At 68.2% G+C, this 195,517-nt stretch carries 148 protein-coding genes, 2 rRNA genes and 2 riboswitches (2 of these 152 only partly in view); of the genes, 69 read left to right on the forward strand and 81 right to left on the reverse strand.

What is annotated here, in order from left to right; translation table 11 throughout:
- The 3 genes from L3V85_RS21630 to L3V85_RS21640 form a co-directional block, all read left to right on the forward strand.
- On the forward strand, positions 1-653 hold the 3' portion of the coding sequence (locus L3V85_RS21630; protein ID WP_414080146.1) for a Bug family tripartite tricarboxylate transporter substrate binding protein. It extends 325 nt beyond the left edge of the window; 653 of the gene's 978 nt are visible here — the last part of the coding sequence; its start codon lies beyond the left edge, outside the window; the stop codon is at positions 651-653.
- Positions 654-684: 31 nt separating this feature from the next.
- Positions 685-1,560, forward strand: a complete 876-nt coding sequence (locus L3V85_RS21635) for an amidohydrolase family protein (protein ID WP_237674755.1) — start codon at positions 685-687, stop codon at positions 1,558-1,560.
- Between the two features lie 144 nt (positions 1,561-1,704).
- Positions 1,705-2,769, forward strand: coding sequence for a porin (locus L3V85_RS21640; protein WP_237674756.1), 1,065 nt, complete (start codon positions 1,705-1,707; stop codon positions 2,767-2,769).
- Here L3V85_RS21640 and L3V85_RS21645 read toward each other — a convergent pair.
- Genes L3V85_RS21645 through L3V85_RS21655 form a run of 3 tightly spaced genes read right to left on the reverse strand, consistent with a single transcriptional unit; the run spans position 2,757 to position 5,485 of the window.
- Entirely contained in the window at positions 2,757-3,680 is a 924-nt protein-coding gene (locus L3V85_RS21645; RefSeq protein WP_237674757.1) for a LysR substrate-binding domain-containing protein, read from the reverse strand. The two genes, L3V85_RS21640 and L3V85_RS21645, sit on opposite strands and share 13 nt — an antisense overlap.
- A gap of 47 nt (positions 3,681-3,727) precedes the next feature.
- Complete coding sequence (locus tag L3V85_RS21650; RefSeq protein WP_237674758.1) at positions 3,728-4,471, reverse strand: FABP family protein; 744 nt, start codon at positions 4,469-4,471, stop codon at positions 3,728-3,730.
- A 45-nt stretch (positions 4,472-4,516) separates the two neighbouring features.
- Positions 4,517-5,485, reverse strand: coding sequence for a Bug family tripartite tricarboxylate transporter substrate binding protein (locus tag L3V85_RS21655; protein WP_237674759.1), 969 nt, complete (start codon positions 5,483-5,485; stop codon positions 4,517-4,519).
- A 336-nt stretch (positions 5,486-5,821) separates the two neighbouring features.
- On the opposite strand from L3V85_RS21655, the gene L3V85_RS21660 reads away from it, so the two are divergent.
- From L3V85_RS21660 to L3V85_RS21670, 3 genes are all read left to right on the forward strand, one after another.
- Positions 5,822-6,211 (forward strand): DUF427 domain-containing protein, encoded by a 390-nt coding sequence (locus L3V85_RS21660; protein ID WP_237674760.1) that lies wholly within the window; start codon positions 5,822-5,824, stop codon positions 6,209-6,211.
- A gap of 112 nt (positions 6,212-6,323) precedes the next feature.
- Positions 6,324-7,316: a DUF2157 domain-containing protein gene (locus L3V85_RS21665; protein ID WP_237674761.1), complete on the forward strand. Its 993-nt coding sequence runs from the start codon at positions 6,324-6,326 to the stop codon at positions 7,314-7,316.
- Positions 7,313-8,974, forward strand: a complete 1,662-nt coding sequence (locus L3V85_RS21670; RefSeq protein ID WP_237674762.1) for a GDYXXLXY domain-containing protein — start codon at positions 7,313-7,315, stop codon at positions 8,972-8,974. The genes L3V85_RS21665 and L3V85_RS21670 overlap by 4 nt, the downstream gene beginning before the upstream one ends.
- A gap of 104 nt (positions 8,975-9,078) precedes the next feature.
- Here L3V85_RS21670 and L3V85_RS21675 read toward each other — a convergent pair whose 3' ends face one another.
- The 7 genes from L3V85_RS21675 to L3V85_RS21705 all read right to left on the reverse strand — a co-directional run bounded on the left by L3V85_RS21675 (position 9,079) and on the right by L3V85_RS21705 (position 16,584).
- The gene (locus tag L3V85_RS21675) at positions 9,079-9,459 is read right to left on the reverse strand and encodes a helicase SNF2 (RefSeq protein WP_237674763.1); all 381 of its coding nucleotides are present in this window, start codon (positions 9,457-9,459) and stop codon (positions 9,079-9,081) included.
- 174 nt (positions 9,460-9,633) lie between these two features.
- Complete coding sequence (locus L3V85_RS21680) at positions 9,634-10,662, reverse strand: LLM class flavin-dependent oxidoreductase (protein ID WP_237674764.1); 1,029 nt, start codon at positions 10,660-10,662, stop codon at positions 9,634-9,636.
- A gap of 8 nt (positions 10,663-10,670) precedes the next feature.
- A complete protein-coding gene (locus L3V85_RS21685) occupies positions 10,671-11,405 on the reverse strand; it encodes an ABC transporter ATP-binding protein (protein ID WP_237674765.1) in 735 nt (244 codons plus the stop codon).
- Positions 11,402-12,394 carry a FecCD family ABC transporter permease gene (locus tag L3V85_RS21690; protein ID WP_237674766.1) on the reverse strand — a complete coding sequence of 331 codons (993 nt, stop codon included), beginning with the start codon at positions 12,392-12,394 and terminating at the stop codon, positions 11,402-11,404. The genes L3V85_RS21685 and L3V85_RS21690 overlap by 4 nt, the downstream gene beginning before the upstream one ends.
- A complete protein-coding gene (locus tag L3V85_RS21695; RefSeq protein ID WP_237680623.1) occupies positions 12,391-13,272 on the reverse strand; it encodes an ABC transporter substrate-binding protein in 882 nt (293 codons plus the stop codon). Before L3V85_RS21695 ends, L3V85_RS21690 begins: the two co-directional genes overlap by 4 nt.
- Positions 13,273-13,304: 32 nt before the next feature.
- Entirely contained in the window at positions 13,305-15,434 is a 2,130-nt protein-coding gene (locus L3V85_RS21700; protein ID WP_237674767.1) for a TonB-dependent receptor, read from the reverse strand.
- A gap of 141 nt (positions 15,435-15,575) precedes the next feature.
- Positions 15,576-15,848, reverse strand: a riboswitch (cobalamin riboswitch).
- 82 nt (positions 15,849-15,930) lie between these two features.
- The gene (locus L3V85_RS21705; RefSeq protein WP_237674768.1) at positions 15,931-16,584 is read right to left on the reverse strand and encodes a TetR/AcrR family transcriptional regulator; all 654 of its coding nucleotides are present in this window, start codon (positions 16,582-16,584) and stop codon (positions 15,931-15,933) included.
- A 153-nt stretch (positions 16,585-16,737) separates the two neighbouring features.
- On the opposite strand from L3V85_RS21705, the gene L3V85_RS21710 reads away from it, so the two are divergent.
- From L3V85_RS21710 to L3V85_RS21745, 8 genes are read left to right on the forward strand one after another with little or no spacing between them, the layout of a single operon-like run.
- A complete protein-coding gene (locus L3V85_RS21710; RefSeq protein WP_237674769.1) occupies positions 16,738-17,589 on the forward strand; it encodes a hypothetical protein in 852 nt (283 codons plus the stop codon).
- 8 nt (positions 17,590-17,597) lie between these two features.
- Positions 17,598-19,223, forward strand: coding sequence for a GMC family oxidoreductase (locus L3V85_RS21715; RefSeq protein WP_237674770.1), 1,626 nt, complete (start codon positions 17,598-17,600; stop codon positions 19,221-19,223).
- Positions 19,224-19,250: 27 nt separating this feature from the next.
- Entirely contained in the window at positions 19,251-19,571 is a 321-nt protein-coding gene (locus L3V85_RS21720; protein WP_237674771.1) for an NIPSNAP family protein, read from the forward strand.
- A 60-nt stretch (positions 19,572-19,631) separates the two neighbouring features.
- Positions 19,632-20,684, forward strand: a complete 1,053-nt coding sequence (locus L3V85_RS21725; RefSeq protein WP_237674772.1) for a BMP family ABC transporter substrate-binding protein — start codon at positions 19,632-19,634, stop codon at positions 20,682-20,684.
- 16 nt (positions 20,685-20,700) lie between these two features.
- A complete protein-coding gene (locus tag L3V85_RS21730; RefSeq protein WP_237674773.1) occupies positions 20,701-22,263 on the forward strand; it encodes an ABC transporter ATP-binding protein in 1,563 nt (520 codons plus the stop codon).
- Positions 22,260-23,294, forward strand: coding sequence for an ABC transporter permease (locus L3V85_RS21735; RefSeq protein ID WP_237674774.1), 1,035 nt, complete (start codon positions 22,260-22,262; stop codon positions 23,292-23,294). Before L3V85_RS21730 ends, L3V85_RS21735 begins: the two co-directional genes overlap by 4 nt.
- Positions 23,291-24,193 (forward strand): ABC transporter permease, encoded by a 903-nt coding sequence (locus L3V85_RS21740; RefSeq protein ID WP_237674775.1) that lies wholly within the window; start codon positions 23,291-23,293, stop codon positions 24,191-24,193. Before L3V85_RS21735 ends, L3V85_RS21740 begins: the two co-directional genes overlap by 4 nt.
- A gap of 11 nt (positions 24,194-24,204) precedes the next feature.
- The gene (locus tag L3V85_RS21745; protein WP_237674776.1) at positions 24,205-25,728 is read left to right on the forward strand and encodes an amidohydrolase family protein; all 1,524 of its coding nucleotides are present in this window, start codon (positions 24,205-24,207) and stop codon (positions 25,726-25,728) included.
- On the opposite strand, the gene L3V85_RS21750 is transcribed toward L3V85_RS21745, so the two are convergent.
- Positions 25,712-27,589: a CocE/NonD family hydrolase gene (locus L3V85_RS21750; RefSeq protein ID WP_237674777.1), complete on the reverse strand. Its 1,878-nt coding sequence runs from the start codon at positions 27,587-27,589 to the stop codon at positions 25,712-25,714. The two genes, L3V85_RS21745 and L3V85_RS21750, sit on opposite strands and share 17 nt — an antisense overlap.
- A 201-nt stretch (positions 27,590-27,790) precedes the next feature.
- Here L3V85_RS21750 and L3V85_RS21755 point away from each other — a divergent pair, with 201 nt between their 5' ends.
- Positions 27,791-28,183 carry a VOC family protein gene (locus L3V85_RS21755; RefSeq protein WP_237674778.1) on the forward strand — a complete coding sequence of 131 codons (393 nt, stop codon included), beginning with the start codon at positions 27,791-27,793 and terminating at the stop codon, positions 28,181-28,183.
- 16 nt (positions 28,184-28,199) lie between these two features.
- Here L3V85_RS21755 and L3V85_RS21760 read toward each other — a convergent pair whose 3' ends face one another.
- Positions 28,200-28,694: a cupredoxin domain-containing protein gene (locus tag L3V85_RS21760; RefSeq protein WP_237674779.1), complete on the reverse strand. Its 495-nt coding sequence runs from the start codon at positions 28,692-28,694 to the stop codon at positions 28,200-28,202.
- 152 nt (positions 28,695-28,846) lie between these two features.
- On the opposite strand from L3V85_RS21760, the gene L3V85_RS21765 reads away from it, so the two are divergent.
- The 5 genes from L3V85_RS21765 to L3V85_RS21785 are packed head-to-tail and all read left to right on the forward strand — an operon-like array spanning position 28,847 to position 32,711.
- The gene (locus L3V85_RS21765) at positions 28,847-29,704 is read left to right on the forward strand and encodes a hypothetical protein (protein WP_237674780.1); all 858 of its coding nucleotides are present in this window, start codon (positions 28,847-28,849) and stop codon (positions 29,702-29,704) included.
- 22 nt (positions 29,705-29,726) lie between these two features.
- A complete protein-coding gene (locus tag L3V85_RS21770; protein ID WP_237674781.1) occupies positions 29,727-30,224 on the forward strand; it encodes an acyl-CoA thioesterase/BAAT N-terminal domain-containing protein in 498 nt (165 codons plus the stop codon).
- Between the two features lie 9 nt (positions 30,225-30,233).
- The gene (locus L3V85_RS21775) at positions 30,234-30,923 is read left to right on the forward strand and encodes an acyl-CoA thioester hydrolase/BAAT C-terminal domain-containing protein (RefSeq protein ID WP_237674782.1); all 690 of its coding nucleotides are present in this window, start codon (positions 30,234-30,236) and stop codon (positions 30,921-30,923) included.
- Positions 30,924-30,954: 31 nt separating this feature from the next.
- Entirely contained in the window at positions 30,955-31,518 is a 564-nt protein-coding gene (locus L3V85_RS21780) for a hypothetical protein (RefSeq protein ID WP_237674783.1), read from the forward strand.
- Positions 31,515-32,711: a PrsW family intramembrane metalloprotease gene (locus L3V85_RS21785; protein ID WP_237674784.1), complete on the forward strand. Its 1,197-nt coding sequence runs from the start codon at positions 31,515-31,517 to the stop codon at positions 32,709-32,711. Before L3V85_RS21780 ends, L3V85_RS21785 begins: the two co-directional genes overlap by 4 nt.
- A gap of 7 nt (positions 32,712-32,718) precedes the next feature.
- Here the strand turns inward: L3V85_RS21785 and L3V85_RS21790 are convergent, their stop codons facing one another.
- The gene (locus tag L3V85_RS21790) at positions 32,719-32,979 is read right to left on the reverse strand and encodes a hypothetical protein (protein ID WP_237674785.1); all 261 of its coding nucleotides are present in this window, start codon (positions 32,977-32,979) and stop codon (positions 32,719-32,721) included.
- A 223-nt stretch (positions 32,980-33,202) separates the two neighbouring features.
- Here L3V85_RS21790 and L3V85_RS21795 point away from each other — a divergent pair, with 223 nt between their 5' ends.
- Complete coding sequence (locus L3V85_RS21795; RefSeq protein WP_237674786.1) at positions 33,203-34,249, forward strand: PAS domain-containing sensor histidine kinase; 1,047 nt, start codon at positions 33,203-33,205, stop codon at positions 34,247-34,249.
- A gap of 19 nt (positions 34,250-34,268) precedes the next feature.
- Positions 34,269-34,901 carry a response regulator gene (locus L3V85_RS21800; RefSeq protein WP_237674787.1) on the forward strand — a complete coding sequence of 211 codons (633 nt, stop codon included), beginning with the start codon at positions 34,269-34,271 and terminating at the stop codon, positions 34,899-34,901.
- Positions 34,902-34,912: 11 nt separating this feature from the next.
- Here L3V85_RS21800 and L3V85_RS21805 read toward each other — a convergent pair whose 3' ends face one another.
- Positions 34,913-36,667 (reverse strand): carboxylesterase/lipase family protein, encoded by a 1,755-nt coding sequence (locus tag L3V85_RS21805; RefSeq protein ID WP_237674788.1) that lies wholly within the window; start codon positions 36,665-36,667, stop codon positions 34,913-34,915.
- A gap of 221 nt (positions 36,668-36,888) precedes the next feature.
- On the opposite strand from L3V85_RS21805, the gene L3V85_RS21810 reads away from it, so the two are divergent.
- Positions 36,889-37,254: a DUF2845 domain-containing protein gene (locus L3V85_RS21810; protein WP_237674789.1), complete on the forward strand. Its 366-nt coding sequence runs from the start codon at positions 36,889-36,891 to the stop codon at positions 37,252-37,254.
- A gap of 19 nt (positions 37,255-37,273) precedes the next feature.
- Positions 37,274-37,780, forward strand: a complete 507-nt coding sequence (locus L3V85_RS21815) for a GNAT family N-acetyltransferase (RefSeq protein WP_237674790.1) — start codon at positions 37,274-37,276, stop codon at positions 37,778-37,780.
- 16 nt (positions 37,781-37,796) lie between these two features.
- Here L3V85_RS21815 and L3V85_RS21820 read toward each other — a convergent pair whose 3' ends face one another.
- Both L3V85_RS21820 and L3V85_RS21825 read right to left on the reverse strand, forming a co-directional pair.
- A complete protein-coding gene (locus L3V85_RS21820; RefSeq protein WP_237674791.1) occupies positions 37,797-38,330 on the reverse strand; it encodes a cupin domain-containing protein in 534 nt (177 codons plus the stop codon).
- Positions 38,327-39,070: an NAD-dependent epimerase/dehydratase family protein gene (locus tag L3V85_RS21825; RefSeq protein ID WP_237674792.1), complete on the reverse strand. Its 744-nt coding sequence runs from the start codon at positions 39,068-39,070 to the stop codon at positions 38,327-38,329. Before L3V85_RS21825 ends, L3V85_RS21820 begins: the two co-directional genes overlap by 4 nt.
- Positions 39,071-39,163: 93 nt before the next feature.
- Here L3V85_RS21825 and L3V85_RS21830 point away from each other — a divergent pair, with 93 nt between their 5' ends.
- The gene (locus L3V85_RS21830; RefSeq protein WP_295175969.1) at positions 39,164-40,600 is read left to right on the forward strand and encodes a PLP-dependent aminotransferase family protein; all 1,437 of its coding nucleotides are present in this window, start codon (positions 39,164-39,166) and stop codon (positions 40,598-40,600) included.
- 6 nt (positions 40,601-40,606) lie between these two features.
- On the opposite strand, the gene L3V85_RS21835 is transcribed toward L3V85_RS21830, so the two are convergent.
- Positions 40,607-41,701 (reverse strand): ATP-dependent DNA ligase, encoded by a 1,095-nt coding sequence (locus L3V85_RS21835; RefSeq protein WP_237674794.1) that lies wholly within the window; start codon positions 41,699-41,701, stop codon positions 40,607-40,609.
- Positions 41,702-41,839: 138 nt separating this feature from the next.
- On the opposite strand from L3V85_RS21835, the gene L3V85_RS21840 reads away from it, so the two are divergent.
- The 9 genes from L3V85_RS21840 (at position 41,840) to L3V85_RS21880 (ending at position 54,849) form a co-directional block, all read left to right on the forward strand.
- Entirely contained in the window at positions 41,840-45,025 is a 3,186-nt protein-coding gene (locus L3V85_RS21840) for a hypothetical protein (RefSeq protein WP_237674795.1), read from the forward strand.
- A complete protein-coding gene (locus L3V85_RS21845; protein ID WP_237674796.1) occupies positions 45,022-46,728 on the forward strand; it encodes an SWIM zinc finger family protein in 1,707 nt (568 codons plus the stop codon). The genes L3V85_RS21840 and L3V85_RS21845 overlap by 4 nt, the downstream gene beginning before the upstream one ends.
- Positions 46,729-47,011: 283 nt before the next feature.
- Positions 47,012-48,952 (forward strand): reverse transcriptase family protein, encoded by a 1,941-nt coding sequence (locus L3V85_RS21850; protein WP_237674797.1) that lies wholly within the window; start codon positions 47,012-47,014, stop codon positions 48,950-48,952.
- A 317-nt stretch (positions 48,953-49,269) separates the two neighbouring features.
- Positions 49,270-50,370, forward strand: a complete 1,101-nt coding sequence (locus tag L3V85_RS21855; RefSeq protein ID WP_237674798.1) for a GNAT family N-acetyltransferase — start codon at positions 49,270-49,272, stop codon at positions 50,368-50,370.
- Entirely contained in the window at positions 50,367-51,218 is an 852-nt protein-coding gene (locus L3V85_RS21860; RefSeq protein ID WP_237674799.1) for a PA4780 family RIO1-like protein kinase, read from the forward strand. Before L3V85_RS21855 ends, L3V85_RS21860 begins: the two co-directional genes overlap by 4 nt.
- A 34-nt stretch (positions 51,219-51,252) precedes the next feature.
- Positions 51,253-52,194, forward strand: a complete 942-nt coding sequence (locus L3V85_RS21865) for an ABC transporter substrate-binding protein (protein WP_237674800.1) — start codon at positions 51,253-51,255, stop codon at positions 52,192-52,194.
- 47 nt (positions 52,195-52,241) lie between these two features.
- Positions 52,242-53,471 (forward strand): GAF domain-containing sensor histidine kinase, encoded by a 1,230-nt coding sequence (locus L3V85_RS21870; protein ID WP_237674801.1) that lies wholly within the window; start codon positions 52,242-52,244, stop codon positions 53,469-53,471.
- Between the two features lie 6 nt (positions 53,472-53,477).
- Positions 53,478-54,347 carry a GNAT family N-acetyltransferase gene (locus L3V85_RS21875; RefSeq protein WP_237674802.1) on the forward strand — a complete coding sequence of 290 codons (870 nt, stop codon included), beginning with the start codon at positions 53,478-53,480 and terminating at the stop codon, positions 54,345-54,347.
- A gap of 13 nt (positions 54,348-54,360) precedes the next feature.
- Positions 54,361-54,849 (forward strand): SET domain-containing protein, encoded by a 489-nt coding sequence (locus tag L3V85_RS21880; RefSeq protein WP_237674803.1) that lies wholly within the window; start codon positions 54,361-54,363, stop codon positions 54,847-54,849.
- A 16-nt stretch (positions 54,850-54,865) separates the two neighbouring features.
- Here the strand turns inward: L3V85_RS21880 and L3V85_RS21885 are convergent, their stop codons facing one another.
- The 7 genes from L3V85_RS21885 to L3V85_RS21915 all read right to left on the reverse strand — a co-directional run bounded on the left by L3V85_RS21885 (position 54,866) and on the right by L3V85_RS21915 (position 63,396).
- Entirely contained in the window at positions 54,866-55,198 is a 333-nt protein-coding gene (locus L3V85_RS21885; protein WP_237674804.1) for a DUF1090 family protein, read from the reverse strand.
- A 42-nt stretch (positions 55,199-55,240) separates the two neighbouring features.
- Positions 55,241-55,738, reverse strand: coding sequence for a vWA domain-containing protein (locus L3V85_RS21890; RefSeq protein ID WP_237674805.1), 498 nt, complete (start codon positions 55,736-55,738; stop codon positions 55,241-55,243).
- Between the two features lie 140 nt (positions 55,739-55,878).
- Positions 55,879-56,946 carry an ATP-binding protein gene (locus tag L3V85_RS21895; protein ID WP_237674806.1) on the reverse strand — a complete coding sequence of 356 codons (1,068 nt, stop codon included), beginning with the start codon at positions 56,944-56,946 and terminating at the stop codon, positions 55,879-55,881.
- On the reverse strand, positions 56,943-60,761 hold the full coding sequence (gene cobN / locus L3V85_RS21900) for a cobaltochelatase subunit CobN (protein ID WP_237674807.1): 3,819 nt from the start codon (positions 60,759-60,761) through the stop codon (positions 56,943-56,945). Before cobN ends, L3V85_RS21895 begins: the two co-directional genes overlap by 4 nt.
- A 20-nt stretch (positions 60,762-60,781) precedes the next feature.
- Positions 60,782-61,849 (reverse strand): cobalamin biosynthesis protein CobW, encoded by a 1,068-nt coding sequence (gene cobW, locus L3V85_RS21905; RefSeq protein ID WP_237674808.1) that lies wholly within the window; start codon positions 61,847-61,849, stop codon positions 60,782-60,784.
- Between the two features lie 115 nt (positions 61,850-61,964).
- A complete protein-coding gene (locus L3V85_RS21910; protein ID WP_237674809.1) occupies positions 61,965-62,642 on the reverse strand; it encodes an energy-coupling factor ABC transporter permease in 678 nt (225 codons plus the stop codon).
- Positions 62,643-62,845: 203 nt separating this feature from the next.
- Positions 62,846-63,128: riboswitch (cobalamin riboswitch) on the reverse strand.
- Between the two features lie 40 nt (positions 63,129-63,168).
- The gene (locus L3V85_RS21915; protein WP_237674810.1) at positions 63,169-63,396 is read right to left on the reverse strand and encodes a hypothetical protein; all 228 of its coding nucleotides are present in this window, start codon (positions 63,394-63,396) and stop codon (positions 63,169-63,171) included.
- Positions 63,397-63,560: 164 nt separating this feature from the next.
- Between L3V85_RS21915 and L3V85_RS21920 the strand changes: the two genes are divergently transcribed.
- The gene (locus L3V85_RS21920; protein ID WP_237674811.1) at positions 63,561-63,965 is read left to right on the forward strand and encodes a hypothetical protein; all 405 of its coding nucleotides are present in this window, start codon (positions 63,561-63,563) and stop codon (positions 63,963-63,965) included.
- 5 nt (positions 63,966-63,970) lie between these two features.
- On the opposite strand, the gene ybaL is transcribed toward L3V85_RS21920, so the two are convergent.
- From ybaL to phbB, 3 genes are all read right to left on the reverse strand, one after another.
- Positions 63,971-65,677: a YbaL family putative K(+) efflux transporter gene (gene ybaL / locus L3V85_RS21925; RefSeq protein ID WP_237674812.1), complete on the reverse strand. Its 1,707-nt coding sequence runs from the start codon at positions 65,675-65,677 to the stop codon at positions 63,971-63,973.
- 136 nt (positions 65,678-65,813) lie between these two features.
- On the reverse strand, positions 65,814-67,157 hold the full coding sequence (locus L3V85_RS21930; RefSeq protein WP_237674813.1) for a dicarboxylate/amino acid:cation symporter: 1,344 nt from the start codon (positions 67,155-67,157) through the stop codon (positions 65,814-65,816).
- Positions 67,158-67,284: 127 nt separating this feature from the next.
- A complete protein-coding gene (gene phbB / locus L3V85_RS21935) occupies positions 67,285-68,022 on the reverse strand; it encodes an acetoacetyl-CoA reductase (protein ID WP_081269077.1) in 738 nt (245 codons plus the stop codon).
- A 203-nt stretch (positions 68,023-68,225) separates the two neighbouring features.
- On the opposite strand from phbB, the gene L3V85_RS21940 reads away from it, so the two are divergent.
- Both L3V85_RS21940 and L3V85_RS21945 read left to right on the forward strand, forming a co-directional pair.
- Entirely contained in the window at positions 68,226-68,873 is a 648-nt protein-coding gene (locus L3V85_RS21940; protein WP_237674814.1) for a DJ-1/PfpI family protein, read from the forward strand.
- Complete coding sequence (locus L3V85_RS21945; protein WP_237674815.1) at positions 68,870-69,415, forward strand: CinA family protein; 546 nt, start codon at positions 68,870-68,872, stop codon at positions 69,413-69,415. The genes L3V85_RS21940 and L3V85_RS21945 overlap by 4 nt, the downstream gene beginning before the upstream one ends.
- Positions 69,416-69,419: 4 nt before the next feature.
- On the opposite strand, the gene L3V85_RS21950 is transcribed toward L3V85_RS21945, so the two are convergent.
- The 5 genes from L3V85_RS21950 to L3V85_RS21970 are packed head-to-tail and all read right to left on the reverse strand — an operon-like array spanning position 69,420 to position 74,430.
- Positions 69,420-70,430 (reverse strand): tripartite tricarboxylate transporter substrate-binding protein, encoded by a 1,011-nt coding sequence (locus tag L3V85_RS21950; protein ID WP_237674816.1) that lies wholly within the window; start codon positions 70,428-70,430, stop codon positions 69,420-69,422.
- A 32-nt stretch (positions 70,431-70,462) separates the two neighbouring features.
- Positions 70,463-71,332, reverse strand: a complete 870-nt coding sequence (locus L3V85_RS21955) for an HpcH/HpaI aldolase/citrate lyase family protein (RefSeq protein WP_414080238.1) — start codon at positions 71,330-71,332, stop codon at positions 70,463-70,465.
- Positions 71,333-71,337: 5 nt separating this feature from the next.
- Complete coding sequence (locus tag L3V85_RS21960) at positions 71,338-72,519, reverse strand: CaiB/BaiF CoA transferase family protein (protein ID WP_237674818.1); 1,182 nt, start codon at positions 72,517-72,519, stop codon at positions 71,338-71,340.
- A 16-nt stretch (positions 72,520-72,535) separates the two neighbouring features.
- Positions 72,536-73,432, reverse strand: coding sequence for an FAS1-like dehydratase domain-containing protein (locus L3V85_RS21965; protein WP_237674819.1), 897 nt, complete (start codon positions 73,430-73,432; stop codon positions 72,536-72,538).
- Positions 73,433-73,449: 17 nt separating this feature from the next.
- Positions 73,450-74,430: a tripartite tricarboxylate transporter substrate binding protein gene (locus L3V85_RS21970; RefSeq protein ID WP_237674820.1), complete on the reverse strand. Its 981-nt coding sequence runs from the start codon at positions 74,428-74,430 to the stop codon at positions 73,450-73,452.
- Between the two features lie 109 nt (positions 74,431-74,539).
- On the opposite strand from L3V85_RS21970, the gene L3V85_RS21975 reads away from it, so the two are divergent.
- Positions 74,540-75,484, forward strand: coding sequence for a LysR family transcriptional regulator (locus L3V85_RS21975; RefSeq protein WP_237674821.1), 945 nt, complete (start codon positions 74,540-74,542; stop codon positions 75,482-75,484).
- A 438-nt stretch (positions 75,485-75,922) separates the two neighbouring features.
- Here the strand turns inward: L3V85_RS21975 and L3V85_RS21980 are convergent, their stop codons facing one another.
- Positions 75,923-76,513, reverse strand: coding sequence for an NADPH-dependent FMN reductase (locus L3V85_RS21980; protein WP_237674822.1), 591 nt, complete (start codon positions 76,511-76,513; stop codon positions 75,923-75,925).
- Positions 76,514-76,540: 27 nt separating this feature from the next.
- Entirely contained in the window at positions 76,541-77,419 is an 879-nt protein-coding gene (gene yghU, locus L3V85_RS21985) for a glutathione-dependent disulfide-bond oxidoreductase (protein ID WP_237674823.1), read from the reverse strand.
- A 28-nt stretch (positions 77,420-77,447) separates the two neighbouring features.
- Between yghU and L3V85_RS21990 the strand changes: the two genes are divergently transcribed.
- On the forward strand, positions 77,448-78,083 hold the full coding sequence (locus L3V85_RS21990) for a glutathione S-transferase family protein (protein WP_237674824.1): 636 nt from the start codon (positions 77,448-77,450) through the stop codon (positions 78,081-78,083).
- A 530-nt stretch (positions 78,084-78,613) separates the two neighbouring features.
- On the opposite strand, the gene L3V85_RS21995 is transcribed toward L3V85_RS21990, so the two are convergent.
- Both L3V85_RS21995 and phaC read right to left on the reverse strand, forming a co-directional pair.
- Entirely contained in the window at positions 78,614-79,792 is a 1,179-nt protein-coding gene (locus tag L3V85_RS21995; protein WP_237674825.1) for an acetyl-CoA C-acetyltransferase, read from the reverse strand.
- 55 nt (positions 79,793-79,847) lie between these two features.
- Positions 79,848-81,605: a class I poly(R)-hydroxyalkanoic acid synthase gene (gene phaC, locus L3V85_RS22000; protein ID WP_237674826.1), complete on the reverse strand. Its 1,758-nt coding sequence runs from the start codon at positions 81,603-81,605 to the stop codon at positions 79,848-79,850.
- A gap of 111 nt (positions 81,606-81,716) precedes the next feature.
- Here phaC and L3V85_RS22005 point away from each other — a divergent pair, with 111 nt between their 5' ends.
- Entirely contained in the window at positions 81,717-82,031 is a 315-nt protein-coding gene (locus L3V85_RS22005) for a hypothetical protein (RefSeq protein WP_237674827.1), read from the forward strand.
- On the opposite strand, the gene pgeF is transcribed toward L3V85_RS22005, so the two are convergent.
- The 3 genes from pgeF to L3V85_RS22020 are packed head-to-tail and all read right to left on the reverse strand — an operon-like array spanning position 81,963 to position 84,303.
- Positions 81,963-82,721: a peptidoglycan editing factor PgeF gene (gene pgeF / locus L3V85_RS22010; RefSeq protein WP_237674828.1), complete on the reverse strand. Its 759-nt coding sequence runs from the start codon at positions 82,719-82,721 to the stop codon at positions 81,963-81,965. The genes L3V85_RS22005 and pgeF overlap by 69 nt on opposite strands.
- A gap of 5 nt (positions 82,722-82,726) precedes the next feature.
- The gene (gene maiA / locus L3V85_RS22015) at positions 82,727-83,365 is read right to left on the reverse strand and encodes a maleylacetoacetate isomerase (RefSeq protein WP_237674829.1); all 639 of its coding nucleotides are present in this window, start codon (positions 83,363-83,365) and stop codon (positions 82,727-82,729) included.
- Positions 83,366-83,388: 23 nt separating this feature from the next.
- Entirely contained in the window at positions 83,389-84,303 is a 915-nt protein-coding gene (locus L3V85_RS22020) for a tetratricopeptide repeat protein (RefSeq protein WP_237674830.1), read from the reverse strand.
- Between the two features lie 116 nt (positions 84,304-84,419).
- On the opposite strand from L3V85_RS22020, the gene L3V85_RS22025 reads away from it, so the two are divergent.
- From L3V85_RS22025 to L3V85_RS22040, 4 genes are all read left to right on the forward strand, one after another.
- Entirely contained in the window at positions 84,420-85,121 is a 702-nt protein-coding gene (locus L3V85_RS22025) for a fumarylacetoacetate hydrolase family protein (protein ID WP_237674831.1), read from the forward strand.
- 17 nt (positions 85,122-85,138) lie between these two features.
- The gene (locus tag L3V85_RS22030) at positions 85,139-85,690 is read left to right on the forward strand and encodes an NUDIX hydrolase (RefSeq protein WP_237674832.1); all 552 of its coding nucleotides are present in this window, start codon (positions 85,139-85,141) and stop codon (positions 85,688-85,690) included.
- A gap of 14 nt (positions 85,691-85,704) precedes the next feature.
- Entirely contained in the window at positions 85,705-86,193 is a 489-nt protein-coding gene (locus L3V85_RS22035) for a CreA family protein (protein ID WP_237674833.1), read from the forward strand.
- A 125-nt stretch (positions 86,194-86,318) separates the two neighbouring features.
- Entirely contained in the window at positions 86,319-86,834 is a 516-nt protein-coding gene (locus L3V85_RS22040) for a murein hydrolase activator EnvC family protein (protein ID WP_337250091.1), read from the forward strand.
- 83 nt (positions 86,835-86,917) lie between these two features.
- Here L3V85_RS22040 and L3V85_RS22045 read toward each other — a convergent pair whose 3' ends face one another.
- A complete protein-coding gene (locus L3V85_RS22045; RefSeq protein WP_237674834.1) occupies positions 86,918-87,592 on the reverse strand; it encodes a hypothetical protein in 675 nt (224 codons plus the stop codon).
- Positions 87,593-87,996: 404 nt separating this feature from the next.
- Here L3V85_RS22045 and L3V85_RS22050 point away from each other — a divergent pair, with 404 nt between their 5' ends.
- Positions 87,997-88,548 carry a hypothetical protein gene (locus tag L3V85_RS22050; RefSeq protein WP_237674835.1) on the forward strand — a complete coding sequence of 184 codons (552 nt, stop codon included), beginning with the start codon at positions 87,997-87,999 and terminating at the stop codon, positions 88,546-88,548.
- Positions 88,549-88,967: 419 nt separating this feature from the next.
- On the opposite strand, the gene L3V85_RS22055 is transcribed toward L3V85_RS22050, so the two are convergent.
- The 4 genes from L3V85_RS22055 to L3V85_RS22070 form a co-directional block, all read right to left on the reverse strand.
- Positions 88,968-89,375 (reverse strand): Rrf2 family transcriptional regulator, encoded by a 408-nt coding sequence (locus L3V85_RS22055; protein ID WP_237674836.1) that lies wholly within the window; start codon positions 89,373-89,375, stop codon positions 88,968-88,970.
- 61 nt (positions 89,376-89,436) lie between these two features.
- A complete protein-coding gene (locus L3V85_RS22060) occupies positions 89,437-91,065 on the reverse strand; it encodes a phospholipase D family protein (RefSeq protein WP_237674837.1) in 1,629 nt (542 codons plus the stop codon).
- Between the two features lie 78 nt (positions 91,066-91,143).
- Positions 91,144-91,374: a hypothetical protein gene (locus L3V85_RS22065; RefSeq protein WP_237674838.1), complete on the reverse strand. Its 231-nt coding sequence runs from the start codon at positions 91,372-91,374 to the stop codon at positions 91,144-91,146.
- Between the two features lie 73 nt (positions 91,375-91,447).
- Entirely contained in the window at positions 91,448-92,359 is a 912-nt protein-coding gene (locus L3V85_RS22070) for a LysR family transcriptional regulator (protein ID WP_237674839.1), read from the reverse strand.
- A 108-nt stretch (positions 92,360-92,467) separates the two neighbouring features.
- Between L3V85_RS22070 and metE the strand changes: the two genes are divergently transcribed.
- Positions 92,468-94,759, forward strand: coding sequence for a 5-methyltetrahydropteroyltriglutamate--homocysteine S-methyltransferase (metE, locus tag L3V85_RS22075; RefSeq protein WP_237674840.1), 2,292 nt, complete (start codon positions 92,468-92,470; stop codon positions 94,757-94,759).
- Positions 94,760-94,808: 49 nt separating this feature from the next.
- On the opposite strand, the gene L3V85_RS22080 is transcribed toward metE, so the two are convergent.
- The 12 genes from L3V85_RS22080 to L3V85_RS22135 form a co-directional block, all read right to left on the reverse strand.
- A complete protein-coding gene (locus L3V85_RS22080) occupies positions 94,809-95,363 on the reverse strand; it encodes a sigma-70 family RNA polymerase sigma factor (RefSeq protein ID WP_237674841.1) in 555 nt (184 codons plus the stop codon).
- 16 nt (positions 95,364-95,379) lie between these two features.
- Entirely contained in the window at positions 95,380-108,195 is a 12,816-nt protein-coding gene (locus L3V85_RS22085; protein ID WP_237674842.1) for a filamentous haemagglutinin family protein, read from the reverse strand.
- Positions 108,196-108,333: 138 nt separating this feature from the next.
- Positions 108,334-109,341 carry a FecR family protein gene (locus tag L3V85_RS22090; RefSeq protein ID WP_237674843.1) on the reverse strand — a complete coding sequence of 336 codons (1,008 nt, stop codon included), beginning with the start codon at positions 109,339-109,341 and terminating at the stop codon, positions 108,334-108,336.
- A 30-nt stretch (positions 109,342-109,371) separates the two neighbouring features.
- Positions 109,372-109,908 (reverse strand): RNA polymerase sigma factor, encoded by a 537-nt coding sequence (locus tag L3V85_RS22095; RefSeq protein ID WP_237674844.1) that lies wholly within the window; start codon positions 109,906-109,908, stop codon positions 109,372-109,374.
- A gap of 7 nt (positions 109,909-109,915) precedes the next feature.
- A complete protein-coding gene (locus tag L3V85_RS22100; RefSeq protein ID WP_237674845.1) occupies positions 109,916-110,587 on the reverse strand; it encodes a TonB C-terminal domain-containing protein in 672 nt (223 codons plus the stop codon).
- Between the two features lie 179 nt (positions 110,588-110,766).
- On the reverse strand, positions 110,767-112,155 hold the full coding sequence (locus tag L3V85_RS22105) for a Do family serine endopeptidase (RefSeq protein WP_237674846.1): 1,389 nt from the start codon (positions 112,153-112,155) through the stop codon (positions 110,767-110,769).
- Between the two features lies 1 nt (position 112,156).
- Complete coding sequence (locus L3V85_RS22110; protein WP_237674847.1) at positions 112,157-112,630, reverse strand: YbaB/EbfC family DNA-binding protein; 474 nt, start codon at positions 112,628-112,630, stop codon at positions 112,157-112,159.
- Positions 112,631-112,651: 21 nt separating this feature from the next.
- Complete coding sequence (locus tag L3V85_RS22115; RefSeq protein ID WP_237674848.1) at positions 112,652-113,383, reverse strand: S1 family peptidase; 732 nt, start codon at positions 113,381-113,383, stop codon at positions 112,652-112,654.
- 122 nt (positions 113,384-113,505) lie between these two features.
- Complete coding sequence (locus L3V85_RS22120) at positions 113,506-125,982, reverse strand: filamentous haemagglutinin family protein (RefSeq protein WP_237674849.1); 12,477 nt, start codon at positions 125,980-125,982, stop codon at positions 113,506-113,508.
- 219 nt (positions 125,983-126,201) lie between these two features.
- Positions 126,202-127,191 (reverse strand): FecR family protein, encoded by a 990-nt coding sequence (locus L3V85_RS22125; protein ID WP_237674850.1) that lies wholly within the window; start codon positions 127,189-127,191, stop codon positions 126,202-126,204.
- 5 nt (positions 127,192-127,196) lie between these two features.
- Positions 127,197-127,757 carry an RNA polymerase sigma factor gene (locus tag L3V85_RS22130; protein WP_237674851.1) on the reverse strand — a complete coding sequence of 187 codons (561 nt, stop codon included), beginning with the start codon at positions 127,755-127,757 and terminating at the stop codon, positions 127,197-127,199.
- A gap of 11 nt (positions 127,758-127,768) precedes the next feature.
- Positions 127,769-128,368, reverse strand: coding sequence for an STN domain-containing protein (locus L3V85_RS22135; RefSeq protein WP_237674852.1), 600 nt, complete (start codon positions 128,366-128,368; stop codon positions 127,769-127,771).
- A gap of 278 nt (positions 128,369-128,646) precedes the next feature.
- Between L3V85_RS22135 and alkB the strand changes: the two genes are divergently transcribed.
- The gene (gene alkB, locus L3V85_RS22140; RefSeq protein WP_237674853.1) at positions 128,647-129,300 is read left to right on the forward strand and encodes a DNA oxidative demethylase AlkB; all 654 of its coding nucleotides are present in this window, start codon (positions 128,647-128,649) and stop codon (positions 129,298-129,300) included.
- A gap of 5 nt (positions 129,301-129,305) precedes the next feature.
- The gene (locus L3V85_RS22145; protein ID WP_237674854.1) at positions 129,306-131,153 is read left to right on the forward strand and encodes an ABC transporter ATP-binding protein; all 1,848 of its coding nucleotides are present in this window, start codon (positions 129,306-129,308) and stop codon (positions 131,151-131,153) included.
- Here L3V85_RS22145 and L3V85_RS22150 read toward each other — a convergent pair.
- From L3V85_RS22150 to L3V85_RS22180, 7 genes are all read right to left on the reverse strand, one after another.
- Entirely contained in the window at positions 131,146-131,574 is a 429-nt protein-coding gene (locus L3V85_RS22150) for a hypothetical protein (protein WP_237674855.1), read from the reverse strand. The two genes, L3V85_RS22145 and L3V85_RS22150, sit on opposite strands and share 8 nt — an antisense overlap.
- A 175-nt stretch (positions 131,575-131,749) precedes the next feature.
- Positions 131,750-132,946: a hypothetical protein gene (locus tag L3V85_RS22155; RefSeq protein ID WP_237674856.1), complete on the reverse strand. Its 1,197-nt coding sequence runs from the start codon at positions 132,944-132,946 to the stop codon at positions 131,750-131,752.
- A gap of 26 nt (positions 132,947-132,972) precedes the next feature.
- Positions 132,973-134,730: a ShlB/FhaC/HecB family hemolysin secretion/activation protein gene (locus L3V85_RS22160; RefSeq protein ID WP_414080148.1), complete on the reverse strand. Its 1,758-nt coding sequence runs from the start codon at positions 134,728-134,730 to the stop codon at positions 132,973-132,975.
- Between the two features lie 79 nt (positions 134,731-134,809).
- Positions 134,810-135,064 (reverse strand): hypothetical protein, encoded by a 255-nt coding sequence (locus L3V85_RS22165; protein ID WP_237674857.1) that lies wholly within the window; start codon positions 135,062-135,064, stop codon positions 134,810-134,812.
- Between the two features lie 335 nt (positions 135,065-135,399).
- A complete protein-coding gene (locus L3V85_RS22170) occupies positions 135,400-135,825 on the reverse strand; it encodes a hypothetical protein (protein WP_237674858.1) in 426 nt (141 codons plus the stop codon).
- 17 nt (positions 135,826-135,842) lie between these two features.
- Positions 135,843-144,719 carry a hemagglutinin repeat-containing protein gene (locus L3V85_RS22175; RefSeq protein ID WP_237674859.1) on the reverse strand — a complete coding sequence of 2,959 codons (8,877 nt, stop codon included), beginning with the start codon at positions 144,717-144,719 and terminating at the stop codon, positions 135,843-135,845.
- Between the two features lie 244 nt (positions 144,720-144,963).
- Positions 144,964-145,230, reverse strand: a complete 267-nt coding sequence (locus tag L3V85_RS22180; protein WP_237674860.1) for a hypothetical protein — start codon at positions 145,228-145,230, stop codon at positions 144,964-144,966.
- Between the two features lie 99 nt (positions 145,231-145,329).
- On the opposite strand from L3V85_RS22180, the gene L3V85_RS22185 reads away from it, so the two are divergent.
- Complete coding sequence (locus tag L3V85_RS22185) at positions 145,330-145,536, forward strand: hypothetical protein (RefSeq protein WP_237674861.1); 207 nt, start codon at positions 145,330-145,332, stop codon at positions 145,534-145,536.
- Between the two features lie 32 nt (positions 145,537-145,568).
- On the opposite strand, the gene L3V85_RS22190 is transcribed toward L3V85_RS22185, so the two are convergent.
- The 9 genes from L3V85_RS22190 to L3V85_RS22230 all read right to left on the reverse strand — a co-directional run bounded on the left by L3V85_RS22190 (position 145,569) and on the right by L3V85_RS22230 (position 163,795).
- Positions 145,569-145,895, reverse strand: coding sequence for a cell envelope biogenesis protein TolA (locus tag L3V85_RS22190; RefSeq protein WP_237674862.1), 327 nt, complete (start codon positions 145,893-145,895; stop codon positions 145,569-145,571).
- A 61-nt stretch (positions 145,896-145,956) separates the two neighbouring features.
- Entirely contained in the window at positions 145,957-151,134 is a 5,178-nt protein-coding gene (locus tag L3V85_RS22195; RefSeq protein ID WP_237674863.1) for a malto-oligosyltrehalose synthase, read from the reverse strand.
- The gene (treZ, locus tag L3V85_RS22200; protein WP_237674864.1) at positions 151,124-152,992 is read right to left on the reverse strand and encodes a malto-oligosyltrehalose trehalohydrolase; all 1,869 of its coding nucleotides are present in this window, start codon (positions 152,990-152,992) and stop codon (positions 151,124-151,126) included. Before treZ ends, L3V85_RS22195 begins: the two co-directional genes overlap by 11 nt.
- The gene (gene glgX / locus L3V85_RS22205; RefSeq protein ID WP_237674865.1) at positions 152,989-155,151 is read right to left on the reverse strand and encodes a glycogen debranching protein GlgX; all 2,163 of its coding nucleotides are present in this window, start codon (positions 155,149-155,151) and stop codon (positions 152,989-152,991) included. The genes treZ and glgX overlap by 4 nt, the downstream gene beginning before the upstream one ends.
- Before the next feature lie 41 nt (positions 155,152-155,192).
- On the reverse strand, positions 155,193-155,975 hold the full coding sequence (locus L3V85_RS22210; RefSeq protein WP_237674866.1) for a mechanosensitive ion channel family protein: 783 nt from the start codon (positions 155,973-155,975) through the stop codon (positions 155,193-155,195).
- A gap of 33 nt (positions 155,976-156,008) precedes the next feature.
- Complete coding sequence (gene treS, locus L3V85_RS22215; protein WP_237674867.1) at positions 156,009-159,353, reverse strand: maltose alpha-D-glucosyltransferase; 3,345 nt, start codon at positions 159,351-159,353, stop codon at positions 156,009-156,011.
- 14 nt (positions 159,354-159,367) lie between these two features.
- A complete protein-coding gene (locus tag L3V85_RS22220) occupies positions 159,368-161,437 on the reverse strand; it encodes an alpha-1,4-glucan--maltose-1-phosphate maltosyltransferase (RefSeq protein ID WP_237674868.1) in 2,070 nt (689 codons plus the stop codon).
- Entirely contained in the window at positions 161,434-163,344 is a 1,911-nt protein-coding gene (gene glgB / locus L3V85_RS22225) for a 1,4-alpha-glucan branching protein GlgB (protein WP_237674869.1), read from the reverse strand. The genes L3V85_RS22220 and glgB overlap by 4 nt, the downstream gene beginning before the upstream one ends.
- A 184-nt stretch (positions 163,345-163,528) precedes the next feature.
- Entirely contained in the window at positions 163,529-163,795 is a 267-nt protein-coding gene (locus tag L3V85_RS22230; protein ID WP_237674870.1) for a hypothetical protein, read from the reverse strand.
- A gap of 211 nt (positions 163,796-164,006) precedes the next feature.
- Between L3V85_RS22230 and L3V85_RS22235 the strand changes: the two genes are divergently transcribed.
- Together L3V85_RS22235 and L3V85_RS22240 are read left to right on the forward strand one after the other, a co-directional pair.
- The gene (locus tag L3V85_RS22235) at positions 164,007-165,686 is read left to right on the forward strand and encodes a lysophospholipase (RefSeq protein ID WP_237674871.1); all 1,680 of its coding nucleotides are present in this window, start codon (positions 164,007-164,009) and stop codon (positions 165,684-165,686) included.
- Between the two features lie 29 nt (positions 165,687-165,715).
- Positions 165,716-166,345 carry a LysE family translocator gene (locus L3V85_RS22240; RefSeq protein WP_237674872.1) on the forward strand — a complete coding sequence of 210 codons (630 nt, stop codon included), beginning with the start codon at positions 165,716-165,718 and terminating at the stop codon, positions 166,343-166,345.
- A gap of 5 nt (positions 166,346-166,350) precedes the next feature.
- Here the strand turns inward: L3V85_RS22240 and L3V85_RS22245 are convergent, their stop codons facing one another.
- On the reverse strand, positions 166,351-166,539 hold the full coding sequence (locus L3V85_RS22245) for a hypothetical protein (RefSeq protein ID WP_237674873.1): 189 nt from the start codon (positions 166,537-166,539) through the stop codon (positions 166,351-166,353).
- A 379-nt stretch (positions 166,540-166,918) separates the two neighbouring features.
- Here L3V85_RS22245 and L3V85_RS22250 point away from each other — a divergent pair, with 379 nt between their 5' ends.
- From L3V85_RS22250 to kdsA, 4 genes are all read left to right on the forward strand, one after another.
- Entirely contained in the window at positions 166,919-169,159 is a 2,241-nt protein-coding gene (locus tag L3V85_RS22250) for a hypothetical protein (RefSeq protein WP_237674874.1), read from the forward strand.
- Between the two features lie 99 nt (positions 169,160-169,258).
- Positions 169,259-170,218 (forward strand): S1C family serine protease, encoded by a 960-nt coding sequence (locus L3V85_RS22255; RefSeq protein WP_237674875.1) that lies wholly within the window; start codon positions 169,259-169,261, stop codon positions 170,216-170,218.
- A gap of 22 nt (positions 170,219-170,240) precedes the next feature.
- The gene (locus L3V85_RS22260) at positions 170,241-171,434 is read left to right on the forward strand and encodes a GDSL-type esterase/lipase family protein (RefSeq protein ID WP_237674876.1); all 1,194 of its coding nucleotides are present in this window, start codon (positions 170,241-170,243) and stop codon (positions 171,432-171,434) included.
- Positions 171,435-171,447: 13 nt separating this feature from the next.
- Positions 171,448-172,293 (forward strand): 3-deoxy-8-phosphooctulonate synthase, encoded by an 846-nt coding sequence (kdsA, locus tag L3V85_RS22265; RefSeq protein ID WP_237674877.1) that lies wholly within the window; start codon positions 171,448-171,450, stop codon positions 172,291-172,293.
- A gap of 9 nt (positions 172,294-172,302) precedes the next feature.
- On the opposite strand, the gene L3V85_RS22270 is transcribed toward kdsA, so the two are convergent.
- A complete protein-coding gene (locus L3V85_RS22270) occupies positions 172,303-173,130 on the reverse strand; it encodes an HDOD domain-containing protein (RefSeq protein ID WP_237674878.1) in 828 nt (275 codons plus the stop codon).
- Between the two features lie 139 nt (positions 173,131-173,269).
- Complete coding sequence (locus L3V85_RS22275; RefSeq protein ID WP_237674879.1) at positions 173,270-175,168, reverse strand: GspE/PulE family protein; 1,899 nt, start codon at positions 175,166-175,168, stop codon at positions 173,270-173,272.
- A gap of 147 nt (positions 175,169-175,315) precedes the next feature.
- Here L3V85_RS22275 and L3V85_RS22280 point away from each other — a divergent pair, with 147 nt between their 5' ends.
- The 4 genes from L3V85_RS22280 (at position 175,316) to L3V85_RS22295 (ending at position 178,907) form a co-directional block, all read left to right on the forward strand.
- Positions 175,316-176,149, forward strand: coding sequence for an alpha/beta hydrolase (locus tag L3V85_RS22280; protein ID WP_237674880.1), 834 nt, complete (start codon positions 175,316-175,318; stop codon positions 176,147-176,149).
- A gap of 156 nt (positions 176,150-176,305) precedes the next feature.
- Positions 176,306-177,949, forward strand: a complete 1,644-nt coding sequence (locus L3V85_RS22285) for a methyl-accepting chemotaxis protein (protein ID WP_237674881.1) — start codon at positions 176,306-176,308, stop codon at positions 177,947-177,949.
- A 130-nt stretch (positions 177,950-178,079) separates the two neighbouring features.
- On the forward strand, positions 178,080-178,421 hold the full coding sequence (locus tag L3V85_RS22290) for an immunity 51 family protein (RefSeq protein WP_237674882.1): 342 nt from the start codon (positions 178,080-178,082) through the stop codon (positions 178,419-178,421).
- Positions 178,422-178,457: 36 nt separating this feature from the next.
- Entirely contained in the window at positions 178,458-178,907 is a 450-nt protein-coding gene (locus tag L3V85_RS22295; RefSeq protein WP_237674883.1) for a GNAT family N-acetyltransferase, read from the forward strand.
- Between the two features lie 6 nt (positions 178,908-178,913).
- Here L3V85_RS22295 and L3V85_RS22300 read toward each other — a convergent pair whose 3' ends face one another.
- A complete protein-coding gene (locus L3V85_RS22300) occupies positions 178,914-180,191 on the reverse strand; it encodes a LysR family transcriptional regulator (RefSeq protein WP_237674884.1) in 1,278 nt (425 codons plus the stop codon).
- Positions 180,192-180,359: 168 nt separating this feature from the next.
- On the opposite strand from L3V85_RS22300, the gene L3V85_RS22305 reads away from it, so the two are divergent.
- From L3V85_RS22305 to L3V85_RS22335, 7 genes are read left to right on the forward strand one after another with little or no spacing between them, the layout of a single operon-like run.
- On the forward strand, positions 180,360-181,388 hold the full coding sequence (locus tag L3V85_RS22305) for an amidohydrolase family protein (RefSeq protein WP_237674885.1): 1,029 nt from the start codon (positions 180,360-180,362) through the stop codon (positions 181,386-181,388).
- Positions 181,389-181,399: 11 nt separating this feature from the next.
- Entirely contained in the window at positions 181,400-182,089 is a 690-nt protein-coding gene (gene ligK, locus L3V85_RS22310; RefSeq protein ID WP_414080239.1) for a 4-carboxy-4-hydroxy-2-oxoadipate aldolase/oxaloacetate decarboxylase, read from the forward strand.
- Between the two features lie 15 nt (positions 182,090-182,104).
- Positions 182,105-183,409 (forward strand): gallate dioxygenase, encoded by a 1,305-nt coding sequence (locus L3V85_RS22315; RefSeq protein WP_237674887.1) that lies wholly within the window; start codon positions 182,105-182,107, stop codon positions 183,407-183,409.
- Positions 183,410-183,444: 35 nt separating this feature from the next.
- Positions 183,445-184,425, forward strand: coding sequence for a Bug family tripartite tricarboxylate transporter substrate binding protein (locus tag L3V85_RS22320; protein WP_237674888.1), 981 nt, complete (start codon positions 183,445-183,447; stop codon positions 184,423-184,425).
- Between the two features lie 20 nt (positions 184,426-184,445).
- On the forward strand, positions 184,446-185,438 hold the full coding sequence (locus tag L3V85_RS22325) for a Bug family tripartite tricarboxylate transporter substrate binding protein (RefSeq protein WP_237674889.1): 993 nt from the start codon (positions 184,446-184,448) through the stop codon (positions 185,436-185,438).
- A gap of 25 nt (positions 185,439-185,463) precedes the next feature.
- Positions 185,464-186,357, forward strand: a complete 894-nt coding sequence (locus L3V85_RS22330) for a DUF1932 domain-containing protein (RefSeq protein WP_237674890.1) — start codon at positions 185,464-185,466, stop codon at positions 186,355-186,357.
- Between the two features lie 19 nt (positions 186,358-186,376).
- Positions 186,377-187,072: a substrate-binding domain-containing protein gene (locus L3V85_RS22335; protein ID WP_237674891.1), complete on the forward strand. Its 696-nt coding sequence runs from the start codon at positions 186,377-186,379 to the stop codon at positions 187,070-187,072.
- A gap of 294 nt (positions 187,073-187,366) precedes the next feature.
- On the opposite strand, the gene L3V85_RS22340 is transcribed toward L3V85_RS22335, so the two are convergent.
- From L3V85_RS22340 to hglS, 3 genes are read right to left on the reverse strand one after another with little or no spacing between them, the layout of a single operon-like run.
- Positions 187,367-188,785, reverse strand: coding sequence for an FAD-binding oxidoreductase (locus L3V85_RS22340; protein WP_237674892.1), 1,419 nt, complete (start codon positions 188,783-188,785; stop codon positions 187,367-187,369).
- 28 nt (positions 188,786-188,813) lie between these two features.
- Positions 188,814-189,707, reverse strand: a complete 894-nt coding sequence (locus L3V85_RS22345) for a LysR family transcriptional regulator (RefSeq protein ID WP_237674893.1) — start codon at positions 189,705-189,707, stop codon at positions 188,814-188,816.
- A gap of 38 nt (positions 189,708-189,745) precedes the next feature.
- On the reverse strand, positions 189,746-191,125 hold the full coding sequence (hglS, locus tag L3V85_RS22350; RefSeq protein ID WP_237674894.1) for a 2-oxoadipate dioxygenase/decarboxylase HglS: 1,380 nt from the start codon (positions 191,123-191,125) through the stop codon (positions 189,746-189,748).
- 338 nt (positions 191,126-191,463) lie between these two features.
- On the opposite strand from hglS, the gene L3V85_RS22355 reads away from it, so the two are divergent.
- The 3 genes from L3V85_RS22355 to L3V85_RS22365 all read left to right on the forward strand — a co-directional run bounded on the left by L3V85_RS22355 (position 191,464) and on the right by L3V85_RS22365 (position 193,447).
- Positions 191,464-192,471, forward strand: coding sequence for a Bug family tripartite tricarboxylate transporter substrate binding protein (locus L3V85_RS22355; RefSeq protein WP_237674895.1), 1,008 nt, complete (start codon positions 191,464-191,466; stop codon positions 192,469-192,471).
- Between the two features lie 282 nt (positions 192,472-192,753).
- Positions 192,754-192,972: a PAAR domain-containing protein gene (locus tag L3V85_RS37365; RefSeq protein ID WP_272933992.1), complete on the forward strand. Its 219-nt coding sequence runs from the start codon at positions 192,754-192,756 to the stop codon at positions 192,970-192,972.
- A gap of 52 nt (positions 192,973-193,024) precedes the next feature.
- The gene (locus L3V85_RS22365; RefSeq protein WP_237674896.1) at positions 193,025-193,447 is read left to right on the forward strand and encodes a DUF1801 domain-containing protein; all 423 of its coding nucleotides are present in this window, start codon (positions 193,025-193,027) and stop codon (positions 193,445-193,447) included.
- Between the two features lie 367 nt (positions 193,448-193,814).
- On the opposite strand, the gene rrf is transcribed toward L3V85_RS22365, so the two are convergent.
- Both rrf and L3V85_RS22375 read right to left on the reverse strand, forming a co-directional pair.
- Positions 193,815-193,927 (reverse strand): 5S ribosomal RNA (gene rrf, locus L3V85_RS22370).
- 131 nt (positions 193,928-194,058) lie between these two features.
- Positions 194,059-195,517 (reverse strand): 23S ribosomal RNA (locus tag L3V85_RS22375) (it continues 1,405 nt past the right edge of the window).

The raw sequence follows: 195,517 nt of genomic DNA on the forward strand, positions 1-195,517 counted from the left end.
TGCCCTACGACACGGTGAAAGACTTCGCGCCGGTCTCCACGCTCGGCTACTTCGACATGGCGGTGCTCGCGCAGGGCAACGGCAAGTTCAAGACCTTCGCGGACCTGGTGGCCTATGCCAAGGCCAATCCAGGCCGGCTGAACATCGGCACCATCAACGTCGGCAGCACGCAGAACCTGGCGGGCGAACTGCTCAAGACATCGCTGGGCATCGACGCGCAGGTCGTGCCCTTCAACGGCACGCCGGCCGTGACCACGGCGCTGCGCGGCGGCCAGGTCGACGTGGCGGTGGAAATACTTTCGCCAGTGCTGTCGCAGATCGAGGCGAAGGCGCTGCGCGCGCTGGCCGTGATGGGCGACAAGCGCGCCCCCAGCCTGCCCGACGTGCCGACCGTGGCCGAGAGCGGCACGCCGGGCTTCCAGGTCGCGTCGTGGAATGCGCTGGCCGCGCCCGCCGGCACGCCGCCCGACGTCATCGCCCGCCTGAACCGCGAAGCGCGCGCCGCCCTGGACTCCTCCGAAGTGAAGAAGCGCCTGCAGGCCCTGAGCGTGGAGCCGCGCGGCAGCACACCGCAGGAGCAGGCTCGCCTGCTCGACAGCGAGATCCAGCGCTGGTCTGTCGTGATCCAGCGCGCCGGCATTCCCAAGCAATGAGCAAGCAGTGAGAAATGGCCAGGACACTGCCTTGAAGACCATCGCCCCACCCCATCCCCACCCGAGCCGCCCGGCGTTCGCGCTGCCCGCCGGCGCCTGCGACGCGCATTGCCATGTGTTCGGCCCCGGCGACGTGTTTCCGTATTCGGACAACCGCCGCTACACGCCGCCCGATGCGCCGGCCGCGAAGTTGCGCGCGCTGCACGAGCTGCTGGGCATCGAGCGCGTGGTGCTCGTGCAGGCCAGCGTGCACGGCCACGACAACCGCGCGATGCTCGACGCCATCGCCCAATCGCCTGACAGCTACCGCGGCGTGGCCATGGTGGGCGCGGGCATCAGCGACGCGGAACTGGGCGCGTTGCACAAGGCCGGCGTGCGTTCGGTGCGCTTCAACTTCGTTCAGCACCTGGGCGGCGCGCCCGACCTGCCCACGGTGCTGCGCATGGCCGAGCGCATCCGTCCGCTGGGCTGGCACCTGGTGCTGCACCTGGACGCGGAAGACCTGCTCACCTACCGCGCCTTCCTCGACACGCTGCCGGTGCCCTTCGTCATCGACCACATGGGCCGCACGATGGTCGAGCACGGCCTGGAGCAGCAGGCCTGCACCCTGATGCTCGAGCTGATGCGCGACGAGCGCGCCTGGGTCAAGGTGAGCGGTGCAGAGCGCATTTCGCGCACGCTCTCCGCCGAGGGCCAGCCCTATGTCGACGCCGTGCCCTTCGCGCGCCGCCTGATCGAGGCCGCCCCCGACCGCGTGCTGTGGGGCACCGACTGGCCGCACCCCAACGTGCGCGAAATGCCCGACGACGGCAAGCTGGTCGACCTGCTGCCGCTGTTCTGCGACGACCCGACGCAGCTTCGCAAGCTGCTGGTCGACAACCCGAGCCGCCTGTACTGGTACGACTGAGCGCGCCGCCAGCCGCGAAGTCCGCCCTACCCCAACCCGACACATCCGCTCCCACGCCACGGCACCGCCGGGGCGTGCGGACGCGCTCGCCTGCGCCCGCGTCTTTTTTGCGGGCTACGAATTCACAACGAGGAGACAGCAAGCATGAAACGACTCACCCGCCTTCCGGCGCTTACCGGGCGCACTGCCCTGCGCGCGCTTCCCGCGCTGGCGCTTTGCACCGCCGCCCATCCCGCCTGGGCGCAGGCCGAGGCTTCCACCGCCAGCGTCCAGGTCTACGGCCTGGTGGATGCCTTCGTCGGCTCCATGCAGCGCAGCGACGAGAAAGGCCGCACCCGGGTGCTGGGCAGCGGCGGCATGACCACCGCCTACTGGGGCGTGCGTGGCGCCGAGAGCCTGGGCGACGGACTGCAGGCGCAGTTCGCGCTGGAGAGCTTCTTCCAGACAGACACGGGCACCTTCGGCCGCAACAGCACCGATCCCTATTTCTCGCGCAATGCGTGGGTGGGGCTGTCCGGCGGCTTCGGGCAGGTGTCGCTGGGCCGGCAGACCAATCCGATGTTCGCGGCCAGCGGAGCCTTCAACCCGTTCGGCGTGTCGCTGCAGTTCTCGCCCTTCATGCTGCACACCTGGCAACCCACCTACAACCGCGCGGTGATCGGCGACAGCGTGTGGGACAACGTCGTGCAATACAGCTCACCCACCTTCGCGGGCCTGCGTGCCAACCTGCTCTACGGCATGGGCGAAGTGACGAACCGCGACAGCGTGCGCAACCTGAACCTGACCCTCAACTACGCGGCCGGCCCGTTCGCCGCGGTGCTGTCGATGCAGCAGGCCAAAACAGGGCCGGGCTTCACCACGGCCATCGGCCGGCAGGACGCCGCGATGCTCGGCGCTTCCTACGACTTCAAGGCGGTGCAGTTGTACGGGCAGTTGCTGCGCACCCGCACGCCCGACATCCGCCTGACCACCGACACCGCGCAACTGGGCGCGGCGGTGCCCGTCGGCGCGGGGCGCTTCATGGCCTCGGTGGCGCGCACCGAACGCAAGGTGACGAACGGCGCCCAGACGCATCGCACCACCTGGGCGGCCGGCTACGACCACTTCCTGTCGAAACGGACCGACCTGTACGCGGTCTACATGCGCGACCGGCTGACGGACTTTCGCGGCAACGGCAGCGTGGGGTTCGGCATGCGTCACCGCTTCTGAGCGGCGCCCGCGCCCAGGTACTGTTCGACGAGCTCTCGCAGCAGCTCACCCATGGCGCGCTGCGTGCGCGTGACGGGGCGCTGCGAGCTGGCCGCCAGCGCCAGCCTGCTGCGCAGGCCGGGCTCGGCAATCGGCCGGATCGCATAGCGCTGCGAGCGCTCCGCAATGGCCACCGCATTGCGCGACAGCACCGCATGGCCCGCGCCGTCGGCCACCAGCGCGAGGATGGCGGGCACGCCGTCGATCTCCAGCGCGATGCTCGGCCGCCGCCCGATGGCGCCCAGCTGCGCCTCGACCAGCATGCGGATCGCGTTGGGCCGGGTCGGAATCACCAGCGGCTGATCGGCCAGTTGCGCCAGCGCGAGCGGCGCGCCGCGCCTGCCGCGTCCCGTGCCCTTGATGGCGCTCACGAGGAACAACTCTTCCTCCAGCACCGTCTCGCTGTCCACGTCGGTCGAAGGCTGCGGGTTGTAGAGCAGCGCGATGTCCAGCCGCCCGGTGAGCAGCGATTCCTGCATCGCGGTCGAGAGGCTTTCGGTGATCGAGAGCGCCGCGTCGGGCAGCCGCTCGCGCACGGAGCGCACCAGCGGCACTGTCAGCACGCCGGCCACGCTCGGCGGCAGGCCGACTGCCACACGCCCGGCCAGCGCGCCGCGCATGCGGCCCATGTCTTCCTTCGCACGCTCCACCTGGTGCAGGATGCCGCGGCCATGTTCCAGCAGCCGCTTGCCGGCATCGGTCGGCACCACGCCGCGGCCGTTGCGCACCAGCAGGTTCTGCCGCAGCTCGACTTCCAGCTGGCGCACCTGGCGGCTCAATGCGGGCTGGGCGATGTCGATCACCGTCGATGCCCGGGTGAAGCTGCCGAGCTCGGCCACGCGAATGAAGTACTCCAGCTGTTTCAGGTCCATGACCTGAGGTTATCGGCATGGCGCCGGGCGAGCCATGCGTATTTGTTCTATCCGGTGCTGGCTCCGCTAAGGCCGGCCTTGCCTCGGGAGTCCACGCTGGCACTGGCCACGTCGATCGCACTCTTGCCCGCCGCCTCCGCCATAGCGGCCAGCGCCGTCGGGTTGGGCGTCGGCTCGCCGACCTTGCGCAGCAGGTTGCGATCGGTGTGGCTGAAGGGCTCGGCCTGACCGCGCACGCTCAGCACGGTTTCCTGCTCGTACGACCAGCTGCGCTCGTCGTGGATGGTCACCGCGATGCTGTAACGCAGCGTCTTGAACGCATGCTCCAGGAACGGATTGGCGAGGATGCCGTTGGTCTCGCCGCCGCGCACCGCATCGAGCCTGAAGCTGCGGTCGCTTGCCTTCGCGCGGCCCGTGGCCATGGCCGTCAGGCCGCGCGGGATCGACAGCGTCTGCACCAGCGCGCCCGTGGCCGGCTCCCACAGCCAGTAGCCGACCTGGTCATGGAAGGTTTCCACGTCGTCGGGCTTGACGATGCGCAGGTGATAGCGCAGCCCATAGAAGATCTGCGGCCCATTGGTCTGCGCGTCGATGGGCTGGAACTCCGCATGCTCGATGAAGGTTTCGGCCTCGGGGCCTTCCAGCTTCGGGCTCACGTCGTGGCCGGAAGTGCCGATCCACAGGCCCGCAAGGCCCGTGAGCGGGCCGAGGTTGGCAAGCGTATGCGGATCGGGCTCGGGTTCCGTGTAGATGTCTTCGGGAAATTCGGGGGAGTCCGGGAGATCGGCCATGTTTTTCTTCCTGAAGTTCTTGCGGGAGTGTGAACGACAAGCGTGTCACTGATCAAGGCGGATACCGACCTTGGCGATGATCGCGCCCCACTTGCGGCCTTCGCTGTCGATGAAGGCCTTGAATTCCTCGCTCGAACCGCCGCCCGCCACCAGCCCCTGGTTGGCCAGCAGTTCGCGCACCGCGGGCTCGCGCAGCACGGCATTGACGTCGGCGTTGATGCGCTGTACCACCTCGGGCGGCGTGCCGGCTGCGGTGAAGAAGCCGTTCCAGGCCAGCGACTCGAAGCCGGGGTAGCCCGACTCGGCCACGGTCGGCAGCTCTTTCATGAGCTCCGAGCGCGTGGCGCTGGTCACGGCGATGAGCTTCACCCGATGGCCCTGGATCAGCGGCAGCAGCGCGGGCGCGACGGTGAACAGCGCCTGGGTGTCGCCCGCCGCGAGCGACAGACCAGCGGGCGGCGAGCCCGAGTACGGCACGTGCACCGCCTCGATCTGCGCCACGCTGCGCAGCAGCTCCATCGTGAGGTGCGACGAACTGCCCGCGCCCACGGAGGCGTAGCTGAACTTCGAGCCCTGCTTCTTCGCCCACTCGACGAACTCCGGCAGCGTGTTCGCGGGGTTGTCCGCCTGCACCGCCAGCACGTTGGGCTGCGAGGTCGTGAGCACGATGGGCACCAGGTCGCGGGCCGGCGCGTAAGGCATGCGCCTGTACATGTAGGGCCCGAAGGCGATCGGGCCGTTGAAGCCCACGCCCAGCGTGTAGCCGTCGTGCGGCGCCTTGGCCACCGCGTCCATGCCGATCAGGCCGCCGGCGCCGGCCTTGGTTTCGATCACCACCGGTTGCTTCCAGATCACGCGCAGGCGGTCGGCCAGCGTGCGCGCGATCACGTCGAGCGAGCTGCCGGCCGGCGCGGGCACGATCACGCGCACGGGCTTTGAGGGCCACTCCTGCGCCCATGCGCCGGCGGTCAGCAGGCTGGCGAGCAGGAAGGTGGCGATCCTGTTGTTCTTCACTGGGGTCTTTCGATGGGCGCGGGCGGGATGGCGCGAAGTTTTATCACCGTTCGATCGGAACACCCGACGCAGCCCGGTATCGGAGGTGAAAACAGCGCTGGCATTCATTACAAACTGAAGCACTACACAGGCAGCATGGCGGCGTCACCAGACTGCTCTTTTTCCGGCTATCGAAGTGAAAACGAAAGGCTTCCACAGCCGATCCGATGGGCATTCCGGCCTTTAACCACTTCGCGAATGGGCCGATTTTCGGGGGACTTCAAACCGGCTCGACATCGCGGCAAGATGCGCATCCGCCGATTCTTGCGTCACCCGACCAACTGAAGGAGCCCGCTCATGTTCGCCACGCCCGAACGCACCATCAAGACCCCCGGCCCCGAGCATCCGATCACCATTGCGCGCAACCCGCTGCGCGTGGTGGTGTCGGTCGATGGCCGCGTCATTGCCGACACGCGCGAAGCGCTGACGCTGCGCGAAGCGCATTTCGGAACCGTGCACTACATCCCCCGCAAGGACGTGAAGATGTCCTTGCTGGAACGCACCTCGCACGCAACCTACTGCCCGTACAAGGGCGAGTGCAACTACTACAGCATTCCCGCCGGCGGCGAACGCTCGGTGAATGCCGTGTGGACCTACGAGTCGCCATACGATCCGGTCGCGCAGATCAAGGACCATGTGGCCTTCTACCCCGATCGCGTAGGACCGATCGAGGAACGGGTGGTCTGACGGCCGCCCGGTGGAGTCCGCAAGCACGCGGGCTCCACTTCCCCCTTCCAGTGCCCGGCAGCACCCGGGCCCATCACGTGGAGAATGGCAGCGGCAACCATCCTCCACGTCAATGAACATTCGCCTCGCACTCTACGAACTGGCCCGCGCCCATCGACTGACGCCACCGCGGATGCACGCGCTGTTCGCGCTGGCTGAACTCGACGCACAACCGCCGCAACTACCGCAGCGCTTCTGGCGCGTGGTGGCGTTGCTTGCCGCCGGGCTCGGCGGCTTCGGCATCGTGATGTGGGTCGCGGCCAACTGGGGGTCGCTGGGCCGCACCGGGCAGTTCGCACTGCTGCAAGGCTGGGTGCTGCTGACGGCATTCGCCGCATGGCGCAGCGCGGCGCTTCGCACTTCCATGGGCCTGCTGTGCCTGCTGGGGACGGGCGCGCTGTTCGCCTACTACGGCCAGACCTACCAGACCGGCGCCGATGCCTGGCAGCTGTTCGCGCTGTGGGCCGTGCTCAGCCTGCCGCTGTGCCTGGGCGTGCGCAGCGACGTGCTGTGGTTCCCATGGGTGGTGGTGGCGTGCAGCGCAATCAGCCTCTGGGTCTATGCGCACACCGGGCACCGCTGGCGCTTCGACAACACCGACCTGCCGATCCACCTGATCGGCTGGGGCCTGGGCGTGCTGCTCATCGCCGCGCTGAGCCCGTGGGCGCGGTCTTGGGTCGGCGAAACGCACTGGTCGCAGCGGCTGGCAATGCTGGCGCTGACCGTGAGCGTGACGCTGAACTCGCTGGTCGCGCTTTTTCTCGGCAGCGAGGATTCGCCGCACTACTTTCTGGGCCTGGCGCTGATGATCGGCGCCGGCGGCATGCTGATGCAGCGGCGCTGGTTCGACATCGTCGGCCTCAGCGCCGCGGTGCTGTGCGTGGACACCCTGCTGGTCGCCGGCCTGGTTCGCATCCTGTTCGACGGCGGCGGCGTCGACACCATGAGCCGGTTGCTGATCATCGGGCTGGTGGCCGCGGGATTGCTGGCTGTTTCCGTGGCCCTGGTCATGCGCCGGCAGAACACCGTGCTGGCCGCCGCGCAACGAGACGGAGCAGCCGCATGATCGCCCCGTCCGAAATCATCCGCCGTGCATCGGCCCAGGGCCTCCTGCCGAATGACGCGCAATGGCCGCGCGACGAAGCCCGCCCCTGGCCGGTGCTGCTGCTCACGGCGCTGGGCGCATGGCTCGCCGTGCTGCCGCTGCTGGGTGCCGTCGGCCTGGCATTCGGCGACGCGCTGCTGCGCGAAGGCCCCGCCCTGTATGTCTTCGGGCTCGGCCTGCTGGCCGTGAGCGTGGTCATCCTGCGCCAGCGCGGAGTGCCACTGTTCATCGAACAGCTTTGCCTGCCGGCCACGGTGCTGGGGCTGTGCTGCCTGGGATGGGCACTGTTTCGCGACCTGACGGTGTCCATCGCCGCACTGGGCATGTGCGTGGCCAGCGTTGTGCTTGCAGCCCTCACGCCTCTGCATTGGCTGCGGACCCTGCTGGGAATGATGCTGGGCCTGTTCCTCACCATCGCCGCGATGGGCTGGTCGAGCGGCGAAAACGCCTTCGATCATCTTTTCCTGTCGGGCCGTTTCCGCTGGACATGGTGGCTGCAGGCACACCTGGGCCTGGCCATCTGGCTCGCGGTGCTCGGCCTGCTGCCGCGGCTGCCGGGTGCCCGCGCCGGCAGCCTGCTGAGCAGCCTGGCCGACGGCTGGTGCGCGCAACTCCTGCTGATGCTGGTGCTGCTGTCGGGCGCCACGTTCATGCTGGGCGGCATGGTTCCGGGCAGCGACATCGGGCACGAAATGGGGCAAGCCGGCGGCAGCCTCGATCTGCTCGGCAACACCCGGAACCTGGTGTCGGTGTCATGTGCCTTGGCTGCGGCGGCGCTGCTGGCATATCGCTGGCCGGCGCTGCGGCGGATGCCCTTGGCGGGCCTGGGCGTGGCACTGCTGCTGGCGGTCTTGTGCGCCTTCATGCCCAACCTCGGCGCGACCTGCCTCTGCACCGCCGCCCTTGCGGTAACGCAGCGCTGGCGGCTCGCGGCCCTGGGGTGCGCCGCCGCGCTGTGGATCGTGGGCAGCTTCTACTACCTGCTTGCATGGTCGCTCGCGGACAAGGCGCTGCTGCTGGTGCTGGTGGGCGCCGCGCTGGGCGCGCTGGCTTGGCTGGCAACGCGCGCCATGTCGCCTGCAACCGATGCAACCACCGCCGCGGCGGCTGCCGGCAGCTGGTGGAAGAACAGGCGGCTCGCGGGCATCGCGCTGGCAGGCATCGCCACGCTGGCGGTCGCGAACTTCGCCATCTTCGAGAAGGAACACATCATTCGCGACGGCCGCCCCGTGTTCGTGCGGCTGGCGCCGGTCGATCCGCGCTCGCTGATGCAGGGCGACTACATGCAGTTGAACTTTGCATTGCCCGACCGCTGGAGCCTGGCCGATCGCCCTCGCGGTGGCCAGCGGCCGACCGTGCTGGTGCGCCCCGACCCGAACCTGCTATCGGCCTACACGCTGCACCTGCCCTCCGCCCTGGAGCCCCGGCAGGACAACGACCTGGAGGTGCCGCTCAGCGCCAAGGACGGCAACTGGGTCTTCGTGACCGACGCATGGTTCTTCAAGGAAGGTGACGCGCACAAGTTCGAAGGCGCGCGCTATGGCGAATTCCGCATCCTGCCCAACGGCTCCGCGCTGCTGGTGGGCATGGCGGACGAGCAGTTGCAGCCGATCCGGTAGCGCACCGGTCCCCACGAAAAAAGCCGGCCCCCGCTTGCGCGGAGCCGGCTTCTTTTTTTGCCCGCTTGCCTTTGCCGAAGCGGCAAGGCAAGGGCCTTCGTCGATTACAGCGGCAGCGTATCGCCGCGAGCGGCAGCGCGGGCCGCGGCACGCACGGTGGAGCGGTCGACGCCGCTGGCCAGCACGGGCGCCACGCCCGACGAAGCGCCTTCCGCGTACGGGTTGTCGCTGTGCGCGGCGGCCACGGCTTCGGCGCGAACGGCGGCGCGGCTGGTGGTCGAGGCGGTCAGCTGCACCGGGCCCGAGTTGGCGCCATCGGCATAGGGGTTGGCGCTGTGGGCGGCGACAACGGCCTGGCTCGCGACCTGTGCGCGGCTGGTGGCGGAGGTCAGTTGATGCACGCCGTCATAGCTTTCGGCATGCGCAGCGCCGGCGGCGGCCAGCAGGGCGAGAGAGATGGCGGAGAGGAGTTTCGAGGCGGTCATTTGGAGGTCCTTCAATTGCTTGGTTTCGTTTCACCTGGATCAGCTGAAGGGCTGGTCCATGGAAAGAATTCTGCGCCGCCAACCTGGTAAAAACCCGCATCGAAAAGAACCGCGGTGTTCGTGCGAAAGAAACAATCGCGGCGCCTGCCCTCCTCCCGCCTTTCAGCCGCACTTTCAGCCGACGACGGCCCGCAGCCCCGGCATCGCCTCCCGTGCGAAGAGGCGCATCCGCTCCAGCGACTCCTCGCGCCCGAGCACGCCATTTCCGTTGAACACACACCTCAGCTGCCGCACGCCCGTGCGTTCGACCAGCCGCGCAATCTGCGCCACGCAGGCCCGCGGATCGCCGAGCACGAACTGGTCTCGCAGCACGCGTTGCACGTCCAGCGGCGGCACCTGTTCCGGCGCCACGCCGCGCAGCGCCGCGAAGTGCAGACGGCGCGCATAGAGCAGCGGCAGGAGCCGCTCGGCCTGCTGCATGGCATCGGCTTCAGTCGCTCCGATGCAGACATAGCGCGAGAGCGACGAAGCAGCCAGCATCCGCGCCTGCCCTTCTCGCCTGCGTTCGGCGGCAAAGGCCGCATCCACATGCGCGAGCTGCGCCGTCTCCGGCGGCTCCAGGCTCAGCAGCAGCGGAAAGCCGTGCGCCACCGCGAAGCCCATGGTCTCCGCCGTCGACCCCGCGATGTACAGCGGCGGATGCGGACGCTGCACGCAGGCAGGGCCGACCGTCTGCGCATCGAAACGCCAGGGCCCTTCGCCAGCCGACACGGCCTTGCCGGCCAGCGCATCGCGCAGCAGCAGGCAGGCGCGCTCGAAGCGTTCGCGCGTTTCGGCGGGGTCGATCTGCAATGCGCGCAGCGTCGAGGCATCGGTGCCCCGTCCGATGCCCACGTCGAGCCGGCCCTCGCCCTGCACGTCGAGCTGCGCGATCTCCTCGGCCAGCAGCAGTGGGTGATGCAGCGGCAGCACCAGCGCCGAGATGCCCACGCGCAGCCGCTGCGTGCGCGCAAGCAACGCAGCGGCGAGCAGCATCGGCGAGGGATACGGCCCGCCCGCCGGCAGCAGCCTGAATTCGTGGAACCACACACCGTCGAAGCCCAACTGCTCGGCCTCTTCGAACAGCGCCAGAAAGGCGCGGTGCTGGCCGAGCGTGGCCTCGCGCGAATAGCCGGCCAAGTCGATGCGCAGCGGCGCGGTCATGGCGTCCTTCATTGGCCGGGCACGCCGGTGAAGAAGCGCAGATCGCCGACCTCGTGCGACACGATCGGCGCGCCATACGCCGACGACAGCAGCGCCGGCGTCAGCACCTCGGCCGGCGTGCCTTGCGCGAGCAGCCGGCCGCCCGAAAGAAGCGCCAGCCGGTCGCACCACGCGCTGGCCACGTGCAGGTCGTGCAGCACCACGACGACCGCGCGTTGCGTCGCCGTCTCGCGCAGCATGGCCATCAGCCGGTGGTGATGCGGAATGTCCAGGTGCGCGGCGGGCTCGTCGGCCAGCAGCAGCGCGGGGCCGTGCGCCAGCGCGCGCGCCACGCTCACGCGCGCCTTCTCGCCGCCCGACAGCGTGGCGAAGCGGCGCTCGAGCAGGGGCTCCAGTTCGCAGCGCGCAACGAGTTCCGGCGACAACGCGGGCGCATTGAGCCGCAGCATTTCCGTCACGCTCAAGTCCCAGTGACTCGCGCCCTGCTGTGCCACGTAGCCGATGTGGCGCGCGAACTCGCGCGCGGGCCACTGCCCCAGGGCACGCCCGCCAAGCAGCACCTGCCCCGCCGACAGTGGCATGAGGCCGAGCGCCGCGCGCAGCAGCGTGGTCTTGCCCGATCCGTTAGGGCCGACGATGCCGAGCAGCCCGCGCTCCGGCACCTCCAGGCTCACGCCGTCGAGCAGCAGGCGGTTGCGCCCGACGCTGGCGCATACCTTGTCGAAGACGAGCGCGGCCTTCATTTGCGCCTCCAGAGCAGCAGCGCAAGGAAAAAGGGCCCGCCGATCAGCGCGGTGAGCAGGCCCGCCGGAATCTCGCTGGGCGCGAGCGCGGCGCGGGCCACGCCATCGACCAGCACCATCAGGATGCCGCCCGCCACCGCGCAGGCAGGCACCAGGCGCGCATGCAGCGGACCGATCCACCAGCGCAGCACATGCGGCACGATGAGCCCGACAAAGCCGATCAGTCCGCCCCAGCTCACGGCCAGTGCCGTGGTCAGCGAAGCCACCAGCACCGCCCATGCGGAGAAGCGCGGCACGCGCACGCCCATGCTGTGCGCCGTGTCCTCGCCCATGCCGAGCGCATCGAGGCCGTAGGCCAGCGAGCGCACGAGCAACACCAGCACCGCCAGCACCGCGAACAGCACGGCCACCTCGCCCGGCGTCGGTGTCTGCACGCCGCCCAATTGCCACGAGATGACGGCGCGCAGGTTGGTCGATTCGTCGCCGTACACCATGAGGATCAGGCTGCGCAGCGCCGCCAGAATGGCCGCCAGCGCCACGCCCGCCAGCAGCAGCCGTCCGGCTTGCCATTCGCCGCCGAGCCGCCCGACCAGCAGCACCAGCCAGCTCGCGCCCCACGCGCCCAGGAAGGCCAGCAGCGGCAGGCTCAGCGCCGGCGGCACGATGGCCGGCAGCAGCAGCGCGATGGCCGCGCCCACCGCCGCGCCGCTCGCGCTGCCCAGCAGATAGGGTTCCGCCAGCGGATTGCGGAACACGCCCTGGAACACCAGCCCCGCCAGCGACAGGCAGGCTCCGACGAAGAACGCCGCCGCCACGCGCGGCGCGCGCCACACGCGCACCAGCTCGGCGTCGAGCGAGCCGCTCTCGAACCAGCGCGCGGGCCACACCGTGCCCGCGCCGATGCTCAAGGCCAAAGTGACCACCGCGAGGGCCGCCACCGCCAGCACGCACCACAACACGGTGCTCGACGCACGTTTCTTTTCGTTCATGCGAAGCGCTCCGGATGCAGGGCCCGCGCGTACTGCTCGACCGCCTCGATCTGGCGCGGCCCGGGAATCAGCTTGTGGCTGCGCTCCAGCACCACCACGCGGCCGTTCTTCACCGCGCGCAGGCTGTGCCAGCCGGGCCGCTCGGCGATCAGCGCCGGGTCCTTGGGCACCTGCTGCAGCGAGATGATCACGTCGGGGTCGCGCACGAAGATCGCTTCGGCGCTCACCTGCTGCGAGCCCTGCAGGTCGGCGAACACGTTGCGCCCGCCGGCCCACTGCAGCGCGTCGTTGGCATAGTGCCCCGTGCCCATGGTCTGGAAGGCGCCGCGCGCGGCGGCCGCCGTCTCGAGGTAGACGCTGCGGCGCGGCGCGCCGTCCAGCGCCTGCGACACGGCCTGCAGCCGCGCCTCCATGCCGGCGCGCAGTTGCCGCGCGGCCTCTTCGGTGCCTGTCGCGCGGCCCAGCAGCTCGATGTTGCGGAACACCGAGGGCAGATCGGGGTGCGCCAGCACGACGGACGGCACCTGCACCCGCTCGAAGGCCTCCACCAGGCCCAGCGCCGAATAGTGCGAAGGCGTGACCACCACCAGGTCGGGCCGATACGCCGCCACCGCCTCCGCCGAATACCCCAGCGAACCGCCGATGCTCGGCTTGGCGCGCGCCGACTCCGGCCAGCGCACGCGCCCGCCGATGGCGGCCACGCGGTCTTCCAGCCCCAGCGCCCAGGCCAGTTCGACATTGCTCGGGAACACCACCACGATGCGCTGCGGCGGCGCCGCGATGCGCACGCGGCGGCCCAGGGCATCCGTCACCTCGCGCGGAAAATCGCCCGCGGCGAACGCAGGCAATGCAGACAAGCCGGAAGTCACGAGCGCCATTCCCGCAAGCATCGTTCGCCGCTTCATCGCCGTCAGAAGGCGTAGCTGGCGCGCGCGAAGAAGGTGCGCGGCGCGCCGGCATTGCCAGCGTCCTGCGCCGACAGGTCGTCGCCGATGTAGTACTTGTTCGCGAGGTTGTTCACGCCCACCTGCAGTGTGAGCGACGGCGTCGCCTTGTAGCTCGCAGCCACGTTCAGCAGCAGGTAGCCCGGCAGCTTCTGCGGGTTGACCGTGTTGTCGCGCAGGTAGCGGCTGCCCACGTAGTTGGCGGTGCCCGTGACGGCCCACGGCCCCTGCGCCCAGGTCAGCCCGGCGCCGGCGATGTTGTGCGCCGACATGCGCACGCGGTAGCCGCCGAAGTTGGTGCTGCGCGCGCCGCTGTCGGTATAGGTCTGGAAGTCCTTCAGGCGCGCGTCCTGCCACGTGTAGTGCAGGTAGCCGTTCCAGTTCTGCGCGAGCCGGAACTGCATCGACGACTCGATGCCCTTGGTGCGCGAGGTCGCGTTGCTGAACACGAAGGAATCGGGCCCGCTGCGGTAGGCGCGCTGGCCGTCGACCTTCTCCGCCTCGAACAGGCTAACCTGGTAGGACCAGGCATCGTCGACGGCGCGGCCCTTCACGCCCACTTCCTTGCTGCGGGTGAGTTCGGGGCGCAGGATGTCGGGCACCACCACGTTGTTGCGCGTGTTCAGCGCCACGGCCTGCGGACGGAAGCCTTCGCTCCAGTTAGCGAAGGCCGCGTGCGTGGCCGCCGCGTTGCGCGCGAAGGCCCAGTCCACGCCCAAGCGCGGGCTGGTGCGGCTGCCCTCCTGCGCGGAGATCACGCTGGTGCCCGAACGGCCCAGCGTCTGCTCGAACTTGTCGTGGCGCAGGCCGGCGGTGACGCCGAAAGCACCCCACTCCACGCGGTCCTGCACGTAGAAGCTGCGCACTTCCTGGTCGAAGCGCGAGTAGGTGGTGGCGCCGCGAATGCCGCGCGGATCATTGCGCACATTGGTCACGGGCACGTTGTAGAACGGCCCGCGATAGGTCGGCGCGTTGGTGAAGGTGGGCGAGTCGAGGTTCTGCCAGCCGCGCTCGATGTTCACGCCGAACTGCAGCTCGTTGCTCCAGTTCTTGCCGCCGGTCAGCCAGGTCACGGCCAGGTCGTGGAACATGCCGCGGTCCGACGTATCGCTCTCGGAGTAGCCCTTGTTCACGGCCGCGGGCGGCGGCACGATGGTGATGCCGCCGGCAAAGAAGCGGTCGTAGCGCGCGAAGCTGCTCAGGTGGCTCAGCGACCAGCCGCCGCCGAAGTCGATCTTGTTCTTCCACGCGATCGACTGGTAGTCGCCCACCACGTACGAATCGGGAATGCCGTAGTTGTCGCGCGAGGTGATGCCGAACATCGGCTTGCCGTTCTGCAGCGGCACGATGGAGCCGCGATCGCCGCGCACGTGCGAGTCATAGATCTGGAAGCCGGTGGTCCAGTTGTTCGTCACCGCGAAGTCGCCGCCCAGCACGGCCGCGGTCTGCGCGCGGCCGGCGTCGCGCTGGAAGCCCTTGTAGTCGCTGCTGGCGGCGCCGATGTAGAGGTTGCCGCGCTCGAAGTCCCAGCGGTAGCGCACGCTGCCGTCGGTGCGCCCGAAGCTGCCGAGCGTGGTGGTCACGGTGCCGCCCGCGCGCTCGGGCTTCATGAAGAACTGGGCCACGCCACCGATGGCGTTCTTGCCGTACAGCGCCGAGGCCGGGCCCTTGATGAACTCGATGCGGTCGACCAGGTCGGGCGCGATCAGCGTGATGTCGGCATTGCCCTGCAACTGGCGCAGCGGCACGCCGTCGATCAGCACCAGCACGTCCTGCGTGTCGCGCAGGCCGCGCGTCTCGAAACGCGAGTAGTAGTTGCCCTGCGTGCCGAACTGCAGGCCCGGCACGGTGCGCAGCGTGTCTTCCAACGTGACGGCGCCCACCGCGTCGATCTGCGAACGGTCGACCGAGTAGGTCGTGAACGGAATGCGCAGCGGGTCGGCCTCCAGGCGGGTGGCCGTGGAGATGGTCTTCTTCTCGTTGACAGTCAGGGTCGGCAGCGAGCCTGAAGAAGCCTCTTGCGCCGACGCGCCGGACAGCGCGAACAGCAGGCTTGCGCCGATGAGGGAAGTGGGATGACGGGAATTCTCGAGCACGCGTTGTTCCTGATTGGCCCGCACGCCCGCGGACCGATTGACAGAGAAACGAACGCCGGAAAGTGCACTTGCGCGGCATCGGATGGAAAGGCGCGCGCGGGCACGCCCCATCAGACCCGGACAAACGCACTCCCGCAGCGTCCGAAGGCGATTGCGAAGGCCGGTATCCGGGCTCGCGGAGTGCGCCGACGGACGCGTGTCGTCCATCGGGGCGGAAGCCCCCGCCTTCCCGCGCCCGAAGGCGCAGTGGCTGCCGATGCCGTCGAGGGCATGGGCCAGGGGGTTCCAGATCCGCTTACCGTTGCGGGGGCAGCGCAGGCATTGCAGCGTCGATGAAGACGCTGCGCACCTGCTTCCCGTTTAACCCCCGAGGCCATAGCTGGCTTGCGGAGGCACCTTCGAACCGTTGAAATCGCGCCGCAGCCTTCGATTAAGAAGAAATGCCACGCGAAGCGGCGGGATTATAGGGAACGTCAGTTCCCGGTCAGCCGATTCTTCAGTCGAGCAGCACGCCCGCCAGCACCGTGCTCACGATGCATTCGAGCGCCTGCTCGTAGTGCACAGCCGTGAGTTTCTTCACCTGCAGCACCGCGTTCACGATGGGCTCGTAGTCGGCATAGAACTGGGTCGAGGCCCAGAGCATGAAGAGAAAGTGGCGCGCGTCGATCTTGCGGATCTTCTTGGCGGCCATCCAGGCTTCGAGCACCTCGATGCTGGCTGCCGTGCTCTGCGCGATGTGCGCCCGGTCGGCGGCCGAAAGAAAAGTGCCGCCGCGCACCACCTCGTTGGCGAACAGCCGCGCCTCCAGCGGGTTCTTGCGGCCCAGCCGGAGCTTGGCTTCCACGTAGGCGCGCAGCGCCACCGCGGGCTCGGTCTCGACCTTGAGGATGCGCAGCGCGCTGTCCCACTCTTCCAGCAGCGGCGCGAAGGTGGCGCTGTAGAGGTCTTCCTTGGTGGCGTAGTAGTAGTAGACGTTGGCCTTGGGCAACTCGGCCACGGAAGCGATCTCGGCGATGCGCGCGCCGTCGAAGCCCTTGGCCGCGAACACCTCGCTGGCCGCCTTGAGGATCTTGCGCTTGTTGGCGGCCCTGATTTCCCTGTCCGCGGTGGTTTCAGGTGCCGGGGGTCGTGTTGTCTTGGTGTCGCGCATGGCTTGGAGTCGCTTTTTTGACCTGGGCAAATTCTAGAGGTGGCCCGGCATCGTGGCGGGGAAAGCACCAGTAAAAAAATCTGACCAACTCGTCAATTTATTACTTAGAATTTCCTGACGAACTGGTCAGCTTTTGAAGTTTGAATGTAACCCATGCCTCAAGCCCTGCGCACCGCCCTGCAAGAAACCCTGCTCGACTGGCAGGCCGATCTGCCCGATGAATGGCGGTCCGCGCTCGCCGCGGTGCACCTCGACTTCGAAGGCGTGGACGCGCAACTCGAACTCGAGGCCTGGGAGCCCGTCTTCCCCGCGCGCAAGGGCCGCCGCCTGCCCGGCATGCCGGCCGGCGCGCACATGCTCAAGGCCTTCGACAGCGTGATGCCCTCGAAGGTGCGCTGCCTGGTGCTGGGGCAGGACCCTTACCCTTCTATCGACATCGCCACCGGCCGCGCCTTCGAAGTCGGCAACGTGGCGCAGTGGCGCGAGCTCGACAAGATGTTCACCAAGAGCATCCGCGCCTGGGTGCAGATGCTGGCCGAGGCCCGCACCGGCAATGCCGGCTACGGCGGCAGCTTCGCCAACTGGCCGCGCACGCTCGCGGACATCGAATCGGGCGCCCTGCCCTTCGAGACGCCCGCCGCGCTCAGCGACCGGTGGACGGACGACGGCGTGCTGCTGCTCAACACATCCTTCACGCTCAGCCGCTTCCAGGTGGCCATCGACCCGCACCAGTCGCACGGCCACCTGGTGCTGTGGAAGCCGCTGATCCAGGCGGTGCTGGCCCATCTGTCGAAGCGCGGCGAGCCGCTGGTCTGCATGGGCTTCGGCGCATCGGCCGCCGAAGCCTTCGCGGCCGCGGGCATCGGCGAGGGCCGCAACGGCAACGTCGCCTGCATCCTGCGCGAGCACCCCGCCTACGCCGACGCCGTGCTGGGCCTGCCCAACCCCTTTGCCCTGTGCAACACCCATCTGGCCGAGATGGGCAGCGCCCCCATCCACTGGTGACCACCCCAATGAACGACAAGAACGACTACGACTACATCATCGTGGGCGCGGGCTCCGCGGGCTGCGCCCTCGCCGCGCGGCTGAGCGCGCGCCCCGCCACGCGTGTGCTGCTGCTGGAGGCCGGCGGCAAGGACTCCAATCCGCTCTTTCGCCTGCCGATGCTGATGGGCAAGCTGTTCCAGTCGGGCATCTACAACTGGCACTTCCACACCGAGCCCGAGCCCAACCTCGACGGCCGCAAGATCTACTGGCCGCGCGGCAAGGTGCTGGGCGGCACGTCGACCATCAACGGCATGATCTACGTGCGCGGCGGCAAGCAGGACTACGACGGCTGGGCCGCCATGGGCAACCCCGGCTGGTCGTACAAGGACGTGCTGCCCGCCTTCAAGCGCTCCGAAGGCCACATCCAGCGCGACGGCGTGTTCCACAACGCCAAGGGCGAGCTCACCGTGTGCCGCGCGCGCGGCTGGAACGCGCTGCTCGACGTGTTCTGCGCGGCGGGCCAGCAGGCCGGCTATCCGCTCAACGACGACTTCAACGGCGCCAGCCAGCTCGGCTTCGGCCGCTACGACTTCACCATCAGGAACGGCAAGCGCTGGTCGACTTCCTTCGCCTTCCTGCGCCCGGCGCTCAAGCGCAGCAACCTCAAGGTCGTGACCCGCGCGCGCACGCACAAGGTGCTGATCGAACGGGCCCGTGCCGTGGGCGTGTCCTACGAGGTGCAAGGCCAGATGCAGACGGTGCGCGCGCGCAAGGAAGTGATTCTTTGCGCCGGCGTGGTCGGCTCGCCGCACCTGCTCATGCTGTCGGGCATCGGCCCGAAGGACGAGCTGGAGCAGCACGGCATTGCGGTGCTCAAGCCGCTGCCCGGCGTGGGCGGCAACCTGCAGGACCATGTGGACTGCGTCATGTCCTATGAGTGCAAGCAGCCCGTCACGCTCTACAAGGACCTGCGCTTCGACAAGATCGCGTTCTCCGTGGTGCAGGGCATGCTGTTCGGCGAGGGCATCACCACCACCTTTCCCTACGAGGCCGGCGCCTTCATCAAGACATCGCCCGAACTCGCGAACCCCGACGTGCAGCTGCACTTCATGCCCGCGCTGGAGAAGACGGCCAACCTGTACTTTCCCAACCCGTTCAAGAAGAGCACGGTCGAGGCCAAGCACGGCTTCACCCTGCGCGTAGGGCCGGTCAACCCGAACAGCAAGGGCCGCATCCGGCTGCGCTCGGGCCGCCCGACCGACGCACCGATGATTCAGCCCAACTACCTGGACACCGAGTTCGACCGCAAGACCATGGTCGATGCGATCCGCGCCACGCGCCGCATCATCGACCAGCCCGCGTTCGACGACTACCGTGGCAAGGAAATTGCACCGGGCCCCGACAAGCAGAGTGACGAAGACCTCGTCGCCTGGCTGCGCGCCACCGCCATGACCACCTTCCACCCCGTGGGCACCTGCAAGATGGGCCACGACGAACTGGCCGTGGTCGACCACCGCCTCAAGGTGCACGGCATCGAGGGCCTGCGCGTGGCCGACGCCTCGATCATGCCGGTCATCTCGAGCGGCAACACCAATGCCCCGGCCATCATGATCGGCGAGAAGTGCGCCGAATTCATCCTGGCCGGCCAATAGAAACCAGGACAGCAGGAGCACTCCGAAATGATCGTCGAACACCGCCTCTACACCTTCCGCCCCGGCACCATCGACCAGTGGCGCGAGAAGTACGAACGCGAGGGCCTGCCGGTGCAGAAGCGCCACCTCAACAAGTTCGTGGGCCTGTACATCTCCGAGATCGGCCGGCTGCACACATCGGTGCTGATCTGGGCCTACGACAGCCTGGCCGACCGCGAGGCGCGCCGCGCCGCCATGTACGCCGACCCCGAGTGGCAGTCCTTCATCAAGAGCGTGTGGGCGCTGGACGCCATCCAGAGCCAGGACGTGATGATCATGAACCCCGCCCCCAGCTCGCCGACGCCCTGAGCGCGCACTTCTTCCCGTCAGCAATTTCGTTCGCCAGTTCTTCAACCGAGAGATATCCGCATGACAAGCAACGCATCCTCCCGCACCGCCACGCCCCGCCGGCAGATCCTGAAAGCCGCGGCCGGCCTTGGCGGCGTCGCCATGGCCAGCGCCCTCTATCCGCTGATCGCGAATGCCAAGGGCGGGCTGATCGCGCTGGTGCACACGCAGGCCGCTGGCGACGCCAGCGCCGTGGACGCCATGATTGCGCGGCTCAAGCTGCTGGGCAAGGAAACGGGTATGCAGACGCGCGCCATCTACGCAAAGGACCCGTCGACCTACGAGACCATCTTCCGCACGCTGGGCGACGCCGGCGCGGCCATCATCGTCTCCACCTTCAACGAAGTGACCGAGCCCTTCAAGGCGCTCGCGCCCAAGTACCCGAAGACGCAGTGGCTGCAGCTTTTCGGCGACGAGATGAAGCCCGCCATCCCGAACGTGACCACCGTCTCGTACGACTACTACCTGGGCACTTACCTGGCCGGCATCTTCGCGGGCCGCATGTCGACCACGGGCAAGATCGGCTTCATCGGCGGCATGTCGATCCCGCCGCTGAACGCCGACTACAACGCCTTCAAGGCCGGCGTGCTGTCGGTGCGCAAGGACGCCACGGTCACGGTGGCTTTCGCGGGCTCGTTCCAGGACCCGGTGAAGGGCCGAGAGATCGCCACGCAGATGTTCAACGGCGGCATCGACTTCATCCAGACCGACGCCGCCGCCACCGACGCGGGCATCATCGCCGCCGCCAACGACAAGCCGGGCCGCCTGCTGAGCTGCCTCGACCCCGCGCAGTACCCGCAGGGCCCGAAGACGCTGATCTCCATCGTCAGCCTGCATTTCGGCAAGTCGCTCTACGACGAAGCCAACAAGATCCTCAAGAACGGCAAGGGCGGCGCGCACCTGAACACAGGCCTGGGCACCGGCGTGGTCGGGCTGGAGCTGTCGCCGCTGTTCCAGAAGGAAGGCGACAAGGCGGTGGCCGCCAAGGCCGAGAAGGTGATGGCCGAGATCCGCACCGCGCAGGCGGCCATCCTGAGCGGCGCCCTGAAGGTGCCTTTCAACACCGTTCTCTGACCGCCGCTACTACAGCATGAACAGCAGTTCCTCGACCGGCGGGAGCAGCCCTGCGCGCCCTGCGCTGGTGCTCGACGGCGTCACCGTGCAATACGACACCGTGAAGGCGTTGTCGGACGTTTCCATCGCTTTCGAGGAAGGCCGGATCCACGCGGTGGTCGGCCAGAACGGCGCGGGCAAGACCACCTTCGCCCGCGTCTGCTCCGGCCTGGTGAAACCCACGCAGGGGCGCGTGCGCATCGGCGAGCACGAGATCCGCACCGGCCACGTGAACGCCGCGCGCGCGGCCGGCGTCGAACTGGTGCACCAGAGCTTCGCGCTGCCCGCGTCGTTCACCGTCGCGCAGGCGATGGAGTTCGGCGCCACGCGGCACGGCGGCCTGTTCACCGCGCGCCAGCTCGAGAAGCGCTGGCAGGCGCACCTCGACGGCCTGGGCCTTTCGGTGAGCCCGCGCGAGGTGATCCGCAACCTGCCCATCGAGACGCAGCAGGGCATCGAGATCGCCCGCGCGCTGGTCACCGACGCGCGCGTGCTGATCCTGGACGAGCCCACTGCCGTGCTCGCGCCGGCCGGCGTGGAGACGCTGTTCGAGCGCATCCGCATCCTGAAGAAGCGCGGCGTGACCGTCGTGCTCATCCTGCACAAGATCCGCGAAATGATGGCCATCGCCGACACCGTGAGCGTGCTGCGCCGCGGCGAGCACGTCACCGGCCCGGTGCCGTGCGCATCGATAGGCGCGGCCGAACTGAGCGAATGGATCATGGGCGATGCCAAGGCGCCGCAAGCCGCGGCGCAGTCCGCCGTGCCGACGCCGCGCACCCAAGACAGGCTCACCGCCCCCGCCGTTCTGCGCCTGCGCAATCTCTCGACCCGGCCCGATGCCGAAGGCACGGCGCTGAACGACGTGAGCCTCGACGTGCGCGCGGGCGAGATCATCGGCATCGCGGGCGTCGAAGGCAACGGCCAGCGCACGCTGGTGCGCGCCATCGCCGCGCTGGCCGGCACCGCATCGGGCACGCTCGAATTCGGCGGCAAGGACATGACCCACAGCGACCTCGCCACGCGGCGTGCGGCGGGCCTGCGCATCATCCCCTTCGAGCGCAATGTGGAGGGCCTCTCGCTGAGCAGCAGCCTGTGGGAGAACTGGTCGATGGGCCGGCTGCTGCAGGGTGGGCTGCTGTCGTTCGCGCGGCCCAAGAAGCTGCAGGCCGAATGCGACACCGCGCTTGCGCAGTGGGACGTGCGCTACGCCAACTGCGCACAGCCAGCGGGCTCGCTCTCGGGCGGCAATGCACAGAAAGTGATCTTCGCGCGCGAGGTGGACCAAAGCGCCCGCCTCGTCATCGCGGCGCAACCCACGCGCGGCCTGGACATCGGCGCCACCGCCTATGTGTGGAAAGCGCTGCGGCAGGCGCGCGACCGGGGCGCGGCCATCATCCTCATCTCGTCCGATCTGGACGAGCTCTTCGACATCAGCGACCGCGTGCTGGTCATGCTGCGCGGGCAGGTGGTCGGCGAATATGGCGCGCCCTACGACCTGCGCCAGGTCGGCCAGGCGATGGTGGGAGCGCACGCATGACGGCCTCGCGCGTACTGCCCGTGCTGCGGGTGGTGGTTTTCGTCTGCTTCGCGCTGCTGCTGTGCGCGCTCGCCTTCATGGGCGCCGGGCTCGACGTGGGCGAACTGTTCACCGGCATCCTCGACGGCGCCTTCCTGCGCGACGGCGCGGTGCACCAGGGCCTGCGCTGGGCCATGCCGCTGTTCATCACGGCCACCGGCGTGGCCATCGCGTTCCGCGCGGGCTTCTTCAACATCGGCGCGCAGGGGCAGTTCTATGTCGGCTCCATTTTCGCGGCCTTCACCGCCGAGTGGCTCGCGGGCGGACCGGCCTGGCTGGTGGTCGCATGCTGCCTGCTCGCGGGCATGCTGGGCGGCGCGCTGTGGGCCATGTGGCCCGGCCTCCTGCGCCTGCGCTCGGGCACCGACGAGGTCATCACCACGCTGATGGGCAACTTCCTTGCCGGGCTGCTGCTGGTGTACGTGACCTCCGGGCCGTTGAAAGACCCGACGGGCTCCGGCCAGCAGGCGTCGAGCCGGCCCATCGCCGACGCCTACCGCATCTCCGATTCGCTGGGCGTGTCGCCGCTGATCGTGGTGCTCACGCTGCTGGTGTTCGCGCTGTCGTGGCTGCTGGCCAACCGCACCGCCCTGGGCATCGTCGCCAACCTCGCGGGGCGCAACCCGACGATGGTGGCGTGGCAGGGTGCGCGGGTCGGGCGCATCGGCCTTTTCAGCTTCCTGGTGAGCGGCGCGCTGGCCGGGCTGGCCGGCGGCATCGAGCTGCTGGGGCCGAACGGCCGGCTGGCCAGCGGCTTCCTGCCCGCGCACGGCTTCACGGCCATCCTGATCGCGCTGGTGGCGCAACTCACCATCGTCGGCACCGCCGTGTCCGCTCTCTTCTTCGGCGCGCTGGCGTCGGCGGCGCTGTACCTGCCGGTGATGGCCGGCATGCCCGCGGCGGCCATCGAGGTCATCAACGCCACCATCGCCCTGTTCATCACGTCCCGCGCCAAGTGGCTGGACAAGCTCCTGACCCGAAAGCCCGCATGACAGACACGCTCGTCTCCATCCTGATCTCCGGCACGCCGCTGATCTACGTCACGCTGGCCGGCGTGCTGGCGCAGCGCGCGGGCATCTGGAACCTGGGCCTGGAAGGGCTGATGATCATCGGCAGCTGCGCGCTCATCGTCGGCATCGTGCAGACCGGCTCGTTCGCGCAGGCCATGCTGATCGCGGTGGGGCTGTGCGTGGCGGCATCGGCGCTGCTGTGGTGGGTGGTCGAACGGCTCAAGGCCAACCCGATCATCGCGGGGCTGGGCCTGACGGGGCTGGGCCTGGGCGGCACTTCTCTGGCCATCCAGGCGCTGTACGACAGCGAAGCCACGGTGACGGCACCGTTCGGCATTCCCAAGCTCAACAGCCTGTTCGGCGCCGACCTGGGGCCGTTCGGCGGTCTCTCGGTGTTCGTGCTGCTGATGCCGGTGGCGGTGTGGCTGGTGTGGCTGCTGCTCGAGCGCACCCGGCTGGGCCTGCAGATGTCGGCTTCGGGCGAGCATCCGTTCGCGGCGCGCAGCGTGGGCGTGAACCCCAGCCGCATGCGCCTGCTGGCATTGGCGCTCGGCGGGGTGCTGTGCGCCATCGGCGGCGCCGAGCTGGCCGGCGGCAGCCTGCAGATCTTCTCGCAGAACATGACGGCGGGCCGCGGCTTCATGGCCTTCGCGGCGGTGATCTTCGGCGCCGGCGGCGCGCTGGGCGCCACGGCGGCGGCGCTGTTCTTCGCGGTGGTGTCGGCATTGGGCATCCGCGCGCAGCTGGTGTATGGCGGCGCGATCTCCAACGATCTGCTGCAGTCGCTGCCCTACCTGGCGACCATTTTCGGCGTATGGCTCAGCACCAGGCTGCGCGGCGGGCTGGGCTCGATCCGGGGCACGGCCGAAATGCGCGACTGAGCAGGCAGCACATGACGACCACGCCAGCCCTCACCCTGATCCGCGGCGCCGAGGTACTGACCATGGCCGGCCCGCAAGGCACGCAGCCCGTGCATGCCGACCTGCTGCTGCGGGACGGCAGGATCGAAGCCATCGGCCCCGGCCTGCCCGTGCCGCCGGTGTGCACGCTCGTCGAGGCGCACGGCAAGCTGCTGATGCCAGGCCTCGTCAACGCGCACACGCATTCGAGCGAGACCTTCTTCAAGGGCCGCTACGAAGGCATGCCGCTGGAAACCTGGCTGCTGTATGCCTACACCTACCTCGGCGGCGGCCCCATTCCCGACCGGCTGCTGTACCTGCGCACGCTGCTGCTCGCCATGCAGTCGCTGAAAAGCGGCGTGACCACCCTGTGCGACGACTTCTTCGACCCGATGGCGCACGGCATCGACCGGCTCGGCATCGTGTTCCAGGCGTACCGCGACGCGGGCATCCGGGTCAACGTGTCGAGCGCGGTGCTCAACACGCCCGTGCTCGACTCCACGCCCTTCGGCCACGAGCTGTTCCCCGAACACCTGAGCGCGCAGCTGAAATTCGGCGCGCCGACCACGGCCGCCGACTACACGGCGTATTGCGAAGAGGCGTTCAGGCAGTTCCACGGGCAAGCCGATGGCCGCCTGCGCTTCGCCATCACGCCCTCGGCGCCGCAGCGCTGCACCGTCGACATGCTGCAGGCCTGCCACGCGCTGGCGGTGCGGCACGGCGTGCCGCTGCACACACACCTGCTCGAAACGAAGGTGCAGGCCGTGGCGGGCCAGATGTTCTACGGCAAGACGCTGGTGGCGCACATGCACGACATCGGCATCCTCGACCGCCACGCCACGCTGGCCCATGCCATCTGGCTCACCGACGCCGATGTCGCGCGCATGGGCGAAGCCGGCTGCACCGTGGTGCACAACCCGCTGAGCAACCTGAAGCTGGGCTCGGGCCTTTCGCCGATCCGCAAGCTGCTGGATGCGGGCGTGCGCATCGGGCTGGGCACCGACGGCCTTTCTTCGAACGACAGCGCGCGCGTGTTCGACCTGATGCGCTTCGCCGCGCTGATGCACAACGGCCCAGCCTCCGACGCGGCCGAATGGCCGGTCGCAGCCGAGGTGCTGAAGATGGCCACCATCGACGGCGCGCGCACCGCGCTGCTCGACGACACGACCGGTTCGCTCGAGGTCGGCAAGGCCGCCGACCTGCTGATGCTGGGCATGGACAACGACAACTTCAGGCCACGCAACGACATCGCCAGGCAGCTTGTGTATTGCGAGAACGGCAGCTCGGTCGAACTCGTCATGGTGGGCGGCCGGGTCGTCTCGCAGGGCGGCCGGCTGCACACCGTCGACGAAACGGCGGTGTGGGCCGAGCTGGACGAACTGCTGCCAGCCTACCTGCGGGAACACGGCAAGTGGGAAGCCGCCAACCAGGTGTTCGAGCCCTGCTTCGCCGAGGTGATCCGGCGGTGCAAGGCAGTCGATCTTCCCGGTCTCCCGCGGTTCACACCGGCGGCTTAGGCCCCACGCCCGAAGGCACCGCGATCTCGTTCTTGCGGCAGGGCTGCTGCTGCACGATGCCGCATGTCGGAAGGCCCGGCGCGTGCGGATACGCCACGTGGCCAAGCACGATGCTCGACGCCCTGGCGGTGTCGTGCCAGATGCGGTTGGTCGCCGGTGTCTGGCGAATGCCGAACACCCAGTAGCCGGTCTGCGAAGGCGTGTCGATGGTCACGCGCAGGCTGGAGCCAGCGCGGAACACATGCGCGAACTTCTGCAGCTCCAGGCGCATGAGCACCGGCGTGTCGGGCTCCAGCATTTTCACGGTGGCGGCGGTGAAGTCGCCCGTGGGCCGCAGCACGGTCGACTTGGCGTCGTCGAGCTGCCGCTTGGACGCGCGCAGCCAGCCGCGCTGCACGAACATCTCCATGCCGTCGGGTCGGACCTCGGACAGGCTCACCTGCAGGTCGGTGTCGGTGGCGGTCGAACTCAGGTACAGGTCGGCCGAGCCTTCGCCATAGAAGCTCAGGTCCTGCGGCAGCGGCGCGGTGGTGAAGACCTGCTGGCCCTCCGGCGCGCTCACGGCTGCCCAGCTGCTCTTGTCCTGGTCGTTCACCGCCGGGCTTTCGATGGGATAGGCGTAGCTGCTCGAAGGCGTTCGGTCGTCGGCCGGAGCCTTGTCGGTCAACTGTCCGCCGGGCTGCAGCCACAGGCGCATGGGCCGGGTCTTGACGGGCAGCCGGTCGAAGGTGGCGGCGGCCGTGTGCACCAGTGTCAAGCTGTCTTTTTCGCCGACGGTCTCCTGCATTTCCTGCAGCAGGTGCACATGCGGCTCTCGCTCGAAGCCGTTGTTCTCGCCCTTGAGGAAGTGTGCGTAGAAGCGCCGCTGCACGTCGCGCATGTAGGCGGAGAAATCGCTCGTGCCGTGCAGCCCGTTGGAGCTGATGAGCCACATCTTCTCGGGTGCGATGGTGTCCTCGTAGTAGCCCATGCGCGGGCCTACCTGCTCGTCCTGCCACGACTGCGTGCCCAGCGTCGGTATGTCGATGTTGCCCGTCACGAGGATGGCGCTCTTCTTCGCATAGCGCGCGCCGTAGTGCGGGTCGTTGTCGAGCCAGTTCACCAGGTCGAGGTCGGGGCGCTTGATCTTCTCGATGTTGTCGCGCACATTGCGCGCGCACTCGGTGTCGCCGTCCAGCCGCGCGGCGTCTTCGGCGGATGTGCGCCAGATGTCGGGAAAGCGCCCCCACCATGCCGCCGGAAATCCGATGTTCTGGATGCCGCCCGGATAGCCGACGTCGCGGTACGGGTCGGTCACGTTCTTGCCTGGCGCAATGGCCACCAGGCCCTTGGGCCGCTGCGCCGCCACCCACAGCTGGTTGTACCCCGGGTACGAATAGCCCACCATGCCGACCTTGCCACTGGACCACGGCTGCTGCGCTGCCCACTCGACCGCGAACGCACCGGCCGCGCCGACCGTGGCGTCGAACACCTGGTCGTCGCCGCTGGAGCAGCCCGTGCCGGGCACGTTCAGGCCCATCACCGCATAGCCCTCTGGCACCCAATTCGGCGCCTCGTCGGCGACCACGCCGGAGCCATAGCCGTCGTATTCGATCAGCACCGGGAAGGTGCCGGTCGCGCGCGGCAGCAGCACGGTGTATCGCATCTTGTTGCCGTCGGGCAGCGTGAGATAGCCCCACTTGCGCACCGTGCCTTCATTGACCTGCGGCGCGGCCGGAGGCGGCGTGGAGCCGCCCACGGCAACGGGCACCGGAATGATGGCGGTGCCCGACGAACCACCTCCACAGCCCGCGAGCCCCGCGGCGAAAACCAGCGACGGCGCCATCGCGCGCCAGAGCCATCGACAATCAGAAATCTTCATGAATCCGTCCCTATCGAGTGTTGCGTTTCGATGCCCCGACGAGGCATCGGCGCGCAATCTAGCTTCGATAAACGAGACTGTCGAAAAACATGAAGGGTTGGTTAATGCAGCATGAAGAAGGGTTGAAATCCTTATGCGAACCGGCTGCGGATAGAGTGCCTGCCTGCTTCACTCCACAGCGCATCCGCGCATTCGGCATCCATGAAATTCGGCTACACCATCGTCTACGTTCCAGACGTCGCGCAATCGCTTCAGTTCTTCGAACAGGCCTTCGGTTTCGCGCGCAGGTTCCTGCATGAATCGAACACTTATGGCGAACTCGCGACCGGCGAGACCACCCTCGCCTTCGCCGCGCACGAGCTTGCCGAATCGAATTTTCCGCAAGGGCATGTGGCTGCATCGGCCTCGGCCAAGCCGTTGGGCATGGAACTGGGCTTCGTCACGGACGATGTCGCCGGGGCGCATGCGCGTGCCATCGCGGCGGGTGCATCGGAGCTTTCGGCGCCGGTCTCCAAGCCCTGGGGACAGGTGGTCTCCTACGTGCGCTGCCCCGACGGCACGCTGGTCGAACTGTGCTCGCCCATCGGCGGCTGAGCACCGGGCCGGCGGTTCAGCGGCCGGCCTTCGCCACGCTCACCGCGCCCTTCATGCCGGCGTCGTAGTGGCCCGGCTGCAGGCAGCCGAAATCGACCTTGCCGGCCTGCGTGAACTGCCAGAGCACCTCGCCGGTCTTGCCCGGCGCCAGCGTGACCATGTTCGGATCGGCGTGCTCCATCTCCGGGTTCTTCATCATCGCCTCGTAGTGCGCGCGCAGGTCCTTGCCGGTTCCCAGCACCAGCTCGTGCTTCAGCACACCCACGTTCCGCACGACGAAGCGCACCGTCTCGCCCTGCTTCACGCTGATGTCGGACGGCGTGAAGCGCATGTTGTCCGTCATGTCGACATTGATCGTGCGGACTGACTTGCCGGCCACGCCGGGCTTGCCGATCGCGCTGTCGGCGGCGGCGTCGTGACCGCCTGCATGCGTGCCCGATGCGGCTGCGCCGGCGGCCGCCAATGCGAGCAGCGCCGCGACGGCGGGAATGCGGAGTCTGATGCGTGCCATGGTCTTCCTTCTTTCTCTTGCGTTGTCTTGCCATGAACGGGCGAAATGCCCGCCCCCGCCGCACTCTAGAAAGCCCGCCCACGGATCGCCTGACAAGCCGATGACAAGAAAGTAATCTACGCAGCCTCGCGCCGCCACCAGGAAAGGAATCCATGTCGCACCCCGTCTTCCTGTCCAGCTCCAGCCTGCCCCGCATGCCCGAAGGCAGCCGCAACGAGTGGCGCGGCTTCTTCGGCCACGGCGGCGAACTGGAGGCCAACGCGTTCTTTCCGCTGTTCTGGCGCGCGCTCTTCAGCGCGGACGACATCCGGCACGCGAAGTTCATCGACGAGTACGACATCGACGACGAAGACGCCACCGTGGACCGCGCGGAGTGCATGGACGACTTCGGCGCGGAGGCCACCTACCCCTACCTCGTGACGGACAAGCGAACTGCGTTGGCAAGGCTGGCAAGCCGGCGCGAAGCCATCGTGACCGCGGTCGGCGAGCGCTACCGCCCCATCTACGACGGCTTCACGGAACTCATCGCGCATGGCTTCGCGGACCATCTGCTGCTGCGAACCAGCGGGTTGCCCGACGCAGCCGACAGCGAGCAATGGCTGCGCGCCAGTCTCGCGGCCATCGACGGGCCGGATGCGGCGAGCGGCGAGATGAAGCAGCTGGCCAAAGACCTGTCTCGGCATGACGCGAACCCCGTGTGGCTGCTGGCCGGCACCGGGACGACCGAAGCGGGGCCCTGGCCCACGGAGGCACTGAAGAGTCTCTTCCCGCAGGCCGACAGGAAGAAGCCGAGGCAGGATCCAGCCGCGCCCCGACCCGCGCAAACGCCCGCCAAGCCCAAGAGCTGGCTCGATCCGTTGCTCGAATGGGTCGGCATCTTCGTTGCGGCTGGCGCCGGCCTGGGTACTTACTGGTACACGCGGTCGGTGTGGCTGACGCTGCCGGCCTTTCTTTGCGCGGCGGTGGTGGTGGGCTTCGGCATCGCGAAGCTGCGCGGGCCGCGATCCTGAACTGCAAGGGAGCCACGAACAGATGATGAAGTTCGATCCGTTGCCAACGCAATGCCTCGTGGACCAATCGCTGGAGATCCGCGTTCGAGGCGCCGTGCCCGGCGAGGCGGTCGTCCTGAAGCTCGGCAATCGCTTCAAGGACACGGTGTTCCTCTCCGAAGCCACCTTCGAGGCGGACGCCTCCGGCGTGATCGACCTTCTCGCGCAGGCGCCGATCTCGGGCTCGTATGGCAACGTGGATGCAATGGGACTGTTCTGGTCCCGCGTACCGATCACCGGTGAGCGTGCCGCAGCGGTGCCGGGCCTGAGCGACGACCCGCTCACCACTACGCTGACGGCCGAAAGCACGGATGGCCGGCATTCGATCTCCCATGCGATCCGGCGCGTGTACCTGGGCACCGGCGTGACTTCGCGGGCAGTCGACGCCAACGGACTCGTGGGCAAGTTGTTCGAGCCGCCGGGTGCGGGCCCGCACCCGGCGTTGCTGGTACTGGGAGGTTCAGGCGGCGGCATCGAGTAGTCGCACGAGATGGCCGCGCTGATGGCATCCCACGGCTATGTGACCTTGGCATTGGCCTACTTCGCGGCCGAGGGTTTGCCACCCACGCTGGATCGCATCCCCCTCGAATACTTCGGCACCGCGCTGCAGTGGCTGGCGACTCAGCCGGGAGTTATGGCAGATCGTATCGGCGTGATCGGCGTCTCGCGCGGCGGCGAACTGGCGTTGCTGCTCGGCGCGAACCATCCGGTCATCCGCGCTGTCGTCGCGTATGTGCCCAGCGGCATCGTGCATGGCGCGTACCCGGAGAACGGCTTCAGCGCCTGGACGCTGGGCGGCAAGGAGCTGCCGTTTTCCGGCAGCTATTCCGCAGAGGAACGGACCGGCATCGCGGTGGAAAGAATCAATGGCCCGGTACTGATGATCTCCGGCCTCGACGACCAGTTGTGGCCATCGACAGAACTGACGGAATTCGCCGTCCGGCGCTTTCAACGGAACAACTTCCGCCACCGCGCCGAACACCTGCGCTACGAGAACGCAGGCCACAGCATCGGCTGGCCCAACGGGCCGACGACCACGCTGAATTTCAGGCATCCCGTGTCCGGGGAAGAAATGATCGCGGGCGGCACGCCTGAAGGAACGGCTTGGGCGCGAAGCGACTCGTGGGCACGGATGCTCGAGTTCGTTCGAAGCGCACTCATCGACGCACCAGCGCCCTGAACCTCGTGCAACCATATGGCACGATCCAGCCATGCACGAGCCCTCCCGCCGAATCCCCTACCGCACCTGGCCCGGCGCGCTCGCGGTTCTTCTCGCCATTGCCGCCTACGTCGGCGGCCTGACCTTCTGGGATCGCCACACCCCCGGCGCCCGGCCGCTGGCCGCGGGGGAAACCATCGACGCAGGCCAGGCGCGCTTCGTGCCGGCCGATGGATGGCAGATGGACGTCGCGCGCTCCAAGGCCGGCCGGTCGCTGATGCTGCTCAAGGGCGGCCATAAGTTCCTGGTGACGACGGAGCCCTGGGCGGGCGGTCCCGACGGGCCCCTGGTGCGGCAGCAGCGGCTCATGGAGCGCGGCCAGGGACTGACCATCGACGGCGACGTGTCCGACTTCGTGACCTCCTGGGGCCTGCAGGGCAAGACTTTCGCCTACTACGGCTCCAAGCTCGCGGGCCGTTTCTGGCAGGTGGTCGACCTGCGGCGCAAGTCGCTCGTGCAGATCGACTTCTACGGCCCGAACGACGGCCTCGACGATGCGTTGGCGGATGCCCGTGCCATGCTGGACTCGATGGACCTGGAAGCACCAAAGGAATGAGCATCAACGCCCCGATCTTCGACAAGGACCAGGCCGCATGGCCGGTCGGCACCGACTCTTTCTTCCAGCCGCAGCGCGCGGCGTTCTGGGTGTTGGCGGCGCTGATCGTCAACGGCCTGTTCTACACGGTGAGCATGTTCTCGATGGGTTTCCGCGTGGTGCCCGTCACGGCCTTCCTGGGGCTGCTGGTGTGGGGGCTCTACACGCTGCTTTTCCTGGCGGCCTTTCGCACGCTGGACCTGCTCGAGCAGCACCCGCCGGAGGCGTTCATCCTGGCCTTCGCGTGGGGCGGCATGGGCGCGGTCTACTTCGCGGCGCCGGCCAACATCGCGATCCAGAGCCTGTGCGCCAAGCTCATATCGCCCGACTTCGTGGCGGTGTGGGGGCCGGCCATCGCCGGGCCGATCACGGAAGAGTTCCTGAAGATCGCGGGCGTCATCCTGCTGGTGCTGGTCGCGCGCAACCAGTTCCAGACTTACCTCTCGGTGCTCATCGTCGGCGCGCTGGCGGGGCTGGGCTTCCAGGTGATCGAGAACCTGAGCTACACCGTCAACGCCTCCATGCACTTTCCGCTGGAGAACCAGGTCTATCCGGTGTTCCTCAACCTGCTCACCCGCGGGCTCATGAGCGGGCTGTGGAGCCATGCGGCCTACACCACCATCGCGTCCTTCGGCATCGCCTGGTTCCTGCTGCACCCCGAACGGCCGATGGTGGTGCGGGTGGCGGCGGCGCTGCTGGCCTTCGCGCTTGCGTGGGCAATGCACTTCATCTGGAACTCGCCGTTCCTGGAAGACCTGTTCGACAACGGCTACGGCGAAATGGCCGTGCTGCTGTTCGTCAAAGGCATCCCCGTGATGATTGCGGCCGGTTTGATCTGGCATGTGGCCGCGCGCGAGAACGGCACCTACCTGCATGCGCTCGCGGCCGTCTTCGTGCCCGAGCGCGAACTGATCAGCGACGACGAATGGGTGCGGCTGGGCGCGCCCATGCAACGCTACAAGGTGCGCCGCGAGATGGGCTGGACCTACGGCTGGCGCGCCAGGCGGCTCAAGACGAGGCTGCAGCGCGAACAGCTGCGGCTCATCCGCAAGGCCGGCACCTACGGCCGGGGGCCGCAGACGCTGCGCCATGAAATCGCCATCAGGCAGCTGCGCGCGGAACTCGATCCGCTGATCCAGCCGCGTCAGGCCTGACGAAGGCTCAGCCCGCGTCCTTCAGGGCCTTCTTCGCCTTCTCGGCCGAATTCTTCGAACGGTTCTTGTGATAGCCCGACTTGACGTTGTTCACGGCCTTGCCCACCGGGCCGCTCTTCTTGGCGTCGCTGTCCGCGCGCTTCTCGTCGATCTTGTGCTTGGCGGCATCGGTCGCGTCCGATGCGGCCTTGCCGATCTGGGCGTTGGCGGTGCCGGCGGCGAGCAAGGTGAGCGATGCGGCAAGCGCGATCATGATTTTTCTGGTCATCGGGTGATCCTCCAAATTTGGTAGTCGAGCCTCGATGCTCGCATCGCGGGCAGCGCCCGCGTGTCAGCCGCCACCCCGCATGCCTGGGGGCCGCCATCGGACATTTCCGGCAACGCCTTCGGGCAACCCCGCGTCTCGCAAACCCGCAGGGCGCGCTCATTGCACGGCCACTGGCAGGCCGTCGCCCTATCATGAAGCCGCCATCCGCCCCCTCAAAGAACAAGTGACAGACCTGGAGCGAGACAACAGCCTGCCGGACATGCCCTTCCACACCATCGTGGAGCAGATGGTCGCGGGCATCTATGTCATTCAGGACGACTGCTTCGTCTACTGCAACGCCACCTGGGCCGCCATTGCGGGCTACACGGTGCAGGAAGCCACAGGCATGTCGCTCGCGCAGATCGTGCCGCCCGACTTCCTGGAAGTGGTGCGCTCGCGCATCCGCGCCCGTCTGGCGGAGCAGCCGCCCAGCATGCACTTCATCACGCGCGGACTGCACCGCGACGGCAGCGTGCGGCTGGTGGAGGTGCACGGCACGCGCATCACCTATCGCGGCCGGCCCGCGGTGATGGGCGTCGGCGTGGACGTGACCGACCGCGTGCGCAACGAGGAAGAGCTCAAGCGCTCGCGCGAGCAGCTGCAGGCGCTGGCCGCCTACACCGCCAACAAGCTGGAAGAACAGCGCCTGGCGATGGCGCGCGACGTGCACGATGTGCTCGGCGGCATGCTGACCTCCATCAAGATGGACGCCACACGCATCCAGCGCCGCGCAGAAAACCCCGAGATGCAGTCGCTCACCCGGGACTTGATCGCGCTCACGCAGCAGACCATCGACACGGTCAAGCAGATCTCCGAGGCGCTGCGCCCCAGCGCGCTCGACCACCTCGACCTGTCGGTGGCGCTGGCGAACGAGCTGCACGCCTTCACGCGCCGCTCCGGCGTGCCGCATGCGCTCGACACCGGCACCGCCACGCCGCGGCTGCTGCCGCGCCACACCACGGCCGTCTACCGCATCTTCCAGGAAGGCCTGACCAACGTGTCGCGCCATTCGAAGGCCTCGCACGTGGGCGTGACGCTGCGCGTGGAAGGCGCCCAGCTGGTGCTGGAGCTGCACGACGACGGCTGCGGCTTCGACACCCGCACGCCCGGCGGCAGCGCGCTGGGCCTGCTGAGCATGCGCGAGCGGGCAAGAGAGATCGGCGGCGAGCTGCGCATCGAATCGGCACCGGGCCGGGGCACGCGCCTCGCGCTGCGCGCCCCGCTGCTCTGAGGAAGAAAGAGGCGCACCGGTGATCGACATCCTCATGGTCGACGACCACACCATCTTCCGCTCCGGGCTGCAGCGCCTGCTGCTGGACGAAACCGACATCCGCACCACCGGCGAGGCAGCCAACGGCGCCGAGGCGCTGGCCCAGGTGCGCCAGCGCCGCTTCGACGTGGTGCTGCTGGACATCAACATGGAGGGCCGCAACGGGCTGGAAGTGCTGGCGTCGATCCGCGCGGCGCAGCCTTCACTGCCGGTGCTGATGCTGTCGATGTACGCGGAGGAGCAGTACGCGCTGGTCGCCATCCAGGGCGGCGCGCGGGGCTACATTGCCAAGGACGCCGAGCCCGCCGAACTGGTGCGCGCCATCCGCCGCGTGGCGGCCGGCGGCCAGTACCTGAGCGCTCGCGCCGCGCCGCTGGTCAGCGGCCAGCTCGAGGGCCGCGACGAACGCCCGGCCCATCAGCGCCTCACGGTGCGCGAGCACCAGATCATGCTGATGATGCTCAAGGGCATGTCGCTCACAGTGATCGGCGAAGAGATGCTGATCAGCGTGAAGACCGTGAGTACGCACCGCACCAACATCCTCGAGAAGCTGGGCGTGGCCAGCACCGCCGAGCTGGTCCTCTACGCGGTGCGCCACGGCATCATCCAGTAGCGGGGTCTGCTTCAGCGCGGCCCGCTGCGCAGCGGGTCGACCGAATCGGGCAGCGCGTTGAAATCCAGCTGCTGGAAAAGAAAGTCGCGTTGCTGCGGCGACAGCAGCGAATAGCGGGGCCAGAAGAACAGGTAGTCGTCGGGCGACATGTACGACTGGTTGTCGAAGATCATCCGCTTGTTGCACAGCAGGCAGACGAAGTTGGTCCAACCCGTCCACGGCGCCTTGCCGTCGAACAGCCGCGTGGGCGCGCCATAGCGCGCGAAGCTGGCCGTGTAGTCGATGAACTTGTCCGACAGTGCCTTGCGGCTGGAGGCGTTGGCCGTGCTCCATGCAAAGCGCGAGAAGTTCGGCTGGTCGGTCACGAAATTGCCGAACAGCGCCGCCACGTCGATCGCATGGAACGCACCGAAGGTGTCCTTCCAGGGCTGGGGCGTGTCGTCCCAGTTGTAGTTGTAGCGGTAGATGTCGCCGTTCTGCAGCCGCAGCACGCGGATGACGTTGTCGATCACGTTGTCCAGCGCATAGGTCAGCGCCTCGTGAGTCTGCGTGTAGATGGGGCGGAACTCGGGCTTGATGAGCTGGTTGAAGGTCACGGTGCCCGGTGCCGCGTAGTTGGCGAGGTTCCAGAACTCCTGCTGCGTCGGCTGGCCCATGCCGAACAGGAAGGCGAAGTACGAGCCCTCGTCGTGCGTCGAGCCGATCATGATCGGCATCTTGTTGTAGTCGCCCAGCAGCAGGCCCGGCAGGCCGCTCGCGCGAATCACCGTGCCGTCGGTGAAGTGGCCGGGCACCACCGGGCTGGGCGTGAACTTCATGATCTGCGCCGCCGTGGCGTTGCGCAGCAGCGCGGCGATGTCGCCCTGGCTCATAGACGCGCGCTGCGCCGTGGCCTGTGCGATGGTCGATGCGCGGCCGGTGTCGACCAGCAGACTGTCGATCAGCGACTCGGCCGCCAGCGTGCCCACCACCGGCGGATAGGCATTGGGAATGCCCGACATGCACAGCGCGCGGTGGAACTTGCCCGCCGCCAGCGGCGACTGCAGCAGGCCCCAGGTGTTGATGCAGCCTGCCGACTGGCCCGCCACCGTCACCTGCCCGGGGTTGCCGCCGAAGGCGCCGGCATTGGCCTTGACCCAGTCGAGCGCGCGCACCAGGTCCAGCGTGGTGAAGTTGCCCGAGTCGTCGAGCGCGTTGCCGGTCTTCAGCGCCGGATGGTTGAGCCAGCCCAGCATGCCCATGCGGTACTGCACCGTCACCACCACCATGTTGGCCTTCTGCGCGAGGTAGGCGCCGTCGTAGCTGGGGTCGCGCGCCGTGCCCTTGGTGTTGCTGCCGCCGTGGATCCAGAAGAACACCGGCAGGTTGTCGGCGCTGGAGTTGGGGCGCCACACGTTCAGGTAGAGGCAGTCTTCGCTGCCCACGGGCTGGCCGAAAGTGGCGGGGTCGGGCTCGCCGAAGGGGTTGCCGACCTGCGCGCACATGCCGGCCAGCGTGGTGGCAGCGCGCGAGCCACTCCAGGGCACGGGCGGCTGGGGCGCGCGCCACCGGAGGTTGCCCACCGGCGGCTGCGCGAAGGGAATGCCGAGGAAGGCATGCGTGTTGTTGGCCGCAGCCTTGCCGTAGATCTGGCCGGCATCCAGCGTGCGCGTGAGGCTCTGGTTGTAGGCCGCCAGCGCGGGTGCTGCGATGGCGCCGAGCGCGCAGAGCGCGGACAAGGCCGCCATGCGAAGCAGGCGGAACAGCGAAAACTGCCGATGATTCATGTTGTCGTCTCCTGGTGGATGCAGCAGGCTCTGGCGGCCCGGGTCGTCGCAGGATTCTGAAGACCGCGAGGCTTCGGCGGGCTCGGTGTCATCGCAGGTGCCCGGGAAGAATTGTCCGATTGACATCGGGGCCGCGAAGGGCCATGCAAAGGGAAAAGGAAAAGCCCCTGAACTTCAGGCGGCGGCTAAAGTCCCAGGCTGAACAGCCTCCCCTGCACCCCATGCGCACCACCGCCGCGAGCGCCTTCTCCCTCTTCTTCTGCATTGCCGCACTCCTGTACGGCGCGGGCGTATCCGCCCAGTCGCTGAGCTGCGGCGGCATGCTCTCCGGCGTGGGCGACTCCAAGTTCTCTGTCGTGCAGAAATGCGGCGAGCCGGTGTCCAAGGAATTCGTCTGCGTGCCGCGCCCGCAGGTCGCCTGGGTGCTTTCGCCCTACCCCGGCGGCCCAGCGCAGCAGGTGCTTACGCAGCAATGCGTGCCGATGGAAGACTGGGTGTACAACCGCGGCCAGGGCAGCTTCCTGGGCATCGTGCGCTTCTACAACGGCACGGTGGAATCGGTGCGCGACGGCGACCGGGTGCGCTGAACACGGGAAGAATGAGCCCATGAAGATCGACATGAGAAACGAAGCGCCATCCGACGCGCACGCCATCGAGGCATTGACCGCCGCGGCCTTTCTGGAAGCGCCACACTCCAGCCATACCGAGCAATTCATCGTCAACGCGCTGCGGCGCGCGGGGCAACTGAGCGTTTCGCTGGTTGCGCAAGACGGCGATCGGATCGTCGGCCATGTCGCGGTGTCGCCCGTGCGCATTTCGGACGGCACGACCGGCTGGTACGGGCTGGGCCCGATCTCCGTGGCGCCGGCGCTCCAGGCAAAAGGCATCGGCTCGCGCCTCATGCACGAGGCATTGGCCGCGCTGCGCGGCATCGGTGCGGCCGGCTGCGTGGTGCTGGGCGATCCTGGCTACTACGGCCGCTTCGGCTTCGCGGCCACGCCGGCATTGGTGTATCCGGGTGTGCCGCCACAGTACTTCCAGGCGCTGTGCTTCAGCGGGCCGATGCCTGCCGGCACCGTCGCGTATCACGCGGCATTCGAGGCGCAGGACTGAGCGGCGTCGCCGCCGTTCAGGGCGGCAGCACCAGCGGCCCGCAATTCGCCTCGGTCACGAACACCGACACCAGCTTCGCGTGCCTCACCGGATCGGGGTTTTCGGCAAACAGGTGCAGCGTGCCGGGCGGCTCGAAGAAGGTCTCGCCGCTTCGGTAGTCGCCGGGCGGCGTGCCGGCCAGTTGCGAACGCACCCTGCCTTCGAGAATGATCGCGGTCACAGAACCCGGATGTCGGTGGGCCGGCGAATAGGCCATCGGCGGGAAGTCGACGATGGCCGTGGTGACGGACTTGCCGGGCACATGCGGCAGCGCCTCGCACGAGATCACCTTCACCGAAGTCCTCGGCCGCGCGGCCGCGCCCGAACCCTCGACTGGCGGTGCCGAGGCGAACATCGGCCGGCTCACCGTGCTGCAGATGTCGTCGATGAACCGGGCGGCCGACTGCCTGCCCGCGTGCGGCAGCAGCGCCCAGCCCGCCGCGGCGACGGCCAGCGCGCCGAAGCCGAGGGCCGCGCTGTGCCGCCGCAGCAAAGGCGACATCGCATTCATCGCACTGCCTCTTGCGGCAGCCGTGCATCCGCGCGCCAGCCCAGCGCCCGCTTCGCCTTCTCGCTGCTGACTTCGTCGCAGTCCTCCGCAACGTTGAAGACACCGCCTTCCGAACGTTGCAATGCCAGCAGCGCCGCCACGGCCGCAGCCTCGACATGCAGCGGGCTCGCGCCCTTGGGCTCGGCGGTCGAGGTGCCCGGTCCGTAGAGCTGGCCGTAGCGCAGCACCGTGGCCGTCATGCCCCGCGCGCCCAGCACTGCCTGCTCCAGCGCGGCGACGCCGTCGACGCTGACGCGGCGCGCGTCCTCCGCGTCCAGGTCGAGCGGCATGTCTTCGGTGAAGGGTTTCGCGCCGGGCGCATAGGCCCAGGCGATGCTTTGTGCCACCAGCCGCCTTGCACCCGCCGCCGTCGCGGCGGCCACGAGGTTGCGCGTGCCTTCGGTGCGCACCCGCGCATTGAGCACGGCGGCCTCGGCCATGCGCTTCGGGTCGAGGTCTTTCGGCAGATCGGTGAGCTGGTGGACCACGCCCCAGGGCGCGATGCGCACGAGCGCCGCATTCAAGGCCGCCGCGTCGAACACGTCGACGACGACCGGATGCACACCCCGCGCCTCCAGCTCTGCGGCCCGGCCGGCCCGCCGCGTGCTGCCGTACACGGCATAGCCCGCGTTCCTCAGCAGCGGAATCAGCGCGGAGCCCACGGCCCCGGTCGCACCCGCCAGAAATACTTTCTCGCTCATCGCATGACTTCCTTCAAGCTGTTCATGGAACGAGCTTAGGCCTACGATGACTCACCCGAAAGAACCAAGAATCCACAAAACGACTGGGCCATGATGGCAAGCGAGAACACCCCCGCCGGCAACATCCCGACGCTCGACCGCGCCAGGACGACGCCCCTGTTCCGGCAGATCTACGAGCGCTACCGCAGCGCCATCGAGCAAGGCACGCTGCGGCCCGGCGACCGGGTGGCGTCGGCGCGCAGCCTCGCCAGCGAACTGGGCGTGGCGCGCGGCACCGTCGAGGCGGCCTACAACCAGTTGGCCGGCGAAGGCTATCTCTCGTCGCACGGGCAGGCGGGCACGGTGGTGTCGCCGTCGCTGCCGCCGCAGCGCCAGGCGCGACGTGAATCCCGGCGCGCCGAGACGACCGCCGCGATCGGCGGACTCATGCAGCCGGGCGAGCCGCCGCCACTGCAGCTCGGCATTCCGTCGCTCGACGCCTTCCCGCGCAAGCTGTGGTCGCGCCTGGCCGCGCGGCGCATGCGAGCGACCGGCGCGGCCGACATGTTCTATGGCGACCCCGCTGGCTTCGCGCCGCTGCGGGAGGCCATCGCGGCCTACCTGCGGGTGTCGCGCGGCGTGGCCTGCCATCCCTCGCAAGTGCTGGTGACGGCGGGCTATCGCGCCTCGCTCGCTTTGGTTGCGCGCACCTTGCTGAAGAAGGACGACCGCGTGTGGATCGAAGACCCGGGCTTTCCGCCGACACAGGAGGTGCTGCGCCACACGGGCCAGCGCACGGTGCCCGTGCCGGTCGACGACGAGGGGCTGGTCGTCGCGCGCGGCCTGCGCAAGGCGCCGGCCGCGCGCATGGCTGTCGTCACGCCCTCGCACCAGGCGCCGCTGGGCGTGTCGATGTCGCTGGCGCGGCGGCTGCAGTTGCTTGAGTGGGCTTCCAAGGTGAATGCCTGGATCGTCGAGGACGACTACGACGGCGAATACCGCTACGCCGGTCCGCCGCTGCCGGCGCTCAAGAGCTTGGACGGCAACGACCGCGTGCTGTATGCGGGCAGCTTCTCGAAGGTGCTCTACCCGGGGCTGGCGCTGGGCTACCTGGTGGTGCCGGAGTCATTGCGCGCGCGCTTCGAGGAAGCCGCGCGCATCGGCTCGAACGGCAGCCCGCAGCTCACACAGGCCATCGTGGCCGACTTCATGCGCGAGGGCCACTTCTCGCGCCACCTGAAGAAGATGCGGCTGCTGTACGCGCGCCGACGAAGCATGCTCGCCACGGCGTTGCTGAAGGCTTTCGGCCATGCGGTTCGCATCGATCTGAAAAGCGGCGGCATGCACCTGATCGCCCGCTTCGACGGACATGGCCACGGCGATGCCGAACTGGCCCGACGCGCGCAGCAGGCCGGGCTGAACTGCCAGCCGTTGTCGGGCCGGCGCATCGCGGCGAACGGCGACGAAGGGCTGCTGATGGGCTTCACCAACATCGCGAGCGCCATCGAGGCGAACCGGCTCGCGGCCCGGCTGCGCGCGGCGTTCGACTGACGCGCCTCAGGCCTCGCCGTCTTCCTCGAGCGCGGCGCCGCGGTCCTTGATGCGCGTGACTTGCGAAAGCACGGCGTCGGCCGGCGTCATGTCGGGCCGCTGTCCCTTGTAGACGGGCTGCTCGAACTTGCCGCCGGCATAGCGGTACAGGTAGCGCACCTCGACCAGCGCGCCCACGGCCGGCAGCGCTTCGCCGGGCGGCACGGTCACGTTGCCGAGGTCGATCGTCGCGCCGGTCTCGTCGCGCAGGCCCACTGCCACGGAGCGCTGCGCATTCACGCGAAGCACCTCGCAGGTCGCGCTCTGGTTGAACTTGAACTTCAGGCTGGCGCTGCTGCGGCCGGCGGCGAACGGCGCGTCGAGCGCCTTCAGCACATAGCCTTCGCCGTGCGCGGCCAGCAGTTCGGCGGCGCGCCTGCGCTTGCCCTCGGCGTCGAGCTCGAGCGCGAGCACCGTGATCCACGGCACCGACGGCGCAGCCTTGCGCAGATGGCCGAAGCGTTCGATGAAGGGCGCGCCGCGCAGGTCCTGCCCGGCCAGCTCCAGCAGGTCGAAGGCCAGGAAAGCGTCGCCCACGTGCTCGCCCGCGATCACCGTGCGCCCGGCGGCCATGCCGGCGGTGCCGACCCACGCCTGCGGTATGTCGACGAACAGCCCGCGCCGGTTGGTGCCGCGCACCGTGCCGTCTTCGATCAGCAGGATGCGGTTCTCGCCATCGGCCTTTTCCTGCAGGCCCCAGCCGGGGTCGTCGAGGTAGCGCGCCACCTGTTCCTCAGGGATGAGCGTGGGCAGCTGCGGCAGCTCGCCGCTCACGCGGCCGGCAAGCTCGGTCGAGGTGTAGAGCGCGCCGGACTGGTCGGGCGTGTAGCCCTTGGAGGTCTTCTCCTTCACCACCTTTTCGTAGATCTTCAGCGCCGCCTCGTAGGCGAGCGGGCTGCTGGTCTTGGTGCCGGTGGCGAGCGTGCCGCCGCGCCTTCCGTTGCCGTAGTCGACGACCCAGCCGTCGTCCTTCGGGCGCAGATGAACCTGGTAGACCTTGTCCGACCCTTGCCCCGTGAAGTAGAGAAAACTCGACTGTTGTAAGTGTTCCGTATTCGCCATCGCGCTCTTTGCCTGCCTGTTGGAGAAGATGCCTGTCGCGCAGCATGCTACACACGGCCGGCGAGCGTCCATGCCCGCTAAGATGCTCGGCGGCACAAGAAGCACAAGCATCCAACCCGAAGGCAGGGAGGCCTCCGCGTGAAGCGCATTCGCTCAGAGAAATTGATCCGCATGAAGCCGGGCGCGCTGGGCGCCACCGGCTTCAGCACGGTGGAACTGTTTGCCTTGCCGCAAGCCCCGGGCCACGTGGTGCACGTGAGCACCAGCCGCGACGGCCAGCAGTGGAAGGAAACGGTCTACACGCCATCGCCGCTGCCGCTGGATGCCGCCACCGCCGCCTTCGAGCAGGCCGTGGCGGCGCAGATCGCGCAGGGCTACACGATCGAAGGCACCCCGCTTGCAAGTGCCCCGGCTGCACTGCCGGCCCCCACCGCACTTGCGCATCCTGGCGACGCCGTGCTGCTCGCGAGCCTCCACCCCGACGCCTGGCGCCTGCTGCCGCCGGTGCGCCAGAGCCGCGTGGTGTGGCGTATCGGCGAACGCAGGCTGGCCGCCGCGGTGCCGCGCCTCATAGACCTCATCGAGACCGGCGAGCCGATGCTCGACTATTGCATTGCCTGGGCCATCGGCCGCTGCGGCGACGGCGGCGCCTTCGAGGCGATGCGCGAGCTGTCGCAGCGGGGTCGCACGCCGGTGATCACGCGCGCGGCTCGCTGGGCGGCATTGAGCCTGTGGCCACAGGACCAGCGCGCCAGCGAAATGGCGCGCATTGCAGACGACTGGCCCGCCGCGCTGCGCCGTGCCTGGGCCGGGCTGCTGGAGCTGCCGCTCGAACAGGCCATGCCCCGCCTGCGCGAGCACCTGTCCGACACCGCGCTGTGGAACGGATTGAAATTCGCGGCGTGGGTCGAGCAGCTGTTCGACATGTCGTTGCTCGAAGGCCCCGCAGCCGACAGCCTGGTGCACGCGGCGCTGCGCGAGATCGCTCGGACGCTGCAGCTCGCGGCCGGCAGTTTCCGCGCATGGCGTCGGCTCTACAAGGGCGCGGAGTTCGCGGGCGACTATGCGCTGCTCGGCGTGCTGCACCAGCGTCTCGAAACGCAGCGCGCGGCCTTCCGCTCCGGCGGGCGATGGGCGATGGCGAACGGCCGCTATGTCGAGATCGCGAAGGAAATCGTGCGGCCCGACAGCCGCCTGGCCTACAGCCAGCGCACACGCGACTACCTGCGCCGCCGCACCTGGCGCAGCCTGCGCCGGCTGGCGCTGGCGGGCACGGCCGACGAGGCCAGCTGGCTGCAGCTGGCCATGGGCGTGCTGCTCGCCGCCGACGATGCCGAAGCCGGCACCGCCGGCCAGCAGCGCGACCCGCGCTGGAGCGAGGAACCCGGCCGCTGGCACACCGGCCCCTACAGCAGCTGGCTGGTGCTGATGCAACTGCTGCACCGCCACGACGCCGAATGGGAAGCCCAGCGCGGCGGCCTGCGCTGGCGCCGCCACAGCCCGCTGCCCACGCAACGCCTCGACCGCACCGAAGCCTGGCCGGAACGCTGGGACCGCCATCCGCAAGCCCTGCTGCAACTGATGCAACAAGGCCGCTGCGCCGCTGTGCATGCCTTTGCCGCCCGCGCCCTGCAAGACAACAAGCCCTTCTGCGAAGCGCTGGACGCGCCCGCCGTGTGGGGCCTGCTCGCCAGCAGCTGGGAAGACACCGCGCGTTTCGCGCTCGCCATCGCGCGCCAGCGCATCGCGGCGGGCACCGCGCCCATGCAATGGCTGCCTGCGCTGCTGCGCTCCCCGCTCGCCGAGGCACGAGCCTATGCGCTCGAGTGCATCGCGCGCGATCCGGGCCTGTACAGCCAGCAGGTCGACCTCCTGCTGATGCTGCTGACATCGGCCGACGCCGAGGTGCGCCGCGCCTCGCGGCTGCTCCTGCAGGCGGCGGCGTCGAACCTTTCCACGCTCGATGCCCTCTGCGTCCAGTTGCTGGCGTGGCTTTCGGCCAGCGATGCGGAAACACCCGAGCTGCCCGCCATCTGCGAGAACATCCAGTGGGCCTTGCAAGGCCTGCTGCAAACCGCGGCAGCCAAGGCGCCGCTGCCGGAACTGCTTGCGCTCTTCGACCACCCCGCGGCCGAGGTGGTGGCGACAGCGGCCGAATGGCTCCTGCTGCACCCCGCCTCGGTACAAGGCCTGCCGGTGGCCGTGCTCACCCGTCTGCTGCAGTCCGACGATGCGCGCCTGCGCGGCGCGGGCGTACGGCTCTTCACCGCATTGCCCGACGACACGCTGCTCGGCCAGCCCGAGCTGTTCGCGGCCTTTTGCGCGAGTCCGATGGCGCCGGTTCGCGCGGCCGTGGCGCCCAAGCTCGCGCAGTTGCTGCCGCAGCACCCGGCCTTCGGCGCGGCGCTGATGCCGATGCTGCGCGACGAGCTGTTCCGCGCCGAAGCCGCCGAGGGCGTGTTCGACGCCCTGCTGCAATGGCTGCGCGGCCCGCTCGCCGAGCACACGCGCCGCGGCGAACCCGCCGTGACGCTGCGCCTGCTCGAAGCGCGCAGCAAGGGCGCACAGCAGCTCGGCGCATGGCTGCTGCCGCAGCAGGACCCGCAGGGCTTCGACGTGCTGCAGACCGCGAGCCTCGGCCTCGTCGACACCGCCGCCGCGCGCCGCTGGGCCATGGACCAGCTCGCCGCGCAGCCGGAGCGCACGCTGGCCAATCTCGGCGACGCGCTGCGCATGTTCGACAGCCGCTGGGACGACGCACGCGACTGGGCCCGCCAGTGGTTCGGCGCGCAGGGCAGCGCGCCGCAGTGGACGCCCGCGCTGCTGGTTCGCCTGTGCGACCACAAAGACGCGGGCGCGCAGCGGCTGGGCCGCGAACTGCTCACCACGCATTTCGACGTGACCGATGTCACCACCTACATGCTGCAGCTGAGCCAGCATCCGTCGCCCGGCATGCAGCTGTTCGTGACCAACTGGCTGGCCTCGGCCGCCGGGCAGAAGCCCGACGTGCTCGCGCGGCTGGAGCCCTACTTCCTGAGCGTGCTGTCGCAGGCCAACCGCGGACGGCTGGCCAAGGCGCGCGTCATGCAGTTCCTGGCGGCGCAGGCGGCGCATTCGGAAGATATCGCGCGCATCGTCGCCCGCGTGTTCGCACGGCAGGCCGTCACCGGAGCCATCACCGAGCGCGCGCAATACGTGGCGGGGCTGCGCGGCATCCAGTCGCAGTTCCCCGACCTCGACAACCCCCTGCAGACCGCCCCGGTACGCAGCGTCGCGCCGCGCCGCGCGCTGCCTGCCGCACCGGGCGGAGGAAGCGCCGCATGAGATTCCAGTACCGCTACTTCGGCCACTCGGGCGCGCAGCACACGGCCGACAGCACCGCGCTGCAGTTCGCGCCCGACACGCTTCGCGCGCCGGTTCACTTCGTGGCCGACATCAACCGCCACCTGCCGTTCCGCGAGGGCATGTCGGCCCTGCACGACGTGGTGGTGGGCGACCTGCGCTTCCAGCCGCGCGACAAGAGCGCGTACCTCGAATGGCTGGCCGGGCAGGAAGGCGAACTGCTCGCCCAGTTCATGACGCGCAGCGACGAACTGAAGGCGCAGATGGCGCCCCTTCGCGACGAGCTGGCCGAGCTGCGCAAGCGCAAGTCGGCCGTGCTGCAGCCCTTCCTGCGCGCGCAGAAGAGCTACTTCGACCACATCTACAAGGTCAATCGCGAAGCGTGGTTCGTGCTCGACCCGGTGATCACGGTTCACCCCGACCGCGTGTTCTTCGAATGCTTCAGCCAGGACGAGTCGAGCTACGGCATGTTCTCGTGCAGCCACGACGTCTTCGACCGGGTGAGCGACCACGCCTTCGGCACCACCAACGTCGACTACTCGGAATCGCTGTACGACGAGTTCCAGAAGATCCGCGACTACAAGACCACGCGGCTGGCCATCGACCCCGGCGGCTTCCAGGTGCAGAGCGACAACGACCCGGCCTTCCACGAGCCGAAGATCGACGTGCCCGACAGCTGGGTGCGCGGCTTCCTGCAGGTGAGCAGCGCGATGCTGCTGCCCGCGCAGCGGCTGCAGTTGCACCCGATGGACGTGCACAACATCTGCCTCGTGCTGCGCCGGCGCAAGGAGCGCGTGGGCCCGCGCTCGCTGCGCTTCATCCTGCGGCCGGGGCAGCCGGTGCGCATCCTGTTCGAGCCCTGGGGGCACGAGCTGGTGTGCCCGCGCTCCACGCACAGCGCCACCTCCGACATCGACATCCGCGTGTGGGGCCGGCGCCGGCTGTTGCAGCTCGAACGCCTGGTGCCGGTGGCGCAGGGCTTCACCGTGCACCTGCTGGGCACGGGCATGCCCAGCTTCTGGGTGGCGCAGTTGCCAGACATGGAATTCACGCTCGGCCTTTCGGGCTGGACCGCCAACGACTGGTCGCGCAACGGCCACTTCGAGCTGCTGCAGCCGCGCCACACGGTCGACCACGACACCCAGCTGCGCGTGTTCGCGGCGCTGGGCGAACGCTGGCGCGCCACCACCGCCGAACTGGCCGCAGCCACGGGGCTGTCGACCCTCACGGTCGATGCCGCGCTCGGCGGCTATGTGCAGGCCGGCCGCGTCGTGTACGACCTGGCCCACGGCGTGTGGCGCCTGCGCGAACTCAGCCGCGAGCCGCTGCCCATGGACAAGCTGCGCTACGCCAGCCCCGAGGAAGAGGCCGCCGCCGAACTGGTGCGCGCGCGCCGCATCGCCAACGTGAAGACGCAGGCGCGGCCCGACGGCGGCCTGGCGCTGAGCGGCAAGTGCAAGAGCGTCTCCGGCCAGCGCGAGTACCAGGTGAGCCTGCAGCTCGACACCGACCAGCGCGTGGCGTCGGGCGAATGCCAGTGCAGCCACTTCGTGCGCCACCGCATGACCAAGGGGCCGTGCGAGCACATGCTCGCGCTGCGCCTGTCGGCCTCGCCGGCCACGACCGCAGTCCAGAACGCAACGACAACGACGACAGATCAGGAAAGGACCGCCCGCATCGGCTGATACACTGCTTTTTGCGAACGGAGCGGGAAGGCTCTTGCAATCCGGTTGGCGTATCGCCACCCTCGCACACAGCACTTCCCAAGCGTCACTGGACGTCTCTTCACTGTGCCGTAGGTGCACGGTGGCGCGACAACAGTGCGGCTTCCTCGAAGCTCATCGGCGCCACCGTGCACCTACGGCGTCGAGTGGAGCCCTCCAGTCCCGAGGCTCTTCGACGAGATTCCCGCTTCGTTCGCAATTTTTTCTTCTGCAGTGCATCGGCCGGTGGCGAAGCGCCATGACCATGCAGTCTCCCCCCGCATCTTCCATCCCCGATTCGGCACTCACGCGCGAGCAGCTCTACGAGCGCATCCGCAAGGGATCGAAGCAGGAAGTGATCCTCGAGGAAATGCAGCGCCTGGGCTTCTGGCCGCAGGAGGCGGCGCAGCCCACGGTCGAAGTGCAACTGATCCGCCGCGAAGGCGAACTGCAAGCCGCACTGAGCAAGCTGGGCGACGAGTTGCGCGGCATCGAGGACCGCGACAAGGCCCTGAAGACCATGCGCAAGGAACGCATGGCCAAGGCCCGCGAGCGTCGCGAAGAAACCCGCCAGCGCCTTGCACAAGACCGCCATGCGCGCGCGATCGCCTGGCACGAGCGGCGCCAGCGCGAATTGCTGTACGTGGGCGAAGGTGTGTCGGGCGGCCTTGGCGAGGCGCAAAGCGACGCAGAGGTGCTGGCACGCAACGCCCTGCCCGCGCTGCACCACGCGGGCGATCTCGCGCAGGCGATGGGCATCGGCCTGGGCGAACTGCGCTTCCTGGCCTGGCACCGCGACGTGGCGAACGTGAGCCACTACCAGCGCTTCACCATCGCCAAGAAGAGCGGCGGCGAACGCCACATTTCCGCGCCCATGCCGCGCATGAAGCGCGCGCAGTACTGGGTGCTCGACAACATCCTCGCGAAGATGCCTGTGCACGACGCGGTGCACGGCTTCCTGCCGGGCCGCTCGATCCTCACCAACGCCGCGCCTCACGTGGGGCAGGACGTGGTGATCAACCTCGACCTGAAAGACTTCTTTCCGTCCATCGGCATGCGCCGCGTGCGCGGCGTGTTCCGCCAGCTCGGCTATTCGTCGCAAGTGGCGAGCCTTCTTGCGCTGGTGTGCACCGAGGCACCTACCGACGAAGTGCAGCTCGACGGCCGCCGCTACTTCGTGGCGCGCGGCGAGCGCGTGCTGCCGCAAGGCGCGCCGACCAGCCCCATGCTGACCAACCTGCTGTGCCGCCGCCTCGACGCGCGGCTGGCCGCGAGCGCCGCCAAGCTCGGCTTTCGCTACACGCGCTATGCGGACGACCTGAGCTTCTCGGCCGGCCCCGCGCACAGCCGCGACACAGCCAAGCTGCTGTGGCGCGTAAAGCAGATCGTGGCCAGCGAAGGCCTCACGGTGCATCCCGACAAGCAGCAAGTGATGCGCCGGCACCGGCAGCAGCATGTGACGGGCATCGTGGTGAACGACAAGCTCTCGCTCGACCGCGACACGATGCGCCGCTTCCGCGCCGTGCTGCACCAGGCCGAAAGCCGTGGACCGCAGGGGCTGCGGTGGAACGGCAACAGCGACGTGATCGGTGCGCTGCGCGGCTACGCCAACTTCATCGCGATGACCGATGCTGCGCGCGGCGCCCCTTATGTGGAACGCGTTCGCGCGCTGGCTGCGAAGCATGGCGACGGCAAGGCGACCGCGCCGGCCGTGCAGCAGACGCAACCGTCGCAACGCAGCCTGCCGGCAGGCCAGTTCCGCAAGCAGTCCGCCGCGGGGCAGGCGCCTTGGCCCGAATGGTGGCAACCCGCGCAGGCACCAGCGCCAATTCTGGAGAAGACCGCCGAGCAGATCGCCGAAGAGAAGAAGGCACAGCGCGAGGCGGCCCGGGCACAAGCCGCACCGCCGGCCGTGGCGCGGCCTGCGCAGACTCAGCAGGCGCCAGCAGCACAGCCTGCGGCCACGACATCGACGCCCGCCGCGCCGGGCGCCCTCTCCCACATCGGCTGGATCGCCAGCATGATGTTCCAGGCGCTGTACGTGGTCACGACCTTCCTGGCCGGCTCCAGCCCGCTCATCTGGCTGCTCACGGGCGGCGTGTTCATCAGCAACTTCCTGCGGCGCAAGAGCGGATGGGGCGGCTTCCTGGCGGCTGTCGTCGTGTCTTCCGCGGTGGCTTCGCTCGTGCACAGCATGCGCAAATGAGGATGCGCTAAAAACCACACGCCACTTCACAGCGCACGGCAAGCCCGCTACATTCGCTGCTCCGACAAACAGCCACAGAAGGAGGTACGCGATGGAAGACACTGCTATTCACGCCCCCACCATCGTGCGGTTTGTCGTGCACCCCACCCGCTGATCGTTTGCTGACGCGCCTCCCGCGCAGCACGTGCCCCTGACGGGCACGGCCGGTCCGGCACCCGCGGCCTTTTCGCCGCCGCGACAAACCGCCCCGATTCAAACGCCGCCGCCAGTACGCATGTGCCGGCCGCGACCCGTTCCCTTTCGAATCAAGGCACACCATGTCCGAAGCCAACGCCGCGTATTCGCGGCCCGTTGCAACCACTGTTTTCTTCGATCCCCAGCGCGCTTCCGAGGCTGAGTGGCGTGCCGCCCTCGCCTGCTGGCGCCAACGCAGCGCCGAAGATTTTCCCGACGAACCCTTGGCGAGCGACGCCGAGACCCGGCACGGCGTGCTGCAGAACGCGCCGCTGCACGCCGTCCACCGGGTGCTGGCCCTCGGCGAGCACGGCAAGCCCGTCGGCAGCCTCAACATGAGCATCCGCCGCGCGGACACGCCCGACTACGAATCCTTCGCGCCCTTCGTCGATGCCTGGGGCGGCGTGCTGCGATCGCATCAGCGCCGCGGCGTGGCCAGCACGCTGCTTGGCGCGCTGCTCGCGTTCATGGAAACACAGGGCAAGACCACCGCGACGGTCAAGGCGCACCTGCCCGAAGGCCACGCATTCCTGCGCGCCATCGGAGCGCAGGAAAGGCACCGCAGCATCGAGAACCGCGCGACCTTCGCCGGCCTCGACTGGCAGGCTCTCGCCCGCTGGGAGACCGAGGGCTTCGCGCCGGCGCACGGTCTGCGCGCCGAGATCCATGCCGGCCGCGTGCCTGTCGAGCGGCTCGCGGCACTGCTGCCCGCGCTGTCGACGTTGCTGAACGACGCGCCCACCAGTGCGCTGGAGCGTGCGCCCATGCGCTATGAAATGGCGGACTACCTCGCGTGGTACGCCGAGATCGACCGCCGCGGCGGCGAACACTACCTCGTGCTGCTGCTCGACGGCGACGAGGTCGTCGCGGTGTGCGACGCCAGCTGGAACCAGCTGTTCCCCGACCGCATGTTCCAGCGACTCACGGCCGTGGCCCGCCACTGGCGCGGCAAGGGCCTGGCCAAGGGCGTGAAGGCCGCGATGCTGCGGCTGGTGCGCTCGCGCCACCCGGAGCTGACACTGATCTCCACCAGCAACGCGGAGGTCAACGCGCCGATGCTCGCCATCAACCGCCAGTTGGGCTTTGCCGTGCACCGGCAGGAAGGCCTTTACCAGTTCGGCACGGACAGCCTGCGGGCCTACCTCGCCACCCGTCCCACCATTTCCCGGGAGCACCGCGCATGAAGGCACCGCAAAGACTGCAGGCCCTGATCGACGAAGGCCTGATCGACACCGTGGTGCGCCAGCTCATGAGCGGCAAGGAAGCCATGGTCTACGTCGTGCGCTGCGGCGAAGAAACGCGCTGCGCCAAGGTCTACAAGGAGGCCGACAAGCGCAGCTTCCGGCAGGCCGTCGACTACACCGAGAACCGCCGCGTCAAGAACAGCCGCGAGGCGCGCGCCATGGCCAAGGGCACGCGCTTCGGCCGCAAGGTGACCGAGGCCATCTGGCAAAGCGCCGAGGTCGATGCGCTCTACCGGCTGGCCGCCGCCGGCGTGCGCGTGCCGACGCCGCACAATTTCCTGGAGGGCGTGCTGCTGATGGACCTGGTGACCGACGCCAACGGCGACGCCGCACCGCGCCTGAACGACGTGATGTTCTCGCCCGCGGATGCCATGCGCCACCACGCCAGCCTGCTGCGCGAGGTGATGCGCATGCTGTGCGCGGGCATCGTGCACGGCGACCTCTCGGAGTTCAACGTGCTGCTGGCCGAGGACGGTCCGGTCGTCATCGACCTGCCGCAGGCGGTCGATGCCGCGGGCAACAACCACGCCCGGCGCATGCTGCTGCGCGACGTCGAGAATCTGCGCAACTTCTTCGGCCAGTTCGCGCCCGTGCTGCTGGACACACGCTACGGCGAGGAGATCTGGCACCTGTACGAACGCGGCCAGTTGCGCCCCGAGACCGAGCTGACCGGCAGCTTCGTTCAGGAGGCCGGCCCGGTCGACCTGCGCCATGTGATGCGCGAGGTGGACGACGCGCGCGAGGAAGAGGCGGCGCGGCTGCTGCGCCTGCGCACGCCGCGACAATAGGCGGGCCAACGCCTGCCCGCCGCCTGCCAGATCGATGACCTCCTCCGCCCTGCCGAACCCCGCCCCGCGCCAGTTCCTGTCTTCCACCGTCCGTCGGGTCGCCAAGGCCGCGGCCTTCGTCGCGCTGGGCTTCGGCCCGGCCGCGCATGCCGCCGGCACGGCCATCCGGCTGGAAGACGACCGGGGCACCACCCTGGAACTGCAGGCACCGGCGCGGCGCATCGTGTCGCTGATGCCGTCGCTGACCGAGACCGTCTGTGCGCTGGACGCCTGCGACCGGCTGGTCGGCATCGACCGCCATGCCAACTGGCCGGCGTCGGTGAAGGGGCTGCCGCAGGTGGGCGGCATCGACGACGCCAACATCGAGCGCATCGTCGCGCTCAAGCCCGACCTGGTGCTGCTGCGCCCGCGCAGCCGCGCTGCCGAGCCGCTGGAGCGCCTGGGCATCAAGGTGCTGGCGCTGGACGCCAAGACCCATGCCGACATGCGCCGCGTGATGGAGACCGTGGCCCGCGCCACCGGCCGCCCCGGCGCCGGCGAAGCCTTCTGGCGCAAGCTCGACGCCGGGCTGGACGCCGCCAGGGCCCGCGTGCCGGCCGGCTGGCAGGGCCGGCGCGTGTATTTCGAAGTGCACGGCGGCATGGCGGCGGCCAGCGAAAGCTCCTTCATCGGCGAAACGCTGGCCCGCCTGGGGCTGGGCAACGCGGTGCCCGGCACGCTGGGCCCCTTTCCCAAGATGAGCCCCGAATTCGTGGTGCGCGCCGACCCCGACGTGCTGATGGTGTCGGCGCTTGGCGAAATCTCGGCCATGGCCGGGCGGCCCGGCTGGTCGGCCATGTCGGCCATCAGGCGCGGGCGGGTCTGCAGCTTCGCATCGGCCCGCTTCGACCTGATGATGCGCCCCGGCCCCCGGCTGGACGAGGCGGCCGACGCCATCGTGGGCTGCCTGGCCTCGCTGGGCGAGCCGAAGCCTTGACCTCGCAGCCACCGCACGGCGGGGCCCTGACGTACCATTCCAGCACCTTGACCACATCCCCCGCCACTGCAGAGCCTGCCGTCGTTGCCGCCGTCGACACCGGCGAAGCCATCGCACGGGACGTAGCCGCCATCGCCCGCATCAGCGCGGTGCCCTCGCTGCTCAAGGTCATCTGCCAGCACACCGGCATGGGCTTCGCGGCCGTGGCCCGGGTGACGGACGGCACCTGGACCGCCTGCGCGGTGGAAGACACCATCCAGTTCGGGCTCAAGCCCGGCGGCCAGCTCCAGGTGCAGACCACGCTGTGCAGTGAATCGCGCGCGGCGCGCCAGCCGGTGGTGATCGACCAGGCCAGCACCGACCCGGTGTACTTCAACCACCACACGCCGCGCCTGTACAACATCGAGAGCTATATCTCGGTGCCCATCATCCACAGCAACGGCGACTATTTCGGCAACCTCTGCGCCATCGACCCGCGTCCGGCGCAGGTGTCGGACCCGCGCGTGGTGGCGATGTTCACCGCCTTCGCCGACCTGATCGCGCGCCAGCTCGAGACCGAAGACCGCCAGGAGCGTACCGAAACGGCGCTGCAGTCCGCCCAGGCCACCGCCGAGCTGCGCGAGCAGTTCATCGCCGTGCTGGGACACGACCTGCGCAACCCGCTGTCGTCGGTGGGCGCGGCGGCCGAGCTGCTGATCCGCCGGCAGGCCGAGCCCGACCTCGTGAAACTGGGCACCCGGCTGAAGGCCAGCACACGCCGCATGTCGGCGCTGATCGACGACGTACTCGACCTGGCTCGCGTGCGGCTCGGCTCGGGCATGGGCCTGGAGATTCGCGAGGCCGGCTTCCTGGCCGCGGGGCTGCGGGACGTGATCGACGAAGTGCGCGCCGCCCATCCGGCGCTGGACATCCGCGACGAGCTTTCCATCAGCGGCGCGGTGCGCTGCGACCAGGGGCGCATCCAGCAGGTGCTGTCCAACCTGCTGGGCAACGCGGTCGCGCACGGCGCGCCGGACCAGCCGATCGTGGCGCGCGCCGAGGTGCGCGACAGCCAGCTCGTGCTGTCGGTCGCGAACGGCGGCGACCCGATTCCGCCCGGCGACATCACCAAGATCTTCCAACCCTACTGGCGCCCGCAGCACAGCAAGCCCGGCGGCGGCCTGGGGCTGGGCCTGTACATCTGCGCGGAAATCGTCGCAGCCCACGGCGGTACGTTGCAGGTCACTTCCTGCGCGGACGACGGCACCTGTTTCGTGGCGACGCTTCCGGTCGCCTGACACTTCATGCAGAACAGCAGCGGCATGGCGGTGGTCCCCGCCACGGACTTTTCGCGCGGTGAACTCACCGCACTCTGGAATCGCGCCTACGAGGGCTACTTCGTGCCGATTGCCTTCGACGAGCAGCGCTTCGAGCGCCACCTGCGGCGCGGCGAGGTCGACCTCGGGCTGTCGCGCGTGCTGGCGGTGGACGGCGCGGCCTGCGGCATCTCGCTGGTCGGTCGGCGCGGGGCGCGCGCGTATCTCGCGGGCTTCGGCATCGCGGACTCGCACCGGCGGCAAGGGCTGGCCACGCAACTGATCAAGGCGCAGGCGGCGGCCCTGTCGCAGGCCCGCATCGCGCAGGCGTTGCTCGAAGTGATCGAGCAGAACCCGGCGCGCGCGCTCTACCGGCAGGCCGGCTTCAAGGAACTGCGCACCCTCGACGTGCGCGAATGGAGCTTCGAGCGGCACCGCAGGAAGGCCAGCACGCGGCCAGAGCCCGCAGCGCTCCAGCAACTGCACCGCGCCTGCGCCGAGCTGTCGCGCCCCACCTGGCGCCGCGAATGGCCGACCGTGCTGGACGCCCTGGTGCACGAGCATGCCGTGCCGCTCGGCGTATGGCGCAACGACATCATGTGCGCCTACGCCGTGATGCCGCCGGCCGGAGACGGCCAAGGCGCGCTGCTCGATGCCGGCGCCCTCGATGAAACCGCCGCGCACGAGCTGCTCGACGCCCTCGGCACCGCCCGCCCCGGCACCCGCTGGCGGCTGGTGGACGAGCCCGAAGGCAGTCCGCTGCTGCGGGCGGCCAGCGCGCGCGGCGCGGTTCCGGTCATCCGCCAGGTCGAAATGGCACTGACCTTGCATCAAGACAACGACACCCCTCTCGCCTGACCCTCGCTCTCCCATGAAGCACCGCAAGCAAATCACATCGTCCACGCCTTTCGTGCGGGTCGGCCCCAGCGGCGTGCACGGCCTCGGCGCCTTCGCCACGCGCGACCTGCCGCCCGAAGCCTTCCTGGGCCTGTACGAAGGCCGCCGCTACACCAAGGCCGAGATCGCCACCAAGGTCTGGAACGACCAGCTCACCTATCTGTTCACGCTGTCGAACCACGAAACCATCGACGGCGCCAAGGGCGGCAACGCCACGCGCCACCTGAACCATTCGTGCGAGCCCAACTGCGAGGCGGTCGAGGAATACGACGAAGGCGGCGAACTGGTGCTGAAGTTCCAGACGCTCACCGCCGTGGACGCGGGCGACGAACTGTTCATCGACTATTCGCTGACGGCGGACGACGGCTCGCCGCCCTCCAAGTACCCCTGCCATTGCGGCGCGGCGAATTGCCGGGGGACGATGCTGGCGCCTGAAGAGGAAGCCGAGGCGCCCGCCGCTTAAGCAGCCGGCGCCGGCCTCAGGGCGACTCGCTCTTCAGCTTGCGCAGTTGCTCTTCGGTGCGCTCAAGTTCCTGGCGAAGCGCCCTGGCTTCCTGCTCCAGCCTGTCGATGCGGGCCGCGCGGCTCTCGGCTGGCGCCACCGCCTTGCATTGCGCCTGCAGCGCGCTCAAGGCTTCGACAAGCTCCCGTCGCCGCAGCATCTGGCCCCGGGAACGCGCGAGATCGATGTCGCGCTCCAGCGCCGCCTCTTCGGCCTGGCAAGTCGCGCCGTCCGGCGGCACCACGGGTTGTGCGAAAGCAGGCAGCGTCAGGCTCAACGCAAGGGCCGGGAAGAAGGTTTTGACGCTCATGCCGCACGGTAACGCAATGGCGGCGCAAAACGACCGTCAGCCCTACACGGTGAGGTAGCGCGCATCCCACTTCGCGGCGAGCTGCTCCGCGCGATGCAGCGGCACCCGCGCCGCCTCGAAATCGATCACGCACGCAACATCGGCCGTCTCGGGCCGCGCGGGGTCTTCACTGCTGCGCCCATCGGTCAGCAGCCACAGCCAGCGTTGCCGCGCCTCGCTCTTCGCGAGCAGTTGGCCGGCGCGCTGCACGCCCAGCGCGAGCGGCGTGCCGCCACCGGCGGCAATGGGCGCGACCCAGTCGTCGTTCCAGGCGCTGGCGCGACGTGGTGGCAGGCGCAGTTCGACGACCTCGCCGGCAAAGCACAGCAGCGCGACATGGTCGCGGCGCTGGTAGGCCTCCTGCATCAGCGAGAGCAGCAGCCCCTTGGCGCGCGCGAGGTTGCCGTCGTCGCGCATCGAGGCCGAGCAGTCCAGCAAAAAGCAATGCAGCGCGCCGCTGCGTGCTTCCCGCGGGCGGTGGCGCAGGTGTTCGGTGCGCAAGCGGCCTGCGCCGCGCGCGGCGAAGGTGCGCGGCCAGTCGAAGGCCGTGCCTTGCGATGCGGCGCCATGCCATGCGTCCCTTTGCGTGCCCTGCCTCCGGTCACCCTGGCGCGCGCCAGCGGGTGCGGCGTCCCGGAGGCTCAGGCTTTTTTTGGCGCGGCCTGCGGGCGGGAAGCGATCAGCGGGCGCAGCGGCTTCACGCGCTCGATGCCGACGGGTTCGGGCGGCATGGCGCCCCAGTCTTCGTCGGCTGCGCTACCTGCCTGGGAGGCGCCGTTCGCCTCCGCGCCACGAGGCGCTGGCGCCGGTGCCTGGGCCGGCGGTACGCCAGCGGCTTCAGGCTTGCGACGATGCAGCAGCACCGCTTCGGACGCGCGCCGGACGTGATCGGTGGTGATGGCTTCGGCGCCTTCCCATGCCGCCAGCGCGCGGGCCGAGCGCAGCATGACGAGGTCTGCGCGCAGGCCATCCACGCCGGCCTCGATGCACAGCGCGCCGACCGCGTCATGCACCGCGTCTTCATAAGGCAGCGCCGACGCATCGGCCAGCCGCGCGCGAGCCCTTGCCAGCGCGGCGGACAACTCGGCCTCCGCCTGCGCATGCTTCGCGCGGAAGGCCGCCGGATCGGCATCGAACGCCAGCCGCGCGCGAACGATGGCCTGACGTTCGGCCGCGTCGTCGATGTTGCGCAGCTGCACGCACAGCCCGAAGCGGTCGAGCAGCTGCGGCCGCAGCGTGCCCTCTTCCGGGTTCATGGTGCCGACCAGCACGAAGCGCGCGGCATGCCGGTGCGAGATGCCGTCGCGCTCCACCACGTTCACGCCGCTGGCGGCGGCGTCGAGCAGCGAATCGATCAGCGCATCGGGCAGCAGGTTGATCTCGTCCACGTACAGCACGCCGCCGTGCGCACGCGCCAGCAGCCCGGGCGCGAACTTGAGCTCGTGCCCTGCCAGCGCCTGCCCGAGGTCCAGCGTGCCGACCAGGCTTTCGAGGCTCGCGCCCAGCGGCAGCGTGACGAAGGGCGCGCCGGGCAGCAGCTCGGCCAGCGCGCGCGCGGCGGTGGTCTTGGCCGTGCCGCGCGGTCCCTCGATCAGCACGCCGCCCAGCGCGGGATCGACCGCGGCCAGCAGCAGCGCCTGACGCAACCGGGGCTGCCCGGCGATCGCGGCAAACGGAAAAGGCAGCGGCATCGGGGCGGCTGTGGTCATCTGAGGCTTCCTTCCATCCGCTGCTCCTGGTCGAGCAGCAGGTTTTCCAGTTGGGTGCGGTAGTCGCCGGGCGACTGCCACAGGCCGCGCTGCATGGCTTCGAGCAGGCGGCTGAGCATGTCGTGCAGCGCGCGCGGATTGTGCTCGCTCACGAAATCGCGGGTGGCTTCGTCGAGCACGTAGGCGTCGGCCACCATCGAGTACTGGTGGTCGCCGACGACGCGCGCGGTGGCATCGAAGCCGAACAGGTAGTCGACCGTGGCGGCCATCTCGAAGGCGCCCTTGTAGCCGTGGCGCTTGACGCCGTCGATCCACTTCGGGTTCACCACGCGCGAGCGGATGACGCGGCCGATTTCTTCCTTCAGCGTGCGCACGCGCGGCGCCTGCGGGTTGCCGTGGTCGCCGTGGTACATGGCCGGCTGCTGGCCGCTCAGGTGGCGCACGGCGGCGGCCATGCCGCCCTGGAACTGGTAGTAGTCGTTGGAGTCGAGCAGGTCGTGCTCGCGGCTGTCCTGGTTCTGCATGACGACGTCCATGGCGCGCAGGCGCCGCACCAGCGCGCCGGCCGCGGGCACGCCGTCGCTGCCCTGCCCGTAGGCGTGGGCGCTGCCGCCGACGTAGGCCTTCGAGAGGTCGTCGTCGGTCTGCCAGTCGCCGTGGTCGAACAAGGGCTGCAGGCCCGAGCCGTAGCTGCCGGGTGCCGAACCGAACACGCGCCAGCCGGCTTGCAGGCGGGCGGCTTCGGGCTCCACGCCCTGCGCTTCCAGCGCCGCGGCTTCGCGCAGGATGCGCGCGCGGATCGGGTTGCGTTCGGCATCTTCGTCTTCCTGCGCCGCGACGGCCTGCACCGCGGCGTCGAACATCTGCACCGCGCTGGGAAAGGCATCGCGAAAGAAGCCCGAAATGCGCAGCGTGACGTCGATGCGCGGACGACCGAGCCCCACCGTGGGCAGCACCTCGAAATCCACCACGCGCTGGCTGCCCGGCGCCCACTTGGGCCGCACGCCGATGAGCGCGAAGGCCTGCGCCAGGTCGTCGCCGCCGGTGCGCATGGTGGCCGTGCCCCAGACCGACAGGCCCATCGCCACCGGGTAGTCGCCGTGCTCCTGCATGTGGCGCTCGACCAGCTGCGCGGCGGACTTCAGGCCCAGCATCCAGGCCGTGGGCGTGGGAATGGCGCGGGTATCGACCGCGTAGAAATTGCGCCCGGTGGGCAGCACGTCGGGCCGCCCGCGCGAGGGCGAGCCGCTCGGGCCGGGCGGCACGAAGCGGCCTTGCAGGGCGCGCGAGAGCTGCAGCAGCTCCTGCGTGCCGCAGGCGTCGAGCGCGGGCGCCAGGCTGCGTTCGATGCGGCCGAGCACGGCGGCGGTGCGCGGCAGGCCGGGCGGGCAGTTGCGCGTTTCGATGAGCCGTTGCGCCAGCAGCTCCAGCCGCTCGCGCGTGTCGCCCTGGTGCCGCCACGCATCGGCACTGACCGATTGCAGCAGCGCGGGCCGCGCACCCTGCCAGGGCTTGGCTGCATCGATGTCGAGCGGATCGAAGCCTTCACCGGGCAGCAGGTCGCTCGCGAGCGCGCCCAGCAACCCCGCGTTCCCACCCGAGCCGTCCGCCGCGGGATAACGCGCGAGCGCCAGCAGCGTGTCGCGCCGCAGCCGGTCCGAGGGCGAGGCGCCGAACACATGCAGGCCGTCGCGGATCTGGGTTTCCTTCAGCTCGCACAGGTAGGCATCGACACGCGCCAGCACCGCGTCGTCTTCGGCGCCGGGCATGCCGAGTTCCTCGACCAGGTGCTGCGCCCGCACCGCCGCGAGGATCTGCGCGCGCAGCACCTTGGCACGGCGCGCATCGACCAGCAGCGCGTCGTAGTACTCGTCGACCTGCCGCTCCAGGTCTTGCAGCGGGCCGTGGTTCTCGGCGCGCGTGAGCGGCGGCATCAGGTGGTCGATGATGACCGCCTGCGTGCGCCGCTTGGCCTGCGCGCCTTCGCCCGGGTCGTTGACGATGAAAGGGTAGACGTTGGGCATCGGCCCGAGGATGGCGTCGGGCCAGCAGGTTTGCGAGAGCGCGATGCTCTTGCCCGGCAGCCACTCGAGGTTGCCGTGCTTGCCGACGTGCACCACCGCGTCGATGGCGAAGGCGTCACGCAGCCAGAAGTAGAAGGCGAGGTAGCTGTGCGGCGGCACCAGCTCGGCGTCGTGGTAGCTCGCATAGTCGGCGGCGCCGGGGGTGCCCAGCGCGCGCGCCGGCTGTATGCCCACGAACACCCGGCCCAGCCGCAGCCCGGCGATCATGAAGCGCCCCTGCCGCACCAGCGGGTCTTGCTCGGGCGTGCCCCAGCGGGCGTCTATGGCATCGGCCATGCCTTCGGGCAGCGACGCGAGCCGCGCGCGGTAGTCGGCCAGCGCATAGCTTTGCCAGGCCGGGCGCGCGGCCCACTGCGCGGGGTCGTTCGCGATGCCTTCCTGCAGCTTGCGCATCAGCGCATCGCCGTCTTCGGGCAGCGCGGCGGGGTCGCCGAGCGCATAGCCCTCGGCCTGCATCGCGCGAAGAATCGCGATGACCGAAGCCGGCGTATCGAGCCCCACGCCGCTGCCGATGCGGCCTTCGCTGCCGGGGTAGTTGGCCAGGATCAGCGCGATGCGTTTGTCGGCCGCGCCGAGCGCGCGCAGCCGGCACCAGCGCCGCGCCAGCTCGGCCACGAACGCGACGCGGTCGGGCTCGGGCTGGTAGTTGACCACCTCGGTCTGCGTGAGTTCGCAGCGGTGCGACAGGCCCTTGAAGCTCACGGCACGCGTGACGATGCGGCCGTCCATCTCGGGCAGCGCGATCTGCATCGCGATGTCGCGCGGGCGCAGGCCCTGGCTGTCGGCCAGCCAGTCTTCGCGGTTGCCTCCGCTCACGATCACCTGCAGCACGGGCGCGTCGCCGGCGAGTTCGAGGCTTGCGCCCTCCTCGTTCTTCGCGCCCTGCCCCAGCGCGGCGAAGGCCGTGGTGTTGAGCACGAGCTGCACGTCATGCGCGGCACACAGCTCGCGCAGCGCCGACAGGCACAGCGGATCTTTCAGCGAATCGAGCGCGACGGGCAGCGGATTCAGGCCCTCGGCGCTCAGCGCGGCGGCGATGGCGTCGAAGGCCACGATGTTGCCCGACAGCAGGTGCGAGCGATAGAACACCAGCGCCACCACCGGCGCGCCCGCGTGCCAGCCGGCGCGCAAGTCGTCGATGCCGGCCACCGTGTGTGCGATGTCCATGCCGCGCGGCACGTGCAACGCGACTTGCGGCAGGCTGCGCGGCGGCAACGGTGCTTCTCCATGGCCCAGGCCATGGAAGGCCACCGCGCGCAGGAACTGCAGCGCATTGCCCGCGCCGCCCGCGCGCATGTACTGCCAGAGCTGCCGGCTGACCGCGCGCGGCGCGGTACTGCGCGCCAGCAGGTCTTCGTCTTCCTGCAGGTCGCCGGAGAACATCGCGAGCTGCTGGCCCTTGCGCTTGGCGAGCTTTTCGAGCTGCTGCAGCCCGTAAGCCCAGGCCGATTCGGCCCCCAGGTGGTCGACGACCACCACGCGCGCATGCTGCAGCACCTCGTCGATGTACAGGTCGAGCGAGGCCGGCTGCTTCAGGTACATGAGGTTGGCCAGCCGCAGCGACGGGTAGCCGGGGTCGGTGGCGGCCAGCGCGGTGCGCGAGGCAGCCAGCAGCGCGAGCGTGGTATCGGCCGAGCTGAGCACCACGATGTCGCCCGGCGTCTGGTCGAGACGGGTGACGACGCTGTCGTCTTCGACGAAGCGTCCGGGCTGGGTGCTCAGCAGGTGCATGCGTTCAGGCCGTCAAGCCGTCACGCGGCGACCGCGGCCACCTCTTCCAGCGCCTTGCGCAGCACTGCTTCGTCCAGGTCTTCGCCGATGAACACCAGCCGCGTGCGCTGCGCCTCGCCGTCGCGCCAGCGGCGGTCGAAATGGTGGTCGAAGCGGCGGCCCACGCCCTGCACCAGCAGGCGCATCGGCTTGCCCGGAATGGCGACGAAGCCCTTCACGCGGTAGATGGTGTGCTGCTCGACCAGCTTGCCGAGCACGGCCAGCAGGCTGTCGCGGTCGACGGGCGGCAGCTCGATCACGAGCGAGTCGAACTCGTCGTGGTCATGGTCTTCCTCGTGGTCGTGGTGGCTTTCGCGCAGGTGGATGGTGGCTTCGGCCGCGCGGCCCTGGCCCAGCAGCAGTGCGAGCGGCAGCTTGCCTTCGGTGGCGGCGACGATCTTCACCTCGGGCGGCAGCTCTTCGCGCACCAGCGCTTCGACCCTGGCGCGCGCGGCGTCGTCCATCAGGTCGGTCTTGTTGAGCACCACCAGGTCGGCGGCCGAGAGCTGGTCTTCGAACAGCTCGTGCAGCGGCGATTCGTGGTCGAGGTTCGGGTCGGCGCGGCGCGCCTCGTCGACGGCCTCGGGGTTCTCGGCGAACTGGCCCGACGCGGCGGCGGGGCCGTCGACCACGGTGACCACCGAGTCGACGGTGAAGATGTTGGCGATGTCCGGCCACTGGAAGGCCTGCACCAGCGGCTTGGGCAGCGCCAGGCCCGAGGTCTCGATGAGCACCGCGTCCAGGTCGCCGCGCCGCTCGGCCAGCTGCAGCATCACGGGCAGAAACTCTTCCTGCACGGTGCAGCAGACGCAGCCGTTGGCCAGCTCGTAGAGCGCGCCTTCGCGCTCGTTGCCTTCGTCGTCGCAGCCGATGCCGCAGCCGCGAAGAATCTCGCCGTCGATGCCGAGCTCGCCGAACTCGTTGACGATCACCGCGATGCGCCGGCCTTCGGCGTTACCGAGGATGTGGCGCAGCAGCGTGGTCTTGCCGCTGCCGAGGAAGCCCGTGACGATGGTGACGGGAATCTTGGCGTTGCTTGCTTGGGTCATTGGAAGTGTTCTTTCAGGCGCCTATGGCGGCCACAGGGAATGAACGAGCACCGCGCGCCCGCGCTGGCGGGCCGGCGATCATCGGGAAAAGAGGAAAGGCGATTTGCCCTGCGGGTCAGACGCCGCCGTACAGGCGGCGCTCGACGAACACGGAGCCCTGCAGCCGGCGCCAGCCCTTGGCGGCGGCCAGCACGCCCAGGTCGACCAGCGGCTCGACCAGCACGACGGTCATGTAGGCCGCGCCGAAGCTGGCGATCTGGCTCAGGTTCTCGAGCCCGGTGCCACGTCCGTACAGCGCCCAGAAACCGACCCAGACCACGATGCCGCCCTGGTAGGCCACAGAGAGCTTGAAAGCCTGCTGGTAGCTCAGGTCCACATAGGCCACGTTCTTGGGAATGATGCGGCGCGCCAGAACGGCTGTGGCGAACAGCGGCACCAGCAGCGTGGTGACGTTCATGCCGTACTGCGGAATGTCCTGCGGCTCGAAGAACAGGCCCTGGATGAGCAGCCCGCCCGCCAGGCCGATGGCCGCGGGCGCCAGCCCGAACACCAGCAGCAGCGTGGTGCCGAGGATCAGGTGCACCTCGGACACGCCCACCGGGTGATGCGGCAGCACCTCGAAGAAGCAGAACACCAGCGCCACGGCAATGGCGGAGCGCAGCACCAGCGCGGCCAGGCCGTCCTTCACCGCGGTTTCGATGGCCACCTTGCCCGTGTAGGCAAGCGCGGCCGCCGCCGTGGCATAGCTGAGAAAAATCTTGGTTCCGTCGACGAGACCTGGTTCGATGTGCATCGAATACCTCCGGATGTGCACCGCGGTGCGAAAGTTGATTGTTGGTTCCTGGACTTGCGTGCGCAAGCCCTTCAAGGCGGCGGCCGGCCCTGGCCCGGGGTACAGGCGCGACAAGGCACGGCGCGGCCCGTGCAACCACGCCGGCGATATCCGATGACTCATGTGATCTCTCCTTGGCCCGCGTCCCCGCAGGCGCCTGTTTGCCGAAGGCGGTGTCCAAGGCCGGTATCCGGGCTTGCGGAGCGCCCGGCGGCGCACTGCTTTTTCTTGCAGTGCGCGACCGGGCAGAAACCCTCGCCTTCCCACGCCGAAGCGCAGTGGCTGCCGGCCTCGTCAATGAGGCGCTGGCTTGAGAATTTCCGATCCGCTGACCGTTGCGGGGGCAGCGCAGGAATAACCGTGTCGATGACGACGCGGCGCACCTGCTTCCCGTTTAACCCCTGCGCCATTGCATGGCGGTCGGGGCACCTTCGAACCGTGTTGATTGGTGTGATTCGTGAGAATCAGCACACCGTAACCGGGGGAATTATAGGGAGCCGGTATTCCCGTCGGGCCCGAACAGGCGCCGCATCACGGCCACGCCGGCCACCAGCGCGTTCGAGTAGCTGGCGTAGGGCTCGAGCGCCGCCTCCAGCGGCTCGTAGATGTGAGATGCCTCGCCGGGTTCGCCGGCCACCGCTTCCATCAGCACCCAGTAGAACTCCCCCTTTTCCAGCTCATGGACAGTGAGTGCGATGTTTCTCTGTGTGGGCATGGAATGGATTAGGCAGTGCTGACTGGTGAATGGGTAGAGGCCCGCGCCGGTTGACAGCTTCCGGGCTTCTCCTACAGGGGGTCTTCCCCATGCGACCTATGGTTGTAGCCAGGGAGCTTCGCGACAACGACGACAACCTTCGCTCAACACCAGCAGGAGGCAACATGAAGCATTTCATTCTTGAACCCGGCATGCGCTCGAGTATCGGCGGCGCCTTCTATCCGACCGGCTACTCGATGGTGATGTTCCCCAACGCGGAAGACGCCCATCGCATCGGCCACCGCCTGATCGAACAAGGCATCAGCGGCGACGAGGTCTACCTGCTTCCCGCCCACACGGTGCTCTCCGAGATCACCCCGACCGCGGAGACCGCGGACGACCCCTTGCCTTCCGCCGGCACCGACGGGGCGACGGTGCGCGCGTACACCAAGCTGGCGCGCGACGGGCATACGGCGCTGCTGGTCAGGACCAGGGACGGCCAGGCCGCCGAGCGCCTGATGGTGCTGGTGCGCACCGTGCCCTATTCCATCGCGCAGCGCTACCGCACGCTGGTGATCGAAGACCTCTGAGCCGGTCAGGCCGGGGCGGCCATCGACACGGCCCGCTGCACCACGTCGCGCGCCATGGCCTGCGCGAGTTCGTGCTCCCCGAGGAAGACGGTGGCGGCGGTTTCCTGCGTCAGCAACTTGGCTTCCTGCTCGTTGTGGCTGCGGATCACGGTCTGGATGGTCGGGTTGAGCGTGCGCGCCGTCTCGATCATCTGGCGCACGTTCATGGCGTCGGGCGTGGCCACCACCAGCACGCGGGCGCGCGCCACGTGCGCCTGGATCAGCACGGCCGGGTCGGCCGCATCGCCCCACACGGCGGGCGTGCCGGCCTCGCGCAGCTTCTCGACCAGCTCGCGGTTCTGCTCGGCGACCACGTAGGGAATGTCGTTGGCGTCGAGCTCGGCCGCGATACGGCGCCCGACGCGGCCATAGCCCACCAGCACCACCTGGCGCGAGAGGTATTTGGCCTCGGTGGTCATGGGCAGCTCAGCCAGCGGATCGTCGCGCGACTCCAGCCCGCGCGCGAACGACGAGTGCGCATGCAGCCATTTCTGCATGGGCGCGATCAGGCTGAACCACAGCGGGTTGGTGGCAATGGAGATGAGCGCGCCCGCCAGCACCAGGCTCTGCCCCTCGACCGGCAGCAGCCCCAGCGACACGCCCAGCCCGGCCAGGATGAATGAGAACTCCCCGATCTGCGCCAGGCTCGCACTCACCGTGAGCGCCGTGCCCAGCGGGTAGCGGAACACCAGCACCAGCGCACAGGCCGCGAGCGACTTGCCCAGCACGATGACCAGCACCACCGCCAGCACCTGCAACGGCCGCTCGATCAGCACCGAGGGGTCGAACAGCATGCCCACCGACACGAAGAACAGCACCGCGAAGGCGTCGCGCAGCGGCAGCGACTCTTCCGCGGCGCGGTGCGCGAACTGCGACTCGCGCATGACCATGCCCGCGAAGAACGCGCCCAGCGCGAACGACACGCCGAACAGCGCCGCCGACGCGAAGGCGATGCTCACGGCCGCCGCCACCACGCACAGCGTGAACAGCTCGCGCGAGCCGGTGCGCGTGACCTGCCAGAGGATCCACGGGAACACGCGCCGCCCCACCACCAGCATCAGCGCCACGAAGCCGCCGACCTGCAGCAGCGTGAGGCCCAGGGTTTGCCACAGCGGGTCGGCCGGGCCTTCCTGCGCGGCGTGGCCGCCCAGCGTGCCGGCCAGCGGCGGCATCAGCACGAGCACCAGCACCATCGCCAGGTCTTCGACCACCAGCCAGCCGATGGCAATGCGACCGGTGAACGAATCGAGGATGCCCAGGCTCTCGAGCGCGCGCAGCAGCACCACCGTGCTGGCCACCGACAGCGCCAGGCCGAACACCAGCGCCGCACCGGGGCTCCAGCCCCACCACATGGCCAGCCCGCCGCCGAGCAGCGTGGCCACGGCGATCTGCGCGAGCGCGCCGGGCAGCGCGATCTTGCGCACCGCCAGCAGATCGTCCAGGGAAAAATGAAGGCCGACGCCGAACATCAGCAGCATCACGCCGATTTCGGCGAGCTGGGCGGCAATGCCCGCATCGGCCACGAAGCCCGGCGTGAACGGGCCGATGATCACGCCGGCCAGCAGGTAGCCGACCAGCGCCGGCAACCTCAGCTTGGCGGCAAGAAAGCCGAACACGAGCGCGAGCCCCAGGCCGGCGGCAATCGTGTTGATGAGGGAAACGCTATGGGGCATCGCTCCATTTTGCAGGAACGATGTTCAACCTTTAAGGCTGGCAGGATTCTTTGCGGAACACCGCGGAACCGGCTTTGCCGGGCCGCTGGTGTTGCCCCTTGCAAGGGGGTAGGCGAAGCCTGGGGGTGTTCCCCGGCTATCCGGCCATCTTTCCGCTGCGCGCCGCGTCCAGCGCCTCGGGTTCCTGCGCTTCGATCCAGGTCTCGTTGTTGAGCGCGGCGTGCAGGCGGTTCTCGTCCAGCTCATTGGTCCACTTGGCGACCACGATGGTGGCCACGCCGTTGCCGATCAGGTTGGTGAGCGCGCGGGCCTCCGACATGAAGCGGTCGATGCCCAGGATGAGCGCGAGCCCCGCCACCGGCACATGGCCCACCGCCGACAGCGTGGCGGCCAGCACGATGAAGCCGCTCCCGGTCACGCCCGCAGCCCCCTTCGAGGTGAGCAGCAGCACCGCCAGCAGCGTGATCTCCTGCACCAGCGTCATGTGCGTGTTGGTGGCCTGCGCGATGAACACGGCCGCCATCGTCAGGTAGATCGAGGTGCCATCCAGGTTGAACGAATAGCCCGTGGGAATCACCAGGCCCACGCAGGTCTTGTTGGCGCCCAGGTTCTCCATCTTCTCCATCATGCGCGGCAGCACCGATTCGCTGGAAGACGTGCCCAGCACGATCAGCAGCTCTTCCTTGATGTACTTGATGAACTTCCAGATGCTGAACCCGTGAAAGCGCGCGATGAGCCCCAGCACCACGAAGATGAACAAGAGGCAGGTCAGGTAGAAGGTGCCCATCAGCTTGCCCAGCGAGAACAGGCTGCCCAGCCCGTACTTGCCGATGGTGAAGGCCATCGCGCCGAAGGCACCGATGGGCGCCAGCTTCATGATGTAGTTGACGATGCCGAAGAGCACGTGCGAGCCCTTCTCGATCACGTCGAACACCAGCGTGCCGCGCCCGCCGAAGCGGTGCAGCGCAAAGCCGAACAGCACCGCGATCAGCAGCACCTGCAGGATCTCGCCCTTGGCGAAGGCGTCGACCAGCGTGTTCGGGATGATGTTCAGGATGAAGTCGACGGTGCCGGTCATCTTGCCGGGGCCGGTGTACGAGGCGATCGACTTGGTGTCGAGCGTGGCCGGGTCGACGTTCATGCCCGCGCCGGGCTGCAGCACGTTGACCAGCACCAGCCCCACCACCAGCGCGATGCTGGAGACGACCTCGAAGTACAGCAGCGCCAGTCCGCCGGTCTTGCCGACCTTCTTCATGTCCTCCATGCCGGCGATGCCCACCACCACCGTGCAGAAGATGATCGGCGCGATGATCATCTTGATGAGCTTGATGAAGCCGTCGCCCAGCGGCTTCATCGCTTCCCCGACCGCCGGATAGAAGTGGCCGAGCAGCACGCCGATGATCACCGCGGTGATCACCTGCACGTACAGCGAACGATAGAGCGGGAGCTTTCTGGCGGATGTGCTTGTTGTGCTTTCCATGTTTGCCTCCGGAGGGTTGAGAACAGTAGGACGCGTTATTGCTGCTTTTCTATCCGTGGAACCCACGTCGTTGAAATGAAAAAACCCGCCGAGGCGGGTTTTGTCGATCAGGTTCGGGTCAGCATGCTCAGTGCATGTGAAGGCCACCGTTGACCGAGAAGTCGGCCCCGGTGCTGTAGCCGCCTTCGTCCGTGGCGAGCCACGAGATGATCGAGGCGATTTCGCTCGGCTCGCCCAGGCGCTTGACCGGAATGGTGGCCACGATCTTGTCGAGCACTTCCTGGCGGATGGCCTTGACCATGTCGGTGCCGATGTAGCCCGGGCTCACGGTGTTGACCGTCACGCCCTTGTTGGCCAGCTCCTGCGCCAGCGCCATGGTGAAGCCGTGCATGCCGGCCTTGGCCGCCGAATAGTTGGTCTGGCCCGCCTGGCCCTTGGCGCCGTTCACCGAGCTGATGTTGATGATGCGGCCCCAGCCCTTTTCGACCATGTCGCCCACCACCTGCTTGGTGACGTTGAACATGCTGTTCAGGTTGGTTTCGATGACCGCGCTCCAGTCCTCGGGCGTCATCTTCAGGAACATGCGGTCGCGCGTGATCCCGGCGTTGTTGACCAGCACGTCGATGGGGCCGTGCGCGGCCTTGGCGGCGGAGAAGGCTTCGACGGTGGATTGCCAGTCGCCGACATTGCCGACCGACGCGTGGAACTCGAAGCCTTCGGCTTTCTGTTCGGCCAGCCACTTGGCGTAGTCGCGCGTGGGGCCGCAACCGGCGACCACGGTGAACCCGTCCTTGTGCAGACGCTGGCAGATGGCTGTTCCGATGCCACCCATGCCCCCGGTGACATATGCAACTTTCTTGCTCATGAGAATTCCTTTATGTACGTAGCAAAAGCCTGAACGGCCGCCTTCACTCTAGCGAGTTTCGGACCACCGAACTCTGAGGAAAACACTGAGCCAAGCTTGCAACCAGCTGTCACGAAGCGTGGCTTCAGCGCAGACTCTATCCTCGCATCTGTACGCTCTTGCACGGCCGCCAACACCACGCAAACACCAAGGAGTTCGAAAGTATGAATTTCGGGATCATCATCTTTCCCGAGGTCGAGGAACTCGACTTCGTCGGCCCCTGGGAAATGCTCACCATGTGGAGCAAGCTGGCCGGTGGTCCCGCCAACTGCCTGATCGTGGCCGAAAAGCGCGAGCCGGTGGCCTGCGCCAAGGGCCTGTCGATCAACCCGCATGTGTCTTTTGCCGACTGCCCGCCGCTCGATTACCTGCTCGTGCCCGGCGGCATGGGCACCCGGCGCGAGGTCGACAACCCGGTGATGACCCGTTTCCTGGCCGACCAGGCGCCCGGCTGCCGCGCGCTGCTGTCGGTGTGCACCGGCGCCTTCGTGCTGCACGCGGCCGGGCTGCTGTCGGGCAAGACGGCGACCACGCACTGGGGTTCGCTCGACCGACTGCGCGCGCTGGGCGACGTGAAGGTGGTCGAGCAGCGCTTCGTGCGGGACGGCAACGTCTGGAGTTCCGCCGGGGTCTCGGCCGGCACCGACCTGATGCTGGCCTTCATTGCCCACACCGCCGGAGAGGAAGCCGCCGCCAAGGTGCAGTTGCAGTCGGAGTACTACCCGGCCGACACGGTCTACGGCAACACCGCCAGCCACGAGCGCGCGCCGGCCTACGTGAAGCGGCCGGGCAGCCCGTTCACCGCGCCATGAGCACGGCGCCCTCTTCCTCTTCCATCGACAACCCCGAGATGCTGGCGGTGCTGGCCGCGCGCGTGGGCGAACTGCTGCGTGCGCGGGGCCAGACCGTCTCGGTCGTCGAGTCTTCGGCCGGCGGCCTGGTGTCGGCCGCGCTGCTCGCGGTTCCGGGCGCGTCGGCCTATTTCCGGGGCGGCGCGGTCGTCTACTCGCGACGCGCGGGCCGGGCGCTGCTGGGCCTCACCGCCGAAGACATGACCGGCATGCGCGGCGAGACCGAGCCCTACGCCCGCCTCGTCGCGGGCCGCATCCGCGACACGCATCACACGGGCTGGGGCATCGCCGAGAGCGGCGCGGCCGGCCCGGCCGGCAGCCCGTACGGCGACATGCCGGGGCATGTGTGCCTTGCCGCGGTCGGTGACACGGCCACGGTGAGCCGCACCATCGAGAACGGCGGCACCGACCGGCCGCGCAACATGAACCTGTTCGCGCGCCAGTTGCTCGCGCTGTTCGAGGAAACGCTGCGGGCGCAGCCGGAAGAAGCCCCGCCCGCCTGACGAATCAGTCCGCCTGCACACCCGCGGCACGGATCACCTTGCCCCACTTCTCCACCTCCGCCGCGAGGTGGGTGCGCAGGCTCTCCGGCGTCTGCTTGTCCAGCGGCACGATCTCCGAGCTGAGTTCGGCCAGGCGGTGCTTGACCATGTCGTCCTGCAGCGCGGCGCGCAACGCGACGTTCAGCTTTTCGATCACCGCGGGCGGCGTGCCCTTCGGCGCATAGATGCCGTGCCACACCCGCACATCGAAGCCCTTGAGGCCCTGCTCGTCCAGCGTCGGGATGTTCGGCATGCTCGACAGCCGCTTGGGCGTGGTCACGCCGAACACCTTCACCCGGTTGCCGTCCTTGATGACCGGCGCGGTCTGCGTGGTCTGGTCGCACAGCAAGTCGACCTGGCCGCCCATGAGGTCATTCAGCGCCGGGCCCGCCCCTTTGTAGGGCACCGTGGTGAGCTGCACGCCGATCTGGTTCATGAACAGCAGGCCGCACAGCTGCGACACCGCCCCCACGCCCGCGTTGGCCAGCGTGACCTTGTCCTTGTTGGCCTTCACGTAGGCCAGCAGTTCCTGGTAGTTGTTGGCCGGGAAGTCCTTGCGCGAGAGCAGCGTCATCGGCACGTCGAGCACCTGGCCGACGTATTCGAAGTCTTTCAGCGGGTCGTAGTTGAGCTTCTTGTAGAGCGCGGGCGCGGTGGCCATGCCCATGTGGTGGATCAGGATGGTGTAGCCGTTGGGCGCCGCCCGGGCCACCCGCGCCGGCGCGATGGTGCCGCCCGCGCCGACCGTGTTCTCGACGATCACCGTCTGGCCGAGCGACTTGCCCATCGGGATGGCGAGCATGCGCGCCACCACGTCGGTCGGGCCGCCGGCGGAATACGGCACGACCATGGTGATCGGCTTGTCGGGCCAGGCGGCCTGCGCGGCGGCGGGCGACTGGGCCGCCAGCAGGCAGGCGCCCACCGAGGCGGCCGCGATCAGGGTCTTGAATTTCCAGGTCTTCTTCGTTGCGGTCACTTCTTTGTCTCCTATGGTTATGGGTATCTGTCTCAAAGCGAAGGCGGCCCATCGAGCGCGAGCAGCCGCTCGGCAAGCCGCACGACCGGCGCATCGACCATGCGGCCGTCGAGGCTGACCACGCCGCCGCCCGATGCGCGGATCGCCTCGATCACGCGGCGAGCCCAGGCCAGCTCTTCGGCGCTGGGGCCGAGCGCGGCGTGCACCGGCGCGACCTGGTCGGGGTGGATGCACAGCTTGGCGCCGAAGCCGCCGCGCCGGGCACGCGCGGTGTCAGCCGCGAGGCGCCCGGCGTCGCGCCAGTCGGGCGTCACGCCGTCGATGGGCGCGGGCAACCCGGCGCGGCGCGTGGCCAGCAGCAGCGCCAGGCGCACGGGAACCAGCTCGGCTTCGTCCGGCCCGCAGGCCAGGCCCAGGTCGGCCTGGAAATCGAGATTGCCGAAGGCCAGGCGCAGCACCTGCGGGGCGGCAGCAAGTTCGTCGATGGCGGCGAGCCCCGCGGCCGATTCGATCAGCGGCACCAGCACGCCTCGCGGCCCGACGGCTTCGGCCAGCCGCGCCAGGTCTTCGGCGCGTTCGGCCTTGGGCAGCATCACGCCGGCGATCAGGCCTTGCCTCGCCAGCTCGCCGACCCGCGCGCAGTCGTCGCCATGCCACGACGTGCCCTGGGCATTCACACGCACCAGCAAACGCCCACGTTGTTCGGCCGGCAGCGTGGCGAACGAAGCCGCGAGCCCGTCGCGCGCCGCCACCTTGCGCTCTGGCGCCACGGCGTCTTCCAGATCGACGATCACGCCGCCAGCACCGGTCGCCAGCGCGCGGACATGGCGCTCGGGCCGGTCGGCCGGCACGAAGAGGAAGGCACGCGCCAGCGCCAAGGGTGCCAGGGGCGCGAGGGAAATGCCGCTCACACCGCCCCCGCCTCGCGCAACGCCGCGATGTCCGCCTCGCTGCGCCCGAGGCCGCGCAGGATGGCGTCGGTGTGCTGGCCGACCGCCGGGATCGGGTCCATGCGGTAGTCGAACGCGCTTTGCCGACCGGCCGGCAGCAGCGCGGGAATGTCCCCGGCCGGCGAGCCCACCTGCCGCCAGCGCTCGCGCGCCTGCAGTTGCGGATGCGCCCAGAGGCCGGCCATGTCGTTCATGCGCGCGTTGGCAATCTGCGCGGTGTCCAGCCGCTCGAGCACCTGCGCGGTACTCAGCGCGCCGAAGGTCTGCACGATGATCGCGCGCAGCGTTTCGCGGTTCTCGTTGCGCCGTGCGTTGCTGTCGAAGCGCGCATCGGTCGCCAGCGCCGCCTGCAGCAGCACCTTCTCGCAGAAGACGCGCCATTCGCGCTCGTTCTGCAGGCCCAGCATCACCGTGCCGCCGTCGCCCGCCGGGAACGGACCGTAGGGGTAGATGGTCGCGTGCGACGCGGCGCTGCGCGGCGGCGGCGGCGCGCCGTCGTAGGCGTAGTACATCGGGTAGCCCATCCATTCGGCCAGCGACTCCAGCATCGACACGTCGATGTGCGAGCCCTTGCCGGTCTTGCCGCGCTGCAGCAGCGCCGCGAGGATGCCGGTGTAGGCGTACATGCCCGCCGCGATGTCGGCGATGGAGTTGCCCGACTTGCAGGGCTCGTCGGGCGTGCCGGTGACCGACAGGAAGCCCGCCTCGCTCTGGATCAGCAGGTCGTAGGCTTTCTTGTCGCGGTATGGGCCGTTGTCGCCGTAGCCCGAGATGTCGCAGACGATGAGCCTCGGGTGCGCCTCCTGCAGCGCCTGCGCACCGAGCCCCATGCGCGCCGCCGCGCCGGGCGCGAGGTTCTGCACCAGCACGTCGGCATCGGCCAGCAGTTGCCGCAGCACCTCGAGCGCGGCGGGCTGCTTCAGGTCGAGCGTGATGCTTTCCTTCGAGCGGTTGACCCACACGAAGTGCGAAGCCTCGCCGCCCACGCGCTCGTCGTAGGCCCGCGCGAAGTCGCCGTCGCCGGGCCGCTCCACCTTGATGACGCGCGCGCCAAGGTCGGCAAGCTGGCGGGTGCAGAACGGCGCGGCAATGGCGTGTTCGAGCGAGATGACGGTGATGCCGTCCAGGGGTCTGGTCATGTCTTCTTTACTCCCCTCAGGCCAGCACGGCCGTGGCCTGCATGGTGAGCCAGCCGTCGGCGTCTTCGCCCCAGAGGCTGAATGTCTTGCCGTCCGCTCCGGGTTTTCCGTGCACGCGGAACGGCGCGATGTCGAAGGTCGGGCGCACCGCGCGGAACTCGAAGCGCGCGAGCTGCGCGCCCGGCACGTTGCGGCGCAGCAGGTCGACCAGCAGCGTCGCGATCAGCGGGCCGTGCACGATCAGGCCCGGGTAGCCCTCGACCTGCGTCACGTAGCGGCGGTCGTAGTGGATGCGGTGGCCGTTGAAGGTCAGCGCCGAGTAGCGGAACAGCAGCACGTCGTCGGGTGCGATGTCGCGGCTGAAGGCCGCGTCCTTCGGCGCTGGCGTGGGCGGCGGGACTGCATCGCCGGGCTGGGCGGCGGCGCGGTAGACGATGTCGTGCTCCTCGGTCAGCGCCAGGCCGCGCTCGTTGCGCACCTCGTGGCGCACCAGCACGAACACCAGTTCTCCGGTGCGCCCCGCCTTGTGCGTGACCGACGCGATGGTCGAGGTGCGCTCCACCTTGTCGCCGACCCGCAGCGGATTGCCCGCCTCCCAGCGCAGCCGCCCGCCGGCCCACATGCGGCGCGGCAGCGGCACCGGCGGCAGGAAGCCGCCGCGCCGGGCGTGGCCGTCTTCGCCGATCTCCGACTGGCGGTGGTGCGGCAAAAAGTAGAGCCAGTGCCACAGCTCCGGCAGGCGCGTGCCGGCCACGGGCGCCGCGTCGTCGCGGTCGAGGGTGGCGGAAAGCGCGCGCACGGGGGCGGCGGTGATGTCGTCGGCCAGCGTTTCGCTTCGGCCCTGCCAGGCCTGCAGCTTCGCCAGCGCGTCGCTGTCGATCGTGGAAGGTGTCGTCGGTGTGTCGGTGCTCATGGGGTTCTTCGTGTCGTTCAATCGACCGCCGCGCCGGATGCCTTGACGATGCGCGCCCATTTGGCGAGGTCGTCCTGCAGCAGCTTCGCGAACTGGTCGGGGGTGGTGTCGGGCGCGATCTCGACGCCCTGCTGGTCGAGCTTGTCTCGCAGGTCTTTGGAGGCCAGCGCCTTGCGCGTGGCGTCCTGCAATGTCGCCAGCACGTCGGCGGGAACGCCGGCAGGCGCGAACAGGCCGATCCACAGCGTGCCGTTGTAGCCGGGCACCGCCTCGGCGATGGCGGGCACGTCGGGCAGCACGGGCGAGCGCTTCTCGCCGCTCACCGCCAGCGCGCGCAGCTTGCCGGCCTTGATGTGCGCCAGCGCCGAAGGCAGGCTGGCGAACACGATCGGCAGTTGGCCGCCCAGCACGTCGTTGAGCGCGGGGGCCACGCCCTTGTACGGCACGTGCTGCAGCGAGATGCCGGCCATGCTGTTGAGCATTTCGCCCAGCAGGTGGTTGAGCGTGCCGTTGCCGGCCGAGGCGTACTGGTAGTTGGCGCCCTTCTGCCGCGCAAGCTTCAGGAACTCGGCGAAGTTCTTGGCTGGAAACGAAGGGTTGACCAGCAGCACGTTGGGCACCGCGCCGACGAGGCCCACGGGCTTGAAGTCTTTCACCGGATCAAAGCCGGGGTTCTTGTACAGCGCCGGGTTGATGGCCTGGCTGCTGCTGATGGTCATGAGCAGCGTGTAGCCGTCCTTCGGGCCCTTGGCCACCAGCTGCGTGCCGATGTTGCCGCCCGCGCCGGGGCGGTTGTCGACCACCACGCTGGCGTTGTTCATCACCTCGCCGAGCTTCTGTCCGACGAAGCGCCCGACGATGTCGTTGGTGCCGCCGGCCGCTTGCGGCACGACCAGCGTGACGGGGCGCGAGGGATACGGTTCGGCGCTGGCCGAAGCCGGTTGAACCAGGGTGGCTGCGGCGGTGAAGGCCAGCAGCGCGAATGCGCGAAAGCTCATATTTCTTGTCTCCATGGCCGCATGGTCGTCGCCCCCACCCGCACGCGCAATCTGCGAATTCGGAACCCAGTCTTCTGAAATACCGAAGGCTTGGGCCTACCATCGCGCCATGCTCTTCGACCTCACCGACCTGCGGCTCTTCGTGGCCACGGCCGAACTCGGCAACCTCACGCGGGCCGCCGAGCGCCAGCACCTGTCGCTGGCCGCCGCCAGCGCGCGCATCAAGGCACTGGAAACGCAGGCCGGCCTGCAGTTGCTGCAACGCGAGGCGCGCGGCGTGCGGCTGCTGCCGCCGGGCGAAGCCTTCCTGCATCACGCACGCCTGGTGCTGCACCAGACCGAGCAGTTGCGCGCCGACCTGCTCGAATACGGCGGCGGCCTGCGCGGCCACCTGCGCGTGTTCGCCAACACCACGGCCGTGACCGACTTCCTGCCCGAGATCCTGCCGGACTTCCTGGCGCACAACCCGCGCATCAACGTCGACCTTCAGGAAAAACCGAATGCTCAGATCCCGCGCGGCGTACTCGACGGCCGCGCCGACATCGGCATCGTCGCGGGCCGGGTCGACACGCTCGGGCTGGAGGCCATCCACTTCAGCACCGACCGGCTGGTGCTGGCCACCTCGCGCAAGCACCGCTTCGCCAGGCGCCGCAGCATCGCCTTCGCCGAGACGCTGGACGAAGACGCCATCGGCATGCAGCAGGGCAGCACGCTGCAGACTTTCCTGGGGCAGATCACCGACAACCTGGGCAAGCGGCAGAAGCTGCGCATCCAGCTGGGGAGCTTCGACGCCATGTGCCGGATGATCGGCAGCGGCGTGGGCATCGGCGTGGTGCCCGAGTCGGCCGCGCGGCGCAACCAGGACAGCATGCAGCTTGCGCTGATCGACCTCAGCGACGCGTGGTGCGTGCGGGAGCGCTACCTGCTGGTGCGCGACCGGGCGGCATTGCCGATCTATGCGCAGGCGCTGGTCGAGACCTTGTGCCAGCACTACGCCGACGAGGCACTGGCGCTCGGCCAGCCCGGTTCATCGCAAGTTATGCGCGAAAGCTGAGCCAGTCCGCGTAGTCCCCATTTTCTGTGCACAACTTTGGGGGTAACTCATGCGGAGCATTGTAAAAGCAACGCAACTTGTTGTTTTGTATAGGTATTCCACACTTTGCCCAATTTTTGAGCGGTGCACAACCTCGGCATGCGTACCCTCCCGGAAAGGCGTTTTCAGGCCAAAGTTCCTAGCAGAGGATGGCTGGAGTTCGGCCTGAACGCCTTGTGCGGGAGAAGATTTTTTCGCTGCGTGCCGCCAACTTGCACGCGGAATCGCACCCGTCCGGGTTACTCCCCATTTTCTGTGCACAACTTTGGGGGTAACTCAGGTGGAGCCTTGTAAAAGCAATTTAAGTCGTTGTTTTATAAAGGGATTCAACAACTTGCTCAAAGTTTGAGCAGTGAACAAGATGGTCCGGGTGCCCCGTCCAGCCTGAACTTTCCGGACTCAATACGGCGGTGCCTTGCGCCCCCGCTGCGCCCGCGCCGCCTCTGTCCACCACGCCAGGTCGTCCGCGAACCGGCCGAACGAGCGGTCGAGCGATTCGCCCGCGCTGCCCGTGGGCTTGCCATTCGCATCGAGCGTCTGCGAGATCGGCCCGACCGCGAGCGTGCTCGACACCACGACCATGCCCATCTCCGACAGGATCGAATGCCACACAGTGCCCGAGCGCACGCCCGAGAAGCGCCCCGCCGAATAGCTCGCGACCGCGGCGGGCCGCCAGAACCACTCTTCGAGGAAATGGTCGGTCAGGTTCTTGAGGCCGGGCTGCGGGCCCCAGTTGTATTCGCCGGTCACGAAGACAAAGGCGTCGGCCGCGCGGATCTTCTGCGCCAGCGCTTCCATCGCCGCCGGCGCGGTGCCCTTGGGGTATTCCTTGTACATGCGGTCGAGCATGGGCAGGTTGACGGCCTTGGCGTCGATCAGCTCGGCCTGGGCGCCCCGCCCGTTCAGGCCCTCGACGATGTAGTCCGCCAGGCGCACGCCCATGCGGTCGGAGCGGTAGGAACCGTAGAAGACCAGAATCTTGTCGCTCATCGGGGCTCCTTGTTGCAGGGGGGCGGCTCAGGCCGGTGGTTGCAGCTTGTCCTGGGTGCGGGTGTCGAAGTCGCCGGCGTCGTGCCGCTCATGCAACTGGCTCGACGGCTGGCCCCAGGTGCGGTTGACCATGCGGCCGCGCTGCACCGCGGGGCGCTGCGCGATCTCGTCGGTCCAGCGAAGCACGTTCTTGTACTCGCCCACCTGCAGGAACTCGCCCGCCTCGTAGAGCTGCCCCTTGGCGAGCGTGCCGTACCAGGGCCAGACGGCCATGTCCGCGATGGTGTATTCGCTGCCCGCCAGGTAGCGGCTCTCGGCCAGCCGGCGGTCGAGCACGTCGAGCTGGCGCTTGGTTTCCATCGCGAAGCGGTCGATGGCGTATTCGATCTTCGCGGGTGCGTAGGCATAGAAGTGCCCGAATCCGCCGCCCAGGTACGGCGCGCTGCCCATCTGCCAGAACAGCCACGACAGGCACTCGGCGCGGGCCGCGCGCTCGGTCGGCAGGAAGGCGCCGCCGAATTTCTCGGCCAGGTACTGCAGGATCGCGCCCGACTCGAACACGCGAATGGGCGCGGCGCCGCTGCGGTCCATCAGCGCGGGGATCTTGGAGTTCGGGTTCACCGCCACGAAGCCGCTGCCGAACTGGTCGCCGTCGTTGATACGGATCAGCCACGCGTCGTACTCGGCGCCGGCATGGCCCAGCGCCAGCAACTCTTCCAGCATGACCGTGACTTTCACGCCGTTGGGCGTCGCGAGCGAATAGAGTTGCAGCGGATGCTTCCCTACCGGCAGGTCCTTGTCATGGGTGGCACCCGCGATCGGGCGATTGATGTTCGCGAAGCGGCCGCCGCTCTCCTTGTTCCAGGACCAGACGGTGGGCGGCGTATAGGCGGTCGTGCCATTCATGCGATGAATTCCAGGAGTTGGACAGACGATGATCATTCTCTACGACTGCGCCACCGCGCCGAGCCCGCGGCGCGCGCGCATCCTGCTTGCCGAGAAGGGCATTGCCCATGAGACGGTCCAGGTCGACCTCGTGCGCGGCGAGCAGTTGGGCGCCGCCTACCGCGAGATCAACCCGCAGTGCACCGTGCCCGCGCTGCGCACGGAAGAAGACGGCCTGCTGCTGACCGACAACGCCGCCATCGCGGCATGGGCGGAGGCCCGCTACCCGGAGCCGCCGCTGATGGGCCGCACTCCGGCGGAAAAGGCCGAGATCGCCAGCTGGAACTGGCGCGTGGAATTCGAAGGCCTGCTGGCCATTGCCGAGACGCTGCGCAACGGCTCGCCGGCAATGGCCGGCCGCGCCCTGCCCGGGCCGGTGGACTACGCCCAGATTCCCGAACTCGCGCAGCGCGGACTGGCCCGCGTGCAGCACTTCTTCGAGACGCTGAACGAACGGCTGGCGGGCCGCGAGTTCGTCGCGACCGACCGGTTCAGCATTGCCGACATCACCGCGGTGGTGGCGGTGGACTTCGCCCGCGTGGTGCGGGTCAAGCCCGGGGAGCAGCACCCCGAGCTGCTGCGCTGGCGTGCTGCGATGGCGCAGCGGCCGTCGATGTCGGGCTGAAATCGAAAGGCCACGGATCTATTCCAATGGCATGCAATATCTTGACCGGACCGAGCTGCCGCCACTCCTCGAGCGACATGTCATCCTGAAAATCGGCGAAGAGCGTGCCGCAATCGTCCGCCAGAAAAGGAACGCCGCACTGCCAGACGATGCTCCAGCAAGGACTCTTGGTCGGACCGTGGTGACTCCCGTCGCAGATGGTCGGACAGTCGAGCAGCATGCAGAGCTCCCCTGCCAAACGAAGTCCGAGTTCGTACTGCTGCGATTCCTGCCCGTCAACGACCCACCCGTGAAGAACGAATGGGAACTCGCTGGGATTTGGCTCGATGCTGATAGCAATGTCTGCGTCGAAGCCAGGGTCCGCAAGGTCGCCCCACCAGAGCTTCGCGCCAGACGCGTGACGAGCGAACGCCTGCTCGACGAGCTCGCGCGTTGGCTCTCTGGCGAGACCAACCCACATGGCTGCAGTTACAACGAAAAATCGAACGGGACGCGCTCGCTTTTGAGCAAGCGCGCTCCCATTCCGCCGATCAGCGTTCGATGGTCAGCGCCACGCCCATGCCGCCGCCGATGCACAGCGACGCAATGCCCTTCTTGGCGTTCTGGCGCTGCATTTCGTGCAGCAGCGTCACCAGGATGCGGCAGCCCGAGGCGCCGATGGGGTGGCCGATGGCGATGGCGCCGCCGTTGACGTTCACCTTGTTCACGTCCCAGCCCATTTCGCGGTTCACGGCGCAGGCCTGTGCGGCGAAGGCTTCGTTGATCTCGAGCAGGTCGAGGTCGGCGGCCTTCCAGCCGGCGCGCTGCAGCGCCTTGGTCGAGGCGGGCACCGGGCCCATGCCCATGATGGCGGGGTCGAGGCCGGCGGTGGCGTAGCTGGCGATGCGGCCCAGCGGCTTCAGGCCCAGGGCTGCCGCCTTCTTGGCCGTCATGACCATCACGGCGGCGGCGCCGTCGTTCAGGCCCGAGGCATTGCCGGCGGTCACGCCGCCGGCCTTGTCGAAGGCGGGGCGCAGGCCGGCCAGGCCTTCGGCGCTGGTCTTGCGGTTGATGAACTCGTCGGTGTCGAAGACGATGGGGTCGCCCTTCTTCTGCGGAATGCTCACGCCGACGATCTCGTCCTTGAACTTGCCGGCGTCCTGCGCGGCGGCGGCCTTGGTCTGGCTGCCCAGCGCCAGCTCGTCCTGCGCGGCGCGGCTGATCTCGAACTTCTTGGCCACGTTCTCGGCGGTGATGCCCATGTGGTACTGGTTGTAGACGTCCCACAGGCCGTCGACGATCATGGTGTCGACCAGCTTCCAGTCGCCCATGCGCTGGCCGTTGCGCGAGTTGGGCAGCACGTGCGGCGCGGCGCTCATGTTTTCCTGGCCGCCGGCAATGACGATCTCGCTGTCGCCCGTGGCCACGGCCTGGGCCGCCAGCATCACGGCCTTCAGGCCCGAGCCGCACACGGCGTTGATGGTGAGCGCCGGCGTTTCCTTGGTGCCGCCGCCCTTGAGCCATGCCTGGCGCGCGGGGTTCTGGCCGGCGCCGGCCGCGAGCACCTGGCCCATGATGGCTTCACCCACCTGGTCGGCCGTGAGGTTGGCACGCGCGATCACTTCCTTGATGACGATGGCGCCCAGCTCGGTGGCGGCAATGCCGGCGAGCGAGCCGCCGAACTTGCCGACAGCGGTGCGCGCAGCCGAAACGATGACGATGTCTTCCATGAGGTTCTCCGTTGAAGTGATTTGAAAATCTGAAGGTGGCGGTCGGTGCGCGGGCTCAGGCCCTGGCCTTGACGTAGCGGCCCGGCGCCGGCTCGATGGCCTTGTAGGCCTTGCCGTTGCCGTACGCCTTGGGCGCGGCGATCTGCTTGCCCGCGTGGCCCTTGAGCCATTGTGCCCAGTCGGTCCACCAGCTGCCCGGGTGCTCCTGCGCGCCGCTCAACCATTCGGCCTGGGTCTTGGGAAACTTGCCGTCCTCGCGAATCCAGTGGCTGCGCTTTTTCTTGGCGGGCGGGTTGATCACGCCGGCGATGTGGCCCGACGCGCCCATCACGAAGCGCTTCTTGCCCGGCAGCAGCTGCGTGGAGGCATAGGCGCCGCCGATGGGCACGATGTGGTCTTCGCGCGAGCCGTAGATGTAGGCCGGGATGTCGATGCTGCCCAGGTCGATCTTCTCGCCGCACACGGTGAGCGCATTGGGCTTGGCCAGCTTGTTCTCGTGGTACGTGTTGCGCAGGTACCAGGCATAGAACGGGCCCGGCAGGTTGGTGGCGTCGCTGTTCCAGTAGAGCAGGTCGAAGGGCGGCGGGGTCTCGCCCTTCAGGTAGTTGCCGACCACGTAGTTCCACACCAAGTCGTTGGGCCGCAGGAAGCTGAAGGTCGAGGCCAGGTCCCCGCCGGGCAGCAGGCCGCCCTTGCCGAGCTGCATTTCGCGGTACTGCACCATGGCCTCGTCCACGAAGATGTCGAGGATGCCGGTGTCGCTGAAATCGAGGAAGGTGGTCAGCAGCGTGACCGAGGCGGCGGGCTTTTCGCCGCGCGCCGCGAGCACCGCCAGCGCGGTGCTCAGGATGGTGCCGCCCACACAGAAGCCCAGCGTGTTGATCTGCTTGCTCCCGCTGATTTCCTGCACCGTGTGGATCGCCTTGATGGCGGCGTTCTCGATGTAGTCGTCCCAGGTGGCCTTGTCCATCGACTCGTCGGGGTTGCGCCAGCTCACCACGAACACGCGGTGCCCCTGCTCGTTCGCATAGCGGATCAGCGAGTTCTCGGGCTGCAGGTCGAGGATGTAGAACTTGTTGATGCACGGCGGCACCAGCAGGAACGGCCGCTCATGGACCTTGGCCGTGAGCGGCTTGTATTCGAGCAGCTGGAAATAGTCGTTCTCGAAGACCACGGCGCCCTCGGTGGTGGCCACGTTGCGGCCCACTTCGAAGGCGCTCTCGTCGGTCATGCTCAGGTGGCCCTGCTTCACGTCGTTGAGCAGGTTCTGGATGCCCTTGGCGATGCTCTCGCCCTGCGTCTCGATGGCCTTCTTCTGGGCTTCGGCATTGAAGGCGAGCGAATTGCTGGGCGACGAGGCGGCCATCCATTGCTCGACAGCGAAACGCATGCGCGCCTTGGTCTTCTCGTCGGCGTCGATGGCCTCGGCCATGTTGAGCATGGTGCGGCCGTTGAGCAGGTACACGGCCGCCGAGAAGGCCGACAGCGGGTTGCTGCCCCAGGCTTCGCTGGCGAAGCGCTTGTCGCCCTCGGGCTTGGCGTCGAAGCCGCGGCGCCAGAGTTCGGTTGCTTCTGCAACGTACTGTTGCTGGATGGACTGGAGCTTTTCGGGGTCGATGGACAGCTTCGGCAGCTCGGGCAGCTTGGACGGCGACATCTGCGGCATCTGCCACAGCGGCGTGCCGCCCACATTGAAGGCCGCGGCCCCCTGCGTGGCGGACTGCTGGAAGGCTTCCAGCGCCTTGGTCCATCCCTCGGTCATTGCTTGCTGGAAGGGCGCGAACGCATCGGCCCCCGTGGCTTGTTGCTTCATCATGTCTCCTGGTCCTCGCCTGAAACGAAACGGATGGCTTGCGTGATTTGAGTATCCTGCATTCACAAGGCACCCACAACGCCGCCCTTTCCCTTACCGACTGAAACTTCCGTGTTTATCCATTTGATCGTGATCGGTTGGCTCTACGTCGCAGTGATGATGGCGGTGGCCGAAGCCACCAACACCACGGGCACGGTGCTGGGCGCCATCTTCACATTTCTTTTGTACGGATTGGCGCCGTTGGCACTGGTGGTTTACCTGATGAGTACCCCCGCGCGGCGCCGGGCCATCAAGCAGCGCGAGGCCGAGGCACAGGAAGCCGCTCGCCGCGCGGCCAAGGCCGAAGAAACAACGGCCTCAGACCTTCCAGACCAGCGCGGCGAAACGCCCGCTGACGCCGTCGCGCCGGTGCGAAAAGAACCGTGAGGCGTTGGCGACGGTGCACCAGTCGTCGGTGCCGTCGTTGCCATGCACCGCCGCGATCCCGGCCGCCCTCAGGCGCTGGCGCGCGAGCGCCGGCAGGTCGGCCAGCCACTTGCCAGCGGATGCGGAGGGACGAAAGCACTCGGCGGCCTCGGGCGCATGCGCCTCGAACGCGGCCTTGACCTCGGGGCCGACCTCGAAAGCCTTGGGGCCGATGCAGGGGCCCAGCCATGCGATGACCTTGCCGACCGCGCCCGACGCGAACGAACGTGCGGTCTGTTCGAGCACGCCGCCCGCCAGACCTCGCCATCCCGCATGAGCGGCGGCTACACGATGGCCCGCCTCGTCGGCGAAGAGCACGGGCAGGCAGTCGGCCACCATGATGGTGCAGGCCAGCCCCGTGGCGATGGCGGTGCAGGCATCGGCCGCAGTGCCGTCGCGCACCACGTGCTGCTCATCGTCCAGGGCGACCACGCCGGTACCGTGCACCTGCTGCAGGAAGACCGGGCGCGCCTCGATGGCCGCGCGCAAACGGCCGCGGTTCTCGGCGACATGCGCCGCCTCGTCGCCCACATGGTCGCCGAGGTTCAGGCTCTGGTAGCGCCCCAGGGAAACGCCGCCATCGCGCGTGGTGCACACGGCCCGCACGTTCGGCGGCGCGGGCCACTCGGGCACGAGCCAGCGTGCGTCCATCGGCTTCAGGCTTCCGCGTCGGGTGCCCGCGAGGGCTGCGCGCGCTGGAAGGCGTCGAGCTCCATGCAGGCCTCGAAGGCGGCCATGGTGCGCGGCAGGCCGCTGAAGTCGCAGTCGAAGCGACGGCCGTTGAAGATTTGCGGCACCAGGCAGCAGTCGGCCATGGTGGGCGTGTTGCCCCAGCAGTAGGTGCTGGCGGGTTGCTGCGCGAGCTGGCGTTCGAAGGCCAGCATGCCGTCGCGCACCCAGTGGCGATACCAGTTGTTCTTGGCTTCTTCGTCGAGCTTCAGGTCCTTCACGAGGTACTTGAGCACGCGCAGGTTGTTGAGCGGGTGGATCTCGCAGGCAATCGACTGCGACAGCGCCCGCACATGGGCGCGGCCGGCCGGGTCGCTGGGCAGCAGCGGCGGCTCGGGGTGCAATTCGTCGAGGTATTCCATGATCGCCATCGACTGCGAGAAGCGCTCGCCGTCGTCCTCGAGCAGCGGCACCAGCATGTCGGCCGAAAGGGCGGGATAGGAGCCGGTGCGGTGCTCGCCGCGCGCGATGTGCACGGGAACGTATTCGTAGTCGAGGCCCTTCAGGTTGAGGGCGATGCGCACGCGGAACGAGGAGGAGGAGCGGAAATAGTTATGCAGCTTCATGATTTTCCGAGCATAGCGCGCCCTCAGGCACGGGGCACGCCAGGTAGCAGACAGCGCAGCTCGCCGAGCAGGGATTCCGGCGCCACGGTTTCGCGCCATTCGGCAAGGATGCGCAGCGCCGCGCCCTCCTCCCGGGCTGCGATGCCCAGCCGCCAAGGCCCGCGCGCGCCAGGCGCCTCGCCGGGTTCGTGGTCGTGTCCCTCGCCGTAGGGACGCCCTTCCGAACAGGCGCGGCAGAGCACCTGCATGCTGGTGGTCCAGTTCTCGGCGCTGGCATCGGCCGCCTCGAAGCGCCGGATGAGCGCGTCGATGTCGTCCTGCGTCGCGCCCTCGACCGTCACCTCGTAGGTGCCGTGGGCCGACGGCGCGATCAGTTCCAGCGCGTCGAACACCGGCACCTCGCGGTCGCCGCGCATGCGGTAGCCGTTGGCCGCGCCGTCGTGCAGCACGAGGTCGCCCCAGCGATGGCCGCAGGCCGGCGTCGGCACGCTGCGCAGGATGGCGCGGGCCGGGTCGATGCGGTCGGCCCACACCACCTCGCTGGCCTCGTCGCCCTGCACGCGGATCGGCGTGAGGCCGACGAAGAAGTCGATCGGCCCTTCGCCGTCCGGAATGCCGATGCCGTACTGGCGCCACGCGCGCCGCGCCGTGGCCCAGTCGCCCAGCGCCGTGGCGGCGATGCCCAGGTTCCAGAGCGCGCCCTCGTTGCCCGGCTCGCACTGCACCGCGCGGGCGTTGGCCTGCAGCGAAGCGGCCCAGTCGCCGCGGTACTTGTGGATGAGGCCGGCGTTGTACCAGGGCACCGCCCAGTACGGGTGGACGGCGCTGGCCTGCGCGTAGGCTTCGAGCGCGCCGTCCTGGTCGCCCTCATCGTCGCGCCGTCGGCCGAGTTCGTTGAAGGCTGTGGCTTTGCCGGCTTTGCCGAGTCGGATGGGCATGGTGAAAACTGGAAACGAAGAAATGGGGTTGCGCGAGACGCGCTATTGTGAGCCTCCCGCCTCTGGCACACTGCCGGTTTCCCCCGCCAGGTTTCGCTGAAAAAGGACACGTCGCAATGGCTTCCGAGTTTGTCTTCGCCCCGCCCGCCACCGTTTCGGTTCCCGTGGCCGGCCAGCCCACCCGCTTCCCGGTGCACCGCATCTACTGCGTGGGCCGCAACTACGAAGATCACGCCAAGGAAATGGGCTTCACCGGCCGCGAGCCGCCCTTCTTCTTCATGAAGCCGGCCGACGCGCTGGTGACGGTCGATGCCGGCCAGACCGGCACCATGGCCTACCCCACGCTCACCAAGAACCTGCACCACGAGATCGAACTGGTGGTGGCCATCGGCACCGGCGGCAAGAACATCTCGGCGGCCGATGCGCACAAGCACATCTACGGCTACGCCGTCGGCCTCGACATGACGCGCCGCGACCTGCAGAACGACATGAAGAAACAGGGCCGCCCCTGGGACATCGGCAAGAGCTTCGAGCAGAGCGCGCCCATCGGCCCGATCGTGCCCGTGGCCCAGGCCGGCGACGCCGAAAAGGCCGAAATCTCCCTGCAGGTGAACGGTGCCGACCGCCAGCGCAGCAACGTGAGCAAGCTGATCTGGAACGTGGCCGAGACCATCGAGCACCTGTCGGCCGCCTGGGAACTGCAGCCCGGCGACCTCATCTTCACGGGCACCCCCGAAGGCGTGGCCGCCGTGGTGGCCGGCGACACGCTCGTGGGCGAAGTCGCGGGCCTGCCGACGCTGACCGTCAAGATCGTCTGAAGGCGGCGGACGGCTTCATGTTTTTGCGCGTTCCCATCAAGCACTGCAAGAACTGCGGCACCGCCGTGGTCTACCGCATTCCGGACGACGGCGACACCAAGCAGCGCGCCATCTGCCCGGCCTGCCACACCGTCCACTACGAGAACCCGCTCAACGTGGTCGGCACCATTCCGGTCCTGGGCGACAAGGTGTTGCTGTGCAAGCGCAACATCGAGCCGCGCTGGGGCAAGTGGACGCTGCCCGCCGGCTTCATGGAACTCGAGGAAACCACCGCCCAGGGCGCGGCCCGCGAGACCGACGAAGAGGCCGGCGCGAACTTCGAGATCGAAGGCCTGTTCTCGGTGATCAGCGTCGTGCGCGTGGGCCAGGTGCACCTGTTCTACCGCGCCCGCCTGCTGGACGACAAGTTCGACCCCGGCCACGAAACCATCGAGGCGAAGCTCTTCACCGAGGAAGAGATTCCATGGGAAGAAATCGCCTTTCGCACCGTGCGCGAAACGCTCGAGCACTACTTCGAAGACCGCCGGCGCGGCAGCTTCGACCGCGTCCACACCATCGATCTCGTTTGAAACCGCACGCCACCATGACACTTCGCTCCACCCTGCTTCGCACGGCGCTCGGCCTCGGCTTCGTCCTGGCCGGAGCGGCGCACGCGCGCGCGGAAACGGTGGGCGATGTCGACACCGCCTTCAAGCTCATCGGCCCCGACCACAAGATCGTGGTAGAGGCCTACGACGACCCCAAGGTCAACGGCGTCACCTGCTATGTGTCGCGCGCCAAGACCGGCGGGCTGGCCGGCGCCTTCGGCGTGGCCGAGGACAAGGCCGAGGCCTCCATCGCCTGCCGCCAGGTCGGCCCGGTGAGCGTGACGCAGCCGCTGCCCAAGCGCGAAGAGGTCTACAGCGAACGGCTTTCGGTGCTCTTCAAGCGGCTGCGCGTGGTGCGCATGGTCGATGCCAAGCGCAACACGCTGGTCTACCTGACCTACTCCGACCTGCTGATCGACGGCTCGCCCAAGAACAGCGTGACGGCCGTGCCCATCGACCGCGGCACGCCGATCCCGCTCAAGTAGCGCTGGCGTCCTGCACGGAGGCAGCATGCGAGTTTGCTAGCATCGCTCGCGCGGCCCGCCCGGCGACGCTTGGCGAAGTCGCACCCCAGGAACCCTCCGCAACGAATCCGTTCCAACAGAGCGCCATGCAACTCCAGACTCTTGCTTTCCGTACCGGCGCTGCAGCGCTGCTTGCCGCGAGCCTCGCGGCGTGCACCACCGTCGATCTCAACACGCCCTGGCCCACGCCCCCCGCGGCCAAGCCACCGGTCGTCCAGCGCCCTGCCGCGCAGTTCATCCGGCCTGCCAACGGCCCGACCATCGCGCGCTTCGACGGCGACCGAGTCAAGGGCATCGACATCGCGGGCACGCTGGGCGACCCGGTCGTGGCCTCGGCCGACGGCCGCGTGGTGTACGTGGGCGGCGAACTGCCGGCCTACGGCAACATGGTCATCGTCAAGCACAACGAGACCTTCCTCACCGCGTACGCGCACCTGCAGACCATCTTCGTGAAGGAAGGCACCGTGGTGCGCCAGGGCGACAAGATCGCCGAAATGGGCCGCAGCAACGCCGACCGCGTGAAGCTGCGCTTCGAGATCCGCAGGAACGGCAACCCCGTGGACCCCGAGCCGTACCTCAACGGCCGCCAGCCGCCCCAGTAGCCCACGAAAGCCCCGTCCAGGGGCTCCAGGCTTTCAGGGCACCCGCCGGAAGACGGGTGCCGGTCCACCACAGCCCCGGCCGGTCATTCGGCCGTCGTCGTGTTGTCGCGAAGCACGATTTCGCGCCAGTTGCTGTCGTAGGTGCTGACGAACATGTTCCGGTAGAGAACCGATCCCTGCACCGGCAGGTTGAAGGTCTTCGATGCCGTGCCGGCCGCCGAGGGAGCGACATCGGCCTGGTCTTGCGCGCCGCCCGAGGGGCCTGCCATCAGGTTCACGAAGAACTGCGCGGCGAAGCCTGGGTTCAGGCCGGTGGCGTTGATCGCGAAGTCGCTGCCGCCGGAGTAGGACGCCAGGGCCGGTGTGGTCGTGAAGGCCGGGTAGCTGGCCGCGGCGGCCTCGGCCAGCGTCATCGGCCGGCCGTGGAAGCTGTGCTTGTAGACGATGTCGAAGCCGCTGAACTTGGCCACCGTCGTGCCGTCGCTCTCGTAGGCGGTGAAGGTGTATTCGGGCGTGGCGGGAAGCGCCGCGATCGCGCTGTCGCTCAGGCCGGCGTTCGGCAGGCCGTTGCAGTTCGACGTGAGGTAGTAGTAGTTGAAGGTGGACGAGCCATCGATCGGCCACGCACCGCCGGTCAAGGGCCGCAGGTGGCGCAGGCCGCCGGCGGGCAGCCCCGGGCCGGTGACGACCACCGACGCGACGTTGCCGCTGTTGCCGGTGTTCATGTCCTGTATCTCGAACTGCAGCGAACTGCTCACGCAGCCCGTCGCCTTTTCCTTGGTGGCGTGGATGTGCGGATTGGTGGATGTGCGGATTGATATCCAGCACGCGCCCGTCGCCGCGCAGGCGCCATGCGCCGTCCGTGCCCTTCACGATCTGCATGCCCTGCGTGTTGCTGAAGGCGATGCCGTTCTTGTCCTTGTGCGTGAATTCGACGTAGGCGCGCGGGCTCGTGTTGTTCGCGTCGATGGTGTAGTTGATGCGCTTGATGACCACGTCGGTGAAGCTGGCGCCCACGAGGCTGGTGTCGGTCGCCGTCTCGTTCGCGAACTGCGAGCCGCTGAGGTCGGAGAACCTGAAGCCGTAGGTTCCGGTCACCGGATTGGTGCCGTCGGTCATCAGGGAGAGCAGCTCGGACGGCGCGGGCAGTCCGGTGGCGAACTTGCCCACGAAGTCGGACAGCACCTTGCGGATCAGCACGATGTCGTTGGCCGCGGTGTCCATGCCGGAGCCGCTCATCGGCGTGGTCGAAGTCTCCGCCGCCGCCTTCACGGCCAGGTCGTCCGTGATCTGCTGCTGCGTCACGATGTTGGTGATGGTCGCCACGTTGGTGGCCGGGTCGATGCTCACGCGCAGCACGTCGAGCGCCTTGTCCAGCGCGCTCGACAGCGGCGTGAAGGCGGTGCGCAGCAGGTCGATGCTGGCGTCCACGCCCATTGCCTGCAGCACCGGCAGCAGCTTGGCCTTCAGGCCGTCGGACTCGGCCTTGAGTTGCTCGGGCGTGAGCGAGGCGAACTCGCCGCCGTCGAAATACTGCGAGGCCAGCCGGCCGGCGATGTTGGCCACCACCAGGTCGGTCAGCGGCGTGATGTTGATGGTGCCGTTGGCATCGGCGGCGGTCGCGGCCGAGTGGATCACCACGCGCTCGCCGGCCACCGTGCCTTCGGCGCGGAAGACGAAGGGCGCGGTCATGCCGCTCACGTCGATCTTGTAGTTGCCGTTGACCAGCGGCTCGGTCTTGGTCGCACCCTTGGCGTCCTTGACGGTGACGGTACCCACCAGCGGCAAGCCGGAAGCTGCCGTGCCCGAGAAAGCCATGTACGCCGCCGGCGGATTGCTGGCGGGGGGATTCGAACCCCCGGCCACAGGCAAGCCGACGAAACCGCCTCCACCACCGCCTCCACCCCCGCCGCAGGCACCGAGCGAGATCAGGAGCGCCACAGCGCAAGCGGAACGCGTCGTCTTGAAGAACGAGAGGGGGGCTGCCGGAGCCGCGGAAAGTGTTTTCATGGATGGTTCTAGGTGAAGGGAGTAAACAAAAGAATCAACTCGTTACGAGCGGTGTGATTCTTCTGTGGACCCCCTCCGCCCACCATCCTCTGTTTTGAGGATGCGGCGTGGCCGCGACCTCGCCTAGCAGGCGCGCCGGACAGCTTCCGACAGGGCCTCCAGGCTCACCCGGTGCATCCGGCCCACCAGCACCGGCTCGGCTTGCCGGTAGGCGCCGCCCAGCGCTTCATGCACGGCGCGCTCGATCCGGCAGGCGGGCAAGTCGCCCTGCCCGTCCAAAGGACGCAGCGGCAGCGGCGGCGCGCCGAGGGCGTCGTGGATGTCGCCGAGGGTCATTTCCGACAGCGACGCGCGCAGCACCCAGCCGCTGCCCGCGCTGCCGGAGCGCCTCGCCGAGGTGGCGAAACCGGCGTAGCGCAGCCCTGCCATCAGCCGGCGCATCTCGACCGGATGCAGGCGCATGGCGCGTGCCAGAGTGTCCGAAGTGACGGGCTCCTGCAGCCTGGCCATGTGCAGCAGCGCATGGAGCACGGTCGAAATTCTGCGGCATCTTTTCATGCAACAATTTTAGTTGCATGAAATCGGGATTGCGCTAGAGCAGGCTTTCCGGCACCAGCGGCGCCAGCAGGTCCAGCTTCCAGCGCGACCAGAAGTCCGTCTCCGGCTCCTGGTGCAGGATGGTGTCGGCCGCGTCGCCCGAGGCCGGGCTCACCCACTCGATGGCGCCGGTCGGCCCCAGCTGCAGCTGGTAGGCGCCGTCCAGCCGGATGAAGCCGATCAGGCTGGTGAGCTGCTGCGCGATCTGCGGGCTGAAGATGAAGATGCCGACTTCGGTGTTGTGCAGCATCGAGCGCGGATCGAAGTTCATCGAGCCGATGAACACGATCCTGCGGTCGATCACCGCCGACTTGCCGTGCAGCCGCCCGCTGGCCGAGCCGTACATGCCGAAGCGTTTTGTCTGCTCCACCCGCTTGGGGCTCAGCTCGTACAGCTCCACGCCCAGGCGCAGCATCTCGGGCCGGTAGCGGCGGTAGCCGATGTGCACCAGCGATTCGTCGGTGGCCGCCAGCGAATTGGTGACGATGCTGTAGGCCACGCCGTTGCCGCGCACGGTGCGGATGCTCTCCATGCCGCCGCGCCCGGGAATCAGGTAGGGCGTGGTCTGCAGCACTTCGTTCTCGGCGCCGCGCACGTAGCGGCGCACGTTGTAGAGCACGCTGTCCTTCGACTCGTCGGCGGGCAGGCCGCGCGCCTCCTCGGTCGGCCCGAGCGCCTTGGCCGGCGCATCGGCATAGGCCTCGGCGCGCGCCCACACCAGCTTCAGCGCGCCCGCGTCCAGGTCCTTGGCCAGGGGGTTGTTGCCCAGCAGGTCGGTGGAGTCGGGTTCCTCGGGGTGCAGCTGCGAGGGGCCGGTGGTGAGCTTGTCGAAGCGCTCGCGCAATTGCCGTGGCGTCTCGCCGGTGGAGGGAACCAGCGATTCGATGGGATAGACGTACGGGCTGTTCCAGTACATGTCGAACAGCGACGACAGCCTGGGCACCACCGCGCCCGCCACCAGCGTGTCGATGTCGATGAAATTCGAGCCGCCGTCGCGCAGGAAGTACTCGTTGGCGATGTTGCGCCCGCCCATGACGCCGATCGCGTTGTCCACCACGTAGAGCTTGTTGTGCATGCGCCGGTGCACCCGGTCGAAGTCCAGGATCGACCAGGCCCAGCGGGTGCCGAAGCGGTCCCGCCCGGCAGGGAACGGGTTGAACAAGCGCACCTCCACGTTCGGGTGGGCGGCAAAGCTGGTGAACAGCGGGTCGGCGCCGGCCGTGTAGAGGTCGTCCACCAGCAGCCGCACGCGCACGCCCCGGTCGGCCGCGTCGCGCAACGCGCGCAGCAGGTAGCGCCCTGTCTCGTCGTTCTGCACCAGGTAGTACTGCACGTCGATGGAGCGTTGCGCGCGGCGCGCCAGCTCGATGCGCGCATGCAACGAGAACTGCGGCATCGGCAGCAGACGGAAGCCGCTCAGCGGCTCGCCTGGCGGGGCTGCCGCCTGCACGAGGCGGCCGAGGGTGGTGTCCGCGCCGTTCGTGATCGCCGTCGAGGGCTTGCGCTGCACGTCGGTCGGCAGGCCCGCGCAGCCTGTGACGATCAGCGCGGCAATACCGGCCAGCAGCCACGTCAGCCACCTTGCGCGCGGTACGCGGGTAGCCCGGCAAAAAGAATGCGGCATGGGGAGCGGAACGTGGGGTTGAAAACGCTCGCGGTTTCTACCACGCCCCCGCCCTTGGGCGCTGGCCCGGGAGGCGGCTCAATGCTCCCGCGCCGTGCCCCACTGCTTCACGAAATGGTCGGCCCGCAAGGTGGCGCGTTCGACCGCCGCGTCCCATGTCAGCTGCTGCGTGATGACCAGCGCACAGCGCGGAATGCCGCTCTGGCTCAGTTCGGCAAAGCCGACATAGGTGCCGCGCGGCGTGCGCATGAGCTCGACCCAGCAGGTCCAGCCTGCTGGCACACGGAGGTCGAGCCGGGCGGTGTCCATGATGGAAACACCATAACCTCTTTGTTCCGCAGTTCAAAGAATTGAAACCCTAAGGACTACTTTCTGGCGCAATTCAGCGGATTTTTTCCTTTTCGAGCAGTTCGCGCGATTGCCGCGCCAGCTCGACGAAGGCCTTCAGGTAGTCGACTTCGATGTCCGCCTCGCGCGCGCCCAGGAAGATCTGCTTGGCAATGCCGCGCGGGCCGAGCCGGACCGGCACGATGTCCATCTTTTCCGCATATTCCTCCACCAGCCAGCGCGGCAGCGCCGCCACGCCGCGGCCGCTCGCGACCATCTGCAACATGATGTCGGTGGTCTCGATCGCCTTGTGGCGCCGAGGCGTCACGCCGGCGGGCATCAGGAACATGTTGTAGATGTCCAGCCGGTCGGTGGCCACCGGGTAGGTCACCAGCACTTCCTGCGTCAGGTGCTCGGGCTTCACGTGGGGCACGTTTGCCAGCGCATGGCCGCGCGGCACCACCAGCACCTGCTCGTAGTCGAACACCGGCTCGTAGTGCAGGCCCGGCTTGTAGAGCGGGTCGGGCGTGACCAGCAGGTCGATCTCGTAGCCGAAGAGCGCGCCGATGCCGCCGAACTGGAATTTCTGCTTCACGTCGACATCCACGTCGGGCCAGCTCGCCAGGTAGGGCGAGACCACTTTCAGCAGCCACTGGTAGCACGGGTGGCACTCCATGCCGATGCGCAGCGACCCGCGCTCGCCCTGCGCGAACTGGCGCAGGCGCTCCTCTGCAAGGTCCAGCTGCGGCAGCACCCGGTTGGCGACCGCCAGCAGGTACTGCCCCGCCTGCGTCAGCCGCAGGCTGCGCCCTTCGCGCTGCCAGATCTCGGTGCCAAGCTGGGCCTCGAGCTTGCGGATCGAATGGCTCAGGGCCGACTGCGTGAGGTGAAGCACCTCGGCGGCGGCGGTGAGCGAGCCTTGCTTGTCCACTTCCTGGACGATGGACAGATGGGTGCGTTCCAGCATGGCTAATGAGCAAAATTCATCGATACGTGAAATAAGACCATTTTACTTCACAGGTCGGCAAACCTACGATCCAGCCCTTTCCTGACTGCCGGACGCTTCCGCTACCCCATGACCACTACCCACAACCTCGGCTTTCCCCGCATCGGCGCCAAGCGCGAACTGAAGTTCGCGCTGGAGTCGTACTGGAAGGGCGAGTCCTCACGCGACGCGCTCAAGGCCCTCGGCGCCCAGCTTCGCCAACGCCACTGGAACGACCAGGCCGGGATCGACCTCGTGCCCGTGGGCGACTTCGCCTTCTACGACCAGGTGCTGGACATGAGCTTCACGCTCGGCAACCTGCCCGAGCGCGTGCGCGGCTTCCACGGCGATGCGCTGGACAACTATTTCCGCGTGGCGCGCGGCCGCTCGGCCCAGGGCGCGGAAGAGCACGCCGGCTGCTGCGGTGGCGTGGCGGCCGGTGAAATGACCAAGTGGTTCGACACGAACTACCACTACATCGTCCCCGAGTTCACCGCGCAGACCGAATTCAGGCTCGACGCTTCGCGCCTGCTGGAGCAACTGGCCGAAGCCAAGGCCCAGGGCGTGAAGGCCAAGCCGGTGCTGGTCGGCCCCGTCACCTACCTGTCCATCGGCAAGGCCAAGGACGATTCCGACAAGCTGGCGCTGCTGCCGCGCCTGCTGCAGGTGTATGCCGAGCTGCTCGAAACGCTGGCCGCCCAGGGCGTGGAATGGGTGCAGATCGACGAGCCCCTGCTGGTCACCGAACTCGACGCCGACTGGCAACACGCCTTCAACACGGCCTACCACCAGCTCAAGGCCTCGCGCATCAAGATCCTCATCGCCACCTACTTCGGCCAGCTGCAGGAAAACAAATACCTGGCCGCCAACCTGCCGGTCGCGGGCCTGCACGTCGATGCCATCAACGGCCGCGACGACATCGTTCCCCTGCTGACCATGCTGCCGGCGCACAAGGTGCTGTCGCTGGGCGTCATCAATGGCCGCAACATCTGGAAGAGCGACCTCGCCTTCATCCTCGACTGGCTCGAACCGCTGGCCGCGCGCCTGGGCGACCGCCTGTGGATCGCGCCCTCGTGCTCGCTGCTGCACGTGCCGGTCGACCTGGCCAGCGAGCAGAAGCTCGACACCGAGGTCAAGTCGTGGCTCGCCTACGCGCTGCAGAAGCTCGAAGAGTTGCGCGTGCTGGCCACCGCCCTGCGCGACGGCCGCGACGCCGTGAAAGACGCCCTGGCCGCCAACAGCGCCGCCCTCGCCGCCCGCCGTGCGTCGCCGCGCGTCAACAACCCGGCCGTGCAGGCCGCCGTCGCCAAGCTCACCAGCCACCTGGGCCAGCGCGAGGGCGCCTACGCCAAGCGCGCCGCCAAGCAGGCCGCGTTCCTGAAGCTGCCCAAGTTCCCGACCACCACCATCGGCTCGTTCCCGCAGACCGCTGAAATCCGCCATGCGCGCAGCGAGTACAAGGCCGGCCGCCTGGACGACGCCGGCTACAAGGCCGCGATGCAGGCCGAGATCGCCCGCAGCGTGCGCGAGCAGGAAGCGCTCGACCTGGACGTGCTGGTGCACGGCGAAGCCGAGCGCAACGACATGGTCGAGTACTTCGGCGAGCAGCTCGAGGGCTACGCCTTCAGCCAGTTCGGCTGGGTGCAGTCGTACGGTTCGCGCTGCGTGAAGCCGCCGATCCTGTTCGGCGACATCAGCCGCCCGAAGGCGATGACGGTCGAGTGGATCCAGTACGCCCAGTCGCTCACGCAACGGCCCATGAAGGGTATGCTGACCGGCCCGGTGACCATCCTGAACTGGTCCTTCGTGCGCGACGACCAGCCGCGCTCGGCATCGTGCAAGCAGCTGGCGCTGGCCATCCGCGAGGAAGTGCTCGACCTGGAAAAAGGCGGCGTGCGCGTGATCCAGATCGACGAAGCCGCGCTGCGCGAAGGCCTGCCGCTTCGCAAGTCGCAATGGCAGGAGTACCTCGACTGGGCGGTCGAGTCGTTCCGCATCACCGCCAACGGTGTGCGCGACGAGACCCAGATCCACACGCACATGTGCTATTCGGAGTTCAACGACATCATCGCGTCGATCGCCGATATGGACGCCGACGTGATCACCATCGAGACCTCGCGCTCGGACATGGAACTGCTCGACGCGTTCGACGACTTCAAGTACCCCAACGAGATCGGCCCGGGCGTGTACGACATCCACTCGCCGAACATTCCGAGCCAGGAGCACATCGTGCAACTGATGAAAAAGGCCGCCGAGCGCGTGCCCGCCGAGCGCCTGTGGGTCAACCCCGACTGCGGCCTGAAGACGCGCCAGTGGGTGGAAGTGCTGCCCGCGCTGACCAACATGGTGGCGGCGGCCAAGACGCTGCGCACTTCTGCTTGAGTTCTGCCTGAGTTCTGCCTGCGTCTTTGGAGCGGCCGGCCGCGCCAAGTCACGCGGTGGCGCAGCGCCCCACCGGCAGCCGCAGCAGCGCCTGCCGCAGCGTGGTGTCCACCCGCCGCAGCGACAGCCCGTGGCGCACCGCCACCTCGTGGCGGGTGAGTTCATGCACACGCAGCGCCACCAGGATGTCCTGGTGGCGGTTCGGCAAGCCCTGCATCGCGCGCTCGACCGCCTTCAGGTCGGAGCGCGCCTCGGCGATCAACTCCGGCCCGGGCGAATGGTCCACCACCTGCTCGAGCATGTCTTCCGCGTCGCCCGCGTACTGCCACGGCCGCTCCGCGCGCAGCCGGTCCATGGCGGCGTTGCAGGCCACGCGGTAGATATAGGCCACCGGGCTCTGCACCGAATCCGTAAAGCTCGCGTCGGCCAGCCGCAGCCAGGCGTCGTGCAGGCTTTCGCTGGCGGCATCGCCGCAGCCCAGGTGGCGGGCGAGCCGGCGGTGCAGGTCCGCGTAGTTGGCCGCCAGCAGCGCCTGGAAGTCGGGCGGCGGGGCGCGGTCGGACCCTGCGGCCGGGCCGCAGGGCACACATGTCAGCGTGGTCATGGCGCGGCTGCGAGGACTAGCGTCCGCGCGGCAGGCCGCGGCGCTCGTTCTCGCTGAGCTTTGCGATCTGCGCATCGGTCAGCGCCCCGTGCCCCACCATCTGGATGAAGCCCGACGGGTCGTAGCTCGCCTGCTCCGCCGGCTTGCGCCTGACTTCGCCCCCGCCCGGCGCGCCGCCCGCGGGCTCGTCGCCGAAGCCCAGCACGCGCACCGTGAACACCGACGGCAAGGCCTGGCGCTGCGCCGCGCGTTCGCGCTGCAGCACGTCCTGCGCCGCCGCCGATGCCTGCGAGGCCGCCGCGCTGGCATTGCTCAGCGCGCCGACATTCACCGACGCCACCATCGGCAGCCCGGTGCTCTTGCCCTGCACCTGCACGTTGTCGGCGTTCACCACGTGCAGCGCGGCCAGGTTCACGTTGCCCGACACGCGGATGCCGGCCTCGCCCGCGTCGATGGTGCCCAGCGGCGCGATCAGGTCGATGTCGCCGGCCGGCACTTCCGGAATCGGGTTCAGCGTGGCAATGCCCGCGCCGGTGCTCGGCACGTCCGACGACAGCACCACGTTGCCCCAGCGGTCGTACACCCGCTTGGGCGGCGTGTAGACCAGCGTGGTCTTGGAGCCCCGGCCGGCGTTGATGTCGCCCTCGGCCGACCAGCCCAGCACGCCGCCGCCGAAGGTGGTCATGATCCGGCTCTGGCCCAGCAGGATGCTGCCCAGCGAGTACAGCGAGATGTCGCCCGCGCCCTGCGTGATGACGCCCGGAATCAGCGTGCCCACCGCCTTGGGGGCTGCGCCCTCGATGCCGAACACCTGCCGCCCGCCCGGCGTGAGCAACGCGATGTCGCCGCCGAACAAGGTGTTGATGCCGGCCGAGCCGAACATCGTGATGTCGCCCTTGTAACTGGTGCCCGGGAACAGCGACGCGATGGTGTTGCGACCGCGCAGGTAGCTGCCGTAGCGCACGCCGTTCTCGTCGTTGTATTCGCGCCCGCCTTCCCTCAGCTCGGCGAAGTACACGCCGCGCAGGTAGCTGCGCTGCTGCTCGGGCGGCAGCGCATTGAAGAAGGCAAGCGCCTCCTGCGCACCGCCGTTGCCTACGTAGCCCTGCGACGCTTCGAGCCAGTTCACCAGATACAGCTGGCTGGCCTGCCGGTAGTCGTTGGCCAGCACGCGGCGGGGCTTGCCGGCTTCCGCGTCCAGGCTGGCCTGGCGCTGCGCCATCCAGGCGGCGGCGCCCTGCTCGTCACCGCTGTAGCCGTATTCGGCGCGCAGCCAGTCGGCCAGCCGGAGCTTGCCGTTGTAGTTCTTCACCACCTTGCCGGGCTGGTCTGCCAGCGGCTGGCCGCTTTGCATCAGGTTGGCCGGGTCGAGGTAGCGCTGCGCGAAGCCCGCGTAGTCGGCTCCGCCGGCGCCCACGCCGGCCAGCATGGCAATGCTTGCGCCTGGGCGGCTGTCGCCCGGCACCACCGACCCCAGGCTGCTGACCGAGGCCTTGTTTTCCATGCGGATATCGCGGCCCGCCGTGATCTCCAGCGTGCCGGGGCCGGCCACGTTGAAGGTGCTGAACAGGATGTCGCGGCCCGCCGAGACCACCGAGATGTCGCCCGGCTTCCGATGCACGAACAGGTTGCCGGTGCCGAGGAACGAAGGCTCCTCGAAGCCCGTCACCACATCGGCCTGTCCGATCGGCGTGCCGCTGGAGACGATGTCGCGCCCGGCCATCATCCACACGGGCTGCGCGCCGTCGTACCAGGTCTGGCCCTTGCGCATGACGTCATCGTTCGTGAAGCGCATGACGCGCCCGCTGCTCACGCCGATCAGGTCGCCGTGCACCGCATAGAAGCGCGCAGGCGCGTTGCCCACCGCCTCGCCCGACACGGTGTCGGCGCCGAATGCGAACAGCGGGCGGCGGGTGGCGTCGCGCAGCCTGTTGCCGCCCGAAAGGTTGCCCACCCCCGTGCCGTCGCTGGCCGTACCGGTGAAGCCCGGATGCAGCGGCGTCGCCAGCGCCGCGGCGGCCGCGCCCGACTGGCTCACGGTGTTGCCGCCCGCGTAGATCGAATCGCCGGCCAGGAACTCCAGCCTGCCGTTGGCCGAGGGCGCCAGCAGCAGCGCCGTGCCGGAGCCGGTGCCGATGGCGGTTGCCGCGTCGCCATAGAAGAGCGAGCCGCTGGCCGCCACCGCGCTCAGGATCGAGGGGTACACATACGCGGAGTCGGTCGCGGCGATGCCCGAGCTGCCCGTCACCGGCACGAGGTTGCCGCCGCTGCCCAAGAGGTTGATGGCGGTGTTCGGCGTCCACAGGCTGAACCAGCTCTTGCCCTGGCCCGACAGGCCGTTCGCGCTGAACGGCGTGGCGTTGGGCAGGCTCTCCCGCGTCGGGTCGATCACGCCCTTGACCACCAGGTCGCCGCGCGTGCTCACCGTGTAGCTGGCGTCTCCCGGCGCCAGCACGATGCCGCCTTGCGCCATGCCGCGGGTCGCGGTGTAGGGGTCGAAGGCACGGGTCTCGCGCGGCGACTGCTGAAACGAGGACGTTCCGAAGGTCAGGGGCAGGCTGCCGATGCTGCCGGCCTGCAGCTGCACGTCGCCCCGCAGGTTGACGACCACGCCGTTGAGCGCGGCGTTGACGTCGCCGCCGTCACCCTGGAAGAACGGACGATCGAGCGGATTGAGGGCGCCACCCACGCGCAATTGCACGTCGCCGCCGCCGGTCAGGCTCAGGCTGCCGTCGGCCAGCACGCGGCCGGTGCCGCCCACCGCCAGCACGATGCCCTGGCTGCGCTGGTTGTCGGTGAAGCCCTCCAGCTTCACGCCGCGCCGCGTCTGCGTGCCCGCGTTGCCGCCCACGTCGACGAGCAGATCGCCGCCGCCCAGCGTGCCGAAGCCGGTGAAGCCGAGCAACTTGTCGGCCACGCCCTTGCCGCCGCCTGCATAGGAGCCGAAGTTGATCCACCACGCCGTGGCCTGGTCGCCCGCGCCGCCGAAGGTGCCGCCCGTGCCCTGGCGCCACAGCCAGTTGCCGATGGCGCTGCTGTCGAAGCCTTTGTCGTCGGGATTCGGGCGCCCCGCGCCGGAGCCCGAGCGCGTCAGCATGATGTCGCCGCTCAGGTCGCCGCCCACCTTGAGCGTCAGGTTACCGCCGGAGGCCGGATACCAGGCGCGCGCCAGGCTCTGCGCGCCGCCGTCGACGAACTTCTCGTAGCCGCCGTCCACGTCGTTCAGCACCGTGCCGTTGGGGCCCACCGCACGCGGCAGGTTGTAGGGGTCGCCGGGCCGCGTGGCCTGCGAAGAGGCGCCGGCCGTGTACACGCCGAAGAGCGAATCCATGCGCAGGTTGCCGGCCGCCCGCAGGTCGAGATCGGCCGTGCCGGTGCGCACCACGCTGAAGCGCACGCTGGCCGGCGTGGGTGCGTATTCAGGCTTGTTGGCGGAGACGCAGTAGGTCGGCGTACCCATGCAGAAGTCGTCCACGTTGCCGACGATTGCCGGGTCGACCGGGTCGCCGAGCTTGACCACGATCTCGGCCTCCGCCAGTTCGTCCACCGCTTTCTGCGACCAGCCCCAGGCGCTCTTCAGCACGCAGTAGGCCGGCGTACCGGCGCAGAGCGCCTCGATCGTGCCCGCGCCCATGTCCTCGAGCCACTGCGCGTCGATCGGCTCGCCGGCCTTGACCTCGATGCCGATGGCGGCGAGGTCGTCCTGCGCGAACTGGGTCCACAGCTGGGTGCCCTTGGGCGGCAGCAGCTTGCCGAACAGCCCGTAGTGGCTGTCCGCCAGCCGCAGGTTGCCCTGGCCCGCCGCCGGATGCACCTGCACGATGCGGTTGTCGGCCGCGTCCAGGTCCGCGCCGGCCAACAGCCGCACCGACCACGACTGCGAGCCCTCCGGCAGCATCGCCGCCGCGGCCCACAACCTGCCGGCGCCGTCCGGGCGCAGGTTCACCGAGTCCACGCCCTCGGGCAGCTTGATGTCGGTGCCTGCCGGCAACACGGCGCCCAACGGCAGCGTGACGGCGCCGTTCATCACGTACTTCCTGCCGTCGCCCGGCAGCGGCACGCCCTTGGGCCACACCACGCCCGACAGCGTCGCGTTCGAAGGCAGGCGCATGCCGGCTCCCAGGCGCGTGCCCACGGGCAGCGTCACGTTGGCGCCGCTCACGATGCTGCCCGCCGCATACAGCAGCGCGCCCGAGGCGTCGCGCACGTCGGCGCTCAGCACCGTGCCGGCCTTGAGTTCGAGCGGCGCGGCCAGCACGCTGGGCGCCGGAATCAGCTGCCCCACGTCGAAGCCGGCCGCCCTGATCGGCAAGTCGTAGTTCAGCGTGACACCGCCCTCGAAGACGGTGCCGTCGGCCAGCACCACGCCGCCGCGCGGCACCACGACATCGCCGCCCAGCAGGTTGGTGCCCGGCAGCAGCAGCCAGCCGCGGTCGTCCTGCGTGGCGGGCGGCGGCATGAAACCGTCGTTGATGCTGCCGAAGATGTCGAGGTTGCCGCCCGCGCGGATGGCCAGCTTGCCCACTTCGCCCGAGCCGTACACGCCGGTCTTCTGCGTGTGCGGGTTGGCGCTGGCATAGCGGTAGCCCGACAGGTCGATGTCGCCCTGCACCACCATGTCGCCGTCGGGCGTCCTGCTGACGATTTCCACGCCGGGGCGCAGGTGGAAGGCGTCGGCATAGCGCGCGTTGTTCAGGCCCGCGAGCCTGCCGTTCATCAGCGCGGTGTTGGCCAGCGCGTTGTCGATGAAGGCGGTGCTTTTCAGGTGCTTGGCGTCGAGGTAGGCCTGGTCGATGACCTGGTAGGGCCGGCCGCTGGCCGCCGTGTCGGTGCCGAAGCGCGCGTCGTCGTAGCGCCAGGTGCCGTTCACCGCGATGGAGCGCGCGCCCTCGATGGCGATGCTGCCGCTGGCGTCGATGCGGATGTCGCCGCTGGTCTCGCCGGTGCGGCCCGCGTTGAGCTCCAGCGTGCCGCGCGCCATGCCGTCGTTCTGGCCGGGCTCGCCGCCCGCCTTGGCGTTGGTGCCGTGGCGCAGGTCGATGCGCGCGCCCGAAGCCAGCGTGAGCTGTCCGTTGTTCGACGTGAGCTCCACCATCGCGCGGTTCGGCGAATCGATGATCTTGCCGTGGCTGTCCACGCGCAGCGTGCTGCCGTGCGCGTCGAGCACCGCGCTGCCGGCCAGCGTGAGGCTGTTGCCGGCGGCCAGGTTGATGCGGCCCACGCGCTCGCCGCTGGCGTCGATGGTGCCGGTCACGGTGAGGCTGCCCTTGTCGAGCGACACGTTCACCTCGCCGGCCTTCACGCCGTTGCCGATGGTCAGGTCGCCCTGGCGCAGCTGGAAGCTGCGCGCGCCGAACACGCCGCCGTCGTTGAGCCGCTGGTTGAGCGCCGCGAACTCGGCGTCGCCGAGCTGCCGCGCGCGCACTTCCACGCTGCCCGCCAGGAACGGCACCAGCGTGCCGCCCGCGTCGTAGCGCCCGCTGCTCGCGCCGAGGATGCGGCCCTGCAGGTCCACCACCCCGGTGGATGCGCCCGCCGCGTCGTCGAGCGCCATCGCCTTCAGCGTGCCGGCGCGGTTGTTCTGCGCCGAGATGTCGATCACCGAGCCCGCCGCCTGCCGCAGGTTGCCGTGCAGGCTCTCGAGCACCAGGTCGCCGCCGGCGCTGTACTTGGTGACGTCGTTGAAGGCCAGCTTGCGGCCGGCCAGGTCGAGCACCGCGCGGTCGGTCAGGGTGAGGTCGCGCTCGGCGCTCACCGTGAGCTTGCCGCTGGGCAGCGCGACGGCCGTGTCGAGCGTCACGTCGTGTCCGCGCAGGCTCAGCTCGGCGCCCAATGCCGCGTCGCCGGTGGCGGCAACCGCCGCACCCGAAGGCGCGGACACGCGCAAGGCGCCGCCGGCCGTGATGCGGTTCACCGAACCCGCCTCGCCCGTCAGCAGCGGCGCCACGATGTTCAGGTTGCCGCCGCTGTACGCGTAGCCGTTGCCCGCGTCGTAAGCGCCCTGCGACTGGTAGACCGAGAGGCTGCCCTTGTGATTGGCGCTCACGCGCTCGCCGGCCTTCAGGTTCACGTCGGCGAAGCCCAGCACCAGGCGCGCGGTGTCGTCCCGGCCGCTGGGCTGGCTGTTGGGGCCGTAGCCGAACTCGATGCGCTCGGCCTCGATGTTCAGCGTGCCGCCGCCGGTGCCCGCGCCGCCGCTCGCCACCGAGGTGGGCGCCGTGTTCATGCTCTGCCACACCAGGCGGCCGGTGCGGATGGTCGCCACGTCGTCCGCGCCGCCCTGGCCGTAGATGGCGGGCGTGGCCAGCACCAGCTGCGCCATCGTCGACTTGCCGGTGGCGGGGTCGAGGGTGTCCAGCGCGGCGGTGCCGAAGAAGTTGACGCCGCCGCTCGCGCTGAGCTCCAGCGTCTCGAGCGCGGGTGCGCCGTACTGCCGGTCGCCGCGCAGCAGGCGGTCGAGCACGCTCTGGCTCATGGCCAGCCCCGGCGGCAGCGTGTTGTTCGCCGCGGCGGCGGCCAGCACCGCGTTGTCGCCCACGTTGATGCCGCGCACCGCCAGCGTAAGGTGGCGCGTGCCGTAGCGCACCGCGTCGCCCATCTCGAAGCGGTCGGGCGTGACCATCGCGATGGTGCCTTCGGAATACAGCTCGGTCTGGCCGCTGCACGAGGCGCTGGAACACACGCCGACCTGCAGGCTGCGGTTGTCCCGCGTGCCCTCGCTCGCCGGCACCGGCAGCGTGCTCACCCTGCCGTTGGAGACCATCAGCATCTGGCCGCTCGCGTCGTAGACGAAGCCGTCGGCCGCGTCGTAGGCCGCCTTGCCCCGACCGATGGTGTTGATATGCGCGCCCTGCTCGACCACCACGCTCAGGGCCGACTCGGCGCCCGTGCCCACCACGCCAAGGAACACTTCGGGCGCCGAGAGCACCGCGCCCTGGCGCACCACCACGCTTTGTATGTTGTCGCCGGTCTTGACGACGCTGCCGCCCTGGCCGTAATCGGCCGCCTGCAGGCCGCCGATCACCAGGCGCGACACGTTCATGCCGCTGAGCGCGCCCGCGTCATACGTGACGCCCTTGAAGCCCGGCGTTGCCGGGGCGCCGGCGGCGACGACCTCGAGGCCCGTCGTCGCGCTGGAGCCGTCGGCCGTCACGGAGCCGCCCCGGCCGCCTTCGGCCGGCTGGAAGCGGGCGATGCCGGCGAAGCGGAAGGCTTCCGCCCCCGCACCGGGCTCGAGCCGCAGATGCAGGTTGCGCGCATCCGCCGGCAGCATGGCGCGCGGCACGCCCACGCGCAGCGCGTCGGCGCGCACGAAGTCGGCATAGCCGGTCTCGTTGTATTGCGAGTAGCTGCGCAGCACGTCGGCCGAAGTCACGATGGCCTGGCGGAACAGCGTGTCGCCGATGCCGGTGCGGCCCACGCCCAGTTGCGCGGCGGTGAGCCACGAGCCGTTGCGCATCGCCTGGGTGCCGGTGGACGCGCCCAGGCCGGCCGCGCCGTTCAGTTCCACGCGGAAGGCGCCCTTCTGCAGCGCATAGGTCGAGGGCATCAGCGTGTAGGTGCCCGCGGGCAGGCCCGGCACGCCGGCGCCGATGGTGATCTGCTGGCCCACGAGCGGATCGACCGCGCCCTTCTCCGCACCCGTGGGCGCCACGGCCGGCTGCACGCCGGGCACGACGGCATACACCGGGTTGGTCGCGAGCCCCGGCAACGTGAAGCCGCCGTTGGCGCCGACCTGCATCAGCGGGCTGAAGCGCGCGTCGGTCGAGCCGCCGCGCCCGCTCACGAAGCCCGTGCCCGTGAGGTTGCCGCCGCCGGACAGGTCGAGCGTCGCGCCCTCCTGGCCCTGCACGCTGGCCCCCATGAAGCTGAGACCGATGGTCAGGTTGCGGTTGAAACTATCGCCCGCGCCCACGCCGGTGAGCGTGACCTGCTTGCCGTTGTACAGATAGTTGATGCCGTCCACCGTGCCGCCATAGGGCATGCTGAGGCCCTCGCCGCTCACGGACGTGACGCTGCCCGGCAGCAGCCTGGTCTGCGTGGTGAGCGCGTCGCCCAGCGTCAGGTGCCCGAGCGGCGTGCGCACCACGCCGCCCTGCTCGATGACGTCGGCGCGCATCGTCAGGTCGCCGAAGGCCGAGTACGGCACGGCCGGCGTCGTGCCGGTGCCCTCGATGCGCAGCCTGGTGTCGGGCCGGTACTTGCCGTCCCGGCCCATGCCCGCGGACACCAGCGCCACCACGCCCGTGGCCGGGTAGATCTGCGCGGCGCGCAGGGTCAGGCTGCCGGGCACGATCAGGCTGGTGGAGGTGCCGACATCGAGCCGGCCCTGCAGGAAACGCAGGTCGCCGGTGCTGTCCAGCGTGACCTGGCCGAAGGCCGCCAGATCGAGCACGGGCGATTCGCTCTGGCTGTCGAGCATGGCGACCTTGCCGGCAACGCCGAAGCCCATGCCGTCGCGAACATCGATCAGGTCGCCCGACAGCGTCAGGCGGGTGCCGGACGGCACGCGCGCCACGCCGCCCGCGGCGGAGGGTGCCCTCAGCACTTCGCGCGTGAACGAAGTCATCGACCCGGCCAGCCGCACATACGCGCCGGACAGCGCCACCTGCGCGTCGTCGGGGGCGCCCTTGCCCAGCGCGAGGCCACCGGCGTAGATCTGCAGGCTCTGACGCATGCGCAGGTCGAGGCCGTCTTCGAGCGCGAGCGTGGAGCCGCTGAACAGCGAGAGGTTGTCGAAGCCGCCGCGGCGCACCGTGTCGGCGCCCAGGCGCGCCTGGCCGTATTCGAGTGCGCCGTCGTCCACGCCGGGCCGCAGGGTGTCGGGCGCCAGGGGCGCGCCCTGCTCGTTGCCGAGCACCAGCACGCGATGCCGGCGCACCCGGTCTTCCGCCTGCTGCAGCGGGTCCAGGTGCAGGCGCAGGCCCGGCGTGTCGAGCGCCACGCTCAGCGTGCCGCCGGCCGCGCGCTGGCCGCCCGCGAATGCGCGCAGCGTGCCGTCCAGGTACAGCCCGTTGTACGACGCGAGCGAGATGCTGCCGCCGTTGCTGGCCACGTCGGTGGCGCCCATGCCGGGCACGTCGAGCACCGCGTGCGTGCCCGATGCATCGAGCAGCGCGCCCGGCCGCACGACGATGAAGTCCTGCGTCGCGGTCGCCATGCCGCGCGCCGTGTCGATCTCGCCGCCGATCAGGATGCTGCCGCCGTCGCGCACCAGGCCGTAGCGCTTGCCGTTGACGTCGGTGGCGGTGGCCGCGCGCGCCGAGACGTCGAGCACCGCCTGCTCGCCGATCCAGATCGAGCGCGCATGGGCCTGCGCGTTGGCCTTGTCGGCCTCGAGGTCGCCGAGGTCCACCGTCTTCAGCACGATGCGCCCGGCGCTGGCGCGCAGGGTGCCTTCGACCGTGAGCTGGCCGGTGCTGCGCACCTCGATGGCCTGACCGGGGTCGACGTTGATGGCAGCCCCCTTGCCCACCACGGCCTGCACCGCCTGCAACTCCGTGGCCTGCGTGGTCGCGGTGCCGGCCTGCAGCGACAGGCTCGCGCCCTTGCGCTGCGTGAGAACGGCCTTGGCGGCGTCTTCCTGGTAGAGCGGCGGCGTCCACGCTTCCAGCGCATCGGCCGGCTTGCCGCCGGTGGCGACGTCCTGCGCGTTCGCGCCGAAGCGGAGCACCGGCATCGTCACGTCGATCTGCGCGCCATCGGCCACGGTGAGGCCGTGGTTGCCGATGAGCGCATAGCGGCTGAAGCCCTTGTCGAAGAAATCCGCGCCGAGCATCAGCATGTCGGCGAGCACCGCGCCCGAGGTGTCGCCGACGGCGATGCGGTTGGCCTGCACCGTGAGCGTGCCGCCGCCGTCCACCCCGTGGCCGCGCAATGCCGCGCCGTCGAGCACGACGTGGCCGTTGCCGCTGTTGAAGCCATCGGCCTCGAGCGTGACGCTGCCGCCCTTGCCGCCCTGCTGCTTTGCCTTGGCCAAGAGCCCCGCGCCGGAAGACACATCGACCAGGCTGCCGCTGCCCAGCACCACGTCGCCCGTGCTGCGCACCGACACGCTGCCGCCGTTGCGATACGCCAGGCCGCCCGCGTCGAGCGGGTTCTTCAGCACGTTGGCCCAGAGGCCGCTGGTGTCGAGCCTGGCGCCGCCCGCGAGCACCACCGTCGCACGGCCGTCGGCCGGCGGCTTGATGTAGGTCGTGTCTTTGAGGTAGTTGTTGCTGATCTGCTCGAGCACGTTGCCCAGCTGGATGCTGCCGCCGTGCGCGACCAGGTCGGCATCGACCTTCACGCTGGGCCCGTAGAGCGTGATGTTGCCGCCGTTGCCCGCCTGCAGCGCGCTCGTGACGGCAATGCTCTCGGTGGCGGCCACGCGCACCGCGCCCAGCCTGAAGCCGCTGAGCTGGTCGGTGTCGAGGTAGAGCGTGTCGCGGCGCTCGGCCGGCAGCGCGGTCGACAGATCGAGCTCCGCGGCAATGGCCTGCGCCGTGTTGCCGAGCACCACGTTCTTGATGCCCGCGGGGTCGAGCCGGCGGTAAAGGGTGCCGGTGCTCTTGTCGAAGTAGGCGTCGTAGCTGCCCACCACGAGCTGCCCGCGCTGCGGCGCCGCGCCGCTCGACTGCCGGTAGCCGTCGAGCCCGGCCTGCGGCGCCTGCGTCTGGCGGTCGCCCTGGAAGGTTTCTCCGACGATGTCGCCCTCGAGCACGGCGCCCTTGGTGCCGACGATCAGCACGCCCGCGTCGCGGCCCACGGTGTAGCCGTTTTCCAGCCGCTTCTGCGGCCCGATCAGCGGGTTGTAGAAGAAGCCGGTGGTGCCCTTGCCCCAGCGCACGTGCTCGTCTTCGAAGCCCTTGTAGACGCCGGTGTACTTCAGGTCGCCCGGCGCCTTCGACACTTCGTACAGCCGCCCGTCGGCGCCCTTGAGCCAGCTCTGGTTGATGGTGCCGGTGAGCACGTCGAGCGTGCCGCCCGACAGGTTGATGCTAGAGCCGCGCTGCGTGACCACGTCGCCGCCGGTGAAGCTCACCGCGCCGCCCTGCGCCATCCACTCGCCCACCGTGTGGCCCTGCGTGCCCAGGTAGCCGCCGACTTCGAGCAGGCCGCCGCCCGTGTACCAGCGCTCGCCCTGGTAGCCGTTGGTGCCGCCGGGCACGAAGACCAGCGTGCGCCGGTCGATCCACAGGTCGTTGTTGTTGAGGTTCTTGCTGTCGCGGTTGAGCGGCGCGTCGCGCTGCTCGTTGCCCTGCACGTTGATCTTGACGTTGTTCGACTCCATGGTGAGCTTCACGCCCACCGCGCCCGACACGTCGATGCGCGCGCCCTCGCGCACCAGGCTGCGCTGCTTGGCGTCGACCACCACCTGGCCGCCGGTGGCCAGCGTGAGCGAGTCTTTCTGGAACTCCACCGTGCCGCCGCTGGCCACTTCCACGCGCGAGAGATCGCGCCGGTCGTTGCCCGCCAGGCTGAAGTTCTGGCCATCCTGCAGCACGGCCGGCGCCATGAGCGCGGTGCGCTGGCTGTCGAGCGCGGTGGTGCCGCTGGTGTCGAGCACCACCGCCGTGGTGCTGCCCTCGCCCAGCGTGACCTTGCCGGCGGTACCGACCGCGGCCAGGTGCACCGTGCCGCGCGTGTTCACCGAAGTGCTGGAAAGAATGACGCCGTTCTGCACCACCTCGCGGCCCGCCAGCGTGACGTCGCCGGTGGGCGCCTGGATCAGGCCGGTGTTGACGACGAGGCCGGCCTTGCTGTCGGCCGCCAGCGTGACCGCCACTTCATTGCCGCGCGTGGTCGAAGCCTGGTTGCCTTCGGTGCCCACGCCCTTGCGGATGGAAAAGCTGTCGCCGGCCGCCATCAGCGTCTGGCCGCTGGGCGTGGCGATCTCGCCGGCATTGCGCACCTCGCTGCCCAGCAGCAGCACATAGCCGCCGCCCTGCGTGGCCGAGGTGGGCGCGGGCGTGGAGATGCGCGCGCCGGCCTGCACTTCGACGCGGCCGTTCGCGTTGCGGAAGTTGGGCGCGAGGCCGTTGCCGTACACGCCGCTGGACTGGAACTGCGCGTCGTCCACCTGCGTGGCCGCGGCCACCAGGTTCCGCGTGTCGACCTGGCTGGTGCCGCTGAAGACGATGCCGTTGCGATTGGCCACCATCACCGTGCCGTCGGCCTTGATGCGGCCCTGGATCTGGCTGGGCCGTGCCTGCGGGTCGTTCACCTTGTTGAGCACCGCCCAGTCTTTCTGCTGCGCGAAGGCCACGGTGGTGTTCTTGCCGACGTTGAAGGTCTCCCAGTTCAGGATGGCCTTGTCGGCCGTCTGCTCGACGGTGACGACGGTGCGGCCGTCGACGTTCTTCTGCGAGTCGCCGCCCAGCGGGCGGGCGTTGAGCCAGCCGGCGGTGAGCGAATTGGTGTCGACCTTCAGGCCGCCTTCGGCCAGCCCGTCGGGCACCGAGGGATCGTTCTGCGCGGCGGCGCGCGCGGCGGCCTGCGCCGCCTGCTGCGCCGCGATGCCGCGCGCCGCGAGGTTCAGGTTGCCGATCGACTGCTGCAGCTGCTCGTTGGCCCGCTGCTGCTGGCCGGCAGGGCTCATCAGGCTGGCCACGGGCATGCCGTTGGGCAGCATGCCGGTGGCCGTGGCGGTGGCTTGCGCGGCGCCCTTGGCGTTGAACCACGTCGGGCTGAAGGCGCGTTGCGCATGGGCCGGCACGGCGGCCGTGGTGGCCGCGCCGGCGGCCAGCGCCAGGGCCATGGCCTGTGCCAGCGGCGAAATGCGGAAGCTCCTCGCATGCACGACAGCGCCCGGCTTGCGGCTGCGGCTGTTGTGTCCCTCGTGTGTGTTCATCTGACGCCCAGTAAAGAATGAAATGCACAGGCACAGAATCTGTGCCCCTTACTGGACAGACCGGACACCGCAAACAAAACCGCTAATTTTTTCAATCCTGACCGGGCACCGGGGCCAACAATCAAGCTGTCACAAACGTCAGCTAAGGACCAGGACGCCGCCCGGCAGCGAGCGCGCCGAAAGGTCGTACGAACGCTGGATCTGCACCAGCACCGTGTCGAGCGAAGCGATGGCAAACCGCCCGCTCACCGCGCGGTCGGCCAGCCCGCGCGCCAGCAGCACCACGCGGCCCGGCCGGTAGCGGTTGATTTCCGCCACCACGTGCGCCAGCGGCGTCTGCCGGAACACCAGCACGCCGGTGCGCCAGGCCGACACGTCGGCGCCCTGCACACCGGTGGCGCCGCCGATCGATGCCGCGTCGTACACCACCTGCTGACCGGCCTGCAGCGTGCGCGCGCCCATGGCATGCGTCACGCGCACGCTGCCTTCGATGCAGGTGACGCAGGCGCTGCCTTCGAGAAAACGCACTTCGAAGCGGCCCGCCCGCGCCTCGCTGCGGCCGGCGCCCGCGACCACGCGGAACGGCTGTTGCGCGGAAGAAATATCGACCGCCGTCTCGCCCGCGATCAGGTCGATGCCGACCGTGCGGCCGTCGAGCGTCTGGCGCTGAACGCTGGTCTGCGTGTTGAGCATGAGGTCCACGCCGTCGACCAGCACCACGGCACGTTGCTCGCCGGTGGCGGTGCGGATGTCGGCGTTCCACTCGCTGACCGAGGGCCACAGCGCGAACGGCGGATACACCGCCGCGGCAACACCCGCCACGCCGGCCGCGCTCACCGCGGCGCCCAGGAAAGCACGGCGCGCGAGCACCGGGCGCCGCGCCGTTTGCTGCACAGCCTGCCGGTGCTCGGCCAACAGCGCGGGCTGCGCCGCCATCATCTGGCCGATGGCCGGATCGAGCGCCTTCCACAGCCGCCTGGCTTCGGCAAAAGCTCGCGCATGCAGCTCGCTCGCTTCCTGCCAGCGGCGGAAGCCCTCGACGTCGCGCTGCGTGGCCTCGCCGGACGCGAGACGACGCAGCCAGGCCTGCGCTTCGCGCTGGACCTGGGCGGTCTGGTCGGGCTCGGCTCGGATGTTCATATCCATAAGACGGCTCTGGTCGCGGGGAACCGCATTTTATTTTTCATGGGCCTCCGGCGCGGCCAGCGGACGGCCCATGCGGGCCGCGCAGAAGTCGTGGGCGTCTTTCAGCTCTTTCTCCACGGTGCGAAGAGAAATGCCCAGCCGCGCGGCTACCTCGCGCTGCGGCAGATGCTCCCAGCGCACCATCACCAGCACCTGTCGTCGGCGCGGCGGCATGCGCGCGATGAGCGCCGCGAGCGCGGCCATCTCGGAGCGGTCTTCGGCAATCTGCGAAGGGCCGGGCGCGGGGTCGGGCGCGTCTTCGAGCAGCGCGTCGATCTCTTCCGGGGTGGCCAGCCGGCCCTGCTTGCCGAGCTGGTCGTAGGCCAGGTTGACGGCCACGCGCAGCAGGTAGGACGCCGGGTCGCGCACGCCGTCGATGTCGTCGCGGCTTTCGAGGCGCAGCCAGGTGTCCTGCAGGGCATCGCTCGCCTGGTCTGAATTGCCGAGCCGGCGCGCGAGCCGCTGCTTGAGCTCGTCATAGCGCGAGACCAGGAAGTTGCGCAGGGCCGGCAGCGCGTTCTCGGGCATGGCGGCCTCAGCGGCGCGCCGGGCATTCGAGCCCCGGCGTCTGCGAGCGCGGCAGGATCAGCATCGTGAACGGCTGCAGCATGTCGGGCGGCGGCGCACGGTCGATGCGGATCTGCCGCAGGGTCTCGAGGATGGCGCCGTCGCGCGCACGGTCGCCGCTGGTGTGCAGCAGGAAGGCGTTGGCGATGCGGCCGGTGCCGTCTATCACGAAGCGCATCGCGGCGCGATAACCGCCGGGTGCGGTGCGCGGGTTGCCGCAGAAGGCTTCCCAGATGCGCGTTTGCACGAGGCCGTCGTAGCTGCGGTCCGCCGATGTGGCTGGCCTTGCGGCGTCGGTTGCTTCGGGCGATGTGCCCGCCGCCTGAGCCACTGCCTCGGCAGGCACGGGCTTGAGCACGAAGGCGGCCGTCGATCCGGTGCCGGTGTAGTCGGCAACGAGGCCCGTGCCCTGCAGCAGCATGCGCAGCGCCTCGGCCGGCGTGGCCGTCATGTGCACGCCGTTCGATTCGCGCCCCGCCACCAGCACCGCATCGAAGAACACCGGAAGCCCGGTGCGCAGGCCGTATTGCTCGAGCGCCGCGTGCAGCGGCTGGCGCGGAATGTCGAAGGCCACGCGCGCATTGCTTGCGGCCGCGGTTTCTTCCTGCTGCGCGCGCGCATCCGCGCCCGTCAGGGTCATGCAGACCGCGAGCGCAAGGCTTGCCAGAGGGAGAAGAAAGGGAGGTTCATGCCGCATGAGTTCGATACGCCCGGCGTAGGCCGCCGCCCGGGGGGCATGTGGAAGCGGGATGCTATGGCCGCTTCGTGACGCTCGAATGACTCGCGCCGCCGACCGCCGACGGCGCTCCCGCTGTGGCCTCAGCAGCTCGACTGCCCCGCCCGCGCGCAGATCGGCACGAAGATGCGCGTGCTGCCGCGCTGCACCAGCAGCGCCGCCGAGCCGTCCGCCACGTCGAGTTCCTGCACCAGTGCCTCGGCGCTGTCGATGGGCTGGCCGTTGAGCGCCAGGATCAGGTCGCCCGGCTGCACGCCCGCGCGCGAGGCCGCCGCGTTCACGCGCTGCACCAGCAGGCCGCCGTCCACGCGCAGGAACTGCCGCTCGGCCGGCGCCAGCGGCCGCACCGCGAAGCCCAGCCGCGACGGGGCCGAGGGCGCCTGCGCCGCGTCGGCCTGCAGGCGCGGCGTGTCGAAGCCTTCCACCCGCACTTCGAGCATCTGCTCGGCACGCTCGCGCCACACGCGCAGGCGGATGTTCTCGCCCGGCGCCTGCTCGGCGATGAAGCCCAGCGCATCGGCCGCCTGCACCACCTCGCGGCCCTGCACCGACAGGATCACGTCGCCCGGCTTGAGCCCGCCCCTGTCGGCCGCGCCGCGCGGCTCCACGTAGTTGACCAGCGCGCCGGCCGGTCGCGGCAGGCGAAAGGTGTCGGCCAGCGCCTGCCCCACCTCCTGCACCGACACGCCGATGCGCCCGCGCGTGACCGTGCCGGTGGACAGCAGCTGGTCCTTGATGCGCATGGCCGCGTCGATGGGAATCGCGAAAGACAGGCCCTGGTAGCCGCCGCTCCTGCTGTAGATGCGCGAGTTGATGCCGATCACTTCGCCGCGCAGGTTGAACAGCGGCCCGCCCGAGTTGCCGGGGTTGATCGGCACATCGGTCTGCAGGAACTGCATGTATTCGGCGCCCGGCAGCAGCCGCCCCTTGGCGCTCACGATGCCCGCGGTGACCGAATTGCCGAAACCGTAGGGCGAGCCGATGGCCACCACGCCGTCGCCCGGCTCCACGCCCGACGGATCGCCGATGCGCACGGTGGGCAGGCCGGCCGCGTCGATCTTGAGCAGCGCCACGTCGGCCACTGCGTCGAGCCCAACCAGGCGCGCCTTGAACTCGCGCCGGTCGGGCAGCTTCACGTTGATCTGCGTGCCGCGCGCGACCACGTGCGCGTTGGTCAGGATGAGCCCGTCGTCGCTGACGATGAAGCCCGTGCCCAGGCTGCTCTCGTCGCCCTCGGCCTGCGGCTGCGGCAACTGGCCCGGCACGCGCAGCAGCCAGCGGTCGCTGAAGCGGCGCGCCGGCGCCGAGGGCCGCTCCACGCCGATGTGCACCACCGCCGGCCCGTAGGCCTTGACGAGCTGCGACAGGCCCGAGGCCGGCCAGGGCATCGCCGCATGCAGCGGCAGCCCCGGTGCAAGGCAGGCCGCGGCCGTCACCAGGGCGGCCAGCCGGGCAGGCACGCTTTTGCCCATGTCAGGTGTTGGTGACGAAGCTCAGCGTGAGTTGCAGCACCATCGGCTGGCGCATGTCGCGCGGCGGCGGCTCTGCCAGCGGCTGCGCGGTGAGCAAGGTGCGCAGGTCGGTGTCGGCCTGCGCGTCGCCCAGCGAATCGAAGGCCACGCGGTCGACCTTGCCGCTGGGCGCGACCCACACGCGCACCACCACCGGGGCGGGCGGCGCGGATTGGCCTTCCTTCAGCATGCGTTCCTGCATCCAGGCGTGCAGGCGCACCACGGTGTCGTTGGCGGGGTCGCTCAGCGACGACTGCAGCTGGTTGCCCGCCAGGTTGGCGTAGCTGATCCAGTGCTGCGGCACCTGCTGCTGCGTCTGCGCGGTGGCGGCGACCGGCGCGGTGGCGCTGGCAAGGCCCAGGCCGAGCCAGCCGAGCGCAAGGCGCAGGCGGCCCCAGCGAGGCGTTGTTTTAGGAGAAGAAGCAGGAGCGTTCATTGATTTCTCTGTAAGGGAAGCTCAGCCGCACAGCACGCCGACCGACAGGGTCGACGCCCGTGCGGCGGGCGATTGCATCGGGCTCAGTTGCGGACTGTCGCTGGCCGCGAAGGCGATGCCGTGACGCTGCAGGAACTGCCGCACCCGCGATGCCGGCACCGCCCGCACCTGCGTGGCGCCGGTCACGCCGCTGGCCGTGGCCGCGCGGCTCAGCACCATGCCGCCCGCATGCGGCGCGGCCGCCACGCGCTCCACCACCACGCCCAGCAACAGGCCGTCGGCGCCGAGCACCGCGCTGCCGCTGGCACCGGGCTTCACGCCCGAGAGCAGCTGCAGGCCCTCCGCGCCGGGCACGGTCATGGCATTGCTGAGCAAGGCGGCGCGGTCGGGCAGGTTCTTCAGCACCGCATAGGCCTCGGTGAACACGCCGACGCTTTGCGTGGGCAGCACATCGCCCAGCGCCAGCGTGGCGCTCAGGTACGGCTTGAGCGTGGTGCGCAGCACGGCGAGATCGAGTTCCGCGCTCTCGGCGACCACGCCGGCCTGCGACACATGGCCGCCCTTGAGCGCGAACAGCGAACGGCAATCGGCCACCGCGTGCCGCGCGGTCAGCACGTCGCCGGCTTCGTTCAGGAAGACGCCGCTGGCGCTGGCCTCGGGCGGAAGGATGCCGCCGTCCGCGAGCGCCGCGGTCGATGCCGCGAACAGCCACAGGCACAAACAGGCGCGGATGAAATGGTGAACGGACGGCATGAAGGCAGTTGCGGGCTCTGCAAACCAAGACGGAATCCGGCACGCAGGACTGCCGTTTGTCATAAAAACTTCATGTAAAGCACGCGGCCGGGAGCCTGGCAAGGCGCTCCCGGCCGTCGCGTTCACTGCCCCAGCAATTGCCGCTCCCGCGCCGTGAGCTTCGCCTTCTGCGCCTCCGGCAGCGCCCCGCGCCCCAGCACCTGCACCGGGCTGTTCACGTCGTAGCCGACCCTGGTGGCCGCCGCGCGCGGCTCGGCGGGCGCGGCGGCGCCGTCGCCTTCGCTGCCGAAGCCCAGCACCCGCACGGTGAACACCGACGGCAGGCTCTGCCGCGTGGCCGCGCGTTCGCGCTGCAGCACGTCCTGCGCGGCAACCGCCGCCTGCGATGCGGCGGCGCTGGCGTTGGTGAGCGCGCCCACGTTCACCGCCGCGATCGTCGGGATGCCCACCGACTCGCCCTTGACCGCGATGTTGGCCGCGTTGACCACCTGCAGGGCCGCGAGGTTCACGTTGCCCGACACGCGGATGCCCGCCTCGCCCGCGTCGATGGTGCCCAGCGGCGCGATCAGGTCGATGTCGCCGGCCGGCACTTCCGGAATCGGCGCCAGCGTCGCGATGCCCGCGCCGGTGCTCGGCACGTTCGACGACAGGGTCACGTTGCCCCACTGGTCGTACTCGCGCTTGGGCGGCGTGTAGACCACCGTGGTCTTGGAGCCGCGCCCGGCGTTGATGTCGCCTTCGGCCGACCATCCGAGGATGTGGCCGCCGAAGGTGGTCATGATCCGGCTCTGGCCCAGCAGGATGCTGCCCAGCGAGTACAGCGAGATGTCGCCCTTGCCCTGCGTGATGACCCCGGGCGTGATGCCGGCCTTGGCCACCGGCGCATTGCCCTCGACGCCGAACAGCTGCATGCCGCCCGGCGTCAGCATCTGGATGCCGCCGCCGAACAGGGTGTTGACGCCGGCCGAGCCGTACATCGTGATGTCGCCGCGGTAGCTGATCGCCTTGCCTTCGGCATCGGCCTGGGGGAACAGCGCCGAGATGGCGTTGCGCCCGCGCAGGTAGCTGCCGTAGCGCGCGCCGTCGGCGTCGTTGTACTCGCGCCCGCCGGCCTTCAGCTCGGAGAAGTACACCTGCCGCGCGAACACGCGCTGCTGCTCGGCCGGCAATGCGTCGAAGAAGGCCTGCGCCTCGCTCGCCGTGCCGGTGAAGCCCAGGCCGTTGTCCGCGTCGCGCAGCCATGCAAACAATTCGGCCTCGTAGGTCTTCACGACCTTGCCGGGCTGGCTGGCCAGCGGCGTGCCGCTTTCGGCGCGGCGGTCCGCGTCGAGGTAGCGCGCGAGGAAGCCGGCGTAGTCGGCGCCCTGCGCGCCGGTGCCGGCCGTCATCGCGATGCTGGCGCCGGGGCGCTTGTCGCCCGGCGTCACCGGGCCCAGGCTGGCCACGGCGGCGCGGTCTTCCATGACGATGTTGCGTCCCGCCGTGATCTCCAGGGTGCCGGGGCCGGCCACGTTGAAGCTGCTGTACAGGATGTCGCGGCCCGCCACCATGCGCGAGACATCCTGCGCATGGCCGTGGACGGACAGGTTGCCGCTGGAGTCCGCGTCGTTCTTCGTGCCGGTGCCCAGGCTCAGGGAGGTGGGCTGTCCGAGCCCGGTGCCCGCGCTCACGATGTCGCGCCCCGCGATCACCCAGGCCGGCGCGGCGGCCTCGTACCAGGTCGCGCCGTCCCTGCGCTGCAGGATCTCTCCGCTTCGCAGGCCGACGATGTCGCCGTTCAGCGCATAGAAGCGCGCCGGCGTGCGCGGCGCGTCGGCCGCCCCGGGCGCATAGGTCTCGGGGACGAAAGCGAACAGGCGGAACGGGTCGGTGCGCGCGTTCACCTCCAGGCCACCGGCCCCCAGGTTGTCGGCCACGCGCTGGTTGCCGTTGAAGCCGACGAACGCGGGCTTCAGCGGACCGGGCATCTGCGCCGGGTCGGCGCCCGACTGGTTGATGGCGTAGTTGCCCATGTACATCGAGTCGCCGGCCAGCAGCTCGAGCTGGCCGCTGCGCGACGGCGCGAGCAGCAGCGAGAACCGCGAGGTGGAATCGTTGGTGCCCCCGTCCCCGTCATTGGCCGAGGAGCCGCTGTAGATGCTGCCGCCCGCGGCCACCGCGCGCAGGATCGCCGGGTAGACGAAGCGGAAGTCGGTGGGCGCGACGTTGGTGCCGGTGACGATGGAGGTGGACGTGCCCTCGCTCATCTGCGTGCTGGGCGTGAGGCTGCCGCCGGCCGAGAACAGGTCGATGGCGGTGCGCCCGGTCCACAGCGAGAACCAGCTCAGGCCGCCGCCGCCGTACGACGCGAAGGGCGAGCTGTTCATCAGGCGCACCCGGCCGGGGTCGCCGGCGCCGCCCACCACCAGGTCGCCCAGGGTGTCGATGCGCATGGCCGAGTCGCCGGGCATCAGCACGAGGCCGCCGGTCGATTCGGCGCGGTTCGAGGTGAAGGGGTCGAAGGCGCGCGGGTCCTTCATGTCGCGCCCGCCCAGGATCATGCCGCCGACCGAGGCGGCGCTCAGCTGCGTGGCGCCGCGCAGGTTGACCAGCGCGCCCTGCAGGTCGTGGTTCGGCTTTTCCGAGCCGTTGGCGTTGCCGCGCGCCAGCTGCGAGCTGTTGACGCCGCCGCCGATGCGCACGTCGATGTCCCCACCGCCGGTGAGCACGATGCTGCCGTCGTCGGCCACGCGGCCGGTGCTGCCGACCGCCACCACCAGTCCCTGGCTGCGCGCCGTGCCCTTGCGCTCGAGCATGCCGGCGTTGCCGCCGGCCTGCACCTGCACGTTGCCGCCGCCGAGCGTGCCGAAGCCGGTGAAGCCAACCAGCGAAGGCTTCACGTCGGCGCCCAGGGTGCCGCTCGGGTCGACGGCGTAGCTGCCGAAGTTGATCCACCACGCGGTCGGCAGCTGCGCGCTGCCGTCGCCCTGGCGCCAGAGCCAGTTGCCCACCGCCACGCTCGACTTCTGCACCACGTCGCTGTTGAGCGGGGTGAGCATGTCGCTCGTGATGTCGCCACCCGCGCGCACCAGCAGGTTGCCGCCGGCCTCGGGGAACCAGGCCTGGTAGGCGCGGGCGTCGCCCGCCACCAGCGATTCGTAGTCGGCGCCGCCGGTGCCCAGCACGCTGGTGGCGCCCGGCGCGGTGCCGCGCGCCTGGTTGTAGCGGGGCGCGACACCCGCGGACTGCGTGCCCGCGGTGTAGATGCCGTAGAGCGAGCGCACGTCCACGTCGCCCGAGGCGACCAGGTCGAGGTCGCCGGTGCCGGTGCGCACCACGCTCATGCCCTGTCCGTGGGCGGCGAGGGTTTTCATCGCGCTGCCGTAGTCGATGCAGTTCTCGGGCGTGAACGTGCAGATCGGCAGGTACTCCTCGGGAACCGGTGTGCCGCCCGGGAAGCCGAAGCCGTTGCCGGGCGACCATGCGATGCCGCTCTTGCTGACGCAGTCGTTCGGGTCGAGCAGCGCGCACAGCCACTCTTCGTCCGGCGTCACCGGCTGCCCCGAGGGCATGCCCCAGTTGTTGAATTCCGACCAGACCAGCGTGCCGCCGCCCTGTGTGACGGTGGCGCGGTAGTGCGTGTCGGCCAGGCGCAGGCTGCCGGCGCCGGCCAGCGCGATGCGCGTGTCGGCGGCGCCCAGGTCGGCGCCGGCCACCAGCCGCACCGACCACGACTCGCTGCCGGCCGCGAGCATCGGTGCCAGCGCCCAGTTGCGCCCGCGCGTGCCGTCGCTGTCGGGGCGCAGTTCGATGTAGCCCACGCCGCTCTCGAGCACGACCCTGGTGGTCGACGGAATGAGCGCGCCGCGCTGCAGCTCGAGCGTGCCGGCGAGCAGCACGTTGCGGCGTGCGACGTCGTTCTCGAAGGCGACCGGCAGCGGCACGCCCTTGGGCCAGCGCATGGCGGCCAGCGCGGTGCCCTTGGGCAGCGCCATGCCGGCGCCCAGTTGCGTGCCCGTGGGCAGCACCACGGCCTCCTTCAGCAAGGTGCCGCGCGCATGCAGCAGGTTGCCCGAGGCGTCGCGCACGTCGCCGGACAGCACGGTGCCCGCGGGCACCGTGTACGGTTGTGCCAGTGCCCCGGCGGCGGGCAGGCGCACGGCCTCGCCCAGCGTGAGCGCCTGCATCGGCAGGTCGTAGTTCAGCGTGGCACCCGACGGAAACGTCGTGCCCTCGGCCAGGCGTACGCCGCCGATCGGCAGCACCAGGTCGCCGTTGTAGGGCTGCACGCCCGGCACCAGCGCCCAGCCGTTCTCCTCGGGCGTGAGCGGCGGCGGCGCGAAGCCGTCGTTGATGCTGCCGTAGATGTCCATGTTGCCCGCGGCGCGCAGCACCAGGCTGCCCGCCTCGCCGGAGCCGTACACGCCGGTCTTCTGCGTGCGCGGGTTGAGGCTGTCATAGCGGTAGCCCGACAGGTCGAGGTCGCCCTGCACCACCAGGTCTTTGTCGGTGACGATCTGCACGCCGGGGCGCAGGTGCAGCGCATCGGCATAGGTGGCGTTGTTCAAACCGGCGAGCTTGCCGTGCAGCAGCGCGCCGTTGGCGAGCGCCGCGTCCATGAACTTCGTGCTCTGTTCGTGCTTGTGGTCCAGATAGGCCTGCGTGATCTCGCGGTACGGACGGCCGCTCACGGAATCCAGCCCGTCCTTGATGACGGCCAGGGGGTCGGTGTCGTCGTAGCGCCAGACGGCGTTGACCGCGATGGAGCGCGCGCCGTCGATGGCCAGGCTGCCGCTGGCGTCGATGCGGATGTCGCCGCTGGTCTCGCCGGTGCGCGCCGCGTACAGCTCCAGCGTGCCGCGCTTCTGGCCGTCGTGCTGGCCAGGCTGGCTGCCGACGGCGGCGCCGGTGCCGTGGCGCAGGTCGATGCGCGCGCCGCCGGCCAGCGTGAGCACGCCGTCGCCGCCGTCGAGCTCGACCATGGCGCGGTTGGGCGCGTCGATGATCTTGCCGCGGCTGTCCACGCGCAGCACGGTGCCGTGCGCGTCGAGCAAGGCACCGCCGCCGATCGTCAGGCCGTTCCTGCCCGCCAGGCGGATGCTGCCCACGCGCTCGCCGCTGGCGTCGATGGTGCCCAGCACCGCGAGGCTGCCGTTGTCGACGGACACATTCACCTCGCCGGCCTTCAGGCCGGCGCCGATGACGAGATCGCCCTGCTTCAGCTGGAAGCTGCGGCTGCCGAACACCGCGCCGTCGCTCAGGCGCTGGTTGAGCGCCGCGAACTGGTCGCTCAGCGTGCCGCTGTCGCCCAGGCGCTGCGCGCGGATGTCCACGCCGCCCGCCTTGAACGGCACCATCGTGCCGCCCGCGTCGTAGTGGCCGCTGCTCGCGCCGAGGATGCGGCCCTGCAGGTCCACCACGCCGGCCGACGCGCCGAGCGCCACCGCCTTGAGCGTGCCGGCGCGGTTGCCCTGCGCCGACAGGTCGATGGTGGCGCCCGCCGCCTGGCGGATGCCGCCGGCCTGGCTCTCGAGGCCGACGTCGCCGCCCCAGCTGAACTTGTCGACGTCGTTGAAGGACAGCTTGCGGCCCGAGACATCGATGAGCGCGCGGTCGGCCAGCGTGAGATCGTCCTGCGCCGTCATCGCGAGCTTGCCGCTGGGCAGCACGATGGCCGAGTCCAGCACGATGCTGCGCGCGTTGAACGCGAGGTCCGCGCCCAGTGCCTGGATCCGTTTGGCCGCGTCGGCGTCGAGCCGGCCGCCTTCGGGAGCGCCGATGCGCAGGGTGCCGCCGGCGGTGATGCGGCCGACCGAGCCCGCGTCGCCCGTGACGAGCGGCGTCGTGATCTCCAGGTTGCCGCCGCTGTAGGCGTAGCCCTTGCCTTCTTCATAGGCGCCCTGGCTCTGGTAGACCGAGAGGCTGCCCTTGCGGTTGGTGCTCAGGCGCTCGCTGGCGCCCAGCTTCACTGTGGCGAAGCCGAGCGCAAGGCGCGCATCGTCGTCCTGGCCGTTGCTCACGGTATGGGGCGCGCCGCCGAGTTCGATGCGCGCCGCCTGGATGTCGAGCGTGCCGCCGCCGGTGCCCGCGCCGCCGTCGATCACCGTGCCGGGAAGCTGGGTCGCGCCGCTCCAGATCAGGTTCTGCGTGCGGATGGTCGCCACGTCGCCCGCGCCGCCCGCGCCGTAGATCGCGGGCGTGCTGAGCACCAGCGAGTCGACCCGCGACTTGCCGGTGGCCGGATCGATGGTGTCGAGCGTGACGCTGCCGTAGAAGTTGATGGCATCGCGCACGGTGAGCGTGAGCGATTCGAGCGCCGGCGCGCCGATGCTGGTGTCGCCGTTCAGCAGGCGCTGCAGCAGGTCCTGCGTCAGCGTGAGGCCGCCGGCGAGCACGCCGCGCGCCTGCGCGTCGGCCAGCGACTGCGTGGTGCCCGCGTTCACGCCGCTCACCGCCAGCGCAAGGTGGCGCGTGCCGTAGCGCGCGGCTTCGTCGAGTTCGAAGGCGCCGTTGGTGGCCGCCGTGATCGTGCCCTCCGAATAGAAAGTGCTGTTCCTGTCGCACGACGGCAGCGCGCATACGCCCAGGCGGATCGAGCCCGTGCTGCCGATGTCGGGCGCCTGCGGCGCCAGCACGTCGAGCCGGCCGTTCGACACGGCCAGCAGGCTCGTGGTGCCGGGCTGGTAGACGAAGCCCGAGGACGCGTCGTAGATCGCGTCGCCCCGGCCCAGCGTGGAGATGCCGGCGCCGGCCTCGACGACCAGGTCGCGGCCTGCCAGGAAAACCTCCGGCGCCTGCAGCGAAGCACCCGCGCGCAGCACCACGTCACTGGCCGGCGAGGAGAAGGTGACATAGCGCCCCTGCTGGCCGTAGACCACCAGCGGCGTCGCGCCGACCACCAGCCGGCCGGCGCCGAGCGCGTTGAGCGTGTCCGAACGGACCGAGGCGCCATCGAAGCCCGGCGTATGGCGCTGGCCCGCGCCCAGCACCTCGATGCTCACGCCGAGCACCATGGCCGTGCCGCCGCGGCCGCCCTGCGCCGCCTGGAAGCGGGCCAGGCCCTCGAAGTTCAGGGACACGTCGTCGTTGCCTCTGCTCAGCACGAAAGCCAGCGATCCGGCGTCGGCCGGCAGCACCGCGCGCGGCACGCCCAGGCGCGCGGCGTCGGTGCGCACGAAATCGGCATAGCTCGTTTCGTTGTACTGCGCATAGGTGCGCAGCACGGCGGCCGGCGTCAGGATCACCTGGCTGGACAGGCTGTCGCGCAGGCCCGTGCCGGCCACCGACAGCTGGCCGCTGCTCGACCAGGAACCGTTGCGCATCGCCAGCGGCTGCGCGCCGGCGCCCTTGCTTCCGGGGGCGCCGTTGAGCTCCACGCGGAAGGCGCCCGGCAGCAGCGCATAGGTCGACGGCATCAGCGTGTAGGTGCCCGCGGGCAGGCCCGGCACGCCGGCGCCGATGGTGATCTGCCGCCCGATGCCCGCCTTCGACGCGCCCGCCGGGCCGCCGGCCGGCGCGGCCAGCGGCTGCACGCCGGGAACGATGGCGTACACCGCATTGGTGGACAGCGAGGGCAGCGAGAAGCGGCCGTCGGCGCCGATCTGCATGAGCGGATGGAAGCGCGCGTCGGTCGAGCCGCCGCGGCCCGCCACGAAGCCCGCGCCGGTGAGTTCGCCGCCGCCGGAAAGATCGAGCAGCGCGCCCGCCTGCACGTCCACGAGTTCGGCGCCCAGGCGGATGCCCGCGCCGCCGTCGGCGCCCTTGAGCGCCGCCGGGCGGCCGTCGTATTGGTAGGCAATGCCGTCGGTGGTGCCGCCATAAGGCATGACCAGCCCCGCGCCGCTAACCGACGTGATGCTGCCAGGCAGCAGCGCCACGCGCTTCGTGCCCTGCGAGCTATCGGTGCCCAGGGTGATGTTGCCGAGCGGCGCGCGGATCACGCCGCCCTGCTCGATCACCGCGGCGGCGAATTCCAGCGACCCGAAGGCCGAATAGGGAACGCCGGCCGGCGCCTCGCCGCGGCGCTCGATGCGCAGCACGCTGCCAGGGTCGTAGACCGGCCTGAGCACCACCGGGTCCATGCGGTAGCCCGCATTCACCTGCGCGATGGCCCCGGTCTCCGGATAGAGCTGCGCCGCGGCGAGCGTGAGGCTGCCGCGCGTCCACAGGCGCGAGCGCGCATCGGCGTTGTTGGGCGCGAGGAAGCGGATGTCGCCGTCGCTTGCCAACTCGACGTTCTCGAAGCCGCGCCGCTCGACGCGCACCGGCGTGAACTCGGTGTGTTCGGCATAGTTGCCCGAGGTGCCGAAGGAAATGCCGTTGCCCAGGTCGAGCATCCGGCCCGCCTGCACCGAGAACGCCGCTTCGGAGTCCAGCGGCGTCATGCCGTGCTGGATGCCGGGACGCACCGCGCCACTGCCCGCCGAGTAGTACAAGCCGGTGCCCGACAGCTTGACGTAGGGCGCCGCCAGCTGCACGCGCGCATTGGCGCTGGACGACTCGGCGAGCGAGAGCGAACTCGAGAAAAGCGACAGGCTCTGGCCCATGCGCAGGCTCACGTCGCCGTCGAAGGACAACTGGCCGTTGGCCAGCAGCGCGAGGTTGTCGAAACCGCCGGCGCTCAACCGGTCGGCCGAGAGCCGGGTCTTGCCATAGCGCAGCGCCGCGTCGGCCTGGCCGGGCGCCAGGTCCTGCGCCAGCAGCGGCGCCTGCGATTGCACCAGCGTCAGCTCGCGCGGGACGATGGTCTCCTGCTGCGCCCGGTTCAGGCCGGTGCTCCGGTACAGCGGCGATTCGAGCGCGATGTCCAGCGAGCCGCCCGCCGCGCCCGCGCCGCCGGCCGCCGCACGCAGCGAACCGTCGATGTACAGGCCGAGGTACGAGCTCAGCGAGATGCGCCCGCCGTCGGTGGCGATGTTCGTGCGCCCCTGGCCCGGCACGTCGAGCGCCGCCTGCGCACCGGAGGCGTCGAGCCTGGCGCCCGGCCGCACGATCACGTAGGCGTCGGCCGAGCTGGCGATGGCGCGGTCGTGGTCGAGCACGCCACCGATCACGATGCTGCCGCCGGCATCCACGTCGCCGTAGCTACGGCCGTGCACGTCGACGGCCGTGCGCGCGCGGCCCGACACGTCGAGCACGGCGTTGTCGCCGATCCAGATCGAGCGCGTGTGCACCTTGCCGTCGGCCTGCGGCGTTTCCTGGGCCGGATCGACCAGGCCGAACTGCTGCTGGCGCACGTCGATGCTGCCGCCGTGCGCGACGAGCGTCGCGTCGACGGTGATCTGGCCCGCGCCTCGCAGCGCGATGGTCTGCCCGGGATCGACCTCGATGCGCGCACCGCGCCCGACGAGCAGCGAACCGGTCAGGGGATCGATCTCGCCGAGCAGGCTGCGGCCTGACTGCAGGGTCAGGCTCGCGCCCTTGCGCTGCAGCAGCACGCCCTTGGCCGCGTCTTCCAGGTAGAGCGGCTGCGCCCACAGCTCCAGGGCTTGCGCGGAACCGCTGGCGGTCGACACGCCGCGCGCTTCGTCCCTGAAGCGGTACACCGGCATGGTCACGTCGACCTGCGTGCCCTCGGCCACGCTCAGGCCGTCGCCGCCGATGACCTCGTAGGCGGAGAAGCCCTTGTCGAAGAAGTTGCCGCCCAGCACCAGCGTGCCGGCGTCGGTGCCGCCCGCCTGGTCGGAGATCAGCACCTTGGCCGCCTCCAGCGACAACGTGCCGCCGCCCGCCACGCCGTAGCCGTGCAACCGCGCTTCGGGGTCGAGTCGAAGGCTGCCCGTGCGCGTGGTGGTCGCCAGCCGCACGCTGCCGCCCTTGCCGCCCTGCGTCTTGCCACCCATGCGCATGACCGCGCCCGAGGTCACGTCGACCGTGCTGCCGCGTTGCAGCGCCACGTCGCCGCTGGCGCGGATCGCAACGCTGCCGCCGCTCGCATAGGCGACGTTCTCCGCGAACGGGTCGAGCTCCAGGTTGCTCCACAGGCCGCTGGCGTCCAGCGTCACGCCGTCGGCCAGCGTGACGTTGCCCAAGGGCTTGGCCGCGTTGACGAGCATGTCGACCCGGCCGCTGACGCCCACCTGGGAGAGCACGTTGCCCAGCGCCATGCTGCCGCCGTGGGCCGTCAGGTTCGCCTGCACCGCGACGTCGTTGCCGTACAGCGTGATGTTGCCGCCCGAAGCCACGCGCAGGTCGGCGTTGACTTCGATCTTTTCGCGCGCGGCGATGCGCACGGCGCCCAGCGCCATGCCGTTGAGCTGCGCGGTATCGAGCACCAGCTTGTCCTTGCGCTCGGCGGGCAGGGCCGTGCCGAGGTCCAGCGCGGCGGCGATGCGCTCGCCGGTCTCCTTGAGTTCCACCCGGTCCAGCGCGGCGACCAGCACATGGTTCAGCGCACCGGTGCGCCGGTCGAACATCGGCACGTAGTCGCCGATGACGAGCTGGCCCCGCTGCGAGGCCGCGTTGTGCGACTGGTTGTAGCCGTCCACGTCCGCCTGCGGCGCCTGGGTCTGCCGCGCGCCCTGGAAGGCTTCGCTGGTGATGTCTCCCTCGAGCACCGCCGCGCCGGTGGCAATGACCAGCTTGCCCGCGTCGCGCCCGACGGTGTAGCCGTTCTCCAGCCGCTTCTGCGGGCCGATCAGCGGGTTGTAGAAGTAGCCCGTGTTCTTGTCGCCCCAGCGCTTGTGCTCGTCCTCGAAGCCGCGGTAGAGCCCTTCGTAGCGCTGGTCGCCCGGCGCCTTCGACACCTCGTAGAGGCGCCCGTCCGCGCCCTTGAGCCAGGTCTGGTGGATGAAGCCCGTCTGCACATTGAGCGTGCCGCCCGAGAGATTGATGTTGGAGCCCGCCTGGGTGACGACCTCCGCGCCGCCGAAGCTGACGGTGCCGCCCTGCGCCATCCATTCGCTGGCGGTGTGGCCCTCGGTGCCGAGATAGCCGCCCACTTCCAGCAGACCGCCCGCCGTGTACCAGCGGTCGCTGGCGTAGCCGTTGGTGCCCTTGGGCACCAGGACCAGGCTTCGCCGGTCGATCCACACGTCGAGGTTGTTCAGGCTCTTGCCGTCGCGGTTGAGCGGCGCGTCGCGCTGCTCGTTGCCCTGCACGTTGACCTTGACGTTGTTGCTCTCCATCGCCAGGTTCACGCCCACCGCGCCCGAGACGTCGATCCGCGCGCGGTCGCGCACCAGGCTGCGCGCGGCCGCCGTGACCGCGATCTGGCCGCCCGTGGCCAGCGTCAGCGAGTCGGACTGGAAGTCGACCGTGCCGCTGCTGGCGATCTCGATGCGCGACTGGTCGCGCCGGTCGCGCACCGCCGACACGTCCTGGTTGGGTTCGGGCAACGCGGGCCCGCGCAGGCCGTCGCGCTGGCTGTTCAGCGCCGTGGTCTTCCCGTCGTCCTCGATCACCACGGCGGTGGCGGCGCCCGGGCCGAGCGTGACCTTGCCGTCCGCGCCCAGCGCATTGAGATGGACCGTGCCGCGCGTGTTGACCGTGGTGGTGGCAACGGCCACGCCGTTTTGCCGCACGTCGCGCCCGGCCATCGTCACGTCGCCTTCGCGCGCGACGATCAGCCCGGTGTTGGTGACCTTGCCCGCGAGGCTGTCGGTGTTGAACTGCGGCGTGACCTCGTTGCCGCGGGTGCTGGAGGCCTGGTTGCCGCCGGTGCCCGAACCCTTCTTGATGAGGAAGCTGTCGCCCGCGGCAAGCGCCGCCTGGCCCCTTGGCGTGGCGATGTCGCCGGCGTTGTGCACTTCCTGGCCGACCAGCAGCACGTAGCCGCCGCCGTCGGTCGAAATCGTCGGGGCCCGCGTGGCGATGCGGGCGCCCGCCTGCACTTCCACCTTGCCTTGCGCGTTGCTGAAGGTGGGCGTCGTGCCGTTCGAATAGATGCCGTTGGCACCGAACTGCGCGTCGGAAATATGCGCGGCGGCGGCCACCAGGTTGCGCGTGTCGACCTGGCTGGTGCCGCTGAACACGATGCCGTTGCGGTTGGCGATGAGCACGGTGCCGTCGCCCTTGACCTGCCCCTGGATCCGCGAAGGCCGCGCCGCCGGGTCGTTCACGCGGTTGAGCACGGCCCAGTCGGCCTGCTGCTTGAATTCGACCGTGGTGTTGCGCCCGACGTTGAAGGTCTCCCAGTTCAGGATGGCCTTGTCGCTGGTCTGCTGCACCGTCACCGTGCTGCGACCGCCGGCGTTGTCGGCCTTGGGCGCCAGCGCGTTGTGCCAGCCGGCCGTGAGGCTGTTGGTGTCGACCTTCAGGCCGCCGTCCGCCAGGCCGTCGGGCACGTCGGTGCCGGCGTTCATCGCGGCCTGCCGCGCGGCCGCCTGCGCCGCCTGCTGCGCGGCAATCGCCTGCGCCGCGAGGTTGAGGTTGCCGATGGAACGCTGCAGCTGCTCGTTGGCCTTCTGCTGCTGCGCGAGCGGGTTCGTCAGCAGCGACGCCGGCGTGCCGTTGGGCAGGTAGCCCGTGGCCGCCGCGGTGCCTTGCGCCACGTTCTTCTGCGCCATCCATGCGGCGCTGAATGCGCGCTGCGCCTGTGCGTTGCCGGCCAGTCCCGCCATGGCCAGTGCGATGGCGACCGCGTGCGCGACCGGTGCGCGGCGGAATGTCTGTTTGCTCATTTCATACCCCAGAGGAAAACCCGTTCGCGTGATTGCGTGGCGCGGCGGCGTTGCGGCGCCGTGCTCTGGTTAAGAGACCGGGCTCGCCCGGCGCGACCGACACGGTCGCGGCAAAAGACAGCAAAAATTTCCTGCGGGGTGCGAAGCGGCGTGTTTTTCACAGCCGTGTCATGAAGCGCATGCAAGCGGGCATGCGCGTGTTTTCCGAATGCCGAAGCGTCAGCCGAGCAGCACGATGCCGGCCGGCAGCGTGGTGACCTTGGCGCCGTAGCTGGCGCCGATCAGCGTCTCGACGCGCGCGAGCTGCTCCAGCCGCAACCGCGCCTGCACCTTGCGGCGGCCCAGCTCGGCGTTGGTGACGATCAGCCGGCCCGGGCGGTAGCGGTTGATTTCTTCCACCACGGCCGACAGCGGCGTGTCGTTGAACACCAGCACACGGTCGCGCCATGCGTTCACGACCGAGAGGTCGGGCTTGCGCGCAAGCTCGGCGCGGCGCCCGCCGTAGTTGATCTGCTGCGACTCGGCGGCCACCAGCACGCGGCCGCCGTAGTTCAGCTCGACCGAGCCGGCCAGGCAGGTCACGCACACCTCGGAGCCGGTGGCGCGCACGTTGAAGCGGCTGCCCGCGGCGGCCACCAGCTTGCCGCCGCCGGCCGTCAGCGTGAACGGCGCGGCGCGCGCGGTATTCAGGAGCACCTGCGCCTCGCCCGCCAGCAGGTCGAGCGCGGCGGGCTCGCCCTCGGCGCCGCGCGCGAGGTTGAAGCTGGTCTGGGTGTTCATCTCGACCACCACGGAATCGGCCAGCACCACCTGGCGCTGCTCGCCGGTGGCGGTGCTGTAGTCGGCCGTCATGTCGGACAGCGCGGGCCACAGCCTGGCGGGCGGGCGCACCACGACGAAGGCAGCGGCGCCGGCGGCCAGCGCGGCGCCCAGGAAATAGCGGCGCCCCGGATGCGCAATGGCCGCCACCGCGGCACGCGGCGACGCTTCGGCCGCGCGCATGCGCTGCGCCACCGCCTCGGCGGCGGGCCGGGTCGCGTCCCACAGCCGGGAGGTCTCGGCCATTACCTGAGCGTGCAGCGGGCTGCGGCCGCACCAGCGCTTGAAGTCTTGTGCGTCGACCGTGGTTGCGCGGCCCGAGGTCAGGCGCACGAGCCAGTCCCGCGCCTGGGCTTCCAGGTCGGCGCGGTCGTCGGACGGGGTGGTCATGGTCGTCATTCTTCTATCAATGACTGTTTTCCGGCCCCGGGACCGAACCTCTGGATCACATCGCGCCCCAAACGGCCCGCGCAATGCACCAGCGCGGCCTTCACCTCGCGCTCGACGATGCGCACCGACACGCCGTAACGCAGCGCGATGTCCTTGTGCGGCGTCTCGTCCACGCGCGAGGCCAGGAAGATCTCGCGGCGGCGCCGCGGCAGCTCTTCGAGCGCGCGCTCCAGCGCCTGCACCTCGCTGCGCGCCTCCGACACGCGCGCCGGGTCGCGGCTGTCGTCGGCAAAGTGCAGCAGCTCCTCGACCTCGACGAAATCGAGCAGCCGCCCGTTGGCGATGCGCCTGTCTTCCGCCACGTTCGACGCGATGCGCAGCAGGTAGGCCATCGGGCTGGCCACCGGGCCGGGGTCGCTCATGCGGTTCACGCGCAACCAGGTCTCGTGCAGCACGTCGTCGGCCACGTCGTCGGAGCCGAAGCGGCGGCGCAGCCGGTTGCGAAAGTCGACATACCGGCTCGTCAGCAGGCCGCGCAGGAAACCGGGGGTGTCCTTCGAGTCCACGGCCTGTTCGCTCAGGAAGCCGCGCGCGGCGTGACGCCCGCGCAGATGTCGGTGCTGACGCCCGTGCTGGGCAGCAGCAGGATGGTGAGCGGCTCGTCGGTGGCGCCGTCGGCCGGCGGGGTGAGCACCAGCGAGCTCATGGCGGCCTCGAGCGCCGCATCGCGCTGGGCGATGCCCGTGGAGGTCAGCATGCGCGTGCGCCGCACATGGCCGGCCGGGCCGACCCACAGCTGCAGCAACGCGCGGTAGCTGCCAGGCTGGGCACGCGGCCAGCGGCACAGCGTGCGTTCCACTGCCTGCTGCACGATGCGCGCGTTGCCGTCGTCGGGCACCGCCGCCGCGTCGGTCGGCGCGGCGGGAGGCATGGGCGCGGGCAGTGGCGCCGCCTCGGTCTCGACCAGGGTGAAGGTGGTCTCGTCGGCATAGCGCGCCGCGAGCCGCGTGCCGGCCAGCAGGCGCTGCAATGCGTCGCGCGGCGCCAGCTCGCCTTGCACCGGCGCCGATTCGAGCCCCGCCGCCAGTTGCCCGTCGAAGAAAACCGACTGCCCCGTCGCTTGCGCGAACGCCTGCAGGGCGGCTGCCAGCGGCTGCGCGGGAATGTCGAATTTCATCGGCCTTGCCGCGTCCGGCGGCCGGACGGACGAATCGGCCGTGGCAAGGGATGCAGCAAGGGACAGGATTCCGAAGATCAAGGTCAAGACACAAACCCACCGCGACCGAGCAACGCGAAACATGCCGGGTCCTGTCACGAAATGGAAATTGCCAGCAGCGAGAACCGCCGTGGACGTACTACTTTTTGTCGAGCGGATGCTAGTGGCGATTTGTGACAAGTTGAATGCAAGGCGCCTGCCTGCAAGCGCCGCGCGCCGTGCTGGCGAGAATGGGCGGCATGACGACGACGCTCGCTTTGTTCGACGACCCGCCCCGCCAAGAACGCGAACCGCTCGGCCCCGGCGCCTTCGTGCTGCCCGGCTTCGCGCTGCCTTTCGTCGATGAGTTGCTGCCCGCGATCCGCGCGGTGGAAGCGCGTGCGCCATTTCGGCATCTGGTCACGCCGGGCGGCTTCACCATGTCCGTCGCGCTCACCAACTGCGGTGCGCTCGGCTGGACCAGCGACCGGCGCGGCTACCGCTACAGCCCCTTCGACCCCGACAGCGGCCTGCCCTGGCCCGCGATGCCGGAGCCCCTCGCACTGCTCGCGCGCGAGGCCGCCGCGAAAGCCGGCTTCGACGGATTCGCGCCCGACGCCTGTCTGGTCAACCGCTACGCGCCGGGTGCGCGGCTGTCGCTGCACCAGGACAAGGACGAGCATGACTACGGCGCGCCGATCGTGTCGGTCTCGCTCGGCATGCCGGCCGTGTTCCTGTTCGGCGGACTGGCGCGCGGTGACAAGACCGTACGCGTGCCGCTCGTGCATGGCGACGTGGTGGTGTGGGGCGGCGAAGACCGGCTGCGCTACCACGGCGTGCTGCCGCTGAAGGAAGCGCCGCACCCGCTGCTGGGCGCGCAGCGCATCAACCTCACATTCCGCAAGGCGGGCTGATACGCATGCAGGCGACAACGACCACCGACACGAAGAAGAGCAACAGCCCCGGCAACGCGATCCGCGAACTCTATGCCGCCCTATGGCACTTCGCCGCCGGCGCGCGTGCGCAGCTGCTGGGCGCGACGGCGCTGCTCGCCTCGTCGCAGCTCATCCGCCTGGCGCTGCCCTATCTTGCCGGGCAGGCCATCAATGCACTGCAGCGCGGCGAACTGAACGGCGCCGGCCGCTGGATCGCGGCACTGGCCGGCGTGTACGTGGGCGCATGGGCGCTGCACGGGCCGGGGCGCATCCTGGAGCGCAACGTGGGCATGCGGGTGCGCGAGACGCTGGCCGACCAGCTCTATGCGCGCATCGCCGCCGCGCCGCTCGCCTGGCACGACGGCCACCACTCGGGCCAACTGCAGCACCGCGTGCACCAGGCGAGCCGGGCGCTGTCGGACTTCGCGCAGAACCAGTTCATCTGGCTCACCAACGCCGTCAACTTCGTCGGGCCGCTGGTGGCGCTGGCGCTGCTGTCGCGCACCAGCGGTGTGACGGCGCTTGCGGGCTACGTGCTGATCGGCCTCGTCATCGTGCGCATCGACCGCGCGCTCATGAAACTCGCGCGCGCCGAGAACGACGCGGATCGGCGGTACGTGGCCGCGCTGCTCGACTTCCTGGGCAATGCGTCGACCGTCATCGGCCTGCGGCTGCAGGGTGCGTCGCGCCTGCTGCTGCGCAGGCGCATGGCCGCGATATCGCTGCCGCTGAAACGCACCGTGGTGCTCAACGAAGGCAAGTGGTTCGCGGTCGACCTCATGGGGCTGGCGCTGACCTGGGGGCTGGTCGTGGTGTACGTGTGGCAGGCGCGCGCGCCGGGTCAGGCGGTGATGCTGGGGGCCGTGTTCATGATCTACCAGTACGCGCAGCAGGCGGCCGGCGTCGTCACCTCCGTGGCCGCGAACTTCAGCTTCTTCGCGCGCATGCACACCGACTACAGCAGCGCGGAGCCGATCTGGCAGGCCCCCTCGGGCGACGTGGCCGCGAGCGTGCCCGAGCAGGTGCCGGAGCAGGTGCCGGAGCGCGAGCGCATCGATGCGACGGCGGTGTGGAGCCGCATCGATGTCGACGGACTGCAATGGCGCTATGCGGCGCGGGGAGAGCAGCAAACCGAGGCAGCCGACCCCGTGACGGTGCGCAGCAGCGGCCTGCACGACGTGAAGCTGAGCCTGCGCCGTGGCGAGCGGGTCGCGCTGGTCGGGCCCAGCGGCGGCGGCAAGAGCACTCTGCTGCGCGTTCTGGCCGGGCTGTACCCGCCGGACAGCGGCAGCTTGTCGCTCGATGGCAGGCCTGTCGACTGGACGCAACTGCGCCGCCTCGCCACGCTCATCCCCCAGGAGACCGAACTGTTCGAAGCCAGCGTGCGCGAAAACCTCGCCTTCGGCCAGCCGCGCGACGACGCCCAACTGCTGGCCGCGCTGCACACCAGCACCTTCGACGAAGTGCTGAAGGCGAACCACGGCGACCTCGACACCGCCGTATCGGAGCGGGGCTTCAATCTTTCAGGCGGACAGCGGCAGCGACTGTGCCTGGCGCGCGGCGTGCTGGCCGCGCAAGGCAGTTCATTGCTGCTGCTCGACGAGCCGACCAGCGCGCTCGATGCGGGCACCGAGGCGCGCGTGCTGGAGCGCATCGCTGGTGCGTTTCCGGATGCCTGCGTGGTGGCGTCGATCCACAGGCTGAGCCTGCTGGAGCGCTTCGATACGGTGGTGCTGATGGAGGCAGGGCATGTGGTCGACTACGGGCCGCGGGATGCGGTGCTGGGGCGGCAGCCGCTGCTGCAGCGGATGGTGGCACCGGCGACTAGATGACGATCATCTCTCCCCGGCAGACAACACCGCTACCCGGCTTGGTATGGACACGAACCGCGCGGTGCATGTACTCCATGAACGTCATGCCCGTGGACGTCATTGCACCCGGATCTGTTGCATCAGGAAAATCGTCGTCATAGCGATAGACGAGATCGGGCTGGTCAGACTTCGTCAACAAGAAATAGAACTGCGTCTCCGATTCCACGGCAACGATCAAGCTGCCTTCAAAGCGCAGTTCGAACTTCTTCATCGCGAGAAATCTGTCATCCATTCCTGCTTGAAAGAAGACATGCCGACGAACCGAGCGAGCCCGATACAGGGAAATTGGATCGTCGCCAAGCAACCCGCCGTCCGATCGCCCCATCTCCAGCATGAACGCTCGAAGCTCTCCGGAAAACTCGACGTCGTACAGGCGTTCCATGGCGGCTAACTCATCCTTCGTATAGCCTTCCACCATGTTTGGGTGAAGCACTCTCGCGTGGTCGCCGGTCCTACTTGCGCAGAGTTGTTCGAAGATGCTTTTTCTCATGGCTTTGGCGGCAACTACGTGCGTTCGACGCGGACGGCCGGATGCGCAAGCAGTTGCATTCGAGATCTCAAGGCTTAACAAAGAAGACCATCGGCGGGCGTCCTTCAATTTTTGCAACATAGAACGGATGATCGGTCGCAACGGGCGCCGACAACCTGTATTGCCACGTCCCCCCCGCCTGCTCGAAACTGATGCGCGAGCTGTTGCCTGTCGTTTGCTCGCGCACATCGCCAGCAGTGAAAACCTGACGCCGTTGCAGCCAATCGAAGAAGCCGCCGTTACTCGTATTGCCGCTCCACGGAAGAGACATCAGACCAACCGACTCTTTCGGGACTGCAGCAGGGTCCGCCCCCAATGCCAGGAGCAAGTCACCAGACGTCGGCAAGGCCTCGTAGCGAAAGTTGAAGGTGTAAGGGGCCTCGGCCACCGAGTCGCTAGCCCGGACAAACTGCAGGCAGGCCGTATCCGCATCGGCGAACTGGGTCGCGGGTCCAAACGTCCCGGTGGAGTAATTGATCGAGCCGGTGACCGCGCGGGTCTGAACATTCGGTATGGCAGCCAACTCAGTCGCCGTTTTTGCGGCACACACGGCGGATGATTGACCTAGGGCGTATACGAACAACGTACCGTCGACGGCACTGGTGTAAGTCAAGGGCATGAGGCGAGACGAGCCGCCAATGATCAGGCCGTTCGAGTAGCTCAAGCTCGTCATGTTCAGGGAGAGCGTATTGAGTTCGATCGGCAGCGTCGCTTCGATGGTGACAAGCGCAGATGTCACTGAATCGAACGCTTGCCCCTTGGCCCTGAGCACATACGAGCCGGGTGCGGTTTGGGCCGGCATCAGCAGTTTGACCAGCGCAGGCGTTTTGGGGAAGAACAGGCCCGCCGATCCGCCACGCAAAGCGACCGAGACGGGGTTGCTGCCATCTGGCTTCTCGAGGGTGTAAGTGACGCTGAAAGCCGCCGCAAGATCAGCGGACAGGCGAATGTCGAGGTCACCATTGGCCGCTATGGGACTCACTGTGTCTAGCGCGCGCTTGATGAACGTTGTCGTCGTTGCTACCGCTGGCGACGCGGCCGGACCGGGACCGGGCGCTGGTGCCGCAACAGGGGGCGAAGCGGAATCAGATGCTGGCGCGGGCGCAAGCATCCCAGCGAAAGGCGCAAGGTGTCCTCCACCGCTGCCATTTCCCCCGCCGCCACACCCGCTGAGCGCGCCAAGTGCGAGCATGGTGACCGTCGTTGCAATCGCTTGTTTTTTCATTTTCGAAAACTCCCTTTGTGTTGTGATCAGAAACTGTGATTGAGGTTGAAACCAAGAGTGACCTTCGCAGTGCGATAGCCCTCAGGTTTGGAAATCGGTGCGCCGACGAAGAAGTCGTAGCTCAGCTTGGTCCATTGGCCGCGCACGCCGACGACGGCTCCGGCCAGACTGCGTCCGAGCAGGTCGATGGTCGAACGTCCGCCGACTTGCCCGTAGTCCATGCCTGCGTACAGTTCTGCCCCGCCTTGACCCACAGCCCAACCGACGTCGTTGCGGATGAGCCAGCCGCGCTCGCCCAGCAGGCTCGTCTCGCCGTCGAAGCCGCGGACTGTGTAGCGGCCTCCGATGGAGAAGCGGTCTTGCGGCGTCAGCGGCGTGCGGTTCCACTGCGCCCGGATCAGGCCCGAGTAGCGCAGCTTCTGCTCGCCGAGCTTGAACGGGGCGTTGAGACTGATGTCGGCGGTATAGAGCTTCAGTCGCGACGTACCTTCGCCGAACTCTTCTTCCGGCGCAACGCGGGAGCCAAAGCCGCCCGTGCCGCGCTTGTAGGCCAGCGTGCCCTCGAGCGTCGCATCGCCGATGAACTCCTTGTGGTTCAGGCTGAACTCCAGGCCACCGACCACGCGGTGCTGCACCTCGATTTCAGTGTCGTCCACGAAGTTACGTGACTCGCGGCGCCAGCCTTTGATGGCTACCGTGGTCTTGCGCTGCTGGTCGCGATAGATCAAACGCGAGAGCTTGATCTCGGCGTTATTGCTTTTGCCGGCGTAGACGTAGTCTTGGTTCAGGCCTGCGACGCTCTGGCGATATTGGCTGTTGGAGGCGGTGAAGCCGAGGAGCCAGTAGCCGTATGGCAGCGAGTAGTGAATGGTCTGGCCTTCGGTGCCCTTTGCCGGGTCGTCGAAGACGTGGTTGTTGATGCTGTGGTTGGCGCTGACGTAGAACAGGTCGTTCAGCCCGAAGGGGTTGTCAAGGGACAGGGTGGCGCCGGACTGATAACGGCCTGTGGCTTCGGTGCCGCTGTCGTCCAGACTGAGCGCAATACGCCACTTCTTGGCTTGGACGTACTTGACGACGAGGTCGCTGTCGCCGGGGTTGGCGTTGGGGGCGGTCGAGGGTTCGATCTGGATGTCAGCTTCGGCGGTCGGGGTGCGCTTGAGGTTTTCCAGTCCTTGTTCAATGTCCCGCAGGTTCAGCAGATCGCCGGGACGCGCGGGAATGGCCGTGGCGAGCAAGGCAGAGCTGCCGAGCAGGGTCGACGAGGAGTCGGCGGTCGTGCGAATGGCTGCGATGCGGCCTGGCACGAGGGACAGCGCCAGGGTGCCGGTGGACAGATCCTGCGGAGCCGCCAGCACGCGGGTGGTGACGTAGCCGCGAGCGATGGCGGCTTGCTGAGCGCGTGCGAGAACCACGTTGACACCGGAGGTGCCGAGGCAGCGACCGATGGGCGAATCGCTGCCATCGGGGCCGGACAGATCGGCGACGGCCCATTGGAAGGACTTGGACTGCTCGCCGACCAGCAGCACGCGGTCGATACGGAAGCACGGCGACTCGGCATCTGAGATGCGCTGCACCGGCGCTGGCGGGCCTGACTGTGGACGTTGGTCGACGGTACGCTCGTACTGCTCGCGTAACGCGCGTTCGCGTTCTTGCTGACGTTGTTGCTCTACGAAGGGCTGTGGCGTACTTGTCGCCTGGGCTTGTGCCAGCAGGGGACCGCCTATCAACACTCCGGCCAGTACGGCGCGCGGATTTGCTCTCAATTTCTCTCCCTCATCCATCATCTTTCTTGTCTACATTCATCGCTCACGCTGAACCGCTGCGGCATCAGCGACAAGCATGAACAGCGCCGCGAGCGCGTCGTCAGAACCGACCAGTGTCCTGAGGGTTGTGCACGATTTGAATCAACACGTCAGGTGTGTAGGACTTCGTGCGCGAAATCTCGGCGATCTCTCCGCCTGCTGCGCCTGCAAAAACCAGCACCCCTTGCCCCTTGTAGGCGAGATAGTGGCGCCAGCGATCCGTTCCGTTGTAAGTGGGGATCCATGCCTTGCCGGTGTTGTTCACTGTCTCGGCATTCGGCTTGCCCATGATCTTGAGAGCCTCGGCGTAGGTCATACCAGTGCGAAGTCGAGCAATTGCGCTGCCCGGTACAGGCTGGCCGACAACGGTTCGCTCCTCGTCTTCTTCCCCTGTGATCAATGCGCGGCGACTGGGCCCGTACAACGGTGCGGTTCGTCAGGCGACAAGCGCGCACACCAAGGTGAAAGCAAGAATAGTTCGACACTTCAATTTCATTCCTCCCGAGTTTTTAAAGCCATCTCACTCTGCGCGACGCATGCTCACAACACGCTTGCTTTCAGTGCGTTTGTGGCCCAATTGCGCTTCAGAATTTTCACTTCCACGGCTGATTGGGCATTAATCACTCGATTGGATGGCTACCGGGAAACGCTTCAGGCAGAATTATTTCGATATATCGCGGAGATTTTATCAGCCAGCCCGGGCTTCAAATCCGAAGAAATCGACTCCCAATTAAGCAACTCAAATGATTGTAAGATCTCGATAAGATTTTCAGTTGCCGAATACTGAACACCCATCCATATTTCCGGCTTCGATTCAGGATCAGAGGACGAATAATCCATTCTGATCGAATCGAAATTCTCCGGAGCAGAAAAAAACTCCTCTCCACTCGAAAAATAGATCAATCCACCCCGAAGGCTGGAAAAAATAAAATCCGCTACAGCCTCAACCCAAGCGCCATCCTCATTTGCGCCTTGCCCTCCAGCAATCCCGGAAAGCATAAACACAGCAGAAATATCCTCCAACCCCAGGTAGATTAGCGTTTGCTGATAAGCCAATAAAATTTTGGTCTCGCTCATGGATGTCATTTTTTCTCCTAATATTTTGGAAATTTGAATTTCGCCGGTTCATTTCTATTAATATCACGAACACTAGGACTATTAATATCGACCGAGGCAGTGCTTGGGCTGGTTTTTGTCGCCTGACCAGCGGGCCGATAAAGAATAGCGGTCCCATCAGGCATTTTTGCCAGCCAGCCGCCACCAATTGGCACAACCACCAACGGCGCTTGGCCATTGAATGCATTTTTTGCAAACTCCTCAGCCGTTTGATTTGGATTGGCTGAGGGCGGCATCGGAATTGGCGTTCCCACCCCACCGATGCCAGGAGGCAAATTCCCACGACCATCGGTGATGGAAGGGGGAACAGAGTAAGTTAGATTAGAGTTTGGAGGAACTGCTCCTGCCCCAAACCCTTCATTAACAACTGCTTCGATGTCTGGGATTTTTTTTCCAGGGATTATGTATGAAGGAAGAATCAAACCCGGGATGCTTGTGCCGCCCTGTTGATTGAGGTCCGCTGGCGGAAGAGGACTCACCGATGGCCCCCCTATCTGCGGCAGTAGGCCTCCCGCCCCAAACCCTCCATTGTTAAAGTCATACCCCAGCGCTACAAGCAAGGAAGCCAAAACGGGACTGGCGGCCAGTACAGTTTCAAACTTTGGAGATGTAAATTTTATTTGCCCAAGCGATCTGGGCAATTCGGTATTTGGCTCTCCCGTTCGAGGATCGATAAGAGGCGGCGGTGAAATATCTGGGGTGCAAACTGTGCCAAAACAGAAGCGATAACCGATTGGCTCAGTGGCCAGACCGCCGATGAGGGTATCACCCCGTGCGGCGTTCTGCTGATTCACACTCTGTTGATAGGCTGCGGGATCATCGTACGCTTGACGAATCAAGTTTTGAATTTCAGGCTGCGCGAGGTAGTTTTGTATTTTCTCAAAAATCTGACGCTGAGCGGGTGGCAGATCCTCAGGCCCTAAGCTCAGAATCTTGTCAATGGAAGATTGCAATTGTGTAGCGCCTGAGACCACTCGTTCTGCATCGGGGTGGTTTCCGGCGCTCGTTGACGCGTTCGCAGGCGTGCTGAACAGAATTGATAGCAACGATGCAGTCGTGGGAATTTGCCCAGTAAACGCCTGTGTGATCTGCTGCTGCGCACTAATGCTGCGCATTTCCCTCTCGCGGTCCATCATTTGCAGCGCATTGCTGCTGTCCACGCCAGTGCGCACGTTTGTGTTGCCCGCAATGCCTGATATGCCGCTCTGAGTGATGCTGCTCAGGTTGACGTGGCTATTACCGAGGCCTGCGCTTGGCGAGCCAGACGAACTCACCGATACGCTGTATCCGCTGCCTCTGAACACATCGTGATTGAGTAAGTCGCGCATCGTGAGGCTACCGCTAGCGAAGCTGTTCTTGCCGCCATCAACCGCTGCATCGGTGCTGCTGATCACGCCGCCCACGATATTGGTGTTGCCGCCCACCTTCACGTCGAAACCGCCGTCACCCGCAAGGAATCCGCTCTGTTTCGTCGCGCTCGCAAAATCGCCGTCGCCACGAAGGTTGTGCGCGTTAGCGCTAACGGTGCTCTCGCCATAGCAGTACCAAACGCAGATGGTGGCGCTGAAACCGGCCCCACTGTTTTGGCTGTGATACGTGCTGGTGTCCTGCAAGGTCTCGATCTGGAGGTTGCCACCCACCACGGCATTGATCCGATTCCCGGAGACGGTTGCGCCACGCAAGGACGTGTCGCCACCGCTGATGATGTTGACCTGCCGTCCCGCGCTCACAGTGGTATTCGTCCAACTGCGGTCGGTGCCGTTGTCGCGCCCGCTTTGACTTCCCGCGGCCACTTCAATGGTCAGTCCGGTGGTCGCCCCAACATTGAAGCCCACTCCGACGCTGCCGCTGCTACTGCGGCTTGTAGAGCTCTGACTGCTGCTGTTCGCCACAGCCTCCAGCGTGACGCTATTGTCCGCCGAGAGATTGACGCTCTTGCCAGCACTGATTTCGCTGCCGCGCACAAGGATATGGGAATCCTTGCCGCCACCGGTGGCCGTGATCGTCACATTGCCACTGGCCTGTACGCGCGAAGCAAGCGCGATATCACCGTCTTGGGTGCTGGTGGTTTCGCTAGACGCTCGACCCAGCATCAGAGTGGCGCCACCAGTCAGACTCTGAGCCCCCTGGCCGCTTGCGAACCCGGCCACATCGTTGCTGATCCCCTGATAAGTCGAATAGCCGCTGAGCGCCATGCTGGCCGCCCCCAGCGCCTTCATCCGATCATCCTTGGTGTCCTTCATTGCCTGGGAGGTGTCCTCCAGGTTGCGTAGCGTGTCGATCAGCGGCGCCTTGAAGCCCAGCGTGATCCCACTTTGCGAGAAGCTCTGCGTACTCTCGCTGCGACTGGTCTCGCGCGCCTCAACGATTTGTACGTTGCGCGCCTGGATGTCGATATCACCGCCCGGCGCGATCACATCGCTGCCCACCTGGCGATATTGATTGCCGGCGGTGATGATGACATTGCCCGAGATGGCCCCGACCGTGCTGCCAACCGCGGTCGTTTCGTCGGTATTTCGCGTGCTGCGCGAGTCCTGTCGACCCCAAGTCCAACCAGACCCGCCGTCGAACATGCCACTTCGCGACTGCTGTCGAACGTATTGGCTGTCGCGAGTTTGGGTCGCGGCTTCGATCGTGACATCGTTGCCTGCCCAAAGCTCTGTTCCCTTGTCGCTCACGACGTTCGAGCCGCGAATTTTTATGTCTTTGCCCGCGTCCAGGATGACCGTCTTTCCACCCAGGCTACTGCCGATGACGCTCGTCGAGTTGAAGCTGCCTTGCTCCGTGCGCTTCTCGCCACTACGCGAAATTCGCAGCCCCTCATTCAACGCACTTGTCGATTGACCCGCATCGATATTGATGTCGCGCTTCGCTGCAATGCCGAGCTCGCCATCGGTGCTGTTGATCGCGCCCGCTCGCACGTTCACATCCCTCTTGGCCGTCAGGCTGATGTCTCCAGTTGCCTCGATGCGAGTTCCGAACTCTTGCGTACTGGCTTCCGCACGATAGTTGCCAGCGCTGCGAATGGTCGCCTCCTGCCTGGAGGTGGTGACCGTGCCCAGATTGATGTCCCGGCCTGCACCGATCTCGGTTGTTCCTTCCTTGCCGCTGTTGGAGATCAGCGCGCCGATCAAGTTGACATCGCGTCCAGCCGAAGCCACCAGCGTGCCCTTCGGATCGCTCACGTAGAGACCCGCAACCCGGTCGACGATGGTCGCGCCGCGCAGGCTTGCGGCCCCAGGCTGAATGTCCATTGCCAACGCGCCGCTGCTGGTCGTGGTGCGTACATTGATGTCGCGGCCGGCCTCGATCTTCAGCTTGCTGTCGGCATCGATGATCCCGCCGATGTTGTTCAGGTCGGTCCTGGCGTTGAGATCGACGTTGCCGCCGGAGATGCGGCCATTCAGGTTCTGGATGTTCTCCGCAGTGATCTTGACCGTGCTGCGCCCGGCGACCGTGCCGCTGTTGACCAGGTCACCGTCCAACTGGATGTTGACCTCCTTGCCGGACAGCAAAGCCCCGGAGCCGTCGATGTCGCCGTTCTTCACGCGCACATAGACCTGCGGGACCAGCACGCGCTGGATGCTGCCGTCCGGAAGCGTCACGGCCTGCTCCACCAGCCAGACGATGTCGCTGGTGAGCTGGGCCATCTGCGTATCCGTGAGAGCGATCCCGGGGCGCAGGCCATACTGGCGCGCAACGGTAACGCCAGCGTCCATCAGCGCGGCGTACTGCTTCTCGTCGCTGTCATAGCCATCCAGATAGCGGTAGCCCGTCAGTTGGGCCAACTGCTCGCGGACCAGGCGCTGTTCGTAGTAGCCGTCACCCAGACGCTTGAGGGTGTTGTCCGGATCGAGCCCAAGGTTGTTCAGCAGGTAGTCGCTGCCGAGCCAGTTGCGGTAGTTGGCGAAGCGTGGGTCGGTCTCGACGAGGTAGCGACTCGATGCTCCCGAAAGAGTCCGGAACAGGCTGGCCGTGGGCAGGGCCAGGCCTGGCATGGTGGTGCGTACGACCTGGGACGTGCCGGAGCTGGCCGTCAGCTTGACTTCGATGATCGGCGGGACGATGGGTCCGTTTGTTCCTGGTGCGTGCCCACTGCCGTTGACACCGCTGGCGCCGGCCACGCCTTGATTTGTTTTACCGGGAGCTAAGGTGCCGGTGGGCGTGCCGCTTCCAGAGACGGCGACATTGCCATCTTGCCTTGCGGCAGCCAGCGTGACCGTGATGGGGGTGGAGACGTTGTAAGGCGTGGGCATCGGCATGTTGCCGCTGCCGTTGTTGTAGTACTGCCAGCCGGTGCGATTTTGCGAGCCCGAGACTTCGAGGTTCTTGTCGGTGATCTTTCCGCCAGTCACATTCAGCGCGCCACCAGCCAGGATCTGACTCATGTCGTTGGTGCCGCTATCGACGGCAATGTCCATCTTGCGGCCGGCGACGATGCGGCCGGGCGCAGACGTCTGCAAGACCGGGGTGGTGTTCGATTCCGAGTAGGTCCAGGAGTAGTACGCACTGGCCCGGCTCTCGTAGACATACTTGATGAAGGCTTCCGTCACAGCATCCAGCGCCTGGTGGGCCTCGAGATAGGCCGCGCGCTGAGTGTCATCAGGTGTATCGGTGGCCGGAGGTGCCACGCCGAATGTGGCCCAGATCGGATTGGTGCGGGAATACCACGCGCCGGGTTCGTTGATGTCCTCCTGGAAATCGGTCCCGACCGGACGCGAACCATGCAGATCGCTGCTGTTTTGCGGCGCCTTCGCGTAGTAGGTCTTGAAGCGAGACATGGGGTACTTCGCGGACGGGACGACGATGCCCGCGAACGGCCCAATGATGGGGCCATCGGGCTGACCGATGAAGCTCGGCCACAACCCACCCATCATGCGCACGAAGTCGTAAGACGCGGCCGCGACACTCACGAAGGCCAACTGGTCGACTGTGTAACGTGTAGCACTTCCAGGCAATGCGTACTCGGTGATCGAATCGCTCGCCTTGCCGCCTTGCATTGCCCAGGTCACGCCGCCATTGGTGTTGTTCAGGACCGAGGTCCTGATATCGACGTCCCGGGTCGCCTCGATGGTCGCGGCATGGTTGTTCACCGTGCCGGCCGAACCGCTGGCTTTGCCGTCCACGAGCGCGCCACCGATGGCAAGATCCCCATCGCTGAAAATGAGCGCCCCGTCCCGATTGTTCAGATTGGTGACGCCTAGATCCAGGCGCCGACGCGCAGCAATGGTGCCTGAGGAAGCCACGCCCCCCACCGTCTCTGTCTCGTTGTTGAGAGTGACGGCGCCTATCGAGATCTGATCGCCGTAAATGCGGCCGGTGCCTCGATTGTTCAGCGTCCCGGCATTGATGCTGGTGGTCTTGCCATCGATCACACCGCGGTTGGTGAGTGTGCCCGAGGCCTTCAGGATCGTGGTCTCGCCCTGGATATCGCCGGTGGCTGTGTTTTCTATGTCCTTCGCCGAAAGCTTCAGTTCCTTACCAGCAGCGAGCCGGCCGCTGTTGGTGATGTTGCCGGTGGTCGAGAGCGTGAGGTTTTTGTTGGCGACTGTCTCGCTGCCGGCCGCGAATGAGATGTCCTGCTTGACGGCAAGGTCCATGTCGCCCAGCGACAGCAGTTTGCCGTCCCAGGTGACTGCGCCGGCTTCAAGGACGACCTTCTTGCTGGCAACCAGAGTGCCGCCGGTGTTGACCACCGAGAGGCTCCCGGGAGTGCCAGGGTCCTGCACGGTGAGCGTGTCGCCAGCAGAAACCAGGCCCTGGGAGTTGTCGATCTTTGTCGTGCTGGTCAGCGTGGCATTGCCATCGGCGCGGATTGCGCCGAACTTGTTGGTGAGCGTCGCCGCCGTGATGCTGACGCTCGTGCCTTCGATGCCCTGGTCTGTACCCTGGGAGTCCTTGTTGATGACACTTCCGGCATTGAGGGTGGTCGTCGCCGTCGAACGGATCAAGCCGCCGGTATTGGTGATACCGCCGGCATCGATGCCCAGGTCGCCCACCGCCAGCGTCTTGCCGCCGCTGTTGTCGTAGTTCGCGCCGTTGGTGTTGATGGCGACCGTGGACTGGCCGAACACTTCACCGCCGCCCGTGTTGGTAAAGCCCTGGGTCTTGGCATCAAGTGAATTCTTCGCGCCGATGAAGCCGGCCGTGTTGGTCACCGTGCCTGTCTTCAACTTCAGAGTATCTGCGCTGGTAATGCCGCCCTGCTTGGTGGTGTAGTTAGCTGCGTTGGTGTTGGTGAGGCTCTGACCATTCGTGTCGATGGTCATCGCACCGCCTGACTGGATCAGGCCTGCGTCGTTGACCAGCGCGCCGGAACTCAACGCCACTGTCGTGGTCGCGGTCAGCGTGCCGTGCGTATTGTCGAGTTGGCCGTTGCCCGTGGCGACGGAGAGGCTGTTGCCGCTGAGCTTGCCCTCGGTGTTGTCAAGCCCGCTATTCTCAAGTTCGACCGCGCCTGCCGCCAGCAGGCTGCCTGCCTTGTTGCTCGTCGCGCCGATGGTCTTGATGCGAAGATTGTTGGTCACCGAAGCGAGCGTGCCGGAAGAGTTATCCAAGCTCCCGGCATCCACAGTGGCCGCACCATCGGCAGCCAGCGTGCCTGCGATATTGAACACAGCCCCCGTCGCCGTCACCTTCAAGGTGCCGGGCGTCACGACCTTGGCCCGGCTGGTGGTCACATTGCCGTTGGCTGCCGTGATCGCGATTTCAGCACCATTGGTTTCACTGCTCGAGAGGTCAACACTCGCGCCCTGGAGGACAGTGTTGCCCGCTGCGAAGTTGGTCCCGTTGGCAATGAGCGCGCCAGAAGCGGCAATGCGCAGATCGCCGGAGCCGCCAGAGCTGCCGTCGTTCTGCACGCCGGCACCGAATACGCCTGTCCTGCTGCCTTGCACGCTGCCGGCAACGATCTGGGTATTGCGTCCGGCAGTGATGCTGCGATCGTTGATGAGCGCGCCTGAGACATTCAGTGCGGTGTCGTTGGTGCCGCGGACAGAGCCGCTGTTGCTCAGCGAGCCGGCCTGAATGGATACATCCTTGGCCGCACCAATGGTCCCCGCTGCATTGATCAGTTGACTGGCAACGACCAATTGCGTGTTGGCACCGGCCGACTGGATGCCGCCCTTGGTGTTGTCCAGGGATGCCGCCGAGAGTGCAACGTTGTTATTGGCAATCAGGGTGCCCGACGTGTTGTTGGTCGCGCCGACGATGCCTGCGGTCAACGCGCTGGTGGCCGAGATGGTGCCGCGCGTGTTGTCTGCGTTGCCGCCGATCGCCAGATTGACATCGCCATCGCTGGTGAGCTTGCCGTCGACGTTGATGAAGTCGCCGGTGGTGTTGATCTGCAGGCTGCCCGCGTTGAGCTTGCCGCCCATGTTGTCGAAGGTGCCGACGTTCGCACCGAAGTTCTGACTGACAGTGAGGGTCCCGCCCGCATTGCTGAAGCTCGGACCCGCAACCGCCATCGTCGCAACATTGAGCAGGCCGCCTGCATTGTTGACCTGCGGCGTGTTGAGCGTGATCGGACCGCCCGCGTAGATCTTGCCGCCGTCATTGGAGATGGTGCCACCGGCGGTGATGACGCCTGGCGCGGGTGGTGCGTACGTGGTCGAAGCGGGCGCTCCACTCGCACCGCTACTGCCGTTGTCTGGCGCCGATGCCGATGCCGTGCTGCCACCGCTGACTGGATTCGCAGTTCCAGGGCTCGTGTTGCCACTGCCGCTTGCTCCGACACTCACAGGTTCGGCGCCAATCACTCCGCCGTTCGTATTGCTCAAGATCGGCGAGGCGATGGTCAGGCCGGCGAAACTGGTCTGGCGGATCGTGCCGCCACGGTTGTCGATGTCGCCCGGCGTTGTCAGCTCGATGCGCTGTCCTTCGAGCGTGCCGATGTTCTCCAGACGACCGGCTGCGGTGACGACAAGACCGCCAGCCCCTGCACCGATGTTGCCGGCATTGCGTACGCCCAGGCCTGCTTCGCTTCCGACCAATACGATCTTGTTCGCGTACATCCCTCCCAGCGCTGCCACGTCGAGCGCAAAGGTCGGCGCGACTCCCGTGCCTGCCGTAGGCGTGATCTGGCCGTGATCGGCACCGACCTCGTTCGCACCGGTCACCACCTTCAACTCGCTGGCCCAGATCCCGGCATTCACCTGCACCGCTCGCGCCAGGATCGCCGCATAGTCCGTCTTGCTGGCATCGAGCCCCGCCCCATCGATCGTGACGGTCCCGCCGCGCACCAGGAAGCTGTCGAGCCCGCCCAGCGCATTGAATTGCGGCGTTCCCGTCGTCAGCGTTGCCCGCGAAGCGTTGATGAACCCGCCTCCGTCCACGCTGATCCCCGCCGGGTTCGCGATGATCACCTCGGCGCGCTGTCCGCCCACCTCGATGTAGCCGCGCAGTTGGCTCGGCGAACCGCCGTTGACTTCGTTGAGGATGATGCGCGCCGCCCCCGTCGCCAGATTGGGGTTCGCCTGCACGAAGCCGCCAAGCTGCGTCTGCACGTTCGCCCGGCTGTTGTTCAGAATGGCACCGTTCGGGCCGACGCTGAACTGGTTGTAGATGTTGCGCGAAACGCCCGCTGCGGAGGGCGTCTGGATGTTGACCAGCGGCACGCCGTTCGGCGCGACCAGCACAGTGGGCCGCTGGTTGCCAGGCACGTTCGGAGCACCGACGATCTGCGCATGAAGCGGTGCCACCGCCAGCGAGCCCGCCAATGCCACACCGGCAAATACACCGCCTGCCACGGAAGTGGCCTTGCTTGCCCCCTTGCCGGTGCTGCTCGCGGTCTCCTGAACCACCATCCGCATGCCTCTGGCTGCATTGAAGACGACGCGGTGCAAATGACGGTTCATTTTTATTCCCTCTCCCTGATAGTTGGTCGCTCGCGACGTCATTTGTGACCAAATGACACACGGGGCGCGATTATCTAGGGGCGCTCAGCACATAAGAGGCAATAAGTCACACTTCAAATCATTGATTTGAACTTTCTAATTCAAGACTAATACATATGAATTAGCCAAGGGAGGTCGGGCCGATTCAATAGTTAGCGTTCGTCAACGATTTGCACAATTCAGATCGCCGGGCGTTTGAAGCCAATCAAGCCTGCCCCGCCCCGGCCCGCTCATGCACCCACCGCATCGCCTGCTGCTCCGCATGACGCAGCGCCTCGGCTTCGGTCCCATAGGAAACGTTGTCGGTGTCGTCGGGCAGTTCGATGTCCGGTTGCTCCGGCGTGCGGCCCTTGCAGACCACCACGGGGCGGTAGGTCTGGTCGTCCAGCCGCTCGGCGCGGCACAGGAAAAACCGGCCGAGATAGGTGAAGGTGACGAAGCGTTCGTCGAAAGGTGGTGTCGTTGTTTCCATGTCTGATGCTCCTTCCTGTGCGTTGTAGGTTCTGCTCTTGGATCAGGCCGTCGAACTCGGCCTACAGACAGGCGAGCCGCACGGGATCATGGTGAATCCATGAAACACCCGATCGAACTCACCATCCAGGAGCCGTTGCCGGGCGCCTATGTCTGGCAATTGCTCGAAACCGATGAAAAGGGCGAAAGCCCTCGCCTGCTGCGCCGAGCCTTCGACGCGGCGGACAACTACGAGACCGCGCTGTCCGCAGGACAACGCGCGCTGAGGAGCGAAATCCGTCAGCGCGCTGGGCACGGTCAGCACTGAGGCCGAAGAAGGGCCTCAGGCTCGGCCCTTACTTACTTGGGCGTTCCGCCGGGCACCGGCTTCGGCTTGCCGGGGCGGCGCGCGTCGCGGGTCTCGGCGCGTCGTTCGCCTGCCGCAGCGGCGCGGTCGTTCCCGATGGCGCCACCTTCGGGCGTCTTGGCTTCGTCACCCGCCGCGGCTGGAACGCCCTTCTGCGGACGGCGGTCCTTGCGCGCTTCGCCCGCCATTTCAGACTTGCCGGTGGCATAGCCCGGCGTGTTGGGCGGCACGGCCGCTCCGGGCGGATTCGATTGGGCATGAGCCACGCTCGCGATCAAGCCGGCCATCAGCACGGAAAGGACGGACAAGGATTTCGTCATCGGGAACCTCCTGAGTAAAAAAACCAATCAACGCCGGAGATTCGGCGACGCCATCCGCCGCTCATGTAGGAATTCGACCCGCATGCTTAGGAGCACGCACCTTGAATGCGGCCCACGGGATGCAACCGAACGCATCGGCAAGCGGCAGCGATGCATCGCCACCCGCGCGGTGCGTCTCGCCGGTCAGCAGGTTCTGCAACTGCGCGCCTGCAAGCTCGTCGGGCAGCCGCACCGATGTGTCGCTCCAGGTCTGCGCCTGCGGCAACGAAGGCTCGGCGAAACCGCCGGGCGACAGCCCGACGAAGAGCCGCCCTGCGACGACCACCAGCATCTCGTCCCCATGCCTGCGCGCAAAGGCCACGACATGGCGTTGCAGCGCGCCTTCCACCGCGAGCCCTTCGTAGCCGCCATCGCGAAACAGCTCGGCGTGCTCGCGCCGCAGCGACAGCAGCCGCCAGATGAACCACAGCTTGGCGCGACCGTCATGCGGCGACGCGGCCAGCGCACGCACTCGCGCCGCGAGCCCCGGCGTATCGCCGGCCATGGCCTGCAGCTCGTCGAGCCGCTCTTGCCGCGCCGCATAGTCCACGGGCCGGCGGTTGTCGGGGTCGACCAGGCTCAGCTCGATCAGCTCGCTGCCCTGGTAGAGATCGGGCACGCCGGGCGATGCGTACTTCAGCAACGTGAGCGTCAAGCCGTTCCACGCGCCGAACCATGCGAGCCGGTCCGCGAAGAGCTGCATGTCCGACAGGCAAGCGCCCTCTTCCATGTTCCGCAGCACGCCGCGCACGAAGCCTTCGAGCGCCGCTTCGTAGTGCGCGTCGGGCTGGGTCCAGCGCGTGCGCAGCTTGGCTTCGCGCGCGGCCTTCTGCATGTACTGCCAGAGGCGGTCGGCAAATGCGGGCATCGTGGCCTCGTCGATGCCGCCCACGGGCAGCGTGCCCAGCAGCGTCTGATAGAAAAGATATTCGTCCGCGCGGGAGGGGGAGTCTTCAGCCTCCAGCCTGCGCCGCATGTCGCGGCACAGGCCGTGCCAGCGGGTCAGCGCCAGCACCCAGTCGTTGGGCATTTCGGAGAGCACGTCGATGCGGTTGCGCACGTCTTCGGAGCGCTTGTTGTCGTGCGTCGACGTGGCCAGCATGGTGTGCGGCCAGCGCAGCGCGCGGTCGGCGCTGAGCGCGTGGAACTCATCCACCTCGAAGCCGAAATGGTCGGGCTCGCCGCCCACTTCGTTGAGCGAGCTCAGCGGAAAGTACCGGTAGAAAGCGGTGTCTTCCACCCCCTTGGCCGTGACCGGCGCGCTGAACTGCTGGAAGCGCACCGCAAAGCGCCGCACCCGCTCGGCCAGCTCGCGCGGCGCGCCCGCCACGGCCTCGCCGCGCAATGCGCCGCGCACGAATGCGAACACCGAGCGGTCGGCATCGCTGCCCTGTCGCTCCGCCGCCTGCGTGGCCTCGTCGATGAAGCGCTCGTCCTGTGCCGATGGTTTCTCGACGATGTAGGTGCGGTACACCGGCATGCAGGCGGCCACGTCGGCCAGCGCGCGGCGCAGCGCATTGAGCGTGTAGTCGCGCGTGGCGCGGTCGGCCCGCGCGATGCGCAGCAGTTCGCTCGACAGCACGTTCAATTCCGACGACAACGCATTGCGCATCACCTCGCGCCGCCCCGCCTGCGACAGCGCATGAAAGCTCTGCGTCTCACCGGTGAAGCGGCGCCACGCATGGCCAATGGTCTCGGCTGCCGATGTGTCGACCAGCACGCCGTTGGCCACGTTGGCGAAGCGGTAGCCGGTGGTGCCGTGCACATGCCAGCTCACTGGCACTTCCTCATGGCCCGCCGCGATCTTCTCGGCCACCACGTACAGCGGCCGCGCCGGCCGGCCCTGCGCATCGTGCGCGGGCAGCAGCAGCCCGGCGCGCCGCGCATAGCCCTGCTGCAGCTTCTCGAAGTAGCGCGCGGGATCGTAGAGGCCGTCGGGGTGGTCGATGCGCAGGCCGTCCACCGTGCCTGCCGCCGCAAGATCGAGCGCGAAGGACTGCGTGGCCTCGAACACATCGTCGCGCTCCATGCGCACTGCAGCAAGGTCGTTGATGTCGAAGAAGCGCCGGTAGTTGATCTCGTCGGCCGCCACGCGCCAGTGGGCCAGCCGGTAGGCCTGTGCCTCGATCAGTGCATGCATCGCATCGCGCGCTTCAGGCGTGGACAGGTTCAGCTCGGCCACAGCGGTCGCCAGGGCCTTCGCGACCGACGGATGCCGCTGCGCAAGGCGCGCGAGCCGAGCCTTCAAAAGCTCCTTGTCGCGCGCACGCTCGGCACGCGACTGCGGCTCCACAGCCTGACGCCCCGGAAGGTGTCCGAATGCGCTGGCGATACTCGCGAGGCTGGCTGCGTCGTCGGCGGATTCGTCGAGCTGAGCCAGCGCCCGCGACAGCACCGTCGGATAGCTCTCCGGCGCCAGCGGAAAGCGGTGGCCGAAATAGCCGATAGCGAAGGCGCCCGCATCGGCCTCGAAACGCAGCACCAGTTCGCCGCTGGCCAGCACCTCGCCGTAGTGGCCGCCGAGCACCGGCAGCAGCACCTTGCCGGTCAGCTCGATGTTCAGCGGCTGCCAGTCGATGTCGAAGTGCTGCGCATAGAGCGAGGCCGGGCCGTTCTCCAGCACGTCCATCCACCATGCGTTGTCGGCGCCGAACACGCCCATGTGGTTGGGCACCATGTCGAGCAGCTGTCCCATGCCGTGCGCCTTCAGCGCCGCGACGAAGCGCGCGAAGCCCTCTTCGCCGCCCAGCTCCGGGTTGATCTCGTCGTGCGCCACCACGTCGTAGCCGTGCATGCTGCCCGCGCGGGCACGCTGGATCGGCGAGCAGTAGACGTGGCTCACGCCCAGCTGCGCGAGGTACGGCAGCACGCGCACCGCATCGTCGAAGCCGAAGTCCTTGTGGAACTGCAGCCGGTAGGTGGCGCGGGGCACGCGGGCGCGCAGATCCGCTGGCGCTTCCTGAGCGGCGTGCGTCCGGCTCGCTGGGCGCACGGCACGCAGTTGCGCCGCCAGCCCCAGCATGCGTTCGCCCGTGGCCAGCGCATGCAACGGCATCGGCAGCTTGCGCCGCCAGTTGGGCTGCTCGTCCACGGTGCCGGGCATGTTGGCCTGCTCGACCACGCCTGCCACGTCTTCCAGCTGCACCATCATCAGCGTCGACGGCGTCGTGGCGAGCCAGGCGTGCACTGCTTCCACCACGCGCGGCGGCGGCAACGCAAGGCCCGAAGCCTCGGCGATCTCCTCGCGGCTCAGCAGGCCGGCCTGCTGCACGGCCAGCATCAGCTCGATGCGCTCCTGCGCGCGGTCGAGCAACTGCTTGTCGAAGATGCGCTCATCGGGAAACAAACCCAGCGAGAGCCGCACGCGCAGGTCATGCCCGGCCCACCAGCCCGCGAAGGTGGCGAGGTCGTGCGTGCTCACGGCAACCAGCGCTGCCGGCGGATACACGGCCGGCGGCTTGAAGCCGCTGCCCTGGTGCCTGTCGAGCCGTTCGAAGTAGAGCAGGCGGTAGGACAGCACATCGGCCTTGCCCAGCGCCTCGCGCACCGCGTCTTCCACGGTGCCCAGGTCTTCGCCGACCACCATGCAGCGGTGCCGATGGCTTTCTATGGCCACGATGGCCAGCAGCTCGTCCAGCGGGTAATACACATAGGCGCCGTCTTGCGCGCCGCGGCCCGGCGGTATCCAGAACAGGCGCATGAGCCCCATGACGTGGTCGATGCGCAAGGCGCCCGCGCCGTGCATGCTGGCGCGCAGCGTCTGGATGAAGAAGCGGTGCCCGTCGGCGCGCAGCCGGTCGGGTCGCAGCGGCGGCAGCCCCCAGTTCTGGCCCGCAGGGTTGAACTCGTCGGGCGGCGCGCCGATGCTGGCCCCCCCCGCGAACACCGCCTGCGCGGTCCAGGCGTCGGAGCCGGCCCTGTCGACCGACACCGCCAGATCCACGTACAGGCCCACGCCCATGCCGAGCGCGGCGCAGCGTTCGCCGGCCCGCGCCAGTTGCCGCGCGGCCTGCCATTGCAGGTATTGGTGGAACTGCAGGCGCTGCGCATGCTGCACGGCGAATGCCGTCACTTCGGCCGAATCGGGGTCGCGGTAGGCGGCGGGCCACACCGGCCAGCCCCACATCGCGGGGTCGGCCGCGAGAAAGTGCGCATGCAGGGTCTCGAACAGCGCGTGCTGGCGCAGGCCTTCGCCGCGCTGCGCGACGAAGGACAGGAACGCCAGGCCCTCTTCGTCGGGCGCGCCGTCTTCCGGCAGATGGCGTTCGCGGAAATGCGCGAACAGCAGCGCCAGCACTTCCAACTTGGCCGAGGCCACGCCGGCGTAGTCCACCAGCGCCTCGGCCCGCAACGCCGCCAGCCGCGCCTGGAAAGCGGGCGATTCGACCAGCTTGCGCGCGGGCTCGCACTGCGCGAACTCGTCCGCCGCCTCCACGTCGATGTAGAGCGTGTTCAGCTGCTGGCGCGACGATGGGCTGTATGGGCTCGCATGCACCGGGTTGGCAGCGAACAGCGCATGCAGCGGGTTCACGCCGATGATGTCCGCGCCCTGCGCCGCCATGCGCGTCGCCAGTTCTTCGAGGTCACCGAAATCGCCGATGCCCCAGTTGCGCGGGGAGCGAAGGCCGTAGAGCTGCACCGCCGGCCCCCACACGCGTCCGCCCTCCTGCACCGCCGGCGGCCGGTAGCAGCGGCCCGGGGAGGCCAGCACCAGCGTCTCGCCGGCCAGGCCGTCGATGCGCAGGCGGTGATAGCCCGCGTCGAGCGCGAGCGTCATCGGCAGCACGCGTTCGCACAGCCAGGTGCCGTCGCGCTCCGTGCGCTGGGACTCGTGCAGCGCGAAGGCATCGGCCTCGCCATGCCGCGTGCGGCCGGCCTCATCGGTGAGTTGCCAGCGCAGCGAGCGCATGGCCAACGGCAGACGCAGGGGCACGTTCCATTCGGCGGCCGACGCATCGACCACCCGCACGGCAGGCAAGGCTTCCGCCCATCGCCCGGCATGCACCGCGCCGAGCGCGCGGCGGGCGTCTTCCGCGTTGCCGATGCGCACGCCGAACTCACCCAGCAGCGCGATCACGCTCTGCGTCGTGGCCTGGCGGCGCGTGCCGAAGGCGTCGTGGTAGGCGGTGGCAATGCCGAAGTGTTCGCAAAGCGCGGCCAGCACGCCCGACGTGTCGTGGTGGAAAGTCTCATCCACCATGCATGCCTTCCAACGTCGCGAGCACGGCGCCGCGCTCCAGCAGCAAGGCGCCAGGCTCGGCGTGCTGCACGCCGCTGCTGTAGACCAGCGCGCCGGGCGGCGCCAGCGCCGCGGCGGCGGGCCCGTCGCCGAAATGCGCGAGCAGATGCAGGCGCACGGCGGTGCGGCCTTCGCGCCCCTCCTGCGGCGGCCCGAGGTCCCAGTGCACCCGCAGCGTGCCGTTCTCGCACAGGTACACGCCCGCGCCGGTCGAGCCGGCCAGGTGCGGCACGATCAGCCGCCGACGCAACTCCAGCAATTGCTGCACTTCGCTGAACCGTGCGAAGTGGGTGCGCGAGCCCCGCTCGCGCCAGTTCAGCTTGGAGGCCAGGAAGGTCGATTCGGCATTCGGATCGGGAATGCGCGCGCGCGCCGCTTCGTCCTTGAAGGCCGCGAAGCCGCCGAATTCCGAGCGTCGTCCGTCCGACACCGCCTGCGCCAGTTCGGGCCCGAAGTCGCAGAAGTACAGGAACGGCGTCGACGCCGCGAACTCGTCGCCCATGAACAGCATCGGCACATGCGGCGACAGCAGAAGGCAGGCCATGGCCGCGCGCGTGAGCACCGGGTCGCCGAGCGCATGCAGGCGCTCGCCGAAGGCGCGGTTGCCGACCTGGTCATGCGTCTGCAGGAAAGAGACGAAAGCCTGCGACGGCAGCCGCGTGCTGGGCTCGCCGCGCCGCTCGCCGTTGCGGAAGGCCGAGGGCTGCCCCTGGTACACGAAGCCTTCGGCCAGCGCGCAGGCGAAGCGGCACACGGGGTCGTCCGCGTAGTCGGCGTAGTAGCCGTCGCGCTCGCCGGTGGCCAGCACATGCACCGCGTGGTGCAGGTCGTCGTTCCACTGCGCGGTGCCCGCCACCGGCATGCCGTGGCCGTCGCGCGCGAGCATCGAGGCCTGGTTGGCGTCGTTCTCCAGCACGAGGTGGATGTGCCGCTCGCGGCCGGGGCCGGCCTGCAGCGCCTCGCGGATCTCCTGCACGATGTGCGGATGCGAGCTGTCGCTGATCGCGTGGATCGCGTCCATGCGCAACCCGTCGAAGCGATATTCCTCCACCCAGTACAGCGCGTTGTGGATGAAGAAGTCGCGCACGGTGCGCGCGCCCTCGCCGTCGAAGTTGATGGCCGAGCCCCAGGGTGTGCGGTGCGCGGGGTTGAAGAACTCCGGGCAATAGGCGTGCAGGTAGTTGCCCTCGGGCCCGAAGTGGTTGTAGACCACGTCGAGCAGCACCATCAGCCCCAGCCCGTGCGCCGCGTCGACCAGCGCCTTCAGCTCGTCGGGCGTGCCGTAGGAAGCGTCGGGCGCGAACTGCAATACGCCGTCGTAGCCCCAGTTGCGGCGCCCCGGAAAGTCGGCGAGCGGCATCAGCTCGATGGCCGTCACGCCCAGTTCGGCAAGATCGCCGAGGCGCTCGCGCGCGGCGTTGAAGGTGCCTTCGGCGGTGAAGGCGCCGATGTGCAGTTCGTACACCACGGCCTCTTCCCACGGGCGGCCGCGCCAGGCGTCGTCGCGCCAATGGTGATGGCGCGGGTCGATCACCACGCTGGGGCCGTGCACGTCCTCGGGGTTGAAGCGCGAGGCCGGGTCGGGCACGGCCGTGCCGTCGGGCAGGTGGAACCGGTAGCTGTCGCCGTGGGCCGCCTCGGGCAGGGTCAGCGTGTGCCAGCCCTGCGCGTCGCGGGCCATCGGGTGCGTGCTGTTCTCGCCGCCGACCGGCCGGTGCTCCAGCCGCACGTCGCCGGCCGAAGGCGCCCACAGCGAAAAGGCCACGCCGCCGCCGTCGTTGACGGTGGCGCCGAAGGGCATGCGGTGCGCGCGGATCATGGCCGCACGTCCGGCCGGCTCAGCACGACCATCGAGCGGCATTGCAGCGGATAGGCCGGCTCCGCCCACGCGGGCGCCAGCGCGGCGGCGTCTTCGGTGGTCGGCGGCGGCGTGGTGCTCGCGGTGTCGACCAGCAGGCGCCATGCGCCGTGCGGCATGGCCGGCAGCGTGAACGGAATCTCGTCGTGGTGCGCGTTCATCAGGATGAGGAAGTCGTCGTCGTGCTGCTGCTCGCCGCGCGGGCCGCGGTCGGCGATGCCGCCGCCGGGGATGTACATCGCGATGCAGCGCGCGTTGGCGTCGCTCCAGTCTTCGGTGCGCATTTCGGCGCCGTCGGGCTTGAGCCAATGCACGTCGGTCACGGTCTCGCCCTCCGCCGGCTTGCCGGCGAAGAAGGTGCGGCGACGGAACGACGGATGCGCGCGGCGCAGCGCGATCATGCGTTCGACGAAAGTGACCAGCGCCAGCCGCTCCGGCGTGGGCGACCAGTCGAGCCAGCCCAGCGCGTTGTCCTGGCAGTAGACGTTGTTGTTGCCCTGCTGCGTGTGGCCGCGCTCGTCGCCCGCCAGCAGCATCGGCACGCCCTGCGACAGCAGCAGCGTGGCCAGCAGGTTGCGTTTCTGGCGCTCGCGAAGGCTCACCACCTCGGGGTCGTCGGTGGGGCCCTCGACGCCGCAGTTCCACGACACGTTGTGGCTGTTGCCGTCGCGGTTGTCCTCGCCGTTGGCCTCGTTGTGCTTGTCGTTGTAGGAAACCAGGTCGTGCAGCGTGAAGCCGTCGTGCGCGGTCACGAAGTTGATGCTGGCGCTGGGCTGCTTGCCCGACCAGCCGTAGAGATCTTCCGAGCCGGTGACGCGCTTGGCCACTTCGCCGATGAGGCCGCCGTCGCCCTTCCAGAAGCCGCGCATGCCGTCGCGGTACTGGTCGTTCCACTCGGCCCAGCCCAGCGGGAAGTTGCCGACCTGGTAGCCGCCGTGGCCCAGGTCCCAGGGCTCGGCGATGAGCTTCACGCGGTTGAGCGTCGGGTCCTGCCGGATGGCGTCGAAGAAGCCGCCGAGGTTTTCCACCTTGCCCGCCTCGCGCGCCAGAGCCGAGGCCAGGTCGAAGCGGAAGCCGTCGACGTGCATTTCCTCGGCCCAGTAGCGCAGCGAATCCATCACCAGTTGCAGCGCATGCGGATGCTCCAGGTTCACGGTGTTGCCGCAGCCGGTGAAGTCGTCGTAGTAGCGCCGGTTGTCGGCGTTCGCGATGTAGTACGAGGCGTTGTCCACGCCGCGCATCGACAGCGTCGGCCCGAGCTGGTTGCCCTCGCAGGTGTGGTTGTAGACCACGTCCAGGATCACCTCGATGCCGGCCGAGTGCAGCGTCTTGACCATGGTCTTGAACTCCTTCACCTTGCCCGAGGCGCTGTAGCGCATCTCGGGGGCGAAGAAGGCCAGCGTGTTGTAGCCCCAGTAGTTCTGCAGCCCCTTCTCGGCCAGGTGCCGGTCGTTGAGGAAGCTGTGCACCGGCAGCAGCTCGACGGTGGTCACGCCCAGGCGCTTGAGGTAGTCGACCACGGGCGCGCTGCCCAGCCCGGCGTAGGTGCCGCGCAGCTCGGGCGGCACGTCGGGGTGGGTCATGGTGAAGCCGCGCACGTGCATCTCGTAGATCACCATGTCCTGCCAGGGCACCGACGGGCGGCGGTCGTCGCCCCAGGTGAAGGCGGTTTCGAGCACGCGGCCCTTGGGCATCAGCGGCGCGCTGTCGCGGCGGTCGAAGGAGAGGTCTTCGCGCTTGCTGCCGACGGTGTAGCCGTACAGCGCGTCGCCCCAGCGCAGTTCGCCCACCAGGTCCTTGGCGTAGGGGTCGACCAGCAGCTTGTTGGGATTGAAGCGGTGCCCCTCCTCGGGCTTGTAGGCGCCGTGCACCCGGAAGCCGTAGGCCTGGCCGGGCCGGGCCTCGGGGAGGTAACAGTGCCACACGCCGTCGGTGCGTTCGCGCAGCACGATGCGCTGCAGCTCATGGCGGCCGCGCTCGTCGAACAGGCACAGCTCGACCTTGTCGGCATGCTGCGAGAACAGCGCGAAGTTGACGCCCTCCCCGTCCCAGGTGGCGCCGCGCGGGTAGGGGCGGCCGGGCCAGATGGCGGTGATGGTCGGATTGGCTTTTCTTGTCATTCAGGTGGCGGGCGGTTGCGGACGTTGGAGAAAAAAGCGGATCAGCGGGGCGGACGGTCGTCGAAACGCGGCGGCGCGGCCGTATTCGTGTTCGGGTTGATCGGCGTCGGGGCCGCGCCCGGCCCTTCCCTGCCGGTGCCCGTCGTCTTCGTCAGTTGCTGCTGCCGGGGCCACCAGCGCTCGATCTGCGCCTTTGCCCAATCCTTGCCGGCCAGCCCGAATGCCAGGGCCAACGCAAAAACCACGCCCGCCAGGATCACCAGGAAGCTCTCGCGCACAATGTCGCCGCCCACCTTGATCTGGTCCAGAGCGATGAGGATCACGAAAGCCATCACCGCGTACTGCGCCACCTTGGCGAACAGCATGGCGTCCTGCATCTTCACGCCGCGGAAATAGCTGCCCACCGCGTCGCCCACGAACTTGGCGAAGTACGAGCCGAAGGCCAGCACCAGCAAGGCGACGAACACGTTGGGCACGAACCAGACGATGCGCCCCAGCAGATCGGCGATGTAGCTCAGCCCCATGCCGTTGAAGGCGATGAGCAGGGAGGCCAATATCACCAGCCAATACGCCAGGATGCCGAACAGGCTGCTGGTGTCGCCCGCCAGCCCGCCCTGGCGCAGAAAGTTGTCGAGCCCCGCGCGCTCGGTCAGCACGTTGAAGTTGATGGCGCGCAAGGCCTTGGTCACGGCAAAGCGCGCCGCCTTGGCGATGAGCCAGCCCACGAACACCACCACCAGCGCCACCAGCAGGCGCGGAATGAACGCCCCCACCTGATAGAGGATGGCGCGCAGCGGCTCCAGGTGAATGCCGAAGTTTTCCATGTGTGTTTCCCCGAGTGAATGACGACGGCGGCCTCAGGCCCCGTTCGGCTGGATGAGCGCGAGCACGCCGTGCAGCGGCACCTGCACCCAGTCGGCGCGGTTGTTGAGCTCGTAGCGCAGTTCGTACAGCGCCTTCTCCAGTTCGAAAAGCGCGAGCAGTTCGCCGTCGATGGGCGCGCCATCCGGCTGGGCGAGCGTGCCGGCATAGCCCTTCATGAAGGCGTCCCGCGTGGCCTGCTCCCAGGCGATGGCGGGCGCGGCCAGCTTCTCGGCCTCTTCAGGGCTCTGCGCCACGCGGCGCAGCGCCGACCAGCGCGCATAGTTGAACGAGCGCAGCATGCCCGCCACGTCGCGCAGCGGCGAGCTCTTGGCGCGGCGCTCCTCGAAGCTGCGCGCGGGCTCGCCCTCGAAGTCGATGATGATGAAGTCGTTGTCCTTCACCAGCACCTGGCCCAGGTGGTAGTCGCCGTGGTAGCGGCTCTTGAGCGCGGCACCGCCGCCACCCTCGCCCACGAAGCGGCGCGCGGCAATGTTGGCCTGCAGCGTGTCGGCGGCGCGCAGCAGCGCTTCGGCATCCGCCTGCGCGGCGGGCGGCAGCGTGCCGATGCGCTCGCGCAGCAGTGCCATCGTGGCGGTGGCGTCGCCGGCGGCGTGCGTGCGGTAGCCCGCGACATCGGTGGCCGACAGCGGCTCGGGGTCGAAGGCGGCCGCGCCGTTGCGGGTGGCCAGCGCCCGATGCAGCTCGGCGGTGCGGCGGCCCAGCGTGCCGATCAGCGCCAGGAAGCCGCCGTGTACCGCCAGCACGTCGGGCGCGTCGACCGCGCCGTCGGTGGTGGCCACGTCGCGCAGGAAGCGCTCGAGGTAGCCCAGCGTGTAGTCCCAGCCGTCGCCCTGGTTGGCGACATAGCTCTGCACCATCGCGAGCGTCATGGTGCGGCCGTCGGCGCTCATGTATTCGAGCGCGCCGAGCACCGGCACGCAGTGCGGGTAGCGCGCCACTTCGGTGAGGAAGCGGCCCATCTCCAGCTCCGGGTTGATGCCCTCGCGCACATGGCGGTAGCCCTTGAGAAAGAGCGTCTCGTCGAGCGTGACCACGGTGTTGCTGCTCACGCCGCTGGGCCGGCCCACGGGCAGCGCGTCCAGGTCGATGCCCAGGCGCGCGAACGCGGCCGTGGGCTTGAACACCAGCTTGCCGCCACCGGTGGCCAGCTCGGCCCCCTGCCCGATGGCGCGCACCAGTTCGCGGCAGAAGGCCTCGTCGTAGAAGGCATCGCCCATCAGCCCGACCTGCGCCTGCTGGCGCACCTTGGCAAGCGCTGCCTGCGCCACGCCGGCCATGCGCTCTTCGTCGCGCTCTTCCCATGCAAGCGCCAGCGGCATGAAGTAGGTGGCGCCGCCGGGCGGCCCGTCGAGCGCGAGCAGCGGCAGCATCCAGCTCTGTCCGTTCACCTCCCACACCGCATGGTCGACGATGCGCGCGCGCTCGATGGCGGTGCCCTTGGATGCATACCAGCGCTGGATCTCGATGTGGCGCGGCAGCGTCTCCAGCTCGAACTGGCTGCGCATGCGCTCGGACATGCCGATGCGCCAAGGCATCACGCGGTCGCGGAAGAAGCTGGTCCAGCCGTCGAACAGCACCAGCGTGGGCCACTCCTGCAGCGCCACGCCCTGGTCGTGCCAGCTCGGCGCGTCGGCCTCGGCCGTGAGCTTGAACCAGTAGAAGCCGTACGACGACAGCGTGAGCAGGTACGGCAGTTCGCCGATGGGCGGAAACGGCGCCCGGCCCAGCATCTCGATGGGCACGTGGCCCTTGAACTCCGACAGGTCCAGCTCCACCGGCTGCGCCGCGCGCGAGAGGTTGAACACCGCCAGAATCACGTCGCCGTCGTATTCGCTCAGGTAAGCCAGGATCTTGCGGTTGCCCGGCTTCAGGAAGCGCCGCCTGCCGCGCCCGAAGGCGTGGCTGGTCTTGCGCACGGCCAACATGCGCTTGGTCCAGTTCAGCAGCGAGCTGGCGTCGCGCGCCTGCGTCTCGACGTTCAGCGCCTCGTAGCCGTACATCGCGTCCATGATGGGCTGCAGGTACAGGCGCTGCGGGTCGGCGCGCGAGAAGCCGGCGTTGCGGTCGGGGCTCCATTGCATGGGCGTGCGCACCCCGTTGCGGTCGCCCACGAACACGTTGTCGCCCATGCCGATCTCGTCGCCGTAGTAGATGATGGGCGAGCCCGGCATCGACAGCAGCATGCCGTTCATGAGCTTCACGCGGTCCAGGTCGTTCTCCATCAGCGGCGCCAGGCGCCGGCGGATGCCCAGGTTGATGCGCGCGCGCATGTCGGCGGCGTACATGGTGTACATGTAGTCGCGCTCCTTGCTGGTCACCATCTCGAGGGTGAGCTCGTCGTGGTTGCGCAGGAAGATGGCCCACTGGCAGCCCTCGGGAATGTCGGGCGTCTGCGCCATGATCTCGACGATGGGGTGGCGGTCTTCCTGCGCGATGGCCATGTACATGCGCGGCATCAGCGGGAAGTGGTAGGCCATGTGGCATTCGTCGCCGTCGCCGAAATACTCGCGCACGTCTTCCGGCCACATGTTGGCCTCGGCCAGCAGGAAGCGGTTCTTGTACTGTGCGTCGATGGCCGCGCGCAGCCGCTTGATCACCGCGTGCGTCTCGGGCAGGTTCTCGTTGCTGGTGCCGTCGCGCTCCACCAGGTAAGGAATAGCGTCGAGCCGGAAGCCGTCAACGCCCATGTCCAGCCAGAAGCGCATGGTCTTGAAGATCGCCTCCATCACCGCCGGGTTGTCGAAGTTCAGGTCGGGCTGGTGGCTGAAGAAGCGGTGCCAGTAGTACTGCTTGGCCACCGGGTCCCAGGTCCAGTTCGAGGTCTCGGTGTCGGTGAAGATGATGCGCGTGCCCTGGTAGAGCTGGTCGGTGTCGCTCCACACGTAGAAGTCGCGCTCGGGCGAACCGGGTGGCGCCAGGCGCGCGGCCTTGAACCACGGGTGCTCGCTCGAGGTGTGGTTGATGACCAGCTCGGTAATGACGCGCAGGCCGCGCTTGTGCGCCTCGGCCAGCATCTCGCGGAAGTCGGCCAGGGTGCCGTACTGCGGATGCACGTCTTCGTACTCGGAGATGTCGTAGCCGTCGTCGCGTAAGGGCGAGGGGTAGAACGGCATCAGCCAGATGGTGTTGACGCCCAGCTCCTTCACGTAGTCGAGCTTGGCGGTCACGCCCTGGAAGTCGCCCATGCCGTCGTTGTTGGAATCGAAGAAGGCCTTGACGTTGAGCTGGTAGATGACCGCGTCGCGATACCACAGCGGGTCGTCGCTGTTGTCGATCTCGACGGTTTCCAGTGCGATGTGCGAGACGGGTGCATTCATGGGCGAGCGACCTCTCAAAGGAAGTAATCGAAGTCGCGCTCGTCGCCATGACGCCGACGGACGACGAAGACGTGCGCGGGGCAGCTGTGCGGGTCCAGCCGCACGTAGTGCCAGTCGCCCTGCCACTGGAAGCGCTGGCCGCTGAGCAGGTCGTGCATCTGGAACACGCGCGAAGGCGGGTTCACGCCCACGCTGCCGGGTTCGAGCCCCAGCCAGCCCCACTGGGCGTTGTGCGGATCGAGGTTGACCACGGTCACGACCACGTTGGCGCCGTCGGCCGAGGCCTTGGCATAGGCCAGCAGCTGCGGGTTGTCGATGTGCAGGAAGCGCAGCGTGCGGTCCCCGTGCAGCGCGGGGTTCTCGCGGCGGATGCGGTTCACCCGCGCGATGAAGGGCGCGAGGCTTTCGGGATCGTCATGGTTCCAGTGGCGCAACTGGTACTTCTCGGAGTCCAGGTATTCCTCGCTGCCCGGCTCGCGCGGCAGATGCTCGCGCAGCTCGTAGGCCGGCCCGTAGATGCCGTAGCTGGCCGACAGCGTGGCCGCCAGCACCAGCCGCGCCATGTAGGTGGGGGCGTCGCCGTGCTGCAGCTGCTCGTGCAGGATGTCGGGCGTGTTGGGCCATACGTTGGGGCGAAAGTAATCGATGCCCGGCGCGGTCGACAGCTCGGTGAAGTACTCCACCAGTTCTTCCTTGGTGTTGCGCCAGGTGAAGTAGGTGTAGCTCTGGGAAAAGCCCAGCTTGGCCAGCCGGTGCATCACCTTGGGGCGGGTGAAGGCCTCGGCCAGGAAGATCACGTCGGGGTGCTCGCGCTTGACCTCGCCGATCGCCCACTCCCAGAACGGGAAGGCCTTGGTGTGCGGGTTGTCGACGCGGAAGATGCGCACGCCCTCGCCCACCCAGTGGTCGAGCACGCTCTTGAGTTCGGCCCACAGGCCACGCCAGTCTTCGCTCTCGAAGTTGAAGGGATAGATGTCCTGGTACTTCTTGGGCGGGTTCTCGGCGTACTGCACCGTGCCGTCGGGGCGCCAGCGGAACCAGTCGGGGTGCGCCGTCACGTAAGGGTGATCGGGCGCGCACTGGAACGCGATGTCCAGCGCGATCTCCAGCCCATGGTCGGCCGCGCGCGCCAGCAGGCGGCGGAAGTCCTTGGCGGTGCCCAGCGCGGGCAGGATGTCCTTGTGCCCGCCCTCGGCCGCGCCGATGGCCCAGGGGCTGCCCACGTCTTCGGGGCCGCTCACCAGCTTGTTGTTCGGGCCCTTGCGCTGCATGCGGCCAATGGGATGGATCGGCGGAAAGTACAGCACGTCGAAGCCCATTCCGGCGATGGCGGGCAGGCGCGCTTCCACGTCCTTGAAAGTGCCGTGCACGCCGGGCTCCATGCCGGCCGAGCGCGGGAACAGTTCGTACCAGGTGCTGAAGCGGGCACGCTCGCGGTCGGCCACCAGCGGCAGCTCGACCGGGTGGCGCACCGCGTGGCGGCGATCGGGGTGGCGGCGCGCGAGCTCTGCCAGTTCCTCGTCGAGCGCCAGCGCCTTGAGCGACACCGCGTCGGTGCCGGGCGCGGCGGCCACGGCTTCGAGTTCGGTGGCCCAGCGCTGCAGCGCGATGCGGTCGGCGCCCTCGGCGCGCGCGGCGGCGGCGGCCACCTCGGCCGCGCCGACTTCGGATGCGATGCGAACGTCGTCGGGGTCGACGCGGCGCGTCATCTCGCTGCGCCAGGACTCGAACGGGTCGACCCAGGCCACGGCGGTGTACACGTAGCGCCCGATCGCGGGCGGCGAGAAGACGGCCTCCCACACGTCGTTGCCCAGCGGCTTCATGGGCACCTCGCGGAACTCGGCCTGGTCCTGCGCGCGCCAGCACAGCTGCACGCGCAGCACGTCGTGGCCGTCGGTGAAGCAGTGCGCGCGCACGCGCACCCGCTCGCCGGCCACGCACTTCACGGCGAAGCGGCCGTTGTCGACGGCCGGCAGCACCGCGTCGATCACGGCGCGCACGTTGCCGCCGGGGTTGGTGTCGGTGCCAGCGCTGGCGTCGGGGGCCACGCTGGCTGCGTTGCGGGTCGAGAAGATGTTCTTCATGGTGACGGCCGTTGTTCCAGGATCAGGGTGGACAGCGGCGGCAGCGTCAGGCACACCGACTGCATGCGCCCGTGCGAGCGCACCGGCGCGGCCTCCACGCCGCCGAGGTTTCCCCAGCCGGCGCCGCCGAACTCGGCCGCGTCGGTGTTGATCAGTTCGCGCCAGAAGCCGCCGCCCTCGCCCGGCGGCACGCCCAGCAGGTAATTGGTGCGCGGCACCGGCGTCATGTTGCAGACCACCAGCAGCGGCGGGCTGCCGTCGCTCGCCTTGCGCAGGAAAGCGAACACGCTGCGCTCGGCGTCGTCGGCGGTGATCCATTCGAAGCCGGCCGCCGAGAAGTCGAGCTGGTGCAGCGCGGGCGACTCGCGGTACACGCGGTTGAGCTGCGCCACCAGCCGCTGCAGGCCGCCGTGACCCTGCTGCTGCGTGACCCACCATTCGAGCTCGCCGTCGTGCGTCCATTCGCGGCGCTGGCCGAACTCGCCGCCCATGAAGAGCAACTTCTTGCCCGGGTGCGCCCACATGTAGCCGAACAGCGCGCGCAGGTTGGCGAACTGCTGCCAGCTGTCGCCGGGCATCTTGTTGATGAGCGAGCCCTTGCCGTGCACCACCTCGTCGTGCGAGAGCGGCAGCACGAAGTTCTCGTGGAAGGCATACACCAGCGAAAAGGTCAGCTTGTGGTGGTGGTACTTGCGATTGACCGGGTCTTCCTTCATGTAGGCCAGCGTGTCGTGCATCCAGCCCATGTTCCATTTCTCGCCGAAGCCCAGGCCGTCCATGTCGGTGGGGCGCGAGACGCGCGGCCACGCGGTCGACTCCTCGGCCACGGTGAGCGTGTCCGGAAACTCGCGGTAGACGGCGCGGTTCAGCGTCTGCAGGAAATCGATGGCCTCCAGGTTCTCGCGGCCGCCGTGGCGGTTGGGAATCCACTCGCCGTGCTTGCGCGCGTAGTCGAGATAGAGCATGGAGGCCACGGCGTCCACCCGCAGCCCGTCCAGGTGGTACAGGTCGAGCCAGAACAGCCCCGACGACACCAGGAAGCTGCGCACTTCGGGCCGGCCGTAATTGAAGATGCTGGAGTTCCACTCCGGATGAAAGCCCTGGCGCGGATCGGCATGCTCGTACAGGTGCGTGCCGTCGAAGAACGCAAGGCCGTGCTCGTCGGTCGGAAAGTGCGAAGGCACCCAGTCGAGCAGCACGCCGATGCCCTGCTGGTGCAGGTGATCGACCAGGTACATGAAGTCCTGCGGCGAGCCGTAGCGCGCGGTGGGCGCGAAGTAGCCGGTGGTCTGATAGCCCCACGAGCCGTAGAACGGATGCTCTGTCACCGGCATCAGCTCCACATGCGTGAAGCCCATCTTCTTCACGTACGCGGCCAGTTCGTGCGCGATCTCGCGGTAGCCCAGGAACTGCCCGTCATGCCGGCGCCAGGAGCCCAGGTGCACCTCGTAGACCGACATCGGCGCCTCGAGCGAGTTGTGCATGCCGCGCGTCGCCATCCATTCGTCGTCGCCCCATTCGTAGGCGAGTTCGCAGATGCGCGAGCCGGTGGCCGGCGGATGCTCGGCGCTGAAGGCCACCGGGTCGGCCTTGTCGACGGTGAAGCCGCCGTGGCGCGAGCGGATGCGGTACTTGTAGGCCTGCCCGAGCCCCGCGTTGGGTACGTGGCCCAGCCAGATGCCGGTGTGGTCGGGGCTGGGCGCGAGCGGATCGGCGTCGCCGGACCAGTAGTTCCAGTCACCCACCACCGAGACCGACTCGGCGTTCGGCGCCCATACGGCGAAGCGGGCGCCGCCTCCTGGCTGCGGATGGCAACCCAGCAGGTCGTAGAGCCGCGCGTGGGTTCCTTCGTGAAAAAGGTAGGCGTCTCGCTCGCCAGGGAGTGAATGGTTCAAAGGCACCGGCATTCCTTGATTGAAGGCCAGCAAGGCAGCAGTCAGGGGCCGTCGGGGCAACGGCCGCGTGGGGAACGACTGCGGTTCTCGCTTGGCTTGAACGCCAATTTGCTGGGATGCCGGTGACCGTGGTTACGGCCTGAGCCGCCTCGCCTTGTCGGAGAGTTGCCCGTGTCCCTTCAGGCGCCGCGCCGGCTCAGGCGTGCAGCGCGAAGTCGTCGATGGTGAGCGTGATCGGACGGCGCGGCTCGCTGCGGTAGCGCGCGATGGCGGCGGGCTCTATTGCGTGGAAGTGCTTTCGGCAGGCTTCCAGCAAACGGTCGCCGATTTCGCGCGCACCGAACTCGTCGTGCAGCGTCTCTTCGGAAATCTGCGCGATGACGCGCGGGCCGCCGGGGCCTTCGGGATAGAAGGCGAAGCGCACGCTCGCCGTATCGAAGCAGTAGATGCCTTCGAAATTCATCTGTCTTGTCTCCTGTGAATTCGGCGCCGATTGAGCGCGCGCCGCAGGCCGATGAAGAGTGGAAATTGGCGCATGCGCGTGCAGGAAATGTCCTACAGAAAAGGCGGCGTGCGCTTGCAGCCGGACGGGGCTTCTGCGGTGGCTTTAGCGCGCGGATGCGGCGAAGATCGGCACCTTCGGTTCTGCACCTTTCCCTGGAACATCCGCCTCGATGACTGCACAGAAGATTCCGAGCCTCCTTGTCCTGCATCGCCGCGCCGCGGCCTGCGCCCTCGCCGCCTCGGCCCTGCTGCTGGGCGCCTGCACCGCCCCCACCGAGGCCCAGCGGCAGGCCACCGCCAGCACCCCGCCGCCCACCGACTGCACCGCCTGGGTCGGCACCGACCGCAACGCCATGATGGGCGGCTACCTGCTGGGGCAAGGCCCCAAGGGCTCCGGCGCCAAGGAATGCGTGCCCGTGCTCATGACGGCCAACCGCCCGCCGCCCGGCTATGCGGGCGGCGACTACTACGTCAGCGAATTCACCGACGACAAGCTCAAGGCCCGCTGGCGCGCCTGCAAGGAAGACCCCGTGTGCTTCAAGCGCATCGACGCGCAGATGCAGCGCTGGCTGCCGCCCAACAAGGAGCGCGCCACGCGCTCGACCGGCGTGGTCGACCCGTCGGGCAAGATCGATCCGGACGGCAATGTCGACCTGAAGCAGATCCGCCGGCCCGCCTTCTTCGCCAAGGCGCCGTACCGCGAAGGCATCGCCGAGGCCGACGCCCGCACCTGGATCGTGGAGTTCACCGCGCCGCACGACGCCTTCGAGCGCATCGACCTGAAGATGACCGGCGACATCAAGCTGCGCGGCTGGTACATCGAGGGCGCCGGCATCGACGACGGCAAGGGCAAGAAGGTCCGCGCCCTGGCCATCATGGCGCCGGGCGGCGGCGGGCAGCTCACGGCCATCCAGCATCCGGACGAGGTGGCCTACCGCATCGACGAGAAGACCGGCAAGACTGTTCCCATCAACTTTCCCAACGCGACCACCGAGACCATGGGCCAGCGCTGGTGGCGCGAGAACCTGTATGCGCTGAACCAGGCGGGCTTCGACGTGCTGGCCTACGACCGGCGCGGCGAAGGCCTGTCGGGCGGCTTCAGCGACACCAACACGCTGGAGCAAGGCGAGGACGTGTTCCGCGCGCTGGCGGCGCTGGAGGGCGGACGCGGCCTGCGCCTGCTCGCGCCATCGGGCGAACTGTTCGAGGGCGAGAACGCGCGCGGCCGGCTGCTGGCGGGCATGAAGGCCAACGAGATTCCGCTGGTGCTCGGCGGCTACTCGCGCGGCTCGATGTCGACCGCCTGGGCCATGACCAAGAACTACGTGGCCGAATGCACCTTCGACATGCCCCAGCCCAACTGCACGCCGCCCAAGGGCCTGAAGAACATCCACGGCACCATCCTGCTGTCGTCGTTTGCCAGCGGCGCGGGCTACGTGGGCGACTCGCCCGACCTTGCCGACCGCAACCTGTTCCTGGGCGGCATGGCGGCGGACCACCACATCGTTTTCTATCCGAACTCGTCCACGCTGGCGGGCATGGACCGCTGGCCCGCCGCCTTCTTCGGCAAGGGCCTGTGGGACCGCGCCGAGACGCTCGAGGGCACCGTGGCGGCCTACAACCGCATCCGCGGCCTGAAGGAGATCGTGCTGGCGCGCGGGCCGCATTCCATCGAGACCTGGCCCGCGTCCGACCGCGACTACCTGCGCGAGCGCATGGTGCTGTTCGCGAAGACGGTGATCATCGGCGCGCGCACCATTCCGGGCGCGCGGCCGTGGAAGGACTTCAAGTCGCTGGTGGCGACCACGCCCGATTCGTGGGAACCCTCGTCGCGGCCCAAGGCCCCCTGACTGACACCCGCCAAGCAAGGATGAATCCGATGTTCCCCCAAGACGTTCTGCTCGCCTACATCGCGGCCTGCCTGGTGGTCGTGATGGCCCCCGGACCCGACAACATCCTGGCCATCAGCCGCGGCCTGAGCCAGGGCAAGGCGGCGGCAGCGCTGTCTTCCGTCGGCGCGGGGCTGGGCATCATGTTCCACACCGCGGCGGCGGCGCTGGGCCTGTCGCTGGTGATCCAGGCATCGCCCGTGGCGTTCTGGGCCGTGAAGGCGGTCGGCGGGCTGTATCTGCTGTGGCTGGGCTACAAGGCGCTGTCGTCGCGCAACCTGGTGTCGTTCGAGCCGGGTGCCCACCAGCCGCTGCGCAAGGTGTTCCTCACGGGGCTGCTGTCGAACGTGCTGAACCCGAAGCCGGGGCTGTTCGTGCTGGCCTTCCTGCCGCAGTTCGTGAGCGCGGCTCGCGGGCCGGTGGCGCTGCAGATGCTGGTGTACGGCGCGATCTTCGCGGTGCTGACCGCGCTGATCTTCACCGTGCTGGGCTGCTTCGCGTTCCGGCTGTCGTCGTGGCTGCGGCGGCATCCGCGCGTGGGCACCGGCCTGAACGTGGGGGCCGGCCTCACTTTCATCGCGGCGGGGCTGTCGGTGCTCGCGTTGCGACAGCGGACCTGACCCGGTCAGTTCTTGCGCGGGTCGTAGGGCCGGCGGTCGTAGCGGTCGGGCACGCCGTCACCATCGCTGTCGCGATTGCGCTCGTAGCGGTCGGGGATGCCGTTGTGGTCGCGATCGCGGTCGCGCCGGTGGTTGTCGTGGCCGCAGCCCGCCATCAGGGTGGCGGCGGCAATCAGGAGAAGGATGTTTTTCAAGGGCGGATTCTTCGTGTTGTAGGTGCAGCGCAGTGTGCGCGGCCCACCTGAAGAATCCCTCAACGGAGACTGAAGCCTTCGTGAAGGCGCGCGGGGCTTTCGTCGCGCAAAAAAGAACCCGGCACCAGGGCCGGGTCCAAGCCTCGTTGCTGTCACGCAGCGAAGCCCTCGCAAAGGGAGGAATACGAGGGACGGGACAACCGTCGATTCCCAACTTATCGAAGCCCGGGCAAGCGGATTCGAAGCGAATGCCGCCTCCTCGGGACGGACAAGACCTACGAGGCCTGCCCCATGCGCGCATCGCATGTCGGCCTCGGACGACATGGCTGTGCGCCCTGTGTCCTCAAATGCGTCGCGCGCGGTCCCTTACGGTGTCGCCATGCCCAATCGACCCAGTTCCCCGAGCTCCGACGCCTCCGCCTCCTCGCAAACCCCGCATCGCTGGCAGTTCATCCGCACAGGCGGCGCCGACCAGGTCATCTTTCGCACCGGCGAGGACATCGCCCGCATCGCGGAACTCGACCAGAAGCTCTGGGTGGCGCTCGCCTGCCCGACGCGCGGCATCGACTTCGACACGCGCACCCTCGACCTGATCGACACCGACCGCGACGGCCGCGTACGCCCGCCCGAAGTGGTCGCGGCCTGCGAGTGGGTCTGCGCGCGCCTGCGCAACCCCGACGTGCTGCTGCAAGGCAGCGACGTGCTGACGCTGGGCGACCTGGACGACAGCAACCCCGCCGGCGCGCGGCTGCTGGAGGAAGCGCGCCGCCTGCTGCAGATCCAGGGCAAGCCCGATGCGCAGACGCTCACGCTCGCCGACATTGCCGACCGCGGCGAACTGCTGGCGGCCATGCGCTTCAACGGCGACGGCGTGGTCACGCCCGACACCGCGCAGGACGATGCCGTGCGCGCCACCATCTCCGAAGTGATGCGACTGCACGGCAGCGTGCCCGATCGCCACAAGGAGACGCCCGGCGTGGACCGCGCCCGCGTCGAAGCCTTCTTCGCCGAGGTGCAGACCGCGCGCGACTGGCATGCGCAGGCCGACGCCGGCAACGCCGAGCTGATGCCGCTGGGCGAGCCCACGCTAGCCGCGGCCGACGCGGCGCTCAAGGTGCAGGCCAAGCTCGACGACTTTTTCGCGCGATGCCGCGTGGCCGCCTTCGACGCGCAGGCCGTGACCGCGCTCAACCCCTCGGCCAAGGCTTATGACGCGCTCGGCGCGAACAGCTTGGACCTGCACGCGGAGCCCATCGCCGAGCTGCCGCTGGCCCCGGTCACGCCGCGCTGCGTGCTGCCGCTGAGCGGCACCGCCCTCAACCCCGCGTGGGCCGATGCGGTGGCCGCCTTTGCCGAGCGCAGCGTGGCGCCGCTGCTCGGCGCGCGCGAGGAACTGGCCGAGGAAGAGTGGCTCGCCATTCGCCGCAAGCTCGCGCCGCTGCAGGCCCTGATGGCCAGGCGCCCCGACAACTGGGCCGCCGCGCTGCCGCTCGACAAGCTCGACGCGCTGCTTGAGACCCGCGAAGCATTGCTCGCGCTGATCCACGACGACGAAGCCGCCGAGGAGCACAACACGCTGCTGGTCGACCTGGAAAAGCTGATCCGCCTGCAGCGCGACCTGGTGGTGCTGCTGGACAACTTCGTGTCGTTCAAGGCCTTCTACCGGCGCGAAGGCGCGATCTTCCAGGCCGGCACGCTGTTTCTCGACGGCCGCAGCTGCGAGCTGACGGTACAGGTGCAGGACACGGCCAAACACGCGGTGCTCGCGGGCCTGGCGAAGACCTGCCTGGCCTACTGCGACTGCACCCGCCAGGGCGCGAAGATGAGCATTGCCGCGGCCTTCACGGCGGGCGACATCGACTTCCTGTTCGTCGGGCGCAACGGCGTGTTCTACGACCGTCAGGGCCGCGACTGGGACGCCACCATCACCAAGCTGATCGAGAACCCGACCAGCGTGGCGCAGGCCTTCTTCGCGCCGTACAAGAAGTTCGTGCGCGTGATCGAGGAACAGGTGGCCAAGCGCGCCGCCGCGCAGGACGCCGCCGGCCAGGGCAGCCTGACGAGTTTCGCGACCAAGCTCACGACCGCCGACCAGGCCGCGGACGCCGCCAAGGCGCCGGCCGCCGCGCCCCGCCCCACCGGCCGTGTCGACGTGGGCACGGTGGCCGCCATCGGCGTGGCGCTGGGGAGCATCAGCGCGGTGCTGGTGGCCATCTTCGGCAAGTTCGTCGACTTGGGGCAATGGATACCGGTGGCCCTGCTGGGCATCGTGCTCGCCATCTCGGGGCCGAGCATGCTGATCGCATGGCTCAAGCTGCGCCAGCGCAGCCTGGGGCCGATCCTCGACGCCAGCGGCTGGGCCATCAACGGGCGCATGAAGGTGAATGTGCGGCTGGGCGGCATGCTCTCGCAGACAGCGCGGGTGCCGCCGGGTGCCAGGCGCATCGTGCGCGACCCCTACCGAGACCGCCACGGCGCGACCGGCGTGGCCGCGCTGGCGGTGCTGGTGCTGGCGGTGACGCTGCTGGCCTGGCGCATGAACTGGCTCGACGACCGCCTGCCCGCCGCGTTGCAGCATTCGCCGACCGCGCAGGCCGCGGCGCGCCCCGGGGCCGCCTGAGTCCCTGTCCGAGCGCCTGCCCCGGCGCTTGAAAAGCTCTTTCGCGCCGCCATTTCTCCTGAACTCCCGGAGATCCTGGCGACTGAAAGAGGTGCTCACATGGGCGCACGCGAAGACGAATTCCTGCTCGATTCCTACTCGGCCACCGTCACACGGGTGGCGCACACGGCCAGCGCGGCGGTCGCGCACATCAAGGTCCGAAAACAGCCCCAGCGCGGCAACGCGGGCGGCCAGGGCAGCGGCTCCGGCTTTCTCTTCACGCCGGACGGCTTCGCCATCACCAATGCCCATGTGGTCGAAGGCGCGAGCGAGCTGCGCGCAGCCTTTTCGGACGGCACCGAGAGCCCGGCGCGCCTGGTCGGCATCGACGCCTCGACCGACGTGGCGGTGCTGCGCATCGAGTCGCACACCAGCGCCTTCCTGCCGCTGGGCAGTTCCGCGGCGCTGCAGCCCGGCCAGCTGGCCGTGGCGGTCGGCAATCCGCTGGGTTTCGACTTCACCGTGACCGCCGGCATCGTGAGCGCGCTGGGCCGCAGCCTGCCTTCGCGCGGCGGCCGGATGATCGAGGACGTGATCCAGACCGACGTGGCGCTGAACCCCGGCAATTCGGGCGGACCGCTGCTCGACAGCGCCGCGCAGGTCATCGGCGTGAACACGGCGGTGATTCCGTCGGCCCAGGGCCTGAGCTTTGCGGTGGCCATCGACACCGCGCGCTGGGTGGCCGGGGAGCTGATGCGCCACGGCGCGGTGCGGCGCGGCAAGCTGGGCGTGCAGTGCGCGGCGATGGCCCTGCCCCGGCGCTGGGTGCGCGAAAACGAATGGTCCGTCGGCACCGGCCTGCGGGTGGTCGAGGTGGTGGCCGGCTCGGCGGCGGCGCGCGACGGGCTGCGCAGCGGCGACATCCTCATCGGCTGCGACGGAACGCCGCTGGCGCAGCTGTCTGACCTGCTCAAGCGCCTGGCCGGCGAAGGCTACGGACGGCCGCTGCTGCTGAAGCTGCTGCGCCCGGTGGCCGGCACGCTGACGACGCTTTACCTGACGGTGGCGCCGGGGGGTTGATGCCTGCCGGAAAATCGGCGGCATGACGACGAACGACAAGCACGCGCGGACTGCCACGCCCGTGACCCCTGAACTGCTGCGCGGCGCCCTGGAATTCGAGCGCACCGCGCGCGGCCTGCTGCCGCACCGCCTGCCCGCATGGGCACGCGCCCAATGCAACGACCCGCAACTGGCCATGGCCGAGTCGCAGCCCTCGGGCGTGCGGCTGGCGTTTCGCACCGAGGCCACGGACATCGAACTCGACGTGCTCCCGACCCGCTACGTGTACGCCGGCATTCCGCCCCGGCCGCAGGGCGTGTACGACCTGCTGGTCGACGGCCGCCTCGCACGGCAGGCCAGCGCGACCGGCGGCGATGTCGTCACCATCGACATGGCGGCCGGCACGGCGTCGAAGCAGCAAGGCCCGGCGGGCACGCTGCGGTTCGGCGGTCTGCCCGGCGGCGCCAAGCGCATCGAGATCTGGCTGCCCCACAACGAGACCACCGAACTGGTGGCGCTGCGTGCCAACGCGCCGGTCGAGCCCCTCGCGGGGGATGCGCGCAAGGTCTGGCTGCACCACGGCAGCTCGATCAGCCATGGCTCCAATGCGGGCAGCCCCACGGCCATCTGGCCTGCGGTGGCGGCGTCGCTCGGCGCGCTGGAGTTGGTCAACCTGGGCTTCGGCGGCAGTGCGCTGCTCGACCCGTTCACCGCGCGCGTGATGCGCGACACCCCTGCCGACGTGATCAGCCTGAAGATCGGCATCAACCTGGTCAACACCGACCTGATGCGCGCGCGGGCCTTCACGCCAGCGGTGCACGGCTTTCTCGACACCATCCGCGAAGGGCATCCGCACACGCCGCTGCTGGTGGTTTCGCCCATCTACTGCCCGATCCACGAGGACACGCCCGGCCCCGGCGCATTCGACCCGAGCGCCCTGGCGGAGGGCAAGGTGATGTTCAAGGCAACCGGCGACGCAGCCGAGCGCAGCGCCGGCAAACTGACGCTGACCTACATCCGCCAGGAACTGCAACGCATCGTGGGGCAACGCGCGGCGCAGGATCCGAACCTGCACTACATCGACGGGCTGGCCCTGTACGGCCCCGAAGACTTCGCGGAACTGCCGCTGCCGGACCGCCTTCACCCCGACGCGCCCTCGCACCGGCGCATCGGCGAACGCTTCGCCAGGCTCGCGTTTGGCCCCGCAAGCCCGACCGGACGGACAATCGGCACCTAGCCAGGAGAAAACCTTGACCACTGTCACCATCACCCCCAACGTCCACGTCCGCAACGACGGCCCCTTCGTGCTGTTCGGCGGCGTCAACGTCCTCGAGTCCAAAGACCTGGCCCTGCGCAGCGCCGAAGAGTACGTGCGCGTCACCGGCAAGCTGGGCATTCCCTATGTCTTCAAGGGCAGCTTCGACAAGGCCAACCGCTCGTCGATCCACTCGTACCGCGGCCCCGGCCTCGACGAGGGCCTGAAGATCCTCCAGGCCGTGAAGGACGCCTTCGGCGTTCCCGTGATCACCGACGTGCACGAAATCGCGCAGGCCGCGCCCGTGGCCGAGGTGGTCGACGTGCTGCAGCTGCCCGCCTTCCTCGCGCGCCAGACCGACCTGGTGGTGGCGCTGGCCAAGACGGGCCGCGCCATCAACATCAAGAAGCCGCAGTTCCTGAGCCCGCCGCAGATGCTCAACATCGTCGAGAAGTTCAAAGAAGCCGGCAACGACAGGCTGATCCTGTGCGACCGCGGCACCTGCTTCGGCTACGACAACCTGGTGGTGGACATGCTGGGCTTCGGCGTCATGAAGAAGGTCACGCAGAACCTGCCCATCATCTTCGACGTGACGCATGCGCTGCAGCAGCGCGAAGCCGGCGCCGCAGCGTCGGGCGGTCGCCGCGAACAGGTGGCCGACCTGGCGCGCGCGGGCATGGCGGTGGGGCTGGCGGGGCTGTTTCTCGAAGCGCATCCGGACCCGGCACAGGCCAAGTGCGACGGCCCGAGCGCATTGCCGCTGGACAAGCTGGAGCCGTTCCTTGCGCAGATCAAGGCGCTGGACGACCTGGTGAAGTCGTTCGCGCCGCTGAATATCTGAAGACGCCGCTCAGGCGATCATCGACTCCAGGTCCGCGGCCAGCACGCGCGGTGCCGGCATGCCCTGCACGATGTCCTCGGTGATGCCGATGGCCATCGCCGACTGGGTGGGCCAGAGGGCGCCGAGGTTGCTCAGGTCCACGCCCTGGCGCTCCAGCGCCACGCGCCACACGGCCATGTGAAGAATGCCGCCGAGCGCATCGGGGCGCTCCGCCTTGGCCTGGGTCACGAAGCTGGAAAGCGCGTTGACCAGTTCGGGAGCGAATTCCCAGCGGCGCGCCAGCGAGGCGCTCACGTCGCCGTAGTGGTAGCCGAACTCGACCAGCTCGAGCTGCGCACGGCCCAGTGCGTCGAAGGGATGGGTGGCGTTCAATGAAGCCATGCGCTCCGGCATGGCCTGCGCCATGATCAGGTGACCGATGGCATGCATGCTGCCCGCGGTGAAAGCCAGGTTGGGATCGACGCGCCGGGTCTTGGAAGCCAGATACCTGGAGACCGAAGCCACGCGCAGGCTGTGGGCCCAGAACTCCGGCAACTTGACGCCCTCCACCTTCCGGAACGAACCCGACAGGCCCGAGCTCACCACGAACGACCGGATGGCCGAGAGCCCGAGCATCAGGATCGCGCCCTGGATGGACGAGACCTTGCGCGGCAGCCCGAAGAACGGCGAATTGACCATCTGCAGCACCTTGGCCGCAAGCACCTGGTCGAGCTCGATGCGGTGGGCGATGGCCGCGAAGGGCACGTCGTCGTCGCGCAGCATCTCTATGAGGTCGGACACCACCCTGGGAACGGTAGGGAGCGACTCGTCATTGGCAAAGAGTTCGTCGAGTGTCATGGCGCTTTTGGCGGTGTTGCCTTGGTATGTATGCAAAAGATTTTGCTCCAGTACCCCGCCCGGTCAACGACGAATCGGTGCGAATCTGTAATTTCTACTGATTCCGGTAGGCCGCCGGGCCACCAACCCGGCGCCGCCCTCACACATTGCTGGTCGCGCGCACTTCCTCCACGGTCGTGTGTCCGGCCAGCACTTTCTCGATGCCGTCCTGGCGCAGCGTGCGCATGCCCTCCTGCAGCGCCGCCAGCTGGAGTTCTTCGGCGCGCGCGCCGGTCTGCACCAGGCGGCGCAGCGTCTTGGACATCACCATGAGTTCGTGGATGCCCACGCGCCCCTTGAAGCCCGTGCCGCCGCAGTGCTTGCAGCCGACGCTGGTGTAGGCGTGCAGCCGCCCCTCGCGCCCGTAGCGGCGCAGCCAGACGTCGCGCACCGCATTGCGCTGCCGGCCCGCGTCGTCCTCGCGGGTGCCGAAGGCATGCAGGTAGTCGTCCAGCAGTTCCTCGATCCTCTCGGAGCTTGCCGGGCTGCTGCTGGTGCAGCGGCTGCACAGGCGACGCACCAGCCGCTGCGCCAGCACCGCCAGCAGCGAGTCCGCGAAGTTGAACGGGTCCATGCCCATGTCGAGCAGGCGCGTCACGGTCTCGGGCGCGCTGTTGGTGTGCAGGGTCGACAGCACCAGGTGGCCGGTCAGCGACGCCTCGATCGCGGTCTTGGCGGTTTCCTCGTCGCGGATTTCGCCGACCATGATGACGTCCGGGTCCGCGCGCACGAAGGCGCGCAGCGCCTTGGCGAAGGTCCAGTCGATGCGGGGATTGATCTGCACCTGCCGCAGGCCGGGCTGGGTGATTTCGACCGGGTCTTCCGCGGTCCATATCTTTCGCTCTGGCGTGTTGATCTGCATCAGCGCCGAGTGCAGCGTGGTGGTCTTGCCCGAGCCGGTGGGGCCGACGCACAACACCATGCCGTAGGGCCGCTCGACGGCCTTCGTGAGCTGCGCGAGGTTGTTCGGCGACAGGCCCAGCTCGCTCATCGGAATCGGCTTGGAGGACGCCAGGATGCGCATCACCACGTCTTCCAGGCCGTTGTTGGTCGGGATGGTCGCCACGCGCAGTTCGATGCGATGCTGCGGCGAGTACTTGGCGAAGTTGATCTTGCCGTCCTGCGGGTTGCGCTTCTCGCTGATGTCGAGGTCGCACATGATCTTCACGCGCGCGACGATCGCGTTGCGATAGCTCGGCGGTAGCTCCAGGTAGGTGTAGAGCAGCCCGTCGCGGCGAAACCGGATGCGGGTCTTTTCCTGGCCGGGGTAGCTTTCGATGTGGATGTCCGAGGCGCCCTCGCGGTGCGCCTCCAGGATCATGCTGTTGATCATGCGCACCAGCGAGTTGTCCGACTGCTCGATGGGTGCCTCGGCGGGGGGCGCGGAGGCAGGGCCTTCTTTCTCGAGGGTCTGCAGCAGTTCGCTGGTGCCGGCCAGGTCGAACTCCAGCGGGCGCCCCGGGTCCACATTGGTCGAGAAGATGCCGATGGAAGGCTCGCCGATTTTTTCGTAGGCCGCGCCCAGCACGCTGTCGAGGTCCAGGCATTGCCCCACCACCGGAGTGACCTTCATCTGCGCAATGAATTCGATCTCCTCGAGCGCCGAATGCCGGCTGCTCGGGTCGTCGAGCGCGACGACGAGCCGCCCCTGGTGCAGCATCAGCGGCATGACCTGCAGGCGCCGGGCCACGCCGTGGCCCACCTTGCGCAGCGCATCGGCGGCCGCGGGAAAGAGATTCAGGTTCACCAGCGGATAACCCATCTTGCGCACCAGCGCGGTCTGCAACTGGCCGTGGCTCACCACGCCCATGCGCACCAGCATCTCGCCCAGCGGCACCTGGGGTTCGAGCCGCTGCCGGACCAGGCCCTCGCGCAGTTGCTCGTCGCTGACCATGCCCAGCGAAACCAGTGCTTCGCCGATTCGGGCGACGGGCGCGTGACTCTGGAGTTCGAGTGCGCGCAGCAGTTGCTCGGGCAAGGTGACTTCGGTGGATGACATCGGGTGTACTTCCTGACTGTTTGAACTGCACCGCATCGTAAAACGCAATCTACGCATCTGCCAGCAGTTCAACTCCTGAGCACGCAAGTTCACACTCTCGAAGAACGGCGAAACTCGGGCCTCACACCTCTCCCCGGAGCACACAACTTGTCATCCAAAGTCTCCCGCATCGCGCTCTCGGCTTCGGCCGCGGCCATCGGCAGCATCGCGGCGTACTGGACCCTGCTGGCCACGCGCCAGGGCCAGATCCTCTTCAATGCCCGCAAGCTGCCGGTCGTGCACCTGTCCGACGACTTCTCCACCTACTCCCACACGGTGCCCGGCGGCATGGTCCGCGGCTACGTCTACCACCCGCAGGGCGAAGCCGCGCTGCAAGACCTCTTCATCTATTTCGCGGGCCGGGGCGAAGACGTGCGCGCCACCGCGCAGATGCTGCACTGGCTGCCCGAAGGCTTCGGCTTCGCGGCGCTCAACTACCGCGGCGTGGCCGACTCGCAGGGGCATCCGTCGGAGACGGCTTCGGTGGAAGACGCGAGCCAGTTCGCCAGGCACTTGCGCCGCGCCTATCCGCAGGCCCGCCTGCACGTGGTCGGCCGCAGCCTGGGCACGGGCGTGGCCATCCAGCTCGTGGCGCGGCAGGACTTCGCGAGCCTGCAGCTGGTGACGCCCTACGACTCCATGCTGGAAGTCGCCAAGCGGCGCTTTCCGCTGGTGCCGCTGTCGCTCTTGCTGCGCCACCAGTTCAACTCTCTCGAGCACTGCAAGGAAGTGGCCGCCAAGACCCAGGTACTGCTGGCCGCGCAAGACGACGTGGTGCTGCCCGAGCGCTCGCAGAAGCTGATCGCGGCCTGGCCCACGCCCATCAGCGTGCAGACGGTTCCCGACTCCGACCACCACAACATCATGGGCCTGGAAGCAACCTGGCTGCACCTGGTCGACTTCGCGCTCACGTCCATCCTGCCGGAATCGAAAACCGCCTGAATCGAATTGCCGGGCGCATCGTTTACCTAAAGTTTGCAATTGGACTGCCGATAACAGGAAGTGGAGCGCGGCGACCGCCGCCCTTCTGCGCTTTCAAGGCTGCCCGTCACGACCGACGGGGTGGCCTTTCCATTTCCCGAGTATTGGAGTCCGACCATGTTCCTGAGCAACGTCTCAATTGGCAAACGCCTGGCCATCGTGCTGGGCCTCATCCTGGCGCTATTTCTCGCCACCAGCGTCGCCGCGGTATTCAAGCTGCGCCAATTGAGCGTCGAGATCGACACGATGATCGAGGACAACGTGAAGACCGAGCGCGCGGGCGCCGACTGGCTGCGCCATACCACCGCGGGCGTCCAGCGCGCGGCGGCCATCGCCAAGAGCAGCGACTCGAGCCTGATCGACTACTTCGCGCCGGCAACGGCCGCCTCGATCAAGGACACCAACGAGCTGCAGAAATTCATCGAGGGCAAGCTGGTCAAGCCCGAGGAAAAGCAATTGCTCGAGAAGGTCGCAACGCTGCGCAAGGGCTACCTCGCATCGCGCGAGGAAGTGAGCAAGGCCAAGGTCAGCGGCGACCTGGCGGGCGCCAACCGGCTCTTCGACTCGCAGTTCCAGCCCACGTCGACCAGCTACATCGCCGGCGTGCAGCAGGTCGTGAACCTGCAGCGCGAGCAGCTCGACGCCGCCGCGGCGCGCGCCAACAACCTGCGCGCGCAGACCAGCACGCTGCTGATCGTGTGCTCCACGGTGAGCCTGGTGCTGGGCGCGCTGCTGGCCTGGTTCCTGGCGCGCAGCATCACCCGCCCGCTGCACAACGCCGAGACCATCGCCCAGGCAATCGCCGACATGGACCTCACCGGCAAGCCCCAGCACAGCTACGCCAACGACGAAACCGGCCACCTGCTGCGCGCCCTGGACCTGATGCGCACTGCCCTGCAAGGCTCGCTGACGCAGGTGCACGGCGTGGTGATGAACGTGTCGACCGCCAGCACGCAGATCGCCACCGGCAACCAGGACCTGTCGTCGCGCACCGAGGAACAAGCCAGCTCGCTGGAGGAAACCGCTGCGTCCATCGAGGAACTGACCTCGACCGTCAAGCAGAACGCCGACAACGCGCGCCAGGCCAACCAGCTCGCCACCTCGGCCTCGGAAGTGGCCGTGCGCGGCGGCAGCGTCGTGTTCCAGGTCGTGGAGACCATGGGCTCGATCAATGCGTCGTCCAAGAAGATCGTCGACATCATCAGCGTGATCGACGGCATCGCCTTCCAGACCAACATCCTGGCGCTGAACGCGGCGGTGGAAGCGGCCCGCGCGGGCGACCAGGGACGCGGCTTCGCGGTGGTGGCCTCGGAGGTGCGCAACCTGGCGCAGCGCTCGGCCGCGGCGGCCAAGGAAATCAAGACGCTGATCGGCAATTCGGTCGAGAAGGTCGAGGAAGGCAGCCGCCAGGTGGCCGATGCCGGCCGCACCATGGACGAGATCGTCGGCAGCGTGAAGCGCGTGACCGACATCATGGGCGAGATCAGCGCGGCGAGCCAGGAGCAGACATCGGGCATCGAGCAGATCAACCAGGCCATCACGCAGATGGACCAGGCCACGCAACAGAATGCGGCGCTGGTCGAGGAAGCCTCGGCGGCGGCGCAATCGCTGCAGGAACAGGCGGGCAGCCTCGCGCAGATCGTCGGGCAGTTCAAGCTGGAACACGGCCACGGCGCGCCTGCGGCGGCCCACGGCCTTCGCGCGATTGCCGGCCAGAAGGCATCGCGCGGGCTGGCGATGCCGGAACTGGGGTTCCAGTAAGGCCCCGCGCCGGGCGGGGGACCTGCGACATTCGTCGCAGTGTCACGCGACGCGGCGAGCATCGGCCCGCCGGCGTCCTGTCATGGACCATGGCCATCCACCCGATTTCCACGAAAACGGAGCCTTCGAAATGAGCACTCTTGAAGCGATCAGTCCCTTCCAGATCGTCCAGGGCGACAGGAGCACATCGGTCATCCTCAACGCCGGCGACTACCGCGCCGACATCTTCGCGGAGCGCGCGGAAGACGGCTTCGAAGGCAACGGCTACGACTGGGGTTCGCTGGCCACGGTGTTCCTCGAAGAGAAGATGCCCGAGCTGAAAGACATCGTGCGGCTGGACCCCGAAGGCAGTATGTTCTGCGCCTACTCCAGCGACAGGCAGGCGCTCGAGACATTCGCCGTCGCCTTCCATGCCATGTGCGAGAACAAGGAACAGATGCGCGACCTGTTCTCGCGTGCCGAGCTCGACTGAGCCTTGCTCCCGCCCTCGCCCCGTCAGAATGGCGGGATGAAGATACGCCAGATTTCCGAATCCGAACTCCCGGCGTTGCTGGCGCTCTACAGCCACCTGCACGCATCCGACGACCCGCTTCCCGACGAAGCGCATGTGGCCGCCGTCTGGCGCGAGCTTCTGGCAAATACGCGCTGCCGCTACTTCGGCGGCTACGTGGACGAGCAACTGGTGTGCAGCTGCACCATCACCGTCATTCCGAATCTCACGCGCGGCTGCAGGCCTTATGGCGTGATCGAGAACGTCGTGACGCATGCCGACCACCGCAAGAAAGGCCACGCGAAGGCGGTGCTGCACGAGGCGCTCGCCTTCGCATGGGCCGAGCGCTGCTACAAGGTCATGCTGATGACCGGCCGCAAGGACGAGGCGACGCTCAGGTTCTACGAGGGCGCGGGTTTCGACCGGCATGGCAAGCAGGCCTTCGTGGCCAGGCCGCCCGCCGGCTGAGCCCTTTCAGCGGAAGTCCGCGGACCCCGCCACCACCTTGCCGATCTCTTCCATCAAGGCACGCGCCCCTGGTGAAGGAAAGGCGCCCAGGCGTTGCGTCAGGCCGATCTCGCGCCGCGTTTCCTCCAGCGGAAAGTCCAGCACCACCAAGCTGCCGTCGCGGATTTCGTAGCGCAACTGGTGCGCCGAGATCGCGGTGAGCATGTCGCTTTCCAGCAGCAGCCCGCGAAGCACGGCGAGATCGCCGGTCTCCACTGCCGGCAGCGGCGGCGCCTGCCGGGCATTCGAGAAGAAGCGCTCCAGCAGCTCGCGCGAAGGCGAGCCCTGCCGTGAAAGTGTCCAGCGCGCCTCGCGCAGCATCCTGAAATCGATGCGCTCCGCGCGCGCGAGCGGATGCCCGGCGCGCGCGATCACCGAGATGCGGTCTTCGAACAGCGCCTGCTGCTGCAGGTCTTTGACCTCGCCGGCGTTGTTGCGCAGTGCGCCGAGAATGAAGTCGATGTCGCCGCTGCGCAGCGACGCCGCCAGCGCGTCGTAAGGACTCTCCACCGTGGAAACATGCAACTGCGGATGCCGCGCCAGCAAGGAGGCAATCGCCAGCGGCAGGATCTGCGTGCGCCCGAGCGGCAGCGCGCCCACGGTCACGCTGCCCTGCAGGCTGCCTTCGCTGGCGGCGATGTCGGGGCCGATGTGCCTCAGCTCCGACAGCACCCGCTTGAAATAGAAGGCGACGATCTCGCCGGCCGGCGTCGGCGACAAGCCTCGTGCCGTTCGCGTGAAGAGCGCGACGCCCAGCCCGCTTTCCAGGTCCTTGAGCGCGCTGCTGATGGCCGGCTGCGTGATGCCGAACTCGCGTGCCACGGCGGGCATGTTGCGCTTCTGCGCGAGGCTCGCGACCACGGCAAGACGACGGCCGTTCAGGATCGAGGTGAAGAGCGAATGGACATCGGCGCCGCCGTCCATTCCGCCGCGCGCCACGAGCTGCGTGCGCGCTTCTTCGAACTCGCGCTCGATGCGCAACGCGCGCACCAGCACCAGCTCTCCGTAGGCGTTGAGCGCCATGCCCCGTGCGCGCCGGTCGAACAGCGGGCGGCCGAGCGCGGCTTCCAGGTCCAGCACCGAGCGCGTCACCGCGGACGCCACCCGGTACAGCGCGTCCGCGGCCGCCGCGACGCTCCCCGCCGCGGCCACGGCCGAGAACGCCCGCAGGTGCCGCAAGTTGATGCCAAGCGCCACGCTGTCGGCATGGCCGATAACTTTGTGATGTTCGATTTGCTTGGTCATGGCTGGATGCTCTGCCCTGGATCATGCATTTTCGACGTCAAGGGTTAACCCTTGTCGATAAAAAAGAATGATGGCAGCGCAACGCTAACTCACGCCACGCGTCGCCGCTGCGGCGCAGACTTCTTCCATGCTTGAAGCCACCACTGCACACCGCCCGGAGCGCTGCGAATGATCATCGACTGTCACGGCCACTACACGACCGCGCCCAAGGCCCTGGAGGCATGGCGCAACCGGCAGATCGCCGGTATCACGGCCCCATCGGAAAGGCCCAAGGTCTCGGAGCTGAAGATCAGCGACGACGAACTGCGCGAATCCATCGAGACCAACCAGCTGCGCCTGATGAAGGAGCGCGGCAGCGACCTGACCATCTTCAGCCCGCGCGCGAGCTTCATGGCGCATCACATCGGCGACTTCGAGGTCTCCTCGACCTGGGCCGCCATCTGCAACGAGCTGTGCTTCCGCGTGAGCGAGCTTTTTCCCGATCACTTCATCGGCGCGGCGATGCTGCCGCAATCGCCCGGCGTCGACCCTGCCAGCTGCATTCCGGAGCTGGAGCGCTGCGTGAACGAATACGGCTTCGTGGGCATCAACCTCAACCCGGACCCCTCGGGCGGCCACTGGACCAGCCCGCCGCTGTCGGACCGCCACTGGTATCCGCTCTACGAAAAGATGGTGGAGCTGGACATTCCCGCGATGGTGCACGTGAGCACCAGTTGCAACGCCTGCTTCCACACCACCGGCGCGCACTACCTGAATGCCGACACCACGGCCTTCATGCAGTGCCTCACATCGGACCTGTTCAAGGACTTCCCGGCGCTGCGCTTCGTCATTCCACACGGCGGCGGCGCGGTGCCTTACCACTGGGGGCGTTTTCGCGGCCTCGCGCAGGAGCTGAAGAAGCCGCTGCTGAAGGACCACCTGCTCAACAACATCTTCTTCGACACCTGCGTCTACCACCAGCCGGGCATCGACCTGCTCACGCGCGTGATCCCGGTCGACAACGTGCTGTTCGCGAGCGAAATGATCGGCGCGGTGCGCGGCATCGACCCCGAGACCGGCTTCAACTACGACGACACGCGCCGCTACATCGACGCCACGCCCATGCTCGACGACAAGGCCCGCCGCCAGATCTACGAAGGCAACGCGCGCCGCGTGTATCCGCGCCTGGACCGCGCGCTCTCTCAAAAAGGACTCTGAACATGACCGCCATGCCACTCCAGGAACTCGGCGTCGTGCACCGCAGCGTGGTTCGCGCCGACGCGGCCGCCGTCGAGAAGCTGTCGCGCTTCGGCGTTTCCACGGTGCACGAGGCGCTGGGCCGCCTCGGCCTGATGGCGCCGCGCATCCGCCCCATCCACCCCGAGGCGCGCCTGTGCGGCACCGCCGTCACCGTGCTGCTGCAGCCCGGCGACAACTGGATGCTGCACGTGGCGGCCGAGCAGATCCAGCCCGGCGACGTGGTCGTTGCCGCCTGCACCGCCGACAGCACCGACGGCTTCTTCGGCGACCTGCTGGCCACCTCGTTCAAGGCGCGCGGCTGCAAGGGCCTGGTGATCGACGGCGGCGTGCGCGACGTGCGCGACCTCATCGCCATGGACTTTCCCGTGTTCAGCCGCGCCATCCACTCCAAGGGCACGATCAAGGCGACGCTGGGCTCGGTCAACGTGCCCGTGGTGTGCGCCGGCGCGCTGGTGCAGCCGGGCGACGTGGTGGTGGCCGACATCGACGGCGTGGTGGTGGTGCCGGCGCAGCTTGCAGCGCGCGTGGCCGATGCAGCCGAAGCGCGCGAGGCCAACGAAACCGGCAAGCGCGCGCGTTTCGCGGCCGGCGAACTGGGGCTGGACATGTACGGCATGCGCGAGCCGCTGGCCAAGGCCGGCCTGCGCTACATCGACTGAGCGAGGAAACGCACCGTGGCTCGCATCATCGGCGCCGTCGCCTGCTCGCACACGCCCACCATCGGCTTCGCGTTCGACAAGAACAAGCAGCAGGACCCGGTCTGGGCGCCCATCTTCGAGGCCTTCGCGCCGGTGCAGCAGTGGCTGGCCGACAAGAAGCCCGATGTGCTGTTCTTCATCTACAACGACCACGTCAGTTCCTTCTTCTTCGACCACTACTCGGCCTTCACCCTCGGCGTGGGTGAACGGCACGAGGTGGCCGACGAAGGCGGCGGCGCGCGCGACCTGCCGCCGCTGGCGGGCCATCCGGCGCTGGCGCGGCACATCGGCCGCTCGCTGGTGGCGGACGAGTTCGACATGTCCTTCTTCCAGGACCGCGCGCTGGACCACGGCGTGTTCTCGCCGATGTCACTGCTGTGCCCGCACGAGCCGGCATGGCCGATTCCCGTGGTGCCGCTGCAGGTGGGCGTGCTGCAGTCGCCGGTGCCTTCGGCGCGCCGCTGCTACAGGCTCGGCCAGGCGCTGCGCCGCGCGATCGAGAGCTACCCGGAGGACATCGGCGTGGCGATCGTCGCCACCGGCGGCCTCTCGCATCAGGTGCACGGCGAACGCGCGGGCTTCAACAACACCGCATGGGACGCGCAGTTCCTCGACCTGATCGAGAACGACCCCGTGCGGCTGACCGAGATGACGCAGGCCGAACTGGCCACGCTCGGCGGCATGGAAGGTGCCGAGGTCATCATGTGGCTGGTGATGCGCGGCGCCCTGTCGGCGAATGTTCGCAAGACGCACCAGAGCTACTACCTGCCCTCGATGACCGGCATTGCCACGGCCATCTACGAGAACCTGGCGAGCCCGCCCATTGCCGGCGAGGTCGAGCGGCACCGCCGCCACGTCGAGCAGGAGCTGGCCGGCGTGGAAGCACTGCGCGGCACTTATCCGTTCACGCTGGAGACCAGCGTGCGAGCCTATCGCCTCAACAAGTTCCTGCACGGCATGACGCGCCCGGCGCATCGCGCAGCCTTCCTGGCCAATGAGGAGGCCGCATTCGAGGCCGCGGCGCTGACCGAAAAGGAACGCGAGATGGTGCGCCAGCGCGACTGGCGCGGCCTGATCCAGTACGGCGTGATCTTCTTCATGCTGGAGAAGCTGGGCGCGGTGGTAGGCGTGTCGAACCTGCACATCTATGCCGCCATGCGCGGCCAGTCGCTGGAAGATTTCCAGCAGACCCGCAACGCGCCCGGCGCGCTCTATTCGGTGGCCGGCAAGGACGCGGCACCGCAGGCCTGGGACAACGCGACCGCGCCCGACCGGCGCTGACCGCGCTTCCTCTTTCGACTCCGGAGACAACAACAATGAAATCCCTTTCCCGACGACTCGTGCTGGGCGTTGCCGCGCTGGCCGTGTCCGGCCATTTCGGCATCGCTGGCGCGGCCGACGCGTTCCCGTCCAAGCCCGTGAAGGTGCTCGTGGGCTACAGCGCAGGCGGCGCGGTCGATGCCATCGCGCGCTCCGTGGGGCTGAAGATGTCGGCCATCCTCGGGCAGCCGGTGATCGTCGAGAACAAGCCCGGCGCGGGCACCAACATCGCGATCAAGTCGGTCATCACCAGCCCGCCCGATGGCTACACGCTGCTGCTGGCAGCCAATGCACTGGCGGTGAACCCGTCGCTGTTCCAGCCCGCGCCCTACGACCTGGAGCGCGAGCTGACGCCGGTGGCATCGGTCGGCCGCGTGCCGGTGGTGTTCACGGTGCGCGAGGAATCCGCCATCAAGACGCTGCCCGAACTGGTCGCCGCGACCAAGGCCAAGCCTGGCGGAGTGACCGTCGCCACGCCAGGCAACGGATCGACACCGCACCTGGCCATGGAGCTCTTCCAGCACACCGCCGGCCTGCAACTTCGGCACGTGCCCTACAAGGGCGGCGCGCAGGCGCTCACCGACGTGCTCGGCGGCCATGTCGACGTGGTCGCGGTGAACGCGCTCGAGGCGCTGCCGCTCGCCAAGTCGGGCAAGCTGCGCGTGCTGGCGGTGATGAGCGCCGAGCGCTCCGCCGTGTTGCCCGGCGTGCCCACCGTGGCCGAGTCGGGCTATCCGGGGTTCGAGGCCAGCGTCTGGTATGGCTTCGTCGGGCCGGCCGGCCTGCCCAAGCCCGTGGTCGACAAGCTGCATGACGCGGTACAGAAAGCCATCGACTCGCCCGAGGTGCGGGCGCAGCTCGCGGCGGCCGGCGGCATTCCGCTGCCGGGGCCGACCGAGCAGTTCGCCACGCTGCTGAAGACCGACGTGGCGCGCTACGGCAAGCTGATCCGCGAAGCCGGCATCAAGCCCGATTGACGACGAACGCCATGACCACCATGAGCATCAACCGCCGCCAGGCCTGCCTCGCCGCGGCAGCCGCCGCCCTTCTGCCGGCAAGCCGCGCCGCCAATGCGCAGCAGGCTTATCCGTCCAAGCCGATCCGCATGGTCATTCCGTTCACGCCCGGCGGCTCCACCGACGTGCTCGGGCGGGCCATCGGCCTCGAGCTGGGCCACGCCTGGCACCAGCCGGTGGTGGTCGACAACCTGCCCGGCGCCGGCGGCTCCATCGGCGCGGACAAGGTGGCGAAGTCCCCCGCCGACGGCTACACGCTGCTGATGGGCCACATCGGCACGCTGGCCATCAACCCGTCGCTGTATCCCAAGCTCGACTACGACCCGGTGCGCAGCTTCGCGCCCGTGGCTTGGGTGGCGCGCGTGCCGAACGTGCTGGTGGTGCATGCATCGGTGCCGGCCCGCACGCTGGCCGAACTGGTGGCGCTGGCCAAGGCACAGCCGGGGAAGCTGGCCTTCGGCTCCGGCGGCAACGGCAGCGCCGCGCACATCGCGACCGAATATCTCAAGCTGCAGACCGGCGCCTCCTTCCTGCATGTGCCCTACCGGGGTACCGCGCCGGCGGTGACGGACCTGCTCGCGGGCCAACTGCAATTGCTGTTCACCGGCGCGCCGGCGCTGCTGCCGCACATCAAGGCCGGCAAGCTGCGCGCGCTGGCGGTGTCGAGCCCCCAACGCATCGCGCTGTTGCCCGACGTGCCGACCGTGGCCGAAAGCGGCGTCCCCGGAACGAAGGATTTCGAGGCGGACCAGTGGTACGGCGTGGTCGCGCCGGCGGGCACGCCCGCGGACATCGTCGCCCTGCTCAACCGGCAGATCAACCAGTCGCTCAATTCGGCCGAGGTCAAGGCACGGCTGAACGCGGAAGGCGCGGAGCCCACGCCGTCGACGCCGCAGGTCTTCGGCCAGTTGATCGCGAGCGAAATGAAGCGGTGGGACCGCGTGATCAAGAGCGCCCACATCACCGTCGACTGAAGACACCACGAAGAGACACACCATCATGGGAACGACACTGGGCCTGATCGGCTATGGCGAGGTAGGCGGCATCTTCGGACGAGGGCTGCACGCAAAGGACGGCGTGGATGCCGTCTGGGTCTGGGACAAGCGCTTCACCGATCCGGCAACGGGCGCGGCGGCGCGCGCCGCGGCGGAAGGCGACGGAATGCGTGTGGCGAGCGGCATGCAGGAGCTTTGCAGCCATGCCGCCCTGCTCGTCTCGGCCGTCACCGCGTCCAACACGCTGGCCGTGGCCGAGGAAGCCGCGCGTCATGCGCGCAGCGGCAGCCGCTTTCTCGATCTCAACTCGGCGTCGCCCGGCACCAAGCAGCGCGCGGCGGCGGCGCTGGAGGCCGTGGGCACAGCCTATGTGGAAGCCGGCGTGATGACCTCGGTGCCGCCATACGGCATCCGCGTGCCGATGCTGCTGGGCGGCGCGCAGGCCGAAGCGCTGGCCGCGACGCTGGCCGGCTGGGGCATGGAGGTGCGCGTGGTGAGCGAACAGCTCGGCGTGGCCTCGGCCATCAAGATGAGCCGCAGCATCATGATCAAGGGGTTGGAAGCGCTGGTCATCGAGAGCTACACCACCGCGCGGCGCTATGGCGTGGAAGCGCATGTGCTGCCGACGCTGAAGGAGACCTTCCCGCAGATCGACTGGGACAAGCAAGGCGCCTACTTCTTCAGCCGCGTCGTGCAGCACGGCAAGCGCCGCGCCGAGGAAATGCGCGAAGCGGCGCAGACGGTTCGCGAGGCCGGCTTCGAGCCGCTGATGGCTGCGGCCATTGCGTCGAAGCAGGACTGGGTGGCTTCGCAGGCGCACGAGGGCGTGTTCGATGGACTCGATGGCGGCAGCGACTGGCAGGCCTATGCTGACCGGCTGATCGGCCGCGACTCCTGATTTTTCCTGGCGGAAACACATGAGCAAGGCGATCCAGGGAATCGGCTCGATGGCCACGCGCGGCCTGATGCTGGAACTGACTGCGGCGTACACGCGTTCGAGCGGCGTGGCGGTTGCTTTCGAGTCGGTCGGCGGTGTGGAAGCTGCGCGGCGCGTGTCGTCAGGCGAACTCTTCGATCTGATGGTGCTGGCATCGGATGCGATCGACAAGCTGGCTGCAGCCGGCAAGGTGGATGCGTCACGCAAGGTCGATGTGGTCCGCTCCGGCGTTGCCGTGGCGGTGCACGCGAGTGCCGCGCGGCCCGATATTTCGAGTGAAGACGCGGTGCGACGCGCGGTGCTGGAAGCCGAGAGCATCGCCTACTCGACCGGGCCGAGCGGCGTGGCGCTGATGACGCTGTTCGAGCGCTGGGGCATTGCCGGCACGATCGGGCAGCGGCTGGTGCAGGCACCGGTCGGCGTGTCGGTAGGCTCGCTCGTCGCGCGTGGTGAGGCTGCGTTGGGGTTCCAGCAACTGAGCGAGCTGATGGGCGTCGAGGGCATCGCGCTGCTGGGGCCGCTGCCGGCGGAGATACAGATCACCACAACCTTCAGTGCCGCGCCTGGCGTGGGAGCGTCGCAGCGCGATGCGGTGATCGACCTGCTCGCCTGCCTGACTTCGAAGGAAAGCGAAGCGGCAAAGCGCCAATTCGGCATGGAGCCGGCCGGTAGCTGAGCGATAGGTTTTGCTCCTTCCCCTTCCGGGGGAAGGCTGGGATGGGGGCAGCGCCCAACGAGCGTTGTGAATAGGGTTAGGCCGTCGTGCCCCCACCCCGGCCCTCCCCCGGGAGGGGAGGGAGAAATGCGCCGAAAACTAGACCTGGACCACGCGAATAGGCTTTGCTCCTTCCCCTTCCGGGGGAAGGCTGGGATGGGGGCAGTGCCCAATGAGCGTTGTGAATGGGGGGTGAGGCCGTCGTGCCCCCACCCCGGCCCTCCCCCGTGAGGGGAGGGAGAAATGCCTCGAAAACTAGACCCGGATCATGCGCCCCGGGTTGAGCGTGTTCTTCGGATCGAGCCCGCGCTTGATGGCCCGCATCATCTCCAGCGCCACGGGCGACTTGTGCCTCTCCAGCTTGTCGACCTTCAAGGAGCCCACGCCGTGCTCGGCCGAGAACGAGCCGCCGAACTTCTCCACCGCGTCGTACACCAGCGTGTTGATGCGCTCTTCCTCGTTCTTCAGGAACGCCTTGGTGTCGATGTTCTCCGGCGCCTGCACGTTGTAGTGCAGGTTGCCGTCGCCCAGGTGGCCGAAGTTCACGAGGCGCACGCCTTCGATCTCGCGCTTGAGCAGGGCATCGGTCTCTTCCACGAAGGCCGGGATGCGCGACACCGGAATCGAGATGTCGTGCTTGATGTTCAGGCCTTCCTCGGCCTGCGCCAGCGGAATGCTCTCGCGGATGTGCCACAGCTGGTGCGCCTGCGTGAGGTTCTCGGCCACCACCGCGTCGGTGACGCAGCCGTCTTCGAAGGCGGTTTCCAGCAGGGCCTCGAAGCGCGCGCGAGCATGGTCTTCGGATTCGTTGTCGGAGTTCTCCAGCAGCACGCAGTACGGCACCGCTTCGTCATTGATGAAGGGCACGCGCAGCTGCGGCATGTGCTTGTCGACCAGGCTGAGGGCGAACTTGCCCATCACCTCGAAGCCGGTCAGGCCCGCGCCCAGGTGCTTGTGCGCCAGGCCCAGCAGGGTGACCGCATGGTCCAGCGAAGGCACGGCCGCCCAGGCCGTGAGCTGCGCGGCCGGCAGCGGATACAGCTTCATGGTCGCGGCGGTGATGATGCCCAGCGTGCCTTCGCTTCCCACGAACAGGTCGCGCAGGTCGTAGCCGGTGTTGTCCTTGCGCAGGCCGCTGGTGCCTTCCCAGATCTCGCCCTGGGGCGTGACCACTTCCAGGCCCAGGCACAGCTCGCGCGTGTTGCCGTAGCGAACCACCTGGGTGCCGCCGGCATTGGTGGCCAGGTTGCCGCCGATGGTGCAGCTGCCTTCGGCGGCCAGGCTCAGCGGGAACAGGAAGCCAGCCTTCTCGGCCGTTTCCTGCAGGGTTTGAAGAATGCAGCCGGCCTCCACGGTCATGGTGAGGTTGGCGGCGTCGATGGTGCGCACGGCGTTCAGGCGCTGCAGGCTCAGCACCACCTGGGTGCCGCTGTCGTCGGGGATGGAGCCGACCGCCAGGCCGGTGTTGCCGCCCTGGGGAACGATGGCGGCGCCGGCCGCGGCGCAGGCCTTGACCACGCCGGCCACCTGCTGTGCATTGGCCGGGCGCACCACGGCCAGCGACTTGCCGCGCGCGCGCTTGCGCCAGTCTTGTTCGTAGGCGGTGAGGTCGCCTTCGGTCAGCACATGCGGGGCGCCGACGATGGCGCGCAGTTCTTCGATCAATGTGGTCACGGTGCGGATGTCCGGGAAAAAGGAAAATTCAGAAAGCCGATGCCGCGGCGCCGATCCAGCGTCGAAAGCTCCGCAGCGGCGGATAGTCGCCACGGCCCGAAGGCCAGGCGAGGTAGTAGCTGTCAGCGCTTTGCACCGGCCCGTCGAGCGCCTCGACGAGGTCGCCGCGCGCCAGCTCCTGCTCGATGAGGAACTTCGGCAGCAGCGCGATGCCGAGCCCTGCCATCGCAGCCTGTGCGGCCATCGCGAACTGATCGACGAGCATGCCCGGCACCTGGTCCACCGATGTCCGCATGGCCGCGAACCATTGCTTCCACGCCTGGGGCCGGGACACCAGGTGCAGCAGCGGCGCCTTCAGCAGATCGGTCGGCGTCTCGAAGCCATGCAACTCGCGCAGCTTGCGGCTGCAGGCGGGAACCACCGTTTCGCTCATCAGGAAATCGAGCTCGGCGCCCAGCCAATCGGGCTGGCCGAAGTGCACGGCCGCGTCGATCTGCTCCATGCGGAAGTCGAAGGGTGCGAGCCGCGTCACGAGGTTGATCGTGATGCCCGGATGCTCGGCGACGAAGTCGGGCAGGCGCGGCGCCAGCCAGCGCGTGCCGAAGGTCGGCAGGATGGCGAGGTTCAGCGTGCCGCCCGAAGGATTGGCGCGAAAGCCGAGAGTCGCAGTCGATATGCGCCCCAGCGCCTCGCGCACCTCCTGTGCATAGGCTTCACCCGCCTGCGTGAGCCGCACGGCATGGCGCTCGCGCACGAAGAGATCGCCGCCCAGCAGTTCTTCCAGCGCGCGGATCTGCCGACTGACCGCGCTCTGCGTAAGGTTCAGTTCGGCAGCGGCGGCCGTGAAGCTCTGCAGGCGCGCGGAGGCTTCCAGCGCGCGCAGGAGAGCCATCGACGGGAGAAAACGACGGGACCAGGTCATGGAATCGATCCGGTGCCTTCGCCAGTTCCCACGCGCACTTAATGCGCGGACAGGAAAGGAACGGCCTCTTTCAGCGAGCGCGCCTGCGCTTCTTCGTACAGCGCGATCTCGTCTTGCACCGTCGCGCCCAGCGCGGCTTCGAACACGGCCTGCGCGCTGTTGGCGGCATAGCTCTTCTGCTCGTCCGCGCCGAGGTTGGACTGGAAGATGCCGGCAGCGCTCACGGGCAAAAAGTCTTCGTAGGTGATGGGTTCGGCTTCCAGCCAGCCTTCGTCGACGAGCGCATGCAGCGGCTTCGCGCCGAGCGCGTCCTGATTCGCGGCGCGGCCCTTGTCGGTCAGTGCATAGCGGAAGAAGCCGAGGCCCTCTTCGCGCATCGTCTTCAGGTCGTCGGGGAAATCATTGAACGCGGCGTTCAGTCGCGCCTGGTAGTCGGCTCCGGCATTGCCGGCGCCGTTCGCGTCGCGCACGCGGGAGAGCAGCGCGTCGTAGAGCGCCCGGCCCTTGCGGGTCAGCGCAACGCCGCGTTGCTCGATCTCGCCGAATCGCGCGGTGTGCGTGCCTGCCTCGCCCTCGCTCTCGCCGACGAAAGCCACGCGCTCCTGCAGCGCGCGAAAGCTGGTCTGGCGCAGCAGGATCGGCACCTTGCGGCGCGGCGGGCCTTCGATGACGTCCTTGGCGGACATGCCGCGGCGCGTCATATCGACCTGCGCATCGTCGATGTTCAGGGTGCGCGGCGTGAGGTGATTGATGTGCGGACCCTTGAAGCAGGCCACGTCGGCGATGAGCCGGTGCGCCGCCAGCAGCTTGTCGTAGGTGGCCTTGCTCACCGTGGCCTCGCTGTGCCAGCGGAAAGTCTCCAGGGCCTGCGCCACGAATTCTTCCGCCTCTGCAGCCGTCAGGCCACCGGCCTTCTCTGCTTGCTCGATGAGTGCCAGCGCGCGCGGCGTGAAGATGTTCCTGCGCGCCAGGATCTGCTGCACCTCTGCGCGCAGCGCGAGGTCTTCGATCAGCTCGAGCCGCAGCAGCGATGTGAAGACGCGGAACGGGTTGTTCGACAGCGATGCATCGGTCACCGGGCGGAAGGCTGTCGAGTGCACCGGCACACCGGCCACGGACAGGTCGTAGTAGCCGACGGGCGCCATGCCCATCACCTTGAACAGGCGCCGGATCGTGGCCAGCTCCTCGGGCTTGCCCAGGCGGATGGCGCCGTGGCGCTCGACATCAATCCGCTCCAGTTCGCCGTTCTTGCGCAGATGCGCCAGAAGCGTCGGCTCGCGCATGCTGTCGGCGTTGACGTTGGCCACGACATCGAGCAGATCGCCGTACAACGGAACCTCCTCGCGGTACATCTCGGACATGCGGCGGGAGAACAGCGAACGGATCTCGTCGCTGGAGAGGAAGGTGGTGTCGTTCATTGGAGGTGGTCTTGAAGTGACGCGAGGCGCCCGGCATTCCCGGAGCGCATCGGTCGAGTGCGCAACCAAAATTTTCGGCAGCGCGGGCGGGCGGGTCAAACGATCTTCTTGCCGAACGTCATTCCTCCAGCGCATGAACTCGGCCCTTCGCATGCTGGCGCCAGACATTCCGTCGCTGCATGGACTCGATTCCAAAACATCACTGTCGGTGAAACAAGGAGGAATCACAAAATACCGTCCCCATCGCTGCCACCGAGCAGCCGCGGTTCAGCGCGTGTGCCGCCGCGCCGCATGCACGCCGCCAGCCGACTTTTCAAACAGAGACACAGGGACTCCCCATGCCAGCTCAGACATCGAACCATCGCCGCGCCCTCCTCTCGCTCGCCCTGATCGCCGCCGTCGGCGGAGTCGCGCTCTCGCAGCCCGGCACCGCGCAAGCGGAGAACGCCTGGCCGACCAAGGCCATCACGCTGGTGGTGCCCTTCCCCGCAGGCGGCACGACCGACACTATGGCGCGGCTGGCGGGCCAGGCGCTGAGCAAAGAACTGGGTCAGTCGGTGGTCATCGACAACAAGCCGGGAGCTGGTGGCAACATCGGCGCGCAGGCGGTGGCGCGCTCGACGCCCGACGGCTACACGCTGCTGATGGGCACCGTGGGCACGCATGCCATCAACCCCGCGCTCTACAAGAAGATGCCCTACAACCACCTCAAGGACTTCGCGCCCGTCTCCCGCGTGGTGGCCGTGCCGAACGTGCTGGTGGTGAACCCGTCGCGGCCGTACAAGACGGTGCAGGAGCTGATCGCATATGCCCGGGCCAATCCGGACAAGGTCACCTATGCCTCGTCGGGCAACGGCACGTCGATCCACCTCGTGGCCGAACTCTTTAAGACCATGACCGGCGTGAAGATGCAGCACATTCCCTACAAGGGCAGCGCGCCCGCCCTGGCCGACCTGATGGGCGGGCAGACCGACATCATGTTCGACAACATGCCGTCGTCGATCTCGTTCGTGAAGGCGGGCAAGCTGCGCCCGCTGGCCGTGACCACGGCCACGCGCTCGGCCCAGTTGCCGAACGTGCCGGTGCTCGCCGAAGCGGGGGTGCCGGGCTTCGATGCAGCATCGTGGTTCGGGCTGCTGGCGCCTGCAGGCACCCCGGCCGCCGTGATCCAGCGCATCGACGACGCGCTCATCAAGGCGATGGCGTCGACCGAGCTCAAGCAGAAGATCATCGAGCAAGGTGGCGACCCCGTCGCCGAAACGCCGGAGAAGTTCTCGGCGTTCATCCAGTCGGAGACGGTGAAGTGGGGGAAGATCGTGAAGGATTCAGGGGCCAGTGTCGATTGACGATGTGCTGAGGGCACGCCGGGCGCGTGGGCCTGGGTGGCAGCTACCATCGCGAGGTCGCAACGATGTTTCCTCGACGGTGTCGCTCGTTTCGGCCACCGTTGAGCGTGCGAGGAGCAAGGTGCCGAAGGGGCGCGCGCTTCAACGGCAATGTGCTCTGCTCCGGTCTCACTCACGAGCTGCAGGATGGCAACTGGATCACCACCGCCCGATTCGGAGCACCTGCGCTCTCCTCTTCCTCCGGCGCCGCGCTCGAGTTGACCGACCGGAACGGCAACAGGATTGCGCTCGACGCCGACGGCATTACGCTGGACAGTCCGAAGAACATCAGGCTCGCCGCCGGTAGGCGACAGCGCCGTGTGCGTGGGGCCGCCCGACGTCATCGTTCAAGGCTCGGCAACGGTGCTCATTGGCGGTCGATCTGCGGCGCGCATGGGTGATGCGACGGCACATGGCGGCAGCATCGTGCTAGGGCTGCCCACCGTGATGATCGGGGGTTGATCAGGCGGCTACCATTCGGCTTCGGAGTCACGGCAACTTCCAGGAAGAAGACATGAAAAAGTCGGACGATACAAGCCCAAGCCAGCCGGCCTCGGAACTCATTTCGAACAAGATCGCCGAGCTCGGGGGCTGGCGCGGCGCAACGCTCGCCAGGATGCGCAAGCTCATCAAGGAAGCAGACCCCGACGTCGTCGAGGAATGGAAATGGATGGGCACACCGGTCTGGTCGCACGACGGGATCATCTGCACCGGCGAGTCTTACAAGAGCGCTGTGAAGCTCACCTTTGCGAAGGGCGCGTCGCTGAAGGACCCCGCCCGGCTCTTCAACGCGAGTCTCGATGGAAACATGCGCCGCGCCATCGACATTCACGAAGGAGAAGAAGTCGATGAAACTGCCTTCAAGGCACTCGTTCGTGAGGCGATCGAACTCAACGGTGCTGGCAAATCGAAATCTTCGAAAAAAGCGAAGAGTTGAATCGGCGCGGATCTGCTTGCGTGCCAGGTCTTCCGGCTAGAGATGCTTTTGCAAAGCTGAACAGTGCTGCGACCTCACGGAGTACAGTCAGGAATGACTTCACATACGCCTGCACCCTCTAACCCGCCGCCCACGACGGCTCCCGTCGAGGTCACGGAGACCCAGGCGTTCACGCAAGCTTGGATTCTGTTCGCGGTGCTATTTGTAGTGGTTATTGGCATCCTGTGGGTATTGCAGGCTCGTTACGGCTGACTGGCACCTACGCGCGCTAACCTGTTTTGAATAGCACACCGTGTGCACTTTCAAGTTCCCTAAAGCAAAAAACCCCAGTCAGTTGTATCTGACTGGGGTTTTCTGGGCTGTAAGAGCCTGACGATGACCTACTTTCACACGGGAACCCGCACTATCATCGGCGCTGAGTCGTTTCACTGTCCTGTTCGGGATGGGAAGGAGTGGGACCAACTCGCTATGGTCATCAGGCATAAAGGGTTGCTTGGCTGATCACATGATCAACCAAACGAATTCATAGAGTTTGGAATCAACTTTTGGCGAATTGTTTTGAATGCGTCAACTTGGCATAACACCTTGATCAGTATTTTGATCAAAGTTATAGGGTCAAGCCGCACGAGCAATTAGTATCAGTTAGCTTAACGCATTACTGCGCTTCCACACCTGACCTATCAACGTCCTGGTCTTGAACGACTCTTCAGGGGGCTCAAGGCCCCGGCAGATCTCATCTTGAAACGAGTTTCCCGCTTAGATGCTTTCAGCGGTTATCTCTTCCACACTTAGCTACTCGGCAATGCCACTGGCGTGACAACCGATACACCAGAGGTGTGTCCACTCCGGTCCTCTCGTACTAGGAGCAGGCTTCCTCAAATCTGCAGCGCCCACGGAAGATAGGGACCAAACTGTCTCACGACGTTTTAAACCCAGCTCACGTACCTCTTTAAATGGCGAACAGCCATACCCTTGGGACCGGCTACAGCCCCAGGATGAGATGAGCCGACATCGAGGTGCCAAACACCGCCGTCGATATGAACTCTTGGGCGGTATCAGCCTGTTATCCCCAGAGTACCTTTTATCCGTTGAGCGATGGCCCTTCCATACAGAACCACCGGATCACTATGTCCTGCTTTCGCATCTGCTCGACTTGTCAGTCTCGCAGTTAAGCACGCTTATGCCATTGCACTATCGTCACGATGTCCGACCGTAACTAGCGTACCTTCGAACTCCTCCGTTACGCTTTGGGAGGAGACCGCCCCAGTCAAACTGCCTACCATGCACTGTCCCCGATCCAGATAATGGACCTAGGTTAGAACCTCAAACACACCAGGGTGGTATTTCAACGTTGGCTCCACAAGATCTAGCGACCCTGCTTCAAAGCCTCCCACCTATCCTACACAGATCTGTTCAAAGTCCAATACAAAGCTACAGTAAAGGTTCATGGGGTCTTTCCGTCTTTCCGCGGGAGATTGCATCATCACAAACATTTCAACTTCGCTGAGTCTCAGGAGGAGACAGTGTGGCCATCGTTACGCCATTCGTGCAGGTCGGAACTTACCCGACAAGGAATTTCGCTACCTTAGGACCGTTATAGTTACGGCCGCCGTTTACTGGGACTTCAATCAAGAGCTTGCACCCCATCATTTAATCTTCCAGCACCGGGCAGGCGTCACACCCTATACGTCCACTTTCGTGTTTGCAGAGTGCTGTGTTTTTAATAAACAGTCGCAGCCACCGATTTTTGCAACCCATTCATGCTCCGTTGTTCACTTCACACTAATAGGGCACACCTTCTTCCGAAGTTACGGTGTCAATTTGCCGAGTTCCTTCTCCTGAGTTCTCTCAAGCGCCTTAGAATACTCATCTCGCGCACCAGTGTCGGTTTGCGGTACGGTCGTTGTTAGCTGAAGCTTAGTGGCTTTTCCTGGAACCTCGTTCAATCACTTCACCAGCAAGCTGGCTCGATCGATGGCCTCGGTATATGTGCACCGGATTTGCCTAATGCACGCCTACTTCCATCTAAACCGGGATATCCAACACCCGGATGACCTATTAAGATCCGTC

This window comes from Variovorax paradoxus, assembly GCF_022009635.1.
Taxonomy (GTDB): domain Bacteria; phylum Pseudomonadota; class Gammaproteobacteria; order Burkholderiales; family Burkholderiaceae_C; genus Variovorax.

Coding starts and splice junctions, on each gene's coding strand:
- L3V85_RS21695 (WP_237680623.1), bottom strand. CDS start 13,272: ATGGCGCTCGTGACTTCCGGCTTGTCTGCATTGCCTGCGTTCGCCGCG.
- L3V85_RS22080 (WP_237674841.1), bottom strand. CDS start 95,363: ATGACCACGCTGACATGTGTGCCCTGCGGCCCGGCCGCAGGGTCCGAC.
- L3V85_RS21835 (WP_237674794.1), bottom strand. CDS start 41,701: ATGGCGAATACGGAACACTTACAACAGTCGAGTTTTCTCTACTTCACG.
- L3V85_RS22355 (WP_237674895.1), top strand. CDS start 191,464: ATGCCAGCTCAGACATCGAACCATCGCCGCGCCCTCCTCTCGCTCGCC.
- L3V85_RS22160 (WP_414080148.1), bottom strand. CDS start 134,730: ATGATGGATGAGGGAGAGAAATTGAGAGCAAATCCGCGCGCCGTACTG.
- cobW (WP_237674808.1), bottom strand. CDS start 61,849: ATGACCCAAGCAAGCAACGCCAAGATTCCCGTCACCATCGTCACGGGC.
- L3V85_RS22230 (WP_237674870.1), bottom strand. CDS start 163,795: ATGAATTTCGAAGGCATCTACTGCTTCGATACGGCGAGCGTGCGCTTC.
- L3V85_RS21805 (WP_237674788.1), bottom strand. CDS start 36,667: ATGAATCATCGGCAGTTTTCGCTGTTCCGCCTGCTTCGCATGGCGGCC.
- alkB (WP_237674853.1), top strand. CDS start 128,647: ATGACGACGACGCTCGCTTTGTTCGACGACCCGCCCCGCCAAGAACGC.
- L3V85_RS21995 (WP_237674825.1), bottom strand. CDS start 79,792: ATGGAAGACATCGTCATCGTTTCGGCTGCGCGCACCGCTGTCGGCAAG.
- L3V85_RS22170 (WP_237674858.1), bottom strand. CDS start 135,825: ATGAGCGAGACCAAAATTTTATTGGCTTATCAGCAAACGCTAATCTAC.
- treS (WP_237674867.1), bottom strand. CDS start 159,353: ATGAATGCACCCGTCTCGCACATCGCACTGGAAACCGTCGAGATCGAC.
- L3V85_RS21775 (WP_237674782.1), top strand. CDS start 30,234: ATGGCCGCGCTGATGGCATCCCACGGCTATGTGACCTTGGCATTGGCC.
- treZ (WP_237674864.1), bottom strand. CDS start 152,992: ATGATCCGCGCGCACCGCATGCCCTTCGGCGCCACCGTCAACGACGGC.
- L3V85_RS21790 (WP_237674785.1), bottom strand. CDS start 32,979: ATGACCAGAAAAATCATGATCGCGCTTGCCGCATCGCTCACCTTGCTC.
- glgB (WP_237674869.1), bottom strand. CDS start 163,344: ATGCCGGTGCCTTTGAACCATTCACTCCCTGGCGAGCGAGACGCCTAC.
- L3V85_RS22070 (WP_237674839.1), bottom strand. CDS start 92,359: ATGCTGGAACGCACCCATCTGTCCATCGTCCAGGAAGTGGACAAGCAA.
- L3V85_RS22065 (WP_237674838.1), bottom strand. CDS start 91,374: ATGGACACCGCCCGGCTCGACCTCCGTGTGCCAGCAGGCTGGACCTGC.
- L3V85_RS22020 (WP_237674830.1), bottom strand. CDS start 84,303: ATGCCCATCCGACTCGGCAAAGCCGGCAAAGCCACAGCCTTCAACGAA.
- L3V85_RS21715 (WP_237674770.1), top strand. CDS start 17,598: ATGAACGACAAGAACGACTACGACTACATCATCGTGGGCGCGGGCTCC.
- L3V85_RS21915 (WP_237674810.1), bottom strand. CDS start 63,396: ATGCCCACACAGAGAAACATCGCACTCACTGTCCATGAGCTGGAAAAG.
- L3V85_RS21865 (WP_237674800.1), top strand. CDS start 51,253: ATGACCTCCTCCGCCCTGCCGAACCCCGCCCCGCGCCAGTTCCTGTCT.
- L3V85_RS22035 (WP_237674833.1), top strand. CDS start 85,705: ATGACACTTCGCTCCACCCTGCTTCGCACGGCGCTCGGCCTCGGCTTC.
- L3V85_RS22180 (WP_237674860.1), bottom strand. CDS start 145,230: ATGGAAACAACGACACCACCTTTCGACGAACGCTTCGTCACCTTCACC.
- L3V85_RS21880 (WP_237674803.1), top strand. CDS start 54,361: ATGAAGCACCGCAAGCAAATCACATCGTCCACGCCTTTCGTGCGGGTC.
- L3V85_RS22165 (WP_237674857.1), bottom strand. CDS start 135,064: ATGACCTACGCCGAGGCTCTCAAGATCATGGGCAAGCCGAATGCCGAG.
- L3V85_RS21650 (WP_237674758.1), bottom strand. CDS start 4,471: ATGGCCGATCTCCCGGACTCCCCCGAATTTCCCGAAGACATCTACACG.
- L3V85_RS22295 (WP_237674883.1), top strand. CDS start 178,458: ATGAAGATACGCCAGATTTCCGAATCCGAACTCCCGGCGTTGCTGGCG.
- L3V85_RS21705 (WP_237674768.1), bottom strand. CDS start 16,584: ATGCGCGACACCAAGACAACACGACCCCCGGCACCTGAAACCACCGCG.
- L3V85_RS22345 (WP_237674893.1), bottom strand. CDS start 189,707: ATGACCTGGTCCCGTCGTTTTCTCCCGTCGATGGCTCTCCTGCGCGCG.
- L3V85_RS22195 (WP_237674863.1), bottom strand. CDS start 151,134: ATGGTGGATGAGACTTTCCACCACGACACGTCGGGCGTGCTGGCCGCG.
- L3V85_RS22255 (WP_237674875.1), top strand. CDS start 169,259: ATGGGCGCACGCGAAGACGAATTCCTGCTCGATTCCTACTCGGCCACC.
- metE (WP_237674840.1), top strand. CDS start 92,468: ATGACCACTACCCACAACCTCGGCTTTCCCCGCATCGGCGCCAAGCGC.
- L3V85_RS22040 (WP_337250091.1), top strand. CDS start 86,319: ATGCAACTCCAGACTCTTGCTTTCCGTACCGGCGCTGCAGCGCTGCTT.
- L3V85_RS21815 (WP_237674790.1), top strand. CDS start 37,274: ATGAAGATCGACATGAGAAACGAAGCGCCATCCGACGCGCACGCCATC.
- L3V85_RS22120 (WP_237674849.1), bottom strand. CDS start 125,982: ATGAGCAAACAGACATTCCGCCGCGCACCGGTCGCGCACGCGGTCGCC.
- glgX (WP_237674865.1), bottom strand. CDS start 155,151: ATGACAAGAAAAGCCAATCCGACCATCACCGCCATCTGGCCCGGCCGC.
- L3V85_RS21640 (WP_237674756.1), top strand. CDS start 1,705: ATGAAACGACTCACCCGCCTTCCGGCGCTTACCGGGCGCACTGCCCTG.
- L3V85_RS21680 (WP_237674764.1), bottom strand. CDS start 10,662: ATGACCGCGCCGCTGCGCATCGACTTGGCCGGCTATTCGCGCGAGGCC.
- L3V85_RS22175 (WP_237674859.1), bottom strand. CDS start 144,719: ATGAACCGTCATTTGCACCGCGTCGTCTTCAATGCAGCCAGAGGCATG.
- L3V85_RS21945 (WP_237674815.1), top strand. CDS start 68,870: ATGAGCACGGCGCCCTCTTCCTCTTCCATCGACAACCCCGAGATGCTG.
- L3V85_RS22305 (WP_237674885.1), top strand. CDS start 180,360: ATGATCATCGACTGTCACGGCCACTACACGACCGCGCCCAAGGCCCTG.
- L3V85_RS22320 (WP_237674888.1), top strand. CDS start 183,445: ATGAAATCCCTTTCCCGACGACTCGTGCTGGGCGTTGCCGCGCTGGCC.
- L3V85_RS21855 (WP_237674798.1), top strand. CDS start 49,270: ATGTCCGAAGCCAACGCCGCGTATTCGCGGCCCGTTGCAACCACTGTT.
- L3V85_RS22290 (WP_237674882.1), top strand. CDS start 178,080: ATGAGCACTCTTGAAGCGATCAGTCCCTTCCAGATCGTCCAGGGCGAC.
- L3V85_RS21690 (WP_237674766.1), bottom strand. CDS start 12,394: ATGAACGAAAAGAAACGTGCGTCGAGCACCGTGTTGTGGTGCGTGCTG.
- L3V85_RS21830 (WP_295175969.1), top strand. CDS start 39,164: ATGGCAAGCGAGAACACCCCCGCCGGCAACATCCCGACGCTCGACCGC.
- L3V85_RS21820 (WP_237674791.1), bottom strand. CDS start 38,330: ATGAATGCGATGTCGCCTTTGCTGCGGCGGCACAGCGCGGCCCTCGGC.
- L3V85_RS21665 (WP_237674761.1), top strand. CDS start 6,324: ATGAACATTCGCCTCGCACTCTACGAACTGGCCCGCGCCCATCGACTG.
- L3V85_RS21860 (WP_237674799.1), top strand. CDS start 50,367: ATGAAGGCACCGCAAAGACTGCAGGCCCTGATCGACGAAGGCCTGATC.
- L3V85_RS21710 (WP_237674769.1), top strand. CDS start 16,738: ATGCCTCAAGCCCTGCGCACCGCCCTGCAAGAAACCCTGCTCGACTGG.
- L3V85_RS21675 (WP_237674763.1), bottom strand. CDS start 9,459: ATGACCGCCTCGAAACTCCTCTCCGCCATCTCTCTCGCCCTGCTGGCC.
- L3V85_RS21770 (WP_237674781.1), top strand. CDS start 29,727: ATGATGAAGTTCGATCCGTTGCCAACGCAATGCCTCGTGGACCAATCG.
- L3V85_RS21670 (WP_237674762.1), top strand. CDS start 7,313: ATGATCGCCCCGTCCGAAATCATCCGCCGTGCATCGGCCCAGGGCCTC.
- L3V85_RS21990 (WP_237674824.1), top strand. CDS start 77,448: ATGATCATTCTCTACGACTGCGCCACCGCGCCGAGCCCGCGGCGCGCG.
- L3V85_RS21895 (WP_237674806.1), bottom strand. CDS start 56,946: ATGACCACAGCCGCCCCGATGCCGCTGCCTTTTCCGTTTGCCGCGATC.
- L3V85_RS22275 (WP_237674879.1), bottom strand. CDS start 175,168: ATGTCATCCACCGAAGTCACCTTGCCCGAGCAACTGCTGCGCGCACTC.
- L3V85_RS21845 (WP_237674796.1), top strand. CDS start 45,022: ATGAGATTCCAGTACCGCTACTTCGGCCACTCGGGCGCGCAGCACACG.
- L3V85_RS21730 (WP_237674773.1), top strand. CDS start 20,701: ATGAACAGCAGTTCCTCGACCGGCGGGAGCAGCCCTGCGCGCCCTGCG.
- L3V85_RS22110 (WP_237674847.1), bottom strand. CDS start 112,630: ATGAACGCTCCTGCTTCTTCTCCTAAAACAACGCCTCGCTGGGGCCGC.
- phaC (WP_237674826.1), bottom strand. CDS start 81,605: ATGAAGCAACAAGCCACGGGGGCCGATGCGTTCGCGCCCTTCCAGCAA.
- L3V85_RS21825 (WP_237674792.1), bottom strand. CDS start 39,070: ATGAGCGAGAAAGTATTTCTGGCGGGTGCGACCGGGGCCGTGGGCTCC.
- hglS (WP_237674894.1), bottom strand. CDS start 191,125: ATGAACGACACCACCTTCCTCTCCAGCGACGAGATCCGTTCGCTGTTC.
- L3V85_RS22085 (WP_237674842.1), bottom strand. CDS start 108,195: ATGAACACACACGAGGGACACAACAGCCGCAGCCGCAAGCCGGGCGCT.
- cobN (WP_237674807.1), bottom strand. CDS start 60,761: ATGCACCTGCTGAGCACCCAGCCCGGACGCTTCGTCGAAGACGACAGC.
- ligK (WP_414080239.1), top strand. CDS start 181,400: ATGCCACTCCAGGAACTCGGCGTCGTGCACCGCAGCGTGGTTCGCGCC.
- L3V85_RS21750 (WP_237674777.1), bottom strand. CDS start 27,589: ATGAAGATTTCTGATTGTCGATGGCTCTGGCGCGCGATGGCGCCGTCG.
- L3V85_RS22260 (WP_237674876.1), top strand. CDS start 170,241: ATGACGACGAACGACAAGCACGCGCGGACTGCCACGCCCGTGACCCCT.
- L3V85_RS21980 (WP_237674822.1), bottom strand. CDS start 76,513: ATGAGCGACAAGATTCTGGTCTTCTACGGTTCCTACCGCTCCGACCGC.
- L3V85_RS22300 (WP_237674884.1), bottom strand. CDS start 180,191: ATGACCAAGCAAATCGAACATCACAAAGTTATCGGCCATGCCGACAGC.
- L3V85_RS21970 (WP_237674820.1), bottom strand. CDS start 74,430: ATGAGCTTTCGCGCATTCGCGCTGCTGGCCTTCACCGCCGCAGCCACC.
- L3V85_RS22220 (WP_237674868.1), bottom strand. CDS start 161,437: ATGAAGAACATCTTCTCGACCCGCAACGCAGCCAGCGTGGCCCCCGAC.
- L3V85_RS21850 (WP_237674797.1), top strand. CDS start 47,012: ATGCAGTCTCCCCCCGCATCTTCCATCCCCGATTCGGCACTCACGCGC.
- L3V85_RS22250 (WP_237674874.1), top strand. CDS start 166,919: ATGCCCAATCGACCCAGTTCCCCGAGCTCCGACGCCTCCGCCTCCTCG.
- L3V85_RS22330 (WP_237674890.1), top strand. CDS start 185,464: ATGGGAACGACACTGGGCCTGATCGGCTATGGCGAGGTAGGCGGCATC.
- L3V85_RS22285 (WP_237674881.1), top strand. CDS start 176,306: ATGTTCCTGAGCAACGTCTCAATTGGCAAACGCCTGGCCATCGTGCTG.
- L3V85_RS22150 (WP_237674855.1), bottom strand. CDS start 131,574: ATGGAACGCCTGTACGACGTCGAGTTTTCCGGAGAGCTTCGAGCGTTC.
- L3V85_RS22100 (WP_237674845.1), bottom strand. CDS start 110,587: ATGACCCTGACGGGCGCGGATGCGCGCGCGCAGCAGGAAGAAACCGCG.
- L3V85_RS22060 (WP_237674837.1), bottom strand. CDS start 91,065: ATGCCGCATTCTTTTTGCCGGGCTACCCGCGTACCGCGCGCAAGGTGG.
- L3V85_RS21765 (WP_237674780.1), top strand. CDS start 28,847: ATGTCGCACCCCGTCTTCCTGTCCAGCTCCAGCCTGCCCCGCATGCCC.
- L3V85_RS22240 (WP_237674872.1), top strand. CDS start 165,716: ATGTTCCCCCAAGACGTTCTGCTCGCCTACATCGCGGCCTGCCTGGTG.
- L3V85_RS22145 (WP_237674854.1), top strand. CDS start 129,306: ATGCAGGCGACAACGACCACCGACACGAAGAAGAGCAACAGCCCCGGC.
- L3V85_RS22270 (WP_237674878.1), bottom strand. CDS start 173,130: ATGACACTCGACGAACTCTTTGCCAATGACGAGTCGCTCCCTACCGTT.
- L3V85_RS22185 (WP_237674861.1), top strand. CDS start 145,330: ATGAAACACCCGATCGAACTCACCATCCAGGAGCCGTTGCCGGGCGCC.
- phbB (WP_081269077.1), bottom strand. CDS start 68,022: ATGAGCAAGAAAGTTGCATATGTCACCGGGGGCATGGGTGGCATCGGA.
- L3V85_RS22025 (WP_237674831.1), top strand. CDS start 84,420: ATGGCTTCCGAGTTTGTCTTCGCCCCGCCCGCCACCGTTTCGGTTCCC.
- L3V85_RS22210 (WP_237674866.1), bottom strand. CDS start 155,975: ATGGAAAACTTCGGCATTCACCTGGAGCCGCTGCGCGCCATCCTCTAT.
- L3V85_RS21760 (WP_237674779.1), bottom strand. CDS start 28,694: ATGGCACGCATCAGACTCCGCATTCCCGCCGTCGCGGCGCTGCTCGCA.
- L3V85_RS22125 (WP_237674850.1), bottom strand. CDS start 127,191: ATGACCACCCCGTCCGACGACCGCGCCGACCTGGAAGCCCAGGCGCGG.
- L3V85_RS21755 (WP_237674778.1), top strand. CDS start 27,791: ATGAAATTCGGCTACACCATCGTCTACGTTCCAGACGTCGCGCAATCG.
- L3V85_RS21720 (WP_237674771.1), top strand. CDS start 19,251: ATGATCGTCGAACACCGCCTCTACACCTTCCGCCCCGGCACCATCGAC.
- L3V85_RS21660 (WP_237674760.1), top strand. CDS start 5,822: ATGTTCGCCACGCCCGAACGCACCATCAAGACCCCCGGCCCCGAGCAT.
- yghU (WP_237674823.1), bottom strand. CDS start 77,419: ATGAATGGCACGACCGCCTATACGCCGCCCACCGTCTGGTCCTGGAAC.
- L3V85_RS21875 (WP_237674802.1), top strand. CDS start 53,478: ATGCAGAACAGCAGCGGCATGGCGGTGGTCCCCGCCACGGACTTTTCG.
- L3V85_RS21725 (WP_237674772.1), top strand. CDS start 19,632: ATGACAAGCAACGCATCCTCCCGCACCGCCACGCCCCGCCGGCAGATC.
- L3V85_RS21780 (WP_237674783.1), top strand. CDS start 30,955: ATGCACGAGCCCTCCCGCCGAATCCCCTACCGCACCTGGCCCGGCGCG.
- L3V85_RS22090 (WP_237674843.1), bottom strand. CDS start 109,341: ATGGATATGAACATCCGAGCCGAGCCCGACCAGACCGCCCAGGTCCAG.
- L3V85_RS21885 (WP_237674804.1), bottom strand. CDS start 55,198: ATGAGCGTCAAAACCTTCTTCCCGGCCCTTGCGTTGAGCCTGACGCTG.
- L3V85_RS21685 (WP_237674765.1), bottom strand. CDS start 11,405: ATGAAGGCCGCGCTCGTCTTCGACAAGGTATGCGCCAGCGTCGGGCGC.
- L3V85_RS21810 (WP_237674789.1), top strand. CDS start 36,889: ATGCGCACCACCGCCGCGAGCGCCTTCTCCCTCTTCTTCTGCATTGCC.
- L3V85_RS21930 (WP_237674813.1), bottom strand. CDS start 67,157: ATGGAAAGCACAACAAGCACATCCGCCAGAAAGCTCCCGCTCTATCGT.
- L3V85_RS21965 (WP_237674819.1), bottom strand. CDS start 73,432: ATGAGCACCGACACACCGACGACACCTTCCACGATCGACAGCGACGCG.
- L3V85_RS22135 (WP_237674852.1), bottom strand. CDS start 128,368: ATGAAATTCGACATTCCCGCGCAGCCGCTGGCAGCCGCCCTGCAGGCG.
- pgeF (WP_237674828.1), bottom strand. CDS start 82,721: ATGGACGCACGCTGGCTCGTGCCCGAGTGGCCCGCGCCGCCGAACGTG.
- ybaL (WP_237674812.1), bottom strand. CDS start 65,677: ATGCCCCATAGCGTTTCCCTCATCAACACGATTGCCGCCGGCCTGGGG.
- L3V85_RS21745 (WP_237674776.1), top strand. CDS start 24,205: ATGACGACCACGCCAGCCCTCACCCTGATCCGCGGCGCCGAGGTACTG.
- L3V85_RS22190 (WP_237674862.1), bottom strand. CDS start 145,895: ATGACGAAATCCTTGTCCGTCCTTTCCGTGCTGATGGCCGGCTTGATC.
- L3V85_RS22235 (WP_237674871.1), top strand. CDS start 164,007: ATGACTGCACAGAAGATTCCGAGCCTCCTTGTCCTGCATCGCCGCGCC.
- L3V85_RS22365 (WP_237674896.1), top strand. CDS start 193,025: ATGAAAAAGTCGGACGATACAAGCCCAAGCCAGCCGGCCTCGGAACTC.
- L3V85_RS21940 (WP_237674814.1), top strand. CDS start 68,226: ATGAATTTCGGGATCATCATCTTTCCCGAGGTCGAGGAACTCGACTTC.
- L3V85_RS22030 (WP_237674832.1), top strand. CDS start 85,139: ATGTTTTTGCGCGTTCCCATCAAGCACTGCAAGAACTGCGGCACCGCC.
- L3V85_RS21910 (WP_237674809.1), bottom strand. CDS start 62,642: ATGCACATCGAACCAGGTCTCGTCGACGGAACCAAGATTTTTCTCAGC.
- L3V85_RS22155 (WP_237674856.1), bottom strand. CDS start 132,946: ATGAAAAAACAAGCGATTGCAACGACGGTCACCATGCTCGCACTTGGC.
- L3V85_RS22325 (WP_237674889.1), top strand. CDS start 184,446: ATGAGCATCAACCGCCGCCAGGCCTGCCTCGCCGCGGCAGCCGCCGCC.
- L3V85_RS21740 (WP_237674775.1), top strand. CDS start 23,291: ATGACAGACACGCTCGTCTCCATCCTGATCTCCGGCACGCCGCTGATC.
- L3V85_RS21645 (WP_237674757.1), bottom strand. CDS start 3,680: ATGGACCTGAAACAGCTGGAGTACTTCATTCGCGTGGCCGAGCTCGGC.
- L3V85_RS21785 (WP_237674784.1), top strand. CDS start 31,515: ATGAGCATCAACGCCCCGATCTTCGACAAGGACCAGGCCGCATGGCCG.
- L3V85_RS22115 (WP_237674848.1), bottom strand. CDS start 113,383: ATGCCGTCCGTTCACCATTTCATCCGCGCCTGTTTGTGCCTGTGGCTG.
- L3V85_RS22335 (WP_237674891.1), top strand. CDS start 186,377: ATGAGCAAGGCGATCCAGGGAATCGGCTCGATGGCCACGCGCGGCCTG.
- L3V85_RS21920 (WP_237674811.1), top strand. CDS start 63,561: ATGAAGCATTTCATTCTTGAACCCGGCATGCGCTCGAGTATCGGCGGC.
- maiA (WP_237674829.1), bottom strand. CDS start 83,365: ATGAAGCTGCATAACTATTTCCGCTCCTCCTCCTCGTTCCGCGTGCGC.
- L3V85_RS21960 (WP_237674818.1), bottom strand. CDS start 72,519: ATGACCAGACCCCTGGACGGCATCACCGTCATCTCGCTCGAACACGCC.
- L3V85_RS22105 (WP_237674846.1), bottom strand. CDS start 112,155: ATGGGCAAAAGCGTGCCTGCCCGGCTGGCCGCCCTGGTGACGGCCGCG.
- L3V85_RS21975 (WP_237674821.1), top strand. CDS start 74,540: ATGCTCTTCGACCTCACCGACCTGCGGCTCTTCGTGGCCACGGCCGAA.
- L3V85_RS21735 (WP_237674774.1), top strand. CDS start 22,260: ATGACGGCCTCGCGCGTACTGCCCGTGCTGCGGGTGGTGGTTTTCGTC.
- L3V85_RS22095 (WP_237674844.1), bottom strand. CDS start 109,908: ATGCCCGAGAACGCGCTGCCGGCCCTGCGCAACTTCCTGGTCTCGCGC.